Raw genomic sequence first — 228,261 nt, 5'->3', positions numbered from 1 at the left:
TCATCATCAGCCGCGACCCGGCCGCACCGCCCGCGGACTACGTCGCCGTCTCGGGCGGGATCTTCCGCGACATGACGATCCACGACTTCGACATGGCGCGCTTCTTCGCCCCCGATATCGTCTCCGTGAGCGCGACCGGCAGCCAGGCGTTCGACCCCGGAGCCCGCGCCCACGGCGACTTCGACACGGCCGTCACGACGCTCCGCACCGGATCCGGAGCCGTCATCACGATCGTCAACTCGCGCCACAGCGCGACCGGCTACGACCAGCGGATCGAGGCCTTCGGCCCGCTCGGAATGCTCCAGGTCGGCAACGTGCAGAGCAGCACCGTGACGTTCTCGGGGGCGTCGGCGGTCGAGGCGCGGCCGCCCTATCCGGAGTTTTTCCTCGAGCGCTACGCCGAGGCGTACTCTGCGGAGCTCCGGGAGTTCCTGCGGCTCGTGCGCGGCGAGGCCTCGACGAGCCCGAGCTTCGAGGACGGCTGGGCGGCCCTCGTCCTCGCGGACGCCGCCCAGCGCTCCGCGACGGAGGGCGTCGCGGTCGCAGTCGATCTCGGCTCGGGTGAGCACGGAGCCGCCGCCGGATCCTGATCCGGCGCCCGCCCCGCAGCAGCCCGGCGTTGTTAGCGATTTCGGGTCGTATCCGGCGTGAGTTGACCCGAAATCGCTAACAACCTCCGGGCCGGGACGGGCCGGGCACGAGGGCGCGCAGGGGCGCCGTCGCTCCGAGAACTGCACTCGTTCCGTCGAGAACGGGCAGAATCGTGTGAGCGAGCGCAGAATGCGGAGCGAGCGCAGGCCGCCCCCGGCGGTCCGTTACGCGATCTTTATGGCAAACGAAGGTGTGCGCCGGGCGAATTTGGGGTAATCTCAACTCCAAGCGCAAGCTTTGTAACGACATTAGTTCAAATAACACGATGGAGTGAAGACAATGAAGTCACAACTGAAGCGTTGGGGCAGGTTCGGCGTTGCCGCCACCGCCGCAGCGGGAGCACTTCTTCTCGCGGCCTGCGGCACGCCCGCCGGAGCGGGCGGCGGGGCAGCCGGTGGCGGCGGGGGCGACAAGGGTTCGGATCTGAAGCCGCTGAAGGTCGCGCTCGTCACCCACCAGGCACCGGGCGACACATTCTGGGACATCGTGCGCTCGGGGGCCGAGACCGCTGCCGACCGCAACGGCGTCGAGCTCCTCTACAGCTCGGATCCGGACGGCGCCCGCCAGGCCCAGCTCGTGCAGCAGGCGGTCGACAAGAAGGTGGACGGCATCGTCGTCACCCTCGCGAAGGCCGACGCCATGTCGGGCGAGGTCAAGAAGGCCGTCGAGGCCGGGATCCCCGTCTTCAGCATCAACGCCGGCGAGGAGCAGTACAAGGAGATGGGCGTGCTCGCCCACTTCGGCCAGAACGAGTTCATCGCGGGCCAGGCGGTCGGCGAGAAGCTCAACGAGCAGGGCTCGAAGAAGGCGATCTGTGTGATCCAGGAGCAGGGCCACGTGGGCCTCGAAGCGCGCTGCGCCGGCCTCAAGGACACCTTCTCGGGCGAGTCCGAGATCCTGTACGTGAACGGCCAGGACATGACGAACGTCGCCTCGACCATCACCTCGAAGCTGCAGACCAACTCCGACATCGACTTCGTCGTGACCCTCGGCGCCCCCTACGCGATGACCGCGGTCGACGCGATCAAGGACGCCGGCAGCAGCGCCAAGCTCGCGACGACCGACCTGAACGCCGACGTCTACAAGGCCATCGGCGACGACACGATCGCGTTCGCCTCCGACCAGCAGCCGTGGCTGCAGGGCTACGAGGCGGTCGAGGCGGTGCGCCTCTACCACGAGGGCGGCTACGTGCTCGGCGGCGGCAACGCGGTGCTCACGGGTCCGTCGATCATCAGCAAGGACAACCTCGACACCGTCAAGGCGCAGTTCGAGAAGTCGAAGAGCGAGTAACCCCGCCTCTCCCGGGAAGAAGAATCACATGTCATCAGCCACAGCCGTCAGGAGCGACGAGCGGGTAGCGAGAGCGAACCTGTTCACGCGCTTCTTCACGAAACCCGAGGCCGGAGCGACGGCGGCGGCCCTCGTGCTCGCGATCATGTTCGCGGTCGTCGCCCCGCAGTTCACGCAGCCGGAATCGATTGCCACGATCCTGTACGGCGCGTCGACGGTCGGCATCATGGCGGTCGGCGTGTCGCTCCTCATGATCGGCGGAGAGGTCGACCTCTCCGCCGGCGTGGGGGTCGTCTCCGCCGCGCTGTCGTCGTCGCTGTTCATGTACTGGTTCGGCGGAAACGTCTGGATCGGCGCGATCATCGGCCTCGTGTTCTCGCTGCTCGTCGGGTTCGTGAACGGCTGGCTGCTCACGAAGACGAAGCTCTCCAGCTTCATCATTACGCTGGCGACGTTCTTCATGCTGACCGGGCTCAACCTCGGCGTCACCCGTCTCATCACGGGTGGCGTCGCGGCCCCGTCGATCGCGAACTGGCCGGGCTTCGAGTCGGCCGCCGCGATCTTCGCGTCGGACATCCCGCTGTTCGGCGTCAAGGTGAAGATCACGGTGTTCTACTGGATCCTGCTCGTGATCATCGCGACGTGGATCTTGCAGCGCACCCGGATCGGCAACTGGATCTTCTCAAGCGGTGGCGCCCCGGATGCGGCCCGCGCGGTCGGCGTCCCCGTCGTGCGGACGAAGATCGGCCTGTACATGGGAGTCAGTTTCTGCGCGTGGCTGCTCGGCATGCACCAGCTCTTCGCGTTCAAGACGGTGCAGTCGGGCGAGGGCATCGGCAACGAGTTCCTCTACATCATCGCGGCGGTCGTTGGCGGCTGCCTGATGACGGGCGGATACGGGAGCGCGATCGGCGGCGCGATCGGCGCGCTCATCTACGGCATGGCGCTCAAGGGCGTCGTCTACGCCGAGTGGAACCCTGACTGGCTGAAGTTCTTCCTGGGCGCGATGCTCCTCGGGGCGACGGTCCTGAACTTCACGCTGCAGCGCAGGGCCGCACGAGGAGGAAAGAAATGAGTGAGCAGGAGGTCGGCCGCGAGGCCGCACGCGCCGAGACGGTGACGCCGCCCGAGGCGGTTGCGCACCCCGAGACGGTGGCGCCGCTCGTCGAGCTGCGCGACGCCGGCAAGCGCTACGGCAACATCATCGCCCTGCGCGACGTGAGCCTGAAGGTCGGCGCGGGCGAGGTGATGTGCGTGCTCGGCGACAACGGCGCGGGCAAGTCGACGCTCATCAAGATCATCGCGGGCCTGCACCAGCACACTGAGGGCGAGTTCCTGATCGAGGGCGAACCGGTGCATCTGAATTCGCCGCGCGAGGCGCTGAATCGCGGGATCGCGACGGTCTACCAGGATCTCGCGGTCGCGCCGCTCATGCCGGTGTGGCGCAACTTCTTCCTCGGCTCCGAGCAGACGAAGGGCTGGGGCCCGTTCAAGCGGCTCGACGTCGACTTCATGAAGCAGACGGCGAAGAAGGAGCTGCTCGACATGGGCATCGACCTCCGCGACGTCGACCAGCCGATCGGCACGCTCTCGGGCGGCGAGCGGCAGTGCGTCGCGATCGCCCGCGCCGTGTACTTCGGGGCGAAGGTGCTGATCCTGGACGAGCCGACCGCGGCCCTCGGCGTGAAGCAGTCGGGTGTCGTGCTGCGCTACATCGTGCAGGCGCGAGATCGCGGCCTCGGCGTGGTCTTCATCACGCACAATCCGCACCACGCCTACCCCGTCGGCGACCGTTTCCTGCTGCTCAAGCGCGGGCAGAGCATCGGCTACCACGAGAAGGCGGACATCACGCTCGAGGAGCTCACGGGCCTCATGGCGGGCGGCGCGGAGCTCGAGCAGCTCGTGCACGAGCTGCGCCAGGTGGGCACGAGCACGGACACGGTGCGCACGATCCGGGACGACATCCAGGACGACACGGCCGCGGGCGTCGGCCGCGTGCAGGTGACGGAGACCGTGACCGTGATCCCGCCGGAGGAGCGGGAGTAGCGGGACGAGCGGCCTCGCGGTGTGGCGCGGGCGGGGCGCCGTCGGGTTGTAACGGCGCCCCGCCCGTTCCGTGCAGCATGGACCGGTCCATTTTCTGATCCTCGACCGAAAGAACCCACGATCATGCAGAAGAACGAAGACGGCACCGTCACCATCGGGATCGGCCTCATCAGCGTCGGCTGGATGGGCCAGCTGCACAGCCGCGCCTACGCGAATCTGCGCTACGCGTACCCCGAGCTCGGGATCCGCCCGCGCCTCGTGCACGCCGCCGATCCGGCCCCGGATCGGGCGCGCGAGGCCGTGGACGTGCTCGGCTACGAGCGCGCGTCGGCCGACTACCGCGAGGTGCTCGCCGATCCCGAGGTCGACGCGGTCTCGATCTGCGCGCCGAACTTCCTGCACGCCGAGATCGCGATCGCGGCGGCGCGGGCCGGCAAGCACTTCTGGATCGAGAAGCCCGTCGGCCGCGGCGAGGACGAGACGGCCGCGGTCGCGGAGGCCGCTGCGGCGGCTGGCGTCGTGACGTCGATCGGCTTCAACTACCGGCACGCGCCGGCGATCGAGCACCTGCGCCGGCTCGTCGCCGATGGCACGCTCGGCCGCATTACGAACGTGCGCGGCCGCATGTTCGCCGACTACTCGGCGGATCCCCGCGGCGCCCTCTCCTGGCGCTTCGTCCGCTCGCTCGCGGGATCCGGGGTCCTCGGCGACCTCATGGGGCACCTCGTCGACCTCGTGCAGTACACGCTCGGGCCGATCGCCGAGGTCAGCGCGCTCACCTCCACGGTCTACGCGGAGCGGCCCGAACTCCCGATGGGGACCGGAACCCACTTCGCCGTGATCGAGGACGGCGTCATGAAGCCCGTCGAGAACGAGGACTACGCGGCGATGCTCGTCCGGCTCTCGGGCGACGCGCGCGCCGGCGGCGCCGTCGGCACGCTCGAGGCCTCCCGCGTCGCGGTCGGGCCCCGCGCGAGCTACGCCCTCGAGGTCTACGGCACCGAGGGATCCGCGATCTGGGATTTCGAGCGCATGAACGAGCTCCAGCTCGCCGCGGGCCGCGGCGACGCCCGGCAGGGCTACGCCCGGGTCATGGCCGACGCCGCGATGGGCGACTTCGCCCGCTTCCAGCCGGGCGCTGGCACCTCGATGGGCTACGACGACCTGAAGGTCATCGAGGCGAAGAAGTTCCTGATGGCCGTCGCCGGCCGCGAGGCGCTGAACTCGAACATCAGCGACGCCCTCTCCGCCGCCCGCGTCGTATCCGCCGCCGAGCGCTCGGCCGCGGGGCGCAGCTGGGAGGCGGCAGGCAGCGTCGTGGGCACGACCGCGGCGCACGCCGCTCCGGGCACGACCGCGGCGCACGCCGCACCCCGCACGACCGGCACGACCGACCACGGAGGAGAATCCGCATGACCGCACGGATCGCCGCAGCCCCCATCACCTGGGGCGTCATCGAGGTGCCAGGCTGGGGCGTCCAGCTCGACCGCGAGCGCGTGCTCGCCGAGATGGTCGGGCTCGGGATCCGGGCCACGGAGTTCGGGCCGGAGGGCTTCCTCCCCGACGCGCCGGCCGAGCGTGCCGAGGCGCTTCGCGCCGCCGGGCTCGAGGCCGTCGGCGGCTTCTTCCCGATCGTGCTCCACGACGCGGGCCTCGATCCGCTGCCGGCGATCGAGCGGGAGCTCGAGGCCTACCGCGCCGCGGGCGCGAGCACCCTCGTGCTCTCGGCGGTCACGGGCGCTGAGGGCTACGACGTCGCGGCCCAGCTCAGCGAGGACGAGTGGGCGACCCTGCTCGGCAACCTCGACCGCGCCCACGCCGCGGCGGAGCGCGCCGGCGTCGTCGCGACGCTGCACCCGCACCTCGGAACGGTCGTCGAGTCGCCCGCGGACGTCGCCGCCGTGCTCGCCGGGTCCCGGATCGGGATCTGCCTCGACACCGGCCACTTCACCCTCGGCGGCGGGGATCCGCTCGCGCTCGTGCGCGACCACGCCGACCGCATCGTGCACGCCCATCTCAAGGACGTGAGCGTCGAGACCGCGAACCTCGTGCGCGCGGGCGAGATCGACTACCGCGAGGGCGTGCGCCAGGGCATGTACCGCGCGCTCGGCGACGGCGACGCCAGGGTCGCCGAGATCGTCGCGGCGCTCGTGGCCGTCGGCTACTCCGGCTGGTACGTGCTCGAGCAGGACACGGTCGTGGAGTCGGAGGAAGACGCGGCGCGCGCCCTCGCCGACGCCCGCACGAGCGCGGAGTTCGTCCGCGCGGCGCTCGGGGAGCGGGCGACGTGAGCGCGCCGCTCCGGATCGGCGTGCTCGGGGCCTCGCGCATCGCGAAGCTCGCGGTCGTCGACGCCGCCCGCGAGACGGGCGACGTGCTCGCCGCCGTCGCGGCGCGGGATCCGGAGCGGGCGGCGGCCTTCGCCAGGGAGCACGGCGTCGCGGGTACTCGCGCCGACTACGAGGAGCTCATCGCCGACGACTCCCTCGACCTCGTCTACATCGGCCTGCCGAACGGCCTGCACGCGGAGTGGACGGCGCGGGCGCTCGCCGCCGGGCGCGACGTGCTGGTCGAAAAGCCCTTCGCGGCGAACCTCGCCGAGTTCGAGCGGGTCGAGGCCCGCCTCGGCCCGTCGCGCGGCTGGGCCTTCGAGGCGTTCCACTACGCCGACCACCCGGCGTTCGCGCGGGCGCTCGAGCTGCTCGGCGGGCCGGGCCTTCTCAGCGCGCCCGGCGAGCTCGGCGCGCTCCGCTCCGTGCGCGTGACGATGCACATGCCGGCGCCGAAGCCGAGCGACCCGCGCTGGAGCTTCGAGCTCGCGGGCGGCGCCATGATGGACCTCGGCTGCTACGCGCTCAACGCGCTGATCAGGCTCGGAGAGTCGGCGGCGTTTCCGGATCCGGTCGCGCCGCGCGTGCTGCGCGCGGCGGCGGTGACGGCCACCGCGGCCATCCCAGACGGCGACCCGCGCGTCGACGCCGCCGTCCGCGCCGAGCTCGCGCTCGGCGACGTCCCCGCGACGATCGACGTCTCGATGGCGGCCGAGGCCTGGGACTTCGGGCTCGAGCTCGCGTGCGAGCGCGGCGCGATCCGGATCCCGAACTTCGTGAAGCCGCAGGAGGACGACCGCCTGATCGTGACGCTCGCCGGTGGGCCCGGCGGCGGTGATGAGCCGGGCGGCGGTGAGCGGGTCGAGCGGGTCGAGCGCACCGGGGGCGAGTCCTCCTACGCGCACCAGCTGCGGCGCGTGCGCGAGGAGTTGCGCGCCGGCGCGCGCGACCGCGCGGAGCTCGCCCGCTCGCGGCGCACGGCGGCACTCATCGACGAGGTGTATGCGGCGGCGGGGCTTCCCGAGCGGCCGGCGCGGCTGATGGACTGAGCGGGGCGACCCGAGAAGAGGAGAGGGACATGCAGGAGCTCATGACCGGAAAGACCGTGCTCGTGACCGGGGGAACGCAGGGCCTCGGCCTCGCGATCGCCGAGGCCGCGGCGCGCGAGGGGGCCGAAGCCGTCGCGGTCGTCGGCCGGAACGCAGAGAAGGCGGAGGCCGCCGCCGCGCGGATCACGGCGGCTGGCGCGACGGGCTTCCCGATCGTTGCCGACCTCGCGAAACCGGGCGAGGCCGAGCGGGTCGTCGCGAAGACGATCACCCGCTTCGGGCGCATCGACAGCCTCGTGAACGCGGCCGGCGCCACGAGCCGCGGCACGCTCCTCGACACGAGCCGCGAGCTCCTCGACGAGCACCTGGCGATCAACCTCGTCGCCCCGTTCATGACGATGCAGGGGGCCGTCGCCGACATGCGCGGGCGCGGCGAGCCCGGCACGATCCTGAACATCATCACGATGTCGATGCACGGCGGGCAGCCGTATCTCGCGCCCTACGTCGCCTCGAAGGCGGGGCTCGCCGGCCTCACGAAGAACGCGGCGTTCGCGCACCGTTTCGACCGGATCAGGATCAACGGCCTCAACATCGGCTGGACCGCGACGCCGGGCGAGGCCGTGACGCAGCGCACCTTCCACGGCGCCGGCGACGACTGGCTCGAGGCGGCCTCCGCCGCGCAGCCCATGGGGAAGCTGGGGCAGCCCGACGAGATCGCGGACGCCGTCGTCTTCCTCCTGAGCGAGCGCAGCGGGGTCGTGACGGGCTCGATCATCGACTGGGATCAGCTGATCCCCGGGGCCTACGAGTAGCGGGGATCCGGATCCGGGCCCGGCTCCGGGTCCGGCGCCGGCTCCGGCGCCAACGCCGGCGCCAGCGCCTCGAGCTGCGCGGCGAGCTGCAGCAGCCGCAGCTCCGAGCCAACGGGCCCGATGAGCTGCGCGCCCATCGCGTGCCCGCTGGGCAGGCGCAGCACGGGCACCGCGATTGCCGGCAGCCCCGAGACGTTCACCATCGAGGTGAAGGGCGCCCACTCGCACTGCAGCCGGTAGTCGTCGTCGGGCGAGAGCCCGAGGAAGGCCCCGATCCGGGGCGGGATCATCGCGAGCCCCGGCGTGAGCACGGCGTCGAAGCGGCCCCACTGCTCGCGCACGTCGGCGGCGTAGGCGCGCAGGATCTCGCCCGCCGCGCGGAGCTCGCCCGGCTCCCGGCGCAGCGCGCGCTCGCGGAACTCCCGCGTGAACGGGGTGAGCCGCTCCTCCGCCCGCGCGGGCAGCCGGAGCGTCGCGAGCCCCGAGGTCCAGGACGCGGTGAAGGCGGCCGGGTAGCGCGGGTCGTGGTGGATATCAGCGTCCTCCATGTGGTGGCCGAGCGACTCCAGGCGCTCGGCGGCGAGGCGGTACGCGGCGCGCGCCTCGGGCGAGAGCGGCACGGGGTGGGCCGACGCGAACGGCGAGGCATCGCTCATCCCGATCCGGAGCCCCGCGAGCTCGCCCGCGCGCCGCACGGCCGCGAGGGCGGGCTCCGATCCCGCGCCGCGCTGCGCGTCGAAGAGCACTGCGGCGTCGGCCGCGGTGCGCGCAAGCGGCCCCGTGACCGTGAGGCGAGGCGCGCCGTGCGCGTCGTGCAGGCCGCTCGCGAGGTCGGTCGGCACGGTGCCGAGCCCGGGCTTCAGGCCCACGAGCCCGCAGGCGAGGGCCGGGATCCGGATCGACCCGCCGCCGTCCGAGCCCGGCGCCGCGGGCAGGAGGCCGGCCGCGACCGCGGCCGCGCTGCCGCCGGAGGATCCCCCCGGCGTGCGCTCGGGGTCGAGCGGATTGCGGCCGGGTGACGCGACCAGGTTCTCTGAGTAGCCCGTGAGGCCGAGCTCGGGCACCTGGGTCTTGCCGAGCGAGAGGGCGCCAGCGCCGTGCAGGGTCGCGACGGCGGGGGCGTCGTTCGGCGCGACCCGGTGCTTGAGCGCGGCGCTGCCGTGCGTCGTCGGGGCGCCCGCGACGTCGACGAGGTCCTTGTGCGCGAGGGGGATGCCGTGGAGCGGGGGGAGGTGCGCGCGGGTGCTGTGGCCTGCGCGCGTCTCGCGGTCTGCGGCTGCCCAGCGCTCGTCGGCCGCGGCCGCCTCGGCATGCGCGCGCTCCGGCGTGAGCGCGACGAACGCCCCCAGCCCCGCGGCCTCCTCGGCCCGCGCGAGGAAGTGCGCGGCGACCTCGCGCGCAGAGAGCCCGCCCGCGCGCAACTCGGCCCGCAGCTCCAGGACGGTGTCAGGCACGGCGCTCATCCCCCCAGCCTACGGCCAGGGGTTGGGTGCGCGCCCGGGCTCGGGCTTGGGCCCGGGCCAGCGCGCGCGCCCGCGCCCGTGCCGGCGCCCGCTCTGGCGTCGAGTCGGCCGTAAGGCCCCATTCCCGCGGTCGAGTCGGCCGTAAGGCCCCTTTCGCGGGCGTGAAATGGGGCTCTTAGGCCCACTCGACTCGGGGAGGAGGTTCTGGATCCGGAGCCTCGGGTGCGGGAACATTCTTTCGCAGGCCCGTCGAGTCGGCCGAAAGGCCCCATTCGCGGGGTCGAGTCGGCCGTAAGGCCCCTTTCGCGGGGCCTCAACGGGGCTGTTGGGCCCACTCGGCCCGGGGCGGAGGTTCTGGATCCGGAGCCTCGGAAATTTGACCTTCCCCTGACTCGGGCTCCTGCACTTTCGCCGGCGTCGGCGCCAAGTCGGCCCTAAGGCCCCATTCGCGGTCGAGTCGGCCGTAAGGCCCCTTTCGCGGGTGTGATTGGGGCCTTACGGCCGACTCGAGCTGCGGTGCGCAGGGGGGGGGCGGCGCGGGAGGAGGCGGGGGCGGAGAAGGGGGGCGCGGCGCCTCCGGGCCGCGCGCCCTACGCCCGGGGGAGCGCCACCTGGGTGAAGGTGGCCGGGCCGTCGCCCTCGACCGGGGGAATGATCCGGAACTGGATCTGAGCGGGGTCCCCGCCGCGCGTCTTGATCTCGAGATCGTGTCCCGGCGCGCCGATCTGGGGTGGGTCGCTCATCTTGAGGTATCCGCCGCGGGACACGGTCGAGCCGTGCACGGATTCGTCTTCGGACGAGGCGAAGCCGGCGTGCAGCGTCTCGATGCCGCTGAACCCGATGAACGCGAAGCTTCCGTTGTCGAGCTTCGCGAGCGGGTAGACCGCGTCGGGGCTGGGCGGGCCTTCGGTGGCCTGCCTTTCGTCACTGAGAATCTTCGCCTCCAGGGCGCGCCACTCGGGATCCTGCTGCAGCTCCGCGACCCGGTCAGCGCCAGCGCCCTCGCCGACCGCGGGGCCAGAATCATCCCGCCCCGACGCGGCGAAGAAGGGGAACATCACGAGGAGCACGAGCGCGCCGACGATCGCGATCGTCATGGCGACCGCGGATGCCGTGATCCGGGGGCCACCTCCCCGCTGAGCGTCCCTACTCATGCCTCCAGGCTACGAGCCCTGGGTAAACCCTCGGTAACAATCGTCGCTTTTGCGAATCGTTCTCACTAAGGTTAGGATGAAACTCATTCTCATTTAGAAAGTACCTCATGAGCCGCAAGAATCGCATCTCCCATCCCCTGCGCGTCGTCGCGACCGCCGGGGCAATCGCCGCAGCACTGACACTCGCGTCCTGCTCGGGCACGGCCGCCAAGGGGGAATCCGACGACGGCAAGCTCCAGGTCGTCGCCACGACGACCCAGCTGCAGGATTTCGCCTCCGAGGTCGGCGGCGACGACATCGACCTCACGGGGCTCCTCGTCCCCGGCGGCTCGGCGCACCACTTCGACCCCACGCCTGCCGACCTGCTCGCGCTCGGCAAGGCCGACGTGCTCATCGTGAACGGCGCCGGGCTCGAGTCGTTCATCGACAGCGCGGTCGAGGCCTCAGGGTTCACGGGCGAGATCGTCACCGCCTCGGACGGGATCGACCTCGCCGAAGCCAAGGCGATCACGGCCGAGGGCGGCGGAGCCGCGCACGATCACGAGCATGAGCACGCCGAAGATGAGCACGCGGATCACGACCACGCGGATCACGACCACGCGGCCGAAGAGGAGCATGCGGGCCACGCCGAAGAGGGCGACGACCACGACCACGATCACGGCGACGTGAACCCGCACATCTGGACCTCCCCGCACAACGCCGAGGGCATGGTCGACGCGGTCTCGGACGGCCTCGAGAAGGCGGATCCGGATCACGCCGCCGACTACCGCAAGCGCGCCGACGCCTACATCGAGAAGCTCGGCGAGCTCGACACCTGGGTCCACGCGCAGTTCGAGCGCGTGCCCGAGGCCGACCGCGTGCTCGTGAGCGGCCACGACTCCCTCACCTACTTCCTGCACGACTACGGGATCCGCTTCGCGGGCTCCGTGCTCCCCTCCTTCGAGGACAACGCTGAGCCGAGCGCGGCGGACATCGACGCGCTCGTCGCGAAGATCAAGGCCGAGGGCGTGAAGGCGGTGTTCGTCGAGTCCTCGATGAATCCGAAGCTCGCGCAGACCATCGCGAAGGAGGCCGGCATCGAGGTCGTCGACGCCGAGTCGCTCTACGCCGACTCGCTCGGCAAGCCCGGAACGGACGCCGAAACCTACATTGGCGCGACCGTCAGCAACACCCGTGTGATCATTGAAGCATGGGGGGTGGAACCCGAGGCGCTTCCCGCGGGCCTCGACTGATGACAGCAGCGCTATCGTTCACGAACGCGGCCTTCGGCTACGCGGGGGTCACCCGGGTCGAGGACCTGCGCTTCGACGTGCCCGAGGGCGCGGCGGTGGCGCTCATCGGCCCCAACGGTTCGGGCAAGTCGACGCTGCTGCGCGGGATCCTGGGCCTCGCTGAGCTCACCGCGGGCAGCGTCGAGGTGCTCGGCACGACCCCCGAGCGGGCGCGGCGCCGGATCGGCTCGCTCCCGCAGGCCGACACGCGCGACGCGACGCTGCCGGTGACCCTGCGCCAGGTCGTCACGATGGGGCTCTACCGCTCGCGCGGCCCGCTCCGCCCGATCGGCCGCGAGGGCCGCGCCGCGGTCGCGAGCGCGCTCGAGCGCGTGGGGCTCGCCGGGTTCGCCGGTCGCCGCTTCGGCGAGCTCTCCGGAGGGCAGCAGCAGCGCGGGATCCTCGCGCGGGCGCTCGTCTCTGACCCGGGGCTGCTCCTCCTCGACGAGCCGTTCAACGGCCTTGACCGGGAGAATCGCCGCGTGCTGCTGCGCCTCGTGCGCGAGCTGAGCGCCGAGGGCCGCACCGTGCTCGTCTCGACGCACGACCTCGAGATCGCGAAGGAGGCCTGCTCGCACGCGCTGCTGCTGTCGAGCGGTCACACCCCGGAGCAGCCGGGCCACCCGGCCGCGTTCGGCCCGCTCGACGAGGCGCTCACCCTCGACGCGGTGCAGCACGCCTTCCACGACACGACGGTCGAGCTCGATCAGCACACGGTCACGACGACCCGGGAGACGGAGTAGTGCCCGGCGCCCCCCATCTCCTCGCGGAGCTCGGCCCGCTCGGCGTCTTCGGCCTCCCCTTCATGTGGCGAGCCCTGCTCACGGTCGTGATCCTCGCGGTCGCGGCGGGCGTCGTCGGCCTCTTCATCAGCTTCCGCGAGCTCGAGTTCGTGAGCGACGGGCTCGTGCACGCCGTGTTTCCCGGCCTCGTGATCGGCGCGGCGTTCGCCGGCACCGACGGGGTGCTCCCCGGCGCCGCGCTCGCCGCCGTTGCCGCAGCGATTCTGTTCACGGTGCTCGAGCGGCGCGGGGGCGTCGGCGCCGACGCGGCGATCGCGGTCGTCCTGACCGGGCTCTTCAGCCTCGGCGTCGTGCTCGTCTCGCGGCAGGAGGGCTACGTCTCGCAGCTGCAGGAGCTGCTCTTCGGGCGCCTCCTCACGGTCACCGAGGCCCAGCTCTGGCAGATCCTCGTGGTCGCGCTTCTCGCGTGCGCGATCGTGCTCGTCACCTGGCGCGCCCAGCTCTTCCGCGCATTCGACGCCGCGGGCGCCGAGGCGTCCGGTTACCGGCCGCTCGCCGCCGACCTCTCGCTCGGGATCGCCGTCGCGCTCCTCGTGGTGGCGGGCGTTCAGGCGCTCGGCGTGCTCATGGTCATCGCGCTCCTGACCGTGCCGATGGCGGCCGCGAGGCTCCTCACGCGCGGGTTCGGGATCCTGATCCCGCTCGCGATTCTGCTCCCGCTCGGCGCGGGGGTCGCGGGGCTCTGGCTGTCGTTCGACTGGTCGGTGAACGCGGGGGCGACGGTGTCGCCAGGCGCGGTCGTCGTGCTGATCCTCGTCGCCCTCTACGGGGTCGCCGCCGTCGTGCGCGCGGGGATCCTTGCGGCCAGGCGCGGGAGGGCGGCGTCGTGAGCTATTTCGGCCTGGCCGCGCTCGAGCTCGCGCTCCTCGGTGTCCTCTCCGGCCTCGCGGGCACCGTGATCGTGCTCCGCCGCCGATCCTTCTTCGCCGTCGCGCTCAGCCACGCGACCTTTCCGGGCGGCGTGGTGTTCGCGATCGCGGGGTGGAACCTCCTGATCGGCCAAGCGCTCTTCGCTGCCGTGCTCGTCGTGCTCATGACGCTGCTGTCGCGGCTGCCCGGCCAGGGCAGGCAGGTGGCGAGCGGCGTCGTGCTCTCATTCGGCTTCGCGCTCGGCACGCTGCTCTCGAGCCTCAACCCCGGGCTCGGGATCCCGGTCGAGACGCTCCTCGTCGGCTCGCCGCTCGGTGTCTCCGTGAGCGACGTGGCTGCGACCGCCGGCGTGCTCCTTGCGGCCGCGGTCGCCCTCCTCGCCGTGGGGAGGAAGATCCTGTTCCACACCTTCGACCCGGTCGGCTACGCGGCCGCTGGCTTCCGCATCTGGCCGGTCGAGCTCGTCGTCACGGGCGTGGTCGCGGCGGCGGTCGTCGTCGCGATGCCCGCGGTCGGCGCGATCCTCGGGGTGGCCGTGCTCGTCGCACCAGCCGCCGCGGCGCGCGTGCTCGCACCGAGCGTCGGGTGGATCCCACCCATCGCGGCCCTGCTCGGGATCGGCGGCGGCCTCGCGGGGCTCTGGGTCTCGCGCGAGTTCGGGATCGCCGCCGGCGGCTCCGTGGGGCTCGTGCTCACCCTGATCTTCCTGCTGGCTATCGGTTTCGACGCCGCGAGGCGGGCTGTTCGCCGACAGCGCGGCCGTTCTGCGGCCGCGGGCGCCTCTTCCACACGGAACTTCGCTACGGTGGGTGAATAGGGCGCAGGATCCCGCCGCGAGCGGCGGGGCGCCGGTCTGAGCGAGAGGGGTGCGTGATGCAGCCGAGGCGGAACACGTGGCAGCGCGAGGCGGTGCGCGCTTCGCTCGCCGAGGCGCGCGGCTTTGTGAGCGCGCAGCAGCTACACCAGGCGCTTCGCGACGGGGGCTCGACGATCGGGCTCGCGACGGTGTACCGCACCCTCGCCGGCCTCACCGAGACGGGCGAGGCCGACACGCTGCAGTCGCCCGAGGGCGAGAGCCTATACCGCTCCTGCGCGACGCAGGGGCACCACCACCACCTGATCTGCCGCGGCTGCGGCGACACCCGGGAGCTCTCAGCGACCGTGGTGGAGGAGTGGAGCCAGCGCGTCGGCGCCGAGCACGGCTTCACCGAGATCGAGCACGTCGTCGATCTTTTCGGGCTGTGCGAGCGGTGCCGGGCCCAGTCGGAATAACCCTCCTCGGCCACGCTCGCTCGCGGCAATTCCAGCCCTGATCTGGAGACTATTCCAGGCTCCCCACGCGGGGCGATTTTCGGGTGATTTGCCGCTTTTTGTGTGACAAAGAGGTAACAATTGGCGAGCCCGATCCGGCGCAAGAACGGAAATGCGCCGGGCGTTATGCCTGATAGCAACATGAATATTCATTCATAGAATACGTCAGGGAATGAAATAGCACCGCGAGTGGGTTCACCTGTGCAGTCGCATTGACCTGTCATGGATCGATACGATCCACCCATGGCAGAGACGACAGCGGTCAGAGTGGTCCGTGACGATCGGGAACCGCTCGTCATCATCAAGGATGTCAACAAGCACTACGGCGAACTCCACGTGCTGAACGAGATCAATACCCAGGTGGGGCGAGGTGAAGTCGTCGTCGTTCTCGGGCCCTCGGGCTCGGGCAAGTCGACGCTGTGCCGGGCGATCAACCGCCTTGAGACGATCGACTCGGGCGTGATCACGATCGACGGCGAACCGCTTCCCGAAGAGGGTGCTGGGCTTGCGAAGCTCCGAGCCGACGTCGGGATGGTGTTCCAGTCCTTCAACCTCTTCGCCCACAAGACGATCCTCGAGAACGTGACGCTCGGGCCCATCAAGGTCCGCGGCATGAGCAAGAAGGCCGCGGAGGAGAAGGCGATGGCCCTCCTCGACCGCGTGGGGATCGCGAACCAGGCGAAGAAGCTGCCGTCGCAGCTCTCAGGCGGCCAGCAGCAGCGCGCGGCCATCGCCCGCTCGCTCGCCATGGACCCCAAGCTCATCCTGCTCGACGAGCCCACGAGCGCCCTCGACCCCGAGATGATCAACGAGGTCCTCGACGTCATGATCGGCCTCGCGAACGAGGGCATGACCATGGTCGCCGTGACCCACGAGATGGGCTTCGCGCGCCGCGCGGCCGACCGCATCGTATTCATGGCCGACGGCCAGATCGTTGAAGAAGCGACGCCCGAGCAGTTCTTCACCGACCCCCAGACATCGCGGGCCAAGGACTTCCTCTCGAAGATCCTCGGCCACTAAGGCTCGGGCGCGCGCCTGACCGGGCGCAACGACCGAAATCGAAGGACCGGCACAACCGGACCCCAACGAAGAAAAGGCAGGAACACATGCGAATCGCAAAGTACGCAGCAGTGATCGTGGCCGCGGGAGCGCTGGCGCTCACTGCGTGCGCATCGGGCTCACCGAACGGCGGCGGGGGAGACTCCGCGCCGGAGCCCGCGAAGGAGGTCTCCTTCGACGAGGGCACGACGATGGCGAAGCTCCATGACGCAGGCAAGATCACGATCGGCACGAAGTTCGACCAGCCCCTGTTCGGCCTCATGAACCCGACGACGAACAAGCCCGAGGGCTTCGACGTCGAGATCGGCAAGCTCGTCGCCGCGGAGCTCGGCCTCAGCGAGGACCAGATCGAGTGGAAGGAAGCGGTCTCCGCGAACCGCGAGCCGTTCATCGAGAAGGGCGAGGTCGACATCGTCGTCGCGACCTACACGATCAACGACGAGCGCAAGAAGGTCATCAGCTTCGCGGGTCCCTACTACCTCGCGGGCCAGGATCTGCTCGTGCTCGAGGGGAACCCCGACGGCATCAAGGGCATCGACGACGTCAAGGGCAAGAAGGTCTGCTCGGTGACGGGCTCGACGTCGGAGAAGAACCTGCAGGAGGCGGGCGTTGACGTGCTCGCGACCGACACCTACTCGAACTGCCTCGAGCCGCTGCGCTCGGGCGAGGTGGTCGCGGTCTCGACCGACAACGTGATCCTCGCGGGCCTCGCGGATCAGAACCAGGGCGAGTTCGAGGTCATCGACAACCCGTTCACCGAGGAGCCCTACGGCATCGGCCTGAAGAAGGACGACGTCGACTTCCAGAACTTCATCAACGACACGCTCGAGAAGTCCTTCAAGGACGGCGCATGGGCGAAGGCCTGGGAGAAGACCGCGGGCAAGGTCCTCTCGACGCCTGAGCCGCCGACCATCGAACGCTAGCCAACGGTTGGAACGGGGGCGGCCGCCTGGCCGCCCCCGATTCACTACGAAGGGATCCCTCACGTGGAAGTCCTGATCGCGAACCTGGGCGATGTGCTCGAAGGGTTCCTGCTGACGCTCCGTCTGCTGCTGTTCGGCGGCGTCGGCGCCATGATCCTCGGCCTCATTGTCGCGACCATGCGTATCTCGCCGGTCGCATCGCTGCGCACATTCGCCACCGTCTACACGGAGCTCTTCCGCAACATCCCGCTGACGCTGCTGCTCTTCTTCATGGTGTTCGTCCTGCCGCTCATCGTGCCGGAGAAGCCGCCCTACGAGGTGCTCGCCGCAATCGGACTCGCGGTCTACACCTCGCCGTTCGTCGCGGAGGCGCTGCGAAGCGGCATCAACGGCGTGCCCGTCGGCCAGGCCGAGGCGGCCCGCTCGATCGGCCTGGCGTTCGGCCAGACGCTCACCCTCATCGTCCTCCCGCAGGCGCTGCGCATGGTCGTGCCGCCGCTCATCAACGTCTTCATCGCGCTCACGAAGAACACGTCCGTCGCCGGCGGATTCTTCGTGGTCGAGCTCTTCGCGACGGCGCGCCAGCTCACCAACGCGAACGGGCACGCGGTGATCCCGATCCTCATCGGGATCGCGTGCTTCTACCTGCTGATCACCATTCCGCTCGGCCTCATCGCTGGGCAGATCGAGAAGAAGGTGAGGGTGCTCCGATGAGCCAGTCCACCGTCCTCTACGACGCCCCGGGGCCGAAGGCCAGGGCGCGATCCCGCGTCATCTCCGTCGTCGGCATCATCGCGGTGCTGGCGCTCCTCGGCTGGGTGATCTGGCGGCTCGCGCAGCCGCAGGTCGCGGTCAACGGGGCCGTGCGCCCAGGCATGTTCGACCCGTCCCGCTGGGACGTGCTCGCCTACGCCGAGGTGTGGCAGTTCATCGCGCAGGGCGCCTGGAACACGATCCGGGCCGCCGCCGTCGCGATGGTCGGCGCGCTCATCGTCGGCATGCTGTTCGCCTTCGGGCGGCTCGCCGATACGGCGTTCATTCGGGTCCCGACGACGATCATCCTCGAGTTCTTCCGTGGCATGCCCGTGCTGCTCATGATGCTCTTCATCCTGCTCGTGGCCTCGACCGGCGCCTTCTGGGCCGTGGTGCTCGCGCTCATCGTCTACAACGGGGCGATTATCGGCGAGGCGCTGCGGGCCGGGATCGTGGCCCTCAACAAGGGCCAGCGCGAAGCCGGGCTCTCGATCGGGCTGACGCCCGTGCGGACCCGCCTCATGATCGAGTTCCCGCAGGCGTTCACCCAGATGCTGCCGATCATCATCGCGCAGATGGTGGTGCTGCTGAAGGACACCTCGCTCGGCTACATCGTCGCCTACCCGGAGCTCGCTTCGACCGTGAAGAACGCGTCGAACTTCTACGGCAACGGCTACATGTTCACCTTCTGGGTGGTCGTCGTGGTGATTTACCTCGCGATCAACCTCGCGGTGTCGTGGTTCGGGCGCCGCATGGCGCGCTTCGCTTCGCGGCGCAGCGCGAAGGGTTCGGCGACGCCGGCGCCCGGCGGCGTGCAGGTGACCCCTGCGGCGGGGCCCGGATCGGGCGTGTGAGCCCGGCGTGGTGAGCCCGGCCGTGCCGGCCGCCGAGTACCTCGACCCGCGGACGGGGGAGCGCTTCCCGCTCCTCCCTCCGCGGTGGCGCTCCGACGCGGGCGCCCCCCTCCTCGTCGCCCCAGGGCGGACGGTTGTTAGCGATTTCGGGGCTTCGGCGGCGCCGGAAGCCCCGAAATCGCTAACAACCGCCGCGGTCGCGGAGCGGGGGGTGTGGCGGTATCGCTCCGCGATGGGGGTGGGGGAAGGGGTCGCACCCGTCACGCTCGGCGAGGGCGGCACGCCGCTCGTCGCGGGCGACTGGGCCGGCGAGGGCACCCGCTTCAAGCTCGAGTGGTTCTCGCCGACCGGGAGTTTCAAGGACCGCGGCGCGAGCGTCATGCTCACCGCGCTGCGGGATCAGGGGGTCACGGCCGTCCTCGAGGACAGCTCGGGCAACGGGGGCGCCGCGGTCGCCGCCTACGCCGCCGCCGCGGGCATGGCCGCCACCATCTTCGCCCCGGCGTCGACCTCGCCGGCGAAGCTCCGCCAGGCGCGCGCCTTCGGCGCCCAGGTCGAGCTCGTCGAGGGCCCGCGCGAGGCCTCGCAGGAGGCCGCCATCGCCGCCGAGGCCGCGGGCCGCGGCTTCTACGCGAGCCACAACTGGCAGCCGTTCTTCCTCGAGGGCACCAAGTCGCTCGCCTACGAACTCTGGGAGGACCTGGGCTTTCGCGCGCCCGACGCCGTCGTGATCCCGGTCGGGGCAGGGAGCCTTCTGCTCGGCTGCGCGCTCGGGTTCCGGGAGCTCCTCGCCGCGGGCGCGATCCCGCGCCTGCCGCGTCTCTACGCGGCTCAGCCGCGCAACTGCTCGCCGCTCGACGCCGCCGTGCGCGGGCCCGAGGCGGATCCGCTCGAGCGGCCCGTCGCGCCGACCATCGCCGAGGGCACCGCGATCCGGAGCCCCATCAGGCTTCCCGAGCTCGTCGAGGCGATCAGGGAGAGCGGGGGATCGACCGCCGCCATCCCCGAGGACGGGATCGCCGCGGCCCACGCCGAGCTCGCGCGGCACGGGCTCTTCGCCGAGCCGACGAGCGCGACGGCCCTCGCGGGGCACGCCGAGCTCGTCGCGCGCGGCGAGATCCGGCCGGGCGAGACCACGGTGGTGGTGCTCACAGGCTCGGGGCTGAAGGCGGCCTAGTCGCGAGCCGCTAGTCCCGAGCCACTACGCGCGGGCCGCCGCCCGCTCCGCGCGCCGCTCCCGCCGCTCCGCGCGCTTCTCGAGCTTCCGCTCACGCCGCCGCTCGACGAGCGAGTAGAGCACCGGCACGAGCACGAGCGTGAGCAGCGTCGAGGAGATCAACCCCCCGATCACGACGACGGCGAGCGGCTTCGAGATGAACACCCCGCCGCCCGTGAGGCCGAGCGCCATCGGCACGAGCGCGAAGATCGTGGCGGCCGCCGTCATGAGGATGGGGCGGAGGCGCAGGCGGGTGCCGTGCTCGACGGCTTCCTCGAGGCTCGCCCCCGCGATCCGGAGCCGGTTCACGAGGTCCATGAGCACGATCGCGTTCGTCACGACGATGCCGATGAGCATGAGCAGTCCGATGAGCGCCGGCAGCCCGAGCGGGGTGCGCGTGATGAGCAGGCCCAGGATCGCGCCCGTCGCGGCGAACGGGATCGAGACGAGCAGCACGAACGGCCCGCGGAAGCTGCGGAACGTCGCCACCATGACGAGCAGCACGAGCATGATCGCCCCGAGCATCGCGGCGCCGAGCTGGCCGAAGGCCTCGTCCTGCTCGGCGCTCACGCCGCCAAGCTCGAAGGCGACGCCGGCCGGCAGGTCGGCCTCCGCGATCGCGTCCTCGACGGCGCGGTTCGCAGCGTCGAGCTTGCCCGACTCGGGCTCGACCGTGAGCGTGATCTGCCGATCCCCGTTGGCGCGGGTGATCGTGGGGGCGGTCTTGAGCTCCTCGACCGTCGCGACCGCGGAGAGCGGGATCGCCGTGCCCGTGACCTCGGTCGCGGCCTTCTGCTCGGCCTCGGCGGCCTCCTGCTCGGCGAGCTGGCGCGAGGCGTCGGCGCGCGCCTCCCGGAGCGAGGCGATCTGCTCGTCCATGCCCTCGATTCCGGCCTGGGCGCCGGCGATCGCCTCCTGGAGCGCCCCGAGTTGCGCCGCTCGCTCCTCGGCGGCGCGCACGGCGGCCTCCTCCTCGGGGGTGCGCGGGTCCTCGGGCACGAGCGGCGCGTTGCTGAGCTCCTGCAGCTGCTGGTTCAGCATCCCGAGCTGGGAGACGAGCTCGCCGCGCTGGCTCGTTGCCTCATTCATCTGCTTCGTCAGCTCGTTGTCCGCCTTGATCCGGGCATTTTCCGCCTCCGTCTCGGCCTTCTTCTCGAGCGCGTCCGCTGCTGCCTTCTGCGCCTCGGCGGTCTGCTGCGGCGTGACGGGGAGCACGACCTCGCCGAGCTTGTCGGCTGGCCGCTCGGAGCCGGGGGTGCGCACGAGGATGTCGCGATCCCGCCCCTGCAGCATGACCTGCCCGACGGTCTCACCCTCGAGCGCGGCCTGCACGGCCTTCGCGACGGTCGCCCGGTCGAAGCCGAGCTTCGCCGCGAGCGCCTCGTCGAGGCTCACCTTCATGACCGACTGCTCGCCCGTGATGTCGCTCCTGACCGAGCGCACGCCGGAGGCGCCGGAGAGCCGCTTCTCGAGCTGCTCGCTCGCGGTGCGCAGCGCCGCGGGATCCGTGCCCTTGATCCGCAGCGCGATCCCACTGCCGCCCGCATCGACGAACGAGTCCTGCGTCTGCGTGCGCACCTCGCCGGCATCGCGCAGCTTCTCGACGGCGCGGTCGACGGCCGTCGTGACGGTCGCGGCGTCCGCGCCCTCCTCGAGCAGGAGGTCGTAGCTGATCACGGGCTCCTCGCCGGGCGTCGCGGCGGGGATTGTGGTCATGACGTCGCGCACGCCCTCCACGCCGCCGAGCGTCTTCTCGACGGGCTCGGCCGCGTCGACGAGGCTGCCCTCCCGCTCCTTCGGCGGCGTCTGCTCGACGCGCAGGCTCTCGGCGCCCGAGGAGCCGAGGAAGTCGGTCGGGATCAGGACGCTCATCGCGAGCGTCGCGAGCAGGATCACGCCGGAGGAGACGAGCGTGATGACGGGATGGCGGCGCGTCGCGTTGAGCGCGGGCATGAGGGCGCGCTGCAGGCGGTCGGGCGCCGTGTGGATCTCCGCGAGGTCGTCGTCGTGGGCGGGATCCGGATCCGGATCCGGCGCCTGGTCATCCGCCGGATCCGGATCCGGCGCCTGGTCATCCGCCGGATCCGCGGCGAGTTGCGCCACAGGCTCGGCGACCTTCGCCGGCCGGTTCCGCAGGAACAGGTAGGCGAGCACGGGAACGATCGTGAGGGCGACGACGAGCGAGGCGAGCAGTGCGATCGACACCGTCACCGCGAAGGGGCGGAACAGCTCTCCCGCGATCCCGGACACGAGCGCGATCGGGAGAAACACGGCGACGGTCGTGAGCGTCGACGCGGTGATGGCGCCCGCGACCTGGCGCACCGAGGCGACGACGGCCGCGGGTGTGAGCGGCCCCGTGCCGCGCCGCCTGCTGATGTTCTCGATGACCACGATCGAGTCGTCGACGACGCGGCCGATCGCGATCGTGAGCGCGCCGAGCGTGAGGATGTTCAGCGTGTTGCCGCTCCACCACAGTCCGATCAGGGTGATGAGCAGGGAGAGCGGGATCGAGATCGCCGCGATCACGGTCGAGCGCCAGGAGCCGAGGAACGCGAGGATCACGAGCACGGCGAAGAGCAGGCCGAGGCCGCCCTCGACCGAGAGGTCGTGGATCGACTGCTCGATGAAGGGCGCCTGGTCGAAGATCGGCACGAACTCGGCTTTGAGTGACGGGGCAATGCGGTCGAGCTCGGCGTTGACCGCGTGCGAGAGGTCGACGACGTTCGCGCCGCGCGCCGGCAGGATCTGCAGCGTGAGCGCGGGCTTGCCGTTGACGCGCGAGAGCGACTCGGCCTCGATCTGCTCGAGCTTGACGTCGGCGAAGTCCGAGATCAGGGCGACCCCGTCGGCGGTCGGAATCGGCAGGGCGGCGATGTCCTCGACGGAGCTTGGCGTCGATCCGACGCTCACCGACAGGGGCCCCTCGCCCGATTCCGCCTGGCCTGCGGGGATCGCGGCGCCGTGCGCCTCGAGCACGGGCCCGATCTGCGCCGGATCGACCTTCATACGGGCGACGTCGGCCTGCCGCAGGTCGATCGTGACGCGCGACTCCTCCCGGCCGCCGAGCTCGACCCGCTGCACGCCGTGCACGCTCTGGATCGCCGGCACGACCTGGCTCTGCAACGCGTCGCCGAACTCGGCCTCGTCCATCGACGAGCCCGCGCTCAGCACCATCGCGGGCATGTCATCGGAGCCGCCGGAGAACACCTGCACCTCGGTGCCGCGCGGCAGCGCCGACTTGACGCCGTCGGTCGCGGCGCGGATCGCCCGCATGGTCTCGTCGTCGTCGACGTCGAGGGGCCACTGGACCATGATGTCGGAGCTGCCGCTCATCGTGGTGGACGTGACGTCGTCAATGCCGGGGATCGCGCGCAGCGCCTGCTCAGTCGGCTCGGTCACGGTGCTCGCCATCTCCTCGGGCGCGAGCCCGGGGGACGTCACGGACACATAGGCCATGGGGGCCTTCATCGACGGCATGAGCTCCTGCTTGAGCGAGCTCATGGAGAAGAGGCCGAGTATCGCGACGCCAATGGTGAGCATGCCGACGATGAGGCGATTGCGGAGACTGGTGCGAGTGAGGAAGGACATGGGGCCTTTCGGGATTGCCGGGGTCCTTCAAGCTTTCCGGGTCGCGCGCGTCACGGCATCCGACCTGGGTACCGCATTGCTCCTACTTTGGGATGACGGTGCTGTGGGATGACGGTTGCTAGAAGGCCCGCTGCACTGCGCGGGCCTCTGCTGCCCGATGCTCGGCGATCGCGTGCGATGCCGAGTGGATATGGGCGACCGTTAGGCGTTCCGCTGCATCCGCGTCTCTCCGTGCGATCGCTGCGACGATTTCCTGGATCTCGCGCAGCGAATCGTGGCTGCGACCGGGAACGGAAAGCGAGCTCGCCTGTGCGAGCATGATCCGCTGGCGGAGGCCGTTCGAAATGCGCTGAAGTTCACCGTTGCCTGCGCCCTCAAAAAGGATGTCGTAGAACTCGGTTTTCAGGCGGGTCATCTCGGCGGGGTTGTCAGCAACCTCGGAGAGCGCGGCGACGGACTCCTGGAGCGCTCCAAGCAGACGCTCGGACGCGCGCTCCACGAACAGCCTGGCCGCAAGGGCCTCGAGCTGAGCGCGGATCTCGTAGATTTCCTGTGCCTCGAGCGTCGTGAGGCCGGCGACGATCGTGCCGCGTCCCTGCGCCGAGCGGACGAGCCCCTCAGATTCCAGCTGTCGGATCGCCTCGCGCACCGTTGCGCGTGATGCGGTGGTGGCCTGACAGATCTCGCGCTCGATCAGGGGAGTGCCCGGGGCGAGGGCGAGTTTGAAGATCGCATCGCGGAGGTACTCAGCTACCTGGTCGCGCACGAGCGCCTCTGGGCGCTTGATCGGTCGGTCTGGGAGTGAAAGAGACGAGCTCATACCGAGGAGTGTACATCGAAGATATGAAGATGATTGACATGTCAGACAACAGACAGTAACTTGTCAGATACGCGCACACCAATGGAGGGGATTCAGCCGTGAACACACAGCCAACGGGGGCTATCGGGTCCGCAATCGAGGTGAAGATCCAAGACCTGGGGAGCTACCGCCAGGTGCTCGGCTCGTTCATGACCGGCGTGACAGTGATCACCACGGTCGACGCCGATGGCAGGCAGCGCGGGATCACCGCGAACTCCTTCACGTCGGTGTCGCTCGATCCCCCTCTGGTCCTGTTCTGCGTCGACTATCGCGCGGCAAGCTACGAAACGTTCCAGTCCGCGGAGGGGTTCGTGATCCACGTGCTCTCGTCGGAGCAGCAGGAGCTCGCAAAGACCTTCGCTTCGAAGTCAGAGACGAAGTTCGCCGGCCTCGAGACCGAGAGCGGACACGGCGGCGCACCGATCCTGAGCGACGTCCACGGGTGGCTCGAGTGCCGCCTCCACGACACCGTCATCGCGGGCGACCACGCGATCATCATCGGTGAGGTGCTCAGGTACAACTCGGAGCCCGCGCGCCCGCTCGGGTTCTATCAGGGGCGCTTCTTCGGCTTCAACACTGACCAGGAGATTGCGGCGCTCGCACCGCAGTTGTCGCGCATCGCGGTCACGTGGATGATGCAGACCGAGGACGGGGCGATCCTCGCGAGGCGCACCGAAGCGGGCGGCCTCGTGCTCCCAGCGAGCAGCGCCGCGCCGAAGGACGTGCACGCCCGCGCGCTCGCCGCGCTGGCTGAGCAGGAGTTCTCCTCGCGCGTGAGCGTCGAGTTCCTGTACTCGGTCTTCGAGGACGAAAAGGACCGACTCGGGCTCACCTATCGCGGGCAGGTGTTTGCGCGCGGCGCACAGCTCGAGCAGGCGGGCTTCGTGTGCCTGCAGCCCTCGGAGGTCGATCCGGAGGCCTTCGCGCGACCCGGCGAGAGCGCCATCGTGGGCCGCTATCTCGACGAGCTCGCGAACTCCAGGTTCGGGATCTACGCGGGAACGCTCGCCGAGGGCGCCATCGCCCACGTCTCCGGGGTCCAGTCGGACGACCGCGTCCCCGCGGGGGTCACGGCGCCGGAGAACGCCACCGCGTCGAACAGCGTTGAGGGGAAGTAGACCATGAGGCAGGTACCCGAGGGAACCGACACGAGGCTCGCAGACGAGATCAGCCGCGACGGCGTGAAACTCTTCATCGGAGGCGAGTTCGTCGATGCGAAGGACGGCGCGGTGTTCCCCGCCGTCGACCCCTTCGACGGGCAGCCCTGGCACGACGTCGCCGATGCGTCCGCTGAGGACGTGGACCGCGCGGTCGCCGCGGCCCGCGACGCGCAGCGGGCGTGGGGGAGCCGCTCGGCGGCCGACCGCGCAACGGTGATGCTGGCAGTCGCCGATGCGGTCGAGGGCTACGCCGAGGCGCTCGGCGTGCTCGACACGCTCGACAACGGCAAGCTGCTTCGGGAGACCGCGGCGCAGGCGAGCGGAGTGGCTCACTCGCTCCGCTTCTCCGCTGGCAACGCCGAGAAGATCAACGGCGTCACGGCCCCGTCGGCGAAGGCCGACGTGCTCGCCATGACGATCCGCCAGCCGATCGGCGTGATCGGCGTGATCGTCCCGTGGAACTCACCCGTGCCCCTCCTCATGTCGGCCGCCGCGCCGGCCATCGCCGCAGGAAACTCCGTGGTGGTGAAGACCTCAGAGGACGCCGCGGCCTCCATCGCGGCGTTCGCGCGCATCGCCGCCGAGGCTGGCCTCCCGGCCGGCGTGCTCAATGTCATCTCCGGCAAGGGACCGGCCGCCGGCGACGCCCTCGTGCGGAACTCCGGGGTCGCGAAGATCGTCTTCACCGGCGGCGACGCCGTCGGCCGCAAGGTGGCGATCGCTGCGGCGGAGCGCCTGGTCCCTGCGCTGCTCGAGCTCGGCGGCAAGTCACCTCAGCTCGTGTTCAAGGACGCGGATCTGGATCTCGCCGTGAATGGCCTGATCGGAGGTGTGTTCGCCGCCATGGGGCAGACCTGCGTCGCGGGATCCCGAGCGATCGTCCACGAGGACATTCACGACGAGCTGGTCCGCAGACTGGCTGAGCGCGCGAAGAGCCTGCGCTTCGGCGATCCGCTCGACCCCCAGACCCAGATTGGCCCGCTCGGGTCGAGCCGGCAGCTCTCCCGCGCGTGCGAGTTCGTGGCGACCGCGCAGACCGATGGCGCGACGCTCGCAGCTGGAGGCGGCACTCGCCCCACCGGCTCCGGTGAGGGGGCCTACTTCGAGCCCGCGGTGTTCGAGGGCGTCGAACCTGGCCACACGCTCTTCCGCGAGGAGGTCTTCGGGCCCGTCATCGGTTTCACGAAGTTCCGGACCTTCGACGAGGCGATCGCGCTCGCGAACGATTCCCGCTTCGGGCTGGCGTCCGGCGTGTGGACGAGCAACTTGGACACGGCGATGCGCGCCGTGCAGCGGATTGAGAGCGGCACGGTCTGGGTGAATACCTACCGCGCACCCGAGGCATCGACCTCGGCAGGTGGGGTCAAGGACAGCGGCTACGGCCGCCTGGGAGGCGCCCGCGAGCTCGAGCTCTTCACGGTCGAGAAGACCGTGATCATCAACTACTCGGGAGTCGGCAACGACCCATTCGTGATGGGCGGATCCGCCGCGGACGCTCCGTCAGAGCCCGCCTGATCCCGCACCGCGCACCGCGCATCCACGTTTCGAACCAGTAAGCAACATTTCAAGGAGTAGCAATGGAATTCTCGATCATGCTCGACCTGGGGCGCCGTTCCCCCGAGCTCTCCTTCGAGGAGAACCTCGAGCAGATCACGGAGCTCGTGAAGGCGGCCGAGGAGGTCGGCTTCAGCGGCGTATTCGTCGGCGAGCACCACGGACACGAGATGACGATCGCGCCGGCGCCGTTCACGCTGCTGACGCATCTCGCCTCGGTGACGGAGCGGGTGAAGCTCGGCACGGCCGTGCTCTGCGCTCCCTACTGGCACCCGATCAGGCTCGCGGGCGAGGCGGCGCTGTTCGACCACATCAGCGGGGGCCGGCTCGAGCTCGGCATCGGCCGCGGGGCATACCCGTACGAGTTCGCGCGCATGGCGGGCGGGATCCCGCCCGAGATCGCGCGCGAGCAGCTCGCCGAGCTGCTGCCCGCGCTCAACGGGCTCTGGAAGGGCGACTACGCGCACGAGGGCTCCCTCTACAGCTTCCCGGAGACGACCTCGACGCCCCGCCCGCGCGGCGGCGAACCGCTGCCCCTGTGGGTTTCGGCGCGGCACCCCGACGTCTTCGACATTGCGATCAAGAACCGCGCGAACCTCATGGTCGCCCCGCTCTCTGCCGGCATCGAGGAGGTCGAGTCGCTGCGCGAGCGGCTGAACGACGCGGTCGACCGCGGCAATGCCGACTACACGCCGAAGCTCATGGTGCTCCGCGACACCTACGTTGCGAGCTCGGAGAGCGACGTCGACACGGCGATCGACGCACTGCTCTACGGCGAGGGATTCTTCTCGAACCTCTTCCGCACCGACGGCGACGTCAAGGACGGCTGGGTGAAGTGGATCGATCCCGAGTCGGTCGAGACGCAGAAGGACGACTTCAAGCGGGATCAGATCCGCGAGAATCAGATGTTCGGCACGGCCGAGGAGGTGCGCGAGCGCCTGAAGGAGTACGAGAAGCTCGGCACCGACGTCTACCTGTACAACGCCTCGTGGGGGCTGTCGTTCGAGGACGAGCTCGCTTCCGTCCGCCGCTTCGGCGCCGAGGTCATCGCGAAGTACGAGGGCGCGTCGAAGTGACGGCCCAGAAGCTTCTGAACGCCGGGACGAGCGGCACGCCGCTCGTCCTGGTGCACGGGGTCGGCGACTCTCTCGTCTCGTGGTCGCGTGTGGTCGCCGAGCTCGAGCCGAACCGGCCGGTGCTCATGTACACGCTGCGCGGGCACGAGACCGACGCCGAGAATCCGCCGCCGCCCTACGTGATGGCCGATTTCGTGGCGGACCTCGTGGGGCTCCTCGACGAGCACGGGTTCTCGCGTGCGATCCTCGCCGGCTTCTCCCTGGGCGGGCTCATCGTGCAGGCCACGGCGCTCGCGCATCCGGATCGGGTTGCGGCACTCATCCCCGTGGGCGCCGTGGCCGGCCGCTCCGACGAGGAGCGCGAACGCGTGCTGCAGCGATACGCGGAGGTTGCGGAGCACGGGCCGTATGAGGTGGCGAAGATCAGCGTCGACCGCTGGTACACCCCCGAGTATCTCGCGGAACACCCCGAGGCCGGGGCCCGCACGCTCGAGCGGATGGGCGCCCTGGATCCGGACTGCTACGCCGCCGCCTACCGCGTGCTCGCGACGAGCGACTTCGCCGACGACCTCCACCGCCTCGAGATGCCAGTGCTCGCGATCGCGGGCGAGGGCGATGTGGGGTCGCCCCCGCACATGTCCGAGCGGATCGCCGCGAGCGTCGCGGACGGCGAGGTTGTCGTCGTCCCCCGCGTCAAGCACCAGCTGCTGCAAGAGACCCCAGACACGATTGCAAAGGAGATCGATCGATTTGTCCGAGACAAGCAAGTATGAGCCCCTCTTCTCCGAGGGAATGAAGGTTCGCAGGCGGGTGCTCGGAGACGCGTACGTCGACTCCGCCGTCGGCCCCGTCGACCCCATGACCCAGGCGTTCCAGCCGTTCATGGTGAGCTACTGCTGGGGGGAGATCTGGACCGATGACACGCTGCCCCCCACTACGCGGAGCATGCTCGTGGTCGCGATGACCGCGGCCCTCAACCGGCTCGAGGAGCTCGAGATCCACACCCGCGGCGCGCTGCGGAACGGTGTGAGCCCAGAAGAACTGCTCGCGGTGCTCAAGCAGGTCACGGTCTACTGCGGCGTTCCCGCCGGGGTGGGCGCGCTCAAGGTCATGCGCCGCATGATCGCCGAGTTCGAGGAATCAGGCACCACCGCCGAGCCCTCGGAGCAGACGGCATAGGCCGGAACCACACATACCCGCAATACGACACCACACAGAAGTACTAGACGGAAGGAAGATTCAGATGCGTAAGCGTTCTGTGACAACACTGGCGTTGGGCGCCGCTTCGCTCCTCATCGGATCAGCGCTGATCGGATGCTCCTCGGGGGGAGGTGGGGGAGAAGCCGGCGGCGAGCCCCTCACGCTCGTCACCTGGGGCGGAACGACCGACGAGGGCTACCGCACCGCCCTCGCTGAGCCGTTCACCAAGGAGACGGGGATCCCCACCGAAATGGTGAACCCCGTTGACTACGGCAAGTACGCGGCTCAGATCGAGTCTGACCAGGTGACCTGGGACTGGGTTGACCTCGAGGGCTGGTTCCCCGTGCAGAACCCCGACTGGTGGGCGCCCATCGACAAGGACATCGTGAAGTACGACGAGTCCGACGTGATCCAGCTCCCCGGTCGTGAATCGGAGAAGATGGACTGGGGGCTGCCGAGCGGCTCGTACTCGTTCGTCATCGCCCACCGCACGGACACCGATCTCAAGACGCCCACGACCTGGGAGGAGTTCTTCGACACGGAGAAGTTCCCCGGCAAGCGGGCCGTCTATAACTACCCCTACGGCATGCTCGAGGTCGCGCTCCTCGCCGACGGCGTCGCCTACGAGGATCTCTACCCGCTCGACATGGATCGCGCCCTCAAGAAGCTCGACACGGTGCGTGACGACCTGGTCTTCTGGAACTCGGGCGCCGAGCTGCAGCAGATGATGACGAGCGGCGAGGCCGACTTCTCCTTCGCCTGGAACAACCGCATCGCGAATCTCGCGAAGCAGGGCCAGCCGGTCGCGATCGAGTGGAACGAGAACCTGATGGACGGCGGCTACGACGTGACCGCCAAGAACAATCCCCAGGTGAAGGAGACGATGCAGCTCTTCTCCAAGCTGATGGATCCCGAGGTGCAGGTCAAGATCTCTGAGGCCACCGGGTACTCGCCGTCGCTCCGCTCCTCCTTCGAGAAGCTCCCCAAGGAGGATCAGCCCTACTACAGCGCCTACCCGGAGAACATGGAGCAGTCAGTTGGCTCGATCAATCTCCAGTGGTGGGCCGACAACTTCGACCAGGCGGTCGAAAAGTGGTCGAGCTGGGCCGGTCAGTGACCACTGACGTCATCACCCTTCGTGACCAGGCCGGCCGCTCCAAGAGCGGCTCGGCCTGGTACACGGCGCCAGGCCTCCTCTTCATCCCGGCGCTGCTCGTCCTCGTGCCGATTTTCGTCATCCCGACGATCATCCTGCTCGCGACGAGTTTCACCGGGGAAGCCGGGCCATTCTCGCAGTACGTGCGCATCATCGAGACCGACCTCGTGCGCACCGTCTTCCTGCGCAGCCTCGGCATCGCGGCGCTCGTCACGATCATCTCGCTCGTGCTCGCGATTCCGTACGCCTCAATCGCTCTGAAGTCGGGGCCGCGCCTGCGGAGCATCCTCCTGGGCGCCGTGACCGCGTCCCTGTTCTTCAGCGTGCTCGTGCGCGCCTACGCGTGGCTCGCGCTGCTCGGCCACAACGGCCCGATCATGGGGTTCCTCAAGGCGCTCGGGATAGACACGGGCGGCCTGCAACTCGTGAACAGCCCGACCGGTGTCATCATCGGCATGGTGCAGTACGGATTCCCGTTCATGGTGATCTCCCTGACGGACGTCATGGGTCGCCAGGACGGCAGCTTCGAGCGGGCGGCAGCCGTGCACGGCGCGGGCCCGGTGCGTCGCTTCCTGACCGTCACCTTCCCGCTCCTCATCCCGGGCGCGCTTGCCGGGTCGACGATCGTGTTCGTGACGACGCTCGGCTACTTCGTGATCCCGTCCATCCTCGGTTCGCCGCGCGAGCTCATGATTGGCCAACTGATCAGCGATCAGGTCGGCACCACGCTCGACTGGAGCTACGGTGCCGCGCTCTCGGGGGCCCTGCTCATCGTCACCTTCGCGGTGATGATCGCGCTCAGGTCGCTGGCCCGGCTCGTAGGAAGGAACTGACATGCCACAGAGCCGCATCACACGAATCCTCGGCGTCATCCTCTCCGTGATCCTGGCCGCGTACCTGGTGCTCCCCGCCCTCGCGGTGATCCCGATGGCCTTCAGTTCGAGCATGTTCCTCGAGTTCCCGCCACCCGGGTTCTCGATGCAGTGGGTCGAGCGCTTCTTCTCGGACTCGGCCTGGACCTCAGCGCTCGTCCGGAGCCTGGTCGTCGCCGCATGCACCGCGCTCATCGCGGTCCCGCTCGGCACGCTGGCCTCCTACGCGATGGTCAGGGCGAACTCGCGCACGGCTCGGCTCACCGATCCGATCATCATGATGCCCATGATGGTCCCGGTCGTCATCTCGGGCTTCGCGCTCTACCTCCTCGTCCTCATGCTCAGGATCCAGGGCGGGCTCCCGCTCGTCGTGCTCGCGCACGTCGGGCTCGCGATCCCGTTCGTCGTGACGACCGTGACCGCGTCGCTGCGCACCTTCGACTTCAAGCTGGTGCAGGCGGCGAGGGTGCACGGGGCGAGCGCGTTCCGCGCCTTCATGGGCATCGTGATCCCGGTCATCATGCCCGGGATCGGCGCCGCGACGCTCCTCTCGCTCATGGTGTCGCTCGACGAACCAGTCATCGCGATGTTTGTCGCGGGCGACCGGGAGCCGACGCTGCCCGTGAAGATGTTCGCGAGCATCACGTACGAACTCAACCCGGTGGTGCCCGTCGCGGCGACAGTGCTCACGGTCGCGACCTTCCTCCTCCTGGGTCTGAGCCTCGCACTGAACGCCGTCGCCAAGCGACGAGCCACCCCCTGACACACTTCGCACGAGAAACGGAATAACAATGGTTCAGACGACACGAGGGTCGGGGCGAGCGCCGGTCGGGCTCGAATTGCTCGGCGTTCAGAAGCGCTACGGTGACGTGCTCGCGGTCAAGGATGTCTCGCTCTCGGTGCGGCCGGGCGAGTTCCTCACGCTGCTCGGCCCGAGCGGTTCCGGCAAGACCACCACGCTCAATATGGTCGCGGGGTTCGAGACCCCGACGGGCGGAAGCATCATGCTCGGCGACAAGGACATCACCCGGGTGCCGACCCACAAGCGTGGCCTGGGGATGGTATTCCAGTCCTACGCGCTGTTCCCGCACATGACCGTGCTCGAGAACGTGATGTACCCGCTCAAGCGCGAGGGCGGATCCGGCGACGTCAGGAAGAAGCGCGCACTCGCGGCACTCGAGGCCGTATCCCTTGACCACCTCGCCACACGGAGGCCCGCACAGCTTTCGGGCGGTCAGCAGCAGCGCGTGGCGCTCGCGCGCGCCTTTGTTTCCAACCCGCCGATCCTGCTCATGGACGAGCCACTGAGCGCACTCGACAAGTCGTTGCGGACCCAGATGCAGGAGGAGATCCGCAGACTCCACCAGGAGATCGGCACGACGGTCCTGTTCGTCACGCACGATCAGGAGGAGGCGCTCGCGCTCAGCGACCGGATCGTCATCATGCGCGATGGCGAGATCGCCCAGGTCGGCACCCCGACGGAGATCTACGAGTCACCGAACTCGAGCTTCACAGCGAAATTCCTCGGGGCGGCAAACTTCGTCGAGGCGACGGTCGCGCGGGTCGAGGCCGGCCGGCCGATCGAGCTGTCGCTCGAGGCCGGCGGCACCGCGATCGCCCGGCCCACGAGCGTCGTGCGCGCCGGGGAACGCGTGCGACTCGTGCTGCGGCCCGAGGACGGCTTCGTCGAGGACTCTCCGCAGGACGCGGGGAACCGCGTCTCGGCGGTGTTCGACGAGATCGTCTTCCTGGGCGACCGGCTCCGGTGCTCGGGCAGGTTCGCCGATGGTTCGGGTTGTCTGCTCTGGCTCTCGCACCGCGACGCGGACAAGATCCGCGCCGGGCAGGAGGTTTTCCTGCGCTGGGAGCCCGAGCGCAGCGTGATCGTGCCGGCCGAGGCCTAGCCGTGCCGCGCACGATCGGGATCCCGTCGCCGCTGGGCCGTGCGGCGTCGGGATCCCAGCCCGTCGCCTTCGAGCAGCTCGTCGGCCCCGACGACGGGATCACGATCCTCGCCGCGAGGGTCGCCGCCGGGTCGCTCATCGGCGGGTGGCACCGGCACGACCGCGGTCAGTATCTCGAGTCGGTCTCGGGCGAAGGATTCGTGCAGGACTTCGGAGAGCAACCGATCGCGCTGCCCGCCGGCGCACGCGTCTGGTGCCCGCCCGGCACGGTGCACCGCCACGGCGCTGCGGCGAACGGGGAATGGCACCAGTTTTCGATCACCCCGGGCGGCACCGAATGGTTCGCCACAGACGGGGAGGCGGCCGCGGCGCTCGCCGCCGCCGGATGAAGTTGTGTGAACAAGGAAAGGGGAATCGCTCATGTTCAGCGATGAATTGCAGATCAGGAAGATCTCGACGGTCCGGGAACGCGTGTTCTCCGAGGGTGGGAAGAGCCTCGCGAAGCCGCTCGAACTGTGCGCTGCTGCGGCAGTGATCAAGAATCCGTGGGTCGGATCCTTCGTGGACGACCTCGGGCCAGAGGTCCGGGAGCGCGCACCGGAGATCGCCCTGCTGCTCACGCAGGAGATTATCGACGCCTTCGGCGACTCTCACCGGGTGGCCGCATACGGCAAGGGTGCGATTGTCGGCCTCGATGGGGAGATCGAGCACGGTTCGGCGTTCCTGCACACGCCCTACTTCGGCAATGTGATCCGAGAGCGGCTGCACAGCAAGCAGTACATCAGCTACGCGGACACGAGGGGTGCTGGCGGCACGCGGCTCACCGTGCCGCTCGCAGACATCGTGACCTCGGGCCTCCGTTCGCACTTCGTGACGTTCGGATTCTCGATCCCCGATGCGCCCGCAGCCGACGAGCTCGTGATCGCGGTCGTCGCGGCGACGGGCGGCCGGCCCCACGCAAGGATCGGCGACCGCACGACGGACCCCACGGTGAAGCTCGAGGACTTCAGGGAGCGTGCCGAGCGGATCGGTGTCAGCATCGACTGATTCTGCGCCTCGTATCGCAGGCGAGAGCAGAGAGGGGGAGGCCGTGCAGTCACGGCCTCCCCCTCTCGCCTGTCGCCGTGCGCTATTCCTCGCTCGTCATCTCGGGCAGGCGATGGTGCCCGGTGGCCTGCTCGAAGCTGTAGGCGAAGCCGATGAGGCGCCCGTCATCGAAGCGGGATCCGAGCAGGCTGATGCCCACCGGGAGCCCGCCCTCGAAGCCGGCCGGAACGCTCACTACGGGGCGGTCCGAGAAGTTCGCCCAGCCGCAGTGGGTGCCGGTCTGATCCGGATCGATGAGCTCGGCAGGATCGGCGTGCACGGGCGTTGGCCGGGCCGCCACGGTCGGGAAGCTCAGCGCGTCGAGGTCGTACTCGGCGAAAAGCGCGTCGACGCCGCGGGCGAACTGCGCTCGCGCGCCCTGGGCGGAAGCGAAGCTCTGCGGGTCCCGCGGGGTGTTGTCGTCGCCCGACAGCCAGTCGATCGCGGTCTCCTCCATGTCCGGGCTCGCCGCGAAGAGATCGCCGAAGTTGATCTTGTCCTTCGGCTCGGTCCGCTCCGCGAGACCCTCGGGCCAATCGGCCGCCGTGCGCACGAAGTAGTCCTCGTGGCCGTCGACGGCCCAGTAGTCGTCGCCCGCGCGAATGCTCTCAGCGATCCACTCGGGCGTGAGCTCGATGCGTACGACAGTGGCGCCCTGCTCCTCGAACACCGCCAGGTTCTCCTCGACTGTGTCGATGACCCGATCCGTTTCGGGCGACGCCTCCCAGTCCCAGCCGCCAAACGGGTGTACGAGGTAACCGATTCGGGCTCCCTGCAGTCCGTCCGTCGTCAGATAATCGGACAGTCTGAGTTGCTGAGCCTGTGCATCGGTGATCGTCCAAGGCGCAGTCGAATCCGGCCCGATCATCGTGTCGAGCAGCGTCGCCGCATCGGTCACGCTCAGCGCGAGCGGGCCGATCGAGTCGCCGAGCGGGTTGTAGTCGGTTCCCGTCATGCTGACGGCGCCGACGGTCGGGCGAAAACCCACGAGGCTGGTGAACGCCGCGGGATCCGTGATCGAGCCGCACGACTCCGTGCCGATCGCGATCGGGGCGAACGAGGCGGCGACCGCCGCCGCGCTACCGCCACTCGAGCCGTTGATGTTCCGGCCTGCATCGAACGGGTTCAGCGTCCTGCCGCGGACCGAACTCACCGTGTCCCAGAACATCGCGAACTCCGCCATGTTCGTCTTCCCGAGGACGATTGCGCCCGCGTCCTGCAGGCGCTTGACGACCTCAGCGTCCTCGTGCGGCTGATAGCTTGCGAGCGCTTGGTTGCCGTGGCTCGTGGGCAGCTTCGCGGTGTTGATGTTGTCCTTCACGAGGACGGGGATCCCGTGCAGAGGGCCGCGGATCTTGCCGGCCTCCCGCTCCTCGTCGAGCTGCCTGGCCTGGTCAGCTGCATCCTCGTTGAGGCTCACGATCGTGCCCATGCCGCCGTCGAATGGCTTCTTGCCGTCGAAGCGCTCGATCCGGTCCAGGTACGCGGTGACGAGCTCCTCGCTGGTGTAGCGGCCGAGCCTCAGATCCTTCGTGATCTGGGTGAGATCCAAATCGGTGACCTCGGGACGGGAGCTCGCCTCAGCGGCCGGATCGGCCACTGGCGGGGAGAGCTGCGCGCAGGAGACGAGAGTGGTGAGGCAAAGTGCGGCGGCGACAATGGGCGTCGCCCGGCGCGCGGGCCTCGAGAACGGTGAGCGGGGCGGGGTCATGAGTGCATACCTCCATTGGCATCGGTGACCACGGACTTGTCCGTTGTCTGACATCTTATGTCTGGCAACATCTGTGGGTCAATGGAGGCCCTCGCCCGTCCCCAGCGGAGCGCGGGCGAGGGCACGCGATGGCGCCGCTACCGCGGCTCGATGCGCACCCAGTCCGGGTGCTTCGCGGTGCGGCCGTCGCCGCTCGAGCGGCCGGTCAGGCGGCGCTGCACCCACGGCACGACGTGCTCGCGCGTGTAACGGAGCTGATCCCGCCTGGTCGGGGCCGGGATCGGGGCGGCGTCGACGACCCAGTCGTCCGGGGCGTCGAGGCCGAGCCCGCGCAGCACGTTCATTGCGACCCGGTGGTGCCCGACCGGCGCGAGGTGGAGGCGGTCGCGGGACCAGTACTGGCGGCCCGCGAGTTCCGGATCGCTCCAGTTGTCGACGAACGGGATCCCGAGCCCGTCGGCGATGCCGCTCGCGGCGACGACGAGCGCGTCGCCCTTGGCCTGCACGCGGCCGCCGCCCGGCAGGCCGCCCGTCGGGTTCGCGCCCGCGAGGAGCACGGGGAGGGCGCCGGAATCCCTGATCCGGCGCATTGCGTGTTCCGTGGCTGCCGCGATGGACGCGATGTCGGTGCCCGGGCGGAGCATATCGTTGCCGCCGCCGTTGAACGTCACGAGCGTGGCGGCGGGGGCGAGCGCGAGCGCCGGGGCGAGCTGCTGCTCGATGATGGGGCCGAGCAGGCGTCCCCGGATCGCGAGGTTCGCGTAGCTGATCGGGCGCCCGGTGGCGTCGGCGAGGCCCTGCGCGACAAGGTCGGCCCAGCCCCTTGCGGTGCCGTCGGGGAGCTCGTCGCCGACGCCCTCCGTGAAGCTGTCGCCGAGCGCGACGTAGCGAATCTCCTCGGGCAATTGCACTTTCTCCACGGGTCCAGCCTATGCGCCGGCGCTCACGCGCGCCCTCGAGTCTCCCCAATGGCCCCATTCCCGCAATCGAGTTGGCCGGAAGGCCCCATTCAGCGGCGTGAATGGGGCCTTCCGGCCGACTCGGCGGGGAAGGCGCGCGGTGCGCGCGGGGCGCGGTGCGCGGGGGGCGCGGTGCGCGGGGCGCGGTGCGCGCGGGGAGGGAAGAGCGCGCGCTACACGTGCGCCTCCTGGCCGCTCTCGCGGCGGGCGGCGGCGGGCGCGAGCCACACGGACACGAAGCTGATGATGCCCATGAGCGCGATGTACCCAGCGATCGGCCACCAGGCGCCGTCGAAGAGGGCGTAGAGTCCCGTCGCGATGAAGGGCGAGAGGCCGCCGGCGAACACTGCCGCCACCTGGTAGCCGATGGACACGGCGCTCGTGCGGATCTCCGTGGGGAAGAGCGAGCCCATGATCGCCGGCTCGAGCGCGAACATGACGCAGGCGATGCCGATGGTGACGGTCATGGCCGCGGCGATGATCGCGAAGGATCCCGTGTTGAACAGGAGGAAGTAGGGGAACGCGATGAGCACGGATGCCGCGGCGGCCCACAGGAAGAGGCGGCGGTGGCCCGTGTTCTCGGACCACCGGCCGAAGAGCGGGATCAGCACGAACTCGACGGCGGCGCAGATGAGCACCGCGTTCAGGATCAGTGCGCGGTCGAGGCCGAGCGCCTCGACGCCGTAGGTGATCGAGAACACGGTGACGACGTAGAACGTCGAGTTCTCGGAGAAGCGGGTGCCCGCGGCGGCGAGGATCGTGCGCCAGTGGCCGCGGAGTGCCGTCGCGATCGGCATCTTCTCGACGCGTCCGCTCGCCATGACCTGCTGGAACGCGGGCGACTCCTCGATCGAGATGCGGATGACGAGGCCGACGATCACGAGCAGGAAGCTCGCGAGGAACGGGATCCGCCAGCCCCAGGAGAGGAAGTCGTCCTCGGGGAGGAGCGCGAGCAGGCTGAACGCGCCGGTCGAGAGGATGGTGCCGACGGGCACGCCCATCTGGGGTATCGAACCGAAGAAGCCCTTGCGGCCGGAGGGCGCGTGCTCGACGCTCATGAGCACTGCGGCCCCCCACTCGCCGCCGACGCCGAGGCCCTGGATGAGGCGGAGCGTCACGAGGAGCACGGGCGCCCAGACGCCGATCTGGGCGTAGGTCGGGAGGAGGCCGATCGCGGCGGTCGCGAAGCCCATGATGAGGAGGGTCGCGACGAGCACCTTCTTGCGGCCGATCTTGTCGGCGAGGTTGCCGAAGATCGCGCCGCCGAGCGGGCGGGCCGCGAAGCCGACGCCGAAGGAACCGAAGGCGAGGAGCGTACCGATGATGGGCTCCTCGCTCGGGAAGAAGAGCGCGCCGAACACGAGCGCCGACGCCGTCCCGTAGAGGAAGAAGTCGTACCACTCGATGCTCGTGCCGATGAAGCTCGCGAACGCGACCTTGCGCGGCGAGCCGCCGGCGCGGACGGGGGAGGGAGGGGCCGTGGTGCCGGCCTGCGTGTGAGTCACGGGATCAGTGCTTTCTGTGTCGGTGGGGTGGGAAAAACTGGCCGCTACAGCCGCGGCGCGAGCTGCAGCCCGCCGGCGACGTGCAGCACCTCGCCCGTGATGAAGCCCGCGTCGGGGCCGGCGAAGAACGCGACGGCGGCGGCGACCTCGTCGGGGGTCGCGACGCGGCCGAGCGGCGCGGCCTCGGCGTAGCGGCGGAAGTTCTCGGCGCGGGCGTCGCCCATGCCCATCGTGTCGACGAGCGGGGTGTCGACGGGCCCGGGGGCGACGACGTTGCAGGTGCCGCCCGTCGCCCCGAGCGCGTGCACGACGGTGCGGCAGAGCCCCACGACGCCGGCCTTCGATGCGGTGTAGGCGGGGTTGCCGCCCGCGAGCCAGGTGCGGGATCCGACCATCACGACGCGCGCTGCTGGCGAGCGCCGCAGCGCCTCGGTCGCGCCGGCGCACATGAGGTAGGCGCCGCGCAGGTTGATCGCGATCGTGCGGTCGAAGTCGGCGAGGCTCGTCGTGTCGAGGCCGCCGACGGGGGAGTAGCCCGCGTTGTTGACGAGCGTGTCGATGCGGCCGTGGCGCTCGAGCACCTCGGCGATCGCGGCGGCGATCGATGCCTCGTCGGCGAGGTCGACGCGGACGGCGCTCGCGCCAGCAGCGGCCCCGGATCCGGAGATCTCCCCTGCGACGCGCTCGGCGGCGGCGAGGTCGAGGTCGGCGATGACGACGTGCTGGCCGGCCGCGGCGAGGCGGCGGGAGATGGCGGAGCCGAAGGCGCCCGCGCCTCCGGTCACGATTGCGACGGGGGCTGAGCCAGAGGCTGAGGCGGGGGCGGAGCCCGGTGCGGTGTCGGTCACTGTGGCTCTCCTTTCTTTCGGGGAACAGGGGGTGAGGTGCTGGGGCGCGCGGTCAGCGCGGGATCGCGAACGGCCTGAGGTCGATCTCGCGGCCCGCGACGACGGGCGCGCGGCCCGCGACGAGCGCGGCCACGACGTCGCCCGTGACGGCGCCGAGCGAGAGGCCGTGCATGTTGTGGCCGGCGGCGACGACGATCCGGGAGTCCGCGGGCAGCGGCGAGATGACGGGGAGCCCGCTCGGCGTCATGGGCCGCGGCCCGACCCATTCCTCGCTGATCGCGTCCCAGTCGACGCCGCGCAGGAAGCGGGAGGCGCGGCGCGCGAGCTGCCTCGCGCGCGCCGGCTCGTAGCGGTCGGTCGAGCCGTCGAAGTCCATGAGCCCGACGATCCGGAGCCGCCCGTTCATGGGGATCGCGACCGTGCGCTCGGCGAGCGAGCCGAGCAGGAGCCGCGGCATCGTGTCGGTCTCGACCGTGAAGCTGTAGCCGCGGCCGGGCCGCACGCGCAGCCGGTTCGGGATCCGGATCCCGCTTGCGTCGAGGAGCCGGGGCGCGAAGGCGCCCGGGGCAACGACGATCCGCGACTCGCGGATGATCTCCTGATGGCCCGCCTCATCGCGGACGGCGACGCCGGGGAAGCCTGCGGGGCCCGGCTCGCTCGTGCCCGGGATCAGCCGCTGCGCCGTGACACCCTCGCGGATCGTGACGCCCTCGGCGAGCAGGCGGTCGCGCAGCTCGTCGACGAGGAGGCCGGGGTCGAGGAAGCGCTCGGTCGTCGCGACGTAGGCCTGCGCGACCGAGTTCGCGAGCGCGGGATCCGCCGCCCGCACGTCGCCGCCGCGCAGGATCGGCTCGGGGCGCGCCATGCCGAGGTGGTCGGCGCGCGCGACGAGCGCCGCGCGGTGCGCCTCGAGGCGCGCGAGGTCGGGGTGGGTGTAGACGTAGCCCTCGCCGCCGCCCGCGAGCTGGAGGCCGTCGCGGCGCATCGCGTCGAAGGAGGCGAAGGCGCCGCGCACGAGCTGGTCGAGGCCGCGCGAGCCCGCGGCGACGCGGCGCGGTGCGCAGTGCGCGAGGAAGGAGAGTCCGAAGGTCGCGAGCCGCGGGAGCGCGAGCGGGGAGACCGCGAGGTAGTGGGTGCGAGAGGTGACGCCGCGCACCGTCTCCGGGATCATCGCGGGCCCGGCCATGGGGAGGACGTTGAGCGGCGTGATCTCGCCCGCGTTGCCGCGTGCGGCGCCGGATCCGACGCGCTCGCGCTCGACGATCGTGACGCTGTGGCCGTCGCGCAGCAGGGAGAACGCGGCGCACAGCCCGATGAGGCCGCCGCCGACGACGAGGACGCTGCGGCGGGTGCGGCCGGTGCGGCCGGCACCGCCGGTGCTCGCTGTGCTGGGCATCTTCGCTCCTCAAGTGCGCTGCGCGCGGCTCCCGCCGCGGCCTCGGACCTCGTTCTGCTGGTCCGCCCAGCATTTCAGGCAGGATCGCGTGTGCGCCGCTCCACTCTGGCCAAGCGGCAGCGCGCGGTGTACGCGGTGTACTACTCGGCGGTGCCCGTTTCGGCGGTGCTGGCCTCGGACGCGGCCGCCTCCCCGCCCAACCCCGGGCACTCGTCGATCTCCGCGCTGCTCGTGCGGCACTCGACGGCGAGCCAGAGCTCGAGGAAATCCTCGGGATGCGAGAGGTTTCTCCCGGTCAGCTGCATGATGCGCGCGATCCGGGCGCGCACGGTGTGGCGGTGGACGCCGAGCGCCTCCGCCGTCGCCTCATGGTTGCCGAGCGCCGTGAGGTAGGCGCGGACCGTGCGGAAGAGCTCGCCCCGCCCGTTCTGGTCGGCCTCGTCGATGGGCGCGAGCACGCTGTCGGCGAAGCGGTGCCTCGCCTCGTGCGAGCCCATCTGCATGAGCGCGCGGTATCCGCCCGTGTCGGCGCGCTCGAGCAGCGGCAGGTCGCGCGTGATCGCGACGGAGCGGGCGAAGCGCGCCTGGGTGAGGCTTTCCGCGATCCCGGGCAGCGGCCTGCGCTCGCCGAGGCCGGCCGGGGCGAGCCCGAGCGCCTGCACGAGCTCGCGCAGCGGCGCGGCGAGCGGCTCGCGCGCGTTGACGAGCGCGAAGGTGCAGCCGTCGGCCGAGCGCGTCGCGAGCAGCTCGTCGCAGAGCTCGAGGGCGCCGGCAACGAACTCGTCGTAGTCGGCCTCGCTCTCGGGGGCCCCGGTGCTCAGCACCTCGACGTGGTCGACCTCGATCCCGCGCTGCGCGAGGTAGCGCTGCACGTCGGCGACGGTGCCCGAGTCGGCGAGCAGGTTCGAGAGCAGCTGCGATTCGAGCATGCGGCGGTGCTGCTGGGCGGCCATGCGCCGCTCGAGCAGGATCCCGAGCAGCGACGCGGCGAGGCCGAGCGCCGCGCGGTCGTGCACGCTCAGCGCGCCGGGCTTCGAGCAGGTCAGGATCCCGGACAGCCGACCCTCGGTGCCGAGGGGGAGCACGACGAGCGAGTCCTCCTGGCCCTCCTGCGAGATCGACCAGCGCAGCCCCTCGCGCAGCCGCGCGCGGAGCTCGGTGCGGATCGGGGCGATGCGCTCCTCCGCCGTGTGGCTGCTCTTCGCGAGGATCCGGAGCCGCTCGTCGAGCACGACGGTCTGGAAGCCGAGCACGCGCGCGAGCACCTCGACGATGCGGTCGACGCCGCCCTTGCTCGACGCGGCCTCGCTGAGCTGGCGCTGCACGGAGAAGGAGCGCACGAGGTCCTGATTGGCGGCGTGATGCAGCGCGTCGGAGACCCGCTGCACGACGCTCTGCATGAGGGTGTCGTGCGGCACGTGGATGAGCGCGAGCCCGTGCGACTCGGCCGCGGCGATGAGGCCGGCGGGCACGGCGGGGTAGGGCAGGCTCGGGCCCGTGCTCATGCCGAGCACCGAGACGCCCGCGTTCTTCATGCGGCCGCAGTAGTCGTCCCAGGCGCGCGGCTCGTCCTCGAGCGCGAACCCAGTCGTGAGCAGCAGTTCCTTGCCGAGCAGCCAGGGCGTCGGATCGACGAGCTCGCTGACGTGCGCCCACCGGATCTCGGGCGAGGCGCCCGCCGGAGTGACGACCGGCGTGAGGCCGAGCTCTGGCAGTTCGAAGACGTCGTGAAGGCGAATCATGCGGGGCTTTCTGGCAACCGAGCGGCGGGGGCGGTCACGCGCTCCTCGTGCGCGCGATCCCATCCGCGATTCGGCGGATCCCCTCGCTGATACGGTCGTGCGGGAGGGTCGGAAACCCCAGTCTACCGCGGCTGAACAAGGGTTTTTCGGCGTAAAAGGAGGAGCCGGGCACGAACGCGACGCGCTCGACCGGGATGAGTTCCTCACGCAGCAGGCGGTCCGTGTCGACGCCGTCCGGGAACTTCAGCCACACGAAGAGGCCGCCCTCCGGGCGCGTGAACGCGATGTCGCCCGGGAGCGTCGCGTCGAGCGCCGCGAGCGTGTGATCCCGCTTCCCGCGGTAGTGGGCACGGATCCGGTCGAGGTGCGCGTCGTAGTCGTTCTCCTCGAGGTAGCGGGAGACCGCGAACATGTTGAGCGTGCTGTTCTGGGTGTCGGTCGCGAGCTTCAGGAGCGCGAGGCGTTCCACGTGCTCCGCGTCCGCGACCATCCAGCCGGTCCGGATCCCCGGCGCGAGCGTCTTCGAGAAGCTGCCGACGTGGTAGACCCGGCCGTCCGTGTCGAAGCTCTTGAGCGTGGGCAAGGGCGCCGCACCGAAGAAGAGCTCCCGATAGGGCGCGTCCTCGAGCACGATGACGTCGTACTCGCGGGCGAGCTCGACGACCCGGCGCCTGCGCTCGAGCGTCATGGTCACGCCCGTCGGGTTGTGGAAGTCGGGGATCGTGTAGATGAGCTTCGCGCCGGGGTTCGCCCGCAGCACCTCCTCGAGGTGCTCGGGATCCATGCCGTCGTCGTCGGTGCGGACGGCGCGATACCGGGGCTCGTAGGGATTGAGCCCCACGAGCCCGCCGAGGAACGTCGGCTCCTCCGTGATCACGATGTCGCCGGGGTCGAGCCACATCTTGCCCGCGAGGTCGATCGCCTGCTGGGCGCCCTGGATCAGGAAGATGTTCTCGGGACCGCAGTCCACGCCGTCGGCGCGCATGCGCTCGGCGAGCTGCTCGCGGAGCCGCGGCAGGCCCTCCGACGCGGCGTACTGCAGGGCCACGGAGCCGTGCTCCAGGATCGCGCTCGAGTATGCCGCCGCGAGCTCGGGCAGCGGGAAGAGCGAGGTGTCCGGGTAGCCGCCGCCGAAGGAGATGATCCCCGGATCGGCCGCGAGCGCGAGCAGCTCGCGGATCGCGGAGGGCTGGACGAGCTGCATCCGTGAGGCGGGCTGCGGCATGCGGTGCTCCTTCGCACGTTGCGCGTGTAACGCGGGATCGACGCTTTCGGGGCGCGGGATCCCCGCGCCGACGATCCTCAACATAGGCCCGGAGCGGCGCACAGGGAACCCGCCACATCGGATAGCCGCCCCTCGCGTCTCGCCGTGCTGTACAAGCCGGACCGCCCCGCGCCGTCCCTAGGCTGGTGCCGCTGAATTCAAGGAGGAATCGATGGTCTACAGAGTGGTGAACCCGGCGACGGGCGAGCAGGGCGAGGCGCTCGCCCCGCTGAGCGACGAGCAGCTCGAGCAGGTGATCGCGCGCGCCCACGCCGCGCGCGAGACGCTCGGCGCGCTGAGCCTCGAGGAGCGCTCCGCGATGCTGCGGCGCGCGGCCGACCTCCACGAGGAGCGGCAGGACGAGCTCGCCGAGATCATCGTGCGCGAGATGGGCAAGCCGAAGTGGCAGGCGCTCGGCGAGATCGGCTTCGTCGTGCTCATCTACCGCTACTACGGCGAGGAGGGCGCGCAGTTCCTCGCCGACGAGGTCATCGACTCGAAGCGCGGCCGCACCGCGATCGTGCGGCCGACCCCGCTCGGCGCGCTGCTCGGGATCATGCCCTGGAACTTCCCCTTCTACCAGGTGGCGCGCTTCGCGGCCCCGAACCTGCTCGCGGGCAACACCGTGCTCCTGAAGCCCGCGTCGCAGTGCCCCGAGTCGGCGGCCGCGATCGGCGACATCCTGCGCGAGGCCGGCTTCCCCGAGGGTGCCTACGAGAACCTCTTCGTCGAGAGCGCCAGGATCGAGCGCGTGATCGCCGACCCGCGCGTGCGCGGCGTCTCCCTCACGGGATCCGAGGCGGCCGGCCGAGCGGTCGGATCGCTCGCGGGCAAGCACCTGAAGCCCGTCGTGCTCGAGCTCGGCGGCTCGGACCCGTTCATCGTGCTCAGCGTCGACGACATGGCCGACGCGGTCACGGCGGCCCTCAACTCCCGCCTCCACAACAGCGGCCAGGCCTGCAACGGCGCGAAGCGCTTCATCGTGATCGACGAGCTCTACGACCAGTTCAAGGAGGCGTTCGTCGCGGCGCTCGCCGCGGCGCCCGTAGGCGACCCGCACACGGACGGCGTGCGCGTCGGCCCGATGTCGTCGGTCGCCGCGGCAGAGGAGCTCACGCAGCAGGTCGCGCGCGCCGTCGACGGCGGCGCGAGGCTCGTGCTGGGCGACGGCAGCTCGGACGGCGCCTTCTTCGGCACGACCGTGCTCGAGGAGATCGCGGTCGGATCCGAGACCTCGCAGGAGGAGTTCTTCGGCCCGGTGGCCCAGTTCTACCGGGTGTCGTCGGAGGACGAGGCGGTCGCCCTCGCGAACGACATCCCGTTCGGGCTCGGCTCGTACCTCTTCACGACGGATCGGGATCAGGCGTTCCGCGTCGCCGACCGCCTCGACACGGGCATGGTCTACGTGAACGAGTCGCTCGCGGACTCCCCCGAGCTGCCCTTCGGCGGCACGAAGGCCTCGGGCTTCGGGCGCGAGCTCGGGCGCTACGCGATCTCCGAGTTCCTGAACCAGAAGCTAATCCACCTGCCGAGCGAGGCCGACTGGCCCGTCGCGAAGTAGCGCGGGGGCGCGCGAACGCAAGCGGGGCGCTGGCCGGAATCTCCCGGTCAGCGCCCCGCTTTCGGCTCCGCCTACTCAGCCCAGTCGAAGAAGCCGCGGCCGGACTTCCTGCCGAGCCGGCCGGCCGCGACCATGTCGCGCATGAGCTGCGGCGGCTCGAAGCGGGGGCCGAGGTGCTCGGCGAGGTACTCGGCGATCGCGAGGCGCACGTCGAGCCCCACCATGTCGGTCATGCGGAGCGGCCCGACCGCGTGCTGGTAGCCGAGGCGCATCCCGCGGTCGATGTCCTCGGCGCTCGCGACGCCCTCCTCGAGCATCCGGATCGCCTCGAGGCCGATCGCGAGGCCGAGGCGGGAGGTCGCGAAGCCCGGGACATCCCGCGCCGTGATCGCCTCGCGGCCGAGCGCCGCGGTCCAGCGCTCGGCTGCCTCGACCGCCTGGCCGTCGACGCCGTCGTGCAGGATGAGCTCCGTGAGCACCGTGTCCGGCACGGGCTGGAAGAAGTGCATGCCGAGGAAGCGGCCCGGGCGCTCGAGCGCCGCCGCGAGCGACGCGATACTGAGCGAGCTCGTGTTCGAGGCGAGGATCCCGCCGGCCGCGAGCCGGCCCTCGGCCTCCCGCAGCACGCGGTGCTTCAGCTCCGGGATCTCGGGGACGGCCTCGACGATGAGCTCGGCCTCCGGGGTCTCGGCGAGGGATCCCACGACGCTGAGCCGGGATCCGGCGCCGTGCGCCCCGCGCGCCTCGGCGTCTGCCGCGATCCCGCGCGCGAGCTCCTCGCGGAGCCCGTCCGCGGTCTCGACGAGCCAGACGGCGGCGGGCGTGCGGACGAGCGAAGCGACCGCGATCCCGCGGCCCATCGTGCCGCCGCCGATGACCGTGACGGTGCTCGCCGCGGGGCTCACTGGGCCAGCCCGCTCGGGTCGAACAGGAAGTCGCCAGCGACCGCGGTCGCGGCGACCGCGATGTCGGGAAGCGACGCGGGATCGGCCGTGAGCGGATCGCCGTCGAGCACGGCGAGGTCGGCGTAGGCGCCCGCCCGCAGCACGCCGAGGCGGTCGGCCATGCCGATCGCCGCGGCCGAGTCGCGGGTGTAGCCGCGGAGCGCCGTCATCACGTCGACGGCCTCGCCGGGGCTGAACGCCGCGCCGCTCGAGGTGAGGCGCAGCACCGAGTCGCGCACGCCGCGGAGCGGGTGGCCCGACACGACGGGCCGGTCGCTGCCGAGCGCGACGGGGATCCCGGCCTCGATGAGCGAGCGGTGCCGGTAGGTCCACGGGCCGCGCTCGCCGAGCCCCGCGAGCACCGAGTCGCCGAGGGCGCTCACGAACTCGGGCTGGATCGACGCCGTGATGCCGGCCGCGGCCATGCGCCGCACTTGGTCGTCGCGCAGGATCGAGGCGTGCTCGATGCGGTGGCGGAAGCCGTTGCCCGGCGCGCCGGCCGCAGCGGTCTCGATGACGTCGAGCGCGACGTCGTTCGCGTGGTCGCCGATGGCGTGCACGGCCAGCTGCCAGCCGGCGCGCGTCGCGGAGCTCGCGAGCGCCGTGAGCTCCTCCCGGCCGAACTGCATGACGCCGTGCCCGCCGTGGTCGCAGTAGGGCTCGTCGAGGGCCGCCGTACGGCTGCTGATCGCGCCGTCCGTGAACATCTTGAGCGCGCCGATCCCGAGGAAGTCGTCGCCGAAGCCCGTGCGGAGCCCCAGGTCGAGGCCCAGATCGATGAGGTCGTCCGGCGCCGAGACGACGCCGTGCAGGTTCTCCATCGAGACCATGAGGCGCACGCGCACGCCGAGCCGGCCGCGCTCGCGGGCGACCTGGTAGGGCAGGAGCTCGATCGGGCTCGAGCCGACGACGGGGGAATCCCCGATCCCGGCCTCGCCGACGGCCGTGATGCCCTCCGAGAGGAAGCGGTCGCTCGCGCGGCCGAGCGCGTCCGCGAGCACCTCGACGCTGTGCGGGCGGCTGAGATCCCGGAACGCGGCCATCGCCTGCTCGCCGACGAGGCCGACAGGCGCGCCGCGCTCGTCGCGCTCGACGAAGCCGCCAGACGGCACGGGCCAGTCGGTGTGGAGCGCTCCCACGCGCTCGAACACGGGAGTGCTCGCGACGAGCATGTGGGTCGTGCGGTGGTTCACGATGACGTTGCGGCCGGGGGCCGCGGCGTCGAGACCCTCGCGCGTCGGGTGGCCGCCGAGGGCGCGCTGGTCGTAGGCGTCGGCGATGATCCACTCCCGCTCGGGATCCTCATCGGCCCGCGTCCGCACGGCCGCGTACAGCTCGTCGAGCGAGCCGAGCGCCCCGGCGTCGATGTTGAGGAGGCTCCTGCCGAACGTCGCCATGTGGTTGTGCGCGTCGTGGAAGCCGGGGAGCACGGTCATGCCGCCCGCGTCGATCACGCGCCGCGCGCGCAGTCCCTCGAGCTCCTCGTCGAGGCCGACGATCCGGCCGTTCCAGATCCCGAGCCGCGTCGCCGTCGGCCGCTCGGGGTCCATCGTGAGGACGCGCGCGTTGGTTATCAGAGCATCGATGATCACCTGCTCATCGTAGGGTTTCGCCGGCCGGCCGAAACTTCGACATCGTGTCTACGGAGGGGGCCGAAATGTACGCACTGGACACCGGATCCGCGGCGGCCGGATCCCTATCGTTGAGCCAGCGACGGAGATGAAAGGGCCGGTAACGATGCCATCCACCCCACATCCGTATCTTCCGAACTCGGTTCCGGAAGTACGGCAGCAGATGCTCGACACCATCGGGGTGCAGGGCATCGACGACCTCTACGAGACGATTCCCGCCGATCTGCGGATGCCCGAGGGGCTGGATCTGCCCGCGGCGCTCAGCAGCGAGGCGCACCTCGTCTCCCACATGCGCGGGCTGCTCGCGAAGAACACGCCGGCACTGCCCGCGCGGAGCTTCCTCGGATACGGCTGCTACCAGCACTTCGTGCCCGCGACCTGCGGTGAGATCAACGGCCGCGCCGAGTTCCTGACCGCCTACGCCGGCGAGTCGACCGAGGACCACGGCAAGTGGCAGGCGCTCTTCGAGTACACGAGCCTCATGGCCGAACTGCTCGACATGGACGTCGTGTCGATCCCGACCTACGACGGCTACCAGGCCGCTGCGACCGCGCTCCGCATGGGGCTGCGCCTCACGGGCCGCGGCGAGGTCGTCGTGTCGACCGCGATGGAGGCCGGCAAGCTCGCGAAGATCCGCACCTACCTGCCCGACTCCGTGACGGTCCGCCTCGTCGACGTCGACGAGGCCACGGGCCGGCTCTCCGCCGAGACCGTCGCGGCGCTCGTCTCCGACGACACCGCGGCCGTGCTCATCGAGAGCCCCAACGTGTTCGGCGTCGTCGAGAGCGAGGCGCGCGAGATCGCCGCGGCAGCCCACGCGAACGGCGCGGTCGTCGTCGCGGCGACGGATCCGGTCGCCCTCGGCTTCCTCGAGGCACCCGCGAACTGGGGTGCCGACATCGTGTGCGGCGACATCCAGTCGCTCGGCGTCGGCATGCACTTCGGCGGCGGGCACGGCGGCTTCATCGCGACCCACGACGAGCCGGAGTTCGTCTTCGAGTTCGCCTCGCGCCTCTTCGGCCTCTCGCCCACGAGCGAGTCCGGCGAGATCGGCTTCACCGACGTGGCCTACGAGCGCACCTCGCTCGCGCGCCGCGAGGAGGGCAACGAGTGGGTCGGCACGGCCGCCTCGCTCTGGGCCATCACGGCCGGCGTCTACCTCTCGCTCATGGGCCCGGAGGGCATGCGCGGCCTCGGCACCTACGTCGCGGGCATGACCCGCTACGCGAAGGACCGCATCGCCGAGCTGCCCGGGTTCTCCGTGCCGCACGCCGGATCCGCCAACTGGCGCGAGTTCACCGTGCGCCACGACGCGCTGAGCGCCGCGGAGATCCGCGAGCGGATGGAGGAGCGCGGCTTCCACGCGGGCGTCGACCTCGGCGCCTTCTTCGCGGGCCGCGAGGGAGACCTCCTCGTCGCGGTCACCGAGCAGCACACGCAGGCAGACATCGACGCGCTCGTGCGCGAACTGGGGGAGATCGCATGACCACCGCACCGAAGAGCACGGGCGTTCCCGCCGTCTCGCGAGACATCTCGGAGCCGCGCGAATACCACGCGCCCCGCTGGCACGAGCCGCTGATCTTCAGCTACGACGTGCCGGGCAGCCGCGGGATCCACGTCCCCGAGCTGCCGGCCGAGATCGCCCAGTCGCTCTCAGGCTCGGCCGAGGCCGGCGTCGCCTCCGAGCGCGAGATCGGGCTGCCCGCCGTGGCGCAGGCCCAGGTCCAGCGGCACTTCCTGCGGCTCTCGCAGGAGACGCTCGGCGCCGACCTCAACGTCGACATCGGCCAGGGCACCTGCACCATGAAGTACAGCCCCAAGGTCAACGAGCAGTTCGTGCGCGCGCCCGAGGCCGCGGAGATCCACCCGCTCCAGGGCGACGCGAGCACGCAGGGCGTGCTCCAGATCATCCACGAGCTCGAGCAGTACCTGTGCGAGATCTCGGGCATGGACGCGGTGTCGCTGCAGGCGCCGGCCGGATCGGCCGCGATCTTCGGCAACGTGAGCCTCGTGAAGGCCTACCACGCGGCGCGCGGCGAGGCCGATCAGCGCACCGAGATCGTGACCACCGTGTTCTCGCACCCCTCGAACGCGGCGACCGCAAAGACGCTCGGCTACTCCGTGATCACGCTCTACCCGGGCGAGGACGGGCTCGTGAGCCTCGACGCGCTGCGCGAGGTGCTCTCGGAGCGCACCGCGGCAGTGCTCATCACGAACCCCGAGGACACGGGCATCTTCAACCCCGATATCAGGGAGATCGTCGACGCCGTGCACGAGGTCGGCGCGCTCGGCGTCTACGACCAGGCGAACGCGAACGGCATGCTCGGGATCACGAGCGCGCGCCTCGCCGGCTTCGACATCTGCCACTTCAACCTGCACAAGACGTTCTCGACGCCGCACGCCTGCGGCGGTCCCGCGGCAGGTGCCATGTGCGTGACCGAGGCGATCGAGCCGTTCCTCCCCGGCCCGCGCGTGCGCGAGCGCGACGGCGTGTACTCGCTCGAGGCGGCCGGGCCGCAGGCGGTCGCGCCGATCCGGCCCTTCTACGGGGTCGTCCCGAACCTCATCCGCGCCTACGCGTGGGTGCGGGCGCTCGGCGCCGACGGCCTGCTCGCGGTCGCCGAGGACGCCGTGCTCAACAACAACTACATCAACGCGCGGCTCCGCGACGAGCCCGGCGTCGAGGCCTCCTACGAGGTGCCGGGCCGCCTGCCGATCGAGCAGGTGCGCTACAGCTGGCAGAAGCTCGCCGACGAGACGGGCGTCGCCTCCGCCGACCTCGGCAGCCGGATGGCGGACTACGGCTTCCACTACTGGACGAGCCACCACCCCTACATCGTGCCCGAGCCCGCGACGATCGAGCCGACCGAGTCGTACTCGAAGGCCGAGCTCGACGAGTACGTGAACGCGCTCATGCGCGTGGCGCGCGAGGCGCGGGAGAACCCGGAGCTCGTGCTCACGGCGCCGCACCGTTCGAGCATCCACCGCGTCGAGGAGGAGGCCATGAGCGACCCCGACACGTGGGCGACCTCGTGGCGCGCCTACGAGCGGAAGTACCTGGGCCGCGAGACCGCCGTGCCCGAGCACTGGACGCCTCCCGCAGGCTTCGAGCCGCGCGAGCGGCCCGAGAAGGCGTTCCACCGGTAGGGGGTGCGGGTTCGTGGGCTCCGTGGGCTCCGGGGGCGAGGCTAGAGCCGAGTCGGCTGGCTTGGTCGGCTCGCCTGGCGTCGTCGGCCTCGTCGTCAATCCCCTCGCGGGGATCGGCGGCGAGGTCGGCCTCGGCGGCAGCGACGGCGACGCCGTGCAGGCGGCGGCCGCGGCCGCCGGCGGGATCCCGCGGGCGCCCGAGCGGGCCGAGCGCTTCGTGCGCGAGCTCGCGCGCCTCGCCCCCTCCGCCGCAGTGCTGCGCGATCCGGCCGGCTCGGCCGACGAGACCGCGGCCCTCGCCCGCTCGTACGCCGAGCGCGGAGTCGACATCCTCGTGTTCGTCGGCGGCGACGGCACAGCGCGCGACGTGCTGCGGGGGCTGGGATCCGGGGCCGGCTCCGGCGCTCCGGCAGGGGCTGGCGCCCGCCAGCTCTGCCTGGGGGTGCCGGCCGGCGTGAAGATGCACTCGGGCGTCTTCGCGGTCACCCCCGAGGACGCGGCCCAGCAGGTCGCCGAGGTGCTCGCTGGCCGGGCTGGCCGGGCCCGCACGGTCGAGCGCGACGTCGTAGACCTTGACGAGGAAGCCCGCCGCGAGGGCGTGCTCTCCACTTCGATCTACGGCACCATGCTCGTGCCGCTGCACGAGCGGATGCAGCGCGGCAAGCGCTCGCCCGCGCACGGCAGCGGTATCGACGCGCGCGGCGTCGCGGCTGAGATCCGGCGCCAGTACCCGGGTCACGCGCTCCTTTTCGGGCCGGGTACGACGGTCGCTCGCGTCTCCGAGCGCCTCGGCGTCGACGAGCCGACGCTGCTCGGCTTCGACGCGGTGCTGCCGGGCGGCTCGGTGCACCTGGCCCTCGGCGGCGCCGAGCTTGCCGCGCTGACCCGAGACCGAGACTTCGCCGTCGTGCTGTCGCCCATCGGCGGCCAGGGCTTCGTGATCGGCCGCGGAAACCACCAGCTCACAGCGGAAATCCTGGGACGCCTGCCGCGCCGCAACCTCGTGCTCGTCGCGGAGCCAGCGAAGCTCGGCGAGCTCGCGGGCAGGCTCCGGATCGACGCCCCAACCCCGGCCCTCAACGACCTCTTCCGCGGCCCCGCCCGCGTCATCCTGGGCGAGGGCGAGATCGCGGTCGCCCGCATCGAGTAGCGCGGGCGCTGCGGGCGCGCCGGCCCCCGCGCCTGCCCGACCGCGCCCGCCCACGCGCTCTGGCGCTCGAGTGGGCCGAAAGGCCCCTTTCGCGCGCGTGATTGGGGCTTTACGGCCGACTCGGGGCCGGGAATGGGGCTTTCGGGCCGACTCGGCGTGCGCGCGCGTGCCCAAGCCCCGCGAGCCCCAGCCTCCCGCGGCCGCAATTGGCGCCAGGTGTCGGGATCCCGCGCTCGAGTGGGCCGAAAGGCCCCTTTCGCGCGGGTGATTGGGGCCTTTGGGCCGACTCGGCGCCAGGAATGGGGCCTTTGGGTCGACTCGGCGTGCGCGTGCGGCCGGGTGCGGATACGCGAGGGGGCGCGCGGGTGCCCAAGCCCCGTGAGCCCCAGCCCCCCCCCCGCGGCCGCAATTGGCGCCAGGTGTCGGGATCCCTCGCTTGAGTGGGCCGAAAGGCCCCAACCGCGCGGGTGATTGGGGCCTTACGGCCGACTCGGCGTGCGCGTGCGCGTGCGCGTGGGCGCGCGGCAGGGTGCGGGCGCGAGCGCGCGGGTGCCCGGGTCTGCGAGCCCCCCGAGGCCGTTCTTGGCCTTTCGTGTCGGGATCCCGCGCTCGAGTGGGCCGAAAGGCCCCTTTCGCGCGGGTGATTGGGGCTTTACGGCCGACTCGGCGCCGGGAATGGGGCCTTACGGCCGACTCGGCAACCCCCGCACCCCCGCACCCAACCCGCCAACCCACCCACATGTACACCCCGCCGCCGAAGTTCGCCCTGATGTACCCGGGGCGGGCGCGGGATCTGGGCGAGCATCTTCGGGAGGGGCCGACGGCCGTCCCCGTGCGCTGCCGAGGCGGCGCCAAGATCGAGGAGGATCTCCGTGTCAGAGAACACGATCAGCCCGGACCGCAGGCGACAGGTGAATCGCGTCGCCGCGTCCGCCTTCGCCGGCACCGCGATGGAGTGGTACGACTACATCCTGTACGGCACGGCCTCGGCCGTGGTGTTCACGAAGCTGTTCTTCCCCGCCGACGATATTGCGGTCGCGACGCTGCTGTCGTTCGCGACCTTCGCCGCGGGCTTCATTGCGCGCCCGCTCGGCGCGCTCATCTTCGGGCACATCGGCGACCGGATCGGCCGCCGCGCGGCCGTCGTCGGCTCGATTGCCCTGATGGGGCTCGCGACGGGAATCATCGGCCTGCTGCCGACGTATGAGGCGATCGGGGTGGGGGCCGCGCTCGCGCTGCTGCTGCTGCGCCTCTGCCAGGGCATCTCGGCCGGCGGCGAGTGGGGCGGCGCGATGGTGCTCGTGCTCGAGCACGCGCCGAAGTCGAAGCAGGGCATCTACGCCGCGATCCCGCAGCTCGGCTCGCCGATCGCGACGCTCATGTCGACGGGTGCCCTCACGATCGTGTCGACCCTGCCTGATGAGGACTTCTTCTCGTGGGGCTGGCGGATCCCGTTCCTGCTCGCGTTCCCGTTCCTCGCGGTCGGCCTGTACCTGCGCTTCAAGGTCGAGGAGTCGCCCGTTTTCAAGGAGCTCCAGGCGCAGAAGGAGGTCGTGAAGGTCCCGATCCTGAGCGCAATCCGGCACACGGGCGGTCGCATGATCCTGGGCGGCATGGCCGCGCTCCTCGGCGGCTCGGGCTTCTTCATCGTGACGACGTTCCTCATCAGCTACGGCACGCAGGAGCTCGGCTACGACCGGCAGACGATGCTCTCGGCGACGCTCTGGGGCGCGCTCGTACAGATCGCGGTCATCATCATCTCGGGCCGGATCGCCGACCGGGTGGGCGCCTGGAAGGTGTGCGCGGCCGGCGGCCTGATCTCGGCGCTGCTCGCGTTCCCCGTGTTCATGCTCGTCGACTCGGGGAGCATCTTCCTCGCGACCGTCGGCATCATGATCGGCATGGGTTCGCTCACGATCCCGTACGGCCCCATCGGCTCGCTGCTTTCGGGCCTGTTCCCCGCGAAGTACCGCTACAGCGCGATGGCCGTCTCGTACAACGTGTTCGGGATCATCGGCGGCTTCCTGCCGATCCTGTCGCAGTCGATCATGATCGCGAGCGGCAACCAGTCGTGGGGCGTCGCCCTGCTGCTCGCTGGCGTCGCGCTGACCACGATGATCGGTGCGATCGGGGCGGGATCCGCCGCGGTCAGGCGGAAGCGCGAGGCCGAGGACGCGGCCGAGGCGGCCGCCGCGAAGGACCCTGCGGGAAGCCCCGCCTGACCGGGGCGCATCCTGCCCTATTTCCGTGCTGAACGGGCTATACATCTCGGCGGATCGCCGCGCGAGAGTGTCCCGTTTGGTGGGAGGGCGCCCGACTCGGCCGGGAAATACTGAGGTTGGCCAGGTCAGCCAACGTCGGCTGGGTCGGGCGCATCCGCGCAGCGGAAGAACGGGCCCCGGCGGGGCCCGGCACAAGAACTCGCGCAGAAGCGTCAGTGATTTCAAGGAGGAAATTCATGAAGAAGTTGTTTGCCACGGCATCGCTCGCGGCCTCGCTCGCGGTCATCGTCTCGCTCTCCGGCTGCTCGGCGGCCGACGACCCGAAGGGCGGCGGTGAGGGCAGCGGGATCAACACCGTCGAGGACGGCAAGCTGATCGTCACGTTCGGCCCCTACATGCCGTACTCGGGCGAGGAGGGCGGCAAGGCCGTCGGCCTCGACGGCGACATGATCAACGAGATCGCGGATCGCCTCGACCTAGAGGTGGAGGTCGCCGTGACCGACTTCGCCGGCATGCTCTCGGGCGTGCAGACGCATCGCGCCGACGTCGCGATCGGCACGATCAACTGGACCGAGGAGCGCTCCAAGAGCGGTATCTACACGGATGACACCTACTACAACCCGCCCGTCGTCGGCGGCCCGGAGGGCACCGACTACAAGACGATCGACGACCTGAAGGGGAAGAAGATCGGCACCGTCACGGGCTACGCCTTCGTCGACGCGATCCCCGAGATCGAGGGCGCCGAGGCCGTGCTGTTCCCGCGCATGGAGGACGTCGTCGAGGCGTTCGCCGGCGGCCGCGTCGACGCGATCCTGCTCGACCCGCTCGTCGTGACCTACACGGCGCAGCAGCGCCCCGACATCGAGCTGAAGACCAACTACCTCGAGGCGCCGACGCCCGAGCAGGTCAAGGCGAAGCCGGGCCTCACGGCGCTCCTCCCCGCGATCACGGCGCTCTACACGGGCGACGAGTCGGTCGAGAAGGCGCTCACGAAGGAGATCCGCGCGATGTACGCGGACGGCACGATGGACAAGCTCATCGAGGGCGTCGGCGGCGACCCCGACGAGTACCTGATCGCGCCCACCGAGGTCACGGATCGCCGCATCGGCGTGGACCGCAAGGAGGGGTGGACCCCGCCCTCGGCCGAGCGGAAGTCCGCAGAGTAAGCATTCGCAGCAGGCGGGGGGCGGGATCCGGGCGCCGATCAGGATCCGGATCCCCTCCCCGCCGCTCGGACAGGAGAACCTGAACCATGCTCCAGACATCCTTCTTCAAGGTCCCGTGGCCCGACTTCTTCAGCGATCTGCTCGCGGGCCTCTGGACCACCCTGCAGTACACGCTCGTCGGCTTCATCGGCGCGGTCGTCGTCGGGATGCTCGCCGCGCTCATGCGGCGATCCCGGATCGTGCCGTTCCGCTTCATCGCGGCCGTCTACACCGAGTTCTTCAAGAACATTCCGCTCCTCGTGATCGTGTTCGTGATCTACTTCGGGCTCGCGACCTCGGGCCTGAAGCTCGACGCCTTCGCCTCAGGCACGATCGCGCTCGTGCTGTTCTACGGCGCGTACCTCTCCGAGATCTTCCGGGCGGCGATGAACGGCGTCGACCGCGGCCAGACGGAGGGCGCGCAGGCGCTCGGCATGAAGGGCACCGCGATCTTCTTCCACATCATCGCGCCGCAGGCGATCCGCCTCGCCCTGCCGGGCATGAACGCCTACCTCGTCGACCTGCTCAAGGGCACCTCGATCCTCGTCACGATCGCCGCGGGCGAGCTCATGGCGAAGGGCCAGGTCATCGCCGCGAAGACGTTCGCCCCGCTCGAGGTCTACATCGTCATCGCGCTCATCTACTTCGCGCTCTGCTACCCCGTGTCGCAGCTGCTGCTCTGGATCGAGCGCAAGGTGCACCGCGGCGACCCGCTCTTCCCCGGCCGCAAGCGCCGCCTGAGGAAGATCCGGCGCGAGCTCGCCGACACCTACAACGTGACCACCGCAGTGCTGAGGAGGGTGCCGTGAACGCCGTATCGAAAACCCCGTTGACCGGGTCGATCGACCTCGTCGAACCCGTGATCGAGGTCGCCGACCTCGTGAAGGCCTACGGCGACAACGTCGTGCTCAAGGGGATCGACCTGAAGATCGCGAAGTCCGAGATCGTGAGCGTGCTCGGGGCGAGCGGCGGCGGCAAGAGTACGTTCATCCGCTGCCTCAACCTGCTCGAGACGCCGAAGAGCGGCCGCCTCGGCCTGCTCGGCAAGACCGTGTTCGACGACGGCTTCGTGTCGGGCGTTGACCTCGCCGGGATGCGAGCGAAGGTCGGCATGGTGTTCCAGCGCTTCAACCTCTTCCCGCACATCACCGCTGCGGAGAACGTCGTGCTCGCGCAGCAGCTCTCCCTCGGGACGCCCGAGGACGCCGCGATCGCGAACGCGCTCCGCCTCCTCGACCGCGTGGGGCTCAGCCATCGCGCGCTCGCGTTCCCGCCCGACATGTCGGGCGGCGAGCAGCAGCGCGTCGCGATCGCGCGGGCGCTCGCGCTGAAGCCCGAGATCCTCCTGTTCGACGAGCCGACCTCCTCGCTCGACCCCGAGTCGACGCTCGAGGTGCTGAAGGTGATGGAGGAGCTCGCCGAGGACGGGATGACGATGGTCATCGTCACCCACGAGGTCGAGTTCGCCCGGAACATCTCCGACTACGTCATCTTCATGTCCGAGGGCAGGATCGTGGAGCAGGGCAGCCCGGAGTGGATGGACGACCCCGAGGATCCGCGGGCCAGACGCTTCCTCTCCTCCGACAAGTGACCGGGGGCCCCGGGCCCTCGCGCCCGGGGCCTTTCCCCTGCCCCATCACGTCTTCTTCTTCTCTCACCCGTTTCCACACCGCACGCACCGCAGCAAAGGAATGCACATGCAGCAGTTCGCCGATATCAGCGCAGGCCACCTCATCGTGAAGCAGCTCGAGGCCGAGGGGGTCGAGCGCATCTACTGCGTCCCGGGCGAGAGCTACCTCGACGTGCTCGACGGGCTCTACGACTCGCCGATCCGCACCGTGGTGTGCCGCCAGGAGGGCGGCGTCGGCATGGCCGCGATGGCCGAGGGGCGCCTCACGGGGCGCGCGGGCGTCGCGATGGTGACGCGCGGGCCGGGCGCGGCGAACGCCTCGATCGCGATCCACAACGCCTGGCAGGACGGCACGCCGCTCATCCTGTTCGTCGGCCTCGTCGACAGCCGCGAGCGCGAGCGCGAGGCGTTCCAGGACTTCTCGCTCGGCGGCTGGTACGCGACGACGGCGAAGCGCGTATTCACGATCGACAACCCGGCAGAGGCGGCGCGCGTCGTGCGCAACGCCTTCGCGATCGCGGAGTCGGGCAAGCCCGGCCCCGTCGTCGTCGGCCTCCCCGAGGACCTGCTCAAGCACCGCGTCGCCGGGTCGACCGAGGCGCGCCCCGCGGCGCGCGCGATCCTCCCGGCGGCTGCCGACCTCGACGAGCTCATCGCGCAGCTCGCCGCGGCCGATGCGCCCACGATCGTGCTCGGCGGCGAGGTCTGGAGCGCGGCGGCCGCCGAGGCGATCGCGCGCGTCGGCGAGGCGCTCGCGGTCCCGATCGCGACGGACTTCCGCGCGGCCGACCTGGTCGACAACCGGAGCGCGGCCTACGCCGGGATGCTCGGCTACGGGCGCGATCCGGAGCTGAGCGAGCTCCTCGCAGGATCCGACCTCATCCTCTTCGTCGGCACGGGCCGCGCCGACGTACTGAGCGACGGCTACACGATCGGCGGCGACGCGACGACCGTGATCGCGAGCCCGGACCCCGAGCTGCAGGGCCACCACGGCCGCGTCGACGTGAGCTTCACGGTCGATCCGGGTGCGTTCGCGGTCGCGCTCGCGGAGCGGGTCGCGGCGGGATCCGGATCCGGATCCGAGGCCGACGCTGGCGCCGGGGCCGACGCCGGCGCTCCGGCCGCGGCCCGCGTCGAGCGCATGCGCGCGGCGCGCGCGGCGTTCGAGCGCTACGCGACCCCCGCAGCGGATGGCAGCCCCGTCGGCGACATGGGCCTCCTCCTCGAGGCGGTGCGCGAGCTCCGTGACCCGGCGGGGATCGTCACCTACGGCGCGGGTAACTACGCCATCTGGCCCCAGCGCTACCTTCCGTCGCAGGAGTACCCGTCCCTGGTCGCACCGAAGAACGGCGCGATGGGGCTCGGGATCCCCGCCGCCGTCGGCGCCGCGCTCGCGTTCCCCGAGCGGCAGGTGCTCTCCTTCGCTGGCGACGGCTGCTTCATGATGAACGGTCAGGAGGTCGCGACCGCGGTCGCCGAGGGCGCGAACCTCACGATCTTCGTCGTCGACAACGGGATCTACGGCACCATCAGGGTGCACCAGGAGCGCGACTACCCGGGGCGCATCAGCGGCACCCGCCTGCAGAACCCCGACTTCGCGAAGTACGCCGAGGCCTTCGGCGGCACGGGCTTCGTCTACGACGGCACCCAGGACCCGCGCGAGGTCGTCGCGGCGGCGCTCGCCGCCGAGGGCGTGTCGATCGTGCACGTGAAGGCCGACCCCGAGATCCGGGTCCCGCAGCCCGCGGCGTGAGCGGGCGAGGGCCCGGGACCGCGCCCGGGCCCGCGCCCGCGCCCGGGCCCGCTCCCTCGAGTCGGCCGTAAGGCCCCATTCCCGCCGCCGAGTCGGCCGTAAGGCCCCTTTCACGGCGCTGATTGGGGCCTTACGGCCGACTCGATCGCGGGATCGGGCTCGCGGGCCCGCGGCCCGCGCGAGTCAGCGCTCGCGCACCCCGCACCAGGAGGCGATGAAGAGCGCCATCGACTTCGTGCAGCGCCGGATCGACTCGATGCTCACGCGCTCGTCGAAGCCGTGGATGTTCTCCGAGACGGGCCCGTAGACGAGCGTCGGGATCCCGCCGTAGTTCACGAAGACGCGGCCGTCGAGGTAGCCGGGCGTCGTGAAGCTCGTGAGCTCGCGGCCGAACGCCTCACGGTGGGTCTCCTCGAGGAGGGCCTCGGCGTCGGATCCGGGCTCGAGCACGTAGCCCTCCGAGTAGAAGCCGTCGCGGGTGAGGCTCACCTCGAAGGGCGGGCGGCCGCCGCGGTTCGCCGTGGCGTCCGCGACGCAGCGCTCGATCCGGGACCACGCGTCGGCGGCGGTCGTCCCCGGGTAGAGCGCGACGCGCACCCGGATCTCGCACCACGCCGGAACGCTCGACGGCCAGTCGCCGCCCCTGATCCCGCCGATATTGAAGTTGATCGGGTGGTCGAGATCCTCGAAGAAGGGGTGCTCGCCCTGCTCGGCATTCCACTCCTCCTCGAGCCCGCGGAGCGCGCCGATGAGCTCGTAGGCCGCATCGATCGCGTTGAAGCCGCTCGCCATCTCGCGCGGGTGGGTCGGGCTCCCGGTCACGCGGGCGGTGAACCAGATCACGCCGACGTTCGCCCGCACGAGCGCGTCCTCTTCGGGCTCCGAGATGATGACCGCGTCGGCGGTGTACCCGCGCAGGAGCGCCGCGAGCGAGCCGTTGCCCGTGCACTCCTCCTCGACGACGGACTCGAGGTGGATCCTGCCCGTCGGCTCGAGCCCGGCCTCGCGCAGCGCGTCGAACGCGAAGATGTTCGCGATCAGGCCCGCCTTCATGTCGCCTGCGCCGCGGCCCGTGAGCCAGTCGCCCTCGATCCGCGAGCTCCACGGCGAGTCGCTCCACCCCTCCTCAGGGCCCTCGGGCACGACGTCGATGTGCCCGTTCAGGATCAGGGACCGCCCGAGCTCCTCGCGCGGCGTGAAGGTTCCGACGACGTTCGTCATCCGCGAGTAGTCGACCGTGGGAGGGCCGTAGCCGGGGTGGGCCTCGAGCTCGGGGTCGGCGATCGTCCAGCGGTCGACGTCGAGACCGAGATCCCGGAACTGCTGCTCGATGAGATCCTGCGCCGGCTCCTCCGCCGCGCGCAGCGACGGGGACTCCACGAGCTCCGAGGTGCGCCGCAGCTGCTCCTCGAACCTCGCGTCGACGGCGGCGAGGATCCGCTCGGCAATCTCCGGGGGCACGATCCGCCCGGCCTCGTTTCCTGCAGACATCAGTGTCTTCCTTTCGCACTCCGGGGGCCGCCGCGGTGCGCCGCCCCTCCCTCGAGGCTACGCCGCTGTGCCTGTCGAGTCGGCCGTAAGGCCCCATTCCCGCGGTCGAGTCGGCCGGAAGGCCCCATTCGCGGGGTTGATTGGGGCCTTTCGGTCGACTCGGGGGGGGGCATGCGCGGAGCGGGGGCGGGGCGCGGGGAGGGGGGCTGGGGCGGGATTTGGGTGCCGGGCCCGTGCTTGAGCTTGAGCTTGTGCTTGTACCTTCACCTCCGCCACCGAGTCGGCCGTAAGGCCCCTTTCCCGGGGTCGAGTCGGCCGTAAGGCCCCTTTCCCGCGGTTGATTGGGGCCTTCCGGCCGACTCGGCGGGGGGGGGGGCTCCGGATCCCGAGCCCGGATCCCGAGCCCGTTGCGGATCCGGATCCCGCGCCCGCAGCGCGCGACACGCCCGGCTTGCGCGCACGCCCGCGCTGCCCTAAGCTTGATCTTTGGCTGTGCGCAGTCCCAGTGCGCAGACCGCGTGGGAAGTCCAGTTCGAGCGAAGCGGAAGCCGAGCGAGATCCGGATCCCGTGCAGACAAGAAATCTTGGGTGAGGCCGTCCGGTCTCACGGTATGAGAGGAAACACCATGGCAGCAGTGTGCCAGGTGACCGGCGCCGTTCCCGGCTTTGGTCACAACATTTCGCACTCGCACCGTCGCACCAAGCGTCGGTTCGATCCGAACATCCAGAAGAAGACCTACTACGTGCCCTCGCTCGGCCGCAAGGTGACCCTGACCCTCTCGGTCAAGGGCATCAAGGTGATCGACGCCCGTGGCATCGAGGCCGTCGTTGCTGATCTGCAGAAGCGTGGGGTGAAGTTCTAATGGCTAAGGATAAGGACGTACGTCCCATCATCAAGCTCCGCTCGACGGCGGGCACCGGGTTCACCTACGTGACCCGCAAGAACCGTCGCAACACCCCCGACCGTCTCGTGCTGAAGAAGTACGACCCGGTCGTCCGCAAGCACGTCGAGTTCCGAGAGGAGCGTTAATCATGGCGAAGAAGAGCATGATTGCGAAGAACAAGCAGCGCCAGGCGATCGTCGACCGCTACGCGGAGAAGCGCGCCGAGCTGAAGAAGGCCCTCGTGGATCCCAACGGGACCGACGAGAGCCGCGAGGCCGCCCGCGTCGGCCTCCAGAAGCTGCCCCGCAACGCATCGCCGGTGCGCGTGCGGAGCCGCGACGTCATCGACGGCCGCCCCCGTGGCGTCCTCTCGAAGTACGGCGTCTCGCGTGTTCGCTTCCGCGACATGGCGCACCGTGGCGAGCTGCCCGGCATCACCAAGTCGAGCTGGTAAGCACCGCTTCGAAATCGTCTGAACGGGCGCGGATCCTCCGGGGTCCGCGCCCGTTTCGCTTTTCCGCGCGGCGGGGAGCGGTAGAATCCAGCAGTACGCGGCGCGGGGCCGCGGGAAAGCGCGAGGGCGAGTTGGAGACCGAGGCGAGGCACTTTGGGCCGATCCGGTCGGAATCCACGGCCGGGATCGTGGCCCGCAAGCTGCGGGATCTCATCGCCCACGGCAGCTTCGCCCCTGGCCAGCAACTACTTGAGGTCGACCTCGCGAAGCGCTTCGGCGTGAGCCGCGGCGTGCTCCGCGAGGCGATGCAGCGGCTCACCCAGGAGGGCCTCCTGATCAGCCGGCCGAACCGGGGCGTGTTCGTCGCCGAGTTCGGGGTCGAGGAGGTCTTCGACATCTACACCGCGCGGCTCGCGATCGAGCGGGCGGCCTGCCTCAAGGTGATCGACGTGATGGGCGGCGCGGCCGAGCTCGCGGACGCACTCGACGAGCTCACGGACCGCCTCGAGGAGCGCCGCGCGGCGGGCGCCGGCGGCGACGAGCTCGCCTGGCTCGACATCGAGTTCCACGAGCGCATGGTCGCCGCGGCGCGCAGCCCGCGCCTCAACCGCATGCACGCGACCCTCGCGACCGAGAGCCGCATGTGCCTCTCCTCCTTCGAGAGCAGCGCCTACCCCGTGCCGGAGCGCATCGCGGAGCACCGCGAGATCGCCGCCGCGATCAGGGATCAGAACGTGCCGAACCTGCACCGGCTGCTCGCCGAGCACATGGATCACGCGGTCGCGATGATCACCGCCCAGTTCGCTGAGCGGGAGGGCGCGGGGGCCTAGCGCCGCGCCGCGACGACGCTCACCTCCACCGGGGCGCCGTCCGGCAGGCTCGACACCCCGACGGCGGCCCGCGCGTGCCTGCCGTCGTCCCCGAAGAGCTCGACGAGCAGCTCCGAGGCGCCGTCGGCGACCCAGGGGTGCTGCCCGAACTCGGGCCCGCACGCGACGAACACCGTGAGCGACACGATCCCGCCGAGCTCGGCCAGCCCGCCGAGGTGCGCATTCAGCGCCGACACCGCGTTCAGCGCCGCGTCCCGCGCGAGCTCGCGGGCGTCGGCGGGCGTCACCTCGACGCCGACCCTGCCGCGCAGCCGGAGCACGCCCTCGACGTGCGGCGTCTGCCCCGCGACGTGGAGCGCTCCGCCGAACTCCCTGACCGGCACGTAGTTCGCGGCGGGCTGCGGGGCGGGCGGCAGGAGCGCGGCAATGCGCTCGGGATCCATCCGGCCGGGAGTCGGGGCCGGATCCTGAGCCGGATCCGGGGCAGCGGGCGCTGGGGTGCTGGACATCTGACCTCCGAGGGGCGAGTCTTATGGTAGGAATGTCAACAATTCTACAATCAAGACCGGGAGGCCGCCATGACCGAAATCGCAGCAGGTGCCGGGGGATCGGGATCCGGCCCGGGATCACCAGCCATCGGCGTCGTCGCGCCCTTCGACATGGAGCTCGACCGCGAGCTCTGGTGCTGGCTCCCCCCGGACGTCGACCTGCTCATGACCCGCACCCCCTTCATCGACGACGTCGTCACGGTGGAGTTCGCGCGCGAGCTCACGGAGGGCGGCGCGATCCCGGACGGCGTGCGGAGCGTCACGGCGGGCCGCGCCGAGGTCGTCGCCTACGCCTGCACCTCGGCGAGCTTCGTCGGCGGGCGGGCGGGCGACGCGGCGATCCGGAGCGCGATGGCCGCCGCGGGGGCGCGGGATCCGATCACGACCTCCGGCGCGATCGTCGAGGCGTTGCGCGCGCTCGGCGCTAGCCGGGTCGCGGTCGCGACGCCCTATCTGCCGGAGCTCTCCGCGCTGCTCGACGGTTACTTCGCCGAGCACGGGATCACGGCGGTCGTGAACGCGTCGCTCGGGCTCGACTCGGAGATCTGGGCGGTGCCGTACGAGCGCACGGCGGAGCTGATCCGGGCCGTCGACCGGCCGGACGCTGAGGCGATCGTGCTGAGCTGCACGAACCTGCCGAGCTACGGGCTCATCGCGCCGCTCGAGCGCGAGCTCGGTAAGCCGGTGGTGACGGCGAACCAGGCGACGATGTGGGCCGCGCTCGGCAGAATCGGGCGCGCGCCCGTCGGGGAGGGCCAGGCGCTCGCGGGCGTCGCATGGCGCCCTGATCAGGCTTAGGTCACGTTTCGGTCACGAACACAGCGCGCCCAGTTGACGCGCCAGCCGCGCTCCGAGATTCTGGGGCCAAGCCGATTGTCCAACGTTCCAACAATGGAGCGATAGGGCGAACAGGCGGTCCCAGTGTTGTGACACTCGTCGTAAGGAGCCTCAGATGGTCCGGAACCACGCCAAGCGCATGCGCAGAATCGCCACCGCAGTGATCGGGGGTGCATTCGCAGTCAGCCTGCTCGCCTCGTGCACGACCACCGCCCCGGGCGGAGGAGGTGGTGGCGACGGCGCAGCCGGCGGTGTCGGCAAGACGGTCGAGCAGGCGCAGAAGGACGGCTACCTGCGCGTCGCGATCGCGAACGAGCCGCCGTACACCCAGGTCAACACGGACGGAACGGTCACGGGCGCCGAGCCCGACATCCTGCGCGCCGTGCTGAAGACCATGAAGGTCGACGACATCGAGGGCGTCACGACGCCCTACGAGTCGATGATCCCCGGCCTGAACGCCGGCCGCTGGGACGTCGTCGCCGCCGGCCTCTTCATGAAGCAGTCGCGCTGCGACGCCGTCGCCTACTCCGAGCCCGTGATCGTCTCGACCGAGTCGTTCGGAGTGCCCGTCGGCAACCCGAAGAACATCACGACCGTGCAGGACGTGCTCGACAACCCCGACCTCAAGATTGCGGTGCTGACCGGCGGCTTCGAGGAGGGCATCCTGAAAACGGCGAAGGTGCCGCAGGGTCAGCAGGTGCTCGTGAAGGACGCCCGCAGCGGCATGGAGGCCGTCACCGCGAAGCGCGCCGACGCCTTCCTCCTCCCGACGCTCTCGCTCAACGACCTCGTCAAGAGCGATGCGTCGATCGAGGTCACCGAGCCGATCGAGGACGCCCCCAAGACCGGATCCGGCGCCGCCTTCCGCAAGGAGGACACGGAGCTGCGCGACGAGTACAACAAGGCCCTCGCCGAGTTCAAGAAGACGGACGAGTTCCGCGAGATCCTCGAGAAGTGGGGCTTCGACCCCGATGCTGTCGAGGGTGTCACGGCCGAGGAGCTCTGCAAGAACGAAGGCTAGGGCGCACGCCCTCCCGGCCTGGACTCCTCTATGGACGCCGTCATCCAATACCTGCCCCTCATGGGGCAGGGCCTCCTCGTCACCCTCCTGGTGACGTTCCTCGGGGCGGTCCTGACCATCGTCGTCGCGTTCGCGGCGGGGCTGGCGGGGCTGTCCCCGAGGTGGTATCTCAGGTGGCCCTCCTACGTCTTCGTCGAATTCTTCCGCGGATCCGGACTTCTCGTGCAGATGTTCTGGTTCTTCTTCGCGCTCCCGTTCCTCGGGATCGAGCTGCACCCGCTCTTCGCCGGCGTTCTCGCCCTCGGCCTCAACGAGGGCGCGTACGCCGCGGAGGTCGTGCGCGGCACGATCCGGTCCCGCCCGAAGGGGCAGACCGAGGCCGCGATCGCGCTCGGCATGAATCGGCGACTCCGACTGTGGCGGATCCTGCTGCCGCAGTCGATCCCGGCCATGCTGCCGTCGTTCGGCAACGTCATGGTCGACCTCCTCAAGAACACCTCGCTCGTCTCGCTCGTGACGGTCTCCGACCTCACGTGGCGCGCCTTCAACGCGCGCACTGTGACAGGCGCCACCGTCGAGGTGTTCCTCACGATCCTCGTCGTCTACTACCTGCTCTCGCTCCTGATCGGGTGGATCACGCGGCTGCTCGAGAGGCGCTTCGCGCTTGACCGCAAGGCCGTGTCGAGCGTGCGCAAGCGCACCCTGTTGGGGGTGGCCGGACGATGAATCTCTGGGATAACAACTTCGTCGTGCAGATCATGCCGGATCTGATGCGCGGATTCGGGCTCACGCTCTGGATCACGTTCATCGGGTTCGCGATCAGCCTCGCCGTCGGCCTCATCGTCGCGGTGCTCCGCTTCATGCGGATCCCGGTCGTCTCGCACCTCGCGACGTTCTACGTCTCGTTCGTGCGCGGCACGCCGCTGCTCGTGCAGGCCTACATCGCCTACTTCGTGCTGCCCTACTTCGGGATCGCCTTCGACCCGCTGCCGACCGGCATCGTGGTGCTCGGGCTCAACTACAGCGCGTACACCGCTGAGGTCTACCGCTCGGGCATCGAACAGCTGCCGAAGGGGCAGTGGGAGGCCGCGAAGGCGCTCAGCCTGCCGCCCGCACGCACCTGGTTCCGGATCGTGGTGCCGCAGGCTGTGCGCCCCATCATCCCGGTGCTCGGCAACTACCTCATCATGATGTTCAAGGACTCGGCGATCCTGTCGTCGATCACGATCCTGGAGCTCATGGGAACCTCGCTGCAGATCGGCAGCAACTTCTACCGCTACCTCGAGCCGATCACGATCGCGGGACTGCTGTACCTCATCGTCAGCTTCCCCTGCTCGCTGCTCATTCGACGATTGGAGCAACGCCTTGTCCCCGCACACTGACATCCTCCGCACGCTCAACAACCCGGACGACGACATCGACGTCGCGATCTCCTTCGAGAACGTCAGCAAGGCGTGGGGCGACAACCACGTGCTGCGCGGCCTCGACTTCGAGGTCAGCCCGGGCGAAAAGGTCTCGATCATCGGGCCTTCCGGCTCGGGAAAGACCACGATCCTGCGCATCCTCATGACCCTCGAGACGCCAGACGTCGGCCTCGTGACCGTCGGCGGCGACGTGCTGTGGGACGTGCGCAAGGGCGAGCGGGCGAAGGAGACCAAGCAGACCGAGCGCACGCGGCGCAAGATCGGCATGGTGTTTCAGCAGTTCAACCTGTTCCCGCACATGACGGTGCTCGAGAACGTGATCGAGGCGCCGATCCACGTGCGCGGCGACTCGAAGGCGGACGCCGTCGCGCGGGCGACCGAGCTGCTCGAGCTCGTCGGGCTGCAGAACCACATGAAGCACATCCCGCCGCAGCTCTCGGGCGGGCAGCAGCAGCGCGTCGCGATCGCGCGAGCGCTCGCGATGCAGCCCGAGGTGATGCTCTTCGACGAGCCGACGTCGGCGCTGGATCCCGAGCTGATCGGGGAGGTGCAGAACGTGATCAGGCGGCTCGCCACGACCACGAACATGACGATGCTGATGGTGACGCACGAGATGCGCTTCGCGCGTGAGATCTCGGATCGCGTCGTGATGTTCGATCAGGGGCAGGTCGTCGAGCAGGGGCCGCCCGAGCAGATCTTCGGCGCCCCGCGCGAGGACCGGACGCGCCGCTTCCTCGAGGCCGTCACGGGCCACTAACCCCCGCCAGGTAAAACCCCGACCCACCTTGCCGGTTCTGCGCTCGATGTGCCTTCTATTACGGAAAAACCACACATCGAGCGCAGAACCGGCAAGGTGGCGCGGGCTTGGTGGGGGTTAGGCGCGCTCGTAGCGGAGCGTTTCGCCCGCTGCGCCGTTCATCCAGAGGTCCTGGCAGGCGGCCGCGAACTCCTCGAGGCCCTCCTCGATCGCCCCGAACACGTTGCCCGGGATCCAGCCGCGGTCGCCGTTGATCAGGAGATTGTTGCGGCCGTAGAAGACGGCGAGGTCGACGATCGTCTCGCTCGTGTCGCCGCCCTCGCCGGAGCGGTACCCGTAGCCGGGCGCCCCGAGCTCGGTGCTCGTGAAGCTGAAGTAGCAGAGATCGCCGGGGATCGGCGTGATCGTGGTGTTCTCGGCGCCCGGCTCGGTCTCGGCGAACGCCGGCACGAGGTTGTAGATCTCGTTGCGCGCGTACTTGCCGTGGTAGACCTGGCCCTCCTGCGGCAGCGCGGCCCAGACGGCCTCGCTCGTGCGCGGCGCCTCCTCGTCGAGCAGCCGCGCGAGGCAGCTGACGCCCCGGTTGACGAGGGTGATTTTGATGTAGCGGGACATGGGCACTCCTTCGTGATTGCGTGTGCCCTCAGGCTAGGGCCGAAATTGAAGGATTGTCAACAATCCTACGGTTACGTTATGGTGGGCAGCACGACCGAAAGGATGCTCAATGACGACAATCGGATTCCTGTACCCCGGCTACGGGGCGGAGGACGACTATCCCTTCATGCAGTCGCTCGTGCCGGCAGACGTCCGCCTCGACCTCGTCCACACCTCGGTCGGCGTCGACGCGCACGAGGTCGACGCCCTCCTCGACCTCGGCCGCAGCGAACGGCTCCTCGAGGGCGCCGAGGCGCTGCGCACCGGCGCCGGCGGGGCGCCCGACTCCGTCATGTGGGCCTGCACCTCGGGCAGCTTCGTCTTCGGCCTCGAGGGCGCGCGCCGCCAGGCCGAGGAGGTCGGCCAGGCGCTCGGGATCCCCGCGTCGTCCACCTCGCTCGCGTTCGTCGACGCGATCAGGCATCTCGACATCGAGCGGGTCGCGATCGCCGCGACCTACCCCGAGGATGTCTCCCGCCACTTCCGCAAGCTGCTCGAGGACGCAGGGATCGAGGTCGTCTCCCTGGTCAGCCACGACATCGTCACGGCCGCCCTCGCGGGCGAGCTCGACGACGACGGCGTGGTCGAGCTCGCGCAGAGCAACAACCCGGCCGAGGCGCAGGCGATCCTGCTTCCCGACACCGCGATGCACACGGCCAGGCTCATCGGCCGCCTCGAGGCGGCGCTCGGCAAGCCCGTGCTCACCGCCAACCAAGTGACCCTCTGGGAGGGGCTCAGGATCGCCGGCCGCACGGTCGCGATCCCCGAGATGGGGGCGCTGTTCACCGAAGAACGACGCGCCGCCTAACGCAATCGAAAGAGAGATCGATATGTCACACAGTGAGACCCCCAGCGCCGCGGGTCCCGGGTTCCCCGCGGATCAGACGGCACCGGACATTCACGCGGAGGTGTCGAAGAGCACCCTCCGCAAGGCGATCGCCGCCTCCGCCATGGGCAACGCCGTCGAGTGGTTCGACTACGGCGTCTACGCGGTCGCTGCGACCTACATCACCCTGAACTTCTTCCCCTCCGACACGGGCACGGGAACCGTCTGGACCCTCGCGACCTTCGCGCTGTCCTTCCTCGTGCGCCCCCTCGGCGGCATGTTCTGGGGCCCGCTCGGCGACAAGTTCGGCCGCAAGGGGGTGCTCGCCCTCACGATTATCCTGATGGCGGGATCGACCTTCGCGATCGGCCTCCTCCCGACCCACGATCAGTGGGGCATGTTCGCGCCCGCGCTCCTCATCCTGCTCCGCATGATCCAGGGCTTCTCGACGGGCGGCGAGTACGGCGGCGCCGCGACCTTCATGGCGGAGTACGCACCGGACAAGAAGCGCGGCTTCTACGGCAGCTTCCTCGAGGCGGGCACGCTCGGCGGCTTCGCCCTCGGCTCGCTCATCGTGCTTGTGACGAGCGTGATCCTCGGGCACGAGGTCATGGGCGAGTGGGGCTGGCGGATCCCGTTCCTCATCGCGGGCCCGCTCGGCCTCATCGGCCTCTACCTCCGGAGCAAGCTCGAGGACACCCCGGTGTTCAAGGAGCAGGAGGAGCAGGCGGCCGCGGCCGGCGCCGACGAGCACCGCGGTGTCTGGAAGGAGCTGTTCACTCACTACTGGAAGGCCATGCTCATCATGGGCGGCCTCGTCATCGCGTTGAACGTCGTGAACTACACGCTGCTCACCTACATGCCGACCTACCTGGAGCACACGGTGAAGCTCGACCCCACGGTCGTGCTCGTCGTGATGTTCATCGGCCAGTTCGGCATGATGATCTGTGTGCCGTTCTTCGGCGGCCTCTCCGACAAGCTCAGGCGCAAACCGTTCTGGATCTTCTCGCTCGTCGGCCTGTTCGTGGCGGCGATCCCGCTGTATCTCCTGATGGGCACGGGACTCCTCGGCTCGATCATCGCGTTCTGCGTGCTCGGCCTGCTGTACCTGCCGCAGCTCGCGACGATCTCGGCGACGTTCCCCGCGTTCTTCCCGACGCACGTGCGCTACGCGGGCTTCGCGATCACCTACAACGTCGCGACCGCGCTCTTCGGCGGCACGGCGCCCATGGTGAACGAGCTGCTCATCGAGAAGACGGGCTTCACCCTGATGCCCGCGGTCTACATGATGGGCGCCTGTGTGGTCGGCCTGATCGCGGCGATCGCGATGAAGGACACGACGGGCGTCTCGATCCGCACGCAGCCGGTCTCGGTCGTGCCGGCAGGCACGCGGATCCCGGCGCCCGGCGAGGCGTAGCCTCACCACCGCGGCACCGAACCGCAACGAACGAAGGGGGCGACGTGCGCGTCGACACCGTGATCGAGAACGCCAGGGTGCTCACCCAGGACGAGTCCGCGCCGCGAGCGACCTCGCTCGGGATCCTGAGCGGCCGGATCGCGGCCGTGGGAGCCGAGTGCGAGGGCCTCGCGGCCGAGCGCCGGATCGACGCCGGCGGGGCGATCGTCGCCCCCGGCTTCAACGACGCGCACGCCCACTCCGTGTGGTTCGGGCACACGCTGCTCGAGACGGACCTCTCGGGGCTCTCCGGCCTCGACGAGCTGTACGAGCGGATCGCGGCGTCGGCCGGCGGCGGGGTGGCCGCCGGTCCCGGCGGCGACTGGCTGGTCGCGTCAGGATTCAACCAGATGGACACGGGCGGCCAGTACCCGGATCCCGCGGCGCTCGACCGCGCCGCGGCCGGCCGCCCCGTGTGGATCAAGCACACCTCGGGCCACGCCTGCATCGTGAGCGGGCGCGCGATCGAGCTGCTCGGGATCACGGGCCGCGAGCGCTTCGACGGCGGCTCGGTCGTCGTGGACGAGGTCGGCCGCCCGACGGGGCTCCTCGAGGAGACGGCGATGGCGCTCGTGCAGGATCGTCTGCTGCCAGCGCCGCAGGAGCAGATCGTCGCCGCGCTCGACGCCGCGACCACGAGGTACGCGGCCGAGGGCCTCACGAGCGTGACCGACGCGGGCATCGGCGGCGGCTGGATCGGGCACAGTCCGCAGGAGTTCGCCGCCTACCAGCTCGCCCGCGAGCGCGGCCTGCTGAGCACGCGCATGCAGCCCATGTTCGTGGGCGACGTGCTCGGCGAGGTGCCGCTCGGGAAGGCTGGCGAGGCGCACTTCCGCGGCCTGCCGGGCGGGATCCGGAGCGGTCTCGGCGACGCCAGCCTGCAGCTCGGCCCCGTGAAGATGTTCCTCGACGGCTCGATCCTCGGCAACACGGCCCGCATGTCGGAGGGCTACGCGAACTGCCCGGGCAATCACGGCTACTTCCAGGGCGACGTCGACGAGATGCGGGAGCGCGCGCTCGCCGCCGCCCGCGCCGGCTGGGCGCTCGCGATGCACGCGGTCGGCGACGAGGCGATCGAGCTCGGGATCGAGATCCTGGGCACGCTCGCCGGCGAGGGGATCGCGCCGCCCCTCCCGCACCGGCTCGAGCACGGCGGCGTCGTCACCGACGACCAGCTCGCGCGGCTCGCAGCGCTCGGGGCTCCGATCGTGGCGCAGCCCTACTTCATGCGCGTCTACGGCGACGGTTTCTTCGACTACATCGGGGAGGAACGCGCGACGCAGTCGTTCCGGCTCGCGAGCCAGCTGCGGGCGGGCCTGCCGGTCGCGGGCAGCTCGGATCGGCCGGTCGCCGACGGCCGGCCGCTCGCGGTCATGCAGGCCGCGGTCGAGCGGCGCACCGAGTCGGGCCGCGTCTACGGCGCCGACGAGCGGCTCAGCCCGGGGGAGGCGCTGCGGGCCTACACGGTCGGCTCCGCGGAGGTCACGGGCTGGGCGCGGGAAAAGGGCCGGATCGCGCGCGGGTTCCTCGCGGATCTCGTGGTCCTCGGCGACGACCCGACGGCGGTGGATCCCGCGGCGATCGGCGAGATCGAGGTGCTCACGACGGTCGTCGGCGGCGAGGCGACGTTCGACGGGGCGGGCATCTGGGGAGCGGGCCGATGAGCGCGGCGGATCCGGCGCCGCTCGGAACCGCGCTCGGAACCGCGCTCGTGACGGGCGGCACGTCCGGTATCGGCCTCGCGATTGCGCGCGGGCTCGTTGCGCGCGGTTTCGGCGTCGTCGCCACGGGGCGCGAGCGGCCGGAGGCCGAGCTCGGGGAGCGGATCGTGTTCCTCGAGGCGGACCACGCCGCCCCCGACGCCGCGGAGTCGGTCGCGGCCAGGCTCGGCGAGCCGTTCGGCCCGCTCACTGCGCTCGTCAACAACGTGGGGCGCAGGCACAACGACACGATTGCGGAGCTCGACCGCGACTCGCTGCTCGAGACGCTCGCCCTCAACACGGTCTCGCACATGCTGCTCACAAGCCGGCTCGCCGAGCGGCTGGGAGCCGCGCGCGGCGCCGTCGTGAACGTCTCGTCGCGGCTCGCGGTCGTCGGCATGGCGGGGGTGAGCGGCTACGCCGCGAGCAAGGGCGCGCTCAACGCATTCACGGTCGCGGCCGCCGTCGAGCTCGCCCCGCTCGGGGTGCGCGTGAACGCGGTCGCCCCCGGCATGACGAAGACCCCGCTCATCGAGTCGTGGCTCGCCGACCAGCCGGATCCGGCGGCCGCCGAGCAGGAGGTCGCCGGGCGCGTGCCGCTCGGCCGGCTCGCCTCGCCTGGCGACATCGCTGGCGCCGCCGTGTTCCTCGCCTCGCCCGAGTCGGGCTACATCACGGGCGCGATCCTGCCGGCGGACGGCGGCTACACGGTGTCCTGATCCGGCAGCGCCGCGAGCTCCGCGGCGATCGCGGCGCGGCAGGCGGCGTTCGCGGCTGAGCGCTCGGTGCCCCGGCGCAGGATGAGCGTGTGGTTGCGGCGGAGGTCAGCGGGCAGGCCGGGTGCCAGGCGCACGGTCGGCGGCAGGCCGAAAGCTGCCGTGGCCGGGAGAAACGCGGCGGCGATCCCCTGCTCGAGCAGGCGCCGGTGCACGTGGGGGTCGGGGGAGACGAAGCGCACGCGCGGCTCGAAGCCCGCCTCCCGGCAGACGCCGCGCGCCCAGGTGAAGGCGTCGCTCGTCGCGGGCTCGGTGGCCCAGGCCGCGGCCGCGGGATCGCCGACGCCGCCGGGCAGGTACGCCGCGATCCGCTCTTCGCCGAGCGGGATCCGCACGATGCCGGGGGCGGGCGGCAGCGCGAGGCCGCGGTACTCGTCGACGACCGCGAGGTCGGCCCGGCGCGCGAGCACCTCGTCGATCGCGGCCTCCGGATCGAGCTGTACGAACTCGAGCTCGAGCCACGGCGCGCTCTCCCGCAGCCGCGCGATCACCCCGGGGAGCAGGCCGATCGCGAAGGTGTGGAAGCCCGCGAGGCGCACGGTGCTCGCGTTCTCGGCGCGGCCGGAGGCGAGCTCGCCCTCTGCCTCCTCGAGGATCTCGAGGATGTCCTCGGTGCGCTCGACGAGGCGCGCGGCCGCGGGCGTGAGTCGCACGCCGCGGCCGTGCGACTCGAGGAGGGCGACGCCGTACTCGTGCTCGAGTCGCCGGAGCTGCTGAGAGATGTTCGACGGGCTCATGCGCAGCGCGTCGGCCGCGGCCGTGATCCCGCCGTGCGCGGCGACCTCGCGCAGCAGCGTGAGCTTGTTCACATCGAGCACGGCTGCCCCCAATCGTTCACTCAAAGTGAATACTACCGTTCCCTCCCAGCATCTTCATTGAAGAGTGGGAAGTCGATACGGTGAACTCAACACCTGTTTCGAAGGAGAACCACATGGACGCTGGCCTCGTCTCACCCGCCGAGCTCGACGCCCGGCTGGAGCGCGTGCGCGAGCGGATGCGCGCCGCGGAGCTCACGGGCCTCGTCGTCGCCGACCCCGCGAACATCTTCTACCTGAGCGGCTACAACGCCTGGTCGTTCTACACCCCGCAGATCCTGTTCGTGCCGCTCGAGGGCACCCCCGTGCTCGCGATGCGCGAGATGGACGCGCTCGGCGCGCACCGCACGGCCGTGCGCTACGCCGACGACGTGCTCGGCTACCCCGAGACGCTCGTGCACCGGCCAGACGCGCACCCCATGCAGTGGGTCGCCGAGCAGCTGCGGGATCGGGGCTTTGCCCGTCCCGGCCGCGTCGGATTCGAGGGCGACGCCCACTTCTTCGCCGTGCGCTCGTTCCTCGCGCTGCGCGACGGGATCCCGGAGTGGGAGCTCGTCGAGAGCCGCGAGCTCGTGAACTGGGTTCGGCTCGTGAAGTCAGACTTCGAGATCGCGCAGATGCGGCGGGCCGGCCGCGTCGCGAGCGAGGCGATGCGCGCGGCCGTCGCGGCGATCGAGGAGGGCAGGCCCCTCAACGAGATCGCGGCCGATGTGATGGCCGCGCAGGCCCGCGGCGTCGAGGGCGCCGACGGCGACTACCCCGCGATCGTGCCGATGTTCCTCTACGGCGACGGCGCCGACACCCCGCACCTGACCTGGACCGCCGAGCGCTTCGGCGCGGGCGAGGCCGTCTCGATCGAGCTCGCGGGCGTGCACCACAGGTACCACACGCCGCTCGCCCGCTCCGTCTCGCTCGGCACGCCGAGCCGCGAGCTCGACCGGCTCGCCGGCGCGACCGTCGAGGGGCTGAACGCGGCGCTCGCAGAGCTGAAGCCGGGCAACACGCCTGCCGACGTGACCCGCGCCTGGGACGCCGTGCTCGCGCGCTACGGGCTCGAGAAGAAGTCGCGCCTCGGCTACTCGATCGGGGTCGGCTTCCCGCCGGACTGGGGCGAGCGCACCGTGAGCATCCGTGCGGACGACCAGACGGTGCTCGAGGAGAACATGACCTTCCACGTGATCGCGGGCATGTGGATGACGGGCTACGGCTTCGAGGTCTCGGAGTCGATCCGCGTCGCGCCGGGCGGCGCCGACGTGCTGACCGACGCACCCCGCAAGCTCATCGTGAAGGAGGACTGATGACCGCCGCACAGTTGGAGATGCCGCTCGCGCGCCGCGCGCTCGTGGGCTCCGTGATCGACGCCTCGACGGCGCTGCTCGCCGAGCAGCAGCACGACATCGTGCGCTTCGCGATGGGCGCGCCGAGCGAGGACCTCATGCCGCTCGAGGGGCTCGACGAGGCCTTCGCGCGCGCCAGGCACGGGCGCTACGACTACGGAGAGTCGGAGGGCGACCCGCGACTGCGCGAGGAGATCCTGCGCCTCTCGAACGCCGCGGGCGTGCCGACGGCGCCGGATCGCCTGCTCGTGACGACGGGCGGCATGCAGGGGCTCGACCTCGCGTTCAAGCTCTGCGTCGACCCCGGCGACCTCGTCATCGTCGAGGCGCCCACCTACACGAACGGCAACGCGACCGCGCTGAGCTACGGCGCCGAGGTGCTCGGCGCCCCGACCGACGAGCACGGCCTCGTGGTCGAAGAGCTGCCCGGGCTCGTCGAGCGCGCCGGGCGCACGCCCAAGGCGATCTACACGATCCCGAACTTCCAGAACCCGACCGGCGTCACGATGAGCCTCGAGCGCAAGCGCGCGCTCGTCGAGCTCGCCGAGCGGTGGGGCTGCGTGATCATCGAGGACGACCCCTACGGCATGCTCCGCTTCGGCGGCTCCGAGATCGCGAGCCTCGCCGAGATCGCCCCCGGTCACCCGCTCGTCTTCCAGGTGCGCACCTTCTCGAAGATCATCGCGCCCGGCCTCCGCGTCGGCTGGATCGACGTCGACCCGGCCGTGCGCGAGCTCGCGATCAACGCGAAGCAGGCGATGGATACGTGCACGGGCGTGCCGGCGCAGAACGCGGTCGCGAACTTCCTCGAGGACGGGCTGCTCGAGCCGCACCTCGAGCGGCTGAAGCCGATCTATCGCGAGCGCAAGGAGGCGATGCGGCGCGAGCTCGCGTCCGCCTTCGGCGACCGCGTGCGGGTCACGGATCCCGACGGCGGCTTCTTCCTGTGGACGACCTTCACGGGCGACCTCGCCGGGATCGACACGGAAGACCTGTTCGCGGGCGCACTCGCCGAGGGCGTCGCCTATATTCCCGGCCCGGCATTCACGGTCGACGGCTCGATGCGCGACGCGCTCCGCCTGTGCTTCGCGACCTCGTCGCCCGAGCGCATCGCGGAGGGCGTCGGCCGCCTGAAGCGCGCGATTGATGCCTCGCTCGGCATGCGATCCGGCGGGGGTGCGGCGTGAGCCGGGCGAGCGAGGAGACCGAGATCGACGCCCGGATCGCCGCGCTCATCGACCTCGACCAGATCGTCGAGGACACCTGCGACCTCATCGCCGGCATGGGCGAGAACCCCGGCGGCACGGAGGGTGAGACCGTGCGCCGGCTGCTCGCGATCTGCGAGCGGATCGGCGCGGACACCGAGCTGCAGGAGATCGCGCCCGGCCGCCCGAACCTGCTCGCGGGGCTCGGGCCGAAGGACGGGCCGGCGATCCTCTTCCTCGGCCACAGCGACGTCGTGCCGGCCGGCGAGGGGTGGCACGCCGACCCCTTCGCGCCGCGCGTGCTCGACGGCGAGATCATCGGCCGCGGATCGACCGACATGAAGGGCGGGCTCGCGGCCGTGCTCGCCGCGATGGCGGCGGTGCACGAGCTCTCGCCCGAGCTCAGGCTCGAGCTCCTGTGCACGGTCGACGAGGAGGACCGCGCGCTCGGCGTGCAGGCCTGGCTCGCCGACCACCCGCCGCGCGAGTATCTCGCCTGCGTCGTCGCCGAGCCGACCGACCTCGAGATCGTGGTCGGCTGCCGGGGCGCCGCGAACCTCAACCTGGAGGTCTTCGGCGGATCCGCCCACGCGGGCCGGCCCGAGGATGGCGCGAGCTCGATCTACGGTGCGAGCAGGATCGTCGAGCTCGTGCGCGGGTTCCACGCCGAGGCCCGCGCCGGCGAGCGCGACGCGCTGCTCGGCACCGCCACCTGGAACGTCGGCACGCTCGTCGGCGGCACGGGCACGAGCATGGTGCCGCGCCTCACCGAGCTCACGATCGACCGCCGCACGATGCCGGGCGAGGACGCGTGGGAGATCCTCGATCACCTGCTCATCGCCGCGCGCGCCGACATCGCGGGATCCGGGATCCCGAACGCCGAGCGCATCGAGGTGCGCGGCACCGTCGACATGGTGATGCCGGGCTTCCGCACCGACGAGGACGCACCGATCGTGCGCATCGCCGCGCGCTCGCTCACCGAGCAGCAGGGCATGCCCGCGAAGATCACGGGCTGGACGGCGGCGTGCGAGGGCGGATTCATCGCCCGCCACAACGGCACGCCCACGATTATTCTCGGGCCGGGCGACATCAACACGCAGGCGCACCAGCCCGACGAACGGGTCTCGATCGAGCACATCGGCATCGCGGCGCGCGCGTACGCGAGCATCGCGCTCGGGATCGCGCAACGCTGAAAGCCTGATCCGGGGCCGGATCCCGCGCCAGCACACACTTCGCACTACAGCAATTGAGGGGGAACACACATGCAGAACGACCGGGTCGCACTCGTCACGGGGGCCACCTCCGGCATCGGCGTCGAGATCGCGGGGCAGCTCGCTGAGCGGGGCTTCCGCGTCGCCGTGAGCGGGCGCAGCGAGGAGCGCGGCCGCGAGGTCGCCGAGCGGCTGGGGGAGCGTGTCACCTTCGTGCGCGCCGACCTCACGGAGCCCGGGGCCCCGGCGCGGCTCGTCGCGGACACGGTCGCGGCGCTCGGCCGCCTCGACGTCGCCGTCAACAACGCCGCGATCGACCACACGAACGACCTCCTCGAGGTCGGCGAGGACGAGATCCGCACGACCTTCGAGACGAACACCTTCGCCGCGATGAACCTGCTCATCGCCGCCGCGCGCCAGATGCGCGAGCAGGGTGAGGGCGGCGCGATCATCAACATCACCTCGCGGCTCGCGAGCATCGGGGTGCCGACGATGGGCATCTACAGCGCGTCGAAGGGCGCGATGCTCGCGTTCACGAAGGCGGCCGCGATCGACCTCGCCCCCTTCAACATCCGCGTGAACGCGGTCGCGCCCGGCATGACCCGCACCCCGCTCTACCAGGAGTGGCTCGAGGGCCTGCCGGATCCGGACGCCGAGGCCGCGAAGGTGGCGGCGGCGATCCCGCTCGGCCGCATCGCCGAGCCGGCCGACGTCGCGGCGGTCGTGGCGTTCCTCGCCTCGCCCGAGGCGGCCTATCTCACCGGCACCTCGATCCCGGTCGAGGGCGGGTACCTGGCGAAGTAGCGCGCCGCGCCGAGCACACGGCCGCGCGGAGTACACAGCCGCGCCCGGGAATTCCCCGGTGCGCGGCTTTTCTCGGCCGATAGTAATTGTAGGACAAGGGAACATTAGGATAGGCTGACCCGGTATCGCCAGGCGCCGCTGCCGGCGACCGGCGCACCGGTGTTCCGACGCAAGAGTTTCCCGACACGCAAAGGAAGAAACATGGCACTGCTCACCCCGACCGCGGAGCGCATCGAGGCCTCCGACGCAGCACTCGCGAGCCTCCCCGGCTTCTCGAACCACGAGCCGGGGGCCAACGAGTTCGCCGTGCTCGACCCCTCGACCGAGCAGCGCATCGCGACGCTGCCGAGCCGCGATCCGGCCTGGGCCGTCGAGCAGCTCGGCGTCGCCGACGAGGCGGGGCGCGCGTGGGCGAAGACCACGCCGCGGCACCGCTCGGAGACGCTGCACCGCGTCTACGACGTGCTCATCGGCCAGCGCGAGCGGCTCGCCTTCGTGATCAGCCGCGAGATGGGCAAGACCCTCGCCGAGGCGAACGGCGAGGTGCAATACGCGGCCGACTACGTGCGCTGGTACGCCGACGAGCTGCTCCGCCCCGCCGGCAACTTCCGGGAGAACCCGGCCGGCGGATCCACGATCCTCACGAGGCGCTCGCCCATCGGCCTCTCGGTCCTGATCGCGCCGTGGAACTTCCCGATGGCGATGATCACCCGAAAGATCGCGCCGGCGCTCGCGGCGGGCTGCGGCGCCGTCATCAAGCCCGCGAGCCTCACCCCGCTCACGACGCTCCTCACGGTCGAGCTCATGGTCGAGGCGGGCGTGCCGCGCGAGCTCATGCGCGTCGTCACGACGAAGGACTCAGGCGGCTTCAGCGAGGCCGTTCTCGCCGATCCGCGCGTGCGCAAGGTCTCCTTCACCGGTTCGACGGGCGTCGGTTCGACGCTCCTCGGCCTCGCGGCGAAGAACGTGATCAAGAGCTCGATGGAGCTCGGCGGCAACGCGCCGCTCATCGTCTTCGACGACGCCGATCTCGAGCGCGCCGTCGAGGGCGCGATCCAGGCGAAGCTGCGCAACGGCGGCCAGTCGTGCATCGCGGCCAACCGCATCTACGTGCAGGACGGGATCGCCGACGCCTTCGTCGAGGGCGTCACGGAGCGCATGGCGGCCATCAAACTCGGCCACGCGATCGCTGAGGGCACGGACCTCGGGCCGGTGATCGACCGGCGCGCCGTCGACAACTTCTCGGCGCTCGTCGCCGACGCCGTCGACCACGGCGCGGAGCTCCGCACGGGCGGATCCGCCGTGCCGGGCGAGGGCTACTTTTTCGAGGCGACCGTGCTCGACCGGGTTCCCTCCGACTCCCTCATCGCGAACACCGAGATCTTCGGGCCCGTGGCCGCGATCAGCCGATTCGGCACGCAGGAGGAGGTGCTCGCCGCAGCGAACGACACCCCGTTCGGCCTCGCCGGCTACGTCTTCACCGAGAGCCTCGACCGCGCGCTCAACGTCGCGGACGCCCTGGAGACCGGCCTCGTCGGCATCAACAACGGCGTGCCCTCGAATCCCGCGGCGCCCTTCGGCGGGCTCAAGCAGTCCGGCCTCGGCCGCGAGGGCAGCGGCGAGGGGCTCGAGGAGTACCAGGAGATCCGCTTCTACAACATCTCGCGGCGCGAGAGCAACTGACCGGGCAAGCGCCCACCGACACCACGAAGGAGTAACAATGTCGACCACCACCACGTTCCCGAAGCGCGTCCGCACCGAGGTGCCCGGGCCGCGATCCCGCGCCATTAACGAGGAGCGCACGAGGTACGTCTCGGCGTCCGTCGCCCCGCTCCTGCCCGTCTACATCGAGAACGCCGAGGGCTCGGTGCTCACCGACGTCGACGGCAACGAGTTCATCGATTTCGGGTGCGGGATCGGCGTCACCTCGTTCGGCCACAGCAACGAGGCCGCCGTCGACGCCGCGATCGCGCAGACGAAGAAGTTCACCCACACGCTCTTCTCCGTGACGCCCTACGAGCTCTACGTCGAGGTCTCGAAGCTCCTCACCGAGATCACGCCGGGCGACTTCGAGAAGAAGTCGGTGCTCTCCTCGACGGGCGCCGAGGCGATTGAGAACGCGGTCAAGATCGCGCGCTCGTTCACGCGCCGCAACGGCATCGCGGTCGTCGACCACGGCTACCACGGCCGCACGAACCTCACCCTCGGCCTCAACTACAAGGCCCAGCCGTACTCGGCCGGCGTCGGGCCGCGCCCGGGCGAGATCTACCGGATCGCGAACTCCTACCCGTTCCGCGACCGCCTCGACGGGGCCGAGGCCGCGCGCCGCGGCATCGCGCAGCTCGAGAAGATCTCGGGCGCCGACAACCTCGCGTGCCTCGTCATCGAGCCGATCCAGGGCGAGGGCGGCGTGATCGTCCCGGCACCCAGCTACCTCGAGACGCTGCAGCAGTGGTGCAACGACAATGGCATCGTGATCATCGCCGACGAGATCCAGACGGGCCTCGGCCGCACGGGCAAGCTCTACGCGAGCGAGCACTTCGGCTTCGTGCCCGACCTCGTGGTGAGCGCGAAGGCGATCGCGGGCGGCTTCCCCGTCTCCGCGGTCACGGGCCGCGCCGACATGATGGACGCGATCCCCGCCGGTGGCCTGAGCGGGACCTTCAGCGGCAACCCGGTCGGCTGCGCCGCGGCCGTCGAGGTGATCCGGGAGCTTCGCGCGCCGGGCACCCTCGAGCGCACCGCCGAGATCGGCCGCAAGATCCAGGACGGGCTCCGCGCCCTCCAGGACCGCCACGCCGTCATCGGCGATGTCCGCGGACTCGGCGCCCTGCACGGCGTCGAGCTCATCGACGCCGACGGCGCGCCGAACCCTGCAGCCTTCAAGAAGGTCGCGGCGGCCGCCGCTGACCGGGGACTCCTCGTGATGGGCGGCGGCAGCGACGGCCACGTGCTCCGCCTCCTCCCCGCCATCAACATCTCGGACGAGCTCCTCGACGAGGCCCTCGCGATCCTCGAGGAGGCCTTCGCGCAGCTGTGATGGTGGGCGGGGCGCGGGCGCGCCGCGCCCGCCTCGCCCTCCTCGCCCGCCTCGTCGAGTCGGCCGAAAGGCCCCTTTCGTGCCCGTGATTGGGGCCTTAGAGCCCCCTCGATCGCGGGAATGGGGCTCAAGGGCCCACTCGGCGCGGGCGCCCGCGCCCGCGCGCCCGCGCCCCGGCACTTGGCCCCGAACCTCGAGTCGGCCGTAAGGCCCCTTTCGCGCCCGTGATTGGGGCCTTTCAGTCCATTCGGCCGCGGGAATGGGGCTTTCGGGCCCACTCGGCGCGGGCACCCGCGAACGCGCGAGCTCGGATCAGGATCCTGAGCCTTGCGGGGTTGCTTGTCTACGGGCCAACCTCGAGTCGGCCGTAAGGCCCCTTTCGCGCGCGTGATTGGGGCCTTTCGGCCCACTCGACCACGTGAATGGGGCTTTAGAGCCCACTCGGCGGCTGCGGCGCCGCTGCGCCGCCCAGCCCCGGATCCCGCGTGGGCTACGCCCCCGCGGCCTCGCGCTCCGTGAGGATCTCGCGCAGGCGCGCGTAGTTCTCCTCGATGTGCGCCTCGAGGAGGGTGTGGGCGAGGGCGCGGTCGCCCGCGATGATCGCGTCGTAGATGCCCGAGTGGCGGCTGATGATCGACTCCTCGGGGTTCACGTACTCCTCGTCGGTGTAGGAGAGGACCGTGAAGTAGAAGACGAGCTCCTTGCAGATCTGGCGGTAGAAACTGCTGATCCGCTCACTGTCGAGCAGGTCGACGATGGCCTGGTGCAGGGCGAGGTCGGCGGCCACGATCGGCTCCACTGCGTTCTTCTTCGAGGTCTCGCTCAGCAGCTCGAACGCCGCCGTGATGGCGCGCAGCTGCTCCTCGCTCGGCTCCTGCTGAACGCCGGCGAGCTCCAGCTGTCGGCGGGTGCGGTAGAGGTCGTCGAGGTCCTTGAGCGTCGGCGTGCTCACCACGGCGCCCCGGTGGATCTCGTATTTCACGAGACGGCTGCGCTCGAGCAGCCGGATCGCCTCGCGGAGCGAGTTGCGGGAGATCCCGAGCTTCGTGGCGAGGCTGCTCTCGCGCAGCGGCTCGCCCGCCTTCAGGGTTCCGGAGACGATGAGGCCCACCAGGGCGTCGGCGACCGCCTCGGCGGTGCTCACCCGGTGCAGTGATATATCAGTCATCTCCGACATTGTCCTACAACTCTATCAGCAGCGCACGGGCTTTCCGCTCCATCAGCGGTTCCTGCGACACGCCAATGATGAATTCCCGCCGTGATTCCGCAGAATTCCGCGGGTGTGGGGTAGATTCGTAGCGATCAACCGATCGGATCCCCCGAACCTCGGGGGGTACCTGAAAACGATCAGGGGCCTCACCGAGAAGCGTAAGCGCCCTGGAAGGACACAACATGGCACTCAACAAGACCGAGCTCGTCGCCAAGATCGCCGCTGAGACCGGCCAGAGCCAGGCCGCTGTTTCGAACGTGATCGACGGGCTGTTCGCCGCCGTTTCCGAGACCGTCGCTTCGGGCGAGAAGGTTTCGATCCCCGGCTGGATCTCCTTCGAGACCGCGACGACCGCTGCTCGCACCGGCCGCAACCCCCGCACGGGTGAGACCATCGACATCCCCGCTGGCAAGCGCGTCAAGGTGTCGGTCGGCTCGAAGCTCAAGGCTGCCGTCAAGTAACCTCACGGTTTTCGGGATCCCCTCGGCGCTCAGGCGCCGGGGGGATTTCTGCGTCCGGCCCCGGATCGCGGTCGGCCCGGATCGCGGCCGGCCCGGATCGCGGCCGGCCCCGGATCGCGGCCCGGCCCCGGATCGCGGCCCGGCCCGGATCGCACTCCGCAGGCCGTTTCCCACCCCTGATCGAGCTCCTCAGGCCCAGGCCGTAGGCTAGAGGGGTGCCCAGATATCTGCGAGTACTCGCCCCTGCCGTGCTGCTCGCGGCGACCCTCGCCGCCCTCTTCGTCGGGCTCGCGATCGGCGGCGCAGCCGAGGCTCGCGCGCTCGCGGACCCCGGCACGCTCGTGCGCTACGGCCTGCCGACGTTCCGCACGCTCGTCAACGTCTCGATGGCCGGCCTGATCGGCTCGATCGTCATGGCGGTCTGGGCGTTCGCGAGCGAGAGGCCCGAGACGCGGATCGCGATGGACCTCGCGGCGGCCTCCGCCGCGCTGCTCACGGTCGCGAGCGCTGGCACGCTCATCCTCACCTACGTCGACGTCTCGGGCCTGCCGTTCTCGGCCGACTCAACGTTCGGGGCCGGGCTCGGCCAGTTCGTGTCGCAGATCGAGCTCGGGCAGCTGTGGCTCATCGAGCTGCTGCTCGCGGCCGTCACCACGGTGCTGGCCTTCGCGATCCGGGGCCGGAAGCTCATGCTCCTCGTGCTCCTCGCGGCCATGATTACCGCGCTGCCCCTCGCGCAGCAGGGCCATGCTGCGGGCGCCTCGGGGCACGGCCAGGCCGTGAACTCCCTGCTCGTACACCTGATTGGCGCCGCGGTCTGGCTCGGCGGCCTGCTCACGCTGCTGCTCGTCGCCCGCTCCGTCGACCGCGCGCGGCTCTCCGTGCTCACGGCGCGCTATTCGACGCTCGCGCTCTTCGCGTTTATCGGCGTCGCCTCCTCCGGAGTGGTGAGCGCGTGGCTCCGGATCGGGAGCGTCGATGCCCTCTTCGGCACGGGCTACGGCAAGCTCGTCGTGCTGAAGACCGTCGCCCTCGTCGGGCTCGGGATCTTCGGAGCGCTCCAGCGCGTTCGCCTGATCCCGCGCATCGCGGACGCCGAGCGTGGCGCCCGCGCCTTCGCCTGGTTCGTGGTCGCGGAGCTCGCCGTCATGGGCGTCGCGAGCGGCGTCGCCGGCGCCCTCGGCCGCACGGCAACGCCGGTCGCCCTCGAGCCCGCCCGCGACGGCGGTAGCGGGATCCCGCCGGCCGAGTGGCTCACGGGCGACCCGCTGCCGCCCGAGCTCACCCCCATGAGCTACTTCACGGAGTGGAAGTTCGACCTCGCGTGGGGTCTCGTCTGCGCGTTCGGGATCGCCCTGTACCTCGCCGGGGTCTGGCGGCTTGCGCGCCGCGGCGACAAGTGGCCCGTCGGCCGCACGATCTCGTGGGTCCTGGGCCTTGCGATGCTCTTCTACACGACGAACGGCGCGCTCAACGCCTACGAGCAGTACCTGTTCAGCGTGCACATGCTCGCGCACATGATGCTCACGATGCTGATCCCGCTCGTGCTCGTGCTCGGCGCCCCCATGACGCTCGCGCTGCGCGCGACCGCGAAGCGCTCGGACGGCTCGTGGGGCGGCCGCGAGTGGATCCAGTGGGCCGTGCACACGCCGTACTCGAAGGTCATCACGCACCCCGCGGTCGCGGCCGTCGTCTTCGCCGGCTCGCTCTGGGTCTTCTACTTCACGCCGATCGCGCGCTGGGCGGCCTCGGAACACCTCGGCCACCAGTGGATGATCATCCACTTCCTGATCTCGGGATACCTGTTCAGCCTGTCGATGGTCGGCGTCGATCCGGTGCCGTATCGCTTCCCGTACCCGCTCAGGCTCGTGACGCTCTTCGCGACCATGGCGTCGCACGCCTTCTTCGGCGTGACGCTCATGACGGGCGACGGGCTCATGCTCGCCGACTGGTACGGCGCGATGGGCCGCACCTGGGGCGCGACGCCGCTCGAGGACCAGTCGACGGGCGGCGGCATCGCGTGGGGCATCGGCGAGCTGCCGACGCTCGCGCTCGCGCTCGTCGTCGCGGTGCAGTGGTCGCGAAGCGACGACAAGGAGCAGAAGCGCAAGGACCGCGCGGCGGATCGCTCGGGCGACGCCGAGCTCGAGGAGTACAACGCGATGCTCGCCGCGCAGGCGCAGCGCGACGCGAAGTCGGCGGCGCGCGCGGGCCGCTAGCGGGGCGATCCGGATCCGGATCCGGATCCCGCGCCGGATCGGGATCTCGCCCCGGATCGGGATCCCGTGCCGGCTACTCGCCGGGGGCGCCGGCGTCGGTCGTCGTGACGTCCGCGCGGTGGAAGTTCAGGTGCGAGCGCGAGGCCGTCGGCCCGCGCTGCCCGCGGTAGCGCGAGAAGGTCGCGCCGGCGCCGTAGGGCCGCTCGGCGGGCGAGGACAGCCGGAAGAAGCACAGCTGCCCGATCTTCATGCCGGGCCACAGCCGGATCGGCAGCGTCGCGACGTTCGACAGCTCGAGCGTCACGTGCCCCTCGAAGCCCGGGTCGATGAAGCCGGCCGTCGAGTGCGTGAGGAGGCCGAGCCGCCCGAGCGAGCTCTTGCCCTCGAGGCGCGCGGCGATGTCGTCGGGCAGGGACACTTGCTCGTAGGTCGATCCCAGCACGAACTCGCCCGGGTGCAGGATGAAGCCCTCCGCCGGATCCACCTCGATGAGGCGCGTGAGCTCGGGCTGCTCCGCGGCGGGGTCGATGACCGCGTACTTGTGGTTGTCGAAGAGCCGGAAGTAGCGGTCGAGGCAGACGTCCACGCTCGACGGCTGCACCATCGAGGGGTCGCTCCGGGTGAGGCCGATGCGCCCGGATTCGAGTTCGGCGGTGATATCGCGATCTGAGAGCAGCACGGGATCCATCCTAGTTCGCGGCGGGCCCGGCGGCTGCGAACTCGGGCGCAAGCTGCGTCCTGCGCTCACAGGGAGATCTGCGCTCAACTCGAAGAATTTCGGCATCTGGTCGAGTTGGGCGCAGAATTGCCTGCCAACGCGAATGCGGGGGCGGGCGCGTGCGGCGCGGCGCGGCGCGGCGCGCGCTACGCCTCCTCCGTCAGGGCGAACAGCACCTCCGCGATGCGCTCGCCGAGTTCGTCGAAGCCCTCGGGCGCGGAGGCACCGGCGAGCGCCGTGACCTTGAACGCGCGGTCGTAGATGCCCGCGAGCACGGGCATGGCGCGCTCCGCGGGGATGCGGAAGCGGCGGCCCGCCGCGTGGATGATCTGCTCAACGAGCTCGGCCAACTCGATCCGGAACCGTACGATGAAGTCGGAAAAGCCTGGGCCGTCCTCGGGATCCCGCATCGCGAGGAGCGTGAACTCTGACTCGAGCGCGAACCAGGTCGCCTCGTTGCCCGTTGGCGCGAAGAACTCGGCGACGTAGCGGGCGGCGTCCTCGGGGGTGACGCAGGCGCCCTGCTCGGCGACGAGTTTCGTCACCTCGTCGACGCGCTCGCGCACCCAGCTCGCGCGGTGCAGGTACTCGCGGTCGAGGAGCGCGATGAAGAGCTCCTCCTTGCTCGAGAAGTTCGAGTAGAAGGCGCCGCGCGAGAAGCCCGCGCGCTGGCAGATCGACTCGACGGAGGCGCCGCGCAGGCCCTCCTCCGCGAACACGAGCGTCGCGCCGTCGAGGAGGCGCGTGCGGGTCTCGAGGCGGCGCGCGCTCGGCGCGTGGTCCGTTCCGGGTTCCTCACGCTCGGTGGCGTTGTCGCTCAGCATCCCGTCATCCTCCCACTCGCGCGCGGCCCTCTAGCCGAATGCTCAGGAGCCTCCTAGGAGGTCCAGGATACATTAGTGTATCGAAACGGATACACTTGTGTATCGTGCCCGATCAGCCGGGCCCCGAAGCATCCGCCCACACCGGAAGGCCGCAATGTCCACGCTTCTCTACGCCCTCGGGCGCTGGGCGACGAGGGCGAGAAAGCTCGTCCTCATCCTCTGGATCGGACTCCTCGCGCTCCTCGGCGCGGGGGCGCTGCTCTTCGGCCAGGGCGCGAACGCCCCGATCACGATCCCGGGCACGGAGTCCCAGGAGGCGATCACCTCGCTCGGCCACACCTTCCCCGAGGTGAGCGGCACGAGCGCGACGATCATCGTCGTCGCGGCCGAGGGCGAGAACGTCGAGGACGAGCCCTACCGCGGCATCATCACGGACGCCGCGAAGCAGCTCGAGGGAGTCGAACACGTCACGGCGGTGCAGACCCCGTTCAGCGAGCTCGTGAGCGGCGGGCTCTCCGAGGACGGGCGGGCCGCGCTCGTCACGATCCAGATCGAGGGCGAGGTCGGCAGCCTCCCAGACTCCACGGTCGCGGGCATCGAGCAGACCGCCGACGCGATCGCGGGCGAGCTCCCGGAGGGCGCCGAGAGCTCCTACGGCGGCGACGCGTTCTCGGCCGCGGTCCCGGGCATCAGCCCGACCGAGGCGATCGGCGTCGTCGTCGCGTTCGTCGTGCTCCTCCTCACGCTCGGCTCCCTGCTCGCGGCCGGAATGCCCCTGATCATCGCGATCATCGGCGTCGGCGTCTCGATCGCGGGCCTGTTCTTCGTCACCGCGTTCGCCGACCTCACCTCGACGACACCCATGCTCGCGCTCATGCTCGGGCTCGCGGTCGGCATCGACTACACCCTCTTCATCGTGAGCCGCCACCAGGAGCAGCTGCGCGCCGGCGTGCCCGTCGACGAGTCGATCGCGCGGGCGACCGCGACCTCCGGCTCCGCCGTCGTGTTCGCGGGCCTCACCGTCATCATCGCGCTCGTGGGGCTCGCCGTCGCGGGCATCCCCTTCCTCACGGCGCTCGGGATCGCGGCCGCCGCGGCCGTCGCGATCGCGGTGCTCATCGCCGTCACGCTCACGCCGGCGATCATGGCGATGGCGAAGCTCCGGATCCTGCCCAAGAAGCAGCGGCGCGCGCTCGAGGCGAGCGGATCCGGATCCGGGGCCGCCGCAGTCCCCGAGCAACCGCACCGCCCCTCGCGCGCCGACCGCTTCTTCGCCGGCTGGGTGCGCACCGTCACGAAGAAGCCGATCATCACGATCGTCGCCGTGCTCGTCGCGCTCGGCCTCGCCGCGACCCCGGCGCTCCAGCTCCGGCTCGCGCTCCCGAACGCGACCTCGCTCCCCGCCGACGACCCCGCCCGCGTCACCTACGAGCTCACGGGCGAGCACTTCGGCGCCGGTGCGAACGGGCCGCTGCTCCTCACGGGCTCGATCATCTCGAGCACCGATCCGCTCGGCCTGATGGCGGACCTCGCCGACGAGGTGCGGAAGGTGCCGGGCGTCGCCGAGGTGCCGCTCGCGACCCCGAACCAGGGCGCTGACACGGGAATCATCCAGGTCGTGCCCGAGGAGGGGCCGCACGCCGAGAGCACCACAGAGCTCGTGCACGCGCTCCGCGACAAGCACGACGAGTGGGAGGAGGAGTACGGCGTGAGCCTCGCCGTCACGGGCTTCACGGCCGTCGGCATCGACGTCTCCGAGATGCTCATGCACGCGCTCCTGCCGTTCGGGATCCTCGTCGTCGGCCTCTCGCTCGTGCTGCTCGCGATGGTGTTCCGATCGATCTGGGTGCCGATCAAGGCGACGCTCGGCTACCTCCTCTCGGTCGGCGCGGCCTTCGGGGCCGTGGTCGGGGTGTTCCAGCTCGGTTTCATGGCCGACATTTTGCATGTCTCGTCGACGGGGCCCGTGCTGAGCTTCATGCCGATCATCCTGATGGGCGTGCTCTTCGGCCTCGCCATGGACTACGAGGTGTTCCTCGTGTCCCGGATCCGCGAGGAGTACGTGCACGGCGCAGACGCGCAGTCGGCGATCCAGCGCGGCTTCGTCGGCAGCGCGAAGGTCGTGACGGCGGCGGCCCTCATCATGTTCGCCGTGTTCGCGGCGTTCGTGCCTGAGGGCGACCCGAGCATCAAGGTCATCGCGCTCGGCCTCGCCGTCGGTGTCTTCGTCGACGCGTTCATCGTGCGCATGACCCTCGTGCCCGCGGTCCTCGCGCTCCTCGGCGACCAGGCGTGGCGGATGCCGCGCTGGCTCGCGAAGCTGCTGCCTTCCTTCGACGTCGAGGGCGAGGGTCTCGCGCGCGAGCTCGCCCACGCCGAGTGGCCCGCCGACATGCCGGGCGCCGCGATCGCGGCCGACGGGCTGCGCCTGCCTGGCAACCTCGTGGTGCCGTCGCTCCGGATCCCGGCCGGGCGCGTGCTCGTGCTCGACCCGCAGGATCCCGTCTCGCTCCCGCTCGCCGAGGCGCTCACGGGGCGCGGCGCGATCGTCGCGGGAACCGTGAAGGTCGCCGGGCTGCTCCTGCCCGAGCGCGCCTCCTCGCTCCGCTCGCGCGCGGCGTGGGCGGATCCCGAATCGCTGCGAGAGTCGCTGCGGGATCGCCCCGCCGTCGCGCTCCTCGACCTGCGGGGCGCGTCCGAGCGGCCCATGCCGCTCGAGCGCATCGAGCCGCTCAGGTCCGGGATCGCGGCGGCCGCCGTCGAGGCCGGGCGGGGCAAGTCGCCCGCGCTCACCGTGGTCGTGCTCGGCGACGGGGCGCTCGCCGCCAGGATCCTGCCGCCGGGGACCGACTTCGTGCGGCTCGCGGACGCCGGATCCGGGGCGGCCGCATCCGCAGGAACCGACTCCGCCCTCGCGCCAACCGACCACGCCCCCTCAGCAACACACCAGGCCCTCGCGGAAGGAGGCGCACGATGACCGCATCGCTCACCAGGCTGCGCGGGCGAAAGCCCGTCCGCTGGACCACGATCCTCGGCCTCGTGCTCGTGCCGCTCACCGTCGCGGGCGTGCTGCTCTGGGGCCTCTGGAACCCGACCGAGCGGCTCGACACCGTGACGGCCGCGGTCGTGAACGCGGACGAGCCGGTCGAGCTCGACGGGCAGCTCGTGCCGCTCGGCCGCGTGCTCGCCGCCGAGCTCATCGCGGGCGACGAGGACACGAACTTCACCTGGGTGCTCACCGACGCGGAGGACGCCGAGGCCGGGATTTCCGACGGGCGCTTCGCGACCTCGGTCACGATCCCCGAGAACTTCTCCGCCGCCGCGACCTCGGCGAACGCGGGGCCGGAGAAGATCGAGACCGCCCACATCGACATCGCCGAGAGCACGCAGGGCCGGCTGATTGACACCGCGCTCTCGAACATCGTGACGCAGACCGCGACGACCGTGCTGAACCGTGAGCTCGGCGAACAGTTCATCGGCACGGTGTTCGTCGGCATGAACGAGCTCCACAGGGGGCTGAGCGACGCGGCCGACGGCGCCAACAAGCTCGCGGACGGCGGCGACCAGCTCGCCTCGGGCGCCACCGGCCTCGCCGACGGCACCAGGCAGCTCGCGGACGGCACCCAGCAGCTCGCGGGTGGCGCCGGCGAGCTCGCTGGCGGCGCCGGATCCCTCGCCTCGGGCGCCTCATCGCTCTCGGACGGCGCGGCGCAGCTCGCCTCGGGCCTGCGCCTCTTCGTCTCGGGCGACGGCACCGCGGCGAACCCCGGCCTCAACGGCTTCGCCTCGGGCATGCGCGTCTTCGCGACGGGCGACGGCACGGGCACGGGCCAGAACGCGGGTCTCGCGGGCCTCGCGACGGGTGTCGAGCAGTACACGGGAGGCGTGAACCAGGCGCTCGACGGGATCACGACGGGAATCGGGGAACTGCGGGCCACGCGCGACGGGATTGCCGCGGGCACGATCCCGCTGCCGCCCGGAACCGACCCAGCGGTCGTCGTGGGGCTCCTCGACCAGGTCATCGCCGGGCTCGACGAGTCGGGAGCGCTCGGCCAGATCGACGCGCTCAAGGCCGGCGGAACCCAGCTCGCGGTCGGCGCGCGCCAGGCCGCGAACGGCGCGAACGAGCTCGCGAACGGCGCGGCAGGCATCGCAGCGGGCGGCGAGCAGCTCGCCGTCGGCGCCGAGGGCCTCGCGGGCGGCGCTGCCTCGCTCTCCGGCGGCGCGTCCCAGCTCGCTGGCGGCGCGTCGGAGCTCGCGGGCGGCGCCTCCGAGCTCGCGGCGGGCACGCCAGCGCTCGCGGACGGCGCCTCGCAGCTCGCGGACGGCGCGCGCCGGTCCGCCGACGGCACCCACTCGCTCGCCAAGGGCCTCGGCGAGGCTGTGAGCGGGATCCCGAACTACACGGAGGCCGAGCGAGACAGGCTCGCCTCGCACGCCGTGCAGACGGTCGAGGCGCGCGGCGGCAGCGACGAGCTCTTCAACTCCTCCGGCGTCCCGCTCTTCGCGGGAATCGCGCTGTGGGCGGGGGCGCTCGCCATGTTCCTCATGCTCGCCCCGCTCTGGAGCCGCACCCGCGACGCCGCGCGCGGCGTCGGTTACATCACGCTGCGCAGCGCCCTCCCCGCGATCGGGGTCGGCGCCGTGCAGGGCGCGATCGCGGGCGTCGTGCTGCCGATCGCGCTCGGCTACTCGGTCGGGCAGTTCGCCGCCTTCTTCGGGCTCGCACTGCTCGCGGGGATCACGTTCTCGCTCGTGGTGCAGGGACTCTCGGCGCTCCTCGGCGGGGTCGGGCGCTTCGTCGCCTTCGCGCTGCTCGTGGTCGCCTTCGCCGTCGGCATCGTGTCGACCGTGCCAGGCCCGCTCGCCGCGGTCGGCGACGCGAGCCCGATCGGCGCCGCGCTCTCGGGCTTCCAGGCCGTGGCCTCTGGCGCCTCCGGGGCCGGGATCGCCGCGGTGCTGCTCGCGCTCTGGGGCGGGCTCGGGCTCGCGCTCACGGCGCTCGCCGTCGGGCGGGCGCGGAAGGCTCGGTAGGGGGCTCGGGGCGGTTGGGTCTGGATCAGGATCCGGATCAGGATCAGGATCCGGGGCCAGATCCAGATCCGGGGCCGGATCCCGGCCCGCGCGCTGCGCTCGCTCCGCATTCTGCAGTCGCTCCGCAGTTTGCGCGGTGAATCGTGTGAACGAGCGCAGAATACTGAGCGATCGCAGCGTCCGTGGGGCCGCACCCCTGGCGCGGCGGGCCGAAGCGTGCCTAGGCTCGAAGCATGAGCATTCGCGCGATCGTGGCACAGCACCCGGGAGGGCCGGAGGTCCTCGAGTTCGTCGAGGTGGGCGATCCGAAGCCCGGTCCGGGCGAAATTCTCGTGCAGACCACGGGAGTCGGCGTCAACTTCATCGAGACGTATCAGCGCTCGGGCCTCTATCAGGTGCCGTTCCCGTTCACGCCGGGGGCTGAGGGCTCGGGGCGCGTGCTCGAGCTCGGCGAGGGCGCGAGCGGCTTCGAGCCCGGCGACCTCATCGCGACCGCGGAGGCGCGCGCGAGCTACGCCGACCGCTTCGTGGTGGAGGCGGCCAAGGCGGTGCGCGTGCCCGAGGGCATCGCGACGGACGTCGCGGCGGCGATCCCGCTCCAGGGCCTCACCGCCCACTACCTCGCGACCTCCGCTGCGACGCCCGAGCCGGGTGAGACGGCGCTCGTCCACGCGGGCGCGGGCGGCGTCGGGCTGCTGCTCACGCAGATCCTGGTCACGCGGGGAGTTCGCGTGATCACGACCGTCTCGACGCCCGAGAAGCGCGAGCTCAGCCTCGCGGCCGGCGCCGCCGAGGTGCTCGACTACGAGGGCTTCGCCGAGCGCGCTCGGGAGCTCACGGGCGGGGAGGGCGTCGCGGTCGCGTACGACGGCGTCGGCAAGACGACGTTCGACGGCTCGCTCGACGCTCTCCGCGTGCGCGGCGAGCTCGTGCTGTTCGGCGGGGCGAGCGGCCCCGTGCCGCCCTTCGACCTGCAGCGCCTGAACGCCGGCGGCGCGCTCTCGGTCACGCGCCCCTCGCTCGCGTACTTCCTGCTCACGCCCGAGGAACGCGCGTGGCGCTACGGCGAGCTCTTCGCCGGGATCGCGGAGGGCGAGATCAACATCCGGATCGGCGCACGCTTCCCCCTCGCCGAGGCCGCGGCCGCGCACGAGGCGCTGGAGGGCCGGCGCACCACGGGCAAGGTGATCTTGGAGCCGTGAGCGCCCGCTGCGCGCGCGAGCGCCGCGCTCGCCGGGACTTCCTCGCTCAGCGAGGCCAAATGCCAAAATTCTTGAAGTTGAGTGCAGAAATCCCTGTGAGTGGAGGAGGCCGGGCGTGAGCGCGGGCGGTTCCGGATCCCTGTTCGGGTGGCTGCCCGGATCGGTCGGGGACTGGCTCGTGCCCCTGCACGAGGGTGCGCACGGTGCCCCGGTCCCCGGGCGCCCGGTCGACGCGCTCGCCGCGATTGTGCCCGCGGGCTTTCCTGCGCTCATCAGGGTGCTCTCGCCGTTCAGGCGCGTTCGCCCCGAGGATCAGCGCGCGGAGGCGGTGAGCTGGGCGGCGACGGCCGCGGCGCTCGGCACGACGCTGGACCCGGTGCCGCTCTCGTGGCGGGTGATGGGGGCGTCCGAGTACGGCGGGAACTCCGATGTGCTCGGCGAGGACGGCTGGTACTACTCGGAGCCGACGGAGGGGCAAAATGATCCCGCCACGCTCGCGCGGATCGCCGACGTGCTTGCGCTCCACACCTCCACGCCTGATCAGGGGGCTGCCGCGGTCTGGGAGGGGTTCTCCGGACTCACGAGTTCGCAGGGGGTCGGCTTCTTCTTCGCAACCGCGGAGTGGCGCCCCGTCTCGCGCCTGCGGCACCGGCTGCTGAGCGCGCGAGAGCACCTGCGTCGGTTCGGGATCCGGTCTGCCGTGCTCGAACTCGTCGCGCCCAGCCTGCCGAAGCCTCGCGGCACGGGCATTCTGGGGCGCGAGGCTGTGGCGGGCCAGCGCCTCGAACTGCCCGATCGCCGCTACATTTGTTTCTCCGCGGGGGTGGCCTCGTTCGCCGCGGAGACCTGGCCTGAGCGCGCGCCCTGGGTGGACCCTCGCCGGATTGACGCGGACGCACCGCTCACCCCGAACCTCATCTGGCCCGACGACCGCGCCTGGGTGCTCGTCTCGGAGATCGACCTCAACTCGACCCTCATCGCCTGTTCGCGCGAGTGCGCCGACGCGCTGTTGAGCGCCCCGGGCCTCGAGGCGTCGGAGATCACCCGCGACACCCGGCTCTGGGGGTAACGGGCGCAAGCGCGCCCTACCGCCCCATGCGGTCGACGAGCTCCGAGGCGAGCGCGAACGCGCTCGTCGCGGCGGGGGACGGCGCGTTCCGCACGTGCGTGGCGCCCGGCATGTCCGAGATGACGAAGTCGTCGACGAGGGTGCCGTCGCGGCCGACGGCCTGCGCGCGCACGCCCGCGGTGCTGCCTGGCGCGAGCGGGAGGTGCGCGATCGCGGGCGCGTACTCGGCGGCCGCCCGCACCATCGCGCGCCGGCTCATCAGGAGTTTCAGCTCAGTGAACGCGTTGCGCCAGTAGCGGGCGCCGACGCGCCACAGGCCGGGCCACGCGGCGAGCGAGGCGAGGTCGCGCGGCCGCACCCGGGAGATCCGGTAGGCGTCGCGCGCCCCCGCGACGAACGCGGTCGGCCCGATCGAGACGCTGCCGTCGATGTGGCGGGTGATGTGCACGCCGAGGAACGGCAGGTCAGGATCCGGAACCGGGTAGATCATGCCGCGCACGATCTGGGGCGCGGGATCCCCGGCCAGGTGCAGGTACGCGCCGCGGAACGGCACGATGCGCGGGTCGGGATCCGCGCCGGAGGCGGCGGCGAGCCGGTCCGACCAGAGGCCGGCGCACGCCACCACCCAGCCGGCGCGCAGCAGCTCGCGCCCGCCCGCGCGCACGATCGTCGCGGATCCGCTCCGCGCGAGCTCCGACACCCGCGTGCCGAAGAGGAAGCGCACGCCGCGCCCGCGCAGCTCGCGCTCGAGCGCGCGGCACACCTCCGCGTAGTCGACGATGCCCGTGTTGGGGGAGTGCAGCGCCGCGACGCCGACCGCGTTCGGTTCGACCTCCCGGATCGCGTCGCCCTCGAGCCAGCGGAGCCCCGGCACGCCGTTGGCGATCCCGCGCCGCTCGAGCTCCCTGAGCGCGGGCAGCTCGCGAGAATTGCGCGCGACCAGCAGTTTTCCGGCGCGTTCGACGGGCACGCCCGCCTCCTCGCAGAACGCGTACATGCGCCGCGCGCCCTCGACGCAGAGCCTGGCCTTGAGCGAGCCTGGCGTGTAGTAGACGCCGCTGTGTATCACGCCGGAGTTGTGGCCCGTCTGGTGCGCCGCGACCCGGTCCTCGCCCTCGATGACCACGATCTTGGCCTCCGGCTCCCGCGCGAGGAGCTCGCGCGCGGTCGCGAGGCCGACGATGCCGGCCCCGATCACGGCGTATTCGAAGGCGGCGCCGGCGGCTCCGCTGGCTGCTCCGGATCCAGACTCCTGCTCACTCATGTTGCTCCAATCGTTGATCAACCAGGGAAGAGTTCACCCGTAGCGCTCCGCGTAGCGCCGCTCCGCGGCGGCGTGCAGGGGGATCGGCATCGTGCCGATCAGGGACTCGGCCGAGAGGAAGTGCATCCCGTAGGACGGCTGCGGGATCAGGAGTTCCGCGTCGTCGATGAGCACGTCGGCGAAGCCCTCGGCGAGCCCGGCCGGCAGCGTCGGGCGGGCGAGTAGGAGGTTCGACACCCCGATCGCGGGCAGCGGCTCGCGCGAGCCGTACACGTTCGCGGGCACGAGCGCCTCCTGGTACAGCGGCCCGTACTCCTCGATGAGCGGCGGCAGGGCGGCCGAGAGGTCGAGCAGGGTCACGGGCGAGGTCGCTTCGATCCGGGTGAGCTCGGGCACGGGCAGCCCGCCCGACCAGAAGAGCGCGTCGATCGAGCCCCCGGCGAGGCGGGTCACGGCGTCCGCGAGGCGCAGCTCGAGCAGCTGCGCCGAGCTCCCGCCCTCGGCACCCTCGAGCCCGAGCGCCGCGAGCGTGCGCCGCGCCGACTCCGCGGTGCCGGATCCGGTCGCCCCGATCGACACGCTCCGCCCCGCGAGCTGCTCGACCCGCCTGAGCCCGGAATCCGCGAGCACGACGCACTGCAGGTAGTTCTGGTAGACCCGTCCGAGCGAGACGAGCTCGTCGCGCGCCTCGACGGCGGTGTCGATGAGCGCGATCCCGAGCTCCGCCTCGCCGCTCAGCAGGAGGTCGATGTTGTCGGCGCTGCCGCCGGTCTCGCGCGCCGTGAACGCGGACGCGATCCCGCGCGCCTTCGCGGCCCGCCCGAGCGCCTGCCCGAAGCGGATGTAGGTGCCGCCCGGTTCGCCGCACGCCATCGAGATCCTGGGCGCCCCGCCGCCCGGCGCGCAGCCGGTGAGCGCGGGCAGCGCGCCGGCGAGCAGCCCGGCGGCGCCGAGCGCGCCGGTCGAGAGGAGCGTGCGGCGGCGGATCCCGCCCCCGATCCCGGCCCCGGCCCCGCTCATCGCTCGTCGCTCCGCAGCCGGATCGTGATCCTGAGCCCGCCCTCCGGCGCCCGGTCGAACTCGGCGCCGCCGCCGTTCGCGCGGGCGATCCCCGTGAGGATCGCTAGCCCGAGGCCCGTGCCGGGGAGCGCGCCCGTGCGCTCGGAGCGCCAGAAGCGGGCGCCGGCCTGCGCGAGCTCGTCGTCGCTGAGGCCCGGCCCGTCGTCGCTGATCGCGAGCTCGGTCCAGTCGCCCCGCCGCGTGAGCCGCACGGTCACGGTCGCGCCGTCGCCCGCGTACTTGCGGGCGTTCTCGAGGGCGTTCTCGAGCATCTCCTCGAGGTCGGAGAAGGCGCAGTTCACGGTCGCCTCGCCGCCGACCGCGACGAGCCGTTGCCCGGCCCGCTCGTGCAGGTGCCGGTAGGGGCTCACGAGCGCCTCGGCCGAGCGGATCACGCGCAGCTTCTGCGCGGCGGGGCCGGATCCGGACTCTGCGGCGTTCACGCGGTGCTCGACGCCCGCGAGGTTCAGCATGCGCTCGGCGATCCGCTCGATCCTGGCCGCGTCCTCGTCGAGCATGCGCAGCTCCTCGTCCTCCTCGTCGTCGACGCGGAGGGCGTCGATTCGGAGCCGGATCGCGGCGAGCGGGTTCCGCAGCAGGTGCGAGGCGTCGGCGACGAAGTCCCGCTGCTGGGCGAGCGAGTGCTCCATGCTCTCCGTCATGACGAGGATCGAGCGGGTGAGCTCGCGCAGCTCGCGTGGCGCCTTCCGCGAGATCGCGCTGAGGTCGCGGTGCGCGGGGAACGCGCTCGCGGCCTCGTCGAGCGCCCGCACGGGGCGCAGCACGGAGCTCGTCCAGCGCAGCGCGATCACGACGAGCCCCGCGATGAGCGCGATCCCGAGCGCGATGACGAGCCCCCACGAGATCGCGACGTCGCGCTGCGCGGGGCCGAGCTCCGGTTCGAGCACGACCGTGCCGAGGCTGAGTTCCGCGCTGCCGAGCACGGGCTGCGCGACGACGCCGCTCCCGCTGCCGCCCGAGCCGCCCGGCCCGCCCGCTCCGCCCCACGGGAGCACTGGCGCGATCTCCCACTGCGGCACGTTGCGGGCGGCGACCGCGGCGGCGGCTTCGACGTCGTCGCGTTCCGGATCCAGCTCGCCCGCCGAGGCGACGACCTCGCCGGAAAGGTCGAGCACCACGGTCGACTCTCCGTAGACCTGGAAGTGGCGGTCGAGGTGCTCCCGCAGCGCCGACGTCGTGCCCGTCTCGATCGCGGGGCGGGCGAGCTGCACGAGGTGGTCGACCGCGGCCTGGCGCGACACGAGCAGCTGGTTCGCGCGCGCCTCGGAGATGTAGCCGAGGGTGGGGCCGATGATCGCGACGACCGAGATGAGGCCGAAGACGAGGAGCGGGATCAGGACGGAGCGCCTCATCGCGTGCGGCGCCTACGGGTCGAGGCGGTACCCGAAACCGCGGATCGTCGTGATGGTCGCGGCGCCCGAGAGCTTCTGCCTGACGGCGGCGAGGTGCACGTCGAAGGCGCGCGACTTCGCCGCGAACGCGTCGCCCCAGATCTCGTCGAGCAGCTGCTCACGGTTGACGGCGATCCCGAGCCGCTGCCCGAGGAACGCGAGCAACGCGAACTCTTTCGGCGTGAACGGGACCTCCTCACCGCGCACGAGCACGCGGTGCGCCGTGAGGTCGATCTCGACCTCGCCCGCGCGCACGGCTGGCCGCTCCTCGCTCGGCTGCCGCCTGCGGGAGACGACCTCGATGCGGGCCAGGAGCTCGCGCAGCCGCATGGGCTTCACGAGGTAGTCGTCGGCGCCGAGGCGCAGCGCGAGCACGGTCGATCGCTCGTCGCCGCGGGCCGTGATCACGATGATGGGCAGGTCGTTCACGAGCCTGAGCTGGCGGATCACGCTGAAGCCGTCGCCGTCCTCGAGGCCGAGGTCGAGCAGCAGCAGGTCAGCGTCGGCGTGCCCGAGCAGCACGTCGGAGCCGCGCGTGACGTGCGTTGCCGTGTGGCCGCTCCGCGTCAGCTGCTTGGAGAGCGCCGCCGCGAGCGAGCGGTCGTCCTCCGCGATGAGAACCTGCATGCGGCAAGTCTAGGGATTTCCCATGCGGCCGTGTCGGGCCCGGAAGTTCCGGATGTTAAGGAGACGCAAGGATTCGGGGAAGTGCTTGGGGCGCGCGTGGCACCCGTCCTAGCGTGCCACGCATGAGCTACAACGATGTAGAGCGGAACGACGGTGTTCCGCGGAAGCCAGACGACGGCGACGTGCTCCTCCGGGAGACACCGACCACGACCGCCGTGCCCGTGCCCGAGAGCATCATCGACGAGTTCGACGAGGAGCTGCCCTCGCGCAGGCTCCCGCAGAAGATCGAGCGGATCGTCACGGCCTACTGCTTCGTCGTGGCCGCGCTCGTGCTTCTGCAGGTGTTCTTCCCGCTCAAGCAGGGCAATCAGTTCTCGCTCATCGCGTTCCTCTCGGCGACGCTCCCCCTCGTCTTCCTGCTCTACCGGGGCCGGACGAGGAGGAAGTCCGACGACGGCAAGCCGGACGTGCCCGGCTGGTTCGACATGCTGCTCACGGTCATCGCCGCGCTCGTCTGCACCTACCCGATGCTGCCGCTCGTCATCGGAGACGGGGGCGGCGGCTTCGACGAGTTCCTGAACCGCCAGGGCACGCTCGGCACGACCGACATCATCGCGGGCACCCTCCTCACCCTGCTCGTGCTCGAGGCGACGAGGCGCACCACGGGCCTCGTGCTCCCCATCTTCTGCATCGTCTTCTTCCTCTTCGCCTACTACGGCGGCTACCTCCCCATGAACTGGGCGATCAGCCACGCAGGCGTCAACTACAGCCAGATCATCAACGGCTTCTACAACGACCAGTCGGGCTTCTTCGGCACGCCGCTCAGCGTCGCCGCCACCTACATCGTGCTGTTCATCTTCTACGGCCAGGTGCTCTCGGCGACCGGCGCAGGCCGCTTCTTCGTGAACTTCTCGTTCTCCCTCTTCCACAAGTCCCGCTCGGCCGCGGGCCGCACGGTCGTGACGAGCGGCTTCCTGCTCGGCACGGTGTCCGGATCCGGAACCGCGACGGCAGTGACCCTCGGCTCGCTCGCCTGGCCCATCCTGAAGAAGGCCGGCTACCCCCGCGAGAGCGCGGGCGGCATGCTCGCGGCAGCGGGCATCGGCGCGATCCTGTCGCCGCCGACGCTCGGCGCCGCGGCGTTCATCATCGCCGAGTACCTGGGCGTCTCCTACCTCGAGGTCATGATCTGGGCGCTCATCCCCACGATCCTCTACTACGCGGGCATCTTCATCGCGGTCGAGATCGACGCGCGGCGCTTCGCGACGAAGCCGGTGAACCCCTCGACGCAGCGCCCCCGCGACCTGCTCATGCGCTTCGGGTATCACTTCCTCTCGCTCGGCATCATCGTCGTGTTCCTCGCGATGGGCCTGCCCCCGTTCCGCGCGATCGTGTACGCGACCGGCGTCGCGGCCCTCTTCGGGCTCATCGAGCGGATCGTCTCGGGTCGGGATCCGCTCGACGAGGACTCCGTGAGGCAGCCCCGCGGCGCGGCGCTCCTCGACTACGCCGGCGACCTCTACCGGGCGCTCGCGAACGGGATCCGGGCGTCCCTCCCCGTCGTCGCGGTGTGCGCCGCGGCAGGCATCATCACGAGCGTCATCGTGAAGACCGGCGTCGGACTCACCTTCTCGCAGATGCTCGTCGCCGCCGGGCAGGCCGTGAGCGACAACCCCCAGGTCGTGCTCGTCATCACGGCAGTGCTCGCCGCCATCGCGATCACGATGCTCGGCCTCGCGGTGCCCGTCACGGCGTCCTTCATCATCTCCTGGGTCATCATCGGGCCCGCCCTCATCACGCTCGGCGTCGAGAAGCCCGAGGCGGCGATGTTCATCTTCTACTACGCGGTGCTCTCGGAGGTGTCGCCGCCGACGGCGCTCGCCGCAGTCGCCGCGGCGGCCATCACGGGCGGCGCCACCATGAAGACCATGTGGCAGGCCATGAAGTACGCGCTGCCCGCGTTCCTCGCGCCGCTCGCCTTCGTGCTCACGCCCGCCGGCGGCAGCCTGCTGCTCAACGGCGACTGGGGCACCTCGGCGTGGGCGACCCTCGTCTCACTCGTCGCGGTCGCGGCGCTCGCCGTCGCAACGGGCGGCTGGGCCTTCGGCCGGGCGACCTGGCTCGAGCGGGCGCTCTTCATCGTGGGCGCCGTGCTCTGCCTCTACCTCGAGCTCCCCTCGATCCTCGCCGGCCTCGCGATCATCGCCGCCGCCACGCTCCTCAACTACATCCGGGTCAAACGGGACCCGGGCGAGGGCGTCGGCGAGCCGGCGCCAGCCTCAGACGTCAGGGCGTCGAGCCCGGCCGCCCAGGCCGGCTGATCCGGCGCCGACTCCTCAGCCCAAATTGCTCCCCTCTGAAAGGACACCACAGTGAAACTCACCTCCTCCCTCCTCGGCCGCGCGTCGCGCCGGACGCCGCTCCGCAGGGTCGCGGTCGCCGTCTCGGCCGCCGCACTCGTCGCGGTCTCCCTCACGGCCTGTGGCGGCCAGCAGCCCCGCAGCTCGGAGAGCTCCGGATCCGGATCCGCCTCCGGCGCATCAGACGGCTGCGAGGCGCCCTCCGACCAGCTCACGATCGCGACCGGCAACTCGACGGGCGTCTACTACGTGCTCGGCGGCGCCATCGCGAACCTGCTCAGCTCGGAGACGGACCTGCGCGTCACGGCCGCCGAGACGGGCGCGTCCGTGCAGAACGTGCAGCAGCTCGTCGGCGGCGACTACGACATCGCGTTCTCGCTCTCCGACACCGCGGCGGACGCCGTGAACGGCGACGGAGCCTTTGGCGAGCCGCAGCCCGTGAAGGCGCTCGGCGTGATCCACTCGAACTACACGCAGGTGCTCGTGCGCAAGGACGCGAACATCGAATCCCTCGAGGACCTCAAGGGGCACTCGGTCTCGACCGGCTCGCCCAAGTCGGGCACCGAGGTCATCGCGCTCCGCCTGCTCGAGTCGGCCGGGCTCGACCCGCAGACCGACGTCAACATGCAGCGCCTCGACCTCGCGACGAGCGTCGACGGCCTCACGAACGGGACCATCGACGCGCTCGTCTGGTCGGGCGGCCTGCCGACGCCGAATATCACCGAGCTCTTCACCTCGAACCCGGACGTCGCCGAGTTCCTCGACATCACGCCCGTGCTGCCCGAGATGCAGAAGATCAACTCCGTCTACGAGGAGGGCGAGATCCCGGCCGACACCTACAAGACCGACGCCGACGTGCCGACCATCGTCGTGTCGAACATGCTGCTCGTGCGCGACGACTTCGACGACAGCACCGCCTGCGCGATCACCAAGACGATCTGGGGCAACGTCGACCAGCTCACGACGGTGCACTCGGCGGCCGAGGAGTTCACGCCGAAGGCGGCGCTCGCCACCGACCCGGTCGAGCTGAACGCGGGCGCGAAGCGCGCCCTGGAGGAGCTGGAGTAGGGGGCGCGGCGCGCTCGGCGCGCTGCGCTCGGCGCGCTGCGCTCGCTGGGAGATCTGCACCCAGCTGAACTGGATGCCCAAATTCTTGAAGTTGGGCGCAGATTTCCCAGCGAGCGCAGCGGCGCGAGGGGCCGGCGCAGCGCCGCGGCACCCGCCGGCGCCGCCGGCGCGGCGGCTAGGCCGGGACCCGCGCGTCCCGGAACTCGCGGGCCGCCGACATGAGCTCCTCGACCCTGGGCAGCTCGACTTCATTCTCGAAGCGCCCGTCGCGCTTGAAGTAGGTGCCGATCACGGCTCCATCTGCGACCGCAAGTTGTTCGGCGACGTTGTGCGCACGCACGCCGGTGTTCACGAAGACGGGGGTGTCCCCCGCGTTCTCCTTCACGATCGTGAGCGATTGGGTATCCGTGGGGGCGCCGGCCGTGAGCCCGGAGACGCACAGCGCGTCGGGCTTGCACGCGAACACGGTTGATCGGGCGATCGAGGCGAGATCCCGATCCGCAAGGTACTTCGCAGACTCAGGCACGATGTTGAAGAGGAGCTTGACCCCGGCCGCGCCGATGCGGTGGCGGTGTCGAGCGACCTCGCCAACGTTTGTGTCCCAGAGTCCGAAGTCGCTCGCGTACACCCCGGTGAAAATCTCACGCACGAACTTCGCGTCCGTTGCGGTCGCGAGATCAATCGAGGCGCGCCCGTCCCAGAGCACGTTCACGCCGTAGGGCACGCTCAGGTCGCGCTGCAACTCGCCGATGATCCTGGCCATCGTGATCGCCGTGATGGGCTCCGTCTTGGTCAGGTAGGGCAGGCTGAACTCGTTAGAGATCAGGACACCGTCGACGCCGCCCTCCTGGAGTCCTGCGAGTTCGCGGCGCGCGCGTTCGACAATCGCCGAAACGCCAGCGCTCGTGTCATAGCCGGGATCACCGGGCAGCGCGCTCAGGTGCAGCATCGCGATGACCGGTTTCTGCGTGCGGAAGACCTCGGGAAGCCAGTTGGGCATAATTCCTCCGAAATGGGTGTTGAGCCTCAAAAAGTGTGAATAAATCACGATGAGCTAACCACAAGTGAGTCAATAACACAATCGCGTGATTTATGGTGTACTCAGACTGGCCTGGAGGCGAACTATGGAAGCGCAAGAGCGGCGGGATCTGATCGAGCGGAGAATCCTCTCCGATGGCGAGGCTTCATTCAAGGCGCTCGCGATGGAATTTGGCGTCTCTGAAATGACCGTCCGGCGTGATCTCGAGGCGCTCGAGCACGGAGGCAGCGTCCGCAGGATCATGGGCGGCGCGATTGCGGCGCACGGCACGGCCGTCGAGCCGGGCTTTGACTCGCGCGCCCTTGTCGGTGCACGCGAGAAGGTCAACATCGCCATGGCCGCGGTGAATCACCTCAAGCAGGGTGAGACCGTGGTGTTGGACAGCGGCAGCACCGCGCTCGCAGTCGCGCGCACGCTCGTGGGGCGAGGGCTCGGGCTGACGATCGTCACGCCCAGCATCCTTGTCGCGAGCGAGCTGCACAACGAACCCAACACCACGGTGCTGGTGACCGGCGGCACCGTGCGCCCGGGGGAGCTGAGCCTCATCGGTGCCGAGTCGGTCGCGGCGTTCGAGCGATACAACTGCGACGCATACATCATGGGTGTCTCAGGAGTCGACGGGAAGCGTGGCCTCTCCGACTACAGCAACGAGGAGGGGGCGGTGAAGCGCGCTGCCATGCGGGCCGCCGAACGGATCATCGTCGTTGCCGACGCATCAAAGCTCGGCAGGGTGCATCTCACGAATGTGGCCCAGCCCGGCGAGATTGACCTGCTCATCACGGACGGGCCGCAGGATCATCCCGCGCTCGTCGGGCTGCGGGCGGCCGGCGTACAGGTGGAGTGCGTGCCCGAACTCTGAGCCGGGATCCGTCGCGGCGACGCGGTGCCGCTTTGCGGGCACCGCAGGTCTGGCCTGCGTGTGAATCGCGTGTGAATTACGTGCAGTCACGCGCGGAAAAACCGCCGAAACGCAGGCGCGTTGCCATTGACAACCCGCACGCGTGGCAATTAATCTGCCCAAGCGGATGAAAGTTCATCCCAACTTTCAAGATTTTGATGGAAAGTCACACAAGGGAGTGTTTTATGCGACGCAAAGTGGCAACAGGATTCGGAATCGCTGCGGTCGCGGCGCTCGCACTGACGGGCTGTGGCCAGGTCGGCGGCGGTGGATCTGCCGGCGGCGGGGGCGGAAACTCAGACAAGGGTGACGGCCCGCTCACCATGGTGACGGTCGTCAAGGTCTCCGGCGTCGGGTGGTTCGATCGCATGGAGGTCGGAGTCAACGAATACGCGCAGGAGTCTGGCAACGACGCCAGGCAGGAGGGCGCTGATGACGCCAGCCCGGAGAAGCAGATCCAGATCATTCAGGACCTGATTCCTCAGGCGCCCGCGGCCATCACGGTGGTCCCGAACTCGCCCGAGGCTCTCGAATCGGTGCTCGGTCAGGCGCGGGATCAGGGCATCGTCGTGGTCGCCCACGAGGCGGCCGGCATCAAGAACGCCGACGTCGACATCGAGGCGTTCGACAACGAGTCCTACGGTGCCCAGATCATGGACAACCTCGGCGAGTGCATGTCGGGCGAAGGCGAATACGTGCAGTTCGTCGGTGGACTCACGGCCAAGACCCACATGGACTGGGTCGGTGGCGCCTATGACAAGCAGCAGGCCGAGTTCCCGAAGATGAAGCGCGTGGAGGACCCGGTCGAGAGCAAGGAGGACGAGAACGTCGCGTATCAGCGCACGAAGGAGCTCATTGCGAAGCACCCGAACCTCAAGGGCATCCAGGGGTCCGCTGGCACTGACGTCGCAGGCGCGGCGCGGGCTGTCCAGGAGGCTGGCCTCGCAGACCAGGTGTGCGTCATGGGCACGAGCATCCCCTCGGTCGCGAAGAAGTACCTCGGCGACGGCTCGATCGACAAGATCTTCTTCTGGGATCCGGCGATGGCCGGAAAGGCGCAGCTGAAGATCGCGGAGATGCTCGTGAAGGGTGAGAAGGTCGAGGAGGGTACCGACCTCGGGATCAAGGGGTACGACTCGCTGAAGAAGCTCGAGGGCTTCGACAACGTCTTCGTGGGCGACGCGGCCGTGATCGTCGACAAGAACAACGTCGACGAGTACGACTTCTGAGCCACACCCGATCGGGACCGGGTCGATGCGACCCGGTCCCCTCCCTGAAGGAGCAGCGATGCCCAGAGAAGCCTCCGAGCTAGGCGCCGGCCCCGTTCTCGAAGTGCGCGGGATACGGAAGACTTTCGGAGGCGTGGTCGCCCTCGACCAGGTCTCCATGGCACTCCACGCGGGGAGCGTGCACTGCCTCGCGGGTGAGAACGGGTGCGGGAAATCGACACTCATCAAGATCATCAGCGGCGTCGAGAGCGCGGACTCCGGCGAGATCCTGATCGATGGCGAGTCCGTCCAGAAGATGACGCCGATGCTCGCACTCCGCTCTGGAATCCAGGTGATCTACCAGGACTTCTCGCTGTTCCCGAATCTGACCGTCGCAGAGAACATCGTGCTTCCCGCGGCGATCGCGGATCGACGCAAGTTGTTCAGCGCGCGCAAACTCCGGCCCGCGGCCGAGCGGATCGTCGAGGAGCTCGAGCTTCGCCTCGACCTCGACGCGGAGGTGGGCCGGCTCTCGGTTGCGGATCGTCAGCTGACGGCCATCTGCCGGGCGCTCGTCCAGGACGCCCGCGTGATCTTCATGGACGAGCCGACGACGGCGCTCACCCACTCGGAGGTGAAGCGGCTGTTCGCGCTCGTGAATCGGCTGCAGCAACGCGGGGTCGCGCTCGTGTTTGTGAGTCACAAGCTCGAAGAGGCCCTGGGGGTCTCGCAGGAGCTCACGGTGCTGCGCAGCGGAAAGCTCGTGGCGCACGGCCCGGCGACGGAGTTCGATGTGCGCTCCCTCACCGAGGCGATGACGGGCCGCGACGTCGACGATTCGCGGGTCGTCGTGGACGTCGATCCGAGCGTCGAACCCCTGCTCACGGTCGAGCGGCTCGACCTCCCCGGCGCCTTCACCGACGTCAGCTTCGAGCTTCGCCCGGGAGAGGTCTTGGGCCTCACAGGACTTCTCGGCTCTGGCCGAGGCGAGATCGCGGAGGCGCTCTTCGGCGTGCTGAAGGCGAAGTCCGGCAGCGTGCAGCTCGGCGGCAGGCGGATCCCGGCTGGCAGCATCGAGAAGGCCGTCGACGCTGGCATCGGGTATGTGCCGGAGGATCGCCTCACTCAGGGGCTCTTCCTCGACAAGTCGATCTCGGACAACATCATCGCGGGCTCCCTTGACAAGCACGCCCGCGGCAGAGTGTTCTTGAGCCCGAAGCGCGCCGCAGCGACGATCTCGAGGCTCTTCGAGCGCCTCCGGATCAAGGCGCCGAGCGTCGCAGCACCGGTGCGCTCGCTCTCCGGCGGCAACGCCCAGCGCGTCGTGCTCGCGAAGTGGCTCGCGACCGAGCCGAGGGTGCTCATCCTGAACGGGCCAACCGTCGGCGTCGACGTGGGGTCGAAGGAGGAGATCCTGCAGATTCTGCGCGAGACGGCGCGGGCCGGCATGGGCGTGATCATGATCTCCGACGACGTCCCGGAGCTCGTCTCGATCTGCAACCGGGTGCTCATCGTTCGCCGCGGCGAGATCGTCGCCGAGTTCGACGGGGACCAGATCGAGACCGACAGAATCCAGGAGGTGATGGCCGCATGACCGGCTCGACCCGTTCCATATTTGGCGCCAGGGGCGCATCCCGCTTCACGAGCGAGCTCGTGCTCGTCGGCATCATCGTCCTGCTCGTCGTCGCGATGAGCCTCGTCAACCCGACCTTCTTCACGGTGCACACGCTCTTTTCGATCCTGCGTGCGGCTCTCGTTCCCATGGTCCTGGCGCTCGGCGTGCTCCTCGTCATCATCTCGGGCGGGATCGACGTCTCGTTCCCCGCCATCGCAATCTTCTCGGCCTACACGACGGTGTTCCTCGCGCAGCAGGGGGCGTTCGACCCCGGGGTGCTCGGCGCGCTCGTCATCAGCGTGGTGCTCGGCGCGCTACTCGGGTCCGTGAACGGCGTGGTGATCGCACGCTTCCGATTGCCGACGCTGATCGTGACGCTCGCGACGCAGGGCATCTTCAAGGGCGTGCTGCTCGCATACGTGGGCTCCAAGTACATCGCGGACCTCCCCGCGAGCATGTCCCAGCTCTCGACCTCGAACCTCATCGCGATCGAGGGTACGCGCGCGTACCTGCCGATGCTGACCGTGCCGGTCATCGTGCTCGTCATCGGGGTGTCACTGCTCCTGCGGAAGACCATGTTCGGGCGCGGACTCTACGCGATCGGAGGCGACATCGAGGGCGCCAGGCGAGCGGGCTTCCCGGTCATCCGGTTCCAGATCCTGCTCTACGTGCTCGCAGGCGCGATCGCGGCGGTGGGTGGGCTGATCCACGTGACGCTCGGTCAGAACGCGAATCCCCAGGATCTCGTGGGCACCGAGCTCGATGTCATCGCGGCGGTCGTGCTGGGCGGAGCTTCAATCTTCGGGGGCAAGGGCAGCGTGACCGGCACGGTGCTCGGCGTCCTGCTCGTACAGATCATCAATAACAGCCTGATCCTGATGGGAGTGCCGACGGCGTGGCAGCGCGCCGCGGTGGGCATCCTGCTCGCGCTCGGCGTCGGGGTGCAGGCGATCATGGCGAAGCGTGCCGCGAAGCGGACCTTCGTCCTGGACACGGAGAAGGAGGCGAGCCATGCCGGCTGAGCCGCAGGGCGCGTTCGCCAGGGCGAACGCGCAGGTGGACCGCTCGTTCGCCTCGTTCCTCTCGCGCATTCATGTCGAGCGCGGGATTGGCCGCATGGTCGTCCTGCTCGTCCTCGCGTTCGCGTTCTTCGCGATCATGAAGCCAGCGGTCTTCCTGAACCCGCTGAACCTGCAGAACCTCATGGTCGCGTCGCCCGAGATCGGGATCCTGGCCGTCGCGATGGCGTTCGCGATGATGACCGGCGGGATCGACCTATCGCTCGTGGCCACCGCAAACCTCACCGCGATCACCGTGAGCACGGTCTACTCAGCTGTGGCGGCCGGAGACCCCGGTCAGGCGGAGTCCATGGCCCCGCTGATCCTGCTTCTCGGGCTGGGCGTCGGGCTTCTTGCGGGGCTGTTCAACGCCTTCCTCATCGCCACCGTCGGCATAGCGCCGATCCTCGCGACGCTCGCGTCGATGCAGATCTTCAACGGGCTCGCGATCGTGTGGACGGGCGGCAAGACGCTGTACGGCGCCCCCGCAGCGCTTGCGGGGCTCGGAAAATCGACGGTGGCGGGGATCCCGGTCCTCTTCATCCTGTTCGTCGTGATCGCGCTGCTCGTTGGCGTGATCCTCTCCCGCACGCCGTTCGGGCGGCGGACGATGCTCCAGGGCGCGAACCCGGTGGCTGCGCAGTACTCGGGGATCCGGCGCTCGAGCGTGCTCTACGGCACCTATCTGCTGACGGGCCTCCTGGGCGCGTGCGCCGGCCTGGTGTTCCTTGCGCGCAATCCGACCGCGAGCGCCGACTATGGCAGCTCCTATGTGCTGCTCGTGATCGTGATCGCGGTGCTCGGCGGGACGAACCCGATGGGCGGGTACGCGACGGTCACGGGCGTCGTTCTTGCCGCGCTCGTGCTCCAGGTCGTGCAGTCGGGATTCACCGCGCTTCGGCTGTCTTCCTACGAGTACGCGATCGCGCAGGGTGTGATTCTGATTGCGGTCATGGTCTTCGATCAGCTTCGCCTGAAACGCTGGCGCAGACGGCCGACGCCGACCGAGACGCGCACGCTCGCGGTCGCCGCGAGCGGGCAGGCCACCAAGTGAGAGGGAGCGCGGAATGACGAGGCTCGTGCTCGGGATCGACATCGGCACCTTCGAGACGAAAGGAGTGCTTGTCGACGACGCGGGGCGCGTACGCGCGGAGGCACGTGCTCGACACGAACTGTCGACGCCGCGGCCCGGGTGGGTGGAGCACGACGCCGACGGAGTCTGGTGGCAGGACCTGGTCACAGTGACTCGGGAACTGCTCGGGCACGTCGGCGACGAAGACGAACTCGTCGGCATGGGGTGCAGCGCCATCGGCCCGTGTGTGCTTCCCGTCGACGAGGACCTGCGGCCGCTGCGGCCCGGGATCCTCTACGGGGTCGACACGCGCGCAGAAGACGAGATCCGAGAGCTCGAGGGTCTGCTCGGGGCGGAGGAGATCCTGCGCCGCTCGGGGAACGCACTTACGAGCCAATCGGCCGGCCCGAAGGCGCTCTGGATCGAGCGGAAGGAACCCGAGGTCGCGGCGCGCACGCGCTGGTATCTCACGAGCCAGAGCTACCTCGTTGCGCGTCTCACCGGTCGCGTCGTCATGGATCACGCGACCGCCGGGTACTACCACCCGTTCTACGATCTCGCAGCGCAGCGCTGGGACTGCTCCGGGCTCGACGGCACGGTGCCCAGCGAAAAGCTCCCGGAAACCGCCTGGTCAAGCGAGATTGCGGGAGGCGTCACCGCCGCCGCTGCCGCCGAGACTGGCCTGCCCGAGGGCCTGCCCGTCGTGGTCGGTACCACCGACTCGCCGGCGGAGGCGATCGGCGCCTCGGTGATGTCAGCCGGCGATCTCATGATCCAACTGGGATCGACCGGCTTCCTCATCCAGGTGCACGACAGGCCGGTGACGGATCCGCTGCTCTGGTCGGCACCGTGGGTGTTTCCCGGGAGATACGTGCTCGCCGCTGGCACCTCCACGGGGGGCACGGCGACGCGCTGGATCGCTGATCAGCTGGACCTCGAGCGTGGCGACGGTGACGCCGCGCTCTTCCAGCGGCTGCTCGAACTCGCCCGCTCGGCGCCGCCGGGCGCAAACGGCGTGCTGCACCTCCCGCACTTTAGCGGCGAGCGCACGCCGTTTCACGATCCAGGTGGACGCGCGGCGTTCACGGGGCTCACGCTCGGCTCGGGCCGCGCCGAGTTGGCGAGGGCGGTCGCAGAGGGGGTCGGGCACTCGATTGCCCTCGCACTCGAGTCGCTCGTCGAGGCGGGCAGCAAGGCGCGGCGCATCGTGGCCGTCGGCGGCGGCGTGAAGAACGACATCATCACCGGGGTCGTGAGCGACCTCAGCGGGCACGATCTGCTCCCCGCAGAAACGCTCGGGGCCTCATACGGGGACGCGATCCTCGCCGCGATCGGTGTCGGCATGCTCACCGAGGAGGAGGCCGCCGCCTGGCCGCGGATCGGCGCCGCGATCACGGCCGCCCCACGCGATGACCCCGAAGCGCAGGTGATCAGGACCGCGCATGAGGAGTTCACCAGGACCTATTGGGCGCTCAGGGGCGTCAGGGAGGAGAGCCGAGCATGAGCAGGTGGCAGGAGCTCGCGGCCCATCTCGCACGCGTGAACGGCGTCGAGTCGGGAACGCGGGTCGGAATCTTCGCGACGTCGCCTGCGGTGCTCGACGCCACGGCAGCGTTCGTCGACGAGGTGTACCGACGAGGGGGCCTCCCGCAGGTCCTCATGACCGAGGAGCGCTACGACCGCTCGGCGCTCGAGCACGCGGACGAAGCGATGCTGTCGACGCCGGGGCCGCTCGAGCTCGCCGCAATGGAGTGGGCCGACGTGCACGTCTCGTTTCGCGGCATGGAGCCGCCGTCGGACGGCATCGACGGCGCTCGGCTGAGCCTGCAGCGCGAGGCCAAGGGCGTCGTGTCGACGGCGCGCTGGCAGGGCACGAGGTGGACGCTCGTGCGGATCCCGACCGCAGGCTGGGCCGAGCTCATCGGTGTCGATCCCGAGCAGCTTGAACAGGAGTTCTTTGCCGGTACGCTCGCCGATTGGCCGGCACACCTCCGGCATCTTGAGCGACTCTGCGAGCGTCTTGACGGAGCATCGGAAGTCAGGATCGTCGATGTGGACACCGACCTCCGGCTCAACTGTGCAGGCAGGACCTGGGTGCCGTTCGCGGGTGAGGCCAATCTGCCGGACGGCGAGGTCGCGACGGCTCCCCGCGAGGACGGCGTTGAGGGCTTCATCACGTTCCCGGGCCGCTTCTGGTTCGGCGGGGCACCGATCCGGGACCTCAGACTGGAGTTCCTGCGCGGCGAGGTCGTTCGTGCGACCGCGGCAGAGGGGGGCGACTTCGTCGACCGCGTGCTCACCGCGCCGGGTGCGCGGCGGGTCGGCGAGCTCGGGATCGGGACGAACCCCAACATGCGCACGCTGACGGGGGATCTGCTGCTTGACGAGAAGATCCTCGGAACCGTGCACATGGCCCTGGGGCGCTCGTATCCCCAGTGCGGAGGAACCAATGAGTCTGCGATTCACTGGGACATCGTGAAGGACCTCAGGCCGTCCGGTCGCCTCGAGGTCGACGGCGAGGCGCTCATCGAGCGCGACGTATTCAGCCCGCTCCTCGCGGGCGAGTGACGGAGAAACGGAAGAGGTACCATGCGCAAGATCATCAACACTCCGGAGGGCTTCGTCGACGAGGTGCTCGACGGCATCCTGCTCGCCCACCCGGATCAGCTGCGCGCCGCGACCCAGGACCGCAGGGCGCTCGTGCGCAGCGACGCGCCGAAGGCCGGCCGCGTGGGAATCGTCACGGGCGGAGGCTCGGGCCACCTCCCGTTCTTCCTCGGCTATGTCGGGCGAGGGCTGTGCTCCGCCGTCGCGGTCGGCAACGTCTTCTCCTCGCCGAGCGCCGCGCAGATCCATGCCGCCTCGCGCGCCGTCAACGGCGGCGCAGGGCTCCTGTACCTCTACGGAAACTACGGCGGGGACGTCTACAACTTCGACATCGCGGCCGAGCTGTGCCGTGCCGAGGGCGTCGAGGTGCGCACCGTGCTGGGGGCTGACGACATCCAGTCGGCGCCGGCGGACCGGGCCGCCGAACGCCGGGGAGTCGCGGGACTCGTGCTCGTCTACAAGGTCGCCGGGGCGATCGCAGACCGCGGGGCGAGCCTGGCCGAGGTGGCCGGGGTGGCTCAGCGCGCCGCCGACGCGACGCGAACCATGGGGGTCGGTCTCTCGCCGACCATCCTCCCCGCAGCCGGCGAGGCCACGTTCCAGCTCGACGAGGGCGAGATGGAGATCGGCGTCGGGATCCACGGCGAACGCGGCAGCCACCGTGGCGCGCTCGAGACCGCCGACGAGATCACTGACCGATTCATCGCAGAACTCGAGCAAGAGCTCGATCTCACGGCGGGACGGCGGGTCGCCGTACTGGTCAACGGGCTGGGGGCCACCCCGCTCGAGGAGCTGTACGTCATCTACCGGCGCGTCCATCAGGAGCTCACGCAGCGCGGCGTCGAGATCGGCTACCGCCTCGTTGGCGAATATGTGACGAGCCTCGAGATGGCCGGGGCCTCGCTCTCGATCATGCAGCTCGACGAGCAGCTCGAGGAGCTCCTGCACGATCCCGCGGGCTCTCCCTTCTTCCAGCAGGGGAGCGCGCCGCTGCCGGGCGATGCGGGGCCGGGGGGTGCGGACTCCGGCGTTGGCGGAGACGCCGCGGCGGATGGCTCGGAAGCTGCGGGATCTTCGCCCGGATCCGGCGCAGGATCCGGAGCCGGACGGGTCTCTGACGGCTCGCCGAGCCGGCTTCGCGCCCAATTGATCGAGGCGATGACCCGCCTCCGCGATTCCGCAGACGAGCTGCGCGAGCTCGACGCGGTCCTGGGCGACGGCGATCTCGGGATCACGATCTCGGCCGGCGCAGATGCGGTCGCGGCGACGCTCGCTGAGCTCCCCGAGGACTCGGACGCGCGGAGCGTGCTGACCCGCGCGGGGCTCGCATTCTCCTCGGCGAATCCCTCGACCTTCGCCGCCCTCGTCGGCGGCGGCACGATCGCGGCGGCCGAGGCCGTGGCGGCCGGAGAACACCTGAACCGGGACAGTACCGTCGCAGTGGTCGAGGAGCTCGGCGCCCGAATCGCAGAGCGCGGAGGTGCGCAGCCCGGCGACAAGACCCTGCTCGACGTCCTGATCCCCGTCCAGCTTGCGCTCGCAGCAGGCGCCGATGCCGACGCCGTGCGTGAGGTCGCGGACCGGGCGGTCGCGGAGTCCGCCGAGTGGCAGTCCCGGCGCGGCCGGGCGGCCTGGCAGCAGGAACGCTCGATCGGGCAGCGGGATCCCGGCGCCGTCGCGATCCTCCGGTTCATCGAGGCGCTGGCGAGCACAGATGGCTGACCTGGACATCGCCGGGCTCCTCGGCACCGCACTTCGGGCGGCCCGCGCCGGCGCTCGCGTGCTCGAGATCGGCTACGGGGGAGCGCTCGCCATCGGGGAGAAATCGGGCGCGGCCGACCTCGTGACGGAGGTGGACCTGTCGGCGGAGCGCGCGGTGCGGGATGTGCTCGGGGCGGAACGCCCGCGCGACGAGGTCACGGGCGAGGAGCTTCCCGACCAGCTGCATGAGCTGGCCGAGATCAGGTGGTCGATCGATCCACTCGACGGCACGACGAACTTCATCCGGCGGATCCCGTACTTCGGCACCTCGATCGGTGCGCAGGAGCTGGCCACCGGTCGCTGGGTCGTCGGCGTCGTGCACGCGCCCGCGCTCGGGCGCGTGTATTCCGCGGGCGCCGGGCTCGGCGCCTTCGTGGAGGAGGCCGGGGAGCGGCGGGCCCTGCGCGGCCCGACGCACGGCACGACGGCGAGGATCCTCGGGACCGGCGTGGCCTACGATCCGGCAACCCGCGACCGCCAGTACCGGGGGCTCGCTGGGCTCATGGCCGGGTACAACGACATGCGCGCGTTTGGCGCTGCCGCGCTCGGCATCTGCGCCGTCGCCGACGGCACGATCGACGGCTTCGTCGAGGCCGATCTGGGCGAGTACGACTGGGCCGGCGCGGCCGTCATCGCCGAGGAGGCAGGCCTGCTCGTGCGCAGGCCGACACAGCCGGGCGAGGAGATCCGGGTCACTGTGCCTTCCGCGTGACGCTGCGCTCGGCGCGCTCGGCGCGCTGCGCTCGCCAGGAGATCTGCACCCAGCTGAACTGGATGCCCAAATTCTTGAAGTTGGGCGCAGAATTCCCCGCGAGCGCAGCGGCGCGAGGCGCCGGCGCGGCTAGGGCACCCGGCGGATCCAGGCCTCGGTCTTGAACTTCTCCTCGACCAGGCGCTCTGCCGCGTCCCACTCGCCCTCGGTGACCTCGCCGTCGGTGCCGCCGTGGCGGCGCTTGAACACCTCGACCATGCGCTCGACGATCGCCTCGCGCGTGAGTCCGGTCTGGCTGCGGAGCGGGTCCACCCGCTTCTGGGCGCTCGAGGTGCCCTTGTCGGACAGCTTTTCGCGCCCGATCCGGAGCACCTTCGCCATGACCTCGCCGTCCATGTCGTAGGCCATCGTGACGTGGTGCAGCACGGCTCCGGATCCGAGGCGCTTCTGCGCAGCGCCCCCGATCTTGCCGTGCGGGCTCGTGATGTCGTTGAGCGGCTTGTAGACGGCGTCGATCCCGAGCGTCTTCAGCGCCTCGAGCACCCACTCGTCGAGGTAGGCGTAGGAGTCGGCGAAGCTCATACCGCGCACGAGCTCGCCAGGCACATACAGCGCGTAGGTGATCGAGGACTCCGGGGCCATGTACATGGCGCCGCCGCCCGAGATGCGGCGCACGATCGTGGCGCCGCGCGCCGCCGCCTCGTCCTCGTCGACCTCGTTCTTGACCGACTGGAAGCTGCCGATGATGACCGCGGGCTCGTCCCACTCCCAGATCCGGAGCGTCGGGCCGCGCAGCCCCTCGCCGACGGCCGCCGTGAGCACCTCGTCGAGGGCTGCGTTGAGCATCGGCGAGACGGGCGGCTCGTGCAGGATCTGCCAGTCGTAGTCGCGCCAGTGGGCGGCGCCGGTGACGGCGCGCCGGATCGCGATCCCGACCGACTCGGGGGTGAAACCGAGCAGGTGAACCTCCGCGGGGAGGGCCGCCTGGATGGCCTCGGCGAACTGCTCGATCGTGCCGTTCGGGCTCATGCCGTCGACCGCGCGGTCGATGTCGGCGAGGGCGTCGTCTGGCTCGAGGAAGAAGTCGCCTGACAGGTGGAAATCCTGGATGCGGCCGTCGACCAGTTCGAAGTCGACGACGACCAGCTTCCCGCCGGGAACCTTGTACTCGCCGTGCTTGCTCATGGTCTCAGGGTACGCCCTGGGGTGGTGCGGCCGGTAGGCCGGACTGCGCGGGTCGGGCGGTCGCGCGGTCAGTGCGAGGCGATCCGCTCCTCGATCCACGTCGTGACGTCGGCGAAGACCTCGTCGCGATTCGTTTCGTTCAGGATCTCATGCCGCGCGCCCGGGTAGATCCGCATCGTGACGTCGCGCACGCCGCGCTTGCGGTAGGCGTCGGCGAGGAGGCGCAGGCCGTCGCCGCGGCTCAGCGGGTCGTCGGCACCCGCCGTGATGAGGATCGGGATCTCCGGCGCGAGGCCAGCGCCTGGCTTGCCGTAGAGGCGCAGCCCGTCGGCCACGCCGAAGAGCTTCAGGATGTCGGCGGGGAAGCACAGCGGGTCGGCGAGGAAGTCGGCCGCGACCTGCGGATCCCGACTCAGCCATTCGAAGCCGGTGACCTCAGCGCCGGGAGCGCTGGGAGCGCTGGCCCAGTTCGCGTTGAGCTCGCCGCTTTCCATGTGACGGAACGTGCGGAAGGCGCTGCCGGAGAGGACGAGGGCGTCCCAGGCGCGGGGGTGCGCGTTGAGGATGCGCTGCGCCATGAGGGAACCCCAGGAGTGCGCGAACATGACGACGGGAAGGCCGGGGTGCCGCTCGCGAATGATCGACGTGAGCTGGAGCACCTCCGCCTGGGTGGCGTCGAGGCCGCCCTGGCCGAGACGGCCGAGACGGCTCGTGTCGCCGTCGTGCTGGCGCATGCCGGTCGCGCCGTGGCCGCGGTGGTCGTCGGCGTAGACGGAGAGGCCCGAGTTCGCGAGGTGGCGCGCGAAGGCGTCGTAGCGCAGAGCGTGCTCGCCGATCCCGTGCGCGATCTGGACCATGCCGATCGGGTCTTTCGCCTCCCACGCGTACGCGGTGATCTCGACCCCGTGGTCGTCGCTGAAGGTGAACTCGGATCGTTCGATGCTCATGCTCATCATTCTCACGCCTCCCGCTGAGTCCCGCCCGATCTCTACCTTGCCGGTTCTGCGCTCCATGCGTGTTTTATTCGCGATAATTCGCACATTGAGCGCAGAACCGGCAAGGTAGGGGCGGCTAGGGCGCCGGGTAGGCGCGGGTGCCGTCCACGAAGGTTTCCGCGGCCGACTTGTCGAGGAGGGCCTCGGGCGACTCCTCGAGCGGGTTCGCCTCCCACACGACGAAGCTCGCGCGGTACCCCGTTGCGATCCGGCCGAGCTCGGAATCCCGCCGCGTCGCCCAGGCCGGCCCGAGCGTGAACGCCTCGAGCGCCTGCTCCGGCTGGAACACCCGCTCAGGCTGGTACGGCGCGCGCTCCCGATCCAGCACCGACTTCGCCGTCAGCGCGATGAACAGGTTGTTCGGCGCCTCGTGCGGCGCGGTCGGCGCGTCGGTGCCGAGCGCGAGCGTCACCCCTGCCGCCCGGAACTTGTGCCACGGGAATCCCTCGTCACCCCGAGCATCGCCGAGCTGCGCCTGCCAGTTGTCGAGCACGGCGGGGTCGCAGTGCACGGGCTGCATCGACGCCGTCACGCCGAGCGCGGCCATGCGCGCGATCGTGTCGTCGGCCACGTACTCGAGGTGCTCGACCCGCGGCCGGCGATCCGCGCGCGGCCCGTTCACCCGGATCGCCTCCTGCACCATGTCGAGCGCGATCGTGCTCGCCTCGTCGCCGATCGCGTGCAGCGCGAACTGCAGGCCGGCGGCGTCCGCGGCGACCGCGACGGGCAGCGCGAACTCTCGCTCCCAGATCGGGCCGGGCATGGCGCCGTTCGCGTACGGCGCCCGCATCGCGGCGGTGCACGCGTCGATCACGCCGTCGAGGATGAACTTCACGCCGGCGATCCGCAGCCACCGGTCCCCGTACTGCGCGGCGACCCGGTCCCGGATCTCCGCCACCCGCGCGACCTCCGCGAGGTCGGTCTCGAGGTCGCCCGACGCCGTGAGCAGCCAGTGCGCGTTCACCACGAGCGGCAGGCGCCCCTCGCGATCCAGCACCCGCCCGTAGGCGGCGAGCTCCGCCTCGCCGAACGACATCTCGGTCACGGCCGTCACGCCCGTCTCGAGGTAGGCGTCGAAGGCGTTCCGCAGGAAACCGTCGCGGTCCTCGTCCGTCGCGACCGAGTCGAGATAGCCCCAGCCGTACTTTACGGCCGCCGTCTCGAGCAGGAAGCCCGTCGCGTCGCCGTTCTCGTCGCGCACGATCTCGCCGCCGACCGGATCGGGGGTTTCGCGGGTGATGCCCATCGCCTCGAGCGCCGCCGTGTTGACCCACACGGAGTGCAGGTCGTTCGCGTCGAGCAGCACGGGCACGTCGGGGACGGCCGCGTCGAGCATCGCCGCCGTCGGCTGCTCGCCGTCCTCGAAGATGTCGAAGAGCCAGCTCACGCCGAGGATCCGGGGCGCATCGGGGTTCGCAGCGCGGGCCGCCGCGAGCCGCTCCTGCACCTCGCCCACGGTCTTCGCGTCGCGCAGCTGCACCTTCGACAGGGCCTCGCCGAGCATGAGCATGTGGGAGTGGCCCTCCGTGATCCCCGGCGTCACCAGGGCGCCTCCGAGGTCGATCTCCTCGGCGGCTTCGGTGGCGGATCCGGATCCGGATCCCGCGCCCGCTCCCGCGTTCGCCGCGAGCCGCACCGAGGCGAGGTCGCCCGCCGCGACAAACAGGCCGTCGCGCACCGCGAACGCCTCGCGCGGCGCCACCTCGGCATCGCCGGTGAACACCGTCGCGTTGCGGTAGATCTTCGTGGGTGACGACATCGAGGGGCTCGCTTTCTCCCGCGCACGCGGAACGGTGTGGACTGCTGCTTCGATGCTACGCGTATCGCTTCTCCTCCCGGGCTCGCCGGGCGCGCGGTCTTCGCCTACACTGACCCTGTGCAGCGACTCGGGCCGGGGCGAGCGGCCCGGCGAGCGGGCGCTCGCGTTCTCGCGCCCGCGCTCGCGCTCGCGCTTGTGCTCGCGTGCGCCGCGGCGCTCGCGGCCTGCGCGCCGGCCGGCGGGGCTGGCTCCTCCGCCCCCGCCGGGTCTGAGATGCTGGTGAGCGGCGATTCTTTCGACGGAGCGGCGGAGGCTGGGATGAGCGGCGACGACCTCACGGTGCTGGACTTCACGGTGCGCGACCTCTCCGTGCCCGGATACGGCGCGGGATCGGGATCCGGCGCCGGATCGGGATCGGGATCAGGGCCGGGATCCGGCTCAGTCGTTGTGCCGGTGCGCGAGTACGCGCCCGCGCCCGAGTCGACCTGGGCGACGCTCGTCTGGGCGCACGGCGGCTCGTTCGTGCGCGGGACGCTCGACTGGCCGGAGGCCGACTGGGTCTCGCGCCGCTTCGCCGAACGGGGGATCCACGTGTACTCCGTCGACTACGCGCTCGCGGGCGAGGGCGTGCGCGCCCCCGTGCCGGCGAACGACGTCGCCGCGGTGCTCGGCTGGGCGGCCGCGCGCGCCGACGGACCACTCCTCATCGGGGGCGCGAGCGCCGGCGCCCACCTCGCGACGCTTGCCGCGCTCGAGCGCGCCGAGGCGGCGGCGGCCGGGAGCGGGCGCGCCGCCGACGCCCTCATCCTCGAGTACCCGACGCTGCATCGGGTGCAGCGGGAGGATCCCATGCTCTCCGACGAGACGGCGGCGCTGCCCGAGGCGCGCCGCTTCGGCGCCGAGCGCATCTCCGCGATGTACGCCGAGCTGCTCGGCGGCGCGAGCGAGTCGGAAATCGCAGCTCACGGGCTCATTGCGGGCGAGCTGCCCGGCGCGCGCCTCGCGCTCCTGCCGCCGACCGTGATCGTCAACGCCGACGCCGACGACCTCCGCGCCTCGGGTGAGGAGTTCGCGGAGCAGTTGCGCGCCGCTGGCGTGCCGGTCGAGGCGAGCGTGCAGCCCGGCACCGTGCACGGCTACCTGAACCGGCCCGAGGAATCGCCCACCGCGCTCGCCGACGCGACCGACACGATCGGGCGTTTCGTCTCCGGCGTACGCGCGGTGCTCGCGGGCGGGGCGGCGGAGGTCCCTTTGGCGGCGCCGTAGGCGGCGTCGGGCGGTCGGGCGGGCGGGCGGGCGGTCGGGCGGGCGGATGCTCGCTCGGACGCTCTGGCGCGCTGGCGTTCTGGCGCTCTGGCGCTGGCGCGCCCTCGCACTGCGCTCGTTCCGAAATCTGCGCTCGTTCGCAGGAACTGGCGCTGAATCGTGCGAACGAGCGCAGATTACTGAGCGACGGCGGGGCGGGGCGTGCAGCGCAGCACAGGGCAGTGCAGGGCAGAGCGAGGCGGGGCAGGCCCCCCGGGGTTGCCGCCTGCCGAGCGGCTCGATACCGGTTACGGCCGGGCGATCCCGGGCCGCAGCTCGCCGGCCTCGATGCGCACGGGGAGACGATTCTCGGGCGGCGGGAACGGGCAGGTCGCGGCCGCGGAGTACGCGGCGGGAGGGTTGACGGCGCGGGTGAAGTCGATGCGTAGGCGGTCGCCGCCGAGGGGCTCGACGTCGACGAAGCGCGCGGCGGGGTAGGTGAGATCCTCCCCGGTCGCGTCGGCAAACACGGCCCTGAGGTCGCCGCCGTCGGCGGTGCCGAAGAGTGTAAGCGCGACGGGCACTCCGCCCACCTCGAACTCGGCGACGCCGGGGGAGGGGTAGCGCTGCAGCCGGTCGGCGCCCGCCGCCGAGGCGATCACCACCTCCGCGCGCTCGCGCGGCACGAAGCGCGCCTCGACGACCCACGCGCCGTCCGGTGCGAAGGTCTCAGTGCCGGCGTAGCCGGCGCGATCCGGTGACTCGGGATCCCTGGTCCTGACGATGATTCCGCCGCTCCGGGCCGCGACCTCGATGCGCTTGTCGCCCCACCCGAGGGTGATGCCCTCGGTGCCGGTGAGGGGGCCGGCGGTGAAACGGCCATCGGCGGGCTTGCCGTCAGAAGTGACGCCGGAACCCACCGGAAAATCGACGGTGACCAGCCCGTCCGCGTCGGCGCGCCAGACGCCAGGGAGCCCGGGCAGCGTGCGCGGCTCGCGGGTGAGCCAGAACATCGAGGTCGCGCTCAGCGGACCGTAGGCGTTGGCGCGCCCGCGCTCGACCTCGTGGTGCCACGCTGCGTGCCGGTCCTGAAACGAGCCGCTCGCGCTCGCGCCGTTGATCTCACTCACCCCTCAATCCTCCCCCACACCTTGCCAGTTCTGCCCTCGATGTGTCATTTGTCGCGAATATTTCGCGCATCGAGGGCAGAATCGGCAAGGATGGAGGTGCGGCGGGGCCGTGGGGTGCCGGCCGCGGGAGGGCATCATGCGATATCTACTGCTGCTGCGCGGGGCCGAGGCCGAGTTCGTCGATCGGCCGCAGGAGGCGCTCGAATCCGAGGTCGCGTTCCTTTCGCGCTTCGAGGACGAGCTCGCGATGAGCTCCGAGCTGGAATGGTCCGAGGTGCTCGGCTCCGATGCCCAGGTCGAGTTCGTCTCGCCCGGCGGGCTCGAGGAGTCGGAACGGCCGCAGAGCGCGGGTGCGCCGCTGCGTCGGATCTGGGCGATCAGGGTCGAGAACGAGGCGCGGGCGCTCGCCCTCGCGGGCGAACTCGCCGACGGCGTCGCCGCGCGCATCGAGGTGCGCGAGTGCCTCGCATCGTCGCAGCGCCCCTAGATCGCAGCGCCCATAGATCGCAGCGTACCTAGATCGCAGCGCCCCTAGAGAAGCCCCGGCCGCGGGGGCAGAATGAAGGCATGACGCTTCCTCACCCGGGTACTCTGCGCGGCCACATCGTCACGCTCGAGCCGCTCTCGATGGACCACCACGACGGCCTCGTCGAGGCGGCGCGCGACGGCGAAATGTGGCGGCTCTGGTACACGAGCGTGCCGACGCCCGACGCTATGGCCGACGAGATCCGGCGCCGCCTCGAGCTGCAGGATCGCGGCACCATGATCCCGTTCACGGCCCGCCGCTCCGACACGGGGGCCGTGATCGGCATGACGACCTACATGAATATCGACGCCGCGACGCCCCGCGTCGAGATTGGTTCCACGTGGAACGCCGCGAGCGCACACGGCACCGGCACGAACCCGGATTCGAAGCTTCTCCTGCTCAGCCACGCATTTGACGTGTGGAAGTGCCCCGCGGTCGAATTCCGCACCGACTTCCTCAACCAGCAGTCGCGCGCCGCCATCGCGCGCCTCGGCGCCAAGCAGGACGGGATCCTGCGCTCGCACGTGCGCCAGCCCGCGGGCTACGTGCGCGACACCGTCGTGTTCTCGATCATCGCGAGCGAGTGGCCCGGGATCCGGATCGGGCTCGAGCGCCGGGTCGCGTCGCATCTGCCCGAGGTGCCGGGCCCGCCGAGGCTCGGGTAGCGGGGGGCTTGGCGCGGGCGAGCCTGGCGCGGGCGACCCTGGCGCGGGTGAGAACCCGCGCCGAGTCGGCTGCAAGGCCCCATTCGCGGGCGTGAAAGGGGCCTTCCGGCCGACTCGGCGGGCGGGAGCGGGCGCGCGAGGCCTCGCGGCCCTCGAGGCCCCGCGGCCCCCCGCGGCTCCTACTCCCCGCGGGTATGCGCCCAGACGACGGCCTGGATGCGGTCGCGCACGCCGAGCTTTTGCAGCACGTTCGAGACGTGGGTCTTGACCGTCGCCTCGCCGAGGAAGAGCGTCGCCGCGATCTCCGCGTTCGAGCGACCCTCCGCGAGGAGCAGCAGCACGTCGCGCTCGCGCTCGGTGAGGCCGGCCTCCTGCATCGCGAGCTCGGTCGCGTCGCGCACCTCGGGGGCGTCGCTCGCAGCGGGCGCCTCGCCCGAAATCACACCGCCATCAGGCCCCGGATCATCGCCCGCGACGCGGGCGATCACGGCCCGGGTCACGTCGGGCCCGAGCAGGGCGTCGCCCGCCGCGAGCGCGTGCACGGCGTCGATCAGCTGCTCCGCGCGCGAGGTCTTGAGGAGGAATCCGCTCACGCCCGCTGCGAGCGCGTCGAAGAGGTAGCGCTCGTGCCCGAATGTCGTCAGGACCAGGATCGCGGGCGCTGAACCGGCCGAGCCGGAACCGGCCGAACCGGAGCCGGCCGAGCCGGAGCCGGCCGAACCGGAGCCGGCCGAGCCGGAGCCGGCCGAACCGCTGCCGGCCGAACCCCCGCCAACGATCCGCCTGGCGGCCTCGATCCCGTCCATGACGGGCATCTCGACGTCCATGCAGATCACGTCGGGAGCCGCGGAGCCGGCGAGGGCGACCGCCTCGGCGCCGTTTGCGGCCTCGCCGACGACCTCGATGTCTGGCTCCGACTCGAGGATGGTTCTGAAGCCGGATCGCACGAGCTCCTGGTCGTCGACGAGTAGGACCCTGATCATGCGTTTCCTCCGCTGGTGTGTGCGCCCCCGCGCGCGCCGTCGTGCTCGGGCGAGAGCGGGACGCGCGCTCGCACCATGAATCCGCCGCGCTCGCGCCGGCCGGTGTGGACGGAGCCCGCGACCGCGCCGACGCGCTCGCGCATGCCCCGGAGGCCGAGCCCGGATCCGGGAATCGGGCGATCGCGAGCACGAGAGACGCCCGCGGCCCCTCCGGCCGCACCCAGCCGGCCAACCGCCCCGAGCGTCTCGCGCACGCCATCGTCGACGATCTCCGCCTCGACCGCCTCCCGCTCGAAGCGGATCCGCACCTCCGCCGACGCCCCGCGCCCCGCGTGCTTGCGCACGTTCGTGAGCGCCTCCTGCACCACGCGGTAGAGGGCGACGTCGACGAGGAGGGGGAGCGGCCGCGGCTCGCCCGAGAAGATGAGGGTCGCCGGGGTGCCGGACGACTGGGAGAGCGAGACGAGCTCGGGCAGGTGGGCGATCCCGACGGTGCTCGGACCGTCGTCGCGATCCGGCGTCCTCAGCGTGTTCACGAGCCGCCGCAGTTCCGAGACGGCCGCGTGCGCCGACTCCTCGACGACCTCGAGCGCGGCGGAGGAGCGCGCCGGATCCCGCTCCAGGCTGCGTCTCGCGGCCCCCGCCTGGATCCCCATGACGGAGACGTGGTGGGCGACGACGTCGTGGAGCTCTCGCGCGATCTCGAGGCGGTCGAGGGCGACGGCCTGCGCGGCGCTCGTCTGCCGTTCCAGCTCGAGCTCGCGGCCCTGCGCCTCGAGTTGCGCCTGCAGCTTCGCGGTGCGCCAGGCGCGCTCGCCGAAGGCGAAGGCGCCGCCGAAATAGAGGAGGTTCGTGATGATCTGGATCACGGCGAAGGTCGCGTAGGCGGAGAAGAGCCCTGACCTGGAGATTCCAGGGTAGGCGTCGTCGGTCGAGGCGGCGAGGATGAGGGAGACGACGAGCCAGGTGAGCATGGCCACGCCGATCCCGATCCGCGACCAGAGGGCGAGCGCCCGGTTCGGCTCCCACGCGCCCACCGTGTAGAGGGCCATGAAAAGGCAGATGTTGATGACGAGGACCTCGGGCACAGTGAACTGCCCGCAGACGAAGAAGCCGATCGCGACGATGATCGCGACGGGCACCGGGTAGCGTCGGCGGAACGCGAGCGGCACGGTGCAGAGGGCGAGGCCGATCGCCCAGACAGGCGGCGCGGCGAGATCCTCGAAGAGCGCCATGCGCGCGTAGAGCAGCGAGGTGAGGGCCGCGGCGACCGCGAGCACCGCGGCGAGCAGGGCGTCGCCCCGGAAGCTCTCGGGGCCGGGCCGTGGCCTGCGCCACTCGGCGGCGCCTGCGCCTGCGGCTGCTGCTGCTGCGGCTGCTGCTGGAGGGGTCATGGATCCAGCGTAGGGGCGGGTGGGGCGTCGCGCCTCCGCCGCACGGGGGAACCGACGCGGCGGTGCTGCCCACCGAGCGGAGGTTCACGCGCCCTGATCCGAGGCAAATTCCGCCTCGCGGGGGAGGCGCGGCCGACGCCCCGTTCCCTAGCGTTGAATCAGCGGCCCGATCGGGGCCGGAAGTACACGGATGGGAAGTGACATGATCGACATCCAGGGAATCTCCCGGAGCTTCGGCGACCGCCGGGTGCTCGACGACGTGAGTTTCGGGGTCGAGGGCGGCCGCATGACGGGCTTCGTCGGCGGCAATGGTGCGGGGAAGACCACGACGATGCGGATCGTGCTCGGCGTGCTTGCCGCCGACGCGGGCACGGTGACGCTCGACGGCGCCCCGATTACCGCGCAGGACCGGGCCCGCTTCGGCTACATGCCGGAGGAGCGCGGCCTCTACCCCAAGATGAAGGTGCTCGAGCAGCTCGTCTACCTCGGCCGCCTGCACGGCATGTCGGGCGCCGACGCGAAGGCCTCGGCCGAGGGCCTCGTCGAGCGGCTCGGGATCGCGGAGCGCGCGGGCGACACACTCGAGAGCCTGTCGCTCGGCAACCAGCAGCGCGCGCAGATCGCCGCCGCGCTCGTGCACGAACCCGTCGCCCTGGTGCTCGACGAGCCGTTCTCCGGCCTCGACCCGATGGCCGTCGAGGTGGTCGTCGGGGTGCTCCGCGACTTTGCGGCGAAGGGCGCGCCGGTCCTCTTCTCCTCGCACCAGCTCGACATCGTCGAGCGGCTGTGCGACGACGTCGTCGTCATCGGCGGAGGCAGAATCCTTGCCGAGGGATCCCGCGAGGAGCTGCGCGCCGCGCACTCCGGCCGCGAGTTCGCGCTCGAGCTGGCCGGCCCCGAGGCCGACGCCGGCTGGGTGCGGGAGGCCGCGGGCGTCGAGGTCACGCACCTCGACGGCGGCGTCGCCCGCTTCGAGGCCGAGAGCGAGGAGGCCGCGCAGGCGGTGCTCGCTCGCGCCGTCGCGGCCGGCGCCGGATCCAGCGTCCGCAGCTTCGCACCTATTACCCCGACCCTCGCTCAGATCTTCAAGGAGGTCGTCCGATGAGCACCGCAACGAAGCCCCAGCCACACAATGAGGCCCAGCCCCAGATCGAGGCCCAGAATGTGCGCGACCAGCGCCCCATGAGCGGGGTGCAGGGCGCCTGGATCGTCGCCGAGCGCGAGATCACGGTCCGCCTCCGCAGCAAGGCGTTCCTCATCTCGACGGGCGTGCTGCTCCTCCTCGTCCTTGCGAGCGTGCTCGCGAGCGGCTTCCTCGCGAAGGCCGGCCCGATCGGCGGGCCGACGACCGTTGCCGTCGTCGGCGAGGCGGGCGCGGCGCTGCCGAGCGAGGGATACGAGGTCGAGTCCGTGAGCGACCGCGCGGCCGCCGAGCGGCTCGTGCTCGACGGCGACGTCGAGGCCGCGATCGTGCCGGGCGGCGACGGGCCGCTCGACCTGACCGTGCTCGCAAAGGATTCGGTCCCCGTGAGCCTCGTGCAGGCGCTCTCGGTGTCTCCCGCCGTCGACATCCTGGCCCCGACCGCATCGAATCCCGCACTCGCCTACCTCATCGCGATCGCCTTCGGCATCGTCTTCATGATGAGCGCGATGACGTTTGGCACGACGATCGCGCAGAGCGTCGTCGAGGAGAAGCAGACCCGGATCGTCGAGATCCTGCTCGCGACCGTTTCGGCGCGAACCCTGCTCGCGGGCAAGATCCTCGGCAACTCGATCCTCGCGCTCGCCCAGGTCGTCGCGATTGTGGCGCTCGCCTCGATCGGCATGCTCGCGACGGGCCAGGACCTGCTGTTCGGGGAGCTCGGCTCCGCGCTCATCTGGTTCGGGATCCTGTTCGCCTTCGCGTTCGTGCTGCTCGCGACGCTCTACGCCGCGCTCGCCGCGCTCGTCTCGCGGCAGGAGGACATCGGCTCCGTCACGAGCCCCGTCATGATGCTCGTCATGCTCCCCTACGTTGCCGTCATCATCTTCAACGACAACCCGCAAGCGCTCGCCATCATGAGCTATATTCCGTTCTCGGCACCCGTCGGTATGCCGATGCGGCTATATCTCGGCACGGCCGAGTGGTGGGAGCCGATCCTCTCGCTCGGCATCCTCGCAGTTTCGATCGCGATCGTTCTCTGGATCGGGGCCCGGATCTACAGCAACTCGATCCTCCGCACGGGCACCCGCGTCAAGCTCGGCGAGGCGATCAAGGGATAGCTCAGGATCCGGATCCTGATCCGGGCCCGGATACGCTGGGGACATGAGCACCGGATCGGGATCCGCCCCCGTCGACTGGGAGGGGCTTCGCGCCGCCGCACGTGATGCGGCGGCGCGCGCCTATGCCCCCTACTCGGGTCTCGCCGTGGGGTGCGCGGCGCTCGTCGACGACGGCCGCCTGATCACGGGCTGCAACGTGGAGAACGCGAGCTACGGCCTGACGCTCTGCGCGGAGTGCGTGCTCGTCGGCGAACTGCACCTCGGCGGCGGCGGGCGACTCGTTGCCCTCGTGTGCGTGAGCGGGGACGGCGAGCTGCTCGCCCCGTGCGGGAGGTGCCGCCAGCTGCTCCACGAGGCTGGCGCCCCCGAACTGCTCGTCGCGACCGACGCCGGCCCCGTGTCGATCTCGGCCCTGCTGCCGGGCGCATTCGGCCCCGGATCCCTTCCCGCATCGGGCGTCGACGCGTAGCCTGGAGGGGCGAGCGAGTCGCAGGCTGGTTCTTTCGAGCGTTGGAGGGGCTGATGGAATCGACACCCGTGGATGCGAGTTTCGTGGAGACCGAACCCGTGCCATTTGCCGGCTGGGTGCTGCTCGGGGCCGGCGGCGTCAGGGCGCACAAGCCGGACGACTCCGAGCTCCTGCGGCCGAGCGGCGAGGTGATCGCGATCGCGGCGGCGCAGGATGCAGAAGCCGAGCCGCAGGAGCGGGCCGCCGTCCACTTTGCCGAGTGCGACGAGGCGGCGCTCGCGAGGTTCTGCGCCGGGCTCGGGCCAGGCGGGATCGCGCGGGTCGCCGGTGACGAGCGCATCGTCACGGGCCAGGGCCAGACCACGAGGGTGATCCGCGCCCACGAGGTCGACGCCTCGTCCTCGGCGCACGCGCTCGAGCAGTTGCGCAACGAGCAGGAGATCCCCGTGACCGTCGAGGATCCGGAGCTCGGGATCTTCGCGCTCGACCGCACGGTCGGGCTGTGGGAGGGCCGGGCGCCGTGGTGCGACGAGCCGGTCGACGTGCTGCTCGGCGATCCCGCGAGCGACCTGCCGCTCCTGCACCGGCTCCTCGACCAGTGCGACAGCCTCGACGGGGAGGCCCGCGGGCTCGCGGGCGCCGAGCTCGAGGAGCTCTACAACGCGGAGTGGCGCGAGGAGGAGGAGCCTGAGCTCACCCCCGAGGCGATCGCGGCGCGTGTGTCGGCGCGCTCGCTGCACGTCGACGGGGAATCCTCGGTCACGCTCTATCTCGATGACGACGAGCTCTTCGGCGGGCACGAGATCGCCGTGGAGATCGATCCGGACACGGGGCCGCAGAGCGCCTCGATCTAGGCGCCGCGCCCTCGGGCCGAGGCTCCCGCGGTACCGTAGTCCCGCACGCCCAGAACCGAAAGGAACCCCCATGATCCTCGCCTTCTCCGTCGCGCCGAGTGGATCGCCTGCGAACGGCGCCGAGAGCCCGGACGGCTCGGTCTCGCCGGCCGTCGCCGAGGCGATCAAGGTCGTGCGGGCATCGGGTCTGCCGCACCGTACCTCGTCGATGTTCACCGAGATCGAGGGCGAGTGGGACGAGGTCTTCGACGTAGTGAAGCGCGCGACCGAGGCGGTGCTGCCCTTCGGTTCCCGGGTGTCGCTCGTGATGAAGGCGGACATCCGCCCCGGCTTCGCGGGCGAGCTCGACGGCAAGCTCGAGCGGCTCGAGGCGGCGATCGAGGGCGCGGAGTAGCTCGCTCACCACCCCGGCGCGCAGCGCGGGCGCGAATGGGCCGGCCAAGGCCGGGTTTTGGCGGGGTCGTCGGAGAAACGGGTGAAAAAACGCGTTTCGTTGGTGATATCCCTCCTGCCGATGTGGTAAGTCTGAGCGCCGGCTGTACAGTGACGAAAGAAGTCGATCCGGCTCGTTTCGTTATTGGTGGGGGAAACGATGCGTCGGCCCTCGCCCGTGGGCGGCGGCTCGCGCGCGCATGAAACCCGCCGGACACCCTGAACACCCCGGATGGACCTGTGTCACTTTCCTGGGGGGTTTGGAAAAATGAAGACGGGTGCCCGTAGGGGCGTATCGCGCAGGTCGGGCAGGCCGCAGGCCGCTCACCAGCGCCGGACCTGGACATCGCTCGCAATGGCGGCGCTCATGGCGCTCGGCGTCGTCGCGGGGCCGGCCGTCGCCGCGAGCGCGGCCCCTGGTGATCTCGCCTTCGGCAAGGTCGTGGTCGACTCGAACAAGAACAACGTGATCGACCAGGGGCCGACCGGCTCGAACGACACCGGCGTCGCCGGCGTCAAGGTCATCCTCAAGGGCTCGAACCCGGATCACCCGGGCTGGGAGACGACGACCGATGCCCAGGGTAGGTGGGCGTTCCCCGCCGGCGCCGATCACTCCGCCTCGCCCGGCCCGTTCACCGTCACCGTGAACGCGACGGGCGTGAACGGCAACAACTACCTCGTGCCGACGACCCCCACCGCGGGCGTCAACGACTTCACGCGGGTGGCGAACCAGCCGCAGCAGTCGGTCTCGGGGCCGATCCCCGCGAACGGCAGCGAGGTCGAGCTCAACTCCCTCGTCTATCCGACCTGGACGACCGATGTCATTCCGGCGCAGGATCCCGACGGCGTGAACGGCGCGGCGATCTGGACGGGCACGGCCCCCTTCGACCCCAACGATGCGGAACCCGGATTCGATTCAGGCACGGCCAACATGCGTGTTCGCACGTCCGACGTGATCAATCACACCTGGTCGGTCACGATCGATGCCGAGCAGGATCTCGATTCGAACGCGAATGTGTGGTTCGAGCAGGAACTGAAGCTGGGCCAGGGCGCGATCGCCACGTTTGGTGCGATGCCGAGTTCTTGCGGCGCAGGCAGCCAGATCGTCGCCCTCCCCTCGGGCACGGCGCTGGCGCCCCGTCAGAACCCGCCCGCGGGCACGACCTCCGTCGTGCTGAAGTGCAACGTGGGGCCGATGGGTGAGGTAAAGAGCGCGAACCTCCTCGATACCCAGGTGTTCGTCTCGGCCGACTCCGTCAACGGCGCAACGTTCACGACGGAGGTGCGCACGTACGGCGCGACCCCCGATGGCGTGACGACGGCGCGTCCCGACGGGCCGAGCAGCTACGGGCCCTTCGAGATCACCGCGTCCCCGCGCTACGACATCGAGAAGTCCGGCGGTTTCACGTACGGGGGCTACTCCTACCGGGAGATCAACGGCGAGCAGGTGCTCGGCAAGTACATTTACTACAGCGTGCAGATCGCCACCGATCGCAAGGTGGGCGTCGAGGCGTTCCAGCAGCCCGTTCACTTCGAAGAGGCGCTCTGGGGGCAGTACAAGGGCACCGGGCAGAACGGTCCGGACGGCTCGGTCAACCCCGGCTTGAAGTGGTACATGACGGGGTGCTCCCCCTACAACGGCGACGGCAGGCAGAAGCAGAGCACCACCGTCTACGGCAAGATCGGCATGCCGACTGCCGGCGGCGGCCAGGCGGCGACGGCCGAGAACAGCGTGCGCGACTCGGGGCAGTGCTCCTTCTCACGCCAGGACGCCTCGAGCGACACCGCGAACTACGACGTCACCCTGAGCGGGATCGATGCGAGCGGCGCCAGCTACCCCACGAAGGGTGTGAACGGCACGGCGCTCGCGGCGAACAAGTACTACGTCGCCTCATATGAGATCGTCGTCTTCGTGCCGCGCGCCGAGATCGACAAGATGACCGGCGGCGCCGACGACAACGTCGGGATCGGCGCGATCTGGAACCGGGTGGGCGATTTCGACCCGAAGGGCTCCTCGGGGGCGAGCAACTACGGGAGCGGCTTTGAGGCGGGGTACTGCCGCCCCGGGCCCAACACGGACGCGAAGGCACACTGCGACACGATGCCGGATGGGAAGCAGAGCAACAACGTCGCCGGCCCCGTCGAGATCCGGATCTCACCGGGCGTCTGGTCGAAGGAGTTCACTGACCTCACCCAGGAGTGGGGCTTCCGCGCCGGGCCGATCCCGGGCTCAGCGGGTGCCCAGGACGGTCGTGGCCAGGTGCAGCCGGGCCAGACCTTCACCTCACGCGTCAAGGTCTCGCCCGAGACGGACAGCCCGAACCCTGAGTTCTGCGACGTCTTCGACAACACCGTGCTGAAGCTCTCTCCCCTCGGGAAGGACGCGACGCTGCAGAATCAGCAGTACGGGGGCGCCGCGACGCAGCTCGTGTACCAGGCTCCGGGCAAGGAGATCGCCACGAAGGAGATGCCCGCCTACCAGGCGAACTTCAGGGTAAAGTACGGTCACGTCGATCTCACGGGCGACAACCCGAACACCGGGGTCTTCAGCGCAGGCGATAACCGCTGGTCGGGCGACTGGTCTAAGCAGCAGGCCGCGGCGAGCGGAGCGGGCACGGCGTGCGGTAGCCCGAATGTCACGTTCTACGACAACCCGGGCGACGTGCCAGGCGGCATCGACGCGGTCAACGTGGTGTGGGCGAAGTCCGTCCCCGGCTACGTGCAGCCGGCGTCGTCGACGGTGCACATGCTCACGGGCCTCGAGCAGCGCAACCGCTACAACGGTGGGCCGCACGCGGGCCAGGAGATCCCCGCCAACACGATTTCCGCGAACTACGGAAATGTGAAGAGCGACACGCTCGGCAACTGGGCCAAGAACGGCTACTACCCCGGTGCGGGCACCACGGGCGGCGTCAATCGCCCGGGTGAGAGCGGGGACACCACGGGCGACCGGTGGTCGCTCGTGCGCGCGGAGATGTCTCTGAAGAAGTGGTCCGTCGCTGGAACGGTTGACGGGGAGCCCGCAACGGGCGTCGCACCGGACGGCCAGACCGGCACGGCCAAGGCTGGCTCGCCGGTGATCTGGCACCTCAATGCGGTGCTGAATGCGTCGTCCGAGCCCGCCTCGCCGGTCACGAACGTGCGGATCACGGACACCCTGCCGAAGGGCGTCGAGTACGACGCCGATTCGACCGCCGAACTCGGCGGGCCCGTCCCGAGCAGCGCCACGGTCAACGCCGACGGCACGACGACCCTCATCTGGGAGCTGGGGACGCTCACGCCGAACCAGCCGATTCCCGCGATCGAGATCGCGACGCACGTCGATCCGTTCCTGAACAACAACACCTCGCTCACGAACACGGCGCGGATCACGGCGGACGGCATCGTTCCGGTCGCGAACGTGCACACCGACACGCACACCGTGACCGTCACGCAGCCGGGATCCCTGCAGCTGAAGAAATCGGTTGATCAGGTACTGGATCTCCAGAACGACGACCAGCGCTACACGCTCCAGGTGAAGAACTTCTCGCAGACCCTGCGGCTCCAGGCGCCCACGATCATCGAGGTCCTGCCGTACAACGGCGACGCGACGAACGCGGCGAACGTGAACCGGAACCCCGCCTCCGACTTCGCAGGCACGAACGCGCTCACGGCGGCGCCGAAGGTGACGCAGTTCAACGGCACCACGCCCGCGAACGGCACCTTCTACTACACGACAGTTGCCCCGGCGAACGTGCCGCAGGACCTGAACGCCGACACGGATCCGTCGATCTGGTCGACCACGTTCACGCCCAACGCGACCGCGTTCAAGTTCGTGGCAGCGAACCCCCTGGGGAACGCGTCTGAGGGCGCGAGCTCGGGGCTGCAGATCACGTTCCAGACCAAGCAGGCGGGTAATACCGCGGGCGATCGCTACTCCGACCGTTTCACGGCGTTCAGCTCGACGCTACAGAACGGTGGCAAGTACCAGCTCCTCACCTCCAACCAGGTGATGGTGCGCGTGGTCGGCTTCTCGATCGGCGACCTGATCTGGTTCGACATCAACAACGACGGCAAGTTCACGCCGGGCATCGATCGGCCTGCGCCCGAGGGCGTCAAGGTCCAGGTGTTCGACCAGTTCGGCCTCCCGGTCGCTGGCGGCAACGTCACGACGAACAAGGACGGCCGCTGGGTGGTGAACGACCTGCACGCTGGCGGCTACTACGCCGTGATCCCCGCGTCCGAGTTCGCCGCGGGCGGCCCGCTCGAGGGCTGGGTGGCGCAGACCGCCGGCTATCAGGCTGATCCGAACACGGATAAGAACGAGTCGGTGGATCACAACGGCGCCGCGCAGGCGGATGGCTCCATGAAGACCGGGGTCATCAACGTCAGCGCGACCGTCAACGGATCGACGATCACGGGCAACGAGCCGATGGGCGACAACACGGGCAACATGCCCGTCACCCCCGGCACGACCGACGGCTTCACGAACTTCACGCTCGACATGGCCCTGAAGGCCACGCCGGACTACGAGTTCACGAAGACGGCGGATCCCGAGTCGGGCACCGCGGTGCAGGCCGGCGACACGATCACCTATACGCTCACGGGCGAAAACACGGGCATGACGCCCCTCGACGTGGTCATCAGCGATGACCTCAGCGAGGTGCTGAAGTTCGCGGATCTCACCGACGGGCCGACCGCGACGGTCGACGGCCAGGCCACCGACCCGAACGCGACGCTCACGGGCACCGACCTCGAGTGGGCGGGTGCGCTGCAGCCCGGCCAGAAGGTCACCGTCACCTACGTGGTGACGGTCGCCGAGGGCCACGAGGGCGAGACGATCAGCAACCGCGCGAACTCGACGGCGACCCCGCCGTACGATCCGCCGATCACGCCCCCCGAGGTCGTGACCGAGCACCCGATCCCGGGCTACGACTTCGCGAAGACGAGCGACCCGGAGAGCGGCACGGCGGTCCAGCCTGGCCAGACGATCACGTACACGCTGACCGGCACCAACACCGGCGCGACCGCGCTCGATCCCGTGGTCATCACCGATGACCTGGCCCAGGTGCTGAACCACGCGACGATCACGGCGGATCCCGTGGCGACGATCGACGGCGAGACCACGGTCCCGCAGCCGAGTGTCACGGGCACCGAGCTCGCGTGGAACGGCTCGCTCAAGGTCGGCCAGCAGGTCGAGATCACGTACACCGTGACGCTGAACGACGACGCGTGGGGCGTTGAGCTCCAGAACCTCGCGACGTCCGCGGCGACACCGCCCGGCCTGCCGCCGATCACGCCGCCGCCCGGCGTGACGGAGCACCCGACCCCGGCGTACGAGTTCACGAAGACCTCGGATCCCGTCTCGGGCACCGCGGTGAACCCGGGCGACACGATCACCTACACGGTGACCGGGTCGAACACGGGCAAGACCGAGCTCGACGTGGTCATCGACGATGACCTCTCGAACGTGCTCAACAACGCGGCGCTGACCTCGGATCCGGTGGCGACGATCGAGGGCGCGGACAGCGTCCCCGCCGCGACGGTCGACGGCACCGCGATCCACTGGCAGGGGAAGCTGCAGCCGGGGCAGTCGGTCGTCATCACCTACATGGTGACGCTGAACGCCGATGCCGTGGGCGTCATCGTGAACAACCACGCGTCGTCCCAGGCGACGCCGCCCGGCCTGCCGCCGATCAACCCGCCTGATGTGGAAACGAAGCACCCGACCCCGGGCTACGCGTTCACGAAGACCTCGGATCCCGAGTCGGGCACCGCGGTGAACCCCGGCGACACGATCACCTACACGGTGACCGGATCGAACACGGGCAAGACCGAGCTCGACGTGGCGATCGCGGACGACCTGTCGAACGTGCTCAACAACGCGACGATCACGACCGATCCGGTCGCGACCATCGCGGGCGAGAGCGGCGTCCCGCAGCCGACGGTCGACGGTACGACGCTCAGCTGGAACGGTGTGCTCGAGGTCGGCCAGCAGGTCGAGATCACGTACACGGTGACGCTGAACGACGACGCCTGGGGCGTGCTGGTGAACAACCACGCGTCGTCCGAGGCGACGCCGCCCGGCCTGCCGCCGATCAACCCGCCCGATGTGGAGACGGAGCACCCGACCCCGGGCTACGCATTCACGAAGACCGCGAACCCCGCCTCGGGCACCGCGGTGAACCCCGGGCAGACGATCGAGTACACGCTCACGGGCGTGAACACGGGCATGACGGTGCTGGATCCCGTGGTCATCCACGACGATCTCTCCGAGGTGCTGAACCACGCGACGCTGACGGGCGATCCGGTCGCCACGATCGAGGGCGAGGCCACCGTGCCGCAGCCCACGGTCTCGGGCACCGACATCGACTGGGAGGGCACGCTGCAGATCGGCCAGACGGTCACGATCACCTACACGGTGACGCTGAACGAGGACGCCGAGGGAGTCATCGTGAGGAACCACGCGTCCTCCGAGGCGACCCCACCCGGCCTGCCGCCGATTACCCCGCCCGACGTCGAGACCTGGCACCCGACCCCCGGCTACACCTTCAACAAGGCGGCCGACCCCGTGAGCGGCAGCGCCGTGACCGAGGGTGACGTCATCACCTACACGCTCACCGGCACGAACGCGGGCGAGACGGCGCTGGATCCCGTCGTGGTGAACGACGACCTGGCCAAGGTGCTGGAGTTCGCGACGCTCGAGAGCGGCCCGACCGCGCAGATCGTCGCGGACGGCAACGCCTCGACTGCCGCCGTGCAGCCCGTGTTCGACGGCGACAAGCTGTCGTGGAACGGCTCGCTGCAGATCGGCGAGCAGGTCGCCATCACCTACTCCGTGAAGGTGCAGCCCGGCTTCGAAGGCGAGACGCTGAACAACCACGCGTCCTCGTCGGCGACGCCGCCCGGCCTCCCGCCGATCACCCCGCCCGACGTCGTGACCGAGCACCCGATCCCCGGGTTCGAGATCGCGAAGACGAGCGACCCGGCATCCGGATCGAAGGTCAACCCCGGTCAGAACGTCACCTACACGGTGACGGGCACAAACACGGGCGCGACCGGGCTCGACCCCGTGGTCCTCACCGACGACCTGTCGAAGGTGCTGAACCACACGTCGATGGTCGGATCCCCGACCGCAGTGATCATCGGCTCCGACGGCTCCGAGACCGCGGCAGCGGCCCCGAAGGTCCAGGGCACGACGCTCACGTGGACGGGCTCCCTCGAGATCGGCGAGAAGGTCCAGCTCAGGTACACCGTCAAGGTGGACGCGGACGCCGAGAACGTGTCGATCCGGAACGTCGTGACCGGCTCGGCAACCCCGCCGGGGCTGTCGCCGATCACGCCGCCGCAAGCCGAGACCCACCACGATGTCCCGGAGGGACTGTCGGTGACGGGCGGCGCCGCGACCGGTGGGCTCATCGGGCTCGGAGCACTGCTCCTCGCCGGCGGGACGGCCCTCGTGCTGATCCGCCGACGCCGCCAGGAGGCGTAGCCCCAGGGCTCGCCGCCCCGCGGTAGCGAAAGGCCCCGGTCGAGACATCGGCCGGGGCCTTTCGGGTGCCGGATCGGGATCCGGGCCGTGCTTGTGCTCCGGATCGGAATCGGGATCCGGATCCGGATCCGGATCCGGGGCTAGAAGCCCTCGGGGAGGTGCACCGTGGTGCCGGCGTCGCCGAGCGTGGCGAGGAGGCCGCCCGTGAGGCTCGTGAAGTCGCCCGTCATGTTCTCGACGTCGAGGCTCTTCGCGATCGAGCCGACCTGCTTGCCTTTGGCGTCGAGGAGCTGGACTTCATCCCCGAGCGCGCTGGGCGCGAATGCGATGACGCCGCCGTCGCGCGAGACGCCGATGAATTCGCTCATGGCGTTGTCCATGTCGGGCACCTCGACGCCCGACTTCGCGAAGGTGTAGATGCCGGTCCGATAGAGCTTCGTGATGACGGGGGCGCCGTCCTCGTCGATCGCCGCGACGGCGGACCACTCGGCGAAGCTGTCGAGCGTGAAGAAGGCGCGGTTCGCGGCCGCGGGCAGGAGCGGCGGGGACGAGCGGAGGTCGGACTTGCCGACCCGTGTGTTGTCGAGGTCGTAGAAGCTGCTGCCCATGCCGGTCGTGCTGCCGAGGTTCGGCGCGATGTAGCCGTCGGCCGCCCAGGCGTTGTCGATCTCGGAGAACTCGGCGATGTCGAAGCGCTTCTCGCCGGTCGCGGCGTCGAGGACCCAGGCCGACTGGTAGTCGTTGCACCCGAGGGCGCCGTCGAGCACGGCGCAGTCGGAGGCCAGGATTTCCGCGGGGATCGGCTGCTTCCAGGTGACCTTGCCGCCCTCTTCGAGCGCGAAGATGGAGCTGCTGCCGGTGAAGTGCGCCGCGAAGTAGACGCGGTCGTCGTCCTCGCCGTAGAGCTGCACCGAGGCGAGCTCGCCGTCGGTCATGTCGGCCTTCGCCGTGACCTTGCCGCTGTCGATCTCGGCGAGCTCTGCCGTGAAGCCGAAGTTGCCGCCGCCGAGGTCGTTGCGCGCGGCGAAGAGGACCGCGTCGTCGGTCACCGCGCCCGTGTCGCAGCGCGCCTGGTCGCGCTTCCACAGCTCCTTGCCGGACTTCAGATCGGTAGCCGCGACGAAGACGCTCGTCTCGGTGATGCCGCTCGTGATCGCGACGCTCGAGTCGCCGCTGATCCCGCACAGCGTGTCCTGCGTCACCCAGGTGCCGCCGATGCCCTTGGCGTAGCCCTCGTGGAGCCAGGCGCCGTCCGGCGCGACCGGGGGAGAAAACTGCTTCGGCTTCTCGGGCTTCTGGGGCTTCTCGGTCCCGCCGGGGGTGCCCTTCGATTCGGAGCCGCCGAAGGCGTTGCGGGCGAGCGAGGTCGTGGCCGCGATCAGGCTGCAGCCGGTGAGGCTCGTGGCGAGCCCCAGCGCGATGACGGCCATCCCAGCGGCCCGGTAGGTGCGGCGATCGATGCGGCTCATCTGGGGGTTCCTCCTCGCGGTGGCCATATGAAAACCATAGCTGACGCATGTGTTTTCGGAGTCGTCGCCCGGCGCCCGGCTCCGCGGCACCCGGGCACCGATCGCCTATTCCCCGTTGCGCCGCGAGCGGACTCGACCCGTGCATGTCACAGGCCCCGACTATCCTTCGAACCATGAGCATGTCAGGCGGCGGAGGAGGGCGCGGATCCCGCGTCTCATCTGGTGATGCCGCAGCGCAGCGCGAGCGCAACCGCGAGGCACCCGTCGTGCCGAACCTGGGCAGGCGCATCGCCGAGCTGTTCCGGCCGTACCGGGCGCCGCTCGCCGTCATCATCGCGCTCGTGCTCGTCTCCGCCGCGCTCGGGATCCTGCCGCCGCTGCTCACGCAGCGCGTCTTCGACGACGGCCTGTTCCCGCTCGACGGCGGCGGCCCGAACCTGACGGCGCTCGGCTGGCTCGTCGGCGCGATGATCGCGGTGTTCGTCCTCTCCTCCGGGATCGGGATCGTGCAGACGCTCTTCACGGCGCGCGTCGGCAACCGGGTGATGGGCGACCTCAGGGTCAAGCTGTTCTCGCACCTGCAGGCCATGGAGCTGGGGTTCTTCACCCGCACGAAGACGGGCGTGATCCAGTCGCGTCTGCAGAACGACGTCGGCGGCGTCGCGAACGTGCTCACGAACACGGTCTCGAACGTGATCGGCAACACGGTCACGGTGATCGCGGCCGGCGTCGCGATGGTGCTGCTGAGCTGGCAGCTCACGCTCATCGCGCTCGTGCTCATGCCGATCCTCGTGTTCGCGCAGCGCCGCGTGGGCCAGGTGCGCGCGCGGATCGCGGGGCGCACGCAGGAGTCGCTCTCCGAGATGTCCGCGATCACGCAGGAGGCGCTCTCGGTCTCGGGGGTGCTGCTCGCGAAGACGTACTCGCGGCAGGGCGCCGAGACGGAGCGCTATGCCGCCGAGAACCGCAACCAGATCGACCTGCAGGTGCGCCAGACCATGAGCGGCCAGGTGTTCTTCGCGCTCGTGCAGGTGTTTCTCTCGGCCGTACCCGCGATCGTGTACCTCGTGTCCGGCTGGATCATCGCGAACGCGCAGGGCACGGGCTACGATCCGGGGATCACCGCCGGCACGATCGTCGCCTTCACGACGGTGCAGTCGCGGCTGCTCTTCCCGCTCATGGCGCTCATGCGCATCGCGCTCGACCTGCAGACCTCGAAGGCGCTGTTCGCGCGCATCTTCGAGTACCTCGACCTGCGGCCGGCGATCGTGGACGCGCCGGACGCGCGTGAGCCGTCTGACGCGCCGGGCCTCGCGGGGCGCATCGACTTCGCCGATGTGACGTTCCGCTACCCCGACGCACGGGAGGACGAGCGCCCCACCCTCGGCGGCGTGACGTTCCACGTGGAACCGGGGGAGTTCGTCGCGTTCGTCGGTGCCTCCGGATCCGGCAAGACGACGATCGGCAACCTCGTGCCGCGCCTCTACGACGCGAGCGAGGGCACCGTGAGCTACGCGGGCGACGACGTGCGCGAGCTCAAGCAGGAGGCGCTCATGGAGCGCATCGGCGTCGTCACGCAGGAGCCCTACCTCTTCCATGCCTCGATCGCGGCGAACCTGCGCTACGGCAAGCCCGACGCCACGCAGGAGGAGCTCGAGGCGGCCGCCCGCCTCGCCAACATCCACGACACGATCATGAGTTTCGCCGACGGCTACGACACGATCGTGGGCGAGCGCGGATACCGCCTCTCGGGCGGCGAGAAGCAGCGCATCGCGATCGCCCGCGTGCTCCTCAAGAACCCGCGCGTCCTCGTGCTCGACGAGGCGACCAGCGCCCTCGACACGGTCAACGAGCGCGCCGTGCAGCACGCCCTCGACGACGCGCGCAGCGGCCGCACGACGATCGCGATCGCCCACCGCCTCTCGACCGTGGTCGACGCCGACCAGATCTACGTCGTCGGCGCGGGCCGCATCCTGGAGCACGGCACCCACGCGCAGCTCCTGGCCGCCCGCGGCCCCTACGCGGAGCTCTACGCGCAGCAGCAGTAGTAGGGGTCGGTGGTGCGCGCTTGCGCGCTGGCGCCCCTGCCCGCGCCCCCCCGCGCCAGCGTATGCCTGCGCGTGCCGGCGTGCCTGCCCGCCCTCCCCGGCCCTCGAGTCGCCCCAAAGGCCCCATTCGCCCCGCCGAGTCGGCCGTAAGGCCCCTTTCCCGCGCTTGAATGGGGCCTTACGGCCGACTCGATCCGGGTCTCGTGCCTTCGCGGACCCGCGGGCCCGGATCCCTCGTGCCCGCGCGCAGGCCTTCGCGTCGGGATCCGGGACCCGACGCTCACCCCGTGCCACATCATCCGGGGCCGCGAGCCCTCGAGTCGCCCGAAAGGCCCCATTCGCCCCGCCGAGTCGGCCGTAAGGCCCCTTTCCCGCGCTTGAATGGGGCTTTACGGCCGACTCGATTCGGGTTTCGTGCCTTCGCGGACCCGCGGGCCCGGATCCCTCGTGCCCGCGCGCAGGCCCTCGCGGCGGGATCCGGAACCCGACGCTCACCCCGTGCCACACCATCCGGGGCCGCGAGCCCTCGAGCCGGCCGAAAGGCCCCATTCGCCCCGCCGAGTCGGCCGTAAAACCCCTTTCCCGCGCTTGAATGGGGCTTTACAGCCGACTCGATCCGGGTCTCGTGCCCCGAAGGGTCGATATGTGACGTGGGGCTGTCGTGGCCAAGTCTGGATCCGGATCCACTCATCCCTTGAGGCCAGACGGACCCATGCCGGGCACCCCCATGCCCCCTGCCTCCCCTTGAGTCGGCCCAAAGGCCCCATTCACCGCGCCGAGTCGGCTCAAAAGCCCCATTCCCGCCCTCGAATGGGGCCTTCCGGCCGACTCGACAAGGGTTTCGTTCCCACGCGCCCCCATGAGCCCGGATCCCACCCCGAGCCCCCAACACGCCCGGCCCAACCCAAGGAGTAGGATCGCCCCGTGCGCCCGATCACCCAGTCTCGAAAACTCGCAGGTGTCCGCTATGACGTGCGGGGCCCCATCCTGCAGGAGGCCGAGCGCCTCGAGCGCGAGGGCCACGAGATCCTGAAGCTCAACATTGGCAACCCCGCCCCGTTCGGCTTCGAGGCCCCGCCCGAGCTCGTCGAGGAGCTGCGGCGCGCGCTCCCCATCGCGCAGGGCTACAGCGACTCCCGGGGCATCATCGAGGCCCGCGAGGCTGTCGCGAATTACTATGCCGAGCAGGGGATTCCGGGTGTCGGCCCTGACGACGTGCTCATCGGGAACGGCGTCAGCGAGCTCATCTCGCTCGTGCTGCAGGCCCTCGTCGACGACGGCGACGAGATCCTCGTGCCGGCCCCCGATTACCCGCTGTGGACCGCCCAGGTGACGCTCTCGGGCGGCCGCGCGGTCCACTATCCCTGCGTCGAGCAGAACGGCTGGATGCCGGATCTCGCCGAGATCGAGCGCCTCGTCACCCCGCGCACCAAGGGTCTGGTCCTGATCAACCCGAACAATCCCACGGGCGCCGTCTACTCGGCCGAGCTCGTGCGCGGCTTCGCGGAGATCGCCGAGCGGCATGGGATCGTCCTCCTCGCGGACGAGATCTACGAGCGCATCCTGTACGACGGCGCCGTCCACGAGCACGCGGCGCTGCACGTGAGCGACTCGCTCTGCCTCACCTTCAGCGGGCTCTCGAAGGCGCAGCGCGTCGCGGGGTACCGATCCGGCTGGCTCGCGATCTCGGGGAATCGGGCCCGCGCCCGCGACTTCCTCGAGGGCCTCACCCTGCTCGCAAACATGCGCATGTGCGCGAACGTCCCCGCTCAGCACGCGATTCCGGTCGCGCTCGCGCACGAGAGCAACTGGTCCGGGATCGCCGAGCTCTGCGCTCCGGGCGGTCGCCTGCGCGAGCAGCGCGACGCCGCGCACCGGCTCCTCACCTCGATCCCCGGCGTCTCGTGCGAGCTGCCTGGCGGCGCGATGTACCTCTTCCCGCGGCTCGACCCCGAGCGCTTCCCCATTGCCGATGATCAGGTGTTCGTCATCGATCTGCTGCGGGCGACGCGGGTGCTCGTCACGAACGGCAGGGGCTTCAATCTCGCGACTCCGGATCACCTCCGCTTCGTGACGCTCCCGTCGGTTCCCGTGCTCACGGAGGCGATCGGGCGGATCGCGGAGTACCTCGACGGGGTGCGCGTCGCATGAGCGTCCGGGTGCTCGCGGTCGGAAAGAAGCACGAGAGCTGGGTTTCTGACGGGATCTCCCGCTACGAGAAGCGGCTGCGGAAGCCCTTCGACTGCCACTGGCAGCTGCTGCCGCACTCCTCGCGCGAGGGCGACGCGGCCCGCGCCGAGGAGTCGGAGCGGATCCTCGCGAAGCTCGACCGAGACGCGTTCGTCGTGCTCCTCGACGAGCGGGGGCGCAACGTCGATTCCCCGGCGCTCGCGGCGACGCTGCGCGGCGCCTTCGACGCGGGCCGCGCGGTGACGGTCATCATCGGCGGCGCGTACGGCGTCTCTGATCAGGTGCGGAGCCGGGCGGACTTCGTGTGGAGCCTCTCGAAGCTCGTCTTCCCGCACCAGCTCGTGCGCCTCATCCTGGCCGAGCAGCTGTACCGCGCGCAGGAGATCGCCGCCGGGCGCCCCTACCACCACGTCTGAGCGCGGGATCCGGATCCTGCTCCGTCAATGTCAGTGGTCCGCCGTAACCTTCCCGCATGAACCCCTTCCGACTCTCCTCGAGGCTGCAGCCGCCGCGCGCCAGGCCCCTGCGCGTGCTCGGGGAGCCGGCGGGTGCGCGGGCCGCGCCGGCCGCGCCGCCTGAGGCGCGGGGCCCGGTTTCGGGATCGGCTGCGGTCTCGGCCCCCGCCGCTACCGCCCTCGAGGTGCCCTGGCGCCTCTCGCGGCGCTCGACCTCGGGGGTCGTCGAGGTTGAGAACCTGAGCGACCGGCCGCTGTACTCGGCGCGCTTCGCGCTCGCGGGCGGGGGCCTGCTCGGCCTCTCACTGCCGCGCACGGTGCTGCCGGGGGAGCGGATCCGGGTCGTGGTGCGCGGGCCCGCGCCCGAGTCGGCGTGTGAGCTCGCGCTCAGCGCGCCGGACGCGATGCTCGTGCTGCGCTGGTTCGAGTCAGATGGGAGGGAGCTGCTGTGGCCGATTGCGCTGTGATGAGGGCCGGTGCCGGATCGCCGCGGGGGTGCCCCGGCCGGCACCCGCGAGGGCGCATTCGCGACACGCCGAGCGGACTGGGGGGAAGAACTTTTTTCACTTGTCCCGAGGGTGTGGATAACCCGTCCGGAAGGGCGGAACCGCGCCGAAAGTTCTCCCCAAGACCACCCCCGAATCGGTGGATAGTCGGTAAAAAACTACATTCATGTAACTACATCATCTTGTGGTCGGCGCGAGTGTGGTTCACTATATGTAGTGCCTCGGCCGAGGTGCGAAGGTTTTTGACGAAGGGCGTGAAATGGCCATCACGGTATACACCAAGCCGTCGTGCGTGCAGTGCACCGCGACTTATCGGGCGCTCGACAGCAAGGGCATCGAGTACAACGTGCTCGACCTGTCTGAGGATGCGACGGCGCTCGAGACGGTGAAGGAGCTCGGGTACCTCCAGGCTCCCGTGGTGGTCACGGAGGACGAGCACTGGTCGGGCTTCCGCCCGGACAAGATCTCGGAGCTCGCAAGCCGCCTCGCGGACTAGCTCTTGCCCACTGGAACGCCCGCGGCGGCCGCAGACACGGAGTCTCGGCAGGTCGGGGGCGTTTCAGTAGGCGCGGTGCGGCGCCGCTCGCAGCGCGAGCGATGGCGTGACCGCACCTCAACGGAACAGGCAGGATCCCGCTCCGAACAGGAGGTGGTGAGCGTGGCGGATCTCGTGTATTTCTCGAGCGTGTCGGGCAATACCCAGCGCTTCGTGGAGAAGCTCGGTCGCCCAGCGGCCAGGATCCCGCTCTATGCGAAAGACGAGCCGCTCGTCATGACCGAGCCCTTCGTGCTCCTGCTTCCGACCTACGGGGGCGGGCCCACCACGAAAGCGGTTCCCAAGCAGGTGATTCGTTTCCTCAACGACGAGCGAAACCGGAACCTGATCCGCGGAGTGATGGCCGCGGGCAACACGAACTTCGGCGAGGCCTACGGGATCGCCGGTGACATCGTCGCGAGGAAGTGCAAAGTGCCCTTCCTCTACAGATTCGAACTCTTTGGTACGCCGGACGACGTGAGCGCCGTCCAAGAAGGATTGGACAAGTTTTGGAAACAGCAGTGATGGAGCAGAACTTCGAATCCTCGAAGATCAGTGACATGGATTACCACTCGCTGAACGCGATGCTGAACCTCTACGACGCAGAGGGCAAGATCCAGTTTGAGAAGGACCGCGAGGCCGCTCGCCAGTACTTCCTGCAGCACGTGAACCAGAACACGGTGTTCTTCCACAACTTCCAGGAGCGCCTGCGCTACCTCGTCGACAACGACTACTACGAGAAGGACCTGCTCGAGCAGTACCCGGCGGAGTTCATCGAGGCGCTGACCGACGAGGCGTACGCGATGAAGTTCCGCTTCCCGACCTTCCTCGGCGCGTTCAAGTTCTTCACCTCCTACGCGCTCAAGACGTTCGACGGCAAGCGCTACCTCGAGCGCTTCGAGGACCGCGTCGTCATGGTCGCGCTCGGCCTCGCGCAGGGCGACCAGGAGCTCGCCCGCGGGCTCGTCCGCGAGATCGTCTCGGGCCGCTTCCAGCCGGCAACCCCGACGTTCCTGAACCTCGGCAAGGCGCAGCGCGGCGAGCTCGTCTCCTGCTTCCTCCTCCGCATCGAGGACAACATGGAGTCGATCTCGCGCGGGATCAACTCTTCGCTGCAGCTCTCGAAGCGTGGCGGCGGCGTCGCCCTGCTCCTCTCGAACATCCGCGAATCGGGCGCCCCGATCAAGAAGATCGAGAACCAGTCCTCCGGCATCATCCCCGTGATGAAGCTCCTCGAAGACAGCTTCAGCTACGCGAACCAGCTCGGCGCGCGCCAGGGCGCCGGCGCCGTGTACCTCTCGGCGCACCACCCGGACATCATGAAGTTCCTCGACACGAAGCGTGAGAACGCCGACGAGAAGATCCGGATCAAGACCCTGTCGCTCGGCGTCGTGGTGCCCGACGTCACGTTCGAGCTCGCGAAGAAGAACGAGGACATGTACCTCTTCTCCCCGTACGACGTCGAGCGCGTCTACGGCGTCCCCTTCGGAGACATCTCCATCTCCGAGAAGTACCAGGAGATGGTCGACGACGCGCGGATCAAGAAGACCAAGATCAGCGCGCGCCACTTCTTCCAGACCGTGGCCGAGCTGCAGTTCGAGTCGGGCTACCCCTACATCGTGTTCGAGGACACGGTGAACCGTGCGAACCCGATCAAGGGCCGCATCAACATGTCGAACCTGTGCTCGGAGATCCTCCAGGTCAACACCCCGACCACGTACAACGAGGACCTTAGCTACGACCAGATCGGCAAGGACATCTCCTGCAACCTCGGGTCGATGAACATCGCGGCCGCGATGGACGGGGGCAACCTCGGCGACACGGTCGAGCTCGCGATCCGCGCGCTCACCGCCGTCAGCGACATGAGCCACATCAGCTCCGTCCGCTCGATCGAGGACGGCAACGACCAGTCCCACGCGATCGGCCTCGGCCAGATGAACCTTCACGGTTACCTCGCCCGCGAGCACGTGCACTACGGCTCGGAGGAGGGCATCGACTTCACGAACATCTACTTCTACACGGTGCTCTTCCACGCGCTCTCGGCCTCGAACCGGATCGCGATCGAGCGCGGCGAGACGTTCGGCGGCTTCGCCGACTCGAAGTACGCCTCGGGCGAGTTCTTCGACAAGTACACGGACGAGGTGTGGCAGCCCGCGACGCCGCGCGTGAGCGAGCTCTTCGCGAACGCCGGGATCGAGATCCCGACCCAGGCCGATTGGGCCGAGCTCAAGGCGAGCGTCATGGAGCACGGGCTCTACAACCAGAACCTGCAGGCGGTCCCGCCGACCGGCTCGATCTCCTACATCAACAACTCGACGAGCTCGATCCACCCGATCGCCTCGAAGATCGAGATCCGCAAGGAGGGCAAGCTCGGCCGCGTGTACTACCCGGCGCCCTTCATGACGAACGAGAACCTCGCCTACTACGAGGACGCGTACGAGATCGGCCCCGAGAAGATCATCGACACCTACGCCGCGGCCACGCAGCACGTCGACCAGGGCCTCTCGCTCACGCTGTTCTTCAAGGACACGGCGACGACCCGCGACATCAACAAGTCGCAGATCTACGCATGGCGCAAGGGGATCAAGACGATCTACTACATCCGCCTCCGTCAGCTCGCCCTCGAGGGCACCGACATGACGGAGTGCGTCAGCTGCATGCTGTAGACCGAGCGTCTACAGTGTGAGTGGCTGAAACGCCAGATGGCTGAAACGTCATAGGAGAAAAGAAGAGAATGAACTTCAAGCTCGGACACCCGGTCCAGGCGATCAACTGGAACCGCATCCAGGACGAGAAGGACCTCGAGGTCTGGAACCGCCTCGTGAACAACTTCTGGCTCCCAGAGAAGGTGCCGCTGTCGAACGACGTGCAGTCGTGGGCGACGCTGACGCCCGAGGAGCAGCTCCTCACGATGCGCGTGTTCACGGGCCTCACCCTGCTCGACACCATCCAGGGCACGGTCGGCGCCGTCTCGCTCATCCCCGACGCGATCACCCCGCACGAGGAGGCCGTCTACACGAACATCGCGTTCATGGAGTCGGTGCACGCGAAGAGCTACTCCTCGATCTTCTCGACGCTCGCGTCGACCCAGGAGATCGACGACGCGTTCCGCTGGTCCGCCGAGAATCCGAACCTGCAGAAGAAGGCTCAGATCATTGTCGACTACTACGAGGGTGAGGATCCGCTGAAGCGGAAGGTCGCTTCGACGCTGCTCGAGTCGTTCCTCTTCTACTCGGGCTTCTACCTGCCGATGTACTGGTCGGCGCACGCAAAGCTCACGAACACGGCAGACCTCATCCGCCTCATCATCCGCGACGAGGCCGTCCACGGCTACTACATCGGCTACAAGTTCCAGCGCGCGCTCGAGAACGAGACCGAGGAGCGCCGCCAGGAGCTCAAGGACTACACCTTCGCCCTGCTCTACGACCTCTACGAGAACGAGGTGCTCTACACGCAGGACCTCTACGACCCGGTGGGCCTCACCGAGGACGTCAAGAAGTTCCTCCACTACAACGCCAACAAGGCGCTCATGAACCTCGGCTACGAGCCGATGTTCCCCAAGGAGATGACGGACGTCAACCCGGCGATCCTCTCGTCGCTCTCGCCGAACGCCGACGAGAACCACGACTTCTTCTCGGGTTCGGGCTCCTCCTACGTCATCGGCAAGGCGGTCGCCACCGAGGACGAGGATTGGGACTTCTAGAAGTTTTCTTCAGAAGCCCCGGCTGAAAAGCCTGGTCAGAGGCCCGGATCCGCGAAATCTCGCGGGTTCGGGCCTTATTCGTGCCCTCTGTCAAACGACAGAGGAGAACAGAAATGACCAGGAATATCCATTCAGTGGGGCACGCAGGGGGCACGCGTGCACCTTTGACGTGGGCAAGGAAGTGCGATCCGAACCGAATCGGGGTTCGGCCGACACCCAACGCCGTGCCCCATCGTGCCCCTCGACGTGAACGCAAGGGCTCAACTTCCGCGGAATGCTGCGGATCTCTGGGCCTGCGCAACGTGAGGGGCACGGAGGGGCACGACAGTCCACGAGCGGCTGTTCGAGTCCACGGGAGGCCATCATGAGCACGGTGAAACGCGAGGCCTGGGGTCGGTTGCGTAAGCTCCCGTCGGGTCGTTGGCAGGCCCGCTATCCCGCGCCAGATGGGGAGATGTACCCAGCGCGAACCGAGGACGATAAGGCGCTTACGTTCGTCACGAAGACTGATGCGCGAAAGTGGCTTGCGTCGATGCACTCGAAGATCTCGCTCGGCTTGTGGGAGCCGCCAGAAGTCATTGCGGAGCGACGCCGCGCCGAGACTGCCGCTGAGCAGTCGCGATCCATGGGCTTCGAGGAGTACTCCAAGCGATGGCTGCAGATGATCAAGACCGAGCCCAACCGAAGCGGCAAGATACGTGCCGTCGGCACCGTCCGCTCGTATCAGGGCAAGGTCTCGGGCTATCTCGTCCCAGAGTTCGGCGACACCCCGTTGAGGGACATCGACGTCAACCGAATCCGCGTGATGACGGATCGGCTCGACCAGATTCCGGCTCCACTGAATCCGAAGTCGAAGTTCAATGGGATCACACGGCCGGTGCTGATCGTGCTCATGATGATCCTGCGCCAAGCGGCTCGCGACGGCATCATTCCAGCAGCACCGAGCGTCTCGATTCCCCGCCAGGAATCGGTTCGTCATGATGCCGACCATGATGAGAGCGAGGACATCATCACACCGAAACAGGTGGAGGCCTTGTATCAAGCGGTTCCGGATCTGTGGGCGATCATGGTGCAGCTCGCGGCCTGGTGTCAGTTGCGCCGTGGCGAGTGCCTGGGATTGCAACGGCGTGATGTCGAGTGGCATGACGACGGCGGCGCGACGCTGCACGTGCGGCGTCAGTTGAACGCCAATACCGGCGACTACACCGACCTGAAGAGCGAAGCAGGCAAGCGGTCGCTGAGCATCCCGAAGCTCATGACCGATCGACTGAAGCAGCACCTCAAAGACCACGTCGCAACCGAAGACAAGGCCCCGCTTATCCCGGCAAGCATTGGCGGCAGCATGCCGCTCTCGAACACCCGCTGGGGCTACATCTGGGCCGACGTACGCGACAGCGTTGACGGGCTGCCGCACCGCTTCCGCTTCCACGACCTGCGTCACACGGGGCTGACGATCTTCGCTCAGGAAGGCGCGACGCTCGCTGAGCTGATGCGCCGGGGAGGGCACGCCGATATTCACATCGTGCTGCGATATCAGCACGCCACGATGAATCGCGATCGAGAGCTGGCGGACCGGATGAGCGCACGCGTCGCAGCGACCCTCGACCCGAGCCTTGACCGGAAGAAGAACACAGGGGAGGAGTCGTAAGCGGACAGCCGCGGACACCTGTGAGGTAACACCAATCCATTCACAGGAAGGCACTGCCATGAACTCTCGAACTCGCAGCGAAGAGCACGAACCCGCACTGGTCTCTCTTTCCGTCGCGGCCGAAAGCCTGGGTGTCTCAGTCAAGACGATCCGGCGTCGAATCTCCGACGGTACGGTTCGCGGATACCGAGTCGGGCGCCTCATCCGGGTTGACATGGAGGAACTGCGAAAGAGTCTCGTCGCGGAGATCCCAACGATGAGATAGCGGTTACAGCACGCGGTTGCTCGGCAGGACGGCACGCGACGCCCCCAGGTGGATGACACTCCGCCTGGGGGCGTTCGCACTGTCAAGCATCCGCGTGACGTCCGATGCGTTGGTGACAACGCGCGCGCTCCCGTCCTGAAGCAGATGATTCGTACCGGCGCTGGCGGCGGAGGTAACGGGCCCAGGCACAGCGCCAACAATGCGACCCAGTAGTTCGGCTTCCCGAGCAGTGTGCAGCGTTCCAGACCGAAACCCTGCTTCAACGACGATGGTGGCACCAGAGAGGGCGGCGAGGATGCGCGAACGATCCAGAAAACGCTGACGGGTCGGGCTGACACCGGGCGGTAGCTCAGAGAGCACCAGCCCTTGGCGTGACACGCTCCCAATGAGGTCAGCATGACCTGCGGGGTATGGGCGGTCGACGCCCGAGGCAAGCACCGCGATCGTGTTGCCGCTCTCGATGAGCGCAGACCTGTGCGCCGAGCCTTCGATACCGTAGGCAGCACCGGCGACGAGCGTCTTGCCGTTCCGGGCCAGCTCGCTTGAGATGTCCTCGGCAACGTGCACGCCGTAAGCGGTCGCTGCCCGTGCGCCAGTGATCGTGATTAGATGGGAGGGCTGCGCGACGAGAAGTTCTGTACGTCCCGCAGCCCAGAGCGTGTACGGGGTTCGAATACCGAGATCATTGAGGGCGGCGGGCCACTCTGAGTCCTCGGGTATCAGCACCCGATAGTCGTTCTCAGTGAGCAACCGCGAGGCCACCTGATCGGGATTCGCGCGTGATTGCAATCGATCTCGCCAAATCGCCGCCTCGACTCGATCCATCCCGGGAATCGCGGTGGTGCGCTCGATCAGAGCGATCAGCTCGACTCCACCGACTCGTTCAAGGAGTGCACCCGTTGTGGCGTCGTTCGGGGTGCCGATCAATGACAGCACCTGGCGGGCAGTTCGCTCATCTTTGGCGAGGTTCGAGAGCGTGGGCATGATGGCCTCCTTCGAGGTGAGATCTCACTGAGAAGGTGTGCGAATGCTGCCCTTTCGACTCATGCGGAGTAGGCGTACCCTGGGAGACGAAGCAGGTTCTCAACTCTGCGGGCCCTTCGGGGCGGCCCTCTCGGGCGCTCGATTCACATGCTGCTTCCTCGACGGAGATCGACGTGTGACGAGAGGCCCCATCATGATCCGTTTGATATTGACGGTCAGCAGCTTCATCTATGCAGTCCTGCAGCGATACGCACTCACGAACATTGTGCTGGGCCGGATCCGGCGACGCCGTGGCCTGAGATGGGGCGTTCCCGCGATGCTCCTGGCTGCGCCGTACATCGTGCTCGCGTATTGGTGCTCATCTGCGATCGGCGATGGCGCCCCAGGTTGGCTGCACCTCATCATCCTGCTGTGCCTATGGAACGCGTTGAAGTTCGTCGCGATCGGCCCGATCTCCGTGGCACTTCTGATCCGTGCTCGGTATCGGGAGAGGATTAAGAGCCGAGAGGCTGCGACCGAGTCTGAGTCGCTTCCGATGGGAAATCGATCGCTTGTCGGAGGTTCATAGAACACGGAAAGTTCTCGCAGCCGGGAGCATTTGAGCACATGATGAGCGACTGGGAGTCTTCCGGCGAGCCTATGTTCTATGAGGTAGACTGGGCACATGCATTTGTACTTCCTGTGACGGCGGAGCAGACCTACCGCGCTCGTTGAGAATCTCCGAGCCAGCGGCGGTCGCTCGTTCTGACCCCTTTTGAGGTCGCCGTCATTGACGTACTCGTTGCCTCGCGGCTTTTCGTGGTGCGTCGTTCCGAAGGATTCGAATGCTTACCCCCACACGTCATATTCCGGCGCGCCATCGCGCGCAACTTACCGCCTCCGACGTTTCCGTCATGCGAGGCGCCACATCAGTTCTCAACCATGTCGATCTCGTCATCACTGCTTCGTCTCGCGTAGCGATCGTTGGAGAGAACGGCCGTGGCAAATCCACACTCCTGCACGTACTTGCGGGCACCCTGCCGCCGGACGGTGGCGAAGTCCAACGCATCGGCACGCTCGGTCTCGCTGAACAGGAGATGGAAGCCTCCGACCACCGAACCGTCGGGCAGGCCGTCGCGGAGGCAATTGCCGAATCGCTCGCTGCCTTGGCAGCCCTCGACGATGCCGCCGTCGCCCTCGCAGAAGGCAGTGCTGACGCCGCTGAGCAGTATGAAACATCGCTAGAGCATGCCGAAGCACTGAACGCATGGGATGCCGAGCGTCGCGTGCAGGTCGCGCTCGAAGCGCTCGAAGCTGAGACTGACATGGACAGATTGCTCGCCGATCTCTCTGTGGGTCAACGGTACCGGGTGCGATTAGCGTGCCTCTTGGGTGCCGATGACGACTTTCTCCTGCTCGACGAGCCCACGAACCATCTCGACCGCAGTGGGCTCGAATTCTTGACCACACAGCTCAAAGCGCGCAGTGGCGGTATCGTCATCGTCAGTCATGATCGAGCGCTCTTGGCCGACGTCGCCGAGACGATCGTCGACCTCGATCCGACACCTGATAAGCGCCCGCGCGTGTATGGCAACGGGTATGACGGGTACCGTGAGGGGCGCGTCGCCGAACGGGAGCGATGGGAGCAGGAATACGAGCGCCAGCAAGCTGAGCACGCGCGGCTGCAGGACAGTTTGAGTGCTGCCCAGAACCGACTCGTGTCGGGGTGGCGACCCGAGAAGGGTACGAACAAACACGGTCGCGCGACTCGCGCGGGCGGGCTGGTGCAGAGCGTACACCGACGTCAGGAAGCACTCGAAGCGCATGCGGTGACCGTGCCGGAACCGCCGCAGCATTTCCGGTTCCCTGAGCTGCCCACGCGAACCGGCGCGGCACTCCTGAGTGTTGAGCAAGTCAGTGTCGACGGACGACTGGCAGAGCCGGTGTCGTTCACGCTGTCACACCGCTCCAGACTCGCGGTGACCGGGCCGAACGGGGCAGGCAAATCAACACTCTTGAGCGTAACGGCGGGTGAACTCTCAGCGGACACTGGAACCGTTCGCGCGTCCCGCAGTACACGGGTAGGCTTCCTTCGGCAAGAGACGGCTCTACCGCGAGACCTCCGAGCGAGCGACGTCTACGCGAATCACGTCGACGGGCTGGTCTCTGCAGGAACGGTACGTGCGTCGGAGGCGGTCGGCCTGTCAGGCTTCGGCCTGCTCCGCTCACGCGAGGCAGGTAAACGCGTCGGTGAACTCTCGATGGGGCAACAGCGTCGCCTCGACCTGGCTTTAGTTCTCGCGGCCCGCCCGCACGTGTTGTTGCTCGACGAACCCACTAATCACCTCTCGATCGCGCTCGTCGATGAACTCACCGAGGCGCTCGGAGCAACCCAGGCGGCGGTGGTCGTGTCGACGCATGACCGTCAGCTTCTTCGCGACGTTGCCGCCTGGCCGCAGCTGCAACTCAGCGCGATGGCAGAAGGTGAGGTGCGGGTATGAAAAGCAAGAGTCTCCGCCGAGTGCGCGCACTTCGCCCCCTGACTTCACGGGACTACCGACTGTTGTTTGCCGCGGTCGGCATCGAGGTCTTCGGGACTGGCATGTGGACCATCGTCATGGTGTTCCAAGTGCTTGCGCTCGATGATAGTCCGCTTGCGCTCTCAGCTGTCGCGACCGGGATGAGCCTGGGCCTCTTCGCGTTCTCGATCGTTGGTGGTGTCGTCGCAGACCGGTTGTCCAAGCGCCGCATTATCATTACCATTCAGGGAGTGATTGCGGCCGTCATATCAGCCGTCGCAGTCCTCTCGCTCACCGGCAACGTCGAACTCTGGCATGTCGGTGTCGCGTCCTTCGCAATGGGGGCAGGCAGCGCCTTCTTCTACCCGGCGTATAGTGCGTACCTGCCGCAGGTACTCCCACCCGATCAGCTGCTGGCTGCGAACGGGCTCGAAGGTGCGCTCAGGCCGACGATGGGGCAAGGGCTCGGACCAGCGCTTGGCGGCGTCATCGTCGGCATCTTCTTCCCGGCCATCGGCGTCGTCATCGTCGCAGCCTCATACATGATCGCTTTCGTCATCACCCTGTTCCTCAGCCGACGCGACGAGCACCCCTCGGTCACGCCGCTCGAAGAACGAGTGAGTGTCTGGCGCGATCTCCGAGCGGGCGTGGGATATGTCGTTCGCACGCGCTGGCTCCTGTGGACGCTCATCTTCGGTTCGGGGCTCGCGCTCATCATCCAAGGACCGATCGAGGTGCTTCTGCCGTTCCTTACTCGCGACCGATTCGTGGAAGCTGAAGCCACCTTCGGGTTCCTCCTGGCCGCGTATGGGATCGGGGGCGCCGTCGGCTCGTTGATCGTCTCATCCCTGAAGCTCCCACGCCGCTACCTGACATTCATGATTCTCTGCTGGGGTGTTGGCACCCTTCCCTTGGTGGTCATCGGCGTTGTCGACAACCTCCTCTTGATGCTCGCAGCGCTCTTCCTCGTCGGTGCGCTCACAGGCGCGGGCGTGGTCGTATGGGGCACGTTGCTGCAACGGTTGGTGCCGCTGGACATGATCGGGCGGGTCGCCAGCCTCGACTTCTTCGTCTCGATCGCGTTCATGCCCGTGTCGATCGCCGTTGCCGGACCGCTCTCGTTGCTGGTGCCGATCCCCGCAATTTTCGTGATCGCTGGGGCCGTTCCACCGATTCTCGCGGTGATCGCGCTCCTGGCAGGACGGATGCGGCAGACCGAAGAGGAGCACCCGTTGGACGCTGGCTGAAGGAAGCAAGTCGGGTGTCGAGCGGACCACCGCAAGCGTCGACGAGGATCAATCCATCCTGCTGGCGGCACTCTGCGAATGAAGCACGCATCCATCTCAACCGGGGGCTCGTCGATCAGACGACCTCAATTGGGCGTCTCATCCGTTCTCGCGCCGATGCTTGCGTAGAACGCATCCTCTGCGGCTCTGCGCGCCTCAACCTGTTCGAGCACGAACTGGACGAAGTCAGCATCCCGATCCGTGATGGCCTGCTCCACGATGTCGACGGTGCGTTCCTCGCCAGGCCAGACGGTTTGCCGCGTCGGGCGATCCCGGTCAAGTCGCGTGCCGCTGGCCGTCACCCAGTCGCGCAGACGGTGACGAGCCTCTGCGAAGTCGCGATGCCATCCGAACGGCGCTGAACCGTCTTGGTTGGCGTCGTAGGCGCACAGCCAATGCAGGTGGAGTGCGGAAAGCTCCCAGAGCAACTCGGGGTGACGATGCCAGACCGGTGGAATCACCGCGGCGGGGAGGCCGTACTCCGTGCGCAGCCAGTTCACCCAGCGATTGAGTTCGAGGAGTTCTTCTTCGAGGTCTTGCGATGTGAGGAGATTCCAGTTGATGGGATGCGGCGGCTCTGCGACGAGATCCGGCTCAAACTGCTCAGCCTGGATGTTCTCGTTACCCTTACCGGGGACGCTGTGCTCGTTCACGTGCTGCTCCGATCCGGCTCAGTACCCGAGAGACGGAGCACCATTCACGGCTCCCGAGGCTCGGGGTGCAAATGCGCGGCGCTGCACCTTGTCGGCGACGCTCCGCGAAGCTGCCTTGCGTGGTGAGCGGTCGACTTCGTATCGGGTGCGGGCCACGTCGTGGCCGATGCGCTTTGCGACGAACTCCTCGCTCTCGACGCTTTGACCCTCACGCTCGTAGCTCACGGGCCGCTGATAGCCCACAGCAATAAAGTTGTCGCCTTTGGAGAATCGCTTTGAAGCGCGTTCGGCGGAACGCCCGAACATGACGAGGTGGTGGAAGCTCGACTCCAGTTGCGTGAAGCTGCCGTTTTCCTCGCGGCGGAAGTGCTCCTGCCCGAATCGGAAGTAGAGGCGCGGGCTCCCGTTGGCCGAGACTGTCAGCTGCGGTTCTGAGGTGACGAACCCCGAGACGGATTCTTGTGTGTGGATCGACATCATGCTCTTCCTGTCTGGTGAGGCGGCCGCCTTTGTTCAGCCGCTGCGACAGGTAGGTGCGCAGTCGTCACCCCTGCCTGCTAGTGCTTGGGGTTCTCCAACAGAGCCTCCGTCGCCGAACGATCGAGCCGAAGCTTTTCCCCGTCAGTACGTTTAGGCCACGGATGCAGATCAGTGATGATCGGTGGCGTCGATCGGAGCAGGATCACGCCGGTCCCGAAGGGGAGCGTCCGAATCCGATCCGGCGGCAGAATCGGGACCCGGCGGACGGAGCGCTGATTGGAGCGCGAGCCGTAGTCCCCGAGCGTGACCGAGTCCGTGAACTCGTCGCGCTCGCCGATGAGGGTGGAGAGGTCCTGGAGATCACGAGAGTTTGATGCGCCGCCGAGGATGATCTTCGCGATGCTTGCGTCCCAGATCGCAGCCGCCTGATTCTCTGACCACTTGTTTCGTGCCTGGGCGAGCGATTGGAGCACAGGCATGGTCGTGATGCCGGTGCCTCCGCCTTCGGCCATGAGTGTCGGCAGCGAAGGGAGTGGCGCGAGGTTGCCGATCTCGTCAAGCGCGATAAGGAGCGGGGGATCGAGTCGTGCACCGGGTGATCGTGCCGCCACGCGGCGGGCAGTCTCAACGAGGTCTTCGACGAGGGCGGCGACCAACGCCGCGCTATTTCCTGCACCGGCTCCGGTCGCCAGTAGATACAGTGTGCCGCGGCTGCGGATGAACTGCTCCGGGTCGAAGTGCTCGCCTTCCGATGGGCTGACCGCATCCAAGACCCGTGGGTCGGCAAGTGCAGCTAGAGCGAGCGACACACCTTGCCAGATGCTGTCTCGAGTTCGCGGGTCGGAGTCGAGCATCGCTTCCAACGATTCCGCCCAGCCCGTTGCGGCAAGCGGTGAACCGGTCAGGATCGCAACGGCCTCAGCGGCGGCCGCAGGGTCGAGCGTCCAGCGGAAGAGTTCGGCCGGGGTTCTGCGATCGAGCGCCGCAGCGTGGAGGAGTGCTTGCAGCGCGACCCGGGTCTTGCCCTCCCAGAAGCCGCCACCTTCGACACCACCAGAGGAGAGTTCTGTTGCTGCTGCGAGGCCGGTCGCTCGGATCATCGCGGTGAGTGGGTCTTCGCAGCCTCTGATGGGTGACCATCGCAGCCCGGCGGGAATGCCTTCGGCCAGGTGCTGTGGATCGAAGACAGCGACAGGGCCGAGCCGCTCCCTTGCTTTGAGCGTCACGGTGAGATTGTCGGGCCGGGTTGACGTTGTGACGACTGCGCCTGGCGCGTCGAGGATCGCCGGGATCACGACATGGAGTCCCTTTCCCGAGCGCGGCGGACCGATCAGCAAGATCGAATCTTCGACGCTCGCCCAGATCTGCTTGCCGTGCGAGCGACCAAGCAAGAAGCCCACATCCTCCGGCTTCGGGTACTCAAGTGAAGGACGCAGCGTCGCAGCCCGACGAAGAAGTGCCTTCGAGGATGCGTTGGATGCGACGTCGTGCCCGCTCGCAGTTCCTTGGAGCTTGCGGGGGTCGGTAGTGACAGCCCGAGAATGGCGTCGTATCCGAGTCCAAGTCCAAGCGATCGCGGAGGTGAGCAAACCGAGAAGAAGAGCCGCTACGCACCAGTAGACAACTGCGTTGAGGCCGTGCGCACCAAGCGCCGTGGCGGGGTCAGCGGGGGCAAAGAGCACGTTGACACCGCCAGCAAAGCCGACTTCAGGCGGCTCAGCGCCAGTCAGAAACGCTGCGACCGAACCGGCCCCGCGGAGTACGGCAGCGATGCCGAACAGTGCGAAGAGGCCAATCATGAGGGCGTTGGTCAGCTCATCCCCAACACCGCGGCTATGAGAACGGACGCTCGTCATGACTGCAACCGCGCTACGAAAATCACACCTGAGATGCGTCCGATGAGCAGGATATCTGCGCTCTGATCCGCAATGTGACTGAGATCGACAACTGCACGAGCTGTGCCGTCAGCGGCACCTTCCGCGCTGGAGACCGAGAGCGCGACCGTCACGTCTTCGCCGGGAATGAAACCGGCACCACGAACCTCGATCAGCTCATGTTTTGGCCGATGGCGCGCTCGCCGCGTGGCATCGGGTACCGGAGGCTCTGCTGCCATGCGCTCGCGCCGCGTGGCGTGGACAATGTCGGTGAACACGGAGCCGTCGTGCTCCCGCACCTCGACACGAACGGTTCGCGTGCGGTGCGCGGAAAGTGCATCGAGCAGTTCACCGAACCGAGCCCTATCCCACTCGGACGCCGGACCCGTAGGCGGGAACTCTCTGCCATCGAGGGAGACGCGCATCGCACCGCGTTCATCGACGTGGATGCTGGCGATCGGAAGGTTGACGGAGGACTCTGGTGACGAATCTCTGGTGTTGCGTTTGCTCATACCGCGTAGGTGCGTCAGAGCCTCCGCGCGCACTCAGCCCACCATGCGACCTGTCGTGTCGAAGAGTGCCAGCTCGTCGGGGTGCAATTGATGCTGGCAGACGAACGAGCGATCCTTGATGCGCCAGAGCCCCTGTCCCACGCCGAGCCCCGGCAGCAGCTTCTGTTCTGTGCCAGTGAGCCCGAGCGCTCCAGCGGTGACGCCGAGCTGGTCGGATTCCTGTCGGTAGATGATCCTCGTCTCGGCATTGGCCAGCAGGCTGTTGGCCAGGGCGCGCATTGCGGAACCTTGGTCGCCGACGTTCTCCAGGTCAGTCAGCTTGTGAAAGATCAGCATGTTCGCGATCCCATAGTGACGAGCGAGCCTCCAGTGGGCATCCATCCGTCGCAGCAGTGCTGGGTGGGACATGAGTCGCCAGGCCTCGTCGTAGATGCACCAGCGTTGGCCGCCATTGGGATCGAGCAGTGCAGACTCCATCCACGCAGAAGAGCAGGTCATGAGCACCGAGATCAGCGTGGAGTTCTCGGTCACCCGCGAAAGGTCGAGCGAGATCATCGGCAGTGTGGGATCGAAGGTCACGGTTGACGGACCATCGAAGAGCCCGGCGAGATCTCCCGCAACGAGCCGTCGGAGCGCATGCCCGACAAGCCTCCCGTCTTCCGCGAGCCTCCCGTCGGGGTCTGCGTGCTGAGCGGGGGCGAGGATGTGCTCAACAACCATTGGAAGGATCGGTACATCGTTACTGCGCACGACCTCGGTCAGCGCGGTATCGATCGCCGTGTGCTCCAGTGGGGTGAGGGGTCGAGTAAGAACCGTCTCCGCGAGTGCACCGATCAGGTCGCGGCGCCGAGACGCGACGGTGGACGCCCAGCTCTCGTCGCTCATGCCGGAGGGACGGTAACCCTCGTCGAGAGGGTTGAGCCGTGTGGCGAGCCCGTGCCCGAGCACGATTGCCCGTCCGCCGACGGCTTCGGCGACGGCTGTGTGTTCGCCCTTTGGATCACCCGGCACGTAGACGCGGCGCCCGAATGGGAGGGACCGTGTGTAGAGGCTCTTTGCCAAGCTGGACTTCCCAGAGCCGACGATGCCCGCGAGCACGAGGTTCGGAGCGGTGATGATGCCACGGGCGTACAGCACCCACGGGTCGTAGACGAACGAACCACCGGAGTAGAGATCCTGACCGACGAAGACGCCATCGGAACCGAGCCCTCCCTCTGCGAGGAACGGGTACGCACCTGCGAGAGTGGCTGAGGTGTCCTGATGCCGGGGCAGACGGAACCTGCCTGGTGAACGCAGCTGAGCCGGGCCAGGTTCCCCAGCGGTGGGAAGATACGATGTGCCCCGGCGCTCAGCCAGCTCGGCGAGATACTTCGCGCGGGTTTCTTCGCGTTCGGAGTGCTGCTGTTCGATCTGTAGCTTCGCGGCCGCCCGTTGACGTTGCTTGCGCACTCGACGCTTCTCGGATGCTGGAGCAACGAGCACCGCCGTATGGAGCCGCTCTGCGTCATCCCGGTTCATAGCCCCAGCCCTCGCTGCTTTTTGAGTGCCGTGATGTTCGCAGGCTCGAACCAGGATGCCCGCTGTTGGCGCGGCGCCACTGGGTGCGCATCGAGGCCGCGAGACTCGTTCGGAAGTACGTCTTCGGCGTCGATGGTGTGGAGTCGATAAAGGGCGACGTGGTCGAAGCTGTGACTGTAGGTGAGGTGGTAGTCACCGTCGCGCAGCTTGTGCTCCAACGGTCCGCTGGGCGGCTCATCGTAGACGTACCCGTTCTCCATCGCCGCACTCGTGGTCTCGTCTCCGTAATCCCAGCTCTTCAGGTGATCGAGTCCGGCGGCAGGGCCGTCGGCGTCGATCATGTCGAGCACTTCGTCGGCTTCTTCACCTTGTATGAAGACGACGTTGATCCACCGTGTTGCCGGGCCGTTTTCTGTCGCGGGCGCGTCGTGCCAGGAGACACGACTCGCGGCAGATGCTGCGGCGTTCAGTCGGTCCTCGGCTTGGTCGATGAATGTCGCCGCCTGATGCAGCTCATCGGCGGCAGCGAGCGCGTCCGTTGATCCAACGGCATGGTCGCCGTGATCGTCGAACGCGCGGGCACGATTGCTGATGTGGGCAGTAGCGAGCTGATCGAGCACTTGCTTCAGCGACCGGACTCCCGACAGCAGGTCGCCGAGCACGCCGTAGAGATCCTGGGGGTTCTCGAAGTTGCGCGATGCATGCGCGAGCCCGCGCAGCGCCTCGGATGCTTCACCGGCATCGGCGCCGGGATCGTAGAACGTTGGCATTGGGAATCCTTTTGACTTTCGATGGCGGCATTGATGACCATCAGGTGCGCATCCCAGGTACCGGTCACGATCACTTGAAACCGGCAGCGACCGTAAGGTCAGAGCGATCTCGCAAGCCGATTACCACTGAAGTGTGACGGCATCGGGCCCTCGGGATAACTGCGTGGGTCGTCCTGCTTTGAGTGCGGACCCAAAGCAGGCCGACCAGACGCCAGCCGGAGATGGAAGGGTCGAGTGCCTATTGGGAAATTGCCCGGTGCTCCCGCGTGCTCGGAAGCACGATGCGTGAAGCGAGCGCTCCTGCGGCGATAAGCCCGATCACGGCGAGGGCACTGCTGACCAGGTACGGCGCATCCCCGGTGAACGCGGGCGCAAAACCGATGCCCAAGTAGAGGGCGATGCCGGTTGATCCGCCTAATTGATCGGAGGCTCGCTGGACACCAGAAGCGATCCCGGCATCTTGGTCGGTGACACCGCTCACCGCCGCGTACTGGAGACCAACCAGACCGAAGCCCATGCCTGCGGCAATAAGAATCATCGCGGGAATCATCGCTGGTGCTGGTCCATGCATGTGCACGACGATCGCGATGGTGCCCATCGCCAGTGCCGTGAACACGAGGCCAGCGAGGATGCACGCACGCGCGCCCCAACGGTCGAGCAACCTGGGCACGAACGTCGCCGCGATCACGAGCGAGACGGCCAAGGGGATGAGCGTGAATCCTGTCGCCAGCGGGCTGAGCCCCAGACGTTCTTGCAGGTAGAAGGTGAAGAGCAGGAACGACGTTGACAATGCGGCACTCAAAAGCGCGGTGGCTCCGTTCGCGAGGACTCGCGTCTGGTTGCGGAAAAACGTCATCGGCACCAAAGGATTCGCTGCACGTCGCTCAACCACGACGAATAATGCGGCGCAGACAAACGAGCCAGCAAGCGCGGCGACCCAGGTCGCGGTATGCGCACCCGAGCCTGCTTCGATAATTCCGAACACGAACAGCAGCGGCGTCGCGGTGAGCAAGATGGCGCCAGGAAGGTCGAGCGGAGCGGACTTCGCCGCGTTTCCAGCGGGGAGGAGGATGCCCGCTGTGACGAGCACGAGCAAAACGAACGGAATCGCCACAAGGAAGATCCATCGCCAGCCATAGAACTCGGTGATGACCCCGGAGAGCACGAATCCGAGCACGAGGCCACAGCTGGCGACTGCTGCCCAGACACTCAGTGCCCGTGACCGTCCGCGCCCTTCGGGGAAGAGCATGACGATGGCCGCCATCGCTGCGGGGAGCGCAAGCGCTTCACCGGCCCCCTGCAGCAATCGAGCGGCGACGAGAATCGGGAATGACCATGCGATCCCAGCCAGCAAGGATGCCGCGCCGAAGATCGCGGTGCCGGTCAGGAGCACGCGTCTCCTGCCGAACACGTCGCCGAGGCGCCCACCCAGCATGAGTAGGCCACCTCCCGTGATCGTGTAGGCGACCACAACCCAGGTCAGTTGACTCTCTGATGCGCCGAACTCGGCGCCGATGGAAGGCAGTGCGACGTTCACGACGGTGACGTCGACGGCAATGAAGAACTGCAGGATGGATAGACAGACAAGGACAAGCCATGCACGCACCGATGATCTATCCCGGTGCCAGGAAATGCGAAAGGACACGAATGCTCCGTTGTTCGAAAGATGAACTCCGGGCAGCAAAAAACACCGCTCCGGACTAACTACGAAGCGACGGAAACGTCAGAGGGTAGATCGCCCCGCCGCTAGCGGAGCGTCCTCGTAACAGCGGCGGCGGCCGCGGCAGAAGCGCCAGACATGCACCCTAAGATATCAGGTGCTGATCCAGTACTCAGGCGAATACCATATGACCGCGGCTACATGACGCCGAGGTTGCCCGAAACGTGCGGCCAGGAGTAATCCTTCCGACTGGCGGTCATGACGATCAACTATCGAACCGCATCCATGAGCTGCGACTTCGAGGTCCTGCTCACACCACCCGGCACAGAGGCAGCGCGGCGGCGGTGAATGCCTGTGCCTGCTGGCCGACGAGGAGTCGCATCTCGCAGGAGGCTTGGATGGCGGCTTGCTCGATGGCGGCGACTTCGGCGTCGAGGTCGTCTGCGGTACGTGCTGAGACAGAGACGAGACCCGTGTAGCGGAGTACTCCGTGCCCGGCAGTGAGGTCGGCCTCTTGCTGGAGCACGTCGTGAAACTCTGCCGTCTGCGATGCATCCTCGATCTGGCCGATCCGCTGACGCTGGGCAGCGTCCGAGATGTACTCGGTCTTCTTCTTACGGATGTCGCGCGCCGCCTGATCGGAGCGCATTGGGGTGCACAGAAGCGAGAACGATCGCTGGATCCCGGTTGAGAGCAGCAGCGGCGCGAGAAACCCGGGGTACACCATCGACCTTGGCCATTCCGAGATCCACAGCACTGCGTGGAAGGCCGAGTCGGTGCGCAGCCTCGACCAGGACTCGTTAACGGCCACGGGTCCTGCAGTGGCGAGCGACTGACCAAGTTCACCGTGGCGTTCAAGCGTCGCCGCGACGGCCGGGTCGTACGCCGATCGGAGAATGACCGCGATCTCGCCACACGTCAACCAGGATGACGGCGAGAGATCGGCTGACCGCAACGCGGCAATCAGCGTCGACATTTCTTGACGCAGCACAGCTGCCGCGCCACGAATGCCACCACCGGCTGTGCGGATCTGGCGGGATGCCGCACGCATGTCGAGGGAGAGAGACAGCGTGGTCGCGTGACGTTCTCCGGCGGGCCCGGCGCGGTCGATCAGCTCGGCATACGTGGTCGAGGCCCAGGAGGCGTCGGCGTTGCCGTGTGATGCCCACCATTCGGCAAGCCCTGTCCCAGAGTCGGGCAGCGTGCGTTCCAGCACCTGGAGCATCGAGATGCGTCCTGAGCGGCAGACGGTTGCGAGCACCCGGCTCCACGAGCTGACTCGGCGTTCCTGTTCGCCGGGGTCGAGGAGCACGAATGCGGGATGCGAGACGGCAACGATCGCCGTGAGCGTTTCAGCGGTCGGATCATGCACCATTCCTGCGCCGGTGGCGGGGTCGTCGTACTCGCGGAGCCGCGCCATGTCGCCGGGAAGCGCGAGAGTCCCCGCGGGCCGAGGTTTCACAACTCGTCGACGGTAGAGAAGTTGCCCGCCAGTGGTCTTCCACATCCACCAGATAACTACGGGGATCCACTCGACGACCGCGCGCCCCGCGATCCGGATCCACACCACGGCCGCCGCGGCAAGCCACACGGGTGCGGAGAACGCGATGAGAATCCCGCCGCCAGCGTAGAACGCCCACACGAGCGTGCCGACCCCGAGGCCGAGAGCGACAAGTTGCGACAGCGACAGCCCGAGCAGGACCCCTCGGCGGGTCAGTCGCGAAAACTTCACCGGGACGAGGTCACCGGCGCGTGGAACGTCGTGATTCTTCGGCATGATCGGTCACTCCTTGCCGTTTGGCCGGGGCCGCGGGGTGCTGGGAGGTGCGGGGTCTGATCGTGGTGCTGGCGGTTGCGGCACAGAGGGAGCCGCTGTTGCAGTCGGCGTCGCAGACGGGGCAGCCCCGATTTCACCTGCGCCGGTCATCGCTGTTTCGGCGGTGCCGCCGATCGCCTGCCCGAGCTTCGGCCCGGCGGTCGCTGCGCCCTTGACAACTTCGGCTCCGATGATCACGGCTGCTGCAGGCCCGGCCGCCGCGGCAGCTCCAGCACCAGCGCCCGCTCCGGCTCCAGCGCTGGCTCCAGCACTTCCGCTCGCGCCGGTTCCCGCCTTGGCACCGGCGGCTGCCCTGCTGGTACTCGCTCCCGCTGGGGCCGTTGCGCCTCCCGCACCGCTCGATGCGGGAGTTGCGCCGGAACTACCGCCGGAACCGCCATCAAGGACCTTCTTCACGCCGTCGCCTTGCGGCTTCGACGGAACAGGAACGGGCCGGTTGACGGCGTTCTTCGCTTCCTGCTCGCTTCCCATCGCCTGGTAGAGATCGAAACCCAAGAACGAAATGAATCGGTAAACCATGTAGGGCGCGAACGCGGCGATGAACAGCAGCACAATGCCCGAGATCGGTTCGGTCACGGAGGCGAGGTCAGCTTCGATCGGTGTCGAGACCTGAGTGATGGCGACGAGGAACACGACGACCAGCACGAGCTTGGACACGATCAGGGCGACGACGAACGCCACCCATTTGCCGATCCATCCGCGAGTGACATCCCATGCAGCGCCCGCGAAGGCGATCGGCGCAAGCACAATTGCCACGAGCAGCAGAGCTTTGCGAATGAGGAGTGAGAACCAGACAATCGCGACCGCGCAGATCATGAGCCCAGCGAGGAAGATCGTGATGATCGCTCCGACGCCGGGCGCAGCGATATTGATCGTGGTGAGGCCTGCCGTGAGGAGCGCGATCTTATCGCCCATCGTTTCGGTTGTTTCTCCCGCGGCTTGGACGATGCCGATGGAGAGCTGGTCGACGATCTCCAGCGCCGTTGCCGTCAGCGTGATGACGACGAACGAACCAAGCACGGCCTTTGCTGCCCCGAGCGCCGCGCGTGAGAGCGCAGCAGGTTCGCGCCGGATCAGGCCCAGGATGAGTTGGAAGCAGAAAAAGAGCAGCACAATGAAGACACCGATACCGAAGAGCAGGTTGTAGACGTCGAGGTAGCCCTGCGACTGGACGTCGACGAGGGTGGTGCTGTCGAAGACGGTCCACATGGCTTCGATGAGCCATCCGGCGGCTTGCCCCATCGTCGCGGCCAGCCAGTCGAATGGGGCAGACACCAGCGTTGCGGCGCCTTCACCGACCGCGTCGCACACATTGGCGATGACGGGGATATCACAGACACTCATGGCATTGCTCTCGAAGTTGGGGGATTCAAGAAGCTCACACCTGCTGCCCGACGTTCCAGAAGAAGTTGATCAGCGTCACGGAGGCACCGCAGATGATGGCGGCGCCACAAGAGACGAGTACGCCGAGCTTGCCGCGGGAGGCGAGGTGGGGATTGGACGAGTTCGCCCCGAATCCCCACACGATCGCCGACACGATCAGGGCGAGCACGGACAGGATCAGCCCGATCGTCATGACGGCGCCGACGATGACGCGCAACTGTCCGATCCCGGGTAACCCCGAGTCGTTGGGCGTCACGTCGATGTTCATCGGCAGAACTGCGGTGAGGGTCGTGATGAGTTCGAACACGGTGGCTCCTTGGCGTGAGCACCGCCCGCGGCGGTGACGAAACAGGGTCGAGAGCCAGGTGCGCACTCCGTCACACGCAATAAAACGGGCCCTGGCGAGAGTTCCCGCCAGGGCCTGAGGCCAACAGCAGTACTACAGCTGTCCGCCGATGTTGATGAGCCAGTTCACCCAGGTGACGCCGCCACCGGCGAGGAGCGCGGCGCCGAGTGCGACGAAGACCCCGGCGCGCGCCTTTGCGGCGACTCCCGGGTTGCCGGTCGACGTGGCGATGGCCCAGGTGATTGCGCTGATGATGATCATGAGTACTGCGACGATCAGGATGATCGTGAGCATCGCACCGATCACAATCCTGAGGTCACCGATGCCGCTGAGGCTGCCGAAGTCAGGAAACACGTTCATCAGCGACCGCCTCCAAGCGCGGAACATCCGGCTCCTGCCGTAGCTTCGGGGAGATCTGCGGCGTTGTGATCATTGAGCCATTTCGCGGCATCCACCGCTTCGCCGTTCGTTCCACCCGGTCGAACCTCGAAGTGCAAATGTGGGCCCGTTGATCGCCCGGATGACCCCACATCGCCGACGTGTTGCCCCGCAATAACGCGCTCGCCGACGGCGACATGGATGCCGTGCTGCCACATGTGCGCATAGGCGGTCGCGACCGTCACGCCGCTAATGCGGTGCTCGATGACGATGAGGCCGCCGTAGCCTCCAGAGAACTCGGCAACCGTCACGACACCGTCAGCCGCGGCGAGGATCGGCGTCCCATCCGGCGCGGCGAAGTCCGTTCCGCTGTGGAAGGCGCTCTCGCCAGTGAGGGGATCGGTTCGTGGGCCGAAGTCACTGGTGTGCACCCAGGTTCCCTCCGGCAACGGGAACACGACGCGCGAGGTCTCCGCAACGTCGACGACAGGCGACGCAGGGGCCGTCGTCGGTGCTGTTGCGGCCAATGTGCCGCGAGTGAGCGTCGCGAGGATCGTCGCGGCGACGGGCTCGTAGTTGTTGTATCGGTCGGGGTACGCCGACACTTCGACTGCTTGCGCGACTTCGCCCTTGCCCATGCTCTGCCAGCCCGGGATGTCGAGGAGACCACGTGGCGAGGGATAGTTGGGGCCGGTCGGGCCACCGAAGAATGCTTTGGCTTGATATTCGGGATCCATCAGCTCTGCGACCGAGCCCCAGCCCGCTTGCGGTCGCATTTGGAACAGGCCGAGTGAGTCGTGATCGGAGCCATTCCCATCGTTCGGATAGTTGTCGGACTCGGGGTAGGCGCCGGTGTTCGCAAGCTGTCGAAGCGTCGACTCGGTTAGCGCTGCCATCAGCGCAATCTGGATGGCATCCCTTGTGACGCCGTCGATCGTCGAACCCACTGTGATGATCGTCGCAGCGTGCGTGAGCTGCTGCTTGTTCAGGGTGAATGTCTCGCCGTTTGTGGTCGTGACCACGAGAGAATCCGGCACGTTTCCGACGGTGAGTCCCGACGAGGCAAGGCACGCTATGGCGGAGGGATTCGCCAGCAGTCCAACTGTGACGAGCCCAAGGGTCGGTGCGAGCAACATCAAGGAGACCACTGCGATCGCGAGCTTCTTCATCATGAGCCAGTCGTCCTAATGAAGCGGATTGTTCAATTTCGAGAGCCGTAGGACGTAGCAAGGGTCGTCGGCTGGGCATGCGATGAAGATCGTGAATGCGAGCGTCTGCTCTGCGGTGACAGGGTCGCCATTCCACACGCCGGATCGATGGCGGATGCCCTCGATCGTGTAGGCGACGGAGCCGTCGGGGAGCTGCCCTGGGCGAGCCTGCACGAGCGCACCAGCCCAGGCGTCCGGCACGAACGATGAGGTGATCTCCAGACGCTGCGTGGTTGCGTACGGTCGCAGCTGCACCCACGCGCTCTGCGTGGGCAGGTAGTTGGCGATGTCGGCGGCGAGTCCCGACTGTTCGAAGCTGGTCGGGTCGGCGACATCGAGGACGACTGCGGTGTAGTCGAGCGGCAGGAACCCACTGCCGGTGTCCCAGGTGAACAGTGCCGCGGCGACGCTGCGCGCGAATGCCTCGGCGTCGGTGGTCTGTGGGATCGACGGGATCCGAGGTGGTGAGGTCGGCTCACGAGAAGGTTCTGCGCTTGGGGCAGCAGTCGATGATGGAGGATCGGTCGACTCGATGGGTTGCTCGGATCCGATTAGGAGTCCGTAGATGCCGATGCCAGCGACAAGGATCGCCAGCGACAGAGCCGCGATGAGGGCGATCAGAGTGCGGCGTGCGCGGGGAGCGGTAGGAAGCTTCATGCGGGACAGGTGCGCCGCATTAGTCTCGGATCAGAGGGCGCGAAGGTTCCCCACCTGGGTCGGGGTCTTGGCGTCCGCCCGATCGATGTCTCGCGCGGCACGGAGTCGCTCAGCGACCTGAGCGGTGGCTTCAACAACGAGCAGGAACATCTCGATCTCGGCGTCACTCAGTTGGCGAGCCAGTTCGTCGACGTCGAAGTGCCGCCACCAGCCGTCGAGTTCCGTCCACGTGACAACGAATGCGCGAATCGGCCACGGCTCGTCGCCGTCGACGCGCGAGGTCAGCGCGGTCGGTGAAGGTCGCCGTTTGGGCTTCGGAGCGTTCTTGATGCGCGCAAGTGCTTCCTCAGCCAGCTTCGCCACATCCACAACGTCACCATCGGGTTGTGCCGCAGTCACGAGCTGTCGAGCGCGTTGGAAGCTCGGGTGCACGGGAGCGCCTGAGCCGATGAGTTCCAGCTCGGCCGCGATGCCTTCTCGTACGGAGTCGGGCTGACTCTCGTCGTTCGCTATCTGCTGCAGGTAGTTGATCTTCTCCAGGGTCGTGTGAGAGGCGCCCTCCGGGATCATGGCGGCGGCCTGCTCGCGCGCGTCTCCGACAGAATCTGACGGTGCCGCAAATTTTGCGGCACCGTCATTTCCCGGCTGGTTCTCGGTGCTAAATCGTGATGCTTCTTGGCGACGGGCGGCATCCTCAGCCATCAACGTTTTGATCTCGCGGTATAGGGCGGCGTTTTCCAGTTGGGTGAGCGACTTGTGCAGCGCGTTGTCGTCTTGCTCAGCAAGCAGGTGTGCAAGCTCGCCCGAGATGCCCGAGCGCACCCAGACTTTGACGTGCATCCATCCCAGTCGCTTGATCGCGGCCAGCCGACGGGCACCACACACGAGATTGCCCTCCGGCGTCACAGTGATTGGTTGCAGCAGCCCGTCCCGTTCGATCGACGCGGCGAGGAGGTCGAGTTCCCCGAGATCCCTGCGGTGACGATGGCCAACGTGGATTGAGTCGACAGCTCGCTCCAGCTCAATGTGCCCGTCGTGCGTGCTCATCGTCCGCTCCCGTGTCTGGGTGCGGACGTCACGATGATCGACACGAGGTCGTCATCGAGCAGCAGGTCAGGAAGAGTCTCGCCAACAAGGATGCGAAGGAGGATGCCGCGGCCGGTGCTCGTCGCGCGATACGCGGGGTTGGGATGTCCGAGCAATGCATGCAGCAGGGCCGACCACGCATCGCCGGGAAGATCGAGGAGCGCACGAGCATGCTTGTCGCGGCGCAGCACTTCGTAGGCGCTTTGCCGAGACCCTGCCCGTGCGATCGCGCCACACACGTGCTCGACCGCTGCGCGGGTTGTGCTTTCCGGCCAACCCAACGTCGCGAACAATCCGATTGAGACCTCGATCGCCTGTCTGGCGGTGCCTACCTCGTCATTCTTGTCGACGTCGTCAACCTCAGTTTCGAGGTAGTTGTCGACCACATGGAACGCGGGATGGTAATCGGCCAGTGGATTCTCGCGGTCGGCGAATCGTTCTGGGTCATGGAATGCGGAGACGTGCGGGCGTCGAGCTTGGTGCGTGGCGCACAGCAACCCCTGCCCACGCTCTTCGGCGATGCAGGTGATCTGCACGCCGCGAGTGACGACGGCCCAGGGGTCGTCAGCTTCGCGGGCCGAACGAGTTCGCATCACATCGAAAGCTGCGGATGCGGCCTCCCACGGGTCGAGCCCGTGTTTACGAGCCAGCGCGGCGTATTTTTCGGCAGCGAACGCGGCGAGTTCCGCGGCAACGCGGTCGTGCTTCCATGCGTGGGCACCCGACTGGTGCAACCGGTGCAGCAGGGCGCGCAATCCCTCGCTCGTGGTGAAGTCCTCGCGAGGGTGCGACGGTAAGTGGTGAGTGGTCATGACAAGAGCACCTCCTGCTACGCAGGTGCGCACCCGCTCCCCATTGGGGAGGTTGGGTGCAGATGAGGTGCCCATGACGATGTCCGCTCTTCACGCTCAGGCGGTGCCGATCGAGCTGCGCCTCGCATCCGGTCGCGTGGCACCGCGCCCAAACGCTGATAGGGGAGGGAGGTGACGTGCACGTTCGGCGATGCGCCGGGTGCCTTCCTGTGCCGCTGTCCGCGTGCGCCGATGCAGCTCGGACTGGAAGTTGATCCCCGCACCGGCCACTCGTGCGCTGCCGCGAGCCACCAAGTCGGTCGGGCGTACCCATTCGACACCGCGCCCTCGGTATGTCGCAGGATCGCGCATCGAGCCCCCGCGCTGATTGCGGAGCCTCGCCAACTCGACCGCTTCGTGCCTCGTCGTCACGTCCATAGCTTCCGCATCGATGGGGCGTTTACCGACGTCGGCGGTGTTCTCGTTCATGTCGTGTCCTCTGTTTCGTCGGGTGCGGAACGCGCCCGTTCATGTTCGATAGGTGCGTTTGCGAACCAGCGCCCGACGGTCGAAGGGTGCACGTCCAGCTCGCGGGCAATGCGCTTGTTCGACCAGCCCTCGTCACGAAAGGCAGTTGCCTGTTCTTGGGGCGAGAGGAGCGCGTCATCGGTGTGCTCCTCGGCGGCCTCCGGCGTGCGCATGAGCAGCACCGTCAGGTGCGTGATCGCCAGCAATACGACTGGCGGAACGGCAGCGACAGCCGCGGCGAGCAGGCTTGGAACGTCGGCATCTGCGGCGACCACCGCGTGGATCGAGTTTGCCGTCACTGAGACGGCTGCGGCTCCCGCAAGCAGAGTCCAGGGGTACCAGGCGGAGCGTGACCCGGCGAGGGCAACAACGGCAACGGTTGATACCACGATGACGCCGTCGACGATGAGCGGCCATGCCCATGCCTGCCCGGCACCGATACCTGAGCGAGCGGCGAGATCCGCCAGGGAGGTGAACGATAGCCAGAACGCGCCTGCAGCGATGAAGACCGTACCCGCGACGGCGGTGATGATCGCGGATCGGCGCGCCCGAATGGTCCTCATGCCAAGGCCCGTGAATCTGTGACCGGTTGCGGTCGGTGGGGTCGGGTCATCGGTTCGCTCGCGGGTAAGCGTTGACGCGGCGGGCCATGGACGGATCGGTAGGCCGAGCGGACGGTCGTCGTCACTTCGCGCTCGCTAAGCCCAGCTGACGCACCCGCGGCCGTGAGAGCGTCGAGCGCCTCGCCTGCGGGGACCTCTTTCTCCGCCATTTTGCAGGCTGCCCAGAAGACGCCATGGTTCCGTTCGCCCTCTTGGAGACGGGATACCCAACTCGCCAACCGCGTGAGGTCAGCGGGCGCCATCGCAGTGGCTGCACCGCGCGGGCCCGTGGAGGGCCGTGGTGGATCCAAGAAGTCACGAAGGCGTTGTGCGTCGAGCGGATGACCGCTTTCGTGAGCGAGCTGCAGCGTCTTGTACTGGCGCGCTTCACCCTCGATGTCCCGTGCCGAGGGTGGCACGATGATGTAGCCGCCGTCGCCGCGGAAGTCGACTCCCGCTCGCGCCGACTGCCAAGACCTCTGATGCGCATCGCCCCTCGCAGGGAAGTACAAGTGTAGACCGCCCGACGGCGTTTCCACCGCTGCGAGCCAGCCATTCACCAGACCTTCGTGCCGCGCACCCTCCAGCGCCGCGTACCCGTCGACAGCGCCGTGCACGTCGACATCGACCACGACGAGTCCCGAGGCTGCGCCCGTCGGCATCCCAATGTTCGCGTTGGGCATCGCGGTCCACCAACGCCGCACCAGGTCCGCTTCGCCGCTCGCCGCGTGAAATCCTCCCGCGACAGCTGGGCGCTTCCCGCCAGCGGCACATGGGAAGACCGGGATGCCGCTCGCTGCGAATGCAAGTGCGCTTCGACCCAGTGCCTCCTCGCGGCCGATTCGATCGAGCACCTGCGCAAACGAATCTGTCACGCTCATCACAGCCCCCGCGATTCGGACGCTGCAGCGTGCTTCGAGCTTGCCGCGCTCGTTGGCGCGGTGCTCGCGCGCTCTGCGGCGGCGGAGTTGGTGCGCCCGGCGGTGCGATCGAGTCCAGGAGGAGTGCCGTCGCCGATCATCTGCGTGTCCAGCTGTTCGAGGATTTTCATGGCGGTGGCACGCACTCGTTCTCCGGTCGCGCGCACGATCTCCGCGGGCTCCTGACCGTCGACGTTTGCAGCCCACGACGTGACATAGGGGATCGTGTAGTCGCTGGTGTCCATCCCATGCGCGGCGCCAATCATCAGCGCAACGGACTCGGCCTCCACCTCGCCTACACCCCGGTGTTGCCGTGCGGCATCTTGATCAGGGCCGTGCATGAGCACATGGGCGAGTTCGTGAGCAAGAGTCTTCACTCGCGCGGCGGGATCCATGTTCTCTCGGACTTTGACCGTCTTCTCCGCGTAGTCGGTGACACCGTTCGCGCCGTGGATCAGGCCCTCGTGCTCCACATCGAGGAGCTGAAAACCTGCCGCTCCAATTCGTCCGGCGAGTCCCGCCCAGAGGCCATCTGGTGCCTCGCCTTTCAGCAACGTCGGTGCAGGTGGAGTCGGTAGGGCGTCGCCGGAGGTCTGCGCCGCGTCCCACACGCATGCGGGGCGAACGCCGATCATCTTCGAGCGGACTTCCTCGCTCGGTCGTGGTTTCTCGAATCGGTTGAGTCGCCGCCACGACGCTGGATCCGCAGGCGTCGGCGACGCGAAGCGACCGGTCACCGGAGCGAGGATCTGATACCCGGGCTGACCTTTCTCGACCTGGCGGCCCAACTGTTGCCATTGCTTGTACCCAGCCACGTATGACGGCATCGGCTCAGACACGAGACCCGCTTCGAATGCGGCGGCGTGCTGCAGCCAGATCAGCAGGGTGTTGTTGAACGAGCGGCTGCGGAACCTGGCTGCGAACCGAAGCGCAGCCGCCCAATCCTCGCCAGACACCAGCTTGTCAACTGCTTCGGTCAGCTTCTCGTGCAGCTCATCGAGCTTCGCTTCGCGGGTGGCACGGCGTTCATCTGTCGACACCATCAGGTGCCCTCCTCTCCGGCGCGCCACGTCGCAGGAGTGCGTGGCGATACACCGGTGAGGTGGGCGAGCGACTCCACGAACTCTGCGGATGCCCCTGCGTGTTCCAGATGCACGAGGTAGCGACTTGTTGCGGCGCGAGTGCGGGCGACAGTGCGTGGGCAGCCAGGATCTGGGCATGGTTCACCTCCCTAGGAGTGATCGAAGGGTCCAGAGGCTCCCGGTCGTTGAGCATGCTCAAAACGTGCCGGGCTTCGTTTCTAACACCGACCGTTGAGCATGCGCAACCCTTGATTTGTTCATGCTCAACGGCTATATTGAGCATGCGTAACGTGCCGGGATTACCCTGCCGAGGATGCTTCTCACCGCGAGCGAAGGAGGTCAGCGCGCATGACCGACGACGAGAGCGCGACTGCGGCTGCGGATCTTGCGAAGCGCCTGCGGCTGTTACTCGATGTTGCGATCGCCGAGACCGGCACCGAGCCGACCTACTCACAAATTGCGGCGTTTCTCCGTGACCGAGGCACCAACCTGTCGAGGTCGCGCTGGACCTACATGGTCAATGGCCACCGGTACGTTCAGGACCCCGCCGTCTTTGCGGGGCTCGCGGCGTTCTTTGACGTCGATACCGACTTCCTGATCGGCGCGAACGACGCCGTAGTTCCCGAAAAGGTCAGCGCACAGCTTGATCTCGTGCGCTCGATGCGAGCGGCGAAGGTGAAGTCGTACGCGGCGCGCACTCTTGGAGATATCTCACCGAAGGCACTCCAAGCCATCAGCAAATTTCTGGATGAGGAAATGACACACACAGACCAGCAATGACGGCGTCGCTCACGTAGCCGAGTCGGTGCCGCGAAGTGCCCTCGAAGGAGGTGAGCGCAACGTGAATATCGAACAGGTCGTCTCGACGGCCCTCTCGGATCTTGCCCTCGGCAATGTCTTCACCTTCGACGATCTCTACGGCGTTGTGCAGCAACGCAGAGGACGCCGCCTTCGTATCGTCGAGCTTGCCGAGATCGGCGATCGCGACGGAATCTGCGCGGTCTGGCTCACCACCGACGAAGACGACATCATCATCCACGCACGCACGGACTCCGCCTTGCATCGCCAGCAGTTTGTGCTGCACGAGCTGTCACACATGATCCTGGGCCACTGCGACGGCGACGAATGCACAGAGGCGGACGTGCTCCTGCCTGATATTCCTCCGCACACTCGCGCACGTCTGCTCAGACGGCAGGATCTTGATTCCGACACCGAGATTGCTGCGGAGTCTCTCGCGGACCGGCTCGCGGCAGGGATCCGAGGTTCCGCATTCGCGGAGTCTCGCTACTTCGAGGTCTTCGGATGATCCAGACGCTCGTTGCGATCCTCATGTGGGTTCTCGTCGCGAGCCTGCTGATCCTGCGACGCGGGCGCCCCGACCGCAGTATCACCTACGCATCCCTGACCATCGCGATCGCAATGACCCTCAACGTGGATGCGATATACCTGGCTATCGACCCGGTCCTTAGCGGAACGAACATCACGACTCTGCTCTCCGACGCACTCTTGATGATTGGGCTCTTCTTTCTGGGGCGCGCGGCGATGAAGGCAGGTGAGTATCGTCCCCGGCTGGTGCGAGCCGCCGTAGGGCGCCCCGCGCTGATCCTTGCCCTGGTCACGACGACGGTGTTGTTCTTCTTCATTGACCGAGGGGCGTCGACCGCGACATTCATGCTTGACCTCGGCGACCAGCCGGTAACGGCCGCCTACTCAATGATCGGCTTCACCTACTGCGGCATCGTCCTGGCGGCCATGCTCGCGTTGGCTACCCGTCAGTTCCGCGTCGCTACCGGGATCCAGCGCATCCCCGCACTCCTCCTGTTCCTTGGCTCGGCGTGCGGCGTGGGCTTGGCCGTCGTGGTCCTTGTAATGGATGTCGCACACGTCGCGGGTCACCTGGAACTGATGCGCACGTTCGGCGAAGCATACGGGCCACTCTCGCTACTCACTTTCCTGTTCTTGTGCGCCGGGTTCGCGGGCCAACCAGTTGTCAGGTCGTTGCGTGAACGCACACGGCGCGCGCAGATAACGCAGATCACGGGGGAGCTGGAACCGCTCTGGCAGCGGGCCACGAGCGTTCGCCCCGGGCTTAGCGGCACCGATGCCCTCGGCGCCAGTCTTGACGACCCTGAAGGACGATTGCACCGCGAAGTGGTTGAGATTCGCGACGCCATGATCGATCCGCGCGTGACATTCGAAGTGACGCCAACTGAAGAAGCTCTCCTGGAACGGGCCGAGTCGCAACTTCTGGGGCTCGACTCGGGCGTGGCGCGCACAGGTTTGCGCGCGGATCGTGGCGACAGCAGTTGGGAGCGTACATGAAGCGGCAGCTCGTGATCGGCGGCGTTATGGTGGGTGCTGCTGGGGCAGGTCTTGGATGGACGATCGCGCGAAAGCTCACGGCACCAGTCGGGCCACGCCATTTCAACCTGACCTTGCGCGGCGTTGAGGTCAATGGTGATCGCCAACTTCTTCTGCTCGACCGCACTTGCGATACCGAAGCGCCCGGCACCTACAATCTCTGGTTTGAGCACGGCGGATGGGCGCAACTCGGCAGCGAGGTTGAGGATCGCGGCCAGAACCAAGTCGCCCGCGTCATCGTGGGAGTGTCACCAGGGCTCACGCCGCGAGCTGGTGATCGAGTCTCGTGGAGCGGCATCTACTACGCCACACCCGCCGATGCCGGGCTCGATGCCAGCGACATCGTCATCAGTACCGCCGTCGGCCCGGCGCCAGCTTGGCGAATCAACGGTGACACATCGATCTGGGCGATTCACGTTCACGGTCTTGGAAGCCCTCGAGCGGGCACCCTCCGCGGTGTGCAGGTCGCCACGGAATTGGGACTCACATCACTCGTAGTGAGCTATCGCAACGATGGGGAAGGACCCATCGTTGGATCGGGGCGCTCCACGCTCGGGGTGACTGAAGCCGCGGACGTCGAGGCAGCGATCGGATATGCGGTTCGCCGGGGAGCTGAACGGATAGTGCTGTTCGGTTGGTCTATGGGCGCTGTTATCGCGCTGCAGCTTGCGACCCGGTCGGACTATGCGCCGCAGATGGTCGGACTTGTGCTGGATTCACCGGTGCTTAACTTGATTGAGGTCATCAAAGCCAACTGCCAGCGCGCCGGGCTCCCGCGCGGTGCCGGGCTACTCGCGGTCCCGTGGCTGACGAATCGCGCACTGGCTCGACGGCTAGGGCTCCCAACTCGAATCTCGTTTAGCGAGTCTGATTGGATAGCGCGCGCCGACGAACTCTCTGTGCCGACGCTGATCCTTCACGGGGCTAACGACGATTCAGTTCCCATCAAGACCTCGTTGGCGCTCGCGCCGAAGCGTCCGGATCTCGTTCAGCTGGAGACCTTCGATGCAGGGCACACTTTGGCGTGGAACTCGGACAGGGAACGGTGGAGGGCGACCGTCTCAGCATGGCTCTCTGACCATCTCACCGTTTGAAACACTGTCTTGGCGCCGCACACCGGATTACACCCGGAAAGACCCTACTCAGTTCGGTAATACTCCGATAGCATCGGAGTGACTGCCCATTCGGGTTGAGAGGGAGGACCAACGTGACCGAGCCGTGGCTTTCTGCAGACGACATCGCCTCCCATCTTGGGGTCACCAAAGACACCGTCTACACCTGGATCGCCGAGAAGGGCATGCCTGCTCACAAGGTCGGCAGGCTCTGGAAGTTCCAGGCTTCCGAGATCGACGACTGGGTCCGTCGCGGAGGCGCTGCTGCCACGCCGAACGAGTCGGAAGGCTGAGCTTGCGGATCATCAACAACGTTACTGACCTGTTGGGTGAGGACCTCAAAGCCGAGATTTCCCCAGGCTCGAAGGTTCGAATCGCCGCATCGACGTTCTCCATTTTCGCGTTTGAGGCACTCCGTAACGAACTTGAGCAAGTCGATGAGCTTGAGTTCATCTTCACCTCGCCTGCCTTCGTCACGGAGAAGGGCTCTGTTGCAAAAATCGTGAAGCTTGAGCATGCTTGGCGGAGATTGGACGGACGGAACGATGACGGATTTCAAGTGGCGCCATTTCCAGGGTGATGTGATCCTGTGGGCGGTGCGCTGGTATTGTCGCTATCCGATCAGCTATCGCGACCTTGAGGAAATGCTGGCGGAACGCGGCATTTCGGTCGACCATACGACGATCTATCGCTGGGTCCAGTGCTACGCCCCGGAGATGGAGAAGCGGCTGCGCTGGTTCTGGCGGCGTGGCTTTGATCCGAGCTGGCGCCTGGATGAAACCTACGTCAAGGTGCGGGGCAAGTGGACCTACCTGTACCGGGCAGTCGACAAGCGGGGCGACACGATCGATTTCTACCTGTCGCCGACCCGCAGCGCCAAGGCAGCGAAGCGGTTCCTGGGCAAGGCCCTGCGAGGCCTGAAGCACTGGGAAAAGCCTGCCACGCTCAATACCGACAAAGCGCCGAGCTATGGTGCAGCGATCACCGAATTGAAGCGCGAAGGAAAGCTGGACCGGGAGACGGCCCACCGGCAGGTGAAGTATCTCAATAACGTGATCGAGGCCGATCACGGAAAGCTCAAGATACTGATCAAGCCGGTGCGCGGTTTCAAATCGATCCCCACGGCCTATGCCACGATCAAGGGATTCGAAGTCATGCGAGCCCTGCGCAAAGGACAGGCTCGCCCCTGGTGCCTGCAGCCCGGCATCAGGGGCGAGGTGCGCCTTGTGGAGAGAGCTTTTGGCATTGGGCCCTCGGCGCTGACGGAGGCCATGGGCATGCTCAACCACCATTTCGCAGCAGCCGCCTGATCGGCGCAGAGCGACAGCCTACCTCTGACTGCCGCCAATCTTTGCAACAGAGCCCCGGCGCGTGATGAACCGTCGCGTGTTGTAGCAGATGCAATTGTTCACGCTTGCAAAGGTCGTCTATTGGTCTCGTCAATGCGGAACAGCTTCGACCATAACAGCGTGATCTCGGCGATGCTGAGATCTGGGTTGACATTGTGATGCACTGTCCCGTACTTTGTTGCATCTGATGCAAGATTTTGGAGCCTCTCCTGCAGCGCTTCGACTGATCACTTCGTCGTCGAACGTCGCGTTGGCGAACCCGGAACAACAGGTCTTCGACGCGATGATCGAAGGCTGGCGGAAACAGCAGTTGTCGCGAGGCCTGCGTGAGCAGACCATCCGGAATCGGGTGGCCACCGTGGTGAAGTTCCGCGATTTTGTGGACAAACCGCCGTGGAAGTGGAGCGTCGCGGATGTCGACGAGTTCACCGCGGAGTCCGGCGGGCGTACTCGGACGCTGTCGACGATGCGCGCCAATCATGGCGCGATCCGTGGGTTCTGCGATTACCTCACGAGCCCCTTGTACGACTGGATGGAGATCTGCGATCGGGAGTTCGGAGAGTTCCCGTCGCAGGTGTGCCTGCCGTGGAACACGGTCGCCCACCGGTTTGAGTTCGAGGGCGACGGGAAGCGTCGTCCGTTCACGTATGACGAGGTCGAGCGCCTGTTCGACACAGCCGATGCCCGTGTCGAGCTGCTGGTCAGTTCCGGGCGGAAGGGCGCGCTCGGAGCGCTGAGGGACGCGCAGCTGCTGAAGACCGTGTATGCGTTCGGGCTGCGCCGCACCGAGGCGGTCATGCTCGACACCGTCGATCTGCATCACAACGCCAAGATGCGCCAATGGGGGCGCTATGGCGCGCTCCACGTGCGATGGGCGAAGGCGGCGGGAGGCGGCGCGCCTCGTCGTAGGACGGTGCTGCTGGTGCCGGAGTTCGACTGGTGGGTGCCGGGCATGAGGCAGTGGCTCGAGCAGGCAAGGGAGCGTTTCGCCCCGGCCGCCGACCTCGACGCACTCTGGGTGACCGAGCGGCACACGCGCCTGTCCGCCGGGTATCTCGACCGGAGGTTCGCAGAACTGCGCGACGACGCCGGCCTGTCGAAGGATCTGACGCTGCACAGTCTCCGGCATTCGTACGTCACGCACCTGCTGGAGTTCGGCTACGCGGAGCGGTTCGTCCAGGAGCAGGTGGGGCACATGCACGCGTCGACGACTTCCATCTACGCCTCTGTCAGTTCGGACTATAAGAACCGGGTGCTCGCGGAGGCGTTGAAGGCCCTGATCGAAGGAGAAGCTGATGGCCGTTGAGCTCGAGACCGGCTGGAACCTGCGCAGCGTGATGGCATCGCTCGGGATCTTCCAGACGTCGAAGCTGAAACCGCTGCTCGAGGAGCGCGGCATCGACCTGTCGCGGGAGCAGGTGTATCGGCTGGTGACGCAGCCGCCACAGCGCGTCCGCCTCGATGTCCTCGCAGCGCTCTGCGATGCGCTGGAGTGCACGCTCGACGATCTCGTGACGATCACCCGCCGTGAGGCCGCGGTCCCGATCGCCGTGGGCGAGGAGGCGACGCGCGGATCCATCGGCGATCTCCGGCCGGTCCGTGCCACCATCCGACGACCGCGCACGAAGTAGTCGTGGCGGCGAAGCCTCCGCAGGAGTCGAGGGTCGCGGAGGTCGTCGCGCTTGTCCGTCCCCTCGTTCCTGAGATCTCACCCGAGCAACTGGCCGAGATCGTGCATTCGGTCGCACCGGTGCCCCTCACGCAACGGCTTCTCGAACTCGCATTGCTGAAGCAGCCCGGGGTGTTGGAGGGCCGGCACCGGAACGTGCCGGTAACCGTCCAGGACCTGGCCCACGCACTCGTTGTAGAAGGAGCGAGCCGGGTGGTGCTGCCGACGTGCGAGTCGTGCGGGCGAGCAGTCCGGATGCCGCATAAGACCCTGAACGGCGGGAGGCATTGCTCGCGCTGCGAGCGAAATACCAGATCGGTCGCCTGCGCGACCTGCGGGCGGGTCAGGCCGGTGCAGCGCACCATCGACGGGAAACGATACTGCCGCGAATGTTGGCGAGTTGATCCTCGATCGTTCGGTCTCTGCTCCCGGTGCGGTCAGCACGCGACAATCGTCGTCCGGCGTCCCGATCTCGTCTGCCTGAACTGCTACACCGCACCGATCAAGACCTGCGGGCTCTGCCGCGAACCGGGACGTGTCGCTACCCATCTCGACGGGCGGCGAGTTTGCGCTCGTTGCTACTACGCGATGCGCACCCCGCAACCCTGCCCTGAGTGCGGACGCAAGGTGTTCCTCACCGGGTTCATGAACGGGCAAAAGGTCTGCGCCGATTGCGCCGGCTCGCCGATCACGATGGCATGCCCCAGCTGCGGATCGATCGAGGAAGTGCGCAAGCATCGCCTCTGCGCCGAGTGCCGACGACCGATCACCATCCAGCGGCTCCTCTGCGATGACACAGGCAATGTCCGTCCCGAACTCCAGCCGCTTGCGGAATACCTCCTCACACACCACAGCAAAGCGAATTCTCTCGAGCGGTGGCAGCACAAGAGCAAATGCGCCGCCGTGCTCCGTGAACTCGCAGACGGAACCCTGCCTCTCACCGCGAACGCGATCATCACGAGAGCCCGCTCTGGCCAGTCAGTCGCCTTCCTTCTCTCGCTGCTGGTTCGCTCCAACGTGCTGCCAGAACTCGACGTCGAGACCGTACGATTCGATCACTGGGTTGAAGAATGGCTGGCGAGCATCGAAGCTGCCGACGATCGGCTGATCCTGCGTCGATACTGCACCTGGGAGCTTCTCCGGTCCACCAGAGCGTTCCGGGCATTGTCGCATGGCCCCTCAAGCCCCGCGGCCGGCTTCCAGAGACAGCGAGCAGCACTCAAGCATTGCGCCGCGCTCCTGCACGAGATCCGATCGCAGCACGAGACGCTGGCCACCTTCTCGCAGCGCGGACTCGACGCATTCCTCACGGACTCACCGAGCCAGCGCGACGCCCTCGCCCCGTTCACACGCTGGCTGCGACGGCACCGGCTCAGCACACTCCACGTCGAGTTTCGCACGAGCCACCTCGAGGGCCGGCACTACGAATCCGACCATCGGTGGCAGATGGCTCGCAGGTTCCTCTCGGACCTCGACATGGACCCCAAAACGCGCACCGCTGGGTTGCTCGTGCTCCTCTACGGCCTCCACCTCACTCGCATCGTCGCCCTCACACGTGATCAGGTCGACGTGACATCGCGACCGGTGAAGCTCACCATCGGAACCGAGCCCATCGAACTGCCCGAGGTCCTCGGGAATGCGATCGCCGAGCTCACTGACGCATCGAGACACCAGTCCGAGGGATGGCTCTTTCCTGGCAGGAATCCGGGACTGCATCTCACTCCGGGCCCACTCAGCCGACGTCTGCGCCAGCAGGGGCTCCGTTCAGGAAGCGCACGGACGACCGCGCTGATCGAACTGACCCGGCAGATGCACCCACGAATCGTCTCCGATCTCCTCGGCATCACCGCAGCGTCAGCAGCCGCGTGGTCGCGCCTTGCCAGTGGCGACTGGACGGACTATCCAAAGCTCCGTGCAGAACCCTGATTGAACCCCGACCGTCATTGCCTCCTGCAGGTCAGTGACCGTTCCCGAGCCCGCCGGTGAGCCGAGCGTGGAACGCCGTCGTGTAGTCGTTCATGCCGAAGAACTCGACGGTCTTGCCATGATGCTCGTACTTCGTCTGGATCGCATCGAGCGCGGCGACGGTCGACGCGTCCCATACGTGCGACTTCGAGAGGTCGATGACCACCCGTTCGGGGTCGGTCGCGTACTCGAACATCGTGGTCAGGTCGTTGCTGGACGCGAACAGCAGCTGACCCTCGACCGTGTAGTGCGCGACCTGAGCGCCGTCCCGTTCGGTGACCTCGCGGGTGACGTCGACGAGGTGCGCGACTCGGCGCACGAACATGATCGCGGCGACGAAGACGCCGACGATCACGCCGATCGCGAGGTTGTGGGTCGCGACGACCACGGCGACGGTGATGACCATGACGGCCGTTTCGCTCTTCGGCATCCGCTTGAGGGTAGAAGGTTTGATGGAGTGCCAGTCGAAGGTGCCGACCGACACCATGATCATCACTGCGACCAGCGCAGCCATCGGGATGATGGCGACCACGTCGCCGAGGACGACGATGAGGATGAGCAGGAAGACGCCTGCCAGGAAGGTCGAGATGCGGGTGCGGGCACCGGACGCCTTGACGTTGATCATGGTCTGACCGATCATCGCGCAGCCGCCCATGCCGCCGAAGAAGCCCGACGCGATGTTCGCCACGCCCTGGCCCCAGCCTTCACGCGTCTTGTTTGAGTGAGTGTCGGTGACGTCGTCGACGAGCTTCGCCGTCATCAGGGACTCCATGAGGCCGACCAGCGCCGTCGCCAGCGCGTACGGGGCGATGATCGTCAGCGTCTCCCAGGTGAGCGGCACGTTCGGGATGAACAGCTCGGGCAGGCTGCGAGGCAGTTCGCCCTTATCGCCGACGGCGGGCACGTTGATTGCGAAGACCACGACCGCGGCGGTGACGAGCACGATCGACACCAGGGGTGCGGGGATGACCTTGGTGATCTTCGGCATGAGGACCATGATCGCCAGTCCAACCGCGACGAGCGGGTACACCATCCATGGCACCCCCACGAGCTCGGGCACCTGAGCCATGAAGATCAGGATCGCCAGGGCGTTCACGAAGCCGACCATGACGCTGCGCGGGATGAACCGCATGAGCTTCGCGACACCGAGCACCGCGAGCACGATCTGCAGCACGCCCGCGAGCAGCACCGTCGCGATGAAGTAGTCCATGCCGTACTCGCGCGCCACGGGCGCGATGACCAGCGCGATCGCACCGGTCGCCGCCGTGATCATGGCGGGCCGTCCGCCGACGAACGCGATCGTCACCGCCATGATGAACGAGGAGAACAGCCCGACCTTCGGGTCCACGCCGGCGATGATCGAGAAGGAGATCGCCTCCGGGATGAGCGCCAGCGCGACGACGAGGCCGGCCAGGACTTCACGGGTGAGGATCCGGGGGCTCTTCAGCGCAGTCAGCACGGAAGGCTCGGGTCGGTATCGCGTCTTGTCGTCGGTCATGGTCGTCATGAGGCAGGCCTCCCAGGGGTCGAGATGGGTCGATGTGACACCATCGAAAGCGTGAGTGCGCGTCTGCGCGCGCCCGACAGCACCCTGCAAGGGGCCGGACGTCGGGATGATGCCCGCCAGAACATGCGGGCACGAACTAACCCTAACGTAACGTTAGGGTTAGATGCGAGCTGGAAGGAGTTGAGCCATGCCCGGAGCCGGGATGATGCAGATCGGGGAACTGGCCGAGCGCACGGAACTGTCCTTGCGGACGCTGCGTCACTATGACGAGATCGGATTGCTGGAACCCACGGGTCGCTCCGGAGGAGGCTTCCGCCTCTACACCGAGGGCGACTACCAACGACTTATGCTGATCCGCAGAATGAAACCGCTCGGGTACTCACTGGAGCAGATGGGTGACCTGCTGCGCGCACTGGAAGCGACCCAGTCCGAGCACTCCTCCGAGGCCGAGGCCATGCAACTGCTCGCAGAGTTCCTCGCCGACGCCGAGCAGCGACGGGCAAAGCTCGAGAAGCAGCTCGCCGCCGCGGACGAGTTCATCGGCCTGCTGGGCGACCGCATTCGGCCATGATCACGCCCTAAAAGGACATTCCGCGATAATCGGGGCTACCAGTAGAGGTCTTAGAGCGCTTCACGCATGACCTCGACGTGTACTCGATCGACGAGGCGTTCTTGACGGTCGATCGCCGCACCGCGGCCGACCCTGACGCTATGGCGCGGCTCGGCCGGTCGATCAAGGACGAGCTGCACCGGCTGCTCGGTGTGCCCGTGTGCGTCGGGATCGCCGAGACGCGGACACTGGCGAAGCTCGCGAATCGCGCAGCCAAGAAGGTGCCGGCGTTCGATGGGGTGTGCGTTTGGCCTGCGACGCGGGAGAGCTGGCGGCGGCAGCTCATGCAGCGGCTCCCGGTGTCTGAGGTGTGGGGTATCGCTTCCCGCCTGGAACGGCGGTTAGCCGGCTACGGGGTGACGTCGGTGTGGGATCTTGCGACGGTGGATGCGGCGCAGATCCGCAAGTGGTTCAACGTCGTGATGCAGCGCACCGCGCTAGAGCTGCGCGGTGTCGCGGTGATCGGCCCAGAGGAGGATCGCACGGGCAAGAAGGATCAGCTCATCGTCTCGCGGTCGTTCTCTGAGAAGGTGACGACGGTATCGGGTATCCGGCAAGCACTGTCGGTCTATGCTCAACAGGCGGCGACGCGCCTGGTGAAGCACTCACAGGTTGCACGGTCGCTCACGGCGTTTGCCGGCACGAGCCATTGGCACGAGCAGAAGCACTATCCGAGTGCGCGCGTGCGGCTCCCGTTCCCGACTGCCGATCCCGTCGAGCTCACGCGCGCAGCTCACCAGCTCCTCCCCCAGATTCAGGACGGTACGCGCTACGCCCGTGCCGGCCTGATGCTCACCGATCTGCTGCCGGCCGACACACACCTATCGCTCGAGCTTTTCCGGGCGTCGCATGAGGACGCGAGTATCGCGACGCTCATTGATGCGGTGCAGAAGAAGACGGGCGGCCGCGAGGTGATCGGGCTCGGGTACGGCGGGCTCAGGCCGGGGCCGTCTTGGACGATGAAGCGGGGCATGCTCACACCGCGAGCGACGACGCACTGGGATGAGCTAGCGACCGTCCGCGCCTGAACGCTGCTGCGCTTCCTCGTACCACCGAATGCCACTGTTGATCGAGTGCGCCGAGCCGATCGCCCCGTATGCTTCCCCGAGCGCGATTGCAGCACTGTGCAGGAACGGCACGACGTTTTCGGGAGCGTACTTTTCCCCGTCGAGGCCGTTGTAGTGGGTGCCGTCGACGACGCCCTGGTGCCACTGTGCGAGCTGCTGGGAGACCTGCCGCAAGTGATCCACGGTGAGCCACAGCTCGGCAAGCAGGTTGTATGACTCGCTCGGGTTGGGAACGGTGCGCGTCGAGTGCGCGAGCGTGCGTGTCAGCGATTCGACTTCGCGTGCGATTTCGAGCTGTCGCGTTTCTTCGTTGATAGCCATTGGTCTGTCAATCCTTCGTTGTGGGGTCATAGCCGGCTTCTCTCAGGAGTCGCTGCGCGTCCTCGGCGACTTCTGGGCCGCGCAGTGCTGTGCCTGGTATCGACCTAAGTTCGCCGCGCTCCGCGCGCTCAGCCAGATCCTCATATTTCGTGTCCTCGGCCTCGGTGTACGGGGCGTAGAGGGTCGCGAATTGCTGGGGATCGTCGATGAGCAATGTGGTGATGCGCTGCACGGCTTCCTTGGTGAGCGGGAAACCGTCTTTGAGCACGTACCAGCACGCGCCGATGGCTTGTTCTCGCTGCTGCGTTGTGAGGGTTTCGAACAGCTCGGGCCAGCGTGCCTCGAAGTCGGTCTCGGTCTTCATCACGTCATCCTTTCGCGGCCCTCGGACAGTGGGCCGTTATTCGAGGGGGCGTCCTCGGGAGATGGAGCCGGGGTGCACGGGCTCGAACGGGGCTCCCCCGTTGAACTCGCGCTCTAGCTGTTCCACGTGCTGCATGATGATCTGGTTCTGCATGTCGGTGAGGGTCTGCCATCCGTACTTGTCGCGGCCTGCGTAGTACGCGGCGCGGATGCGGCCCTGCTGGTCTTCATCCGCGTAGTAGTTCATCTTGCGGCTTCCCTTTGAGGGCTGCGCCTTCGGCCGCGTGCGGGGCGCTGCGGGCGCTGCGGGTGCCTGGACTGCAGGAGCCTCGGCCGCTGGCTCTGGGGTCGGTGGTGCGGTTACTGGCGTGAGCCCAGCATGTCTGCGCCCACCTTCGCGGAACCTGACCAGGGTCCGCTAGCGGGCGGCCGGAAGGTGAATGCTAGGCATGATCTAACCCTCGGTCTCTGGCGTCGCGACTGCGAAATTTCGCGAGGGTTTCCGAGAAGGTGATTGCGCTTCGCAGATCTCCAGGCGCGTGGGTGCGGACGTAGTCAGCGCCATTGCCGATCGCGTGAAGTTCCGCCGCAAGGCTCGCTGGACCCAGATCCTTTACAGGAAGGCCAACGGTGGCGCCCAAGAAGGATTTCCGCGACACCGAGACCAATAGCGGAAGCCCCAACGCCGACTTCAGCTTTTGAAGGTTCGACAGCACGTGCAGCGATGTTTCCGGTGCGGGGCTCAAGAAAAATCCCATCCCCGGATCGAGGATGAGCCGGTCGGCAGCGAGCGCGTAACGTCCGCTGAGCGCGATGACGTGAAGGCGTATAACGCGGCCGTCAGTGCCGGTTGGAGCGCCGATGAGCTGCGCAAGATCGGCTTTGCAGAGCCCGATAAGAAGGCTCGCACGCGCAAGCGGGCACCGCGTAAGAACACGGCTCAGACTCCGACTCGTACCCCTGCTGTATCAACGACTGCTTCGGGTCTCGAATCTGATTTCAAGCTCTCCGACGATGCTGCATCGCCGCAGCCGGCGGGCGTCTAGCTCGTCACTTCCGGCAGGGGCTTTCCCCTCCCCCTGAGCCCGAGATACTGGCACAAGATAGCCACCTGTCAAGGGCGCTTCGCGTCACTATGTGATGCGGCTGCGCCGCACCCTTGACAGGTGGCTATCTTGTTCGAGGCGGCTTTTATCAGGGGAAGAGAAAAGAACGGTTGGTCATCGTTCGATGCCGTTTTCGGGTGCTCGTTCAGAACGCGGAACAGGCCGCTGTGCTTGTGCACCTGCGCTACGCGGTGCGGATCTATCGGGACTGAAACTGGCCGCGGATAGTCGGCTCACCGACTGCTCTGCTTCGAGCTTGCCGCCTGGCTTCGACCGCACCTGCGCGACCTCACGTGTGGGCTGTGCTTCGCGCCCTTCAATCAACGATGCTCGGTGCTCCTCGGCGCTGGTGTAGTGGCGCTCGTAGCGAATGACTCGCGGGCATGTCTGCGCGAGCTGGGCTGCCGCGTCCTGTGACTTCGAGCGCCCATGCTCGGTGTCAAACAGCGGCCGAGCGTATGCGCTCGGCACCCATCGTCCGCCGAGTGCGTCTGCTTTGCCGGCCTCGGCTTCCTGCATCGCGTGCTGCCACCGTTGCACGATTCGATCCTGCGATACCTCGAACGGCACCTCGACGTCGACGACCGTTACCTGGTAGCCAGCGTCCGCAAGATACGCGCCAAGCTCCACTGCTTTGTCTGGGTCGCTCAGCACCGTGTCGACGATGATGTTCGTTCCCTGGTCGATCATCTCTGTGCGCAGCGCGCGTGCAAGCATCGACGATTCTTCATGCACGAGTGAGGCAAGTTCAAGTGGATAGAACCGCTCCCCCTGCGCCTCTAAGTCGCGCACCTCTGGCGGTTTGATCCACTCCTCATAGCTGCCATCAGCCATCGCTTCGCGCAGTAGCAACTTCTTGAACTCGTCCGCGTCAATGTTCACGTAGTGGTCGCGATCCGCGCCGAGCACGGTGTCAGCGACTCGCCCTTTCCCGGCACCTGGCGGGCCGGCCAGCACGAGTGCTCGACCTTCATCTTTCGCGTTCGGAGACTGGCTCACTACCGCTGCCTTGATGCGCTCGTGCGTTGCCCGTCGTGCAGCTTTACGCGACCCGTTGGAGCGATACCAAGCGGGGTTTCGGGTAGTCGCGTGGGGACCGTCTTTGTCGAGTGGTCCGCCGGCAGTAGAGAGCGCTTGGACAACCTCGATATGCCGCTGCTCCTCTGGGGTCACGCGGCCGTCATCCGTGCTTCGATGCGATCGCCAATCTCGTCGTACAGCTCATCGTCGATCAGCCCACGGCTCAGCGCGCGGTCCAGATCATCGACCGAGCCCGCAACGTCCATCAGCAGATCATCGAACGCATCCTTGGTCTGGGCCCGCGGCACATACTCCCAACGTGACAGCTCATCGACGAGCTGCGCGCGGTCGATCAGACCGGCTGCGTACCGCTCGCAAATCTCGTAGGGATCTGCGCCCGAGAAGCCTTCACGAGGCATCGGGATTGTGGCGGCCCGCTGCAATACCTTCTGCACATTCGGCTGCGAAACCTTCACCAGATCGGCGATCGCCTTCTGACGCAATCCACGCTGTTTCAGCCGCAGCAGACTGCGCCGGTAGTCCAGCTCTCCAATGTTCCGCAAGTGCTGCGCCTTCCGTGCAGCGACCGCCTCGACGGGAATGTCTGTGATCGTCATAGTGTCCACCTCCGCTTCCAGTCTACCGAAAATATAACCATAGTTATACTGCTACTTTGCGAGCGCGCGCATGACGCTCGATGCACCGACTCCGAGCACGCGCCCGATGTGGGCATAGCTCAGGCTCTCTGCTCGCATCTTCCTTGCCTCCGCGATCCGCTCGGCCGTCATCACGGTTGGGCGGCCACCGACCCTCCCCTGGCTCCTGGCGTGCTCCAACCCAAGGCGCGTGTTCTCTCTGATCGTGTCGACGCGGAGCTGCGCGAAGACCACGACGATGCCATAGAGCGCCTTCCCCATCGGTGTAGTGGTGTCGATGGCGGGCTCAGTGAGACTCACGATGTTCAGGCCGCGGTCGTTCAGCTCGGACAGCACCTCGATCATCAGGCGCTCACTGCCGGCAAGTCGATCAAGCTTGCGTACCTTGATCGTGTCGCCGGGGCGCGCAGCTACGTCGATGAGCTTGCGCCACTCGGGGCGATCGGCGATGCGGCTCGATTCGCCGTGGTCGACGAACACGCGACTGCAGCCGGCCGCGCGCAGCTCGGCTTCCTGCGCGCCCGGATCTTGTTCTTTGCGCGAGACTCGCGCGTACCCAAATACTTCGGCCATGCCATAAACGGTACGCGCTCAGTATCGGTGTGATTCAGTTTCGGTGGGGGGTTTCGGTGCGCCGCTGTTCGGCGTGTCGCGCAGCTCGGCGACGTCGACGAGCTGCACCCCGAAAACGATCGTTTACGGCTGAGCCCGCAGCTAAGTTGACTTACCATACGTATGGTAGGTATATTTAGAGTGTGCCAACCAAAATCGAACTTCTCGATCACGCAGTTGAAGTCCTTCGCCGCGGCGATGCCCTCACCCTCGATGCAGTCGCTCGCGAGGCGGGGTTGACGAAGCCCGGGGTGGTCCACCATTTCGGCACGAAAGAAGTTCTCACTGTCGCAGTCGTGAACCGCATCATCGACCGCTGGGAAGCGGATCTGCATACTCGGGCCTCGACGGATGCCGAGCCGATCGACAAGCTGCGCGCGTACGTCGACTACGCACTCAATGGCGACTTCGACTCCAGCGATCTCGCCCTGCTCGCGGACGTGAACCTGCGGGAGCGGTTGTCTGCTCTGTGGGCGGAACGCCTCACCCCGTGGCTCAGCAGCGACATCGACACTGACCCGGCGAGCCGCGCATCACTTCGAGCCGCCCGCCTGCTGGCCGACGGCGCATGGTTCAACGCTGCTCTCGGCATCCCCACCGTCCGCGATGACGAACGATCCGTCCTGCGCGCGATCGCCCTGCAACTCGTGAATGAAGGAGACCCCCAGTGACCAACAAAGCCAGAGGCTGGCTGTTCCTCATCGGCGCGATCGCCGCAGAGGTCACCGGCTCACTATCCCTCAAGGGGGCGCTCGACGCACCCGCCCTCTATGCACTCGTCGCAGCCGGCTACATCGGCGCCTTCGTGTTCCTCAGCCTCGTGCTGCGCACCGGCATGGCCCTCGGCGTCGCATACGGCATCTGGGGAGCCTCCGGGGTCGCACTCACGGCGCTCCTCTCCCTCATCATCTTCGGCGAACCGCTCACGCTCTTGATGGGCATCGGCATCGTCGTCGTCATCGCCGGAGTGCTCTGCGTCGAACTCGGCGCGCAGGCCGGTCACAAGAAGAAGGCAGAGGTCGCGTGATGGTCTGGCTGTTCCTCATCGGCGCAATCATCTTCGAGGTCGTCGGCACGCTCTCCCTGCGTATGGCGGTCGACAAGAAGCGCTGGTACGTCGGCGTGGCCGTGGGCTACGTCCTCGCATTCACCATGCTCAGCCTCGCCCTCGCCGGCGGCATGGCGCTCGGCGTCGCCTACGGCATCTGGGCCGCATCCGGCGTCGCGCTCACGGCCATCCTCAGCAAGTTCCTGTTCAAAGAGCCCTTCACCTGGCTGATGGGCCTCGGCATCGTCCTCATCGTCGGTGGCGTTCTCTGCATTGAACTCGGAGCCGTCCACTGACCCGGCGATCGTTTACAGCGGGGCTACCAAACGTCGGTCGGGTCAGAGATTCGCTGACATGCTCCCTGCCATACCCAGCACCGCAGCTTGTCGCCGTCGATCGTCACCTGGACGCCCACGGCGTCAGCCGTCCAACGTTTCACCTGGACGACGCACCGGACGTTCGTATCCCCGAACTGGAGCCAGGCGTGACCCCATATCGTCATCTGCTCGGGAACGATGGTGAGCGGCTGCGCATGCAATCGAAGCTGGAGGGAATCGAGGGTGCGCAGCGGCCCGCGCTTGCGCGCCTCGCGCAGCTCTCGCTCTTCGCCCCTCTGCGCCGGCAGATGCGGGTAGCGCTTGTTCGTTCCCACTGAGACATCGTTACGGGAACATCAGACGTCGAGCGTGGCTACTTCGCCTCGGGCGTCCCGCAGTTGGGGCATAGGAGGTAGCCGCCGTCCTCGTCGACGAACTCGAACACGTCGCGGCACCGCGCGCAGTTGATCTTGCCCTGGTGCATTCGCCATGCGTCGACGTAAAACCATGTTCCGTCAATGCCCGGGTAATGGCTCAGCTCGCTGTTGGTGGGACGCCGTGCGGGGAGTCCCGTGTTGTGACCGACAACGGTCGCGCCGGACCTGCGGTAGAAGTCCGCGCTATTGTTCCGGTCGTCCACGAACCCATCGAGGTAGCGGCCACCATGAGGAAGAGCCCAGTACGCGGCCTCTGAAAGCAGCTCTCGGCCGATACCGGACCCGCGGGCCTCAGGCAGCACGAAGAGGGCGGCGAGGATTCGGTGTGTTGTCGCGAACTGCCGCGCGGCGTCGGGCTCTTTCGATATCAGCTCGTCGGACACGAACGGCTCGACCACGGCGCCGCCCAGCATCATCCCCCGGTCATCACTCGCACCGATGATGATGCTCGGCTCAGGGTGGGTGTCGTCTCCGAAGATCCTCCGGAGCTGCGCCGGGCTCTGTTGCAAAAATCGTGAAGCTTGAGCATGCTTGGCGGAGATTGGACGGACGGAACGATGACGGATTTCAAGTGGCGCCATTTCCAGGGTGATGTGATCCTGTGGGCGGTGCGCTGGTATTGTCGCTATCCGATCAGCTATCGCGACCTTGAGGAAATGCTGGCGGAACGCGGCATTTCGGTCGACCATACGACGATCTATCGCTGGGTCCAGTGCTACGCCCCGGAGATGGAGAAGCGGCTGCGCTGGTTCTGGCGGCGTGGCTTTGATCCGAGCTGGCGCCTGGATGAAACCTACGTCAAGGTGCGGGGCAAGTGGACCTACCTGTACCGGGCAGTCGACAAGCGGGGCGACACGATCGATTTCTACCTGTCGCCGACCCGCAGCGCCAAGGCAGCGAAGCGGTTCCTGGGCAAGGCCCTGCGAGGCCTGAAGCACTGGGAAAAGCCTGCCACGCTCAATACCGACAAAGCGCCGAGCTATGGTGCAGCGATCACCGAATTGAAGCGCGAAGGAAAGCTGGACCGGGAGACGGCCCACCGGCAGGTGAAGTATCTCAATAACGTGATCGAGGCCGATCACGGAAAGCTCAAGATACTGATCAAGCCGGTGCGCGGTTTCAAATCGATCCCCACGGCCTATGCCACGATCAAGGGATTCGAAGTCATGCGAGCCCTGCGCAAAGGACAGGCTCGCCCCTGGTGCCTGCAGCCCGGCATCAGGGGCGAGGTGCGCCTTGTGGAGAGAGCTTTTGGCATTGGGCCCTCGGCGCTGACGGAGGCCATGGGCATGCTCAACCACCATTTCGCAGCAGCCGCCTGATCGGCGCAGAGCGACAGCCTACCTCTGACTGCCGCCAATCTTTGCAACAGAGCCCGATGGCGTGCGCGGTCTCGTTCGACCCGCCGCCCGTGATGACCTTCGCGCGGCCGCCCGACACCGACTTCGCGACCTCGACGAGCTTGATCTTCTCGGCGTCGGTCAGCGTCGACGTCTCGCCCGTCGTGCCGGTGACCACGATGCCGTCGACCCCGCCGGTGACGAGGTGGTCGATGTGCTTCTCTGCGGCGTCCCAATCGACCTCGCCGTCGGCGTGGAAAGGCGTGACCACGGCTACCAGCACCTGGCCGAAGGGGTTCTCTTGTGCGCTCACCCCTCTAGGCTACCCGACTTCACCGCTCCCAGCGCTCGGAGCGGAAGCCCACCCCCGACTGCGACACGCGAGCGTCGCCGGCGTCGACGAGGCGCCACTCGGGCCCGATCTCGGGCGCGAACGTGTCGGCGCCCGGCACGTCGACCTCGAGCCGCGTCACGACGAGCTCGTCTGCCACGGGCATCGCTGCCCGGTAGAGCTCGCCGCCGCCCATGATCCACACCGGCGCGGGCGCGGCCCGATCCCCCGCGTGCCGCTCGGCCGCCGCGAGCGCCGCGTCGAGCGAGCCGACGACCTCGGCCCCCTCGGCCGCGTAGTCGGCGTCGCGCGTCACGACGATGTTCGCGCGACCCGCGAGCGGCCTGAAGCGCTCGGGCAGCGACTCCCAGGTGCGGCGCCCCATCACCACGGGCGCGCCCTGCGTCATGCGCTTGAAGTGCGCCAGATCTTCGGGCACGTGCCACGGCATCTCGCCGCCCCGCCCGATCGCCCCGTCGCGCGCCTGCGCCCAGATCATGCCGATTCTCAGAGTCATAGCGGCTCCCACCCTACCCCTCTAGACGGCTCTGTTGCAAAAATCGTGAAGCTTGAGCATGCTTGGCGGAGATTGGACGGACGGAACGATGACGGATTTCAAGTGGCGCCATTTCCAGGGTGATGTGATCCTGTGGGCGGTGCGCTGGTATTGTCGCTATCCGATCAGCTATCGCGACCTTGAGGAAATGCTGGCGGAACGCGGCATTTCGGTCGACCATACGACGATCTATCGCTGGGTCCAGTGCTACGCCCCGGAGATGGAGAAGCGGCTGCGCTGGTTCTGGCGGCGTGGCTTTGATCCGAGCTGGCGCCTGGATGAAACCTACGTCAAGGTGCGGGGCAAGTGGACCTACCTGTACCGGGCAGTCGACAAGCGGGGCGACACGATCGATTTCTACCTGTCGCCGACCCGCAGCGCCAAGGCAGCGAAGCGGTTCCTGGGCAAGGCCCTGCGAGGCCTGAAGCACTGGGAAAAGCCTGCCACGCTCAATACCGACAAAGCGCCGAGCTATGGTGCAGCGATCACCGAATTGAAGCGCGAAGGAAAGCTGGACCGGGAGACGGCCCACCGGCAGGTGAAGTATCTCAATAACGTGATCGAGGCCGATCACGGAAAGCTCAAGATACTGATCAAGCCGGTGCGCGGTTTCAAATCGATCCCCACGGCCTATGCCACGATCAAGGGATTCGAAGTCATGCGAGCCCTGCGCAAAGGACAGGCTCGCCCCTGGTGCCTGCAGCCCGGCATCAGGGGCGAGGTGCGCCTTGTGGAGAGAGCTTTTGGCATTGGGCCCTCGGCGCTGACGGAGGCCATGGGCATGCTCAACCACCATTTCGCAGCAGCCGCCTGATCGGCGCAGAGCGACAGCCTACCTCTGACTGCCGCCAATCTTTGCAACAGAGCCGCCAGGAATGCCCGGCGCGCGGATACTTCCGCTCAAGGGCGTCGGGAAGCGCAACGCCGCTGCGGCCCTCGGCCTGGTCCTTCAGCCACCATGCCCGTGCACGCGACAGCTGCTCGCGCAGGCTGGGTGCCAAGCTCTCGGGTAACATCAAGGCCCGATCCTTGGAGCCCTTGCCCTCCCGCACGATGATCGTGCCGTGATCGAAATCCAGATCCTTGACCCGCAGTTGCAAACCCTCACTGATCCGCATGCCCGTTCCATACAGAAGCTGGGCGAACAAACGATGCTCGCCTTCCAGAAAACCGAGGATGCGAACCACTTCATCCGGGGTCAGCACCACCGGCAAGCGCCGCGACGGCCGAGGTCTTCCGATCTCCTGAAGCCAGGGCAGATCCGTGCACAGCACCTTGCCGTAGAAGAACAGCAAGGCCGCCAATGCCTGACGATGCGTGGAGACCGAAACCTTGCGCTCGTTCGCCAGCCAGGACAGAAATGCCTCGACTTCGCTGCTGCCCAAGGTTGCCGGGTGACGCACACCGTGGAAACGGATGAAGGCACGAACCCAGTTGACATAAGCCTGTTCGGTTCGTAAACTGTAATGCAAGTAGCGTATGCGCTCACGCAACTGGTCCAGAACCTTGACCGAACGCAGCGGTGGTAACGGCGCAGTGGCGGTTTTCATGGCTTGTTATGACTGTTTTTTTGTACAGTCTATGCCTCGGGCATCCAAGCAGCAAGCGCGTTACGCCGTGGGTCGATGTTTGATGTTATGGAGCAGCAACGATGTTACGCAGCAGGGCAGTCGCCCTAAAACAAAGTTAGGCATCACAAAGTACAGCATCGTGACCAACAGCAACGATTCCGTCACACTGCGCCTCATGACTGAGCATGACCTTGCGATGCTCTATGAGTGGCTAAATCGATCTCATATCGTCGAGTGGTGGGGCGGAGAAGAAGCACGCCCGACACTTGCTGACGTACAGGAACAGTACTTGCCAAGCGTTTTAGCGCAAGAGTCCGTCACTCCATACATTGCAATGCTGAATGGAGAGCCGATTGGGTATGCCCAGTCGTACGTTGCTCTTGGAAGCGGGGACGGATGGTGGGAAGAAGAAACCGATCCAGGAGTACGCGGAATAGACCAGTCACTGGCGAATGCATCACAACTGGGCAAAGGCTTGGGAACCAAGCTGGTTCGAGCTCTGGTTGAGTTGCTGTTCAATGATCCCGAGGTCACCAAGATCCAAACGGACCCGTCGCCGAGCAACTTGCGAGCGATCCGATGCTACGAGAAAGCGGGGTTTGAGAGGCAAGGTACCGTAACCACCCCAGATGGTCCAGCCGTGTACATGGTTCAAACACGCCAGGCATTCGAGCGAACACGCAGTGTTGCCTAACCCTTCCATCGAGGGGGACGTCCAAGGGCTGGCGCCCTTGGCCGCCCCTCATGTCAAACGTTAGACGGCAAGAAAAGGTTCCACGAACTCTGATGAAAAACTACTTTAACAGCCCTTTCAAAGGGGAACTTCTTTCTGAGCAAGTGAAAAATCCAAATATCAGAGTAGGCCGGTATAGCTATTACTCTGGCTACTATCACGGGCACTCATTTGATGAATGCGCGCGATACTTGCTTCCAGATCGTGATGACGTTGATAAATTGATCATTGGCAGCTTTTGTTCTATAGGAAGCGGGGCTTCCTTCATCATGGCTGGCAATCAGGGGCATCGGCATGACTGGGCATCATCCTTCCCCTTCTTCTATATGCAAGAGGAGCCTGCTTTCTCAAGAGCACTCGACGCCTTCCAAAGAGCAGGTGATACCGTCATTGGCAATGATGTCTGGATAGGCTCGGAGGCAATGATTATGCCTGGCATCAAAATTGGAGACGGTGCCGTGATAGGTAGTCGCTCGTTGGTGACAAAAGATGTAGAGCCTTATGCCATCATCGGGGGAAATCCCGCAAAGCAAATTAAGAAGCGCTTCTCCGATGAGGAAATCTCATTGCTCATGGAGATGGAGTGGTGGAACTGGCCACTAGATAAAATTAAGACAGCAATGCCTCTGCTGTGCTCGTCAAATATTTTTGGTCTGCATAAGTATTGGCGCGAGTTTGCCGTCTAACAATTCATTCAAGCCGACGCCGCTTCGCGGCACGGCTTAATTCTGGCGTTAAACATCATGAGGGAAGCGGTGATCGCCGAAGTATCGACTCAACTATCAGAGGTAGTTGGCGTCATCGAGCGCCATCTCGAACCGACGTTGCTGGCCGTACATTTGTACGGCTCCGCAGTGGATGGCGGCCTGAAGCCACACAGTGATATTGATTTGCTGGTTACGGTGACCGTAAGGCTTGATGAAACAACGCGGCGAGCTTTGATCAACGACCTTTTGGAAACTTCGGCTTCCCCTGGAGAGAGCGAGATTCTCCGCGCTGTAGAAGTCACCATTGTTGTGCACGACGACATCATTCCGTGGCGTTATCCAGCTAAGCGCGAACTGCAATTTGGAGAATGGCAGCGCAATGACATTCTTGCAGGTATCTTCGAGCCAGCCACGATCGACATTGATCTGGCTATCTTGCTGACAAAAGCAAGAGAACATAGCGTTGCCTTGGTAGGTCCAGCGGCGGAGGAACTCTTTGATCCGGTTCCTGAACAGGATCTATTTGAGGCGCTAAATGAAACCTTAACGCTATGGAACTCGCCGCCCGACTGGGCTGGCGATGAGCGAAATGTAGTGCTTACGTTGTCCCGCATTTGGTACAGCGCAGTAACCGGCAAAATCGCGCCGAAGGATGTCGCTGCCGACTGGGCAATGGAGCGCCTGCCGGCCCAGTATCAGCCCGTCATACTTGAAGCTAGACAGGCTTATCTTGGACAAGAAGAAGATCGCTTGGCCTCCCGCGCAGATCAGTTGGAAGAATTTGTTCACTACGTGAAAGGCGAGATCACCAAGGTAGTCGGCAAATAATGTCTAACAATTCGTTCAAGCCGACGCCGCTTCGCGGCGCGGCTTAACTCAAGCGTTAGATGCACTAAGCACATAATTGCTCACAGCCAAACTATCAGGTCAAGTCTGCTTTTATTATTTTTAAGCGTGCATAATAAGCCCTACACAAATTGGGAGATATATCATGAAAGGCTGGCTTTTTCTTGTTATCGCAATAGTTGGCGAAGTAATCGCAACATCCGCATTAAAATCTAGCGAGGGCTTTACTAAGCTTGCCCCTTCCGCCGTTGTCATAATCGGTTATGGCATCGCATTTTATTTTCTTTCTCTGGTTCTGAAATCCATCCCTGTCGGTGTTGCTTATGCAGTCTGGTCGGGACTCGGCGTCGTCATAATTACAGCCATTGCCTGGTTGCTTCATGGGCAAAAGCTTGATGCGTGGGGCTTTGTAGGTATGGGGCTCATAATTGCTGCCTTTTTGCTCGCCCGATCCCCATCGTGGAAGTCGCTGCGGAGGCCGACGCCATGGTGACGGTGTTCGGCATTCTGAATCTCACCGAGGACTCCTTCTTCGATGAGAGCCGGCGGCTAGATGTGATGTCCAGGGACGTTGTTGAGTCGGTCGAAGGGTACGCCGCCAATCGCAGAGTGGTGTCGGTGGTGGTTGTAGAAGTGGAGCCAGCCGGGCAGCGCCAGGCGTCGTTCGGCCTCTGAACCGTAAAACCTGGCATAGGCCCAGCCGTCCCCGAGCGTGCGGTGGAATCGCTCGATCTTCCCGTTCGTCTGCGGCCGGTAGGGGCGTGTCCGCTTGTGTCGGATGCCGAGCCGAGCGCAGAAGTCCCTCCATGCGTGGGATCTGTATGCCGACCCGTTGTCGGATAGGACTCGCTCGACGGTCACGCCTCGTTCGGCGAACCAGGCCACGGCGCGTTCGAGAACTCCCACCGCTGTGCTCGCCTGCTCATCCGACCAGATTTCTGCGTATGCGACGCGGGAGTGGTCGTCGATGACTGTGTGAACGAACGCCGTCCCGGTGCGCGGCTTGTGATCTTTTCCTCGTGGTAATCCCGGAGTCGCGAGCTTGTTCCGTGCGCCTTGCTGCCGACCTACGTAACGATGTCCACCGCCGTCGGGGATGTTGCCGAACTTCGTGACATCGACATGAATCAACGATCCCGGATGAGGATGCTCATATCGCCGCAATGGCTCGCCAGTGACACGATCGATATGCGAGAGGCGGTTCACGCGGCAACGGACGAGGACCGCGTGAACAGTCGACGTCGAGAGACCAAGTCGCGCAGCGATCTGGGCTGGCCCCAGTCGAAGCCGCCAGCGCAGGTTGATGATCTTCTTCTTGACATGCTCGGGCGTCCTGCCTGGGATCCGGTGCGGCTTGCTGGAGCGATCCTGCATCCCAAACTCACCCTCTTCCCGGTAGCGGCCTGCCCATTTCCGGGCAGTGATCGGGGAGACCATGAACATCTTTGCGGCGATCGTGGCCGGATAGCCGTCTTCGACAATCAGCCGGGCTAACCGGAGACGGGCACGAGGAGTGAGAAGAGCGTTCGGATGGGTCATCAATTGGCCTCCGCCGCGGTCTTCGTAAGCGCGCGTCTGGTGAGAAGCATGATGACGAGAGCGATCGCTGTCAGCACCGAAGCGACCCAAACCGGCGCGAGCAGCCCCAGCCCGGTCGCGAGCCCGAGCGCACCAAGCACGGGCCCCGCTGCAGCTCCGATATTCAATGCTGCGGTTGCGTACGAACCGCCCATCGTTGGCGCACCCGATGCTGCATACAGCACACGCGTGATCAGAGTACTGCCGACGCCGAACGACAGGAATCCCTGAACGAGGACGAGGACGATAAGCGCGACGGGATGAGATGCGACCACTGCCAACACGATCCAGCCTGTCAGCAATAGCGGTCCGCCGACTGCGAGCACGAGGCCAGGTCGTTGATCTGATAGTCGTCCTGCGATCGTGACGCCAAGGAACGATCCGATGCCGAACATCACCAGCGCGACGGACACCCACGCTTCGGCCAAGCCCGCGGTCTCGGTCACGATGGGTGCCAGGAAGGTGAATGCCGCAAAGGTCCCTCCGTTGATCAGCGCTCCGAGTACCATGGCCAGGATGAGCCGCGGCGTCGCCAACTGGCTGAGCTCGACACGGAGCCTTGGTGAGGTCGCGCTAGTCTCGCTCCGACCAACATTGTTCGTGACGCCACGAATGACTCCAACGGCCGCGGGAATACAGAGGATGGCGATCGCCCAGAACGTCGTTCGCCAGCCCAGCGCTGTGCCGAGCAGTGCCCCGGCGGGGACGCCCACGACGGTTGCGATCGTCGTGCCGGAGAGCAGGATCGACAGTGCACGCCCCTTCTGGTTCGCTGGCACGAGGGTAGTGGCCGTGCTCAGTGCTACGGCGAGGAATCCTGCGTTTGCGAGAGCGCTGAGCACCCGGGTGATGAGCAGGAGAGAGAACACTGGTGTCATCGCTCCGATGACGTGGCTTCCCGCGAACACGAGAAGGCAAACGATCAATGTGAGCCGCGGTGGCCAACGGCGAGCGAATGCCGCCATCACTGGCGCGCCGACGACCATACCGACTGCGAATGCGGAGGTCAGCAGGCCCGCAGTGCCGACCGAGACGTCAAGTTCGGTCGCGATCGCGGGGAGCAATCCCGCGAGCATGAATTCTGAAGTGCCCATGACGAAGACCGCCAGGGCAAGCATGTAGAGGGCAAAAGGCATCGAGTACTCCGAGGTGTGAGATCAAGAAATGGTTCTTCTTGTCACCACGGCCAGCGCCCCGGGTACGCCAGACATACGCCCACACAGATCGTGGGCGTCGTAACTAGTGGTTCAAGGGGCTGGCGGTGTGACCGACAACCCCTGACCTGTCTGATTCGGGACTCGACATGCCCCAAACTCTAACATGCCTTCAATGGCGAGCGGTCTGGACAGATACTTCTTGAATCGGCACGGTGTCATTACGGGCGGGGGCCAGAACAACGTCCCTGGACATCACAGCTAGACCCCGCCGGCGCTGTCACCGCGGCGATCGAAATGCTGCGAGTCGGATCAGACGTCGTGGATGTCGGACCGGCCGCCAGCCATCCGGACGCGAGGCCTGTATCGCCGGCCGATGAGATCAGACGTATTGCGCCGCTCTTAGACGCCCTGTCCGATCAGATGCACCGTGTTTCAATCGACAGCTTCCAACCGGAAACCCAGCGCTATGCGCTCAAGCGCGGCGTGGGCTACCTGAACGATATCCAAGGATTTCCTGACCCTGCGCTCTATCCCGATATTGCTGAGGCGGACTGCAGGCTGGTGGTTATGCACTCAGCGCAGCGGGATGGCATCGCCACCCGCACCGGTCACCTTCGACCCGAAGACGCGCTCGACGAGATTGTGCGGTTCTTCGAGGCGCGGGTTTCCGCCTTGCGACGGAGCGGGGTCGCTGCCGACCGGCTCATCCTCGATCCGGGGATGGGATTTTTCTTGAGCCCCGCACCGGAAACATCGCTGCACGTGCTGTCGAACCTTCAAAAGCTGAAGTCGGCGTTGGGGCTTCCGCTATTGGTCTCGGTGTCGCGGAAATCCTTCTTGGGCGCCACCGTTGGCCTTCCTGTAAAGGATCTGGGTCCAGCGAGCCTTGCGGCGGAACTTCACGCGATCGGCAATGGCGCTGACTACGTCCGCACCCACGCGCCTGGAGATCTGCGAAGCGCAATCACCTTCTCGGAAACCCTCGCGAAATTTCGCAGTCGCGACGCCAGAGACCGAGGGTTAGATCATGCCTAGCATTCACCTTCCGGCCGCCCGCTAGCGGACCCTGGTCAGGTTCCGCGAAGGTGGGCGCAGACATGCTGGGCTCGTCAGGATCAAACTGCACTATGAGGCGGCGGTTCATACCGCGCCAGGGGAGCGAATGGACAGCGAGGAGCCTCCGAACGTTCGGGTCGCCTGCTCGGGTGATATCGACGAGGTTGTGCGGCTGATGCACGACGCTGCGGCGTGGATGTCCGCCAAGGGAACGCCCGCCTGGGACGTCGCGCGGATCGACCGGACATTCGCGGAGACCTTCGTCCTGAGATCCGAGCTCCTAGTCGCGAGTTGCAGCGACGGCATCGTCGGCTGTTGCACCTTGTCGGCCGAGGATCCCGAGTTCTGGCCCGACGCCCTCAAGGGGGAGGCCGCATATCTGCACAAGCTCGCGGTGCGACGGACACATGCGGGCCGGGGTGTCAGCTCCGCGCTGATCGAGGCTTGCCGCCATGCCGCGCGAACGCAGGGGTGCGCCAAGCTGCGGCTCGACTGCCACCCGAACCTGCGTGGCCTATACGAGCGGCTCGGATTCACCCACGTCGACACTTTCAATCCCGGCTGGGATCCAACCTTCATCGCAGAACGCCTAGAACTCGAAATCTAACGTCCGTTCGGGCATCGAGGTCCATGTCGGGGTGGGACGGGCCCGTGGCTTCAAGATCACTTGCAGTCCGACCGCGATGTCTTGGTTGCGCGAGAGGTTGTCGATATCCTCCACTTCCATCATCAACCCTGGATAATGCCGCCGCCGTCATCGCCGCCGACGCCCGTGCCGGGCTTTTCGGGCCTGTCAGGCTTGCTCGGCCTTCAGCCTGCCTGGGCGAGATCTCCGGCGGACGGATTAACGGCGGAGCTTCGCCGCCTTTCGTGCGTGTGAAGGCCGAAGATAGTTCTCTCAAAAACATCCGTTTATGAGAGATACCAAATGTCATTTTCAGAAGACGACTGCACCAGTTGATTGGGCGTAATGGCTGTTGTGCAGCCAGCTCCTGACAGTTCAATATCAGAAGTGATCTGCACCAATCTCGACTATGCTCAATACTCGTGTGGGCTCTGTTGCAAAAATCGTGAAGCTTGAGCATGCTTGGCGGAGATTGGACGGACGGAACGATGACGGATTTCAAGTGGCGCCATTTCCAGGGTGATGTGATCCTGTGGGCGGTGCGCTGGTATTGTCGCTATCCGATCAGCTATCGCGACCTTGAGGAAATGCTGGCGGAACGCGGCATTTCGGTCGACCATACGACGATCTATCGCTGGGTCCAGTGCTACGCCCCGGAGATGGAGAAGCGGCTGCGCTGGTTCTGGCGGCGTGGCTTTGATCCGAGCTGGCGCCTGGATGAAACCTACGTCAAGGTGCGGGGCAAGTGGACCTACCTGTACCGGGCAGTCGACAAGCGGGGCGACACGATCGATTTCTACCTGTCGCCGACCCGCAGCGCCAAGGCAGCGAAGCGGTTCCTGGGCAAGGCCCTGCGAGGCCTGAAGCACTGGGAAAAGCCTGCCACGCTCAATACCGACAAAGCGCCGAGCTATGGTGCAGCGATCACCGAATTGAAGCGCGAAGGAAAGCTGGACCGGGAGACGGCCCACCGGCAGGTGAAGTATCTCAATAACGTGATCGAGGCCGATCACGGAAAGCTCAAGATACTGATCAAGCCGGTGCGCGGTTTCAAATCGATCCCCACGGCCTATGCCACGATCAAGGGATTCGAAGTCATGCGAGCCCTGCGCAAAGGACAGGCTCGCCCCTGGTGCCTGCAGCCCGGCATCAGGGGCGAGGTGCGCCTTGTGGAGAGAGCTTTTGGCATTGGGCCCTCGGCGCTGACGGAGGCCATGGGCATGCTCAACCACCATTTCGCAGCAGCCGCCTGATCGGCGCAGAGCGACAGCCTACCTCTGACTGCCGCCAATCTTTGCAACAGAGCCGTCGAGTCGATGATTCAGCGCAATGTATGTCGGCCACCCGCTCGTCTCACCGTCGTCGTAGTCCACGGACGACCGGTGGATCGAATACGGCACGCCGTGCTCGAAGACCCACCGGTTCTCGGCCCGCAGGCCACGGAAGACGCTCAACCTGACGACGAGCACGCCGACCATGATGAGCAGCCAGACCGTCACGGCGGCCCAGCCCAGCCCGAAGTTCCACGGCGGCTCGTTGTTCTCGACGGGGAAGAATGTGCCGGTCCAGCCATCGCGAGGGTCGGCGATCGACCCCCAAATCATGCCGCCGAGCGCCGCAACCGGCAGTAGGGTGCACCCATTCGAGGCCACGCCCGACCTTGGAATTGGGGTGCGGACGTACAAGTGACGGGTCCTGGTGCACGGCCAAAGCTGACCGTTCTGCGTCCTGCACAGCACCACCAGCAACTGCTGTCGTGGTGTCGGGAACCGCGGCGACGGGGGCTTGCTCGGGATATTCCTGGTGCGGGATCTGTAGATCATTCATCATGGACGCTCTAACGCTTCACGCACAACCGGTTCAGTGGGGGTGAACCAGCGGCCCACTGTTGACGGGTGCACACCCAAGTGCTTGGCGATCTGCTTATTTGACCAGCCCTCGGTCTCCCTTAACTGCGACGCAACTTCCCGACGTCTCCGGCCCGAGACTGTGGTGCCCGGAAACGGTGCGGCGTCGCGCTCCCGTACTGAAAACGGGTCCCCTGGAGGTAGTGCACTGCTGACAGGTATCAGGGGTGCGCTTTCTGCGGATACTGCCAGGGGTGGTGCAGTTTCGACCACTGGCTCCATTTGGGATGCCCGGTGGTGCAGAGGTTTGGTAAGGATGACGGTGAGGTGCGTGATCGCGAGCAACACCAACGGAGGTACGGCAGCAACGCTTGCGGCGAGCACGCTCGGCACGTCAGTGTCAGCAGCAATCACCGCATGAATTGCATTTGCGGTGACCGATACCAGCGCGCCGGCTGCAAGCAGCGTCCATGGATACCAAGCCGGGCGCTGTTGCCCCGCAAGTGCAACCACCGCGACGGTCGCAACAACGATGATGCCGTCCACTATCAACGGCCACGCCCACGCTTGACCCTCCGCGATTCCAGATCGGTGCGCTAGGTCGGCAAGCGCAGTAAACGAAAGCCAGAATGCGCCTGCCGCAATAAACACGGTGCCAGTGATCGCTGTGACCACTGCCAACCGGCGACCAGAACGAACCTCAACATTCATGTCAGCCGCCGCCCTGAATGAGGCGACACAGCGTACGCACGATCTGTAGCGAGCAGAGTGGGGCTGCGGGGCGCTACTGGCTGATTGGCTCGGTACGCGGACCGGATCGTGGATTCAATCTCCCGAGCCGGAAGACCAGCCTGCGCGGCAGCTGGCCCCAAGGCCTCCATTGTGTCGGCAGGTGATACTCCGGCCTCCACCAGTCGGCATGCAGCCCAGAACAGTCCACGGTTCCGTTCACCCTCTGCACGATCAGCGACCCACCCCGCAAGCACTTTCGGGTTCGCGCGTCGAAAATCGTTCGAGACGGGGTGAGGCGCGGTGACGGCTGGGCGCGGGTCCAAATATTTTCGCAGTCGTGTCGCATCTATTGGGGTGCCTGCCTGGCCGGAAGACACGATGAGTCGGTACGGTGCACGAACCCCGTCAGGGCGCAGCACCGTAGACGGCGGGGCGATGATGTAGCCACCGTCGCCACGGAAATCGATATACGAGCGAGCTGCTTGCCACGACGGCTGCACCCGGGTCGGGTGCGCCGGAAAGTAGGCATGGAGACCACCCGACGGGGTGCGCACCAAAGCCGTCCACCCGACTGCATACCCGTCATGATGTACCGCACGAAATGCCGGGAACCCGGTGCCGGTGGGATGCACATCAATATCAACGACATCCACACCCGAGGCCCTACCGGTGGGGATACCAATATTCGCGGTCGGCCATCGCACCCACCATGATGCAACTTGTGCAGTATCAGCGGTCGCATCATGGAATCCGTGACGAACCAGCGGGCGTTTCGCGCCGGGTACGCAGGGAAACACTGGCACTCCGGCCACAGCAAAACGGAGAGCTGCGTCACGGGGAGGCATCCCGCCCACTTCGGTGAGTAAGTCGACGGTATCCATCACATGCTCCTCACCGAAGCCGACACCGTACGAAGTGGTTCCTCAACTAATGGATCAACATCAGGTTGCGCCGCGCGCACAGTGTGCTGCTTTACCAGGGTGTCGCGGGTGAGTCCGGGCGGCTCGCCATTACTGATCTGCACGGTAGGAAGCTGGTCGAGGATCGCTGCCGATGTTTTCCTGACTCGCTCACCAGTGGCTTGGACGACTTCGACTGGGGACTTCTCCGGCACGGTCGCCGCCCAGCCTGACACATACGGGATCGTGTAGTCGCTGGTATCCATGCCATGAGAAGCTGCGACCATCAACGCGACTGAGTCGGCCTCCACCTCGCTGATCCCGCGATGCCCAGAAGCGTCCGGGTTCTCCGGGCCATGCAGGAGAACATGGGCGAGCTCATGCACGAGGGTCTTCACTTGTGCCGCCTCGGGCATGTTCTCCCGCACCGCCACGGTTCGAGCACCGAAATCGGTAAGGCCGTTCGCGCCGTGGATCATGCCTTCATGCGGCACCCATACTACCGTGAAACCCTCCGCCTCGATCTGTCGTGCGACGCCTTCCCGGAGCCCGTCAGGCGCTTCGCCTTCGAGGAGTCGGGGTGATGGTGGTGTCGGGATAGGCCCACCATCAGTTTGAGAGACGTCCCACACGTAGGCGGGGCGAACTCCGACCATGCGGGACCGTACGGTCTCACCCGGCTTCGGTTTCTCAAACCGGCCCAACCTGCGCCATGACTCCGCCACCTTCGGTGTGAATGACGCAAATCTACCGGACACAGGGGCGAGGATCATGTACCCCGACTGCCCCTTCTCGACTTGCCGGCCGAGCGTCTGCCACTGCTTGAACCCCGCCACAAATGTCGGTACCGGCTCGGGCACTCGGCCCGCCTCGAACGCGGCCTGATGCTGCGCGAAAATTAGTAGCGTGTTGTTGAACGATCGGGCACGGAACCTGGCCGCGAACTCCAACGCCTGTTTCCAGTCCTCACCCGACACCAACGACTCCACCGCACCGGCAAGCTGTTCATGCAGAGTATGGAGTTTCGCATCGCGCACTGCCCGCGCTTCCTCGCTGGTTACCATCGCCGTTCTCCTTCCGCAGGCACCCACACACGACGGGTAACCTCTGCGACCAGAAGGTGCGCGAAGGGAATCAGGAAACGCAATCGAGACGGACGGCAAACGAAAGTGAGCGACCGCTAGAGAGCTGAACAGACCCGACGAGTCCGATCCGGTCTACCTGAAAGCGCAGATCCGGACACGAAAAACACGAATTGCGACGCAATGGTCCGGGATCAAGCCGCTTTCGTCTGGATCACTCGGCGGCCGGGATACGGCGACTTAGAGCCCTGTACTGGCGGGGCGAGTAGCCCACACTCTGTTTGAAAAGCCGCCCGGCATAGTCTGGGTCAGGCCATCCCAACTGAGATGCAATCGTAGCGATTGGCGCGTCGGTGGTGCGCAAAAGTTCAGCCATTCGCTCGGCCCGCAGCATTGTCAAGTAGGCGATCGGGGTCTTGCCGAACGCTTCGCGAAACACCCGGCCGAGCCTCGACCGTGACAAATGCACTGAAGCGGCGAGCCGGTCTAGCGTCCACGGACCTGACCCCCGTTAGGTAGACACCTCTGATTCCAGCCAGTGTGGTTGGGAAGGAAGGTAATCTACCACCATGCCCCGCAAGGTTTACACGGAACAGTTCAAGCGCGACGCCGTCGCGATGTTCGAGTCGAACCCGGATACCTCAATGCGCAAGGTCGCAGAAGAACTCGGAATCAATCGCTCGACTTTGGGATGCTGGTACAAGCAATTCGGCACTAACGTCGCCAAGGATGAAGATGCAGCGTCACCCGTAGAAAAGCTTGCTGATGCGGAAAGAATCCGCCAGCTAGAACGCGAAAACAAAAGGCTTCGTGAAGAGCGCGATATTCTGCGTAAGGCCGCGAAGTATTTTGCGGAAGAGACGACCTGGTGATCCGCTTCCAGTTCGTTGACGACAATCTCGCCGACTACTCGGTCAAGCGGATGTGCACAGTCCTGGGGCTAAATCGGTCTTCGTATTACAAGTGGAAGAACTCGGCTCCACGGCGCCGTGCGCGCCTTGTAGATGACGCTGTGGTGGCCGCGGAGATCCAGGCAATTTTCGACGCTGAAAACGGCGTCTGGGGCGCTCGTCGCATCACTGCTGAACTCAACGACCGCAAGCGCGACAACGGCACTACACCTCCGGCTAAGCGCATCAATCGCAAGAGAGTGGCTCGTTTGATGCGGGCCCAGAACCTGTTCGGATTTCAAAAGAAGCGCAGGGTCAAGACCACTGCGCGTGACAAAGGCCGGCGCGTGTTCGCAGACTTGGTGAACCGTGATTTCACAGCCTGTGCTGCCAATCGTGTGTTGGTTGGCGATATTACGTATCTGCCGATCGCAGACGGGGCGAACATGTACTTAGCAACAGTGATTGATTGCTTTTCTCGCAAGCTTGTCGGCTTTGCTATCGCAAATCACATGCGTACCGAACTGGTAGAAGAGGCCCTCGAAAACGCTTCCCACCTGCGAGGAGGTCTTGATGGTGCGATTTTCCACTCGGATCATGGAAGCGTGTATACCTCGTCGCAGTTCCAGGCAACATGCAAGCGCTTGGGCGTTGCCCAGTCGATGGGCGCGGTGGGAACCAGCGCGGATAATTCGCTCGCCGAGTCGTTCAACGCAGCTTTAAAGCGGGAGGTCCTCAAAGATGCGAAGACCTTCGCCAATCAACTGATCTGCCGCAGAGACGTCTTCCGGTGGTGCGTGCGCTACAACACGTGCCGTCGGCACACTTGGTGCGGGTACCAAACTCCCGATGAGTTCGAGTCCCAAGCCGCTTAAGGTCTGATAGGCTTACACCTACTTTTGTTCACCCCACGGTGTCTACTTTCCGGGGGTCGGGCCCCACTCCTCGGCGAGCCCGTCGCGAAGCATTCGAGCAGCCAGGCGCGCTTCTTCCTGCACTGGTGAGAACGCGCGGCGCCGTGGCAAACGCGGCAGCACACTTGTCCGGCCACGAGGCACGATACCTCCATCGTCGAGCGTTGGCACGACGATGTCGAAGATGCAGAACAGGAGCGCTTGGAGCCGGTAGAACCGCTCCGGCAACAGGCCATTCGTGCTTAGGGCGGTTAGTTCGTCCAGCCATGGCGTAAGCAAGCTAGCTCGGTTTTCCCCGAGGCGCACTACATGAATCGGGTCAGTATCTTGGGCATCGAGGAAGGTCTGGGTGTCGAGCCGATCGGTGAAGTGCGCAGCGTACTGCCAGAAGATCTGATCGACCAGATAGTCGTTGTCCACGTACAGTGTGGTTATGGTGACCCATGGTTCCGGCTCGACACGGAACAGGGTACAGGGAGAGATCAGCGCAACGTCACCGATATTGAGATAGTGGTCACCGAACTTTCCGAACAGAATTGCGGACCCCGCGCGAACAACCGCCATCTGGGCGCAGTCGAACGCACGGGGCCCGAGAGGGCGATGCATGGTCCCTAAGCGAGCCACGACTGGTGAAAACTCGCTACCGCGTGTTCTCACTAACCTTGGCACCACGTCGAGCTCCTGGCTCGTCCATGTACGCCTCCGTTGTCGTTGGCGGACGCAATTGCACCTGTCGGACTCGCCACGAGTGAGTCCTCACTGATCCTCGGCAAATCGGCGCCCAAAGTAGCGAGCCAAATCCGCGGCGAGTTCATTGTCGAAAGTCCCGTCTTGCTCCCTCTTGGTCGTGCGGTTGCCGGCGTTGGGTAAGGCGGGACCACAACACGGCCCATGTATCAGCCCGGAGATCGCGTGGCAGGCGAACATCCCCGAGTGACAGCTCACTGAGCACTCGGGATGCCTGGTTGCTTGGCGCTCCACTCGCTCGGCCAAGGATCTGTGGGAGAGTGCGACCTCTGCCGGTGAACGCTGCACGCACGAAGCTCTCATAGTTGCGCCGTTCCGCTGAAGACACGAGGGGTTTTTCGCGGCGAGCTATGTGGAGAATTCCACCGTCTACGCTTGGCTGCGGTGCGAAATGGCGTGCTGGTACTCGACCACGCAACTCGAATACATACCAGGGAGCGGCTTGTGCAGTCATCATCGTGCATCCGCCGACGCCAGCCCGCTTCCGTGCGACTTCCCACTGTGTCAGTAGAACTGCATAGTTCCAGGTGGATGATTTAAGCAGGCGGCGCAGAATTGGGGTCGTCAGGTTGAAGGGGATGTTCCCCACTATGACCGGAAAGTCGAGTGAGAAACGCAGAGCGTCGGCACGCTCGACTCGAACTGTAGGAATATCCCGCTGCAAACGTTTGACAAGTTGTTCATCAACATCGATTGCGGTGATATCTCGATTTAGTAGAGACAGTTTCCGCGTGATGGCACCATCGCCGGCACCTACTTCAAGGATGCTCCCTTCTGTATCGCGAACGACCGCAATGAAACGGTCAATGGTGCTGGGACTACGGAGAAAGTTCTGGCCGAGTTCATGACGGCCGCCAAAGGTTGATTGAAATCGCATGTGAGCGCTCCAAGAGTCATGGGAATTGGAGCACCCGACGTCACAACGAACACTGAAAGAGGTGGGAACGCGCGCGCGGGTGCGGTGGACACTCCGTGCGATGGCGTCAACAATCTGGGTTCAAAAAGAGAGCGCTCAGGTCGCTACGAGCGACTGTCGCTATCCCCAGAGAGCGCCATCAGCGCGCGAAAATCAAAGTTCCCATAAACGTCAGGCTACTTGACCCTCCGTAGAATGCCAAGCCGCTGGCCGACGTGTCAACGGACGTCGTTCCCCATGCTTCCGGGCTAGGCTAGGTGAATCGCGCGACCCGGCGTGGTATAATTTGCGCCATGGGTGCGCTGATTCTTTAGTACGGGACGCCGCGTTGAGCTCTCTCCGTGGTGGGTCCTATGCGCGCCGGGCGGTAGTACGTTGCAGGCGCGAGGTTCCCGTACACCGTGCGACTCCGTTTTCGAGTCGCACCTGTTGCGATTCTGCTGGTGTTCCCGCCTGCCGGTCGCGCAGAGGAGTTCGCTTTGCCCCGTTCAACACCGTTCAACCTGCACACGAGTGCCACTAAAACCCATCACCGTATTTGCTCAATCCGGAACGGCACCGTCCGTTTCGCCGACCATGTGGTGTTCCGAAACATCGATATCAGCGTCGGGGCTCACGAACGACTCGCGGTCATCGGGGACAACGGCGCCGGAAAATCGACCCTCCTGCAGGTTCTCGCCGGAATCGTTTCCCTGGAATCCGGTGAGCGCACCGTCGAGCTTCCAGGTGGCTTCGTCCTTGCCGAGCAGCAACCTCACTTTCCACCCGAAGCCACGATCTCCAACGCACTAGACGAGTTGCTAGTCGAGGTTCGAGAGATCGAGGCGGCAATGCAGCACATCAGCGATAGCATTGCGGATGCTGCTGAATCCGAACTTCCTGCTCTCCTCAACAACCTGGCTGAACTAACAGATCAATTTGAGGCCAGAGACGGGTACGGCGTTGACCAGAGAATCGACGCTGCACTCAACCAACTCTCCCTTGAAGGTTTGGATCGCACCCGTCTCGTGGGTTCACTATCCGGCGGCGAGCGTACGCGACTAGCGCTCGCGGCGGCGCTGTCCTCTCAATCGGACTTGATCCTCCTCGACGAACCCACGAACGACCTCGACGAAAAGGGCGTGGCATGGTTAGAGGAGAGACTCTCGGAACATCGAGGTGCGCTTGTCGTCGTGACTCACGATCGGGCGTTTCTCGACCGAGTAGCAACAGAAATTGTCGCCGTGGAAGATGGGGAACTCCGGAGGTATGGCAACGGTTACGCGGGATACCTTGCCGCGCGCGACACAGAGCGACAGCGCCTCCTCACTCAGTACGAGACGTGGCGGCAGGAACTCTCTCGGAGTGAGGCATTGTTGGCCTCGAACTCGTTCCGCCTCACTGCAATTCCGCGCAAGCAAGAGAGAGCTAGCTTTGGTCACGGTGCTTTCCGGGCTCGAAGCAGCGACCACGGCGCGACAGGAAGAGTCAGGCAAGCCAAGGAACGCGTGGCACGATTGCACGCAGACCCAGTGTCAAGACCCGCAGACCTTCTGAGCTTTTCGCCCGCCTTCACAAACCGGTCGCTCGTCCAGGACCCCGACGCGATGCCCGAGCAAACACTACTCCTAGCCGCGCATTCGCTACGCAACAGGGCGAGCATCGGACAACCGGGGCTGCTGCTCGACTCGCTCGAAGTTCACGAGGGCGACCGTTGGCTCATCGCGGGACCAAACGGAGCGGGGAAGACCACGCTCCTGCGCGCGCTTGCCGGCGAGTTCCCCCTGCAAGAAGGCGAGATATGGGGGACACCCGACCTTCGCATAGCATGGCTCCGGCAGGAACCCGCGGGCGAGATCGGAAGCACCCTTTTGGAAGCGTTTGCCGAGGCAACACACTCCTATGCGGGGGACGCAGCAGAAACGCTTCTCGCACTGGGGCTCTTCTCGCCACGTGACCTGGAACTACAGATGAACAAGTTGTCCGTTGGGCAACGTCGACGCATGGAAGTCGCCGTTGCGGTGTCCGCGCCCAGTGATATTTTGTTCCTCGACGAACCCACGAACCACCTTTCACCGGAACTTGTCGAGCAAATGGAAGACGCGCTACGCGATTACCCAGGGGCAGTCCTCACCGTTACACACGATCGGCGATGGCAAGAAAAAGTGCTGGCAAGAGGCAGTGTGCAAAGAGTTCATGTTGACCTCGGCGGCATAGCGAGCGTTGAATGTTGAGTGTTGAATGACTTCCGAAGGATGCCGCGTGAATTGGCAGACGGGCCCCTCACTTCCGGTGGCGTGACGTCGTTCTCAGGGGCAGTCGCCGTCTGTCTCAGGCGGAGTGCCCCTCGACTGATGTCTACCCGATATTGCTAAAGAACGCGCGAAGTGCATAGAGAGCTTGGGCCATTCCACCAGCGAGACAGTTGAACCTTCCCCATCTCATCGAACGAGAAATCCGATGCCGAGCGCGCGGCCTCGAGCAGCCGCGGAACATGCCATCCGACACCACCGAACCGATCTTCCAGGAGTGCGATCTGGGAGGCGCGGTCGCGTCGGTCGTGGCCGACCCTCTCTCCGGGGCGGGTACGAAAGCTCAGCGCTGCTTTGGACTCACTTGGCTGGCTCCCGGGCCTGATCGAGGCCACGAGTCCGCCGGTGTGGTTGTACAACTGATACCAGTTGTCGAGTTCTTCGAACGCCGGAGCGGTGAACCATGCCGTGTACAGCCCGAGCGGATGGACGAAGTCCTCTTCCCGCCCAAAAGCGGCCGTCCGAACTGCCGAATGTAAGCCGTCGGCGCCGATGACGAAATCGAAACGCTGTGGGCGTGCGCCACGGAACGTGACATTCACGTAGTTCGAACTCTGCGCGAGCTCGGTGATGGTGTCGTTGAAGATCCACTCGATACCGTCACCGAGCTGTTGGTAGAGCAGGTCGACGAGATCGCCGCGGAGGATCTCGATCTCCGAGATGAATCCTTCTCCCGAACGCATCCGTCGGCATGGCGGCGCGTGTCTGGCCGTGTGCGTCGACCCAGGACATGCCCGCCTGCTCGAGGCCGATCGCACGCGCCCCATTGAGCAGCCCCATACGGTCGATGACTGTGCGTCCGGCGCCGCGCAGGTCGACGGCTTGACCGCCGGGCCCTGGGCTGGGAGCGATCTCGACGATCGTGACGGAGAATCCGTGCCTTCGAAGCCAGTAGGCGCATGCCAGTCCTGCGATGCTTGCGCCAGAGATGAGTACTCGTCGTTCATTCATATTCATGACGCCAAACCTAAGGAAGGCCTGAGATGGTGAGCAAGCTCGTACTAGTACAGCGATGCTGAGACCTGCTCCACTGTGACGGAATGGCAAGGTTCTCATCGCTTGCCAACGCTGGTGTTCTAGTACAGGATGGCAAGGGTGGGAACGTCATCTGCGGAGATCGCTGCCGAGCTGCGGGCGCAGATATTTGCTGGAGAATTGCGGCCCGGGGAGATGCTTCCTTCTGCCAGGGAGATCACTGGTACGTGGAATGTCGCAATTGCAACGGCCAGTCGTGTGCACGCACTACTGCGATCCGAGGGACTGGCGACACCGGTGCCCGGTGTCGGAACGGTCGTCGCGACAACGGCACCAGGGGCAAGGGGTGGGCGCAGCTCACGAGACGCACCCCAGCACCCACAACGGCGGCAGCATGTGCAGCGTCCGGTGCCGGAAGCAGATGATGCCGTTGCGGAACGCATCGTAACTGCCGCTGTTTCCATCGCCGATGTCGAGGGTATTGACTCGCTTTCGATGCGGAGGGTCGCGAATGTGGTCCATATGGGGTCGGCCACGCTATATCGGTTCTACCCGAGCCAGGAACATCTGCTTTTCGCGATGATGGATCGTGCGCTTCGCGATTGGTCTGCGGGTGATGAAGTCGGGACCTGGCGTGAAGATCTGATCCGCGGACATCGAGAGCTGTGGCGAGTGTTCCGACGGCATCCGTGGCTTGCTCCGCAGCTTTCCGTCACACGCCCGCAATTAGTGCCCGCAGCACTCGTCTTCGCAGAGTGGGTGATTCGAACACTCACTCGGGCGGGTATCAGTGCCGAAGAAGCGATGGAGACGCACATTCTGCTCTTCACGCAGGCGCGAGGCACGGCAATTTTGCTCGAGCCCGAAACAGAGGCAGAATCTATCACCGGTGTCGATGCAGATACCTGGATCGATGAGCGTATCGACAAACTCGAGCAACTCAGTTCGAATGAGAACCACGCCGCGCTGAAATCCTTGATCGGCTCGGGTTATGCCCTCGATCTTGATCGTGCCTATGAGCGCGGTCTGGCGCTTATGGTGGACGGGATCTTTTCCCGTCTCGCGCGAACCCGCTGAGCGTCGAATGAGGTCACGATTCGCTCGAGGTCAATGACGCTGTGCGGGAGTGAGAGAATCCGTCGATCAGTGCTGTCAGGCCGAAATCGAATTCCCGGTCGCGTTCAGGAACGCTCGCATTGCCGACCTCTGCGGTTTGCTCCTCCAGTACGACACCGACGGTGTATCGGCTGACCGCGATGAGCATGCTGATGGCTGTCTGTTCATCGAATCCCTGAGACACGAGAAGCCCGACTTGCTGACCGGAAGCCTCAGCTCCTTCGTCGGTGTCGTCGCCGGATGGTCTGCGGTGGTGCTCAGCGTGGAGACGCGCACCGTCACGGACCGCGTGTAGTGCGTGGCGGAAACTTCTTGCGTTTCGCAAGAGAAATGCGTCCCATTTCTCGTCGGACTCGGGGAAGGAAGCGTGATGCTCTCGGTCAAGCACGTCGCTCGCCAGCGCTGCGAGGAGTTCGGCCTTCGTGCGGAAGTGCCAGTAGAGGCCGGGCTGCTGTACCTGTAAGTGAGCCGCCAGCGCGCGAGTGGTGAAGCCATCGAGCCCAGTCTCGTCGAGCACCTGCCGGGCCCCGAGCAACACGGACGTGCGGTCGAGACGCTTCCGGTGGTGAGTCATAGTTGCACTTTATCATCGATAACTTTATCTTAGATAAAGTGACTGCTCGCTACTCTCATCGTGGAATCCTGACAGCCGTGCTCATCACGGCGACCCTCGATGCTGCAGGGCTGGGCCTCGTGATGCCGATCTTGCCTACCCTTCTCGACCAGGTCGGTGCCCCCGACGACATGATCCCACTGCACGTCGGACTACTGACAGCGCTCTATGCGATCATGCAGTTTCTTTGCGCCCCGATCCTTGGCCGACTCTCTGACCGTTTCGGACGCCGCCGCGTGCTTGTCGCCTCCCTCGCAGGCGCGACGATCGACTACCTCGTGCTCGCACTGACGGACACGCTGTGGGTCTTTTACCTCGCCCGCGCGGTTGCAGGCATTACCGGCGCCACGAACGCCGTCACCGCGACGGTGATCGCCGACATTACTCCGCCGGATCAGCGCGCAAAACGCTACGGGTGGCTCGGCGCATGCTACGGCGGTGGCATGATCGCGGGTCCCGCCATTGGCGGTCTTTTCGGCGGGGTCTCACCGCATCTGCCATTCCTCGTCGCCGCCGCGCTCGCCGGAATCACCCTCGTACTCAGCGCGAGTCTTCTGCGTGAGACGCGGCCACCGGGCAGCAACGGCTCGCACGCACAGCAACCCGGTACGGCGAAGCGAACCGCAGTGCCGGGGATGCTTATCCTTCTCGCAGTCTTCGGCATCGTGCAGTTCATCGGCCAAGCACCAGGCTCCACCTGGGTGCTCTTCACGCAGCAGCGCCTCGACTGGAACCCCGTCGAAGTCGGCGTTTCGCTATCCATCTTCGGAATGGTGCAAGTATTCGTGCAGGCGGCACTGACCGGACGCATCGTGTCCCGGATCGGCGAGACCCGGGCGATCCTCGTCGGTATCGCCGCAGACGCCATTGGGCTCATCGGCCTTGCCCTCATCGCCAGCACATGGGCGATGCTACCGATCCTCGCAGCGCTCGGACTCGGCAGCATCACGTTGCCCGCACTGCAGACGCTGCTCTCGAGACGCGCGCCCGAGCAGCAGCAGGGACGCCTGCAGGGAACACTTGCAAGCCTGAACAGCCTCACCTCGATCATCGGCCCGGTCACCTTCACCGGCATTTTCGCACTCACCCGAACGAATGCAGACGGCACCCTCTGGATCTGCGCCGCAGCGCTCTACGTTCTCTGCGCCCTCCTGATGATCCGTGAGACATGCGCCTCACGGCGATCTCGATAACCGCGCTAAGGTGCCATCCCGATGCGACGGGATCGCTCTGCCACCAGTCAAGTCTCCCGTAGCCGGTATGAGCTGACAAGCACGGATATGGTGACTCGCTCGGGCAGGTCGTCGTCCGAGACCTCTGCCGGGGTGATGTGCCGCGCACTCGGCGTCATTCCGAGCAGATCGCGAGCCGTTTGCGGTTCAATCTCTGCGATGTAGCCGACGTGTTGATCTCGCTCCTGTTCGAAGAACGGTGCCAGGGCGTCATGCAGGCGTTGCTCCTTGGAAACATCGATAGTCACCGAGTCGGGCACATCGCGGCGCAACTCGGCCAGGTGGTCGACCGTCGGACGCACCACGATCAGGCTGCCGTTCGGGCGGAGGACCCGGTGAAACTCGCCGGGGTTGCGCGGAGCGAACATGTTCAGCACAGCATCCACCGACTGGTCGGCCAACGGATACGGGCGGAACACGTCCCAGCTCGCTGCGGCTGCTCGCTCGTGGACGCGCGCAGCGACCCGCAGCGCACGCACCGAGGAGTCAAGCCCCAGGCCGCGAGCCCCGGTCACTTTGTCGAGCGCACCGGCGAGGTAGTAGCCGGTACCACAGCCAACATCGAGAACTATGCCATCACGAGGGATCGTATGAGACACCATCGTCGAGACGGCCCGGCGTATCGGCTCGTAGGCGCCGGTCGCGAGGAAACGTTCTCGAGCTTGGATCATCGGCGCATCATCCCCGCTGATCGCATTAGTCCCAGACAGTAGGCTGACGTAGCCGTGCCGAGCGATGTTGAAGGTGTGTCGCTGACGACAACGCAGTGCCCCCGGTGTCAGTTCGAGGCGACCGGCGCAGATCGGGCACCGGAGTGAGTCACGGATAGCGCTGAGGCCAGGTGCGGCCAGGGCTGACATGATGGTCTACCTCTCTTCGGTCGAACGACGGTGTCAAAGACGATCTCGGCCTTCTGGGGGCGAGACAACGACTCTCACACAGTCATCGGCGGTCTTGTGGGATCCGGAGTTGGAAAGTTGGTTGAAGTCTTAGGAGCCGTCTTGCACATTTACGGGTACAGGACTGCCTTACACGGGGTATCCGTAGCGAAGTAGCAAGATGATTCCGGACGCAATCGCGAAGACGAGAAACGTCAAAGCAATCCAGGGGCATGCCCAGCGGCTGGTCGCATACGTACCACGCTTCAGAGGTGGAAACATGGTGACGAGACCGGCGACTTGAACAACAGCGAGCACAAGGTAGGACCAGTCTTCGAATATCCATGCCAGGGGAATAAAATGCAACGCCACACATATCCCGATCCACCACCCGTACCAGCGAGTCAATCCCCGCCGGGCGAGAAAAATACATCCGACACCGATGAGCACAGCTTCAGCAAGAACAATGAGACCAAACACCCAATAGCGACCCTCGAGAGCAGTTGGTGTTGTCCAATTGCGCCATACGAGGAGCCCGGCAGCTATCGCGATAAGCATTCCCAGCACTGAACCCGTACCGAGGGCGCCTCGGAGCCGAGGTTTGGGGTCTTCCTGGGACCACCCGAGCCATGCAGCGGCCATCATGGACAACCAGGCGACCGCGAATGCTTGATCTCGTAAGAAATCCGTTAGCATGTATCTCCTCGTACACCACGGCGCCGTGAAATGTCGGTGTATCCAATTGTGTCACACGAAGTTGCCCGATCTCTTGCTCGACCGTCGCGCAGTTCAATTCGGGACAAGCTGATTTAGATATTCGACGAGCCCGTACCCGCGGGCGACTTCGTGCTCTGTTAGATAGTGCGAGGGCGAATAGCTAGCGAGCACGAACACGGTCAGCTGTTTGTGGAATCATTCGCTGGCAAGAGTCGTTCGCGTAGCTGTTCATTCAGCATCACCTCTTTGCGCTTCATCAGCGGCGTGAATGGACAATGTGGCGGCCACATCGACCGATGAGGGACCTCCGGGAAAACCGGCCTGGGAGATGATCACAGCCCCGAAAACGGCGCTCCAAAAGGTTTTCGTGGCGCGGTCGATGTCTTGGTCTATCGTCCAGTGCTGCTCCCATAGCTTTCTTACTAAGAACTGCTCTGACTGGCGAAACAGGACATTGAGTCCAGCTTCAACTTCTGGCTGCAGCGTGGGGTTCCCGCGCGCGAGTGCGAGGGCGCTCACTACAACCGTTATTGACGGCATGGTCAGAGCAGTTCGGGCAAGGACTCGCTTCATGGCATCCGGCGTGCTGGCTCTACGCCCGGCTTTCTGCAGCCGCTCCGTATCTCGCAGAAGCAACCCGAATGCGACATCAACGTACAGTGCATCCTTGGACCCAAAGTGATGAGTGATCTGGTTGGGATACACCCCAGCCGCCTTTGCCAACTCGCTCATTGTGACCTCTACAAACTTGCGGTCTGTGAAGAGCGTCATTGCTGCGGCACGAATTCTACGGCGCGTGCCCGCTCCTCGCACCACTTGCTTGCGCTGGTTCTTATCGCTCACGCATCAATTGTATGTGATACAGTTCAACTTGATCATCATACAAGTTAGGGAGAGTCTTGATGCGAATTGCAATGACGGGGTACGGGGCGGTAACCCCGCTGGGGGCTGATGTAGAAGCCCTGTGGTCCGGGTTGCTTGAGGGGCGCTCTGGCATTTGTGAACTCGACGGCCTCGGCGACACATGGGCCAGTCTCCCGGTGCGTGTCGCCGCTCCGGTAACGACTGATCTCGAAGTGGTGCTCAGTCGCGTTCGCGCACGGCAGCTTGACCGCAGCCAGCAGTTAGCGCTTGCTGCGACCAGAGAGGCATGGCTTGATGCAGGCCTTTGCGACATAGACCCCGAACGTCTGGCTGTCGCAGTGGGCACTGGTGTTGGTGGCGTAGAGACACTCCTTGAGCAGGATGACGTGCTCGAGAGCCGGGGTGCGCGTCGTGTTTCTCCACGCGCCGTGCCCATGCTGATGCCCAACGGTGCCTCGGCTCAGATCAGTATCGAGTACTCCGCGAAGGCCGGTGTGTACACTCCGTCTTCGGCCTGCGCATCCGGAGCCGAGGCTATCGCCTTGGGAGCACGACTCATCGAGGCTGGCGAGGCGGATGCGGTAATTGCAGGTGGTGTTGAAGCGGCAATCACCCCGCTTACTCTGGCGGGCTTCGCGCAAGCGCAAGCGCAAGCGCTCGCGAAGCCCGACGGCGGCGACGTCACGTGTCTTTCCCGCCCATTCGACGCCAACCGTAGAGGCTTCGTGCTGGGTGAGGGTGCCGGGATCGTGATCCTTGAGAGTGAGAGGCACGCTGCCGCACGCGGTGCCCGCGTCCACGCCTGGCTCGCCGGTTGGGGCATCACCGCGGACGCGCACCACATCACCGGCACCGAACCAAGCGGACATGGGCAGGTCCGCGCCATTCGCAAGGCACTCACAGTGGGTGATCTCACGGTGAACGACATTGACCATGTGAATGCCCACGCGACCGGGACAGTCGTCGGGGATCGCGCTGAAGCACAGGCGCTCGTTGAAGTTTTTGGGGAAGACATCAACGTCACCGCCCCGAAGGGTGCGCTCGGGCACTTGGTCGGAGGGGCGGGAGCCGTCGAAGCGATCATCACGGCACGAACCATTGAATCAGGGATCATTCCCGCGACTGCCAACCTTCAAAGTATTGATCCCGAGATTCATCTTGACGTGGTCACGGAGGCTCTCCGCACTCGGGTCGGGGCAGCGGTCAGCAACTCCTTTGGGTTCGGCGGACAGAATGTGACGCTCGCAATCTGCTCAGCATAGAACCATTCCTCCGAGGCAATCTTATGCTTTGCGGGGGCCGCACATGATGGAAGAGAGGTAGCCGATTCCTGCGAGGAGGTGGAGAGCTGCTCCGATGACGCAGAATGCTTGACCGGCGACGCCGAATAGATGGAGGTTCGGGATCGCTCCGAGTCCGACGAGCAGAATGCCTGCCATCAGGACGGCCGTGCGAATCTTTCCGATCCATGACACTTCGGGAGCATGGCTGGGGCGGACCATCAGGTAGGTCACACCCAGCGCTACATCTACCGCTGCGATGCCGAGCGCAACCCAGATGGAAACGTGGCCAGCCATGACAAGTGCCAATGCGATCACGGCCACACCGATACGATCAGCGACCGGGTCGAGCACGGCACCGGTCTTGCTGGTCTGGCCGAGCTTGCGGGCGAGGGCGCCGTCGACCCAATCACTAGCCCCGAAGATCGCCAGGAGTACCACGGCGAGCACTGGTCGCGAGCCGTCCACGAGGAGGACCGCGACCGGGGCGACGAGCGCAAACCGGAGCAGCGTGACGGCGTTGGGGATCGTCGCCCAGTCGCGAGGGCGCTTGCTGTCTGTGGTGCGATTCATGGGTGGACTCTCTTTCGGTAGCGAATAAGCAGCCAGCCCGTCACGACAATGGCGAGGACTGCCAGAGTTGGGAGTGTGAATTGTTCGACGGCGTCAAGGAGGGCGCTCCCGACGGCTCTGTTGCAAAAATCGTGAAGCTTGAGCATGCTTGGCGGAGATTGGACGGACGGAACGATGACGGATTTCAAGTGGCGCCATTTCCAGGGTGATGTGATCCTGTGGGCGGTGCGCTGGTATTGTCGCTATCCGATCAGCTATCGCGACCTTGAGGAAATGCTGGCGGAACGCGGCATTTCGGTCGACCATACGACGATCTATCGCTGGGTCCAGTGCTACGCCCCGGAGATGGAGAAGCGGCTGCGCTGGTTCTGGCGGCGTGGCTTTGATCCGAGCTGGCGCCTGGATGAAACCTACGTCAAGGTGCGGGGCAAGTGGACCTACCTGTACCGGGCAGTCGACAAGCGGGGCGACACGATCGATTTCTACCTGTCGCCGACCCGCAGCGCCAAGGCAGCGAAGCGGTTCCTGGGCAAGGCCCTGCGAGGCCTGAAGCACTGGGAAAAGCCTGCCACGCTCAATACCGACAAAGCGCCGAGCTATGGTGCAGCGATCACCGAATTGAAGCGCGAAGGAAAGCTGGACCGGGAGACGGCCCACCGGCAGGTGAAGTATCTCAATAACGTGATCGAGGCCGATCACGGAAAGCTCAAGATACTGATCAAGCCGGTGCGCGGTTTCAAATCGATCCCCACGGCCTATGCCACGATCAAGGGATTCGAAGTCATGCGAGCCCTGCGCAAAGGACAGGCTCGCCCCTGGTGCCTGCAGCCCGGCATCAGGGGCGAGGTGCGCCTTGTGGAGAGAGCTTTTGGCATTGGGCCCTCGGCGCTGACGGAGGCCATGGGCATGCTCAACCACCATTTCGCAGCAGCCGCCTGATCGGCGCAGAGCGACAGCCTACCTCTGACTGCCGCCAATCTTTGCAACAGAGCCAGGGAGACAACCTCGAAGCGCTGAAGCTGCTCCAGGAGTCGTACCTTGGCAAGGTCCGTCTCATCTACATTGATCCCCCCTACAACACAGGCGGCGATCTCGTCTATCGAGACGACTTCTCTTCTTCGAAGCAGGAGTATCTGTGGAAGTCAGGCCAGGTGAATGATGTCGGCGAGCGGTTGACCACGAACACCGAGGCCAACGGACGATTCCACTCAGACTGGCTGAGCTTGATTTACCCGCGGCTCAGATTGGCGAAGCGCTTTCTCGCCCAGGACGGTGTGATTCTGGTGAGCATCGACGACGCCGAGCAGGCATCGCTCCGTCGCCTCATGGATGAGGTCTTCGGTGAGCAGAACTTCATCGCACAGCTGGTGTGGGAGAAAGGCCGAAAAAACGATGCGAAGCTGTTTTCTGCGGGCCATGAGTATGTAATGGTTTATGCGAAGTCCAAGTCGACACTGCGCGAGAAGCAAGTCAAATGGCGTGAAGAGAAGCCGGGTGCGCGCGAAATTTGGAATGAGTATTTGCGGCTTCGAGACCTCCATGGCGCGGACGATGCCTCAATTGAGAAAGACATTGCGTCTTGGTTCGCAGGTCTCAGCAAGTCAGACCCTGCAAAGAAGTGGTCCCGTTACAAGAGAATCGACGCAAACGGCCCATGGCGTGACCGTGATATTTCGTGGCCGGGTGGAAACGGCCCACGATATGATGTGGTGCACCCCGTGACCGGCGTTCCTTGTCGGGTACCAGAACGCGGATGGATCTACAGCGACCCAAATGAGATGCAGCGGCAGATTGATCTCGGGCTCGTCGTGTTTCGAGAAGACCATTCTGAGCCGCCATTTCGCAAAGCACATTTGCGGCCGCTGAACGATGAGCGCCCTACTGAAGGTGACGACGAAGACGAAGTCGACGTAGATACTGAATTGGCCACGCAGGTTCGCGGTACGTACTTCTATAAGCAGTCTCAGGTTGCTGTGCGGCATCTGCGTGAGCTGATGGGGGCAAAGGTTTTTAACAACCCGAAGGATCATGTCGAATTATCTCGACTGTTCGAGTATGTACTCAACGGTCAAGAGGGCATTGTCATGGATTTCTTCGCCGGCTCCGGCACGACTGCGGAAGCAGTGTTTGACCTGTGCTCGCGTACAGGGCTCAACTGTCCGGTGATCTTGGTGCAGCTTCCCGAATCGCTGGAAGACAATCTCAAGTCGGCAACAGGTTCGGCGAAGACAACTATCCAGAACGCGATCAAGTTCCTCCAGGAACTAAATAAACCGCTGAACATCGCGGAGCTAACCAAGATCCGAATTCGGAAAGCGGGGGAGCGGATTCTTGGGGAGAGCAAGTCATCGGACTGGGCTGGCGACATCGGCTTCCGAGCCTTCACGGTCGACACAAGCAACTTTGCAGAGATTACGACCACCCCGGACGCCACGGATCAGGACACGTTGCTCGACCTCGTCGAGAGCGTGAAGGGCGACCGCAGTGGCCTGGACGTTTTGTTCGAGGTGCTCATCGCGTGGGGACTCGACCTCTCAGCACCGATCAACGAGGAGACCGTTGAGGGACATCAGGTCTACGTCGTTGATGACGGCGCGCTACTTGGGTGTTTCGACGGTCAACTCGACGAGACACTGATCCGTGCGCTCGCGCAGCGTGCTGCATCGGACGACACACAGAAGGTCGTGTTTAAGGACATTGGGTTCGCAACCGATGATGCGGCAATTAACGCATACCAGGTCTTCGAGCAATTGTCGCCTGAGACTGACGTGAAGGTGATTTGATTCGATGAAGCTGCACTTCAAGGTCCAGGATTACCAGACTGCCGCAGTCGAGGCGGTCGTGGATTGCTTCCGTGCCGTGCACCGGCAGCTATTCGCCGACAACATCACCTACAAGATTGACCCTGGTCGGACGACTGGTCGGCGCGGTCTTGCCGAGCTGGAGCACGGTGTTGATGAGGCTGCGGCGCTGACCGGGCACGGCAACAGCGCGCTGCTATTGAACTCGACCCAACTCCTCGAAAACATCCAGGCGGTCCAGCGCCGTACGCGGGGATTACCGCTGTCGAGCGAGCTAATTGGCAGCCCGGCCGCTCGGCTGAACTTGGACGTGGAAATGGAGACAGGTACTGGCAAGACCTATGTCTACATCAAGACGATCATGGAACTCCACCGACAGTTCGGCTGGTCGAAGTTCGTCGTCGTTGTCCCGAGCGTAGCGATCCGCGAAGGCGTGAAGAAGTCCTTCGAGATCACGGCTGACCACTTCCTTGCTGAGTACGAAACCCAGGCAAGATCATTCGTCTACGACTCCGAGCACCTGGAGGACGTCGAGACGTTTTCCTCGGATCCCGGGATTCAGGTCATGATCATCAACGCGCAGAACTTTAATCGTGACGCGAAGAAGGCGGATCAGGATGTCAGTGGATCCGGCAAGTCATCGGGCCTCAAAATGTTCAAGACGCTCGACGGATTCAAGTCCCGTCGTCCCATCGACGTGATTGCCGCGAACCGTCCGATCCTGATCATCGACGAACCCCAACGCCTCGGAAGAAATCCTGCCAAACCGAGTGAAACCCTCAAGGCACTTGGGCGGTTCAACGCTCTCTTCGCGCTTCGCTATTCGGCGACCCACGCGATCGACCACAACAAAGTCCATCGACTGGATGCTCTTGACGCCTACAACAGGAAGCTCGTCAAGAAGATCGCTGCGCGTGGCATCAGCGTAAAGGGTCTCGCGGGCAGCAGCGCGTATCTCTACGTCGATGGGCTCGAACTCGGCACGGGGGCAGATTTCCCGAAGGCGCGCATCGAGATTCAGCATCAGTCGAAGAACGGCCTCATCAAACCGAAGACGTTCAAGATGAAGAAGGGGGACCGACTTCACGACATCTCTGGCGGCATTGAGGCGTACAAGGGTCTCGTCATTGATGACATCGACGCGATCGCGAACACCGTCACCATGCTCGATGGACAAATACTCCAAGGTGGTCAGATCACCAATGATGTGACCGACGAACAGAAGCGGAGACTCCAAATTCGAGAGGTCATCCGCGCGCATCTGGACAAGGAAAGGCAACTTTTTGGACAGGGCATAAAAGTGCTCTCGCTCTTCTTTATCGATGAAGTCCAGAAGTACCGGGATTATGACCAACCTGACCGGCTCGGTGAGTACGCGCGTGTTTTCGAGCAGGAGTATGAGGCCCTTAAGGCAGAACGACTCAGCGAACTCGATCTTGAGGACGGAGGCGAGGCGTACCGGTCATTCCTAGAACGCGACGCTATTCGCGACATCCACAACGGATATTTCTCCGTCGACAAGAAGACCGGACGCTGGGTAAACAGTGATGCCTCTGATGCGTCGGACGAGAAGGGCAAGGGCCTATCCAAGGACGCCGAAGCTTATGACGCCATCCTTCGTGACAAAGAGAAGCTTCTTGACCGTGACTACGCGCTTAGGTTCATCTTCAGTCATTCCGCGCTGCGGGAGGGGTGGGATAATCCGAACGTTTTCACCCTCGGTTTCTTGAAGAAGGCCACCGCCGGTGACTCACGTCGGCAGGAAGTTGGTCGTGGTCTTCGCCTCGCTGTCGACCGAAACGGTGACCGCGCAGATGATCCTGTGACTGTCCACGACATCAACGTGCTCACTGTCGTCACCGAAGAGTCGTACGTCGACTTCGTCGCCGGGTTCCAGAAGGAGACGCTCGGCCTGCTCAGTGCGCGGCCGCGGCAGGCAACACCGGAGTTCTTCGCGGGCGCTGTTCTGCGCGACGTGGCCGCTGGGGTCGAACACAGGGTCACGCTGGAAGAAGCGAAGCAACTCCAACATTGGCTCATCAAGCACGATTTCATTGATTACGACCAGCACCTCACCGACAGGTGGCTCGGGCGCAGTGAACTCCCGGAGATTCCCGCTCTGCCATCGGCACTCCAGCCGTACTTCTACCAGGTGGCAGATCTGATTGACTCACTCCACATTGCGGCTCCGAAGGTCGATGATGGCCGAAAGGCGAAAGCCATCCCGATGAATAAGGTGAACTTCAACAAGCGGGAGTTCCAGGAACTCTGGTCGCGGATCAACCACCGTGTCGTGTACCAAGTCAAGTTCGACTCGCGAGAACTCATCGACAACTGTGTGCGAGCGTTGGATGCGTCTCTAGAGGTGGCTCGACTCCAGTATGTAGTGACCGAAGGAGTCCAGCGGGACGTCATTGAAGCTGAAGACCTGGAGTCGGGAGAGAGCTTCAAGGTCACGCGAACGAAGTCGTCGGAGTCGACGCTTAGCGCAAGTTCCACGGTGTCTTATGACCTAATCGGTGAGATTGCAGAAAAGACCAAGCTGACGCGACGCACTGTTGCTACCATCCTTCGCGGGATCACACCGGCCACGTTCGGCAAGTTCAGACAGAACCCGGAGCAGTTCATTACGGAAGCCGCCCGGTTGATCCGCGAGCAGGCCGCAGCAACAATGGTCGAGCACATCGAGTACGACCTCCTTAAAGACCGCTACAACGCATCGATCTTTACCGAGAACCAGACCGCTCAGGATCTTTCGAAGGCCGTACACACACCCAACAAGAACGTCTACGAGTACGTACTCGACGACTCACAGGTTGAACGCGAGTTCGGGGCGGCGCTCGATGTCAGCGAGGAAGTATCAGTCTTCACAAAGCTTCCGCGCGGCTTCAAGATCCCGACGCCCTTCGACGACTACAACCCTGACTGGGCAATCGCTTTCCAGGAAGGGACGGTGAAGCACGTCTACTTCGTCGCAGAAACGAAGGGCACCCTCTCGACTCTTGAACTGAGGGGCGTTGAGGACGCGAAGATCGAGTGCGCGCGCAAGTTTTTCGCCATGCTCAATGCCCAGAACAGCAGTGGTGTCACGTATGACGTGGTAACTGACTTCTCCGATTTGATGCAGCTGGTCTCGGCATGAGCGACCTCGGATCCTCGTACGACAGGAAGGCCGAGGCTGAAGCCGTTCTTGAAACTGAGTCGAGCCGCCTCGGTGACACCTTCAGGGGCGATCGTGAAGGACTCACGCTTGAGCAGCAAGCTGAGCTTGCTGGTGCGAAGGCCGGGAACTATGGATACAACAACCGAGTGACGATTGCGGCCCTGACCGAGGGAGTCCTCCCGACGGGGCCAACCCTTGCGCTGCAGGCCGCGCGCCGCGTTCGAACGCTTCTGAAGCGACCAGACCTTTCGCCCGAGCTGAGGGCAGACTGGATGCTGCTCGAAGAGCAGTTGACCGTCCGTGCGGAAGACCGCATTGCCGCTGAAGCCGAAGATGCTGCCACGGCGAAGGCAACGGTGGAGGCCGAGGCTGCAGGCACACCCGGCATCTACGTATATACGCTGCCGCATTACTTGAAGTACCCCTTCGATCCCGACACAGGGAAGACCTTGCTGAAGGTCGGGCACTCATCCCGTGACGCATTGCATCGCGCGGGGTCGCAGGGCAGGTTTACGGCGCTACCCGAGGATCCGATCCTGCTTCGCATTTATCCGGTGGTCATGTCCAACGACGTTGAGAGAAAGTTCCACGAGTGGCTCCGCATGGCGGACCATCACGGTACCCGTACGCGTCGTGGGGGCACCGAGTGGTTCCTCACATCAACAAAGTTCCTTGACCACATTGCCGAGCACCTCGGATTGGAGCGGCAAACCATCAACGACCTCGACGTCGGCGACGAATGAGGCGAACAAGTCATGGCTCCTTTCGACAACGCTGCTAAAGCCCTGCTTGAAGACCTCCTGTCGATGTCGGGGGGCTACGTGCTCGACTTCACCAACGCGTCATTCGCAGACTTCGTAGAGGGGTGCATCGGGTTCGACCCCTACCAGCATTACGAGGGATCCAAAGCAAGCATCTTGCGCCAGATCTGGACTCGAGAACCGTTCAGCGACGTCGCAAGACTGAACCTGGACCTCATTGAACGATGGAGAGTCATTCAGCTTCGGACAGACAGCGAGCCGTCGAAGTATGAGCAACATATCCTCGACACCGTCGTTCCAATCTTTGAATCGTCGAATCGACCAACACTCTCCGCTGACGCCATAGCGTTTCTCGACGAAGACTTCGGAGACATTGATCTCGCGGCACTGCCTACCTCCTTGACCACAGCCGAGATCGTTGCCGCTCGACTGGCAGAAATCGAGCGATGCCTCCTCGCAGAAGCGCCGCTCGCGGTCATCTTCCTCGTGGGGAGCACCTTGGAAGGCCTGCTCGCAGAAGTGGCACAATCGCATCCAGCGAAGTTCCTCAGTTCTCCGCGCGCCCCCAGGGCCAAGGGCAACGTCAAACCCATCGATGCTTGGACACTTGGGGAGTTGATCATCGTCTCGCAGGCTGTTGGAGTCTTGAGTCCCGATGTATCGAAGCATGCCGATCAGGTACGGAACTTTCGAAACTACATTCACCCTCGACAACAGTTGAAAGAAGGGTTCGAGCCCAGAATCGAGACAGCCCGGATCGCACAGCACGTGCTCCTCGCGGCACTCAAAGATCTTGAGCGGTTGACCGCTGCGGCCCCTGCTTCCTGAGCCGCCACGCGTCTGGCAGATCGAGGAACGTCCCCTCCCGCGTCGAGCCCATGGCGCCGCCGATGCTGCGTGTTCACCTCCTCCCTGACGGAGGAAAGGTGAGCGGCTGTGACGGTGTCGATGCGATTGATGTCTGCTGGCGACGGGTACAAGTACCTCCTGCGCACCGTCGCCGCGGGAGACGGTGACCGCGACCTATCGACACCGCTTACGCGCTACTACAGCGCCACCGGAACACCGCCGGGTAGGTGGATGGGGAGCGGAATCGCTGCGCTCGGAGATAGTCAGCTTGATGTGGGAGACGAGGTTTCCGAAGCGCAGCTCCAGCTCCTCATCGGCATGGGTCGTGACCCCATCGTGGGTGAACCCCTGGGGCGGGCGTACCCGCGGTACAAGCCAAGGGCGGAGCGGGTTGCCGAGCGCCTCGCCGCACTCCCGCTGAGTCTGAGCGCCGCAGAGCGCGGGCGCGAAACAGCATCGATAGAAGCCGAGGAGTCAGCGAAGGGAACTCGACGAGCAGTTGCGGGCTATGACTACACGTTCTCGATCCCGAAGGCTGCCTCGGTCTTGTGGGCGGTCGCGGATGCCGGGACGCAATCACTCATCGTTGATGCCCACCACGCAGCAGTTGCAGAGTTGGTTGCGTTCATGGAACGGGAGGTTGCGGCCACGCGGGCCGGTGCAACCCCCGGTGAAGGCGCGGTTGCGCAGGTCGACGTGCGCGGGCTGATCGCGACTGCATATGATCACTACGACTCGCGCGCGGGCGATCCTCATCTGCACACGCACGTCGTGATCAGCAACAAGGTCCAGACCGTGCTCGACAACAAATGGCGCAGCCTCGACAGCCGCCCGATGCACGCCGCAACCGTCGCGCTCTCCGAACTGCACGAGGCCGTATTCGCCGATCACCTCACACGCGCCTTGGGTGTTGAGTGGGAGCCTCGCGAGCGAGGTCGCGACCGAAATCCGGGATGGAGCATAGCTTCCGTTCCGCAGGCCCTGGTCGACGCGTTCTCATCTCGGTCAAGGCACATCGACGAGGAAAAGGATCGTCTCATCGCGGCGTACGTCGAGAAGCATGGCAGGCAACCCTCCAGTGCGACGATCATCAAGCTGCGCGCCCAGGCGACACTCGCCACACGGCCGGAGAAGGAGATCCATTCGCTCGCTGACCTCACCGAGAAGTGGCGAGAACAAGCCGGGGCGATCCTGGGGGAAGAAGCGAGTGCTTGGGCTCGAAGAGTCGTTGCCCATGATGCGCCGTTGCTGTTGCGCGCTGACGACATCCCCCTCGACGTCGTCGCGAACCTCGGATTGAGCGTTGTCGCGGCAGTGGGGGAGAAACGTTCCACCTGGCGGCGGTGGAACCTCACAGCCGAAGCGGCGCGGCAAACGATGGGGTATCGCTTTGCGAGCACGCGTGACCGTGAGGCAGTGATCGGGATGGTTGTGGATGCGGCCGAGGCAGAATCTCTCAGGCTGACGCCACCCGAGCTAGCATCCAGTCCCGCTGTCTTCCGACGAGCCGATGAGTCGTCGGTGTTCCGGCCGAGAAACTCCACGGTCTTCTCCTCCGAAGAGCTACTCGATGCAGAGGAGCGGTTGCTGCAGCTCTCACGCACAACGACAGGTCCCACGACCCCACTGGCGACAATCGAGCACGTCGCGCGGAAGCCCGACAGTGAGAGCCGGGTGCTCGGACCCGATCAAGCATCCGCGCTATCAGCAATCGCAGTGTCAGGGCGCGTCGTCGACATACTTGTCGGCCCCGCTGGCGCCGGGAAGACGACTGCGATGTACGCGCTCCGGCGTGCGTGGGAGCATGCACACGGGCGCGGCTCCGTGGTTGGCCTCGCGCCATCTGCCGGCGCTGCTCAGGTGCTCGGCGAGGACCTCGGGATCGCGACGGAGAACACCGCGAAATGGTGGCAAACGCACCTCCAGACGGGCGAAACGTTCAGTGCGAAGCAACTCGTGATGATTGACGAGGCATCCCTTGCCGGAACGCTGTCACTCGACCGCATTGCACGGCTCGCTGCGGATGCCGGAGCAAAGGTCCTGCTCGTCGGGGATTACGCCCAGCTCCAAGCGGTGGACGCAGGCGGAGCGTTCGGACTCCTCGCCAACGATCGTGAGGACGTCGCTGAACTCGTCGACGTGCACCGGTTCACGCACGAGTGGGAGAAGCGTGCCTCACTCGATCTTCGCCACGGCCATGCCGAAGTGCTCGATATCTATGCGGAGCACGACCGCATCGTCGAGGGCGGCACCGAAGCGATGACTGAGGCTGCGTACGCCGCATGGCGGGCCGACCAACGTGCTGGGCGCACGACCGTGCTCATAGCGGATTCGAACGAATCGGTCACTATGCTCAACACTCGTGCACGGACAGACCTGATCCTCGATGGTGTGGTGCGTGGACCGCGCGAGGCCGACCTGCATGACGGCACACAAGCGGCAAGCGGTGACATCGTCATCACACGCAGGAATGATCGTCGGCTCCGCGCGCGTGGGAACTGGGTGCGCAACGGTGACCGTTGGCGCGTTCTCGATGTTCGCACCGACGGCTCGATGCTTGTGCGACGCGAAGGGCGCAATCGGGGCGCCAGCCTGCTGCTACCCGCTGGCTATGTTTCTGAGCACGTCGACCTCGGATACGCCGTGACCTCATTCCGAGCACAGGGCCTCACCACCGACACGGCCCACGTACTTGTCGATGGTTCGCTTACGCGTGAGAGCCTCTACGTTGCAATGACCCGTGGCCGTGAGGCGAACATTGCCTATCTCGCCGTTGATAAGCCCGACGATTCCCACTCGGGCCCGCATCCCGGCGACACCGATGAGGCCACTGCGCAGAGCGTGCTGAGCGGTGTGCTCCAGCATGTGGGTGCCGAGCTGTCTGCGCACGAGACCCTTGCGGCAGAGCAAGAGACCTGGGGGACTATCGCGCAGCTTGCGGCGGAGTACGAGACGATCGCCGCTGCCGCGCAGCGGGACCGGTGGGCATCGCTCGTACGTGCTTCCGGGTTGGGCGATGCACAAGCAGAGGACGTCATTGACTCAGATGCCTTCGGACCGTTGACCGCCGAACTGAGACGTGCAGAAGCCAACAACCATGACCTCGCCGTGCTGCTGCCGCGTCTCGTGCGCGCCCGCGGATTCGACGATGTCGATGACGTTGCTGCAGTTCTGCGAGATCGAGTCGCCGCTGCGACCGCGCGGCCCGCTGGATCGGGGCGCAATCGGAAGCAGGCTCGACTCATTGTTGGGCTCATTCCAGAGGCAACCGGGCCGATGGCGGACGACATGTGCCGGGCGCTCAAAGAACGCCG

General features: G+C 67.3%; 204 protein-coding genes and 10 pseudogenes (2 of these 214 running past the window's edge). 132 read left to right on the top strand and 82 right to left on the bottom strand.

Annotated elements, in window-relative coordinates; translation table 11 throughout:
* The 8 genes from iolG to ACOPJ3_RS01265 all read left to right on the top strand — a co-directional run.
* Positions 1-590, top strand: the 3' portion of a protein-coding gene (iolG, locus tag ACOPJ3_RS01300) for an inositol 2-dehydrogenase (RefSeq protein WP_427870027.1). The gene continues 451 nt to the left of window position 1, outside the view; only the last 590 of its 1,041 coding nucleotides appear in the window; its start codon lies beyond the left edge, outside the window; its stop codon occupies positions 588-590.
* 340 nt (positions 591-930) lie between these two features.
* Positions 931-1,941, top strand: a complete 1,011-nt coding sequence (locus tag ACOPJ3_RS01295) for a sugar ABC transporter substrate-binding protein (RefSeq protein WP_427870026.1) — start codon at positions 931-933, stop codon at positions 1,939-1,941.
* A gap of 28 nt (positions 1,942-1,969) precedes the next feature.
* The gene (locus tag ACOPJ3_RS01290; RefSeq protein WP_427870025.1) at positions 1,970-3,016 is read left to right on the top strand and encodes an ABC transporter permease; all 1,047 of its coding nucleotides are present in this window, start codon (positions 1,970-1,972) and stop codon (positions 3,014-3,016) included.
* The gene (locus ACOPJ3_RS01285; protein ID WP_427870024.1) at positions 3,013-3,987 is read left to right on the top strand and encodes an ATP-binding cassette domain-containing protein; all 975 of its coding nucleotides are present in this window, start codon (positions 3,013-3,015) and stop codon (positions 3,985-3,987) included. The genes ACOPJ3_RS01290 and ACOPJ3_RS01285 overlap by 4 nt, the downstream gene beginning before the upstream one ends.
* A 123-nt stretch (positions 3,988-4,110) precedes the next feature.
* A complete protein-coding gene (locus ACOPJ3_RS01280) occupies positions 4,111-5,403 on the top strand; it encodes a Gfo/Idh/MocA family protein (protein ID WP_427870023.1) in 1,293 nt (430 codons plus the stop codon).
* Positions 5,400-6,278, top strand: coding sequence for a sugar phosphate isomerase/epimerase family protein (locus tag ACOPJ3_RS01275; protein WP_427870022.1), 879 nt, complete (start codon positions 5,400-5,402; stop codon positions 6,276-6,278). The genes ACOPJ3_RS01280 and ACOPJ3_RS01275 overlap by 4 nt, the downstream gene beginning before the upstream one ends.
* Positions 6,275-7,366, top strand: a complete 1,092-nt coding sequence (locus ACOPJ3_RS01270; protein ID WP_427870021.1) for a Gfo/Idh/MocA family protein — start codon at positions 6,275-6,277, stop codon at positions 7,364-7,366. The genes ACOPJ3_RS01275 and ACOPJ3_RS01270 overlap by 4 nt, the downstream gene beginning before the upstream one ends.
* A 29-nt stretch (positions 7,367-7,395) precedes the next feature.
* Entirely contained in the window at positions 7,396-8,178 is a 783-nt protein-coding gene (locus ACOPJ3_RS01265; RefSeq protein ID WP_427870020.1) for an SDR family oxidoreductase, read from the top strand.
* Here ACOPJ3_RS01265 and ACOPJ3_RS01260 read toward each other — a convergent pair.
* Entirely contained in the window at positions 8,169-9,641 is a 1,473-nt protein-coding gene (locus ACOPJ3_RS01260) for an amidase (protein WP_427870019.1), read from the bottom strand. The genes ACOPJ3_RS01265 and ACOPJ3_RS01260 overlap by 10 nt on opposite strands.
* Before the next feature lie 590 nt (positions 9,642-10,231).
* A complete protein-coding gene (locus tag ACOPJ3_RS01255; protein ID WP_427870018.1) occupies positions 10,232-10,795 on the bottom strand; it encodes a hypothetical protein in 564 nt (187 codons plus the stop codon).
* A 107-nt stretch (positions 10,796-10,902) separates the two neighbouring features.
* Here ACOPJ3_RS01255 and ACOPJ3_RS01250 point away from each other — a divergent pair, with 107 nt between their 5' ends.
* From ACOPJ3_RS01250 to ACOPJ3_RS01205, 10 genes are all read left to right on the top strand, one after another.
* A complete protein-coding gene (locus ACOPJ3_RS01250; RefSeq protein ID WP_427870017.1) occupies positions 10,903-12,027 on the top strand; it encodes a metal ABC transporter substrate-binding protein in 1,125 nt (374 codons plus the stop codon).
* Complete coding sequence (locus ACOPJ3_RS01245) at positions 12,027-12,809, top strand: metal ABC transporter ATP-binding protein (protein ID WP_427870016.1); 783 nt, start codon at positions 12,027-12,029, stop codon at positions 12,807-12,809. Before ACOPJ3_RS01250 ends, ACOPJ3_RS01245 begins: the two co-directional genes overlap by 1 nt.
* Positions 12,809-13,699 (top strand): metal ABC transporter permease, encoded by an 891-nt coding sequence (locus ACOPJ3_RS01240; RefSeq protein WP_427870015.1) that lies wholly within the window; start codon positions 12,809-12,811, stop codon positions 13,697-13,699. Before ACOPJ3_RS01245 ends, ACOPJ3_RS01240 begins: the two co-directional genes overlap by 1 nt.
* Positions 13,696-14,556, top strand: a complete 861-nt coding sequence (locus tag ACOPJ3_RS01235; RefSeq protein ID WP_427870014.1) for a metal ABC transporter permease — start codon at positions 13,696-13,698, stop codon at positions 14,554-14,556. The genes ACOPJ3_RS01240 and ACOPJ3_RS01235 overlap by 4 nt, the downstream gene beginning before the upstream one ends.
* A gap of 56 nt (positions 14,557-14,612) precedes the next feature.
* The gene (locus ACOPJ3_RS01230) at positions 14,613-15,011 is read left to right on the top strand and encodes a Fur family transcriptional regulator (RefSeq protein ID WP_427870013.1); all 399 of its coding nucleotides are present in this window, start codon (positions 14,613-14,615) and stop codon (positions 15,009-15,011) included.
* Between the two features lie 282 nt (positions 15,012-15,293).
* On the top strand, positions 15,294-16,070 hold the full coding sequence (locus ACOPJ3_RS01225; protein WP_427870012.1) for an amino acid ABC transporter ATP-binding protein: 777 nt from the start codon (positions 15,294-15,296) through the stop codon (positions 16,068-16,070).
* 86 nt (positions 16,071-16,156) lie between these two features.
* Positions 16,157-17,032 (top strand): transporter substrate-binding domain-containing protein, encoded by an 876-nt coding sequence (locus ACOPJ3_RS01220; protein ID WP_427870011.1) that lies wholly within the window; start codon positions 16,157-16,159, stop codon positions 17,030-17,032.
* A 63-nt stretch (positions 17,033-17,095) separates the two neighbouring features.
* Positions 17,096-17,746, top strand: a complete 651-nt coding sequence (locus ACOPJ3_RS01215; RefSeq protein WP_427870010.1) for an amino acid ABC transporter permease — start codon at positions 17,096-17,098, stop codon at positions 17,744-17,746.
* Positions 17,743-18,639: an amino acid ABC transporter permease gene (locus ACOPJ3_RS01210; protein ID WP_427870009.1), complete on the top strand. Its 897-nt coding sequence runs from the start codon at positions 17,743-17,745 to the stop codon at positions 18,637-18,639. The genes ACOPJ3_RS01215 and ACOPJ3_RS01210 overlap by 4 nt, the downstream gene beginning before the upstream one ends.
* 7 nt (positions 18,640-18,646) lie before the next feature.
* Positions 18,647-19,816, top strand: coding sequence for a threonine synthase (locus tag ACOPJ3_RS01205; RefSeq protein WP_427870008.1), 1,170 nt, complete (start codon positions 18,647-18,649; stop codon positions 19,814-19,816).
* Positions 19,817-19,840: 24 nt separating this feature from the next.
* Here ACOPJ3_RS01205 and ACOPJ3_RS01200 read toward each other — a convergent pair whose 3' ends face one another.
* Positions 19,841-23,443, bottom strand: coding sequence for an efflux RND transporter permease subunit (locus tag ACOPJ3_RS01200; protein ID WP_427870007.1), 3,603 nt, complete (start codon positions 23,441-23,443; stop codon positions 19,841-19,843).
* 118 nt (positions 23,444-23,561) lie between these two features.
* On the bottom strand, positions 23,562-24,263 hold the full coding sequence (locus ACOPJ3_RS01195; RefSeq protein WP_427870006.1) for a GntR family transcriptional regulator: 702 nt from the start codon (positions 24,261-24,263) through the stop codon (positions 23,562-23,564).
* A 98-nt stretch (positions 24,264-24,361) separates the two neighbouring features.
* On the opposite strand from ACOPJ3_RS01195, the gene ACOPJ3_RS01190 reads away from it, so the two are divergent.
* From ACOPJ3_RS01190 to ACOPJ3_RS01140, 11 genes are all read left to right on the top strand, one after another.
* Complete coding sequence (locus ACOPJ3_RS01190; RefSeq protein WP_427870005.1) at positions 24,362-25,420, top strand: flavin reductase family protein; 1,059 nt, start codon at positions 24,362-24,364, stop codon at positions 25,418-25,420.
* A 3-nt stretch (positions 25,421-25,423) separates the two neighbouring features.
* The gene (locus tag ACOPJ3_RS01185) at positions 25,424-26,977 is read left to right on the top strand and encodes an aldehyde dehydrogenase family protein (RefSeq protein ID WP_427870004.1); all 1,554 of its coding nucleotides are present in this window, start codon (positions 25,424-25,426) and stop codon (positions 26,975-26,977) included.
* Positions 26,978-27,039: 62 nt separating this feature from the next.
* The gene (locus tag ACOPJ3_RS01180; RefSeq protein WP_427870003.1) at positions 27,040-28,092 is read left to right on the top strand and encodes an LLM class flavin-dependent oxidoreductase; all 1,053 of its coding nucleotides are present in this window, start codon (positions 27,040-27,042) and stop codon (positions 28,090-28,092) included.
* A complete protein-coding gene (locus tag ACOPJ3_RS01175) occupies positions 28,089-28,865 on the top strand; it encodes an alpha/beta fold hydrolase (protein WP_427870002.1) in 777 nt (258 codons plus the stop codon). Before ACOPJ3_RS01180 ends, ACOPJ3_RS01175 begins: the two co-directional genes overlap by 4 nt.
* The gene (locus tag ACOPJ3_RS01170; RefSeq protein ID WP_427870001.1) at positions 28,843-29,271 is read left to right on the top strand and encodes a carboxymuconolactone decarboxylase family protein; all 429 of its coding nucleotides are present in this window, start codon (positions 28,843-28,845) and stop codon (positions 29,269-29,271) included. The genes ACOPJ3_RS01175 and ACOPJ3_RS01170 overlap by 23 nt, the downstream gene beginning before the upstream one ends.
* A gap of 64 nt (positions 29,272-29,335) precedes the next feature.
* Positions 29,336-30,409: an ABC transporter substrate-binding protein gene (locus ACOPJ3_RS01165; RefSeq protein ID WP_427870000.1), complete on the top strand. Its 1,074-nt coding sequence runs from the start codon at positions 29,336-29,338 to the stop codon at positions 30,407-30,409.
* Complete coding sequence (locus ACOPJ3_RS01160; protein WP_427869999.1) at positions 30,406-31,281, top strand: ABC transporter permease; 876 nt, start codon at positions 30,406-30,408, stop codon at positions 31,279-31,281. Before ACOPJ3_RS01165 ends, ACOPJ3_RS01160 begins: the two co-directional genes overlap by 4 nt.
* Before the next feature lies 1 nt (position 31,282).
* Positions 31,283-32,083, top strand: coding sequence for an ABC transporter permease (locus ACOPJ3_RS01155; protein WP_427869998.1), 801 nt, complete (start codon positions 31,283-31,285; stop codon positions 32,081-32,083).
* Positions 32,084-32,111: 28 nt separating this feature from the next.
* Positions 32,112-33,224, top strand: a complete 1,113-nt coding sequence (locus ACOPJ3_RS01150; protein WP_427869997.1) for an ABC transporter ATP-binding protein — start codon at positions 32,112-32,114, stop codon at positions 33,222-33,224.
* Between the two features lie 2 nt (positions 33,225-33,226).
* A complete protein-coding gene (locus ACOPJ3_RS01145; RefSeq protein ID WP_427869996.1) occupies positions 33,227-33,613 on the top strand; it encodes a cupin domain-containing protein in 387 nt (128 codons plus the stop codon).
* 31 nt (positions 33,614-33,644) lie between these two features.
* On the top strand, positions 33,645-34,271 hold the full coding sequence (locus ACOPJ3_RS01140; protein WP_427869995.1) for an amino acid synthesis family protein: 627 nt from the start codon (positions 33,645-33,647) through the stop codon (positions 34,269-34,271).
* A gap of 82 nt (positions 34,272-34,353) precedes the next feature.
* On the opposite strand, the gene ACOPJ3_RS01135 is transcribed toward ACOPJ3_RS01140, so the two are convergent.
* The 7 genes from ACOPJ3_RS01135 to ACOPJ3_RS01105 all read right to left on the bottom strand — a co-directional run bounded on the left by ACOPJ3_RS01135 (position 34,354) and on the right by ACOPJ3_RS01105 (position 43,696).
* Positions 34,354-35,862, bottom strand: a complete 1,509-nt coding sequence (locus ACOPJ3_RS01135) for an amidase (RefSeq protein ID WP_427869994.1) — start codon at positions 35,860-35,862, stop codon at positions 34,354-34,356.
* Between the two features lie 296 nt (positions 35,863-36,158).
* Complete coding sequence (locus ACOPJ3_RS01130; protein ID WP_427869993.1) at positions 36,159-36,941, bottom strand: SGNH/GDSL hydrolase family protein; 783 nt, start codon at positions 36,939-36,941, stop codon at positions 36,159-36,161.
* Positions 36,942-37,153: 212 nt separating this feature from the next.
* Complete coding sequence (locus ACOPJ3_RS01125; RefSeq protein ID WP_427869992.1) at positions 37,154-38,485, bottom strand: MFS transporter; 1,332 nt, start codon at positions 38,483-38,485, stop codon at positions 37,154-37,156.
* A 44-nt stretch (positions 38,486-38,529) separates the two neighbouring features.
* Positions 38,530-39,333: an SDR family NAD(P)-dependent oxidoreductase gene (locus ACOPJ3_RS01120; RefSeq protein ID WP_427869991.1), complete on the bottom strand. Its 804-nt coding sequence runs from the start codon at positions 39,331-39,333 to the stop codon at positions 38,530-38,532.
* A gap of 52 nt (positions 39,334-39,385) precedes the next feature.
* Positions 39,386-40,729: an NAD(P)/FAD-dependent oxidoreductase gene (locus tag ACOPJ3_RS01115; protein WP_427869990.1), complete on the bottom strand. Its 1,344-nt coding sequence runs from the start codon at positions 40,727-40,729 to the stop codon at positions 39,386-39,388.
* A 140-nt stretch (positions 40,730-40,869) separates the two neighbouring features.
* Positions 40,870-42,471 (bottom strand): PucR family transcriptional regulator, encoded by a 1,602-nt coding sequence (locus ACOPJ3_RS01110; RefSeq protein ID WP_427869989.1) that lies wholly within the window; start codon positions 42,469-42,471, stop codon positions 40,870-40,872.
* A 34-nt stretch (positions 42,472-42,505) separates the two neighbouring features.
* A complete protein-coding gene (locus ACOPJ3_RS01105) occupies positions 42,506-43,696 on the bottom strand; it encodes a PLP-dependent aminotransferase family protein (protein WP_427869988.1) in 1,191 nt (396 codons plus the stop codon).
* Positions 43,697-43,907: 211 nt separating this feature from the next.
* Here ACOPJ3_RS01105 and ACOPJ3_RS01100 point away from each other — a divergent pair, with 211 nt between their 5' ends.
* Positions 43,908-45,296 carry an NAD-dependent succinate-semialdehyde dehydrogenase gene (locus ACOPJ3_RS01100; protein WP_427869987.1) on the top strand — a complete coding sequence of 463 codons (1,389 nt, stop codon included), beginning with the start codon at positions 43,908-43,910 and terminating at the stop codon, positions 45,294-45,296.
* Between the two features lie 71 nt (positions 45,297-45,367).
* On the opposite strand, the gene ACOPJ3_RS01095 is transcribed toward ACOPJ3_RS01100, so the two are convergent.
* Together ACOPJ3_RS01095 and ACOPJ3_RS01090 are read right to left on the bottom strand one after the other, a co-directional pair.
* Entirely contained in the window at positions 45,368-46,201 is an 834-nt protein-coding gene (locus tag ACOPJ3_RS01095; protein WP_427869986.1) for a 3-hydroxyacyl-CoA dehydrogenase family protein, read from the bottom strand.
* Positions 46,198-47,832, bottom strand: a complete 1,635-nt coding sequence (locus ACOPJ3_RS01090; protein ID WP_427869985.1) for an amidohydrolase — start codon at positions 47,830-47,832, stop codon at positions 46,198-46,200. Before ACOPJ3_RS01090 ends, ACOPJ3_RS01095 begins: the two co-directional genes overlap by 4 nt.
* 127 nt (positions 47,833-47,959) lie before the next feature.
* Here ACOPJ3_RS01090 and gcvPA point away from each other — a divergent pair, with 127 nt between their 5' ends.
* The 8 genes from gcvPA (at position 47,960) to ACOPJ3_RS01050 (ending at position 58,978) form a co-directional block, all read left to right on the top strand.
* Complete coding sequence (gcvPA, locus tag ACOPJ3_RS01085; RefSeq protein WP_427869984.1) at positions 47,960-49,357, top strand: aminomethyl-transferring glycine dehydrogenase subunit GcvPA; 1,398 nt, start codon at positions 47,960-47,962, stop codon at positions 49,355-49,357.
* Positions 49,354-51,018, top strand: a complete 1,665-nt coding sequence (gene gcvPB / locus ACOPJ3_RS01080) for an aminomethyl-transferring glycine dehydrogenase subunit GcvPB (RefSeq protein WP_427869983.1) — start codon at positions 49,354-49,356, stop codon at positions 51,016-51,018. Before gcvPA ends, gcvPB begins: the two co-directional genes overlap by 4 nt.
* A 61-nt stretch (positions 51,019-51,079) precedes the next feature.
* A complete protein-coding gene (locus tag ACOPJ3_RS01075) occupies positions 51,080-52,168 on the top strand; it encodes an ATP-NAD kinase family protein (protein WP_427869982.1) in 1,089 nt (362 codons plus the stop codon).
* Positions 52,169-53,040: 872 nt separating this feature from the next.
* On the top strand, positions 53,041-54,390 hold the full coding sequence (locus ACOPJ3_RS01070) for an MFS transporter (RefSeq protein WP_427869981.1): 1,350 nt from the start codon (positions 53,041-53,043) through the stop codon (positions 54,388-54,390).
* A gap of 236 nt (positions 54,391-54,626) precedes the next feature.
* On the top strand, positions 54,627-55,556 hold the full coding sequence (locus tag ACOPJ3_RS01065) for a transporter substrate-binding domain-containing protein (RefSeq protein ID WP_427869980.1): 930 nt from the start codon (positions 54,627-54,629) through the stop codon (positions 55,554-55,556).
* A gap of 86 nt (positions 55,557-55,642) precedes the next feature.
* Complete coding sequence (locus ACOPJ3_RS01060) at positions 55,643-56,404, top strand: amino acid ABC transporter permease (RefSeq protein ID WP_427869979.1); 762 nt, start codon at positions 55,643-55,645, stop codon at positions 56,402-56,404.
* Positions 56,401-57,186, top strand: coding sequence for an amino acid ABC transporter ATP-binding protein (locus ACOPJ3_RS01055; protein WP_427869978.1), 786 nt, complete (start codon positions 56,401-56,403; stop codon positions 57,184-57,186). Before ACOPJ3_RS01060 ends, ACOPJ3_RS01055 begins: the two co-directional genes overlap by 4 nt.
* 106 nt (positions 57,187-57,292) lie before the next feature.
* Positions 57,293-58,978: a thiamine pyrophosphate-dependent enzyme gene (locus ACOPJ3_RS01050; protein ID WP_427869977.1), complete on the top strand. Its 1,686-nt coding sequence runs from the start codon at positions 57,293-57,295 to the stop codon at positions 58,976-58,978.
* A gap of 183 nt (positions 58,979-59,161) precedes the next feature.
* Here the strand turns inward: ACOPJ3_RS01050 and ACOPJ3_RS01045 are convergent, their stop codons facing one another.
* On the bottom strand, positions 59,162-60,469 hold the full coding sequence (locus ACOPJ3_RS01045) for an ArgE/DapE family deacylase (protein ID WP_427869976.1): 1,308 nt from the start codon (positions 60,467-60,469) through the stop codon (positions 59,162-59,164).
* Positions 60,470-61,095: 626 nt separating this feature from the next.
* Here ACOPJ3_RS01045 and rpmB point away from each other — a divergent pair.
* From rpmB to ACOPJ3_RS01025, 4 genes are all read left to right on the top strand, one after another.
* A complete protein-coding gene (gene rpmB, locus ACOPJ3_RS01040; protein ID WP_427869975.1) occupies positions 61,096-61,332 on the top strand; it encodes a 50S ribosomal protein L28 in 237 nt (78 codons plus the stop codon).
* Entirely contained in the window at positions 61,332-61,499 is a 168-nt protein-coding gene (rpmG, locus tag ACOPJ3_RS01035; protein WP_046454849.1) for a 50S ribosomal protein L33, read from the top strand. Before rpmB ends, rpmG begins: the two co-directional genes overlap by 1 nt.
* Positions 61,500-61,501: 2 nt before the next feature.
* Positions 61,502-61,807 (top strand): 30S ribosomal protein S14, encoded by a 306-nt coding sequence (rpsN, locus tag ACOPJ3_RS01030; RefSeq protein WP_017884002.1) that lies wholly within the window; start codon positions 61,502-61,504, stop codon positions 61,805-61,807.
* A gap of 188 nt (positions 61,808-61,995) precedes the next feature.
* The gene (locus tag ACOPJ3_RS01025; protein WP_427869974.1) at positions 61,996-62,637 is read left to right on the top strand and encodes a GntR family transcriptional regulator; all 642 of its coding nucleotides are present in this window, start codon (positions 61,996-61,998) and stop codon (positions 62,635-62,637) included.
* Here the strand turns inward: ACOPJ3_RS01025 and ACOPJ3_RS01020 are convergent.
* Positions 62,634-63,146: a RidA family protein gene (locus ACOPJ3_RS01020; RefSeq protein WP_427869973.1), complete on the bottom strand. Its 513-nt coding sequence runs from the start codon at positions 63,144-63,146 to the stop codon at positions 62,634-62,636. The genes ACOPJ3_RS01025 and ACOPJ3_RS01020 overlap by 4 nt on opposite strands.
* 69 nt (positions 63,147-63,215) lie before the next feature.
* Between ACOPJ3_RS01020 and ACOPJ3_RS01015 the strand changes: the two genes are divergently transcribed.
* The 5 genes from ACOPJ3_RS01015 to ehuA all read left to right on the top strand — a co-directional run bounded on the left by ACOPJ3_RS01015 (position 63,216) and on the right by ehuA (position 67,224).
* A complete protein-coding gene (locus ACOPJ3_RS01015; RefSeq protein ID WP_427869972.1) occupies positions 63,216-63,983 on the top strand; it encodes a maleate cis-trans isomerase family protein in 768 nt (255 codons plus the stop codon).
* Positions 63,984-64,137: 154 nt separating this feature from the next.
* Complete coding sequence (gene ehuB, locus ACOPJ3_RS01010) at positions 64,138-65,043, top strand: ectoine/hydroxyectoine ABC transporter substrate-binding protein EhuB (RefSeq protein ID WP_427869971.1); 906 nt, start codon at positions 64,138-64,140, stop codon at positions 65,041-65,043.
* Positions 65,044-65,073: 30 nt separating this feature from the next.
* Positions 65,074-65,769, top strand: a complete 696-nt coding sequence (ehuC, locus tag ACOPJ3_RS01005) for an ectoine/hydroxyectoine ABC transporter permease subunit EhuC (protein ID WP_427869970.1) — start codon at positions 65,074-65,076, stop codon at positions 65,767-65,769.
* Positions 65,766-66,425: an ectoine/hydroxyectoine ABC transporter permease subunit EhuD gene (gene ehuD, locus ACOPJ3_RS01000; RefSeq protein ID WP_427869969.1), complete on the top strand. Its 660-nt coding sequence runs from the start codon at positions 65,766-65,768 to the stop codon at positions 66,423-66,425. The genes ehuC and ehuD overlap by 4 nt, the downstream gene beginning before the upstream one ends.
* Positions 66,409-67,224, top strand: a complete 816-nt coding sequence (ehuA, locus tag ACOPJ3_RS00995; RefSeq protein ID WP_427869968.1) for an ectoine/hydroxyectoine ABC transporter ATP-binding protein EhuA — start codon at positions 66,409-66,411, stop codon at positions 67,222-67,224. The genes ehuD and ehuA overlap by 17 nt, the downstream gene beginning before the upstream one ends.
* Positions 67,225-67,341: 117 nt before the next feature.
* Here the strand turns inward: ehuA and ACOPJ3_RS00990 are convergent, their stop codons facing one another.
* On the bottom strand, positions 67,342-67,839 hold the full coding sequence (locus tag ACOPJ3_RS00990; protein ID WP_427869967.1) for a DUF3830 family protein: 498 nt from the start codon (positions 67,837-67,839) through the stop codon (positions 67,342-67,344).
* Positions 67,840-67,948: 109 nt separating this feature from the next.
* Between ACOPJ3_RS00990 and ACOPJ3_RS00985 the strand changes: the two genes are divergently transcribed.
* The 4 genes from ACOPJ3_RS00985 to ACOPJ3_RS00970 are packed head-to-tail and all read left to right on the top strand — an operon-like array spanning position 67,949 to position 72,579.
* On the top strand, positions 67,949-68,686 hold the full coding sequence (locus tag ACOPJ3_RS00985) for a maleate cis-trans isomerase family protein (RefSeq protein ID WP_427869966.1): 738 nt from the start codon (positions 67,949-67,951) through the stop codon (positions 68,684-68,686).
* A gap of 22 nt (positions 68,687-68,708) precedes the next feature.
* Positions 68,709-70,121: an MFS transporter gene (locus ACOPJ3_RS00980; protein ID WP_427869965.1), complete on the top strand. Its 1,413-nt coding sequence runs from the start codon at positions 68,709-68,711 to the stop codon at positions 70,119-70,121.
* A gap of 44 nt (positions 70,122-70,165) precedes the next feature.
* The gene (locus ACOPJ3_RS00975) at positions 70,166-71,824 is read left to right on the top strand and encodes an amidohydrolase (RefSeq protein ID WP_427869964.1); all 1,659 of its coding nucleotides are present in this window, start codon (positions 70,166-70,168) and stop codon (positions 71,822-71,824) included.
* Positions 71,821-72,579 carry an SDR family NAD(P)-dependent oxidoreductase gene (locus ACOPJ3_RS00970; RefSeq protein ID WP_427869963.1) on the top strand — a complete coding sequence of 253 codons (759 nt, stop codon included), beginning with the start codon at positions 71,821-71,823 and terminating at the stop codon, positions 72,577-72,579. The genes ACOPJ3_RS00975 and ACOPJ3_RS00970 overlap by 4 nt, the downstream gene beginning before the upstream one ends.
* On the opposite strand, the gene ACOPJ3_RS00965 is transcribed toward ACOPJ3_RS00970, so the two are convergent.
* Positions 72,564-73,478 (bottom strand): LysR family transcriptional regulator, encoded by a 915-nt coding sequence (locus tag ACOPJ3_RS00965; RefSeq protein WP_427869962.1) that lies wholly within the window; start codon positions 73,476-73,478, stop codon positions 72,564-72,566. The genes ACOPJ3_RS00970 and ACOPJ3_RS00965 overlap by 16 nt on opposite strands.
* A gap of 89 nt (positions 73,479-73,567) precedes the next feature.
* Between ACOPJ3_RS00965 and ACOPJ3_RS00960 the strand changes: the two genes are divergently transcribed.
* The 6 genes from ACOPJ3_RS00960 (at position 73,568) to ACOPJ3_RS00935 (ending at position 81,048) form a co-directional block, all read left to right on the top strand.
* On the top strand, positions 73,568-74,749 hold the full coding sequence (locus ACOPJ3_RS00960) for a M24 family metallopeptidase (RefSeq protein ID WP_427869961.1): 1,182 nt from the start codon (positions 73,568-73,570) through the stop codon (positions 74,747-74,749).
* On the top strand, positions 74,749-75,975 hold the full coding sequence (locus ACOPJ3_RS00955) for a PLP-dependent aminotransferase family protein (RefSeq protein WP_427869960.1): 1,227 nt from the start codon (positions 74,749-74,751) through the stop codon (positions 75,973-75,975). The genes ACOPJ3_RS00960 and ACOPJ3_RS00955 overlap by 1 nt, the downstream gene beginning before the upstream one ends.
* Positions 75,972-77,186: a M20 family metallopeptidase gene (locus tag ACOPJ3_RS00950; RefSeq protein ID WP_427869959.1), complete on the top strand. Its 1,215-nt coding sequence runs from the start codon at positions 75,972-75,974 to the stop codon at positions 77,184-77,186. Before ACOPJ3_RS00955 ends, ACOPJ3_RS00950 begins: the two co-directional genes overlap by 4 nt.
* Before the next feature lie 69 nt (positions 77,187-77,255).
* Positions 77,256-78,008: an SDR family NAD(P)-dependent oxidoreductase gene (locus ACOPJ3_RS00945; RefSeq protein ID WP_427869958.1), complete on the top strand. Its 753-nt coding sequence runs from the start codon at positions 77,256-77,258 to the stop codon at positions 78,006-78,008.
* Positions 78,009-78,209: 201 nt separating this feature from the next.
* Complete coding sequence (locus tag ACOPJ3_RS00940) at positions 78,210-79,691, top strand: NAD-dependent succinate-semialdehyde dehydrogenase (protein ID WP_427869957.1); 1,482 nt, start codon at positions 78,210-78,212, stop codon at positions 79,689-79,691.
* Between the two features lie 37 nt (positions 79,692-79,728).
* Positions 79,729-81,048 (top strand): aminotransferase class III-fold pyridoxal phosphate-dependent enzyme, encoded by a 1,320-nt coding sequence (locus ACOPJ3_RS00935; RefSeq protein ID WP_427869956.1) that lies wholly within the window; start codon positions 79,729-79,731, stop codon positions 81,046-81,048.
* A gap of 490 nt (positions 81,049-81,538) precedes the next feature.
* On the opposite strand, the gene ACOPJ3_RS00930 is transcribed toward ACOPJ3_RS00935, so the two are convergent.
* On the bottom strand, positions 81,539-82,216 hold the full coding sequence (locus ACOPJ3_RS00930) for a GntR family transcriptional regulator (RefSeq protein ID WP_427869955.1): 678 nt from the start codon (positions 82,214-82,216) through the stop codon (positions 81,539-81,541).
* A 224-nt stretch (positions 82,217-82,440) separates the two neighbouring features.
* On the opposite strand from ACOPJ3_RS00930, the gene ACOPJ3_RS00925 reads away from it, so the two are divergent.
* Complete coding sequence (locus ACOPJ3_RS00925; RefSeq protein WP_427869954.1) at positions 82,441-82,719, top strand: HU family DNA-binding protein; 279 nt, start codon at positions 82,441-82,443, stop codon at positions 82,717-82,719.
* Positions 82,720-82,934: 215 nt separating this feature from the next.
* The gene (locus tag ACOPJ3_RS00920; protein WP_427869953.1) at positions 82,935-84,938 is read left to right on the top strand and encodes a cytochrome c oxidase assembly protein; all 2,004 of its coding nucleotides are present in this window, start codon (positions 82,935-82,937) and stop codon (positions 84,936-84,938) included.
* Between the two features lie 73 nt (positions 84,939-85,011).
* Here ACOPJ3_RS00920 and dcd read toward each other — a convergent pair whose 3' ends face one another.
* Both dcd and ACOPJ3_RS00910 read right to left on the bottom strand, forming a co-directional pair.
* The gene (gene dcd, locus ACOPJ3_RS00915) at positions 85,012-85,617 is read right to left on the bottom strand and encodes a dCTP deaminase (RefSeq protein ID WP_427869952.1); all 606 of its coding nucleotides are present in this window, start codon (positions 85,615-85,617) and stop codon (positions 85,012-85,014) included.
* A gap of 185 nt (positions 85,618-85,802) precedes the next feature.
* Complete coding sequence (locus ACOPJ3_RS00910; protein ID WP_427869951.1) at positions 85,803-86,480, bottom strand: TetR/AcrR family transcriptional regulator; 678 nt, start codon at positions 86,478-86,480, stop codon at positions 85,803-85,805.
* A gap of 154 nt (positions 86,481-86,634) precedes the next feature.
* Here ACOPJ3_RS00910 and ACOPJ3_RS00905 point away from each other — a divergent pair, with 154 nt between their 5' ends.
* The 4 genes from ACOPJ3_RS00905 (at position 86,635) to ACOPJ3_RS00890 (ending at position 93,785) form a co-directional block, all read left to right on the top strand.
* The gene (locus ACOPJ3_RS00905) at positions 86,635-89,457 is read left to right on the top strand and encodes an MMPL family transporter (RefSeq protein WP_427869950.1); all 2,823 of its coding nucleotides are present in this window, start codon (positions 86,635-86,637) and stop codon (positions 89,455-89,457) included.
* Entirely contained in the window at positions 89,454-91,514 is a 2,061-nt protein-coding gene (locus ACOPJ3_RS00900) for a YhgE/Pip family protein (protein WP_427869949.1), read from the top strand. Before ACOPJ3_RS00905 ends, ACOPJ3_RS00900 begins: the two co-directional genes overlap by 4 nt.
* 233 nt (positions 91,515-91,747) lie before the next feature.
* Positions 91,748-92,716 carry a quinone oxidoreductase family protein gene (locus tag ACOPJ3_RS00895; protein ID WP_427869948.1) on the top strand — a complete coding sequence of 323 codons (969 nt, stop codon included), beginning with the start codon at positions 91,748-91,750 and terminating at the stop codon, positions 92,714-92,716.
* Between the two features lie 115 nt (positions 92,717-92,831).
* A complete protein-coding gene (locus ACOPJ3_RS00890; protein WP_427869947.1) occupies positions 92,832-93,785 on the top strand; it encodes a hypothetical protein in 954 nt (317 codons plus the stop codon).
* Between the two features lie 16 nt (positions 93,786-93,801).
* Here the strand turns inward: ACOPJ3_RS00890 and lhgO are convergent, their stop codons facing one another.
* Genes lhgO through ACOPJ3_RS00870 form a run of 4 tightly spaced genes read right to left on the bottom strand, consistent with a single transcriptional unit; the run spans position 93,802 to position 98,147 of the window.
* A complete protein-coding gene (gene lhgO, locus ACOPJ3_RS00885) occupies positions 93,802-95,049 on the bottom strand; it encodes an L-2-hydroxyglutarate oxidase (protein ID WP_427869946.1) in 1,248 nt (415 codons plus the stop codon).
* Between the two features lie 33 nt (positions 95,050-95,082).
* A complete protein-coding gene (locus tag ACOPJ3_RS00880) occupies positions 95,083-96,069 on the bottom strand; it encodes a TAXI family TRAP transporter solute-binding subunit (protein ID WP_427869945.1) in 987 nt (328 codons plus the stop codon).
* Positions 96,066-97,481 (bottom strand): sensor histidine kinase, encoded by a 1,416-nt coding sequence (locus ACOPJ3_RS00875; protein ID WP_427869944.1) that lies wholly within the window; start codon positions 97,479-97,481, stop codon positions 96,066-96,068. Before ACOPJ3_RS00875 ends, ACOPJ3_RS00880 begins: the two co-directional genes overlap by 4 nt.
* A 12-nt stretch (positions 97,482-97,493) precedes the next feature.
* On the bottom strand, positions 97,494-98,147 hold the full coding sequence (locus ACOPJ3_RS00870) for a response regulator transcription factor (RefSeq protein WP_427869943.1): 654 nt from the start codon (positions 98,145-98,147) through the stop codon (positions 97,494-97,496).
* Positions 98,148-98,269: 122 nt separating this feature from the next.
* Here ACOPJ3_RS00870 and ACOPJ3_RS00865 point away from each other — a divergent pair, with 122 nt between their 5' ends.
* Positions 98,270-100,468 (top strand): TRAP transporter permease, encoded by a 2,199-nt coding sequence (locus ACOPJ3_RS00865; RefSeq protein ID WP_427869942.1) that lies wholly within the window; start codon positions 98,270-98,272, stop codon positions 100,466-100,468.
* 51 nt (positions 100,469-100,519) lie between these two features.
* Positions 100,520-101,575 carry a TAXI family TRAP transporter solute-binding subunit gene (locus ACOPJ3_RS00860; RefSeq protein WP_427869941.1) on the top strand — a complete coding sequence of 352 codons (1,056 nt, stop codon included), beginning with the start codon at positions 100,520-100,522 and terminating at the stop codon, positions 101,573-101,575.
* A 175-nt stretch (positions 101,576-101,750) separates the two neighbouring features.
* Here ACOPJ3_RS00860 and ACOPJ3_RS00855 read toward each other — a convergent pair whose 3' ends face one another.
* Entirely contained in the window at positions 101,751-102,575 is an 825-nt protein-coding gene (locus ACOPJ3_RS00855) for a BtpA/SgcQ family protein (protein ID WP_427869940.1), read from the bottom strand.
* Positions 102,576-102,699: 124 nt separating this feature from the next.
* On the opposite strand from ACOPJ3_RS00855, the gene ACOPJ3_RS00850 reads away from it, so the two are divergent.
* From ACOPJ3_RS00850 to ACOPJ3_RS00810, 9 genes are all read left to right on the top strand, one after another.
* A complete protein-coding gene (locus ACOPJ3_RS00850; RefSeq protein WP_427869939.1) occupies positions 102,700-103,473 on the top strand; it encodes a DeoR/GlpR family DNA-binding transcription regulator in 774 nt (257 codons plus the stop codon).
* A 224-nt stretch (positions 103,474-103,697) separates the two neighbouring features.
* Positions 103,698-104,741, top strand: coding sequence for an autoinducer 2 ABC transporter substrate-binding protein (locus ACOPJ3_RS00845; protein WP_427869938.1), 1,044 nt, complete (start codon positions 103,698-103,700; stop codon positions 104,739-104,741).
* A 58-nt stretch (positions 104,742-104,799) separates the two neighbouring features.
* Positions 104,800-106,314, top strand: a complete 1,515-nt coding sequence (locus ACOPJ3_RS00840; RefSeq protein WP_427869937.1) for a sugar ABC transporter ATP-binding protein — start codon at positions 104,800-104,802, stop codon at positions 106,312-106,314.
* Entirely contained in the window at positions 106,311-107,357 is a 1,047-nt protein-coding gene (locus ACOPJ3_RS00835) for an ABC transporter permease (RefSeq protein ID WP_427869936.1), read from the top strand. Before ACOPJ3_RS00840 ends, ACOPJ3_RS00835 begins: the two co-directional genes overlap by 4 nt.
* Entirely contained in the window at positions 107,347-108,447 is a 1,101-nt protein-coding gene (locus ACOPJ3_RS00830) for an ABC transporter permease (protein WP_427869935.1), read from the top strand. Before ACOPJ3_RS00835 ends, ACOPJ3_RS00830 begins: the two co-directional genes overlap by 11 nt.
* 13 nt (positions 108,448-108,460) lie before the next feature.
* The gene (locus ACOPJ3_RS00825) at positions 108,461-109,969 is read left to right on the top strand and encodes an FGGY-family carbohydrate kinase (RefSeq protein ID WP_427869934.1); all 1,509 of its coding nucleotides are present in this window, start codon (positions 108,461-108,463) and stop codon (positions 109,967-109,969) included.
* On the top strand, positions 109,966-111,033 hold the full coding sequence (locus tag ACOPJ3_RS00820; protein ID WP_427869933.1) for an aminopeptidase: 1,068 nt from the start codon (positions 109,966-109,968) through the stop codon (positions 111,031-111,033). Before ACOPJ3_RS00825 ends, ACOPJ3_RS00820 begins: the two co-directional genes overlap by 4 nt.
* 21 nt (positions 111,034-111,054) lie before the next feature.
* Positions 111,055-112,794: a dihydroxyacetone kinase family protein gene (locus ACOPJ3_RS00815; protein WP_427869932.1), complete on the top strand. Its 1,740-nt coding sequence runs from the start codon at positions 111,055-111,057 to the stop codon at positions 112,792-112,794.
* On the top strand, positions 112,787-113,545 hold the full coding sequence (locus ACOPJ3_RS00810) for an inositol monophosphatase family protein (protein WP_427869931.1): 759 nt from the start codon (positions 112,787-112,789) through the stop codon (positions 113,543-113,545). Before ACOPJ3_RS00815 ends, ACOPJ3_RS00810 begins: the two co-directional genes overlap by 8 nt.
* A 129-nt stretch (positions 113,546-113,674) precedes the next feature.
* On the opposite strand, the gene ACOPJ3_RS00805 is transcribed toward ACOPJ3_RS00810, so the two are convergent.
* The 3 genes from ACOPJ3_RS00805 to ACOPJ3_RS00795 form a co-directional block, all read right to left on the bottom strand.
* The gene (locus ACOPJ3_RS00805; RefSeq protein ID WP_427869930.1) at positions 113,675-114,730 is read right to left on the bottom strand and encodes a lipoate--protein ligase family protein; all 1,056 of its coding nucleotides are present in this window, start codon (positions 114,728-114,730) and stop codon (positions 113,675-113,677) included.
* 68 nt (positions 114,731-114,798) lie between these two features.
* Positions 114,799-115,677 carry an alpha/beta fold hydrolase gene (locus tag ACOPJ3_RS00800; RefSeq protein ID WP_427869929.1) on the bottom strand — a complete coding sequence of 293 codons (879 nt, stop codon included), beginning with the start codon at positions 115,675-115,677 and terminating at the stop codon, positions 114,799-114,801.
* A gap of 124 nt (positions 115,678-115,801) precedes the next feature.
* Complete coding sequence (locus tag ACOPJ3_RS00795; RefSeq protein ID WP_427869928.1) at positions 115,802-117,484, bottom strand: amidohydrolase; 1,683 nt, start codon at positions 117,482-117,484, stop codon at positions 115,802-115,804.
* Positions 117,485-117,601: 117 nt separating this feature from the next.
* Between ACOPJ3_RS00795 and ACOPJ3_RS00790 the strand changes: the two genes are divergently transcribed.
* Positions 117,602-118,750, top strand: a complete 1,149-nt coding sequence (locus ACOPJ3_RS00790) for an alpha/beta hydrolase (RefSeq protein ID WP_427869927.1) — start codon at positions 117,602-117,604, stop codon at positions 118,748-118,750.
* 287 nt (positions 118,751-119,037) lie between these two features.
* On the opposite strand, the gene ACOPJ3_RS00785 is transcribed toward ACOPJ3_RS00790, so the two are convergent.
* Positions 119,038-119,859, bottom strand: a complete 822-nt coding sequence (locus ACOPJ3_RS00785; protein ID WP_427869926.1) for a DUF1684 domain-containing protein — start codon at positions 119,857-119,859, stop codon at positions 119,038-119,040.
* Positions 119,860-119,995: 136 nt separating this feature from the next.
* Here ACOPJ3_RS00785 and ACOPJ3_RS00780 point away from each other — a divergent pair, with 136 nt between their 5' ends.
* Both ACOPJ3_RS00780 and ACOPJ3_RS00775 read left to right on the top strand, forming a co-directional pair.
* Positions 119,996-120,346 carry a hypothetical protein gene (locus ACOPJ3_RS00780; RefSeq protein ID WP_427869925.1) on the top strand — a complete coding sequence of 117 codons (351 nt, stop codon included), beginning with the start codon at positions 119,996-119,998 and terminating at the stop codon, positions 120,344-120,346.
* An 80-nt stretch (positions 120,347-120,426) separates the two neighbouring features.
* A complete protein-coding gene (locus ACOPJ3_RS00775) occupies positions 120,427-121,050 on the top strand; it encodes a GNAT family N-acetyltransferase (RefSeq protein WP_427869924.1) in 624 nt (207 codons plus the stop codon).
* Between the two features lie 179 nt (positions 121,051-121,229).
* On the opposite strand, the gene ACOPJ3_RS00770 is transcribed toward ACOPJ3_RS00775, so the two are convergent.
* Together ACOPJ3_RS00770 and ACOPJ3_RS00765 are read right to left on the bottom strand one after the other, a co-directional pair.
* Positions 121,230-122,033 (bottom strand): response regulator, encoded by an 804-nt coding sequence (locus tag ACOPJ3_RS00770; RefSeq protein WP_427869923.1) that lies wholly within the window; start codon positions 122,031-122,033, stop codon positions 121,230-121,232.
* A complete protein-coding gene (locus ACOPJ3_RS00765) occupies positions 122,030-123,427 on the bottom strand; it encodes a sensor histidine kinase (protein WP_427869922.1) in 1,398 nt (465 codons plus the stop codon). Before ACOPJ3_RS00765 ends, ACOPJ3_RS00770 begins: the two co-directional genes overlap by 4 nt.
* A 202-nt stretch (positions 123,428-123,629) precedes the next feature.
* Between ACOPJ3_RS00765 and ACOPJ3_RS00760 the strand changes: the two genes are divergently transcribed.
* The 6 genes from ACOPJ3_RS00760 (at position 123,630) to ACOPJ3_RS00735 (ending at position 134,915) form a co-directional block, all read left to right on the top strand.
* On the top strand, positions 123,630-124,532 hold the full coding sequence (locus tag ACOPJ3_RS00760) for an ABC transporter ATP-binding protein (protein WP_427869921.1): 903 nt from the start codon (positions 123,630-123,632) through the stop codon (positions 124,530-124,532).
* 77 nt (positions 124,533-124,609) lie between these two features.
* A complete protein-coding gene (locus tag ACOPJ3_RS00755; protein WP_427871246.1) occupies positions 124,610-125,689 on the top strand; it encodes an ABC transporter permease in 1,080 nt (359 codons plus the stop codon).
* 43 nt (positions 125,690-125,732) lie between these two features.
* Positions 125,733-126,158 carry a cytidine deaminase gene (locus tag ACOPJ3_RS00750; RefSeq protein WP_427869920.1) on the top strand — a complete coding sequence of 142 codons (426 nt, stop codon included), beginning with the start codon at positions 125,733-125,735 and terminating at the stop codon, positions 126,156-126,158.
* 53 nt (positions 126,159-126,211) lie between these two features.
* The gene (locus ACOPJ3_RS00745) at positions 126,212-127,012 is read left to right on the top strand and encodes a DUF2262 domain-containing protein (RefSeq protein WP_427869919.1); all 801 of its coding nucleotides are present in this window, start codon (positions 126,212-126,214) and stop codon (positions 127,010-127,012) included.
* Positions 127,013-127,082: 70 nt separating this feature from the next.
* Positions 127,083-127,406, top strand: coding sequence for a thiamine-binding protein (locus ACOPJ3_RS00740; RefSeq protein ID WP_427869918.1), 324 nt, complete (start codon positions 127,083-127,085; stop codon positions 127,404-127,406).
* A gap of 393 nt (positions 127,407-127,799) precedes the next feature.
* Positions 127,800-134,915: an isopeptide-forming domain-containing fimbrial protein gene (locus tag ACOPJ3_RS00735; RefSeq protein WP_427869917.1), complete on the top strand. Its 7,116-nt coding sequence runs from the start codon at positions 127,800-127,802 to the stop codon at positions 134,913-134,915.
* 140 nt (positions 134,916-135,055) lie between these two features.
* On the opposite strand, the gene ACOPJ3_RS00730 is transcribed toward ACOPJ3_RS00735, so the two are convergent.
* Positions 135,056-136,384 (bottom strand): PQQ-binding-like beta-propeller repeat protein, encoded by a 1,329-nt coding sequence (locus tag ACOPJ3_RS00730; RefSeq protein ID WP_427869916.1) that lies wholly within the window; start codon positions 136,382-136,384, stop codon positions 135,056-135,058.
* A 179-nt stretch (positions 136,385-136,563) separates the two neighbouring features.
* Between ACOPJ3_RS00730 and ACOPJ3_RS00725 the strand changes: the two genes are divergently transcribed.
* The 10 genes from ACOPJ3_RS00725 to ACOPJ3_RS00680 all read left to right on the top strand — a co-directional run bounded on the left by ACOPJ3_RS00725 (position 136,564) and on the right by ACOPJ3_RS00680 (position 147,734).
* Complete coding sequence (locus tag ACOPJ3_RS00725; RefSeq protein WP_427871245.1) at positions 136,564-138,432, top strand: ABC transporter ATP-binding protein; 1,869 nt, start codon at positions 136,564-136,566, stop codon at positions 138,430-138,432.
* A 924-nt stretch (positions 138,433-139,356) separates the two neighbouring features.
* Positions 139,357-140,583: a pyridoxal phosphate-dependent aminotransferase gene (locus ACOPJ3_RS00720; RefSeq protein WP_427869915.1), complete on the top strand. Its 1,227-nt coding sequence runs from the start codon at positions 139,357-139,359 to the stop codon at positions 140,581-140,583.
* On the top strand, positions 140,580-141,038 hold the full coding sequence (gene rlmH / locus ACOPJ3_RS00715) for a 23S rRNA (pseudouridine(1915)-N(3))-methyltransferase RlmH (RefSeq protein ID WP_427869914.1): 459 nt from the start codon (positions 140,580-140,582) through the stop codon (positions 141,036-141,038). Before ACOPJ3_RS00720 ends, rlmH begins: the two co-directional genes overlap by 4 nt.
* 56 nt (positions 141,039-141,094) lie before the next feature.
* Entirely contained in the window at positions 141,095-141,544 is a 450-nt protein-coding gene (locus tag ACOPJ3_RS00710) for a hypothetical protein (RefSeq protein WP_427869913.1), read from the top strand.
* 298 nt (positions 141,545-141,842) lie between these two features.
* The gene (gene nrdH, locus ACOPJ3_RS00705; protein WP_427869912.1) at positions 141,843-142,079 is read left to right on the top strand and encodes a glutaredoxin-like protein NrdH; all 237 of its coding nucleotides are present in this window, start codon (positions 141,843-141,845) and stop codon (positions 142,077-142,079) included.
* Between the two features lie 162 nt (positions 142,080-142,241).
* Positions 142,242-142,643, top strand: coding sequence for a class Ib ribonucleoside-diphosphate reductase assembly flavoprotein NrdI (nrdI, locus tag ACOPJ3_RS00700; RefSeq protein ID WP_427869911.1), 402 nt, complete (start codon positions 142,242-142,244; stop codon positions 142,641-142,643).
* A complete protein-coding gene (gene nrdE / locus ACOPJ3_RS00695) occupies positions 142,643-144,784 on the top strand; it encodes a class 1b ribonucleoside-diphosphate reductase subunit alpha (protein ID WP_427871244.1) in 2,142 nt (713 codons plus the stop codon). The genes nrdI and nrdE overlap by 1 nt, the downstream gene beginning before the upstream one ends.
* Positions 144,785-144,852: 68 nt before the next feature.
* Positions 144,853-145,821: a class 1b ribonucleoside-diphosphate reductase subunit beta gene (nrdF, locus tag ACOPJ3_RS00690; protein ID WP_427869910.1), complete on the top strand. Its 969-nt coding sequence runs from the start codon at positions 144,853-144,855 to the stop codon at positions 145,819-145,821.
* Between the two features lie 364 nt (positions 145,822-146,185).
* On the top strand, positions 146,186-147,469 hold the full coding sequence (locus ACOPJ3_RS00685; protein WP_188034644.1) for a tyrosine-type recombinase/integrase: 1,284 nt from the start codon (positions 146,186-146,188) through the stop codon (positions 147,467-147,469).
* A 58-nt stretch (positions 147,470-147,527) separates the two neighbouring features.
* A complete protein-coding gene (locus ACOPJ3_RS00680; protein ID WP_427869909.1) occupies positions 147,528-147,734 on the top strand; it encodes a helix-turn-helix domain-containing protein in 207 nt (68 codons plus the stop codon).
* A gap of 3 nt (positions 147,735-147,737) precedes the next feature.
* Here ACOPJ3_RS00680 and ACOPJ3_RS00675 read toward each other — a convergent pair whose 3' ends face one another.
* Positions 147,738-148,718 (bottom strand): DNA-processing protein DprA, encoded by a 981-nt coding sequence (locus tag ACOPJ3_RS00675; protein ID WP_427869908.1) that lies wholly within the window; start codon positions 148,716-148,718, stop codon positions 147,738-147,740.
* An 824-nt stretch (positions 148,719-149,542) separates the two neighbouring features.
* Between ACOPJ3_RS00675 and ACOPJ3_RS00670 the strand changes: the two genes are divergently transcribed.
* Both ACOPJ3_RS00670 and ACOPJ3_RS00665 read left to right on the top strand, forming a co-directional pair.
* The gene (locus ACOPJ3_RS00670) at positions 149,543-151,198 is read left to right on the top strand and encodes an ABC-F family ATP-binding cassette domain-containing protein (RefSeq protein ID WP_427869907.1); all 1,656 of its coding nucleotides are present in this window, start codon (positions 149,543-149,545) and stop codon (positions 151,196-151,198) included.
* Positions 151,195-152,463: an MFS transporter gene (locus tag ACOPJ3_RS00665; RefSeq protein ID WP_427869906.1), complete on the top strand. Its 1,269-nt coding sequence runs from the start codon at positions 151,195-151,197 to the stop codon at positions 152,461-152,463. Before ACOPJ3_RS00670 ends, ACOPJ3_RS00665 begins: the two co-directional genes overlap by 4 nt.
* 125 nt (positions 152,464-152,588) lie before the next feature.
* Here the strand turns inward: ACOPJ3_RS00665 and ACOPJ3_RS00660 are convergent, their stop codons facing one another.
* From ACOPJ3_RS00660 to ACOPJ3_RS00570, 19 genes and pseudogenes are all read right to left on the bottom strand, one after another.
* A complete protein-coding gene (locus ACOPJ3_RS00660) occupies positions 152,589-153,155 on the bottom strand; it encodes a hypothetical protein (RefSeq protein WP_427869905.1) in 567 nt (188 codons plus the stop codon).
* A gap of 18 nt (positions 153,156-153,173) precedes the next feature.
* On the bottom strand, positions 153,174-153,632 hold the full coding sequence (locus tag ACOPJ3_RS00655; protein ID WP_427871243.1) for a single-stranded DNA-binding protein: 459 nt from the start codon (positions 153,630-153,632) through the stop codon (positions 153,174-153,176).
* An 80-nt stretch (positions 153,633-153,712) separates the two neighbouring features.
* Entirely contained in the window at positions 153,713-155,491 is a 1,779-nt protein-coding gene (locus ACOPJ3_RS00650) for a type IV secretory system conjugative DNA transfer family protein (protein WP_427869904.1), read from the bottom strand.
* Positions 155,488-156,021, bottom strand: a complete 534-nt coding sequence (locus ACOPJ3_RS00645; protein ID WP_427869903.1) for a hypothetical protein — start codon at positions 156,019-156,021, stop codon at positions 155,488-155,490. The genes ACOPJ3_RS00650 and ACOPJ3_RS00645 overlap by 4 nt, the downstream gene beginning before the upstream one ends.
* Before the next feature lie 33 nt (positions 156,022-156,054).
* Entirely contained in the window at positions 156,055-157,539 is a 1,485-nt protein-coding gene (locus tag ACOPJ3_RS00640) for an ATP-binding protein (protein ID WP_427869902.1), read from the bottom strand.
* Positions 157,536-158,309 carry a hypothetical protein gene (locus ACOPJ3_RS00635; protein WP_427869901.1) on the bottom strand — a complete coding sequence of 258 codons (774 nt, stop codon included), beginning with the start codon at positions 158,307-158,309 and terminating at the stop codon, positions 157,536-157,538. Before ACOPJ3_RS00635 ends, ACOPJ3_RS00640 begins: the two co-directional genes overlap by 4 nt.
* Before the next feature lie 238 nt (positions 158,310-158,547).
* Entirely contained in the window at positions 158,548-159,954 is a 1,407-nt protein-coding gene (locus ACOPJ3_RS00630; RefSeq protein ID WP_427869900.1) for an MFS transporter, read from the bottom strand.
* 325 nt (positions 159,955-160,279) lie between these two features.
* The gene (locus ACOPJ3_RS00625) at positions 160,280-161,746 is read right to left on the bottom strand and encodes an SCO6880 family protein (RefSeq protein ID WP_188034657.1); all 1,467 of its coding nucleotides are present in this window, start codon (positions 161,744-161,746) and stop codon (positions 160,280-160,282) included.
* A gap of 6 nt (positions 161,747-161,752) precedes the next feature.
* Positions 161,753-163,150 (bottom strand): conjugal transfer protein TrbL, encoded by a 1,398-nt coding sequence (locus ACOPJ3_RS00620; RefSeq protein ID WP_188034658.1) that lies wholly within the window; start codon positions 163,148-163,150, stop codon positions 161,753-161,755.
* Between the two features lie 34 nt (positions 163,151-163,184).
* Positions 163,185-163,457, bottom strand: coding sequence for a DUF6112 family protein (locus tag ACOPJ3_RS00615; protein WP_223160667.1), 273 nt, complete (start codon positions 163,455-163,457; stop codon positions 163,185-163,187).
* A 171-nt stretch (positions 163,458-163,628) separates the two neighbouring features.
* Positions 163,629-163,895 carry a DUF6112 family protein gene (locus tag ACOPJ3_RS00610; protein ID WP_427869899.1) on the bottom strand — a complete coding sequence of 89 codons (267 nt, stop codon included), beginning with the start codon at positions 163,893-163,895 and terminating at the stop codon, positions 163,629-163,631.
* A 23-nt stretch (positions 163,896-163,918) separates the two neighbouring features.
* Positions 163,919-165,085 (bottom strand): annotated as a pseudogene (locus ACOPJ3_RS00605) (M23 family metallopeptidase); the annotation flags it as partial.
* 12 nt (positions 165,086-165,097) lie between these two features.
* On the bottom strand, positions 165,098-165,778 hold the full coding sequence (locus ACOPJ3_RS00600; protein ID WP_427869898.1) for a hypothetical protein: 681 nt from the start codon (positions 165,776-165,778) through the stop codon (positions 165,098-165,100).
* Positions 165,779-165,808: 30 nt separating this feature from the next.
* Positions 165,809-166,825: a ParB N-terminal domain-containing protein gene (locus ACOPJ3_RS00595; protein ID WP_427869897.1), complete on the bottom strand. Its 1,017-nt coding sequence runs from the start codon at positions 166,823-166,825 to the stop codon at positions 165,809-165,811.
* Entirely contained in the window at positions 166,822-167,676 is an 855-nt protein-coding gene (locus tag ACOPJ3_RS00590; protein WP_427869896.1) for a hypothetical protein, read from the bottom strand. Before ACOPJ3_RS00590 ends, ACOPJ3_RS00595 begins: the two co-directional genes overlap by 4 nt.
* 96 nt (positions 167,677-167,772) lie before the next feature.
* The gene (locus ACOPJ3_RS00585) at positions 167,773-168,144 is read right to left on the bottom strand and encodes a hypothetical protein (RefSeq protein WP_427869895.1); all 372 of its coding nucleotides are present in this window, start codon (positions 168,142-168,144) and stop codon (positions 167,773-167,775) included.
* Complete coding sequence (locus ACOPJ3_RS00580; protein ID WP_427869894.1) at positions 168,141-168,746, bottom strand: DUF2637 domain-containing protein; 606 nt, start codon at positions 168,744-168,746, stop codon at positions 168,141-168,143. The genes ACOPJ3_RS00585 and ACOPJ3_RS00580 overlap by 4 nt, the downstream gene beginning before the upstream one ends.
* Positions 168,743-169,666, bottom strand: coding sequence for a bifunctional DNA primase/polymerase (locus ACOPJ3_RS00575; protein WP_427869893.1), 924 nt, complete (start codon positions 169,664-169,666; stop codon positions 168,743-168,745). The genes ACOPJ3_RS00580 and ACOPJ3_RS00575 overlap by 4 nt, the downstream gene beginning before the upstream one ends.
* On the bottom strand, positions 169,666-170,748 hold the full coding sequence (locus tag ACOPJ3_RS00570; protein WP_427869892.1) for an ArdC-like ssDNA-binding domain-containing protein: 1,083 nt from the start codon (positions 170,746-170,748) through the stop codon (positions 169,666-169,668). Before ACOPJ3_RS00570 ends, ACOPJ3_RS00575 begins: the two co-directional genes overlap by 1 nt.
* Positions 170,749-171,135: 387 nt before the next feature.
* On the opposite strand from ACOPJ3_RS00570, the gene ACOPJ3_RS00565 reads away from it, so the two are divergent.
* The 10 genes from ACOPJ3_RS00565 (at position 171,136) to ACOPJ3_RS00520 (ending at position 179,204) form a co-directional block, all read left to right on the top strand.
* Positions 171,136-171,567, top strand: coding sequence for a hypothetical protein (locus ACOPJ3_RS00565; protein ID WP_427869891.1), 432 nt, complete (start codon positions 171,136-171,138; stop codon positions 171,565-171,567).
* A gap of 61 nt (positions 171,568-171,628) precedes the next feature.
* Positions 171,629-172,093: a hypothetical protein gene (locus ACOPJ3_RS00560; RefSeq protein WP_427869890.1), complete on the top strand. Its 465-nt coding sequence runs from the start codon at positions 171,629-171,631 to the stop codon at positions 172,091-172,093.
* On the top strand, positions 172,090-173,109 hold the full coding sequence (locus ACOPJ3_RS00555) for a DUF6545 domain-containing protein (RefSeq protein WP_427869889.1): 1,020 nt from the start codon (positions 172,090-172,092) through the stop codon (positions 173,107-173,109). The genes ACOPJ3_RS00560 and ACOPJ3_RS00555 overlap by 4 nt, the downstream gene beginning before the upstream one ends.
* Positions 173,106-174,242: an alpha/beta hydrolase gene (locus ACOPJ3_RS00550; protein WP_427869888.1), complete on the top strand. Its 1,137-nt coding sequence runs from the start codon at positions 173,106-173,108 to the stop codon at positions 174,240-174,242. The genes ACOPJ3_RS00555 and ACOPJ3_RS00550 overlap by 4 nt, the downstream gene beginning before the upstream one ends.
* A gap of 113 nt (positions 174,243-174,355) precedes the next feature.
* Positions 174,356-174,553, top strand: coding sequence for a helix-turn-helix domain-containing protein (locus tag ACOPJ3_RS00545; RefSeq protein WP_427869887.1), 198 nt, complete (start codon positions 174,356-174,358; stop codon positions 174,551-174,553).
* A gap of 2 nt (positions 174,554-174,555) precedes the next feature.
* On the top strand, positions 174,556-174,840 hold the full coding sequence (locus ACOPJ3_RS00540) for a hypothetical protein (RefSeq protein WP_427869886.1): 285 nt from the start codon (positions 174,556-174,558) through the stop codon (positions 174,838-174,840).
* Positions 174,806-175,570 carry an IS6-like element IS6100 family transposase gene (locus ACOPJ3_RS00535; RefSeq protein ID WP_001389365.1) on the top strand — a complete coding sequence of 255 codons (765 nt, stop codon included), beginning with the start codon at positions 174,806-174,808 and terminating at the stop codon, positions 175,568-175,570. Before ACOPJ3_RS00540 ends, ACOPJ3_RS00535 begins: the two co-directional genes overlap by 35 nt.
* A 289-nt stretch (positions 175,571-175,859) precedes the next feature.
* Entirely contained in the window at positions 175,860-176,915 is a 1,056-nt protein-coding gene (locus ACOPJ3_RS00530) for a tyrosine-type recombinase/integrase (RefSeq protein WP_427869885.1), read from the top strand.
* Positions 176,905-177,240: a helix-turn-helix domain-containing protein gene (locus ACOPJ3_RS00525; protein ID WP_427869884.1), complete on the top strand. Its 336-nt coding sequence runs from the start codon at positions 176,905-176,907 to the stop codon at positions 177,238-177,240. Before ACOPJ3_RS00530 ends, ACOPJ3_RS00525 begins: the two co-directional genes overlap by 11 nt.
* Before the next feature lie 2 nt (positions 177,241-177,242).
* Entirely contained in the window at positions 177,243-179,204 is a 1,962-nt protein-coding gene (locus ACOPJ3_RS00520; protein WP_427869883.1) for a hypothetical protein, read from the top strand.
* 31 nt (positions 179,205-179,235) lie between these two features.
* Here ACOPJ3_RS00520 and ACOPJ3_RS00515 read toward each other — a convergent pair whose 3' ends face one another.
* Positions 179,236-180,750, bottom strand: a complete 1,515-nt coding sequence (locus ACOPJ3_RS00515; RefSeq protein ID WP_427869882.1) for a SulP family inorganic anion transporter — start codon at positions 180,748-180,750, stop codon at positions 179,236-179,238.
* A gap of 187 nt (positions 180,751-180,937) precedes the next feature.
* Between ACOPJ3_RS00515 and ACOPJ3_RS00510 the strand changes: the two genes are divergently transcribed.
* The 3 genes and pseudogenes from ACOPJ3_RS00510 to ACOPJ3_RS00500 all read left to right on the top strand — a co-directional run bounded on the left by ACOPJ3_RS00510 (position 180,938) and on the right by ACOPJ3_RS00500 (position 182,388).
* Positions 180,938-181,321: a MerR family transcriptional regulator gene (locus ACOPJ3_RS00510; RefSeq protein ID WP_427869881.1), complete on the top strand. Its 384-nt coding sequence runs from the start codon at positions 180,938-180,940 to the stop codon at positions 181,319-181,321.
* Between the two features lie 56 nt (positions 181,322-181,377).
* Positions 181,378-181,554, top strand: a pseudogene (locus ACOPJ3_RS00505) (DNA polymerase V subunit UmuC); the annotation flags it as partial.
* Between the two features lie 90 nt (positions 181,555-181,644).
* Positions 181,645-182,388 (top strand): DUF4113 domain-containing protein, encoded by a 744-nt coding sequence (locus ACOPJ3_RS00500; RefSeq protein WP_427871242.1) that lies wholly within the window; start codon positions 181,645-181,647, stop codon positions 182,386-182,388.
* Here the strand turns inward: ACOPJ3_RS00500 and ACOPJ3_RS00495 are convergent.
* The 7 genes and pseudogenes from ACOPJ3_RS00495 to ACOPJ3_RS00465 all read right to left on the bottom strand — a co-directional run bounded on the left by ACOPJ3_RS00495 (position 182,368) and on the right by ACOPJ3_RS00465 (position 186,466).
* Positions 182,368-182,748, bottom strand: a complete 381-nt coding sequence (locus tag ACOPJ3_RS00495) for a hypothetical protein (protein ID WP_360029283.1) — start codon at positions 182,746-182,748, stop codon at positions 182,368-182,370. The two genes, ACOPJ3_RS00500 and ACOPJ3_RS00495, sit on opposite strands and share 21 nt — an antisense overlap.
* 7 nt (positions 182,749-182,755) lie before the next feature.
* The gene (locus ACOPJ3_RS00490) at positions 182,756-183,112 is read right to left on the bottom strand and encodes a hypothetical protein (RefSeq protein ID WP_360029284.1); all 357 of its coding nucleotides are present in this window, start codon (positions 183,110-183,112) and stop codon (positions 182,756-182,758) included.
* A 36-nt stretch (positions 183,113-183,148) separates the two neighbouring features.
* Entirely contained in the window at positions 183,149-183,358 is a 210-nt protein-coding gene (locus ACOPJ3_RS00485) for a hypothetical protein (protein WP_360029285.1), read from the bottom strand.
* A 196-nt stretch (positions 183,359-183,554) separates the two neighbouring features.
* Positions 183,555-183,911 (bottom strand): annotated as a pseudogene (locus ACOPJ3_RS00480) (dihydropteroate synthase); the annotation flags it as partial.
* 420 nt (positions 183,912-184,331) lie between these two features.
* Positions 184,332-185,216, bottom strand: coding sequence for a zeta toxin family protein (locus ACOPJ3_RS00475; RefSeq protein ID WP_360029310.1), 885 nt, complete (start codon positions 185,214-185,216; stop codon positions 184,332-184,334).
* Between the two features lie 170 nt (positions 185,217-185,386).
* The gene (locus ACOPJ3_RS00470) at positions 185,387-185,854 is read right to left on the bottom strand and encodes a hypothetical protein (protein WP_360029311.1); all 468 of its coding nucleotides are present in this window, start codon (positions 185,852-185,854) and stop codon (positions 185,387-185,389) included.
* 51 nt (positions 185,855-185,905) lie between these two features.
* Positions 185,906-186,466, bottom strand: a complete 561-nt coding sequence (locus tag ACOPJ3_RS00465) for a recombinase family protein (protein ID WP_360029312.1) — start codon at positions 186,464-186,466, stop codon at positions 185,906-185,908.
* A 182-nt stretch (positions 186,467-186,648) separates the two neighbouring features.
* Here ACOPJ3_RS00465 and ACOPJ3_RS00460 point away from each other — a divergent pair, with 182 nt between their 5' ends.
* Genes ACOPJ3_RS00460 through ACOPJ3_RS00450 form a run of 3 tightly spaced genes read left to right on the top strand, consistent with a single transcriptional unit; the run spans position 186,649 to position 187,849 of the window.
* A complete protein-coding gene (locus ACOPJ3_RS00460) occupies positions 186,649-187,176 on the top strand; it encodes a TetR/AcrR family transcriptional regulator (protein WP_427869880.1) in 528 nt (175 codons plus the stop codon).
* Positions 187,173-187,532, top strand: coding sequence for a DMT family transporter (locus ACOPJ3_RS00455; RefSeq protein WP_427869879.1), 360 nt, complete (start codon positions 187,173-187,175; stop codon positions 187,530-187,532). Before ACOPJ3_RS00460 ends, ACOPJ3_RS00455 begins: the two co-directional genes overlap by 4 nt.
* Complete coding sequence (locus tag ACOPJ3_RS00450; RefSeq protein ID WP_046746591.1) at positions 187,532-187,849, top strand: DMT family transporter; 318 nt, start codon at positions 187,532-187,534, stop codon at positions 187,847-187,849. Before ACOPJ3_RS00455 ends, ACOPJ3_RS00450 begins: the two co-directional genes overlap by 1 nt.
* 23 nt (positions 187,850-187,872) lie before the next feature.
* Here the strand turns inward: ACOPJ3_RS00450 and ACOPJ3_RS00445 are convergent, their stop codons facing one another.
* Complete coding sequence (locus ACOPJ3_RS00445; RefSeq protein WP_046746590.1) at positions 187,873-188,205, bottom strand: hypothetical protein; 333 nt, start codon at positions 188,203-188,205, stop codon at positions 187,873-187,875.
* 38 nt (positions 188,206-188,243) lie between these two features.
* Entirely contained in the window at positions 188,244-188,816 is a 573-nt protein-coding gene (locus tag ACOPJ3_RS00440) for a GNAT family N-acetyltransferase (protein WP_427869878.1), read from the bottom strand.
* Positions 188,817-188,864: 48 nt separating this feature from the next.
* Here ACOPJ3_RS00440 and ACOPJ3_RS00435 point away from each other — a divergent pair, with 48 nt between their 5' ends.
* Positions 188,865-189,629 carry an IS6-like element IS6100 family transposase gene (locus ACOPJ3_RS00435; protein ID WP_001389365.1) on the top strand — a complete coding sequence of 255 codons (765 nt, stop codon included), beginning with the start codon at positions 188,865-188,867 and terminating at the stop codon, positions 189,627-189,629.
* Positions 189,630-189,678: 49 nt separating this feature from the next.
* Here the strand turns inward: ACOPJ3_RS00435 and ACOPJ3_RS00430 are convergent.
* Both ACOPJ3_RS00430 and ACOPJ3_RS00425 read right to left on the bottom strand, forming a co-directional pair.
* Positions 189,679-189,960: pseudogene (locus ACOPJ3_RS00430) on the bottom strand (dihydrodipicolinate synthase family protein); the annotation flags it as partial.
* A 19-nt stretch (positions 189,961-189,979) separates the two neighbouring features.
* On the bottom strand, positions 189,980-190,495 hold the full coding sequence (locus ACOPJ3_RS00425) for a dihydrofolate reductase (RefSeq protein WP_427869877.1): 516 nt from the start codon (positions 190,493-190,495) through the stop codon (positions 189,980-189,982).
* 88 nt (positions 190,496-190,583) lie between these two features.
* On the opposite strand from ACOPJ3_RS00425, the gene ACOPJ3_RS00420 reads away from it, so the two are divergent.
* Positions 190,584-191,348, top strand: coding sequence for an IS6-like element IS6100 family transposase (locus tag ACOPJ3_RS00420; protein ID WP_001389365.1), 765 nt, complete (start codon positions 190,584-190,586; stop codon positions 191,346-191,348).
* Between the two features lie 55 nt (positions 191,349-191,403).
* Here the strand turns inward: ACOPJ3_RS00420 and intI1 are convergent.
* Positions 191,404-192,084, bottom strand: a pseudogene (gene intI1, locus ACOPJ3_RS00415) (class 1 integron integrase IntI1); the annotation flags it as partial.
* Positions 192,085-192,244: 160 nt separating this feature from the next.
* Here intI1 and ACOPJ3_RS00410 point away from each other — a divergent pair.
* The 4 genes and pseudogenes from ACOPJ3_RS00410 to ACOPJ3_RS00395 all read left to right on the top strand — a co-directional run bounded on the left by ACOPJ3_RS00410 (position 192,245) and on the right by ACOPJ3_RS00395 (position 194,884).
* Positions 192,245-192,799 carry an aminoglycoside N-acetyltransferase AAC(6')-Ib' gene (locus ACOPJ3_RS00410; protein WP_014454105.1) on the top strand — a complete coding sequence of 185 codons (555 nt, stop codon included), beginning with the start codon at positions 192,245-192,247 and terminating at the stop codon, positions 192,797-192,799.
* A 92-nt stretch (positions 192,800-192,891) separates the two neighbouring features.
* Positions 192,892-193,524 (top strand): type B-3 chloramphenicol O-acetyltransferase CatB8, encoded by a 633-nt coding sequence (locus ACOPJ3_RS00405; RefSeq protein ID WP_002075262.1) that lies wholly within the window; start codon positions 192,892-192,894, stop codon positions 193,522-193,524.
* Positions 193,525-193,581: 57 nt separating this feature from the next.
* Positions 193,582-194,420 (top strand): annotated as a pseudogene (gene aadA1, locus ACOPJ3_RS00400) (ANT(3'')-Ia family aminoglycoside nucleotidyltransferase AadA1).
* A gap of 116 nt (positions 194,421-194,536) precedes the next feature.
* Complete coding sequence (locus ACOPJ3_RS00395) at positions 194,537-194,884, top strand: quaternary ammonium compound efflux SMR transporter QacE delta 1 (protein ID WP_000679427.1); 348 nt, start codon at positions 194,537-194,539, stop codon at positions 194,882-194,884.
* Positions 194,885-194,940: 56 nt separating this feature from the next.
* On the opposite strand, the gene ACOPJ3_RS00390 is transcribed toward ACOPJ3_RS00395, so the two are convergent.
* The 3 genes from ACOPJ3_RS00390 to ACOPJ3_RS00380 are packed head-to-tail and all read right to left on the bottom strand — an operon-like array spanning position 194,941 to position 197,180.
* A complete protein-coding gene (locus ACOPJ3_RS00390; protein WP_011273866.1) occupies positions 194,941-195,930 on the bottom strand; it encodes an IS481-like element IS5564 family transposase in 990 nt (329 codons plus the stop codon).
* On the bottom strand, positions 195,930-197,105 hold the full coding sequence (cmx, locus tag ACOPJ3_RS00385; protein ID WP_047217927.1) for a chloramphenicol efflux MFS transporter Cmx: 1,176 nt from the start codon (positions 197,103-197,105) through the stop codon (positions 195,930-195,932). Before cmx ends, ACOPJ3_RS00390 begins: the two co-directional genes overlap by 1 nt.
* Positions 197,106-197,126: 21 nt before the next feature.
* Entirely contained in the window at positions 197,127-197,180 is a 54-nt protein-coding gene (locus tag ACOPJ3_RS00380; protein ID WP_011113070.1) for a chloramphenicol resistance leader peptide, read from the bottom strand.
* Positions 197,181-197,381: 201 nt separating this feature from the next.
* Between ACOPJ3_RS00380 and folP the strand changes: the two are divergent.
* The 3 genes and pseudogenes from folP to ACOPJ3_RS00365 all read left to right on the top strand — a co-directional run.
* A pseudogene (gene folP, locus ACOPJ3_RS00375) lies at positions 197,382-198,161 on the top strand (dihydropteroate synthase); the annotation flags it as partial.
* A 127-nt stretch (positions 198,162-198,288) separates the two neighbouring features.
* Positions 198,289-198,789: a GNAT family N-acetyltransferase gene (locus tag ACOPJ3_RS00370; RefSeq protein ID WP_000376623.1), complete on the top strand. Its 501-nt coding sequence runs from the start codon at positions 198,289-198,291 to the stop codon at positions 198,787-198,789.
* A 506-nt stretch (positions 198,790-199,295) separates the two neighbouring features.
* Complete coding sequence (locus ACOPJ3_RS00365; RefSeq protein WP_001389365.1) at positions 199,296-200,060, top strand: IS6-like element IS6100 family transposase; 765 nt, start codon at positions 199,296-199,298, stop codon at positions 200,058-200,060.
* A gap of 18 nt (positions 200,061-200,078) precedes the next feature.
* Here the strand turns inward: ACOPJ3_RS00365 and ACOPJ3_RS00360 are convergent, their stop codons facing one another.
* The 5 genes and pseudogenes from ACOPJ3_RS00360 to ACOPJ3_RS00340 form a co-directional block, all read right to left on the bottom strand.
* Positions 200,079-200,459 carry a hypothetical protein gene (locus ACOPJ3_RS00360; RefSeq protein WP_427869876.1) on the bottom strand — a complete coding sequence of 127 codons (381 nt, stop codon included), beginning with the start codon at positions 200,457-200,459 and terminating at the stop codon, positions 200,079-200,081.
* Positions 200,460-200,633: 174 nt separating this feature from the next.
* A complete protein-coding gene (locus tag ACOPJ3_RS00355) occupies positions 200,634-201,365 on the bottom strand; it encodes a DUF2637 domain-containing protein (protein ID WP_257049979.1) in 732 nt (243 codons plus the stop codon).
* Complete coding sequence (locus ACOPJ3_RS00350) at positions 201,362-202,231, bottom strand: bifunctional DNA primase/polymerase (RefSeq protein ID WP_257049982.1); 870 nt, start codon at positions 202,229-202,231, stop codon at positions 201,362-201,364. Before ACOPJ3_RS00350 ends, ACOPJ3_RS00355 begins: the two co-directional genes overlap by 4 nt.
* Positions 202,232-202,266: 35 nt before the next feature.
* Complete coding sequence (locus ACOPJ3_RS00345; RefSeq protein WP_257049980.1) at positions 202,267-203,349, bottom strand: ImmA/IrrE family metallo-endopeptidase; 1,083 nt, start codon at positions 203,347-203,349, stop codon at positions 202,267-202,269.
* A 232-nt stretch (positions 203,350-203,581) separates the two neighbouring features.
* Positions 203,582-203,857 (bottom strand): annotated as a pseudogene (locus tag ACOPJ3_RS00340) (helix-turn-helix transcriptional regulator); the annotation flags it as partial.
* Positions 203,858-203,936: 79 nt separating this feature from the next.
* On the opposite strand from ACOPJ3_RS00340, the gene ACOPJ3_RS00335 reads away from it, so the two are divergent.
* Positions 203,937-205,132, top strand: a protein-coding gene (locus ACOPJ3_RS00335) for an IS3 family transposase (protein WP_226557223.1) whose coding sequence is annotated in 2 segments (ribosomal slippage) — positions 203,937-204,219 and positions 204,219-205,132 — 1,197 coding nt in all. Because the reading frame shifts where the segments join, the coding sequence is not laid out codon by codon here.
* 42 nt (positions 205,133-205,174) lie between these two features.
* Here ACOPJ3_RS00335 and ACOPJ3_RS00330 read toward each other — a convergent pair.
* Together ACOPJ3_RS00330 and erm are read right to left on the bottom strand one after the other, a co-directional pair.
* Positions 205,175-205,735, bottom strand: coding sequence for a hypothetical protein (locus ACOPJ3_RS00330; protein ID WP_427869875.1), 561 nt, complete (start codon positions 205,733-205,735; stop codon positions 205,175-205,177).
* Positions 205,736-205,982: 247 nt separating this feature from the next.
* On the bottom strand, positions 205,983-206,795 hold the full coding sequence (erm, locus tag ACOPJ3_RS00325; RefSeq protein ID WP_184453701.1) for a 23S ribosomal RNA methyltransferase Erm: 813 nt from the start codon (positions 206,793-206,795) through the stop codon (positions 205,983-205,985).
* Between the two features lie 575 nt (positions 206,796-207,370).
* Between erm and abc-f the strand changes: the two genes are divergently transcribed.
* Positions 207,371-209,047 (top strand): ribosomal protection-like ABC-F family protein, encoded by a 1,677-nt coding sequence (abc-f, locus tag ACOPJ3_RS00320; protein ID WP_373456802.1) that lies wholly within the window; start codon positions 207,371-207,373, stop codon positions 209,045-209,047.
* Between the two features lie 137 nt (positions 209,048-209,184).
* Here abc-f and ACOPJ3_RS00315 read toward each other — a convergent pair whose 3' ends face one another.
* Together ACOPJ3_RS00315 and ACOPJ3_RS00310 are read right to left on the bottom strand one after the other, a co-directional pair.
* Positions 209,185-209,808 carry a hypothetical protein gene (locus tag ACOPJ3_RS00315; RefSeq protein WP_427869874.1) on the bottom strand — a complete coding sequence of 208 codons (624 nt, stop codon included), beginning with the start codon at positions 209,806-209,808 and terminating at the stop codon, positions 209,185-209,187.
* Positions 209,726-210,076 carry an NAD(P)-binding protein gene (locus tag ACOPJ3_RS00310; protein WP_368607246.1) on the bottom strand — a complete coding sequence of 117 codons (351 nt, stop codon included), beginning with the start codon at positions 210,074-210,076 and terminating at the stop codon, positions 209,726-209,728. Before ACOPJ3_RS00310 ends, ACOPJ3_RS00315 begins: the two co-directional genes overlap by 83 nt.
* Before the next feature lie 135 nt (positions 210,077-210,211).
* On the opposite strand from ACOPJ3_RS00310, the pseudogene ACOPJ3_RS00305 reads away from it, so the two are divergent.
* Positions 210,212-210,409 (top strand): annotated as a pseudogene (locus tag ACOPJ3_RS00305) (GntR family transcriptional regulator); the annotation flags it as partial.
* 87 nt (positions 210,410-210,496) lie between these two features.
* Entirely contained in the window at positions 210,497-211,177 is a 681-nt protein-coding gene (locus ACOPJ3_RS00300) for a TetR/AcrR family transcriptional regulator (protein WP_049620402.1), read from the top strand.
* A 13-nt stretch (positions 211,178-211,190) separates the two neighbouring features.
* Here ACOPJ3_RS00300 and ACOPJ3_RS00295 read toward each other — a convergent pair whose 3' ends face one another.
* Positions 211,191-211,790, bottom strand: coding sequence for a TetR/AcrR family transcriptional regulator C-terminal domain-containing protein (locus ACOPJ3_RS00295; protein ID WP_010889966.1), 600 nt, complete (start codon positions 211,788-211,790; stop codon positions 211,191-211,193).
* A 38-nt stretch (positions 211,791-211,828) separates the two neighbouring features.
* Between ACOPJ3_RS00295 and tet(Z) the strand changes: the two genes are divergently transcribed.
* On the top strand, positions 211,829-213,022 hold the full coding sequence (gene tet(Z), locus ACOPJ3_RS00290; protein WP_114950139.1) for a tetracycline efflux MFS transporter Tet(Z): 1,194 nt from the start codon (positions 211,829-211,831) through the stop codon (positions 213,020-213,022).
* A 47-nt stretch (positions 213,023-213,069) separates the two neighbouring features.
* Here the strand turns inward: tet(Z) and ACOPJ3_RS00285 are convergent, their stop codons facing one another.
* From ACOPJ3_RS00285 to ACOPJ3_RS00275, 3 genes and pseudogenes are all read right to left on the bottom strand, one after another.
* Positions 213,070-213,732: a methyltransferase domain-containing protein gene (locus ACOPJ3_RS00285; protein ID WP_197077863.1), complete on the bottom strand. Its 663-nt coding sequence runs from the start codon at positions 213,730-213,732 to the stop codon at positions 213,070-213,072.
* A gap of 48 nt (positions 213,733-213,780) precedes the next feature.
* A pseudogene (locus ACOPJ3_RS00280) lies at positions 213,781-213,921 on the bottom strand (putative RNA methyltransferase); the annotation flags it as partial.
* Positions 213,922-214,884: 963 nt separating this feature from the next.
* Positions 214,885-215,499 carry a TetR/AcrR family transcriptional regulator C-terminal domain-containing protein gene (locus tag ACOPJ3_RS00275; protein ID WP_049620400.1) on the bottom strand — a complete coding sequence of 205 codons (615 nt, stop codon included), beginning with the start codon at positions 215,497-215,499 and terminating at the stop codon, positions 214,885-214,887.
* A 59-nt stretch (positions 215,500-215,558) separates the two neighbouring features.
* On the opposite strand from ACOPJ3_RS00275, the gene ACOPJ3_RS00270 reads away from it, so the two are divergent.
* Entirely contained in the window at positions 215,559-216,782 is a 1,224-nt protein-coding gene (locus ACOPJ3_RS00270) for a beta-ketoacyl-[acyl-carrier-protein] synthase family protein (protein WP_427869873.1), read from the top strand.
* Positions 216,783-216,803: 21 nt separating this feature from the next.
* Here the strand turns inward: ACOPJ3_RS00270 and ACOPJ3_RS00265 are convergent, their stop codons facing one another.
* Positions 216,804-217,373: a CDP-alcohol phosphatidyltransferase family protein gene (locus ACOPJ3_RS00265; RefSeq protein ID WP_092919881.1), complete on the bottom strand. Its 570-nt coding sequence runs from the start codon at positions 217,371-217,373 to the stop codon at positions 216,804-216,806.
* 174 nt (positions 217,374-217,547) lie between these two features.
* Here ACOPJ3_RS00265 and ACOPJ3_RS00260 point away from each other — a divergent pair, with 174 nt between their 5' ends.
* The 6 genes from ACOPJ3_RS00260 to mobF form a co-directional block, all read left to right on the top strand.
* On the top strand, positions 217,548-218,312 hold the full coding sequence (locus ACOPJ3_RS00260) for an IS6-like element IS6100 family transposase (RefSeq protein ID WP_001389365.1): 765 nt from the start codon (positions 217,548-217,550) through the stop codon (positions 218,310-218,312).
* A gap of 41 nt (positions 218,313-218,353) precedes the next feature.
* Positions 218,354-220,156, top strand: coding sequence for a site-specific DNA-methyltransferase (locus ACOPJ3_RS00255; RefSeq protein ID WP_427869872.1), 1,803 nt, complete (start codon positions 218,354-218,356; stop codon positions 220,154-220,156).
* A 4-nt stretch (positions 220,157-220,160) separates the two neighbouring features.
* Positions 220,161-223,316, top strand: a complete 3,156-nt coding sequence (locus ACOPJ3_RS00250; RefSeq protein WP_427869871.1) for a DEAD/DEAH box helicase family protein — start codon at positions 220,161-220,163, stop codon at positions 223,314-223,316.
* On the top strand, positions 223,313-224,080 hold the full coding sequence (locus tag ACOPJ3_RS00245; protein WP_427869870.1) for a hypothetical protein: 768 nt from the start codon (positions 223,313-223,315) through the stop codon (positions 224,078-224,080). The genes ACOPJ3_RS00250 and ACOPJ3_RS00245 overlap by 4 nt, the downstream gene beginning before the upstream one ends.
* A gap of 12 nt (positions 224,081-224,092) precedes the next feature.
* Positions 224,093-224,926 carry a hypothetical protein gene (locus ACOPJ3_RS00240; protein ID WP_427869869.1) on the top strand — a complete coding sequence of 278 codons (834 nt, stop codon included), beginning with the start codon at positions 224,093-224,095 and terminating at the stop codon, positions 224,924-224,926.
* 108 nt (positions 224,927-225,034) lie between these two features.
* Positions 225,035-228,261: the 5' portion of a MobF family relaxase gene (gene mobF, locus ACOPJ3_RS00235; protein ID WP_427869868.1), read on the top strand. Its footprint extends 331 nt past the window's final position; only the first 3,227 of its 3,558 coding nucleotides appear in the window; its start codon is at positions 225,035-225,037; the stop codon falls past the right edge of the window.

Origin of the sequence: Leucobacter luti, from assembly GCF_050310065.1 — a bacterium.
GTDB classification, from domain to species: Bacteria; Actinomycetota; Actinomycetes; order Actinomycetales; family Microbacteriaceae; genus Leucobacter; species Leucobacter luti_B.
The sequence above is the reverse complement of the archived record's forward strand: the minus strand, read 5'-3'. Positions and strand labels throughout refer to the sequence as shown.

Excerpts from the sequence above, each read along its gene's own strand:
- ACOPJ3_RS00760 (WP_427869921.1), top strand. The coding sequence starts at position 123,630 with ATGATCGACATCCAGGGAATCTCCCGGAGCTTCGGCGACCGCCGGGTG.
- ACOPJ3_RS00905 (WP_427869950.1), top strand. The coding sequence starts at position 86,635 with ATGTCCACGCTTCTCTACGCCCTCGGGCGCTGGGCGACGAGGGCGAGA.
- cmx (WP_047217927.1), bottom strand. The coding sequence starts at position 197,105 with ATGCCTTTTGCCCTCTACATGCTTGCCCTGGCGGTCTTCGTCATGGGC.
- ACOPJ3_RS00740 (WP_427869918.1), top strand. The coding sequence starts at position 127,083 with ATGATCCTCGCCTTCTCCGTCGCGCCGAGTGGATCGCCTGCGAACGGC.
- ACOPJ3_RS00645 (WP_427869903.1), bottom strand. The coding sequence starts at position 156,021 with ATGAGCAAACGCAACACCAGAGATTCGTCACCAGAGTCCTCCGTCAAC.
- ACOPJ3_RS00800 (WP_427869929.1), bottom strand. The coding sequence starts at position 115,677 with ATGAGCATCGAACGATCCGAGTTCACCTTCAGCGACGACCACGGGGTC.
- ACOPJ3_RS00980 (WP_427869965.1), top strand. The coding sequence starts at position 68,709 with ATGTCACACAGTGAGACCCCCAGCGCCGCGGGTCCCGGGTTCCCCGCG.
- ACOPJ3_RS00635 (WP_427869901.1), bottom strand. The coding sequence starts at position 158,309 with ATGCCAACGTTCTACGATCCCGGCGCCGATGCCGGTGAAGCATCCGAG.
- ACOPJ3_RS00390 (WP_011273866.1), bottom strand. The coding sequence starts at position 195,930 with ATGACCCATCCGAACGCTCTTCTCACTCCTCGTGCCCGTCTCCGGTTA.
- ACOPJ3_RS00780 (WP_427869925.1), top strand. The coding sequence starts at position 119,996 with ATGCGATATCTACTGCTGCTGCGCGGGGCCGAGGCCGAGTTCGTCGAT.
- ACOPJ3_RS00330 (WP_427869875.1), bottom strand. The coding sequence starts at position 205,735 with ATGGCGGTTGTTCGCGCGGGGTCCGCAATTCTGTTCGGAAAGTTCGGT.
- ACOPJ3_RS00750 (WP_427869920.1), top strand. The coding sequence starts at position 125,733 with ATGAGCACCGGATCGGGATCCGCCCCCGTCGACTGGGAGGGGCTTCGC.
- ACOPJ3_RS01275 (WP_427870022.1), top strand. The coding sequence starts at position 5,400 with ATGACCGCACGGATCGCCGCAGCCCCCATCACCTGGGGCGTCATCGAG.
- erm (WP_184453701.1), bottom strand. The coding sequence starts at position 206,795 with ATGCGATTTCAATCAACCTTTGGCGGCCGTCATGAACTCGGCCAGAAC.
- ACOPJ3_RS01150 (WP_427869997.1), top strand. The coding sequence starts at position 32,112 with ATGGTTCAGACGACACGAGGGTCGGGGCGAGCGCCGGTCGGGCTCGAA.
- ACOPJ3_RS01110 (WP_427869989.1), bottom strand. The coding sequence starts at position 42,471 with ATGATTCGCCTTCACGACGTCTTCGAACTGCCAGAGCTCGGCCTCACG.
- nrdF (WP_427869910.1), top strand. The coding sequence starts at position 144,853 with ATGAACTTCAAGCTCGGACACCCGGTCCAGGCGATCAACTGGAACCGC.
- ACOPJ3_RS00805 (WP_427869930.1), bottom strand. The coding sequence starts at position 114,730 with ATGAGCAAGCACGGCGAGTACAAGGTTCCCGGCGGGAAGCTGGTCGTC.
- rlmH (WP_427869914.1), top strand. The coding sequence starts at position 140,580 with ATGAGCGTCCGGGTGCTCGCGGTCGGAAAGAAGCACGAGAGCTGGGTT.
- nrdE (WP_427871244.1), top strand. The coding sequence starts at position 142,643 with ATGGAGCAGAACTTCGAATCCTCGAAGATCAGTGACATGGATTACCAC.
- ACOPJ3_RS01285 (WP_427870024.1), top strand. The coding sequence starts at position 3,013 with ATGAGTGAGCAGGAGGTCGGCCGCGAGGCCGCACGCGCCGAGACGGTG.
- ACOPJ3_RS01065 (WP_427869980.1), top strand. The coding sequence starts at position 54,627 with ATGAAGAAGTTGTTTGCCACGGCATCGCTCGCGGCCTCGCTCGCGGTC.
- ACOPJ3_RS00365 (WP_001389365.1), top strand. The coding sequence starts at position 199,296 with ATGACGGATTTCAAGTGGCGCCATTTCCAGGGTGATGTGATCCTGTGG.
- ACOPJ3_RS00855 (WP_427869940.1), bottom strand. The coding sequence starts at position 102,575 with ATGCCCAACTGGCTTCCCGAGGTCTTCCGCACGCAGAAACCGGTCATC.
- ACOPJ3_RS00510 (WP_427869881.1), top strand. The coding sequence starts at position 180,938 with ATGCCCGGAGCCGGGATGATGCAGATCGGGGAACTGGCCGAGCGCACG.
- ACOPJ3_RS01295 (WP_427870026.1), top strand. The coding sequence starts at position 931 with ATGAAGTCACAACTGAAGCGTTGGGGCAGGTTCGGCGTTGCCGCCACC.
- ACOPJ3_RS01180 (WP_427870003.1), top strand. The coding sequence starts at position 27,040 with ATGGAATTCTCGATCATGCTCGACCTGGGGCGCCGTTCCCCCGAGCTC.
- ACOPJ3_RS01195 (WP_427870006.1), bottom strand. The coding sequence starts at position 24,263 with ATGAGCTCGTCTCTTTCACTCCCAGACCGACCGATCAAGCGCCCAGAG.
- rpmG (WP_046454849.1), top strand. The coding sequence starts at position 61,332 with ATGGCTAAGGATAAGGACGTACGTCCCATCATCAAGCTCCGCTCGACG.
- ACOPJ3_RS00435 (WP_001389365.1), top strand. The coding sequence starts at position 188,865 with ATGACGGATTTCAAGTGGCGCCATTTCCAGGGTGATGTGATCCTGTGG.
- ACOPJ3_RS00525 (WP_427869884.1), top strand. The coding sequence starts at position 176,905 with ATGGCCGTTGAGCTCGAGACCGGCTGGAACCTGCGCAGCGTGATGGCA.
- ACOPJ3_RS00315 (WP_427869874.1), bottom strand. The coding sequence starts at position 209,808 with ATGCGTTCGGGAGAAGGATTCATCTCGGAGATCGAGATCCTCCGCGGC.
- nrdH (WP_427869912.1), top strand. The coding sequence starts at position 141,843 with ATGGCCATCACGGTATACACCAAGCCGTCGTGCGTGCAGTGCACCGCG.
- ACOPJ3_RS00580 (WP_427869894.1), bottom strand. The coding sequence starts at position 168,746 with ATGAGGACCATTCGGGCGCGCCGATCCGCGATCATCACCGCCGTCGCG.
- ACOPJ3_RS00725 (WP_427871245.1), top strand. The coding sequence starts at position 136,564 with ATGTCAGGCGGCGGAGGAGGGCGCGGATCCCGCGTCTCATCTGGTGAT.
- ACOPJ3_RS00755 (WP_427871246.1), top strand. The coding sequence starts at position 124,610 with ATGAGCGGGGTGCAGGGCGCCTGGATCGTCGCCGAGCGCGAGATCACG.
- ACOPJ3_RS01185 (WP_427870004.1), top strand. The coding sequence starts at position 25,424 with ATGAGGCAGGTACCCGAGGGAACCGACACGAGGCTCGCAGACGAGATC.
- ACOPJ3_RS01260 (WP_427870019.1), bottom strand. The coding sequence starts at position 9,641 with ATGAGCGCCGTGCCTGACACCGTCCTGGAGCTGCGGGCCGAGTTGCGC.
- ACOPJ3_RS00925 (WP_427869954.1), top strand. The coding sequence starts at position 82,441 with ATGGCACTCAACAAGACCGAGCTCGTCGCCAAGATCGCCGCTGAGACC.
- ACOPJ3_RS00650 (WP_427869904.1), bottom strand. The coding sequence starts at position 155,491 with ATGACGAGCGTCCGTTCTCATAGCCGCGGTGTTGGGGATGAGCTGACC.
- ACOPJ3_RS00420 (WP_001389365.1), top strand. The coding sequence starts at position 190,584 with ATGACGGATTTCAAGTGGCGCCATTTCCAGGGTGATGTGATCCTGTGG.
- ACOPJ3_RS00490 (WP_360029284.1), bottom strand. The coding sequence starts at position 183,112 with ATGAAGACCGAGACCGACTTCGAGGCACGCTGGCCCGAGCTGTTCGAA.
- ACOPJ3_RS00240 (WP_427869869.1), top strand. The coding sequence starts at position 224,093 with ATGGCTCCTTTCGACAACGCTGCTAAAGCCCTGCTTGAAGACCTCCTG.
- ACOPJ3_RS00990 (WP_427869967.1), bottom strand. The coding sequence starts at position 67,839 with ATGTCCCGCTACATCAAAATCACCCTCGTCAACCGGGGCGTCAGCTGC.
- ACOPJ3_RS00710 (WP_427869913.1), top strand. The coding sequence starts at position 141,095 with ATGAACCCCTTCCGACTCTCCTCGAGGCTGCAGCCGCCGCGCGCCAGG.
- ACOPJ3_RS01210 (WP_427870009.1), top strand. The coding sequence starts at position 17,743 with ATGAGCCAGTCCACCGTCCTCTACGACGCCCCGGGGCCGAAGGCCAGG.
- ACOPJ3_RS00970 (WP_427869963.1), top strand. The coding sequence starts at position 71,821 with ATGAGCGCGGCGGATCCGGCGCCGCTCGGAACCGCGCTCGGAACCGCG.
- ACOPJ3_RS00735 (WP_427869917.1), top strand. The coding sequence starts at position 127,800 with ATGGCGGCGCTCATGGCGCTCGGCGTCGTCGCGGGGCCGGCCGTCGCC.
- gcvPB (WP_427869983.1), top strand. The coding sequence starts at position 49,354 with ATGACCACCGCACCGAAGAGCACGGGCGTTCCCGCCGTCTCGCGAGAC.
- ACOPJ3_RS01250 (WP_427870017.1), top strand. The coding sequence starts at position 10,903 with ATGAGCCGCAAGAATCGCATCTCCCATCCCCTGCGCGTCGTCGCGACC.
- gcvPA (WP_427869984.1), top strand. The coding sequence starts at position 47,960 with ATGAAAGGGCCGGTAACGATGCCATCCACCCCACATCCGTATCTTCCG.
- ACOPJ3_RS01200 (WP_427870007.1), bottom strand. The coding sequence starts at position 23,443 with ATGTCCTTCCTCACTCGCACCAGTCTCCGCAATCGCCTCATCGTCGGC.
- ACOPJ3_RS00600 (WP_427869898.1), bottom strand. The coding sequence starts at position 165,778 with ATGAAGCTTCCTACCGCTCCCCGCGCACGCCGCACTCTGATCGCCCTC.
- ACOPJ3_RS00350 (WP_257049982.1), bottom strand. The coding sequence starts at position 202,231 with ATGCCTCCCCGTGACGCAGCTCTCCGTTTTGCTGTGGCCGGAGTGCCA.
- ACOPJ3_RS00765 (WP_427869922.1), bottom strand. The coding sequence starts at position 123,427 with ATGACCCCTCCAGCAGCAGCCGCAGCAGCAGCAGCCGCAGGCGCAGGC.
- ACOPJ3_RS00345 (WP_257049980.1), bottom strand. The coding sequence starts at position 203,349 with ATGGTAACCAGCGAGGAAGCGCGGGCAGTGCGCGATGCGAAACTCCAT.
- ACOPJ3_RS01225 (WP_427870012.1), top strand. The coding sequence starts at position 15,294 with ATGGCAGAGACGACAGCGGTCAGAGTGGTCCGTGACGATCGGGAACCG.
- ACOPJ3_RS00310 (WP_368607246.1), bottom strand. The coding sequence starts at position 210,076 with ATGAATGAACGACGAGTACTCATCTCTGGCGCAAGCATCGCAGGACTG.
- ACOPJ3_RS00285 (WP_197077863.1), bottom strand. The coding sequence starts at position 213,732 with ATGATCCAAGCTCGAGAACGTTTCCTCGCGACCGGCGCCTACGAGCCG.
- ACOPJ3_RS00960 (WP_427869961.1), top strand. The coding sequence starts at position 73,568 with ATGGACGCTGGCCTCGTCTCACCCGCCGAGCTCGACGCCCGGCTGGAG.
- ACOPJ3_RS01165 (WP_427870000.1), top strand. The coding sequence starts at position 29,336 with ATGCGTAAGCGTTCTGTGACAACACTGGCGTTGGGCGCCGCTTCGCTC.
- ACOPJ3_RS00955 (WP_427869960.1), top strand. The coding sequence starts at position 74,749 with ATGACCGCCGCACAGTTGGAGATGCCGCTCGCGCGCCGCGCGCTCGTG.
- ACOPJ3_RS00500 (WP_427871242.1), top strand. The coding sequence starts at position 181,645 with ATGCAGCGGCTCCCGGTGTCTGAGGTGTGGGGTATCGCTTCCCGCCTG.
- ACOPJ3_RS00640 (WP_427869902.1), bottom strand. The coding sequence starts at position 157,539 with ATGAACCGGGATGACGCAGAGCGGCTCCATACGGCGGTGCTCGTTGCT.
- ACOPJ3_RS00680 (WP_427869909.1), top strand. The coding sequence starts at position 147,528 with ATGAACTCTCGAACTCGCAGCGAAGAGCACGAACCCGCACTGGTCTCT.
- ACOPJ3_RS00270 (WP_427869873.1), top strand. The coding sequence starts at position 215,559 with ATGCGAATTGCAATGACGGGGTACGGGGCGGTAACCCCGCTGGGGGCT.
- ACOPJ3_RS00865 (WP_427869942.1), top strand. The coding sequence starts at position 98,270 with ATGAGCTACAACGATGTAGAGCGGAACGACGGTGTTCCGCGGAAGCCA.
- ACOPJ3_RS01100 (WP_427869987.1), top strand. The coding sequence starts at position 43,908 with ATGGTCTACAGAGTGGTGAACCCGGCGACGGGCGAGCAGGGCGAGGCG.
- ACOPJ3_RS01280 (WP_427870023.1), top strand. The coding sequence starts at position 4,111 with ATGCAGAAGAACGAAGACGGCACCGTCACCATCGGGATCGGCCTCATC.
- ACOPJ3_RS00355 (WP_257049979.1), bottom strand. The coding sequence starts at position 201,365 with ATGAATGTTGAGGTTCGTTCTGGTCGCCGGTTGGCAGTGGTCACAGCG.
- ACOPJ3_RS01290 (WP_427870025.1), top strand. The coding sequence starts at position 1,970 with ATGTCATCAGCCACAGCCGTCAGGAGCGACGAGCGGGTAGCGAGAGCG.
- ACOPJ3_RS00845 (WP_427869938.1), top strand. The coding sequence starts at position 103,698 with ATGCGACGCAAAGTGGCAACAGGATTCGGAATCGCTGCGGTCGCGGCG.
- ACOPJ3_RS01245 (WP_427870016.1), top strand. The coding sequence starts at position 12,027 with ATGACAGCAGCGCTATCGTTCACGAACGCGGCCTTCGGCTACGCGGGG.
- ACOPJ3_RS00555 (WP_427869889.1), top strand. The coding sequence starts at position 172,090 with ATGATCCAGACGCTCGTTGCGATCCTCATGTGGGTTCTCGTCGCGAGC.
- ehuD (WP_427869969.1), top strand. The coding sequence starts at position 65,766 with ATGAATCTCTGGGATAACAACTTCGTCGTGCAGATCATGCCGGATCTG.
- ACOPJ3_RS00770 (WP_427869923.1), bottom strand. The coding sequence starts at position 122,033 with ATGATCAGGGTCCTACTCGTCGACGACCAGGAGCTCGTGCGATCCGGC.
- ACOPJ3_RS00405 (WP_002075262.1), top strand. The coding sequence starts at position 192,892 with ATGAAAAACTACTTTAACAGCCCTTTCAAAGGGGAACTTCTTTCTGAG.
- ACOPJ3_RS00260 (WP_001389365.1), top strand. The coding sequence starts at position 217,548 with ATGACGGATTTCAAGTGGCGCCATTTCCAGGGTGATGTGATCCTGTGG.
- ACOPJ3_RS00550 (WP_427869888.1), top strand. The coding sequence starts at position 173,106 with ATGAAGCGGCAGCTCGTGATCGGCGGCGTTATGGTGGGTGCTGCTGGG.
- ACOPJ3_RS01060 (WP_427869979.1), top strand. The coding sequence starts at position 55,643 with ATGCTCCAGACATCCTTCTTCAAGGTCCCGTGGCCCGACTTCTTCAGC.
- ACOPJ3_RS00395 (WP_000679427.1), top strand. The coding sequence starts at position 194,537 with ATGAAAGGCTGGCTTTTTCTTGTTATCGCAATAGTTGGCGAAGTAATC.
- ACOPJ3_RS00565 (WP_427869891.1), top strand. The coding sequence starts at position 171,136 with ATGACCGACGACGAGAGCGCGACTGCGGCTGCGGATCTTGCGAAGCGC.
- ACOPJ3_RS00535 (WP_001389365.1), top strand. The coding sequence starts at position 174,806 with ATGACGGATTTCAAGTGGCGCCATTTCCAGGGTGATGTGATCCTGTGG.
- ACOPJ3_RS00935 (WP_427869956.1), top strand. The coding sequence starts at position 79,729 with ATGTCGACCACCACCACGTTCCCGAAGCGCGTCCGCACCGAGGTGCCC.
- ACOPJ3_RS00825 (WP_427869934.1), top strand. The coding sequence starts at position 108,461 with ATGACGAGGCTCGTGCTCGGGATCGACATCGGCACCTTCGAGACGAAA.
- ACOPJ3_RS00670 (WP_427869907.1), top strand. The coding sequence starts at position 149,543 with ATGCTTACCCCCACACGTCATATTCCGGCGCGCCATCGCGCGCAACTT.
- ACOPJ3_RS00570 (WP_427869892.1), bottom strand. The coding sequence starts at position 170,748 with ATGGTGTCGACAGATGAACGCCGTGCCACCCGCGAAGCGAAGCTCGAT.
- ACOPJ3_RS00465 (WP_360029312.1), bottom strand. The coding sequence starts at position 186,466 with ATGGCCGAAGTATTTGGGTACGCGCGAGTCTCGCGCAAAGAACAAGAT.
- ACOPJ3_RS00775 (WP_427869924.1), top strand. The coding sequence starts at position 120,427 with ATGACGCTTCCTCACCCGGGTACTCTGCGCGGCCACATCGTCACGCTC.
- ACOPJ3_RS00595 (WP_427869897.1), bottom strand. The coding sequence starts at position 166,825 with ATGAGCACGCACGACGGGCACATTGAGCTGGAGCGAGCTGTCGACTCA.
- ACOPJ3_RS01230 (WP_427870013.1), top strand. The coding sequence starts at position 14,613 with ATGCAGCCGAGGCGGAACACGTGGCAGCGCGAGGCGGTGCGCGCTTCG.
- ACOPJ3_RS00615 (WP_223160667.1), bottom strand. The coding sequence starts at position 163,457 with ATGAACATCGACGTGACGCCCAACGACTCGGGGTTACCCGGGATCGGA.
- ACOPJ3_RS00515 (WP_427869882.1), bottom strand. The coding sequence starts at position 180,750 with ATGACGACCATGACCGACGACAAGACGCGATACCGACCCGAGCCTTCC.
- ACOPJ3_RS00875 (WP_427869944.1), bottom strand. The coding sequence starts at position 97,481 with ATGAGGCGCTCCGTCCTGATCCCGCTCCTCGTCTTCGGCCTCATCTCG.
- ACOPJ3_RS00795 (WP_427869928.1), bottom strand. The coding sequence starts at position 117,484 with ATGTCGTCACCCACGAAGATCTACCGCAACGCGACGGTGTTCACCGGC.
- ACOPJ3_RS00370 (WP_000376623.1), top strand. The coding sequence starts at position 198,289 with ATGGACAGCGAGGAGCCTCCGAACGTTCGGGTCGCCTGCTCGGGTGAT.
- rpmB (WP_427869975.1), top strand. The coding sequence starts at position 61,096 with ATGGCAGCAGTGTGCCAGGTGACCGGCGCCGTTCCCGGCTTTGGTCAC.
- lhgO (WP_427869946.1), bottom strand. The coding sequence starts at position 95,049 with ATGAGTGAGCAGGAGTCTGGATCCGGAGCAGCCAGCGGAGCCGCCGGC.
- ACOPJ3_RS00485 (WP_360029285.1), bottom strand. The coding sequence starts at position 183,358 with ATGAACTACTACGCGGATGAAGACCAGCAGGGCCGCATCCGCGCCGCG.
- ACOPJ3_RS00590 (WP_427869896.1), bottom strand. The coding sequence starts at position 167,676 with ATGACCACTCACCACTTACCGTCGCACCCTCGCGAGGACTTCACCACG.
- ACOPJ3_RS00945 (WP_427869958.1), top strand. The coding sequence starts at position 77,256 with ATGCAGAACGACCGGGTCGCACTCGTCACGGGGGCCACCTCCGGCATC.
- ACOPJ3_RS00810 (WP_427869931.1), top strand. The coding sequence starts at position 112,787 with ATGGCTGACCTGGACATCGCCGGGCTCCTCGGCACCGCACTTCGGGCG.
- ACOPJ3_RS00870 (WP_427869943.1), bottom strand. The coding sequence starts at position 98,147 with ATGCAGGTTCTCATCGCGGAGGACGACCGCTCGCTCGCGGCGGCGCTC.
- ACOPJ3_RS00610 (WP_427869899.1), bottom strand. The coding sequence starts at position 163,895 with ATGAACGTGTTTCCTGACTTCGGCAGCCTCAGCGGCATCGGTGACCTC.
- ACOPJ3_RS01020 (WP_427869973.1), bottom strand. The coding sequence starts at position 63,146 with ATGTCCAGCACCCCAGCGCCCGCTGCCCCGGATCCGGCTCAGGATCCG.
- ACOPJ3_RS00250 (WP_427869871.1), top strand. The coding sequence starts at position 220,161 with ATGAAGCTGCACTTCAAGGTCCAGGATTACCAGACTGCCGCAGTCGAG.
- ACOPJ3_RS01265 (WP_427870020.1), top strand. The coding sequence starts at position 7,396 with ATGCAGGAGCTCATGACCGGAAAGACCGTGCTCGTGACCGGGGGAACG.
- ACOPJ3_RS00930 (WP_427869955.1), bottom strand. The coding sequence starts at position 82,216 with ATGACTGATATATCACTGCACCGGGTGAGCACCGCCGAGGCGGTCGCC.
- ACOPJ3_RS00850 (WP_427869939.1), top strand. The coding sequence starts at position 102,700 with ATGGAAGCGCAAGAGCGGCGGGATCTGATCGAGCGGAGAATCCTCTCC.
- ACOPJ3_RS00815 (WP_427869932.1), top strand. The coding sequence starts at position 111,055 with ATGCGCAAGATCATCAACACTCCGGAGGGCTTCGTCGACGAGGTGCTC.
- ACOPJ3_RS00655 (WP_427871243.1), bottom strand. The coding sequence starts at position 153,632 with ATGTCGATCCACACACAAGAATCCGTCTCGGGGTTCGTCACCTCAGAA.
- ACOPJ3_RS00985 (WP_427869966.1), top strand. The coding sequence starts at position 67,949 with ATGACGACAATCGGATTCCTGTACCCCGGCTACGGGGCGGAGGACGAC.
- ACOPJ3_RS00840 (WP_427869937.1), top strand. The coding sequence starts at position 104,800 with ATGCCCAGAGAAGCCTCCGAGCTAGGCGCCGGCCCCGTTCTCGAAGTG.
- ACOPJ3_RS00245 (WP_427869870.1), top strand. The coding sequence starts at position 223,313 with ATGAGCGACCTCGGATCCTCGTACGACAGGAAGGCCGAGGCTGAAGCC.
- ACOPJ3_RS01050 (WP_427869977.1), top strand. The coding sequence starts at position 57,293 with ATGCAGCAGTTCGCCGATATCAGCGCAGGCCACCTCATCGTGAAGCAG.
- ACOPJ3_RS00665 (WP_427869906.1), top strand. The coding sequence starts at position 151,195 with ATGAAAAGCAAGAGTCTCCGCCGAGTGCGCGCACTTCGCCCCCTGACT.
- ACOPJ3_RS00745 (WP_427869919.1), top strand. The coding sequence starts at position 126,212 with ATGGAATCGACACCCGTGGATGCGAGTTTCGTGGAGACCGAACCCGTG.
- ACOPJ3_RS00940 (WP_427869957.1), top strand. The coding sequence starts at position 78,210 with ATGGCACTGCTCACCCCGACCGCGGAGCGCATCGAGGCCTCCGACGCA.
- ehuC (WP_427869970.1), top strand. The coding sequence starts at position 65,074 with ATGGACGCCGTCATCCAATACCTGCCCCTCATGGGGCAGGGCCTCCTC.
- ACOPJ3_RS00675 (WP_427869908.1), bottom strand. The coding sequence starts at position 148,718 with ATGCCCACGCTCTCGAACCTCGCCAAAGATGAGCGAACTGCCCGCCAG.
- ACOPJ3_RS00470 (WP_360029311.1), bottom strand. The coding sequence starts at position 185,854 with ATGACGATCACAGACATTCCCGTCGAGGCGGTCGCTGCACGGAAGGCG.
- ACOPJ3_RS00685 (WP_188034644.1), top strand. The coding sequence starts at position 146,186 with ATGAGCACGGTGAAACGCGAGGCCTGGGGTCGGTTGCGTAAGCTCCCG.
- ACOPJ3_RS00450 (WP_046746591.1), top strand. The coding sequence starts at position 187,532 with ATGGTCTGGCTGTTCCTCATCGGCGCAATCATCTTCGAGGTCGTCGGC.
- ACOPJ3_RS01140 (WP_427869995.1), top strand. The coding sequence starts at position 33,645 with ATGTTCAGCGATGAATTGCAGATCAGGAAGATCTCGACGGTCCGGGAA.
- ACOPJ3_RS00880 (WP_427869945.1), bottom strand. The coding sequence starts at position 96,069 with ATGAGCGGGGCCGGGGCCGGGATCGGGGGCGGGATCCGCCGCCGCACG.
- ACOPJ3_RS00830 (WP_427869935.1), top strand. The coding sequence starts at position 107,347 with ATGCCGGCTGAGCCGCAGGGCGCGTTCGCCAGGGCGAACGCGCAGGTG.
- ACOPJ3_RS00620 (WP_188034658.1), bottom strand. The coding sequence starts at position 163,150 with ATGAGTGTCTGTGATATCCCCGTCATCGCCAATGTGTGCGACGCGGTC.
- ACOPJ3_RS01015 (WP_427869972.1), top strand. The coding sequence starts at position 63,216 with ATGACCGAAATCGCAGCAGGTGCCGGGGGATCGGGATCCGGCCCGGGA.
- ACOPJ3_RS01045 (WP_427869976.1), bottom strand. The coding sequence starts at position 60,469 with ATGTCTGCAGGAAACGAGGCCGGGCGGATCGTGCCCCCGGAGATTGCC.
- ehuB (WP_427869971.1), top strand. The coding sequence starts at position 64,138 with ATGGTCCGGAACCACGCCAAGCGCATGCGCAGAATCGCCACCGCAGTG.
- ACOPJ3_RS00835 (WP_427869936.1), top strand. The coding sequence starts at position 106,311 with ATGACCGGCTCGACCCGTTCCATATTTGGCGCCAGGGGCGCATCCCGC.
- ACOPJ3_RS00820 (WP_427869933.1), top strand. The coding sequence starts at position 109,966 with ATGAGCAGGTGGCAGGAGCTCGCGGCCCATCTCGCACGCGTGAACGGC.
- ACOPJ3_RS01255 (WP_427870018.1), bottom strand. The coding sequence starts at position 10,795 with ATGAGTAGGGACGCTCAGCGGGGAGGTGGCCCCCGGATCACGGCATCC.
- ACOPJ3_RS01105 (WP_427869988.1), bottom strand. The coding sequence starts at position 43,696 with ATGCCGCAGCCCGCCTCACGGATGCAGCTCGTCCAGCCCTCCGCGATC.
- rpsN (WP_017884002.1), top strand. The coding sequence starts at position 61,502 with ATGGCGAAGAAGAGCATGATTGCGAAGAACAAGCAGCGCCAGGCGATC.
- ACOPJ3_RS00895 (WP_427869948.1), top strand. The coding sequence starts at position 91,748 with ATGAGCATTCGCGCGATCGTGGCACAGCACCCGGGAGGGCCGGAGGTC.
- ACOPJ3_RS01155 (WP_427869998.1), top strand. The coding sequence starts at position 31,283 with ATGCCACAGAGCCGCATCACACGAATCCTCGGCGTCATCCTCTCCGTG.
- ACOPJ3_RS00900 (WP_427869949.1), top strand. The coding sequence starts at position 89,454 with ATGACCGCATCGCTCACCAGGCTGCGCGGGCGAAAGCCCGTCCGCTGG.
- ACOPJ3_RS01220 (WP_427870011.1), top strand. The coding sequence starts at position 16,157 with ATGCGAATCGCAAAGTACGCAGCAGTGATCGTGGCCGCGGGAGCGCTG.
- ACOPJ3_RS00425 (WP_427869877.1), bottom strand. The coding sequence starts at position 190,495 with ATGACTCTGAGAATCGGCATGATCTGGGCGCAGGCGCGCGACGGGGCG.
- ACOPJ3_RS00495 (WP_360029283.1), bottom strand. The coding sequence starts at position 182,748 with ATGGCTATCAACGAAGAAACGCGACAGCTCGAAATCGCACGCGAAGTC.
- ACOPJ3_RS00585 (WP_427869895.1), bottom strand. The coding sequence starts at position 168,144 with ATGAACGAGAACACCGCCGACGTCGGTAAACGCCCCATCGATGCGGAA.
- ACOPJ3_RS00295 (WP_010889966.1), bottom strand. The coding sequence starts at position 211,790 with ATGACTCACCACCGGAAGCGTCTCGACCGCACGTCCGTGTTGCTCGGG.
- ACOPJ3_RS00265 (WP_092919881.1), bottom strand. The coding sequence starts at position 217,373 with ATGAATCGCACCACAGACAGCAAGCGCCCTCGCGACTGGGCGACGATC.
- ACOPJ3_RS00730 (WP_427869916.1), bottom strand. The coding sequence starts at position 136,384 with ATGAGCCGCATCGATCGCCGCACCTACCGGGCCGCTGGGATGGCCGTC.
- ACOPJ3_RS00910 (WP_427869951.1), bottom strand. The coding sequence starts at position 86,480 with ATGCTGAGCGACAACGCCACCGAGCGTGAGGAACCCGGAACGGACCAC.
- ACOPJ3_RS00625 (WP_188034657.1), bottom strand. The coding sequence starts at position 161,746 with ATGCCGAAGAATCACGACGTTCCACGCGCCGGTGACCTCGTCCCGGTG.
- ACOPJ3_RS01115 (WP_427869990.1), bottom strand. The coding sequence starts at position 40,729 with ATGCCCAGCACAGCGAGCACCGGCGGTGCCGGCCGCACCGGCCGCACC.
- ACOPJ3_RS00575 (WP_427869893.1), bottom strand. The coding sequence starts at position 169,666 with ATGAGCGTGACAGATTCGTTTGCGCAGGTGCTCGATCGAATCGGCCGC.